At 67.4% G+C, this 191,235-nt stretch carries 171 protein-coding genes, 2 tRNA genes, 1 other RNA gene, 6 pseudogenes and 1 riboswitch (1 of these 181 cut by a window edge); of the genes and pseudogenes, 82 read left to right on the top strand and 98 right to left on the bottom strand.

Annotated features, from left to right (window positions below; genetic code table 11):
• Nucleotides 1-258, top strand: a 258-nt coding sequence (locus KW83_RS19605; protein ID WP_152563462.1) for an integrase core domain-containing protein, incomplete at its 5' end; no start/stop codon positions are given.
• Here the strand turns inward: KW83_RS19605 and KW83_RS04085 are convergent.
• Nucleotides 254-522, bottom strand: a pseudogene (locus KW83_RS04085) (transposase); the annotation flags it as partial. The gene KW83_RS19605 and the pseudogene KW83_RS04085 overlap by 5 nt on opposite strands.
• Before the next feature lie 33 nt (nt 523-555).
• Here KW83_RS04085 and KW83_RS04080 point away from each other — a divergent pair.
• Nucleotides 556-1,164 (top strand): annotated as a pseudogene (locus KW83_RS04080) (IS630 family transposase); the annotation flags it as partial.
• A 146-nt stretch (nt 1,165-1,310) separates the two neighbouring features.
• On the opposite strand, the gene KW83_RS04075 reads toward KW83_RS04080, so the two are convergent.
• The 3 genes from KW83_RS04075 to KW83_RS04065 form a co-directional block, all read right to left on the bottom strand.
• A complete protein-coding gene (locus tag KW83_RS04075; RefSeq protein WP_036174647.1) occupies nt 1,311-3,326 on the bottom strand; it encodes a capsular polysaccharide biosynthesis protein in 2,016 nt (671 codons plus the stop codon).
• A 4-nt stretch (nt 3,327-3,330) separates the two neighbouring features.
• Nucleotides 3,331-4,461: a polysaccharide biosynthesis/export family protein gene (locus tag KW83_RS04070; RefSeq protein WP_235191354.1), complete on the bottom strand. Its 1,131-nt coding sequence runs from the start codon at nt 4,459-4,461 to the stop codon at nt 3,331-3,333.
• Between the two features lie 89 nt (nt 4,462-4,550).
• Entirely contained in the window at nt 4,551-5,858 is a 1,308-nt protein-coding gene (locus KW83_RS04065; RefSeq protein ID WP_051928229.1) for a capsule biosynthesis protein, read from the bottom strand.
• A 110-nt stretch (nt 5,859-5,968) separates the two neighbouring features.
• Here KW83_RS04065 and KW83_RS04060 point away from each other — a divergent pair, with 110 nt between their 5' ends.
• The 4 genes from KW83_RS04060 to nusB all read left to right on the top strand — a co-directional run bounded on the left by KW83_RS04060 (nt 5,969) and on the right by nusB (nt 8,713).
• Nucleotides 5,969-6,571 (top strand): riboflavin synthase, encoded by a 603-nt coding sequence (locus tag KW83_RS04060; RefSeq protein WP_036174644.1) that lies wholly within the window; start codon nt 5,969-5,971, stop codon nt 6,569-6,571.
• A 62-nt stretch (nt 6,572-6,633) separates the two neighbouring features.
• Nucleotides 6,634-7,740, top strand: a complete 1,107-nt coding sequence (ribB, locus tag KW83_RS04055) for a 3,4-dihydroxy-2-butanone-4-phosphate synthase (RefSeq protein ID WP_051928227.1) — start codon at nt 6,634-6,636, stop codon at nt 7,738-7,740.
• Complete coding sequence (locus tag KW83_RS04050; RefSeq protein WP_036174639.1) at nt 7,740-8,243, top strand: 6,7-dimethyl-8-ribityllumazine synthase; 504 nt, start codon at nt 7,740-7,742, stop codon at nt 8,241-8,243. Before ribB ends, KW83_RS04050 begins: the two co-directional genes overlap by 1 nt.
• Nucleotides 8,243-8,713 carry a transcription antitermination factor NusB gene (nusB, locus tag KW83_RS04045; protein ID WP_036174636.1) on the top strand — a complete coding sequence of 157 codons (471 nt, stop codon included), beginning with the start codon at nt 8,243-8,245 and terminating at the stop codon, nt 8,711-8,713. Before KW83_RS04050 ends, nusB begins: the two co-directional genes overlap by 1 nt.
• Nucleotides 8,714-8,973: 260 nt before the next feature.
• On the opposite strand, the gene KW83_RS04035 is transcribed toward nusB, so the two are convergent.
• The 3 genes from KW83_RS04035 to ssrS all read right to left on the bottom strand — a co-directional run bounded on the left by KW83_RS04035 (nt 8,974) and on the right by ssrS (nt 11,329).
• Nucleotides 8,974-9,744, bottom strand: coding sequence for a COG3904 family protein (locus KW83_RS04035; protein ID WP_036174630.1), 771 nt, complete (start codon nt 9,742-9,744; stop codon nt 8,974-8,976).
• Nucleotides 9,745-9,772: 28 nt separating this feature from the next.
• The gene (locus tag KW83_RS04030) at nt 9,773-11,083 is read right to left on the bottom strand and encodes an AAA family ATPase (RefSeq protein ID WP_235191353.1); all 1,311 of its coding nucleotides are present in this window, start codon (nt 11,081-11,083) and stop codon (nt 9,773-9,775) included.
• A 90-nt stretch (nt 11,084-11,173) separates the two neighbouring features.
• Nucleotides 11,174-11,329: non-coding RNA, 6S RNA (ssrS, locus tag KW83_RS22110), on the bottom strand.
• An 88-nt stretch (nt 11,330-11,417) separates the two neighbouring features.
• Between ssrS and KW83_RS04025 the strand changes: the two genes are divergently transcribed.
• Nucleotides 11,418-11,876 carry an MmcB family DNA repair protein gene (locus KW83_RS04025; protein WP_036174627.1) on the top strand — a complete coding sequence of 153 codons (459 nt, stop codon included), beginning with the start codon at nt 11,418-11,420 and terminating at the stop codon, nt 11,874-11,876.
• On the opposite strand, the gene KW83_RS04020 is transcribed toward KW83_RS04025, so the two are convergent.
• Nucleotides 11,873-12,073, bottom strand: coding sequence for a DUF6324 family protein (locus tag KW83_RS04020; protein WP_036174623.1), 201 nt, complete (start codon nt 12,071-12,073; stop codon nt 11,873-11,875). The two genes, KW83_RS04025 and KW83_RS04020, sit on opposite strands and share 4 nt — an antisense overlap.
• A gap of 87 nt (nt 12,074-12,160) precedes the next feature.
• Between KW83_RS04020 and KW83_RS04015 the strand changes: the two genes are divergently transcribed.
• Together KW83_RS04015 and KW83_RS04010 are read left to right on the top strand one after the other, a co-directional pair.
• The gene (locus KW83_RS04015) at nt 12,161-12,628 is read left to right on the top strand and encodes a GNAT family N-acetyltransferase (protein WP_036174622.1); all 468 of its coding nucleotides are present in this window, start codon (nt 12,161-12,163) and stop codon (nt 12,626-12,628) included.
• Nucleotides 12,629-12,670: 42 nt separating this feature from the next.
• A tRNA-His gene (locus tag KW83_RS04010) sits at nt 12,671-12,747 on the top strand.
• A 6-nt stretch (nt 12,748-12,753) separates the two neighbouring features.
• Here the strand turns inward: KW83_RS04010 and KW83_RS04005 are convergent.
• A complete protein-coding gene (locus tag KW83_RS04005; protein ID WP_036174620.1) occupies nt 12,754-13,044 on the bottom strand; it encodes a DUF6476 family protein in 291 nt (96 codons plus the stop codon).
• Here KW83_RS04005 and KW83_RS04000 point away from each other — a divergent pair.
• Nucleotides 13,043-14,080 carry an RluA family pseudouridine synthase gene (locus KW83_RS04000; RefSeq protein ID WP_036174618.1) on the top strand — a complete coding sequence of 346 codons (1,038 nt, stop codon included), beginning with the start codon at nt 13,043-13,045 and terminating at the stop codon, nt 14,078-14,080. The two genes, KW83_RS04005 and KW83_RS04000, sit on opposite strands and share 2 nt — an antisense overlap.
• Nucleotides 14,081-14,215: 135 nt before the next feature.
• A complete protein-coding gene (gene rpoH, locus KW83_RS03995) occupies nt 14,216-15,112 on the top strand; it encodes an RNA polymerase sigma factor RpoH (protein ID WP_036174616.1) in 897 nt (298 codons plus the stop codon).
• A gap of 1,134 nt (nt 15,113-16,246) precedes the next feature.
• Here the strand turns inward: rpoH and xylA are convergent.
• The 7 genes from xylA to KW83_RS03960 all read right to left on the bottom strand — a co-directional run bounded on the left by xylA (nt 16,247) and on the right by KW83_RS03960 (nt 25,004).
• Nucleotides 16,247-17,542: a xylose isomerase gene (gene xylA / locus KW83_RS03990; protein ID WP_036174614.1), complete on the bottom strand. Its 1,296-nt coding sequence runs from the start codon at nt 17,540-17,542 to the stop codon at nt 16,247-16,249.
• A 114-nt stretch (nt 17,543-17,656) separates the two neighbouring features.
• Entirely contained in the window at nt 17,657-19,054 is a 1,398-nt protein-coding gene (gene eat / locus KW83_RS03985) for an ethanolamine permease (protein ID WP_036174612.1), read from the bottom strand.
• Entirely contained in the window at nt 19,051-19,869 is an 819-nt protein-coding gene (gene eutC / locus KW83_RS03980; protein WP_036174610.1) for an ethanolamine ammonia-lyase subunit EutC, read from the bottom strand. Before eutC ends, eat begins: the two co-directional genes overlap by 4 nt.
• Nucleotides 19,862-21,265 carry an ethanolamine ammonia-lyase subunit EutB gene (locus KW83_RS03975; protein ID WP_036174607.1) on the bottom strand — a complete coding sequence of 468 codons (1,404 nt, stop codon included), beginning with the start codon at nt 21,263-21,265 and terminating at the stop codon, nt 19,862-19,864. The genes eutC and KW83_RS03975 overlap by 8 nt, the downstream gene beginning before the upstream one ends.
• A 151-nt stretch (nt 21,266-21,416) precedes the next feature.
• Nucleotides 21,417-22,199: a class I SAM-dependent methyltransferase gene (locus KW83_RS03970; RefSeq protein WP_036174604.1), complete on the bottom strand. Its 783-nt coding sequence runs from the start codon at nt 22,197-22,199 to the stop codon at nt 21,417-21,419.
• Nucleotides 22,200-22,302: 103 nt separating this feature from the next.
• Nucleotides 22,303-23,985 (bottom strand): nucleotide sugar dehydrogenase, encoded by a 1,683-nt coding sequence (locus tag KW83_RS03965; RefSeq protein ID WP_327203952.1) that lies wholly within the window; start codon nt 23,983-23,985, stop codon nt 22,303-22,305.
• The gene (locus tag KW83_RS03960) at nt 23,982-25,004 is read right to left on the bottom strand and encodes a polysaccharide deacetylase family protein (RefSeq protein ID WP_051928226.1); all 1,023 of its coding nucleotides are present in this window, start codon (nt 25,002-25,004) and stop codon (nt 23,982-23,984) included. The genes KW83_RS03965 and KW83_RS03960 overlap by 4 nt, the downstream gene beginning before the upstream one ends.
• Before the next feature lie 125 nt (nt 25,005-25,129).
• Here KW83_RS03960 and KW83_RS03955 point away from each other — a divergent pair, with 125 nt between their 5' ends.
• The 4 genes from KW83_RS03955 (at nt 25,130) to KW83_RS03940 (ending at nt 31,263) form a co-directional block, all read left to right on the top strand.
• Complete coding sequence (locus KW83_RS03955) at nt 25,130-26,551, top strand: FAD-dependent oxidoreductase (protein ID WP_081904436.1); 1,422 nt, start codon at nt 25,130-25,132, stop codon at nt 26,549-26,551.
• 134 nt (nt 26,552-26,685) lie between these two features.
• Complete coding sequence (locus KW83_RS03950) at nt 26,686-27,846, top strand: glutathionylspermidine synthase family protein (RefSeq protein WP_036174598.1); 1,161 nt, start codon at nt 26,686-26,688, stop codon at nt 27,844-27,846.
• 1 nt (nt 27,847) lies between these two features.
• Complete coding sequence (locus KW83_RS03945; RefSeq protein WP_235191352.1) at nt 27,848-28,465, top strand: DUF1190 domain-containing protein; 618 nt, start codon at nt 27,848-27,850, stop codon at nt 28,463-28,465.
• A 1,865-nt stretch (nt 28,466-30,330) separates the two neighbouring features.
• The gene (locus KW83_RS03940; RefSeq protein ID WP_036174595.1) at nt 30,331-31,263 is read left to right on the top strand and encodes an IS5 family transposase; all 933 of its coding nucleotides are present in this window, start codon (nt 30,331-30,333) and stop codon (nt 31,261-31,263) included.
• Between the two features lie 30 nt (nt 31,264-31,293).
• On the opposite strand, the gene KW83_RS21820 is transcribed toward KW83_RS03940, so the two are convergent.
• Together KW83_RS21820 and KW83_RS03935 are read right to left on the bottom strand one after the other, a co-directional pair.
• Nucleotides 31,294-31,524 (bottom strand): LysR family transcriptional regulator, encoded by a 231-nt coding sequence (locus KW83_RS21820; protein ID WP_081904435.1) that lies wholly within the window; start codon nt 31,522-31,524, stop codon nt 31,294-31,296.
• Nucleotides 31,525-31,532: 8 nt separating this feature from the next.
• Nucleotides 31,533-32,504, bottom strand: a complete 972-nt coding sequence (locus tag KW83_RS03935) for an IS481 family transposase (protein WP_036173691.1) — start codon at nt 32,502-32,504, stop codon at nt 31,533-31,535.
• Nucleotides 32,505-32,723: 219 nt separating this feature from the next.
• Between KW83_RS03935 and KW83_RS03930 the strand changes: the two genes are divergently transcribed.
• The 3 genes from KW83_RS03930 (at nt 32,724) to KW83_RS03920 (ending at nt 34,351) form a co-directional block, all read left to right on the top strand.
• A complete protein-coding gene (locus tag KW83_RS03930) occupies nt 32,724-33,065 on the top strand; it encodes a hypothetical protein (protein ID WP_051928224.1) in 342 nt (113 codons plus the stop codon).
• A 60-nt stretch (nt 33,066-33,125) separates the two neighbouring features.
• Nucleotides 33,126-33,202 (top strand) — tRNA-Arg (locus tag KW83_RS03925).
• Between the two features lie 216 nt (nt 33,203-33,418).
• Entirely contained in the window at nt 33,419-34,351 is a 933-nt protein-coding gene (locus KW83_RS03920; RefSeq protein ID WP_036173063.1) for an IS5 family transposase, read from the top strand.
• A 222-nt stretch (nt 34,352-34,573) separates the two neighbouring features.
• Here the strand turns inward: KW83_RS03920 and KW83_RS03915 are convergent, their stop codons facing one another.
• A complete protein-coding gene (locus KW83_RS03915; RefSeq protein WP_036174592.1) occupies nt 34,574-34,969 on the bottom strand; it encodes a RidA family protein in 396 nt (131 codons plus the stop codon).
• An 85-nt stretch (nt 34,970-35,054) separates the two neighbouring features.
• Here KW83_RS03915 and KW83_RS03910 point away from each other — a divergent pair, with 85 nt between their 5' ends.
• Entirely contained in the window at nt 35,055-35,777 is a 723-nt protein-coding gene (locus KW83_RS03910; RefSeq protein ID WP_036174589.1) for a helix-turn-helix transcriptional regulator, read from the top strand.
• Nucleotides 35,778-36,353: 576 nt separating this feature from the next.
• Here the strand turns inward: KW83_RS03910 and KW83_RS21345 are convergent.
• A pseudogene (locus KW83_RS21345) lies at nt 36,354-37,125 on the bottom strand (IS5 family transposase); the annotation flags it as partial.
• A gap of 270 nt (nt 37,126-37,395) precedes the next feature.
• Between KW83_RS21345 and alaE the strand changes: the two are divergent.
• On the top strand, nt 37,396-37,806 hold the full coding sequence (gene alaE, locus KW83_RS03900; RefSeq protein WP_036174586.1) for an L-alanine exporter AlaE: 411 nt from the start codon (nt 37,396-37,398) through the stop codon (nt 37,804-37,806).
• A 110-nt stretch (nt 37,807-37,916) separates the two neighbouring features.
• On the opposite strand, the gene KW83_RS03895 is transcribed toward alaE, so the two are convergent.
• Genes KW83_RS03895 through iolG form a run of 4 tightly spaced genes read right to left on the bottom strand, consistent with a single transcriptional unit; the run spans nt 37,917 to nt 42,029 of the window.
• Entirely contained in the window at nt 37,917-38,936 is a 1,020-nt protein-coding gene (locus KW83_RS03895) for a Gfo/Idh/MocA family protein (RefSeq protein WP_036174583.1), read from the bottom strand.
• Complete coding sequence (locus tag KW83_RS03890) at nt 38,933-40,114, bottom strand: Gfo/Idh/MocA family protein (RefSeq protein WP_036174580.1); 1,182 nt, start codon at nt 40,112-40,114, stop codon at nt 38,933-38,935. The genes KW83_RS03895 and KW83_RS03890 overlap by 4 nt, the downstream gene beginning before the upstream one ends.
• Entirely contained in the window at nt 40,111-41,013 is a 903-nt protein-coding gene (gene iolE / locus KW83_RS03885) for a myo-inosose-2 dehydratase (RefSeq protein ID WP_200879647.1), read from the bottom strand. The genes KW83_RS03890 and iolE (KW83_RS03885) overlap by 4 nt, the downstream gene beginning before the upstream one ends.
• On the bottom strand, nt 41,010-42,029 hold the full coding sequence (iolG, locus tag KW83_RS03880) for an inositol 2-dehydrogenase (protein ID WP_051928221.1): 1,020 nt from the start codon (nt 42,027-42,029) through the stop codon (nt 41,010-41,012). The genes iolE (KW83_RS03885) and iolG overlap by 4 nt, the downstream gene beginning before the upstream one ends.
• Nucleotides 42,030-42,145: 116 nt before the next feature.
• Between iolG and KW83_RS03875 the strand changes: the two genes are divergently transcribed.
• From KW83_RS03875 to iolB, 13 genes are all read left to right on the top strand, one after another.
• Complete coding sequence (locus KW83_RS03875; protein WP_036174578.1) at nt 42,146-43,162, top strand: LacI family DNA-binding transcriptional regulator; 1,017 nt, start codon at nt 42,146-42,148, stop codon at nt 43,160-43,162.
• A gap of 70 nt (nt 43,163-43,232) precedes the next feature.
• Nucleotides 43,233-44,264: a LacI family DNA-binding transcriptional regulator gene (locus tag KW83_RS03870; RefSeq protein ID WP_036174575.1), complete on the top strand. Its 1,032-nt coding sequence runs from the start codon at nt 43,233-43,235 to the stop codon at nt 44,262-44,264.
• A 325-nt stretch (nt 44,265-44,589) separates the two neighbouring features.
• Nucleotides 44,590-45,534 (top strand): sugar ABC transporter substrate-binding protein, encoded by a 945-nt coding sequence (locus tag KW83_RS03865; protein ID WP_036174572.1) that lies wholly within the window; start codon nt 44,590-44,592, stop codon nt 45,532-45,534.
• A gap of 87 nt (nt 45,535-45,621) precedes the next feature.
• On the top strand, nt 45,622-46,698 hold the full coding sequence (locus tag KW83_RS03860; RefSeq protein ID WP_036174569.1) for an ABC transporter permease: 1,077 nt from the start codon (nt 45,622-45,624) through the stop codon (nt 46,696-46,698).
• Nucleotides 46,699-46,709: 11 nt separating this feature from the next.
• Nucleotides 46,710-47,543 carry an ATP-binding cassette domain-containing protein gene (locus KW83_RS03855; protein ID WP_081904433.1) on the top strand — a complete coding sequence of 278 codons (834 nt, stop codon included), beginning with the start codon at nt 46,710-46,712 and terminating at the stop codon, nt 47,541-47,543.
• A gap of 106 nt (nt 47,544-47,649) precedes the next feature.
• The gene (locus KW83_RS03850) at nt 47,650-48,549 is read left to right on the top strand and encodes a sugar phosphate isomerase/epimerase family protein (protein WP_036174566.1); all 900 of its coding nucleotides are present in this window, start codon (nt 47,650-47,652) and stop codon (nt 48,547-48,549) included.
• A 10-nt stretch (nt 48,550-48,559) separates the two neighbouring features.
• Nucleotides 48,560-49,606 carry a Gfo/Idh/MocA family protein gene (locus KW83_RS03845; RefSeq protein ID WP_051928219.1) on the top strand — a complete coding sequence of 349 codons (1,047 nt, stop codon included), beginning with the start codon at nt 48,560-48,562 and terminating at the stop codon, nt 49,604-49,606.
• A 12-nt stretch (nt 49,607-49,618) separates the two neighbouring features.
• Complete coding sequence (locus KW83_RS03840) at nt 49,619-50,425, top strand: TIM barrel protein (RefSeq protein WP_036174564.1); 807 nt, start codon at nt 49,619-49,621, stop codon at nt 50,423-50,425.
• 75 nt (nt 50,426-50,500) lie between these two features.
• Complete coding sequence (locus tag KW83_RS03835) at nt 50,501-52,414, top strand: bifunctional 5-dehydro-2-deoxygluconokinase/5-dehydro-2-deoxyphosphogluconate aldolase (protein ID WP_036174561.1); 1,914 nt, start codon at nt 50,501-50,503, stop codon at nt 52,412-52,414.
• Nucleotides 52,411-54,240 carry a 3D-(3,5/4)-trihydroxycyclohexane-1,2-dione acylhydrolase (decyclizing) gene (gene iolD / locus KW83_RS03830; protein WP_036174558.1) on the top strand — a complete coding sequence of 610 codons (1,830 nt, stop codon included), beginning with the start codon at nt 52,411-52,413 and terminating at the stop codon, nt 54,238-54,240. The genes KW83_RS03835 and iolD overlap by 4 nt, the downstream gene beginning before the upstream one ends.
• Nucleotides 54,241-54,262: 22 nt before the next feature.
• Nucleotides 54,263-55,174: a myo-inosose-2 dehydratase gene (gene iolE / locus KW83_RS03825; RefSeq protein WP_036174555.1), complete on the top strand. Its 912-nt coding sequence runs from the start codon at nt 54,263-54,265 to the stop codon at nt 55,172-55,174.
• The gene (locus KW83_RS03820; protein ID WP_036174552.1) at nt 55,161-55,376 is read left to right on the top strand and encodes a hypothetical protein; all 216 of its coding nucleotides are present in this window, start codon (nt 55,161-55,163) and stop codon (nt 55,374-55,376) included. Before iolE (KW83_RS03825) ends, KW83_RS03820 begins: the two co-directional genes overlap by 14 nt.
• A complete protein-coding gene (gene iolB, locus KW83_RS03815; RefSeq protein WP_036174549.1) occupies nt 55,373-56,179 on the top strand; it encodes a 5-deoxy-glucuronate isomerase in 807 nt (268 codons plus the stop codon). Before KW83_RS03820 ends, iolB begins: the two co-directional genes overlap by 4 nt.
• Nucleotides 56,180-56,190: 11 nt before the next feature.
• Here the strand turns inward: iolB and KW83_RS03810 are convergent, their stop codons facing one another.
• Nucleotides 56,191-57,102, bottom strand: coding sequence for a LysR family transcriptional regulator (locus KW83_RS03810; RefSeq protein WP_051928216.1), 912 nt, complete (start codon nt 57,100-57,102; stop codon nt 56,191-56,193).
• An 80-nt stretch (nt 57,103-57,182) separates the two neighbouring features.
• On the opposite strand from KW83_RS03810, the gene KW83_RS03805 reads away from it, so the two are divergent.
• Together KW83_RS03805 and KW83_RS03800 are read left to right on the top strand one after the other, a co-directional pair.
• Nucleotides 57,183-58,682, top strand: a complete 1,500-nt coding sequence (locus KW83_RS03805) for a CoA-acylating methylmalonate-semialdehyde dehydrogenase (protein ID WP_036174546.1) — start codon at nt 57,183-57,185, stop codon at nt 58,680-58,682.
• Nucleotides 58,683-59,379: 697 nt separating this feature from the next.
• The gene (locus KW83_RS03800) at nt 59,380-60,351 is read left to right on the top strand and encodes an IS481 family transposase (RefSeq protein WP_036173691.1); all 972 of its coding nucleotides are present in this window, start codon (nt 59,380-59,382) and stop codon (nt 60,349-60,351) included.
• A gap of 182 nt (nt 60,352-60,533) precedes the next feature.
• Here KW83_RS03800 and KW83_RS03795 read toward each other — a convergent pair whose 3' ends face one another.
• From KW83_RS03795 to KW83_RS19590, 3 genes are all read right to left on the bottom strand, one after another.
• Nucleotides 60,534-60,959 (bottom strand): RES family NAD+ phosphorylase, encoded by a 426-nt coding sequence (locus tag KW83_RS03795; RefSeq protein WP_235191350.1) that lies wholly within the window; start codon nt 60,957-60,959, stop codon nt 60,534-60,536.
• Complete coding sequence (locus KW83_RS03790) at nt 60,959-61,309, bottom strand: MbcA/ParS/Xre antitoxin family protein (RefSeq protein WP_036174543.1); 351 nt, start codon at nt 61,307-61,309, stop codon at nt 60,959-60,961. Before KW83_RS03790 ends, KW83_RS03795 begins: the two co-directional genes overlap by 1 nt.
• A gap of 110 nt (nt 61,310-61,419) precedes the next feature.
• Nucleotides 61,420-61,635 carry a helix-turn-helix transcriptional regulator gene (locus tag KW83_RS19590; protein WP_152563460.1) on the bottom strand — a complete coding sequence of 72 codons (216 nt, stop codon included), beginning with the start codon at nt 61,633-61,635 and terminating at the stop codon, nt 61,420-61,422.
• 131 nt (nt 61,636-61,766) lie between these two features.
• Here KW83_RS19590 and KW83_RS20880 point away from each other — a divergent pair, with 131 nt between their 5' ends.
• Nucleotides 61,767-62,096: a hypothetical protein gene (locus KW83_RS20880; protein ID WP_036174540.1), complete on the top strand. Its 330-nt coding sequence runs from the start codon at nt 61,767-61,769 to the stop codon at nt 62,094-62,096.
• A gap of 235 nt (nt 62,097-62,331) precedes the next feature.
• Nucleotides 62,332-63,015 carry a hypothetical protein gene (locus KW83_RS21340; protein ID WP_235191349.1) on the top strand — a complete coding sequence of 228 codons (684 nt, stop codon included), beginning with the start codon at nt 62,332-62,334 and terminating at the stop codon, nt 63,013-63,015.
• Nucleotides 63,016-63,044: 29 nt separating this feature from the next.
• On the opposite strand, the pseudogene KW83_RS21815 reads toward KW83_RS21340, so the two are convergent.
• A pseudogene (locus KW83_RS21815) lies at nt 63,045-63,239 on the bottom strand (IS3 family transposase); the annotation flags it as partial.
• A gap of 700 nt (nt 63,240-63,939) precedes the next feature.
• Between KW83_RS21815 and KW83_RS18995 the strand changes: the two are divergent.
• Entirely contained in the window at nt 63,940-64,293 is a 354-nt protein-coding gene (locus tag KW83_RS18995) for a hypothetical protein (protein WP_152563459.1), read from the top strand.
• On the opposite strand, the gene KW83_RS03770 is transcribed toward KW83_RS18995, so the two are convergent.
• The 8 genes from KW83_RS03770 to KW83_RS03735 all read right to left on the bottom strand — a co-directional run bounded on the left by KW83_RS03770 (nt 64,290) and on the right by KW83_RS03735 (nt 72,827).
• Nucleotides 64,290-64,724, bottom strand: a complete 435-nt coding sequence (locus tag KW83_RS03770) for a phage minor head protein (RefSeq protein WP_051928213.1) — start codon at nt 64,722-64,724, stop codon at nt 64,290-64,292. The two genes, KW83_RS18995 and KW83_RS03770, sit on opposite strands and share 4 nt — an antisense overlap.
• A gap of 204 nt (nt 64,725-64,928) precedes the next feature.
• A complete protein-coding gene (locus KW83_RS03765; protein ID WP_036174993.1) occupies nt 64,929-65,594 on the bottom strand; it encodes a glutathione S-transferase family protein in 666 nt (221 codons plus the stop codon).
• Between the two features lie 2 nt (nt 65,595-65,596).
• On the bottom strand, nt 65,597-67,555 hold the full coding sequence (locus KW83_RS03760) for an acetyl/propionyl/methylcrotonyl-CoA carboxylase subunit alpha (RefSeq protein WP_036174534.1): 1,959 nt from the start codon (nt 67,553-67,555) through the stop codon (nt 65,597-65,599).
• Nucleotides 67,537-68,526, bottom strand: a complete 990-nt coding sequence (locus KW83_RS03755; RefSeq protein ID WP_036174531.1) for an NAD(P)H-dependent flavin oxidoreductase — start codon at nt 68,524-68,526, stop codon at nt 67,537-67,539. Before KW83_RS03755 ends, KW83_RS03760 begins: the two co-directional genes overlap by 19 nt.
• Before the next feature lie 31 nt (nt 68,527-68,557).
• Nucleotides 68,558-70,162, bottom strand: coding sequence for a carboxyl transferase domain-containing protein (locus KW83_RS03750; RefSeq protein ID WP_036174528.1), 1,605 nt, complete (start codon nt 70,160-70,162; stop codon nt 68,558-68,560).
• Between the two features lie 64 nt (nt 70,163-70,226).
• A complete protein-coding gene (locus tag KW83_RS03745; RefSeq protein WP_036174525.1) occupies nt 70,227-71,774 on the bottom strand; it encodes an AMP-binding protein in 1,548 nt (515 codons plus the stop codon).
• An 11-nt stretch (nt 71,775-71,785) separates the two neighbouring features.
• Nucleotides 71,786-72,070 (bottom strand): hypothetical protein, encoded by a 285-nt coding sequence (locus KW83_RS03740; RefSeq protein ID WP_036174522.1) that lies wholly within the window; start codon nt 72,068-72,070, stop codon nt 71,786-71,788.
• Nucleotides 72,071-72,164: 94 nt separating this feature from the next.
• Entirely contained in the window at nt 72,165-72,827 is a 663-nt protein-coding gene (locus KW83_RS03735; RefSeq protein ID WP_036174520.1) for an HAD-IA family hydrolase, read from the bottom strand.
• 97 nt (nt 72,828-72,924) lie between these two features.
• Between KW83_RS03735 and glmU the strand changes: the two genes are divergently transcribed.
• Nucleotides 72,925-74,274, top strand: a complete 1,350-nt coding sequence (gene glmU, locus KW83_RS03730; protein WP_036174518.1) for a bifunctional UDP-N-acetylglucosamine diphosphorylase/glucosamine-1-phosphate N-acetyltransferase GlmU — start codon at nt 72,925-72,927, stop codon at nt 74,272-74,274.
• Nucleotides 74,274-76,085, top strand: coding sequence for a glutamine--fructose-6-phosphate transaminase (isomerizing) (gene glmS / locus KW83_RS03725; protein ID WP_036174515.1), 1,812 nt, complete (start codon nt 74,274-74,276; stop codon nt 76,083-76,085). Before glmU ends, glmS begins: the two co-directional genes overlap by 1 nt.
• 45 nt (nt 76,086-76,130) lie before the next feature.
• Here the strand turns inward: glmS and KW83_RS03720 are convergent, their stop codons facing one another.
• Complete coding sequence (locus KW83_RS03720) at nt 76,131-77,666, bottom strand: bifunctional ADP-dependent NAD(P)H-hydrate dehydratase/NAD(P)H-hydrate epimerase (RefSeq protein WP_036174512.1); 1,536 nt, start codon at nt 77,664-77,666, stop codon at nt 76,131-76,133.
• Between the two features lie 238 nt (nt 77,667-77,904).
• Here KW83_RS03720 and KW83_RS03715 point away from each other — a divergent pair, with 238 nt between their 5' ends.
• From KW83_RS03715 to KW83_RS03700, 4 genes are all read left to right on the top strand, one after another.
• Nucleotides 77,905-78,243, top strand: coding sequence for a P-II family nitrogen regulator (locus KW83_RS03715; RefSeq protein ID WP_036174509.1), 339 nt, complete (start codon nt 77,905-77,907; stop codon nt 78,241-78,243).
• Between the two features lie 42 nt (nt 78,244-78,285).
• Entirely contained in the window at nt 78,286-79,692 is a 1,407-nt protein-coding gene (gene glnA / locus KW83_RS03710) for a type I glutamate--ammonia ligase (protein WP_036174506.1), read from the top strand.
• 297 nt (nt 79,693-79,989) lie between these two features.
• Nucleotides 79,990-80,451, top strand: coding sequence for a hypothetical protein (locus KW83_RS03705; RefSeq protein WP_036174504.1), 462 nt, complete (start codon nt 79,990-79,992; stop codon nt 80,449-80,451).
• 102 nt (nt 80,452-80,553) lie between these two features.
• Complete coding sequence (locus KW83_RS03700) at nt 80,554-82,206, top strand: BCCT family transporter (protein WP_051928211.1); 1,653 nt, start codon at nt 80,554-80,556, stop codon at nt 82,204-82,206.
• Here the strand turns inward: KW83_RS03700 and KW83_RS03695 are convergent.
• A complete protein-coding gene (locus KW83_RS03695) occupies nt 82,164-82,925 on the bottom strand; it encodes a heme-dependent oxidative N-demethylase family protein (RefSeq protein WP_036174501.1) in 762 nt (253 codons plus the stop codon). The two genes, KW83_RS03700 and KW83_RS03695, sit on opposite strands and share 43 nt — an antisense overlap.
• Before the next feature lie 450 nt (nt 82,926-83,375).
• On the opposite strand from KW83_RS03695, the gene KW83_RS03690 reads away from it, so the two are divergent.
• Nucleotides 83,376-84,218, top strand: coding sequence for a fumarylacetoacetate hydrolase family protein (locus KW83_RS03690; protein WP_036174498.1), 843 nt, complete (start codon nt 83,376-83,378; stop codon nt 84,216-84,218).
• A 144-nt stretch (nt 84,219-84,362) separates the two neighbouring features.
• Nucleotides 84,363-84,632 (top strand): hypothetical protein, encoded by a 270-nt coding sequence (locus tag KW83_RS03685; RefSeq protein ID WP_036174495.1) that lies wholly within the window; start codon nt 84,363-84,365, stop codon nt 84,630-84,632.
• 1,263 nt (nt 84,633-85,895) lie between these two features.
• Here KW83_RS03685 and KW83_RS03675 read toward each other — a convergent pair.
• The gene (locus tag KW83_RS03675; protein ID WP_036174491.1) at nt 85,896-86,102 is read right to left on the bottom strand and encodes a hypothetical protein; all 207 of its coding nucleotides are present in this window, start codon (nt 86,100-86,102) and stop codon (nt 85,896-85,898) included.
• Nucleotides 86,103-86,465: 363 nt separating this feature from the next.
• A pseudogene (locus KW83_RS20410) lies at nt 86,466-86,591 on the bottom strand (IS3 family transposase); the annotation flags it as partial.
• 66 nt (nt 86,592-86,657) lie between these two features.
• On the opposite strand from KW83_RS20410, the gene KW83_RS03660 reads away from it, so the two are divergent.
• A protein-coding gene (locus KW83_RS03660) for an IS3 family transposase (RefSeq protein WP_152563458.1) occupies nt 86,658-87,787 on the top strand; the annotation gives its coding sequence in 2 pieces (ribosomal slippage) (nt 86,658-86,901 and nt 86,901-87,787; 1,131 coding nt in all).
• Between the two features lie 127 nt (nt 87,788-87,914).
• Here KW83_RS03660 and KW83_RS03655 read toward each other — a convergent pair.
• Entirely contained in the window at nt 87,915-88,847 is a 933-nt protein-coding gene (locus tag KW83_RS03655; RefSeq protein ID WP_036174485.1) for an IS5 family transposase, read from the bottom strand.
• Between the two features lie 43 nt (nt 88,848-88,890).
• Nucleotides 88,891-89,148 (bottom strand): annotated as a pseudogene (locus KW83_RS20405) (transposase); the annotation flags it as partial.
• 627 nt (nt 89,149-89,775) lie between these two features.
• Between KW83_RS20405 and KW83_RS03650 the strand changes: the two are divergent.
• Nucleotides 89,776-90,666: a FliM/FliN family flagellar motor switch protein gene (locus KW83_RS03650; RefSeq protein ID WP_081904429.1), complete on the top strand. Its 891-nt coding sequence runs from the start codon at nt 89,776-89,778 to the stop codon at nt 90,664-90,666.
• A 1,212-nt stretch (nt 90,667-91,878) separates the two neighbouring features.
• Here KW83_RS03650 and KW83_RS03640 read toward each other — a convergent pair.
• Entirely contained in the window at nt 91,879-92,313 is a 435-nt protein-coding gene (locus KW83_RS03640) for a TIGR01244 family sulfur transferase (RefSeq protein WP_036174476.1), read from the bottom strand.
• Nucleotides 92,314-92,382: 69 nt separating this feature from the next.
• On the bottom strand, nt 92,383-92,598 hold the full coding sequence (locus KW83_RS03635; protein ID WP_036174473.1) for a hypothetical protein: 216 nt from the start codon (nt 92,596-92,598) through the stop codon (nt 92,383-92,385).
• Nucleotides 92,599-92,726: 128 nt separating this feature from the next.
• On the opposite strand from KW83_RS03635, the gene KW83_RS03630 reads away from it, so the two are divergent.
• Nucleotides 92,727-92,990 (top strand): DUF2312 domain-containing protein, encoded by a 264-nt coding sequence (locus tag KW83_RS03630; protein WP_036174470.1) that lies wholly within the window; start codon nt 92,727-92,729, stop codon nt 92,988-92,990.
• 6 nt (nt 92,991-92,996) lie between these two features.
• Here KW83_RS03630 and KW83_RS03625 read toward each other — a convergent pair whose 3' ends face one another.
• Nucleotides 92,997-93,872, bottom strand: coding sequence for a hypothetical protein (locus KW83_RS03625; RefSeq protein ID WP_036174467.1), 876 nt, complete (start codon nt 93,870-93,872; stop codon nt 92,997-92,999).
• Between the two features lie 76 nt (nt 93,873-93,948).
• Here KW83_RS03625 and KW83_RS03620 point away from each other — a divergent pair, with 76 nt between their 5' ends.
• The 5 genes from KW83_RS03620 to KW83_RS03600 all read left to right on the top strand — a co-directional run bounded on the left by KW83_RS03620 (nt 93,949) and on the right by KW83_RS03600 (nt 103,222).
• Entirely contained in the window at nt 93,949-95,604 is a 1,656-nt protein-coding gene (locus KW83_RS03620; protein WP_036174464.1) for an ABC transporter permease, read from the top strand.
• Nucleotides 95,605-95,795: 191 nt separating this feature from the next.
• Nucleotides 95,796-98,042, top strand: a complete 2,247-nt coding sequence (locus KW83_RS03615) for an acyl-CoA dehydrogenase (RefSeq protein ID WP_036174461.1) — start codon at nt 95,796-95,798, stop codon at nt 98,040-98,042.
• The gene (locus tag KW83_RS03610) at nt 98,039-99,322 is read left to right on the top strand and encodes an acetyl-CoA C-acetyltransferase (protein ID WP_036174458.1); all 1,284 of its coding nucleotides are present in this window, start codon (nt 98,039-98,041) and stop codon (nt 99,320-99,322) included. The genes KW83_RS03615 and KW83_RS03610 overlap by 4 nt, the downstream gene beginning before the upstream one ends.
• Nucleotides 99,322-101,397 (top strand): 3-hydroxyacyl-CoA dehydrogenase NAD-binding domain-containing protein, encoded by a 2,076-nt coding sequence (locus KW83_RS03605; RefSeq protein WP_036174455.1) that lies wholly within the window; start codon nt 99,322-99,324, stop codon nt 101,395-101,397. The genes KW83_RS03610 and KW83_RS03605 overlap by 1 nt, the downstream gene beginning before the upstream one ends.
• A gap of 4 nt (nt 101,398-101,401) precedes the next feature.
• Nucleotides 101,402-103,222 (top strand): acetyl-CoA hydrolase/transferase C-terminal domain-containing protein, encoded by a 1,821-nt coding sequence (locus tag KW83_RS03600; RefSeq protein WP_036174989.1) that lies wholly within the window; start codon nt 101,402-101,404, stop codon nt 103,220-103,222.
• Between the two features lie 48 nt (nt 103,223-103,270).
• Here KW83_RS03600 and hisA read toward each other — a convergent pair whose 3' ends face one another.
• Nucleotides 103,271-103,990: a 1-(5-phosphoribosyl)-5-[(5-phosphoribosylamino)methylideneamino]imidazole-4-carboxamide isomerase gene (hisA, locus tag KW83_RS03595; protein ID WP_036174452.1), complete on the bottom strand. Its 720-nt coding sequence runs from the start codon at nt 103,988-103,990 to the stop codon at nt 103,271-103,273.
• A gap of 134 nt (nt 103,991-104,124) precedes the next feature.
• Here hisA and KW83_RS03590 point away from each other — a divergent pair, with 134 nt between their 5' ends.
• Together KW83_RS03590 and KW83_RS03585 are read left to right on the top strand one after the other, a co-directional pair.
• Nucleotides 104,125-104,511 carry a DUF2147 domain-containing protein gene (locus KW83_RS03590; protein WP_036174449.1) on the top strand — a complete coding sequence of 129 codons (387 nt, stop codon included), beginning with the start codon at nt 104,125-104,127 and terminating at the stop codon, nt 104,509-104,511.
• Between the two features lie 65 nt (nt 104,512-104,576).
• Entirely contained in the window at nt 104,577-105,398 is an 822-nt protein-coding gene (locus KW83_RS03585) for an alpha/beta fold hydrolase (RefSeq protein WP_036174446.1), read from the top strand.
• A 602-nt stretch (nt 105,399-106,000) separates the two neighbouring features.
• Here KW83_RS03585 and KW83_RS03580 read toward each other — a convergent pair.
• The 3 genes from KW83_RS03580 to tal all read right to left on the bottom strand — a co-directional run bounded on the left by KW83_RS03580 (nt 106,001) and on the right by tal (nt 109,354).
• Complete coding sequence (locus tag KW83_RS03580) at nt 106,001-107,221, bottom strand: glycerophosphodiester phosphodiesterase family protein (RefSeq protein WP_036174443.1); 1,221 nt, start codon at nt 107,219-107,221, stop codon at nt 106,001-106,003.
• Nucleotides 107,222-107,324: 103 nt separating this feature from the next.
• Entirely contained in the window at nt 107,325-108,425 is a 1,101-nt protein-coding gene (gene mtnA / locus KW83_RS03570; RefSeq protein ID WP_036174440.1) for an S-methyl-5-thioribose-1-phosphate isomerase, read from the bottom strand.
• Nucleotides 108,422-109,354, bottom strand: a complete 933-nt coding sequence (tal, locus tag KW83_RS03565; RefSeq protein ID WP_036174437.1) for a transaldolase — start codon at nt 109,352-109,354, stop codon at nt 108,422-108,424. The genes mtnA and tal overlap by 4 nt, the downstream gene beginning before the upstream one ends.
• A 71-nt stretch (nt 109,355-109,425) precedes the next feature.
• On the opposite strand from tal, the gene KW83_RS03560 reads away from it, so the two are divergent.
• From KW83_RS03560 to KW83_RS03535, 6 genes are all read left to right on the top strand, one after another.
• Nucleotides 109,426-110,856: a xylulokinase gene (locus tag KW83_RS03560; protein ID WP_036174434.1), complete on the top strand. Its 1,431-nt coding sequence runs from the start codon at nt 109,426-109,428 to the stop codon at nt 110,854-110,856.
• Nucleotides 110,857-111,049: 193 nt separating this feature from the next.
• On the top strand, nt 111,050-112,663 hold the full coding sequence (locus tag KW83_RS03555) for a peptide ABC transporter substrate-binding protein (RefSeq protein ID WP_036174431.1): 1,614 nt from the start codon (nt 111,050-111,052) through the stop codon (nt 112,661-112,663).
• A gap of 84 nt (nt 112,664-112,747) precedes the next feature.
• Nucleotides 112,748-113,665, top strand: coding sequence for an oligopeptide ABC transporter permease OppB (oppB, locus tag KW83_RS03550; RefSeq protein WP_036174429.1), 918 nt, complete (start codon nt 112,748-112,750; stop codon nt 113,663-113,665).
• A gap of 1 nt (nt 113,666) precedes the next feature.
• Nucleotides 113,667-114,581, top strand: coding sequence for an ABC transporter permease subunit (locus KW83_RS03545; protein ID WP_036174426.1), 915 nt, complete (start codon nt 113,667-113,669; stop codon nt 114,579-114,581).
• A gap of 96 nt (nt 114,582-114,677) precedes the next feature.
• Nucleotides 114,678-115,646: an oligopeptide/dipeptide ABC transporter ATP-binding protein gene (locus tag KW83_RS03540; protein WP_036174423.1), complete on the top strand. Its 969-nt coding sequence runs from the start codon at nt 114,678-114,680 to the stop codon at nt 115,644-115,646.
• Nucleotides 115,643-116,641 carry an oligopeptide/dipeptide ABC transporter ATP-binding protein gene (locus tag KW83_RS03535; RefSeq protein ID WP_036174420.1) on the top strand — a complete coding sequence of 333 codons (999 nt, stop codon included), beginning with the start codon at nt 115,643-115,645 and terminating at the stop codon, nt 116,639-116,641. Before KW83_RS03540 ends, KW83_RS03535 begins: the two co-directional genes overlap by 4 nt.
• 64 nt (nt 116,642-116,705) lie before the next feature.
• On the opposite strand, the gene KW83_RS03530 is transcribed toward KW83_RS03535, so the two are convergent.
• From KW83_RS03530 to KW83_RS03500, 7 genes are all read right to left on the bottom strand, one after another.
• Nucleotides 116,706-118,544: a Hint domain-containing protein gene (locus tag KW83_RS03530; RefSeq protein WP_051928205.1), complete on the bottom strand. Its 1,839-nt coding sequence runs from the start codon at nt 118,542-118,544 to the stop codon at nt 116,706-116,708.
• A 160-nt stretch (nt 118,545-118,704) separates the two neighbouring features.
• The gene (locus KW83_RS03525) at nt 118,705-119,667 is read right to left on the bottom strand and encodes an ABC transporter ATP-binding protein (protein ID WP_036174417.1); all 963 of its coding nucleotides are present in this window, start codon (nt 119,665-119,667) and stop codon (nt 118,705-118,707) included.
• A complete protein-coding gene (locus tag KW83_RS03520; protein WP_036174414.1) occupies nt 119,664-120,641 on the bottom strand; it encodes an ABC transporter ATP-binding protein in 978 nt (325 codons plus the stop codon). The genes KW83_RS03525 and KW83_RS03520 overlap by 4 nt, the downstream gene beginning before the upstream one ends.
• A gap of 228 nt (nt 120,642-120,869) precedes the next feature.
• The gene (locus KW83_RS03515; protein WP_036174412.1) at nt 120,870-121,778 is read right to left on the bottom strand and encodes an ABC transporter permease subunit; all 909 of its coding nucleotides are present in this window, start codon (nt 121,776-121,778) and stop codon (nt 120,870-120,872) included.
• Nucleotide 121,779: 1 nt separating this feature from the next.
• Nucleotides 121,780-122,787, bottom strand: a complete 1,008-nt coding sequence (locus KW83_RS03510; protein WP_036174409.1) for an ABC transporter permease subunit — start codon at nt 122,785-122,787, stop codon at nt 121,780-121,782.
• Nucleotides 122,781-123,878: a M24 family metallopeptidase gene (locus KW83_RS03505; RefSeq protein ID WP_036174408.1), complete on the bottom strand. Its 1,098-nt coding sequence runs from the start codon at nt 123,876-123,878 to the stop codon at nt 122,781-122,783. Before KW83_RS03505 ends, KW83_RS03510 begins: the two co-directional genes overlap by 7 nt.
• A gap of 51 nt (nt 123,879-123,929) precedes the next feature.
• Nucleotides 123,930-125,498 carry an ABC transporter substrate-binding protein gene (locus KW83_RS03500; protein ID WP_036174407.1) on the bottom strand — a complete coding sequence of 523 codons (1,569 nt, stop codon included), beginning with the start codon at nt 125,496-125,498 and terminating at the stop codon, nt 123,930-123,932.
• Between the two features lie 299 nt (nt 125,499-125,797).
• Between KW83_RS03500 and KW83_RS03495 the strand changes: the two genes are divergently transcribed.
• Nucleotides 125,798-127,111 (top strand): aspartate aminotransferase family protein, encoded by a 1,314-nt coding sequence (locus tag KW83_RS03495; RefSeq protein ID WP_036174406.1) that lies wholly within the window; start codon nt 125,798-125,800, stop codon nt 127,109-127,111.
• A 197-nt stretch (nt 127,112-127,308) separates the two neighbouring features.
• On the opposite strand, the gene KW83_RS03490 is transcribed toward KW83_RS03495, so the two are convergent.
• The 9 genes from KW83_RS03490 to KW83_RS03450 all read right to left on the bottom strand — a co-directional run bounded on the left by KW83_RS03490 (nt 127,309) and on the right by KW83_RS03450 (nt 135,380).
• Entirely contained in the window at nt 127,309-128,337 is a 1,029-nt protein-coding gene (locus KW83_RS03490) for an NAD-dependent epimerase/dehydratase family protein (protein ID WP_036174403.1), read from the bottom strand.
• 71 nt (nt 128,338-128,408) lie between these two features.
• Complete coding sequence (locus KW83_RS03485; RefSeq protein ID WP_036174401.1) at nt 128,409-129,281, bottom strand: helix-turn-helix transcriptional regulator; 873 nt, start codon at nt 129,279-129,281, stop codon at nt 128,409-128,411.
• Nucleotides 129,278-130,093 carry a substrate-binding domain-containing protein gene (locus KW83_RS03480; RefSeq protein WP_036174398.1) on the bottom strand — a complete coding sequence of 272 codons (816 nt, stop codon included), beginning with the start codon at nt 130,091-130,093 and terminating at the stop codon, nt 129,278-129,280. The genes KW83_RS03485 and KW83_RS03480 overlap by 4 nt, the downstream gene beginning before the upstream one ends.
• Before the next feature lie 10 nt (nt 130,094-130,103).
• The gene (locus tag KW83_RS03475; RefSeq protein WP_036174395.1) at nt 130,104-130,817 is read right to left on the bottom strand and encodes an ATP-binding cassette domain-containing protein; all 714 of its coding nucleotides are present in this window, start codon (nt 130,815-130,817) and stop codon (nt 130,104-130,106) included.
• Nucleotides 130,810-131,517, bottom strand: a complete 708-nt coding sequence (locus KW83_RS03470; RefSeq protein WP_036174392.1) for an ABC transporter permease — start codon at nt 131,515-131,517, stop codon at nt 130,810-130,812. The genes KW83_RS03475 and KW83_RS03470 overlap by 8 nt, the downstream gene beginning before the upstream one ends.
• Nucleotides 131,518-131,659: 142 nt before the next feature.
• Entirely contained in the window at nt 131,660-132,505 is an 846-nt protein-coding gene (locus KW83_RS03465; RefSeq protein WP_036174389.1) for an HpcH/HpaI aldolase/citrate lyase family protein, read from the bottom strand.
• 5 nt (nt 132,506-132,510) lie between these two features.
• Complete coding sequence (locus KW83_RS03460; RefSeq protein WP_051928203.1) at nt 132,511-133,686, bottom strand: acyl-CoA dehydrogenase family protein; 1,176 nt, start codon at nt 133,684-133,686, stop codon at nt 132,511-132,513.
• A gap of 20 nt (nt 133,687-133,706) precedes the next feature.
• Nucleotides 133,707-134,165: a MaoC family dehydratase gene (locus KW83_RS03455; RefSeq protein WP_036174386.1), complete on the bottom strand. Its 459-nt coding sequence runs from the start codon at nt 134,163-134,165 to the stop codon at nt 133,707-133,709.
• 54 nt (nt 134,166-134,219) lie between these two features.
• Nucleotides 134,220-135,380 carry an alpha-hydroxy acid oxidase gene (locus KW83_RS03450; protein WP_235191348.1) on the bottom strand — a complete coding sequence of 387 codons (1,161 nt, stop codon included), beginning with the start codon at nt 135,378-135,380 and terminating at the stop codon, nt 134,220-134,222.
• Between the two features lie 122 nt (nt 135,381-135,502).
• Between KW83_RS03450 and xylB the strand changes: the two genes are divergently transcribed.
• Complete coding sequence (gene xylB, locus KW83_RS03445; protein ID WP_036174383.1) at nt 135,503-136,951, top strand: xylulokinase; 1,449 nt, start codon at nt 135,503-135,505, stop codon at nt 136,949-136,951.
• A gap of 696 nt (nt 136,952-137,647) precedes the next feature.
• Here xylB and KW83_RS03440 read toward each other — a convergent pair.
• The 5 genes from KW83_RS03440 to KW83_RS03420 form a co-directional block, all read right to left on the bottom strand.
• Nucleotides 137,648-138,619, bottom strand: a complete 972-nt coding sequence (locus tag KW83_RS03440; protein WP_036174380.1) for an aldose epimerase family protein — start codon at nt 138,617-138,619, stop codon at nt 137,648-137,650.
• A gap of 25 nt (nt 138,620-138,644) precedes the next feature.
• Complete coding sequence (locus KW83_RS18990) at nt 138,645-139,310, bottom strand: class I SAM-dependent methyltransferase (protein WP_051928202.1); 666 nt, start codon at nt 139,308-139,310, stop codon at nt 138,645-138,647.
• Nucleotides 139,311-139,425: 115 nt separating this feature from the next.
• On the bottom strand, nt 139,426-141,435 hold the full coding sequence (gene glgX / locus KW83_RS03430) for a glycogen debranching protein GlgX (RefSeq protein ID WP_235191347.1): 2,010 nt from the start codon (nt 141,433-141,435) through the stop codon (nt 139,426-139,428).
• Nucleotides 141,436-141,551: 116 nt separating this feature from the next.
• Complete coding sequence (locus KW83_RS03425; protein ID WP_036174375.1) at nt 141,552-141,977, bottom strand: cupin domain-containing protein; 426 nt, start codon at nt 141,975-141,977, stop codon at nt 141,552-141,554.
• Nucleotides 141,974-142,663, bottom strand: a complete 690-nt coding sequence (locus KW83_RS03420) for a haloacid dehalogenase type II (protein WP_036174372.1) — start codon at nt 142,661-142,663, stop codon at nt 141,974-141,976. The genes KW83_RS03425 and KW83_RS03420 overlap by 4 nt, the downstream gene beginning before the upstream one ends.
• A 63-nt stretch (nt 142,664-142,726) precedes the next feature.
• On the opposite strand from KW83_RS03420, the gene KW83_RS18985 reads away from it, so the two are divergent.
• Nucleotides 142,727-143,185, top strand: coding sequence for a PRC-barrel domain-containing protein (locus KW83_RS18985; RefSeq protein WP_161785443.1), 459 nt, complete (start codon nt 142,727-142,729; stop codon nt 143,183-143,185).
• Here the strand turns inward: KW83_RS18985 and KW83_RS03410 are convergent.
• The 5 genes from KW83_RS03410 to KW83_RS03400 all read right to left on the bottom strand — a co-directional run bounded on the left by KW83_RS03410 (nt 143,182) and on the right by KW83_RS03400 (nt 146,321).
• Nucleotides 143,182-143,637 (bottom strand): GNAT family N-acetyltransferase, encoded by a 456-nt coding sequence (locus KW83_RS03410; protein WP_161785442.1) that lies wholly within the window; start codon nt 143,635-143,637, stop codon nt 143,182-143,184. The two genes, KW83_RS18985 and KW83_RS03410, sit on opposite strands and share 4 nt — an antisense overlap.
• A gap of 213 nt (nt 143,638-143,850) precedes the next feature.
• Complete coding sequence (locus tag KW83_RS20875; protein WP_036174369.1) at nt 143,851-144,198, bottom strand: CsbD family protein; 348 nt, start codon at nt 144,196-144,198, stop codon at nt 143,851-143,853.
• 61 nt (nt 144,199-144,259) lie between these two features.
• On the bottom strand, nt 144,260-144,397 hold the full coding sequence (locus KW83_RS20870; protein WP_161785441.1) for a hypothetical protein: 138 nt from the start codon (nt 144,395-144,397) through the stop codon (nt 144,260-144,262).
• Nucleotides 144,394-144,507: an entericidin EcnA/B family protein gene (locus KW83_RS20400; RefSeq protein WP_152563457.1), complete on the bottom strand. Its 114-nt coding sequence runs from the start codon at nt 144,505-144,507 to the stop codon at nt 144,394-144,396. Before KW83_RS20400 ends, KW83_RS20870 begins: the two co-directional genes overlap by 4 nt.
• Nucleotides 144,504-146,321 (bottom strand): extracellular solute-binding protein, encoded by a 1,818-nt coding sequence (locus KW83_RS03400; RefSeq protein WP_051928198.1) that lies wholly within the window; start codon nt 146,319-146,321, stop codon nt 144,504-144,506. The genes KW83_RS20400 and KW83_RS03400 overlap by 4 nt, the downstream gene beginning before the upstream one ends.
• A 389-nt stretch (nt 146,322-146,710) precedes the next feature.
• On the opposite strand from KW83_RS03400, the gene KW83_RS03395 reads away from it, so the two are divergent.
• Together KW83_RS03395 and KW83_RS03390 are read left to right on the top strand one after the other, a co-directional pair.
• Nucleotides 146,711-147,484: a 3-hydroxybutyrate dehydrogenase gene (locus tag KW83_RS03395; RefSeq protein WP_036174366.1), complete on the top strand. Its 774-nt coding sequence runs from the start codon at nt 146,711-146,713 to the stop codon at nt 147,482-147,484.
• Between the two features lie 78 nt (nt 147,485-147,562).
• Entirely contained in the window at nt 147,563-148,585 is a 1,023-nt protein-coding gene (locus tag KW83_RS03390; protein ID WP_036174363.1) for a patatin-like phospholipase family protein, read from the top strand.
• Between the two features lie 6 nt (nt 148,586-148,591).
• Here KW83_RS03390 and KW83_RS03385 read toward each other — a convergent pair whose 3' ends face one another.
• Together KW83_RS03385 and KW83_RS03380 are read right to left on the bottom strand one after the other, a co-directional pair.
• A complete protein-coding gene (locus tag KW83_RS03385) occupies nt 148,592-149,287 on the bottom strand; it encodes a DUF502 domain-containing protein (protein ID WP_036174360.1) in 696 nt (231 codons plus the stop codon).
• Between the two features lie 301 nt (nt 149,288-149,588).
• The gene (locus KW83_RS03380; RefSeq protein ID WP_051928197.1) at nt 149,589-150,725 is read right to left on the bottom strand and encodes a Hint domain-containing protein; all 1,137 of its coding nucleotides are present in this window, start codon (nt 150,723-150,725) and stop codon (nt 149,589-149,591) included.
• A 212-nt stretch (nt 150,726-150,937) separates the two neighbouring features.
• On the opposite strand from KW83_RS03380, the gene KW83_RS03375 reads away from it, so the two are divergent.
• From KW83_RS03375 to KW83_RS03370, 3 genes are read left to right on the top strand one after another with little or no spacing between them, the layout of a single operon-like run.
• Nucleotides 150,938-151,672, top strand: a complete 735-nt coding sequence (locus tag KW83_RS03375; protein WP_036174357.1) for a heme ABC transporter permease — start codon at nt 150,938-150,940, stop codon at nt 151,670-151,672.
• Entirely contained in the window at nt 151,665-151,811 is a 147-nt protein-coding gene (ccmD, locus tag KW83_RS19570) for a heme exporter protein CcmD (protein WP_081904426.1), read from the top strand. Before KW83_RS03375 ends, ccmD begins: the two co-directional genes overlap by 8 nt.
• Nucleotides 151,804-152,346, top strand: coding sequence for a DsbE family thiol:disulfide interchange protein (locus KW83_RS03370; RefSeq protein WP_235191346.1), 543 nt, complete (start codon nt 151,804-151,806; stop codon nt 152,344-152,346). Before ccmD ends, KW83_RS03370 begins: the two co-directional genes overlap by 8 nt.
• On the opposite strand, the gene KW83_RS03365 is transcribed toward KW83_RS03370, so the two are convergent.
• A complete protein-coding gene (locus KW83_RS03365; RefSeq protein WP_036174352.1) occupies nt 152,343-152,684 on the bottom strand; it encodes a TM2 domain-containing protein in 342 nt (113 codons plus the stop codon). The genes KW83_RS03370 and KW83_RS03365 overlap by 4 nt on opposite strands.
• 433 nt (nt 152,685-153,117) lie before the next feature.
• Between KW83_RS03365 and KW83_RS03360 the strand changes: the two genes are divergently transcribed.
• The 3 genes from KW83_RS03360 to KW83_RS21805 are packed head-to-tail and all read left to right on the top strand — an operon-like array spanning nt 153,118 to nt 153,953.
• Nucleotides 153,118-153,405 carry a hypothetical protein gene (locus tag KW83_RS03360; RefSeq protein WP_036174350.1) on the top strand — a complete coding sequence of 96 codons (288 nt, stop codon included), beginning with the start codon at nt 153,118-153,120 and terminating at the stop codon, nt 153,403-153,405.
• Between the two features lie 6 nt (nt 153,406-153,411).
• Nucleotides 153,412-153,735: a DDE-type integrase/transposase/recombinase gene (locus tag KW83_RS21810; RefSeq protein WP_407667836.1), complete on the top strand. Its 324-nt coding sequence runs from the start codon at nt 153,412-153,414 to the stop codon at nt 153,733-153,735.
• 29 nt (nt 153,736-153,764) lie between these two features.
• A complete protein-coding gene (locus KW83_RS21805; RefSeq protein WP_161785439.1) occupies nt 153,765-153,953 on the top strand; it encodes an IS3 family transposase in 189 nt (62 codons plus the stop codon).
• Nucleotides 153,954-154,083: 130 nt separating this feature from the next.
• Here the strand turns inward: KW83_RS21805 and acnA are convergent, their stop codons facing one another.
• Nucleotides 154,084-156,885, bottom strand: a complete 2,802-nt coding sequence (gene acnA, locus KW83_RS03350; RefSeq protein WP_036174347.1) for an aconitate hydratase AcnA — start codon at nt 156,883-156,885, stop codon at nt 154,084-154,086.
• 225 nt (nt 156,886-157,110) lie between these two features.
• Between acnA and KW83_RS03345 the strand changes: the two genes are divergently transcribed.
• Nucleotides 157,111-157,809 (top strand): DUF1223 domain-containing protein, encoded by a 699-nt coding sequence (locus tag KW83_RS03345; protein ID WP_036174344.1) that lies wholly within the window; start codon nt 157,111-157,113, stop codon nt 157,807-157,809.
• Between the two features lie 3 nt (nt 157,810-157,812).
• Here KW83_RS03345 and KW83_RS03340 read toward each other — a convergent pair whose 3' ends face one another.
• The 7 genes from KW83_RS03340 to KW83_RS03310 form a co-directional block, all read right to left on the bottom strand.
• Nucleotides 157,813-158,703 carry a lysophospholipid acyltransferase family protein gene (locus KW83_RS03340; protein ID WP_036174340.1) on the bottom strand — a complete coding sequence of 297 codons (891 nt, stop codon included), beginning with the start codon at nt 158,701-158,703 and terminating at the stop codon, nt 157,813-157,815.
• Nucleotides 158,704-159,040: 337 nt separating this feature from the next.
• The gene (gene treY / locus KW83_RS03335; protein WP_036174338.1) at nt 159,041-161,365 is read right to left on the bottom strand and encodes a malto-oligosyltrehalose synthase; all 2,325 of its coding nucleotides are present in this window, start codon (nt 161,363-161,365) and stop codon (nt 159,041-159,043) included.
• Complete coding sequence (treZ, locus tag KW83_RS03330) at nt 161,362-163,098, bottom strand: malto-oligosyltrehalose trehalohydrolase (RefSeq protein ID WP_036174335.1); 1,737 nt, start codon at nt 163,096-163,098, stop codon at nt 161,362-161,364. The genes treY and treZ overlap by 4 nt, the downstream gene beginning before the upstream one ends.
• Nucleotides 163,095-165,197, bottom strand: coding sequence for a glycogen debranching protein GlgX (gene glgX, locus KW83_RS03325; protein ID WP_051928194.1), 2,103 nt, complete (start codon nt 165,195-165,197; stop codon nt 163,095-163,097). Before glgX (KW83_RS03325) ends, treZ begins: the two co-directional genes overlap by 4 nt.
• Nucleotides 165,198-165,203: 6 nt before the next feature.
• Nucleotides 165,204-167,405, bottom strand: a complete 2,202-nt coding sequence (gene glgB / locus KW83_RS03320; protein ID WP_036174332.1) for a 1,4-alpha-glucan branching protein GlgB — start codon at nt 167,403-167,405, stop codon at nt 165,204-165,206.
• 2 nt (nt 167,406-167,407) lie between these two features.
• Complete coding sequence (treS, locus tag KW83_RS03315) at nt 167,408-170,701, bottom strand: maltose alpha-D-glucosyltransferase (protein ID WP_051928192.1); 3,294 nt, start codon at nt 170,699-170,701, stop codon at nt 167,408-167,410.
• The gene (locus KW83_RS03310; RefSeq protein WP_036174329.1) at nt 170,698-172,599 is read right to left on the bottom strand and encodes an alpha-1,4-glucan--maltose-1-phosphate maltosyltransferase; all 1,902 of its coding nucleotides are present in this window, start codon (nt 172,597-172,599) and stop codon (nt 170,698-170,700) included. Before KW83_RS03310 ends, treS begins: the two co-directional genes overlap by 4 nt.
• Before the next feature lie 517 nt (nt 172,600-173,116).
• Here KW83_RS03310 and KW83_RS03305 point away from each other — a divergent pair.
• Both KW83_RS03305 and KW83_RS03300 read left to right on the top strand, forming a co-directional pair.
• Entirely contained in the window at nt 173,117-173,527 is a 411-nt protein-coding gene (locus KW83_RS03305) for a hypothetical protein (protein WP_051928186.1), read from the top strand.
• Between the two features lie 139 nt (nt 173,528-173,666).
• On the top strand, nt 173,667-174,074 hold the full coding sequence (locus tag KW83_RS03300; protein ID WP_081904424.1) for a transposase: 408 nt from the start codon (nt 173,667-173,669) through the stop codon (nt 174,072-174,074).
• A 77-nt stretch (nt 174,075-174,151) separates the two neighbouring features.
• Here the strand turns inward: KW83_RS03300 and KW83_RS03295 are convergent, their stop codons facing one another.
• The 8 genes from KW83_RS03295 to KW83_RS03260 form a co-directional block, all read right to left on the bottom strand.
• The gene (locus tag KW83_RS03295) at nt 174,152-175,141 is read right to left on the bottom strand and encodes an ABC transporter substrate-binding protein (protein WP_036174326.1); all 990 of its coding nucleotides are present in this window, start codon (nt 175,139-175,141) and stop codon (nt 174,152-174,154) included.
• Nucleotides 175,142-175,173: 32 nt separating this feature from the next.
• Nucleotides 175,174-176,076, bottom strand: a complete 903-nt coding sequence (locus KW83_RS03290; protein WP_081904423.1) for an ABC transporter permease — start codon at nt 176,074-176,076, stop codon at nt 175,174-175,176.
• Entirely contained in the window at nt 176,073-177,074 is a 1,002-nt protein-coding gene (locus KW83_RS03285) for an ABC transporter permease (protein ID WP_081904422.1), read from the bottom strand. Before KW83_RS03285 ends, KW83_RS03290 begins: the two co-directional genes overlap by 4 nt.
• Nucleotides 177,075-177,333: 259 nt before the next feature.
• On the bottom strand, nt 177,334-178,113 hold the full coding sequence (locus KW83_RS03280; RefSeq protein ID WP_036174323.1) for an ABC transporter ATP-binding protein: 780 nt from the start codon (nt 178,111-178,113) through the stop codon (nt 177,334-177,336).
• The gene (locus tag KW83_RS03275; protein WP_036174320.1) at nt 178,110-179,009 is read right to left on the bottom strand and encodes a dihydrodipicolinate synthase family protein; all 900 of its coding nucleotides are present in this window, start codon (nt 179,007-179,009) and stop codon (nt 178,110-178,112) included. Before KW83_RS03275 ends, KW83_RS03280 begins: the two co-directional genes overlap by 4 nt.
• On the bottom strand, nt 179,009-180,463 hold the full coding sequence (gene hydA, locus KW83_RS03270) for a dihydropyrimidinase (RefSeq protein WP_036174317.1): 1,455 nt from the start codon (nt 180,461-180,463) through the stop codon (nt 179,009-179,011). The genes KW83_RS03275 and hydA overlap by 1 nt, the downstream gene beginning before the upstream one ends.
• 57 nt (nt 180,464-180,520) lie before the next feature.
• Complete coding sequence (locus KW83_RS03265) at nt 180,521-180,790, bottom strand: hypothetical protein (RefSeq protein WP_036174314.1); 270 nt, start codon at nt 180,788-180,790, stop codon at nt 180,521-180,523.
• Between the two features lie 90 nt (nt 180,791-180,880).
• Nucleotides 180,881-182,140 (bottom strand): Zn-dependent hydrolase, encoded by a 1,260-nt coding sequence (locus tag KW83_RS03260; protein WP_036174311.1) that lies wholly within the window; start codon nt 182,138-182,140, stop codon nt 180,881-180,883.
• Nucleotides 182,141-182,305: 165 nt separating this feature from the next.
• On the opposite strand from KW83_RS03260, the gene KW83_RS03255 reads away from it, so the two are divergent.
• The 6 genes from KW83_RS03255 (at nt 182,306) to KW83_RS03230 (ending at nt 188,117) form a co-directional block, all read left to right on the top strand.
• Entirely contained in the window at nt 182,306-182,905 is a 600-nt protein-coding gene (locus tag KW83_RS03255; RefSeq protein ID WP_036174948.1) for a TetR family transcriptional regulator C-terminal domain-containing protein, read from the top strand.
• A gap of 490 nt (nt 182,906-183,395) precedes the next feature.
• Nucleotides 183,396-183,500, top strand: a riboswitch (guanidine-I (ykkC/yxkD leader).
• 101 nt (nt 183,501-183,601) lie between these two features.
• On the top strand, nt 183,602-184,666 hold the full coding sequence (locus KW83_RS03250) for a putative urea ABC transporter substrate-binding protein (RefSeq protein WP_036174308.1): 1,065 nt from the start codon (nt 183,602-183,604) through the stop codon (nt 184,664-184,666).
• 52 nt (nt 184,667-184,718) lie between these two features.
• Nucleotides 184,719-185,531, top strand: a complete 813-nt coding sequence (locus KW83_RS03245) for an ABC transporter permease (RefSeq protein WP_036174306.1) — start codon at nt 184,719-184,721, stop codon at nt 185,529-185,531.
• Complete coding sequence (locus KW83_RS03240) at nt 185,528-186,295, top strand: ATP-binding cassette domain-containing protein (RefSeq protein WP_036174304.1); 768 nt, start codon at nt 185,528-185,530, stop codon at nt 186,293-186,295. The genes KW83_RS03245 and KW83_RS03240 overlap by 4 nt, the downstream gene beginning before the upstream one ends.
• Nucleotides 186,296-186,390: 95 nt before the next feature.
• Nucleotides 186,391-187,665: an agmatinase family protein gene (locus KW83_RS03235; RefSeq protein ID WP_235191345.1), complete on the top strand. Its 1,275-nt coding sequence runs from the start codon at nt 186,391-186,393 to the stop codon at nt 187,663-187,665.
• Nucleotides 187,666-187,670: 5 nt separating this feature from the next.
• Nucleotides 187,671-188,117, top strand: coding sequence for a hypothetical protein (locus KW83_RS03230; RefSeq protein WP_036174302.1), 447 nt, complete (start codon nt 187,671-187,673; stop codon nt 188,115-188,117).
• A 965-nt stretch (nt 188,118-189,082) separates the two neighbouring features.
• Here KW83_RS03230 and preA read toward each other — a convergent pair.
• The 3 genes from preA to KW83_RS03215 form a co-directional block, all read right to left on the bottom strand.
• Nucleotides 189,083-190,387, bottom strand: coding sequence for an NAD-dependent dihydropyrimidine dehydrogenase subunit PreA (gene preA / locus KW83_RS03225; protein WP_036174300.1), 1,305 nt, complete (start codon nt 190,385-190,387; stop codon nt 189,083-189,085).
• On the bottom strand, nt 190,375-190,776 hold the full coding sequence (locus KW83_RS03220) for a hypothetical protein (RefSeq protein WP_152563456.1): 402 nt from the start codon (nt 190,774-190,776) through the stop codon (nt 190,375-190,377). Before KW83_RS03220 ends, preA begins: the two co-directional genes overlap by 13 nt.
• 126 nt (nt 190,777-190,902) lie before the next feature.
• Nucleotides 190,903-191,235, bottom strand: the end of a protein-coding gene (locus KW83_RS03215; protein WP_051928182.1) for an NAD(P)-dependent oxidoreductase. Its footprint extends 1,041 nt past the window's final position; the window shows 333 of its 1,374 coding nt (coding positions 1,042-1,374); its start codon lies beyond the right edge, outside the window; its stop codon occupies nt 190,903-190,905.

Raw genomic sequence — 191,235 nt, 5'->3', positions numbered from 1 at the left:
CCACCGATGCGGCCGCAAACCAACGGCATGGTGGAGCGCTTCAACGGGCGGATCGAGGACGTCCTGCAGAGTCATCGCTTCCGATCAGGCGAGGACCTTGAGCAGACGATCCTGCGCTATGTCCGCCTCTACAACGGCCAGCTCCCGCAATCCGTCCTGAAGGGCAGAACGCCTATCGACGCCCTCAAGGACTGGCATCGCCAAAAGCCAAGGCTCTTCAAAAAGCGGCCATACAATCAAGCGGGATCTGACATTTAGGCCCGCGAAGAACTGGGTGGCCTTTTTTAGGATTTCCCTCTCCTCCCTGAGAAGCCGGATCTCACGTCGAAGCCGCTCATTCTCTTTGGCGAGGTCCAAATCCTCTTGTGAAACCACGTTCGTGTCTCGATGCGCTGTGATCCATTTGTTCAGCGTCGACATTCCAACGCCCAGATCATCAGCCACCTGCTTGCGCGTCAGCCCGCTGGTCAGCGCAATACGCACCGCATCCTGGCGGAATTCGTCCGTCCGTTTCAATCCCATAGTTCGTCTCCTTTGTTGCAGTAAATGCTATCAAAGGAGCGGCATCAAACCGCGACAGGTCCAAACCGCCCCGACGTGAGCCGCCGCCGTGTGCGCTGGAAGCGGCACCAGGGCCGGATCGACCCCCGTCGTCTCGTGTTCATTGATGAAACCTGGGCCAAGACCAACATGGCCCCGCTGCGCGGCTGGGCTCCCAGAGGTGAACGCCTGATCGGGCGGGCCCCGCATGGTCACTGGCGCACCATGACCTTTATCGCAGCGCTGCGTCATGATCGGATCGACGCGCCCTTTGTTTTGGACGGTCCCGTCAACGGCGAAGCGTTCCGGGCTTATGTCGCGCACGTGCTCGTCCCAACCCTGCGCCCGGGCGATGTGGTGGTTATGGACAATCTGGGCAGCCACAAAGGGCAAGCCGTGCGGCAAGCGATCCGTAACGCGAAAGCGCATCTACTTTTTCTGCCGCCCTACAGCCCGGACCTGAACCCGATTGAACAGGTCTTCTCGAAGCTCAAACACATGCTCCGCAACGCAGCCGAGCGCACAATGGAGGCAACGTGGCGCAGGATCGGGACACTGCTCGACCGCTTCAGCCCACAGGAGTGCGCGAACTACCTCGCCAATACTGGATACGCTTCAAGCTAATCTCATCATGCTCTAGCGCGGTTCGGGCCCGGTCCGCTCGCCCGTCGGGGACGCGCGCACGGACGTGCTCCGCGCTCGATCCACCGAAGGCAGCGACCGCCACGCCGCATCGCATCCGGAGGCCCTGTCTGTCGTGCCGATGGACCCTATCCGTCCCGGCCGCGCCGCCACAGATGCGCCTGGCTGGCGAAAAGACCCTGCATTTTGGACAGCACCCGCAGGCCCGGTCCGGAGGGGAGAGCCGTACCGCTCGCCAGGCGCTCCACCGCGACCTCGGGCGGGCAGGGCAGGCCGGTGACGGGATCGACGTAGCGCGGGTAGTCGATCAGCACGGCATGGACCAGCGCCTCCAGGCAGGGGCGGGCGGTCCGCCGCGCCGGTGCGCCGCCCAGATCGCGCGTGAGGCCCCAGCCCGCATAAAAGGGCTGGCCCAGACATGTGACGGAACGGCCGCGGATCAGCGCCTCGAACCCCAGGGTAGAGGTCATCGTCCAGACCTCGTCCACGGCCGACAGGATCGGCGCGGGGTCCGCGCGGGTCAGTACCGCGTCGGCGGCATCGGCGGCGATCGCGCCGGGGCGCAGGCCCGCCTCCACGTCCGGGTGCGGCTTGTAGAGGATCACCGCATCGGGATTGTCGGCCCGCACCCGGGCCAGCAGGGCGGCGTTGCTGGCGATGTCGCGGGCGCCAAGGCGGATCGACGCGTCGTCCTCCACCTGTCCGGGAACCAGGATGCGCCGTCCGGCCGGCAGCTTGGGCAGATCGGCGCGCCCCAGGTTGTATTTCGTGACCCCGCGCCGGATGAGCGCGTCGATCAGCCGCCGGGACCGCGCAAGGTCCGGCGCTGTCAGGGTCAGGCTGCGCGCGATCAGCGCCTCCAGCCGTGAGGGCCGCGTGGGATCGTAGTAGATCCCCAGATCGTCGGTCACCAGGGACAGCGGCGCGATCAGGTCGGCGCCCAGCCCGCGAGAGCGCAGGAACCCGTCCTCCACCCGCAGCAGCCGCGGCGCGGCGCGATGTGCCGGCGCCTCCCTGCCGGCCCAGACCAGCAGCCCGCGCCCGTCGCGCGCGGCGCGTGCCGCGGCCTTGCCGGGGTCGGTCACGAACACCAGGGCGCGCTCCGTGCCGAAGATGCGCTGGAGCGGCCGGCGCTTCCACAGGCGCATCCCGCTGGCCACATGGCCCGACCGGTCCTCGCGCCAGGCGCGCGCCCGGGCCTCCAGGTGGTCAAGCACGTCCTCCACCTCGGCCAGCCGGTCGCGGTGGGGATCGTACCAGACCGGCGCGTCGATCAGCGCCGCACAGGCCAGCTGGTCCCGCGACAGGCGCCGGGTGCGGCGCGGCACGGGCGCCTCGTCGCGGCTGAGGCCCCAGCCGGCGTAGAAGGGCTGTCCGAAGACGCGGGGGGTGCGGCCGGCCAGGATCGACTCGAACCCCAGCTGCGAGCTGACGGTATAGACGGCGGCGGCCCCATCGATGAGGCGCCAGGGAGAGACCGGCGCATCCACGATCCGCGTCCGGTCGTCCCGGTCCGCGGCGCCGAAATGGCCCGGCCGAAGGCCCAGGGCCGTTTCCGGATGGGACTTGATGACCACCTGGGCGTTGGGATGTTCGTCCCGCGCGGCCTCCAGCATCCGGCGAAAGGTCAGGTCCGACGCGCCGCCGAAGCGGATCGAGGCGTCGCCCCGCGTCTGGTCCACCACCAGGACATATCCCGGCCCGGGCACGGCCAGCCGGGGGTCAACCGCACTGTATTTCGTCAGATGCGCGCGTTGCAGCCGCAGCGTGGCGTGGCGGGCGCGCGACAGCCGCCCCGGATCGTCGAGGGGCGCGCCGGCCAGCAACCGCTCCAGATCGGAGGGGGCACCGCTGTCGAAATGGACGCCGCGGCGGTCGATCAACAGCCCAAGCGGCGGCTCCCCGGCGCGGCCGGGCCGCAGGGAACGCAGAAACGCGTCCTCGATCCGCAGGATCGGGACGCCCGCGCGGGCGGCGACGGCCTCGCCGCGCCAGGCGCGGGGGGACCGGCCCCAGACGGCCACCGCATCGCCCGCGCGCGGCAGGCCCGTGGTCACGCGCCAGCCGGAAAGGGTCAGGATCCGCCGCAGACGCGGCGACAGGAAGCCGCCGGAGTAGACGCACAGGCGCCGCCCGGGCGGCACCCGGTCAGTTGACGGTGGCGTTGAGGGAATTGGCCGCACCCGCGGTGCCGGTCAGGGCCGACAGGATCTTGCGCCACTGCACGTAGGGCGCCTCTGTCACATAGATCGTGTCGCCGTCGCGGATCGCGAAGTCGCGCGCCTCGAACAGGCCGTTGGGCTCCGTCAGGTCGAGCACGTAGACCATCCGCTGCGGCCCGATCAGGTCGCTGCGGGCCAGCACGTTGTTGGCGATGGTCTCGGGCTCGTTGCGCAGGACGAACACGCCGGTAGGATCGGCCAGGGCGGAACTGAGCCCGCCCACCAGCGCCACGGCCTCCATCGCCGACAGGGCCTGCTTCTTGAACGGGATAAGCTGTTGCGCCCCGGTCGCGCCGAGCGCCGTGAAAGAGCGGTCGTCCTCTTCGACCAGGATCCGGTCGCCGTCGCGCAGGGCGATGTCGAAACTGGGGTTCTTGTAGAGATCCTCGAACCAGATGCGTTCCTTCTTGCCGGCGCGCGACACGGTCACAAGGGCGATCTCCGGCTCGATCGCGACGCCGCCGGCGCGCGTCAGCATGGCCGACAGCCGTCGCGTCGGACGCTCGATCGGATAGATGCCCTGGGACCCGACGCCGCCGGCGACCGACACGCTCGACCCGTCGCCCGAAAGGCGCCGCACCAGCACCTGCGGGTCCGGGGTCTGGCTGCCGAGCCGGTCGGCGATGATCCGGCGCACGGCCTCGGTGGAATTTCCGGCGGCGCGGATCCGGCCCGCATAGGGCACGAAGATGAAGCCCGCGCCATCCACCTGAACCTCGTCCAGAGCCGTCGCCGGCGCGCCCTGTGCGACCAGCAGACCGTCCTCCACGTTTTCGTAGATGGTCAGGCCCAGCGTGTCGCCGGGGTTGATCGTGTCTGCCCCGACCACACCCACATCGACGAAAGAGGACGAAAATCCCAGCGCTTCGTAGACAGAGGTCGCCGTGGTCACGCGCCGGTTCACCGAGACGACGAACGCGTCGCCCTGCTCCTGGACGGAGCCCGCGAATATCTCTTTCTTGGTCGGCCCGCCCCGCGGCAGACCGCAGGAGGCGACAAGCGTGAGGCTGAGAAGGACGAGACCGATCCTGGCGAGGTTCGTTGGCAGGAATTTCAAAGCCCGGTCTCCTTGGCCTGGTCCGGTCGTCATGCGTCTGACCTCTGCATGAGGCGGGCGGGCAACTCAATATGGACGCCCCATCGGGGCTATCTGACGAGATGCAGTTGTTGCCTATGAGCCGCTGCGCCCGATTGCAAGGCCCGGTAGGGGTCCTGCGGGGCAAGGATCATGTCCACCACCTGGCGCAGAAGCTGCCTGCGGCCGCGCACGGAGTAGAAGTTGCCGGCGATCTGGCTGGTTTCCAGAAGGTAGAGGCGGTAGTCGCGATAGGCTTCGGCATCCGGCCGCCATGGCCGGGCGAAGAACTCCGCCAGAGGCTGGGTGGAGGCAAATTCCGGCTTCGAATAGACCGCGTTTCCGAACGCCCGGAGCGGCAGGCCGCGCCAGAGGGCCTGCTGCGCGGCGGTGGAGTTCACCGTCACGGCCGAGCGGGCATGGTCGAGCAGCCCGGCGAGCTTGCCGCCGCGCACGTAATGGACCCGGTGCGCCACGCCATGTGTGCGCGCCAGGGCGCGGATGTCGCGGCGCTGGTGGATGCGCCCGTCCTCCAGCGGATGGGCCTTGAACACAAGGTGGTGATGCCGTGCGGCGCCGCGGGCGAAGCCGGCGATGACCATCTCCAGGAAGTCGCGCGTCGTCGCAAAGGGAGAGTGCGCCCGGAAGTTGCTGTCGTGTTCGAGTTGCAGGAGCACCAGGTGATACGGGAACCCGCCGGTCTTGATCCGCCGCGTGGCGGCGACGCGGTCGGCCCATAGCAGCGGCGCAAGCACAAGGCGGCGCAGGTAGAGGCGGAACTCCTGCGCGACGCTCAGCACCCGGTGCGGCCGGAATCCCCCGTAGCGCCGGTTCGCCAGCAGCACCAGCGCGTGATAGAGCGCGCCGTAGAACACATGGTGCCGCATCGCCCCCCAATGCGCCGGCGCCTCTGGCATGTCGGACGCGGCGCGGCCCAGCGCGGCCCGCATGTCGGCCACATCCATCGCCATGAGCGCGGAGTTGCCGTTCGATCCGTCGCGCTCATAGGTGACCCAGTAGGGCCTGAGGTAGCCCTCTTCGAAGATATGGACGGTCAGGCCGCGCGCCTTTGCGATGGCCACGGCCCGGGCATGGACCGGTCGGGTGTCGCCGTAGAGCACCAGGTCGGTGATCTGTTTGTCGTCCAGGATCCCAGCAAGCCGGTCGGGCCAGGCGTCCAGCGTGCCGGTATGGGCGATATAGCCGGACCGGCGCGGCCAGAACACACGGTCGCCACGGTTGAATCCCACCCGCCAGACCTGCGCGCCCGCCGCTTCCAGCATCCGGCCCAGCGCGGCGAAGAACGGCCCGTGCGGTCCCTGCAGCAGCAGGAAGGCGCGCCTTGCGGTCGCGGGTCCATGCGCAACGACGTTATCCATGGCGGGATCGGACCACGGCAGGATGGCAATTTGATGGCGCCGCCGGCCCCCCGGGCCCCTTGTCGCGGCCAGGGCACCGGTCCACATGGAGCCAAACGGAGGTCGGGGCGATGTTCACGGGATTGATCGGCGACATGGGCGAGGTGATCGCGGTCGAGATGCGGGGCGACATGCGGGCGCGCATCGGATGCGCCTACGACCCGTCCGGCATTGCCATCGGCGCGTCCATCGCCTGCGACGGGATCTGCCTGACGGTCGTAGCGGCCGGGTCCGCGCCGCGCAACTGGTTCGAGGTCGAGATCAGCGCCGAGACCCTGTCGCGCACCAACATCGGCGTCGGGGGATGGCCCGTCGGACGCCGGATCAATCTGGAACGCTCGCTGCGGCTGGGCGACGAGCTTGGCGGGCATATCGTCTCGGGTCACGTGGACGGGGTGGCGCGGATCGTGGCGGTCCGGCAGGACGGCGACTCGACGCGCTTCTCTCTGGACGCGCCACGTGACCTGGCACGGTTCATCGCGCCAAAGGGCTCCATCGCGCTGAACGGCACGTCGCTCACCGTGAACGAGGTCGAGGACGCGCGCTTCGGCGTCAACCTGATCCCCCATACCAAGGCGGTCACCACCTGGGGCCGCGCAGGTCAGGGCGACGCGGTGAACCTGGAGGTCGACACCATGGCCCGCTATGTAGCCCGCCTGCGCGAGTTCGACTGACCCGCCGCCTCTGGCCAATCGGACCCGCCCGGTCTATCCCGCCCGCAGCGAAAGGGGCCCCGATGACCGACATGTCCGACGATCACGCTGCCGTCTCCTCGATCGAGGAGATCATTGAAGACGCCCGCAACGGCCGCATGTTCATCCTCGTCGATCACGAGGACCGCGAGAACGAGGGCGACCTGGTGATCCCGGCCCAGATGGCCACGCCCGACGCCATCAACTTCATGGCGCGCGAGGGGCGGGGCCTGATCTGTCTCAGCCTGACCGGAGAGCGCTGCGATGCGCTGGGCCTGCCGCTGATGGCGTCGCACAACTCGTCGCGGCATGAGACCGCGTTCACCGTCTCCATCGAGGCGCGGGAGGGGGTGTCCACCGGCATCTCCGCCCAGGACCGGGCGCGCACCATCTCCGTCGCCATCGACCGCGGCGCGGCGGCGGCGGACATCGCCACCCCCGGTCACGTGTTCCCGCTGCGCGCCCGAGAGGGCGGCGTGCTGGTCCGCGCGGGCCATACGGAGGCGGCGGTGGACATCGCCCGGCTGGCGGGGCTGAACCCGTCCGGCGTGATCTGCGAGATCATGAACGAGGACGGCACCATGGCCCGGCTGCCCGACCTGGTGGCCTTCGCCCAGCGCCACGCGCTCAAGATCGGCACGATCAGCGACCTGATCGCCTATCGCCGCCGGCACGACAACCTGGTGCGCAGGACCCAGGAGCGGCGGATCACCTCCGAATTCGGCGGCGACTGGACCCTGCGCATCTACAAGGACGAGACCCAGGGCGCCGAGCACATCGTGCTCATCAAGGGTGAGATCGACGGCGCGGGCCCGGTGCTGGTGCGGATGCACGCCATGGACCCGATGCTCGACGTGGTCGGCGCGGGGCCCAAGGGTCGCGCCCGGGAGTTCGGCGATGCCATGGAGATGATCGCGGCGGAGGGGCAGGGTGTGCTGGTCCTGCTGCGCGACCTGACCATGAAGATCGTCGGCGACGACGAGGTGTCGCCCCAGACGCTGCGCCAGTACGGGCTGGGGGCGCAGATCCTGTCGTCTCTGGGGCTGCATGAGCTGATCCTGCTGACCAATTCCCCCAAGCCCAAGGTCGTCGGGCTTGAGGCCTACGGCCTGACGATCACCGCCACCCGGAAGATATCGGAGATCGGCTGATGGCCGGACAAGCGCACTACACCCCGCCGATGCCGGAGTTCGACCGGCCCGTGAAGGTGCTGATCGTGGTCGCGCCCTATTACCGCGATATCGCCGACAGCCTGCTGACCGGCGCGCGAAAGGTGCTGGACCGGGCCGGCGCCGAACATGAGACCGTCGAGGTGCCCGGCGCCCTTGAGGTGCCCACCGCGATCCGCATCGCCCAGCGCATGGGCGACTTCCACGGTTTCGTGGCCCTCGGCTGCGTGATCCGGGGCGAGACCACGCATTACGAGACGGTCTGCAACGACAGTTCCCGCGCGCTGACCCTGCTGGGGCTGGACGGGGCCTGCATCGGCAACGGCATCCTGACGGTGGAGACCCACGCCCAGGCGGCCGTCCGCGCCGGTGAGCAGGACAAGGGCGGCGGCGCGGCGGCGGCGGCGCTGCATCTTGTCGCGCTGTCGCGGAAATGGTCCCGCGCCCCGAAGGACATCGGCTTCACCCCGGCGCGGGACGGCTGATGGCGGTGGACAAGCGCCAGATGCGGTCCGCCGCGCGGCTCTACGCGGTGCAGGCGCTGTTCCAGATGGAGCAGGTCGATGCCTCTTCCGACCGGGTCCGGGCCGAGTTCGAGACCCACCGCTTCGGCGCCGTCTACGACGAGGGCGAGATGGCCGAGGGCGATCTGGAGCTGTTCCGCAAGACCCTGGACGACGCGGTGACCTGGCAGGCCAGGATCGACCAGCTCACCCATCGGGCGCTGGTGGCGAAATGGCCCATCGACCGGATCGACCCGGTTCTGCGCGCGCTCTTTCGCGCCGCGGGCGCGGAGCTGGTCGCCGGCAAGGCCCCGCCCAAGGTCGTCATCGTGGAATTCGTCGACGTGGCCAAGGCGTTCTTTCCCGACGGCCGCGAGCCGAAGTTCGTCAACGCGGTGCTCGACCACATGGCGCGAGAGGTCAGGCCAGAGGCGTTCACGGCCAGATCGTGACGCGCCCGAGGGAACCCGCCGGCGTGGCGGGCGCTTGATCCCCTGTACACGTCATGCGGGAGAATTCCATGCGCGCACTCAGCACCACAGTCCTGACGGGCCTTTTCACCTCCGGCATTGCCCTGCCGGCGTCCGCGGCCACGGGCGCGTCCGTGACGGGCGCCTCGGTTCTGGGGGGCGTTCTGCTGGCCGGGCTTGTTGGCCTGGGCATGCTGCGGACCGGGACAGCGCGTGAGCGCCGCGTTCCGGTACGGGTTCGGTCACGGCGCTGAACCGTCGTCGGGCGACGCGACCCGGTAGCGCTCAAGCTCCTCGGCCACGAAGATGTAGATCGCGTCGGGCGGCGTCGCCAGAGCGTGCCGCATGAGCATCGGGTCGAGTCCCATCTCGTCCAGATAGCCCATTACCCGGCCCAGCCCGGCCTGGATGTCCTCGACCGCCAGAAACGCCGGCTGGATGATGTTCTCGCCGAAGTAATGCTGGTGGACCCCGACCGACCCTTCGGGATCTATCCGGCGGGTCCGGCCTCCGGCCAGCACGTAGGGGCAGGCCGACAGGCACACGTCGCCGGCGGCGATCTCCACCGTCAGGCCCAGACGGCGGATCTCGCGTCCAAGGGACAGGGCATCATCGACAGAGCCGCCCGGAGAATGCAAGAGCAGCGCCTCCGGTGCACTGTCCGCCGCGAAACGCCGCTCCAGAAGTTCGGCTATCCGCTCGCCGTCGCCCGGAGCGATGGTTCCCACCATCCGCAGCACGTCGCGGCCGTCCAGCGCGGCCTCCTCCAGCACCAGCCGGGGCGGCATGTCCGGTGTCGCCGGAAAGGGACGGTCGGGCACGTCCGGCAGGTCCCGGGGGCGATAGCGCCGGGTCTGGTCGCCTGGACGCACCGGCTGGTCCATGGCCGGGGCGCGCGGTCCGGAGGGCAGCCCCGGAACGCCGATGGACAGATCCCCCGCCACCAGCGCCACCCCGATCAGGAGTTGCAGGGCGAAGATGCCCTTGATGACCGTTCCGGGCGTCGCGGTCATCGGGCGAGGGGGGCGGGCGTGCGCGCCGTCATTCCGGGCGCGGCCTGAGCGGCGTGGGCTCCGCGCCCTTGCGGGGCGCCGTCTGATCCGCATCCGGCCGGGACGTCTCATGCGCGGGTTCGGGCGGCGGCGCGGGTTCGGGCGGGTCGGTCCGCTCGACCTCGCGCAGCGCCAGCATCGCGGCGCGCAGTTCCGCCACGGTCATCCGGTCCTCGATCGCGACGCGGTCGCGAGAGGCGCGGATCGCGGCCTGGGTCACCATCAGGATGAACACCAGAACCCCCGGCAGCAGGTCGATGGCGATGGCGCCCGCCCAGGACGGCACGAAGTTTCCGGCATAGCGGATCACCGCGTCGGCGGCGGAGATCGGCGTATAGCTGACCTCATCCGGCGGGGCCATGGATTCCACCGCCGTGGAGGCGGCCAGCAGCGTCTCTGCCCGCTGGGCGAGCACTTCCAGAACTGAATCGATGGTCGCCTGCTGGCCCTGCGCCGTAGCCGCCGTCTGCGACAGGGCGGGGCGGACCACGGACGCCGCCAGGTCGTTGGCTGCGCGCGACACCAGCGGCGCGACGGAAAGCTGCCGCAGCCGGGTGATGAGGCCGGCCAGCCGCACGGCGTCCTCCGAAAACTCGACGGACCGTGCGTCCACGGGGCCGGGTTCCACGGTGAGAGAACGCATCCGGCTCAGGATCTCGTTGCCTTCCGCGAAGGCCGCGGCGACGGCCGGTCCCTGCTGGGCGATCTGCTGTTCCAGCGCGGCCAGCTCTTCGGACTTCTGGCGCAGGACGCGGAACACGGCGCCGCGGCCGGCGATGCCCGACAGATCCCCGGTTGCCTCCTGCTCGGACAGGTCCTGAAAGCTCTGGCGCACCCGCGCCACGTCCCGCTCCAGCGCCTGGGCGGAAATCGCCAGCGTGTTCGCCCGTTCCAGCGACGCCTGATATTCCTGCACGGTGCGCGCCAGGTGCTGTTCGACCGCGGCGGACCCGGCCAGGGCCGCGGCGTTCAGCCAGGACGACATGGCGACGATCGCCACCGACCCCAGCGCCATGGCGCCCAGCAGGCCCAGCCGGGACGCGCCCGTGCGCATCGCCGGCAGCAGGCGCATCAGATAGGACCAGAACACGAAGATCCCCACCGACACCGCGATCGAATAGGCCAGCGCGGCAAAGGTGGTCAGCGCGCCGTCATCGCTCAGAAGCGACCGCACCCCCAGATAGGTGTAGATCCCCGATGCCGCCGAGAGCACGCCCAGAGCGGTCCCCGAGAATGTGTCGAGCCAGCCCAGGTGGCCTTCGAGTTCGCGCACGTGGCGCGGATCGGTGCGGTCGGTCATGGGGCGCCCCAAGCGTGTCGGTCGGCGGATCATGCCGCCGGGGGGCGGAAAATCCAATCAAGAAAACGTAGCACGACAAGGGGGTGGAACGGCGGGACCACCACGACCGTCGGGTGTTCAAATTCCCGAGGACCTGTTTACACAGGTGGGCGCCAGGTAGTCGGACCACGGTCCGGCCAGAGCCAGCTCCCTCGGATTTGATTAAGGCCACCGGAATTTTACCCGGCACGGGAAGGGCAGTGCCCGCCTGTGACCAGAGGTAGGCGGGCGCGCGCGACCTGGCAAGGGGCAGCGTCCCCTTGATTTCCGTTTACCGTTTGTTCACAATTCCCCCATGCCCGACGATTTCACTGATCCGCCGCCTCGACCCGGCCAGCTTCTGGCCCGCGGGGTGTCGCGCGCGCTGGTGTCCCACGGCTTCGCGACGGTTCAGGAACTCGTGCCGTCTGCGGGCCTTCGGGTGGATGTCATGGCCCTGGGACCGAAGGGCGAGATCTGGATCGTGGAGTGCAAGTCCTCCCGCGCCGATTTCGCCGGCGATGCGAAATGGGGCGGCTATCTGGAATGGTGCGACCGCTATTTCTGGGCGGTGGACGAAAACTTTCCCACCGACCTGTTGCCGGACGCGCACGGGCTGATCGTCGCGGATGCCTACGACGCCGAGATCCTCCGCATGGGCGAGGAAACGCGCCTTGCCCCCGCCCGGCGCAAGGCGATGGTACAGAAATTCGCCGTGCACGCGGCGCGCCGGCTCCATGCCCTGCGCGATCCCGGCGCGGGGCTGACGATCTAGCGCTTCTTCCTGGCCATCGCGCGGGCGCCCTGGGCGGCGGCGCGGATCTCTTCGGCGATTTCCTCGGCTTCCTCGGGGTCGAAGTCCATCGGCACCTCTATGCCGCCATCGGCCGCGACGTAGATCCGCACCATCCCCGCGTCGGTCGGCCCGATCTGCAGGTTCGCGGTCGTGTCGGACGGATCGTTGATGCCCATGGGTTCGCTCCTCTTTCCGTCCGCCTACCCCTCGGCCACCGGCGGCGCAAGGTTGCGCGGGCGCGCGCGGCGCGCCACACATCGCTCATGGAGCACCGCCCGTTCACCTTCGCCGACCTGGAGTGGCTGGTCGCGCGCCACGCGGATCTCTACGGACGCGAGGCCGGTTTTGGCCCCGCCTTCGCCGGGGACGTGCGCGCGGTGGCAGAGGGGTTCCTGGCGCGCGCCGATCCGGCAGAGGCCGCATGGATCGCCTTGCAGGACGGGAAGCCGCAAGGCTCTTTGTTCCTCGTGCGGGACGGAGACGACGCGCGGCTCAAGCTGGTGCTGCTGGAGCCTGCGCGGCGCGGACAGGGCCACGGCCGCGCCCTGCTGGCGCTTGCGATGCGAACCGCGCGGGCCAACGGATACCCGCGCATGCGCGTGTCCACCTACGATCTGCACGCCGCCGCCTGCCGCCTCTACGCGGCCGCGGGCTTTGCGGAAACCGCCCGTCTGCCCGCCCGTGCCTACGGCAGATCCCTTGTCGAGCGGCGCTTCTCGCGGCCGCTCTGAGACTTGCATCCCGGTGTCGTCTTGGCTATTTCAACCCCGCGTGCCGCCGTAGCTCAGTTGGTTAGAGCGCCTGATTGTGGATCAGGAGGTCCCCCGTTCGAGCCGGGGCGGTGGTACCACTCCCGCTATGGCGACAGCTCTATCGTGCGGCGCAGAACGGTGCCGGTGGCATCATAGACCAGCGCCTCGCCGGCATCGGTCACCACCAGCACGAAGCCGCGGCCAAGGGTGACGGCCTCGACCCCCGTGCCCTGGGGCAGGGCGATGGCGTCGGGCAGCGCCGCGACGGGCCGGGGCAGGCGGGTGTAGAACAGCCAGACCAGCACCACCATGGACAGCAGCATGGTTGCGGTCAGGCCGATCACCAGCCATTTCAGGATCGCTAGCCCCGTGTCGCGGGCGGGAGTGTCGTCCATGGCCGGTCAACGCCTTTCCATCACCATCGGGGACGACCCGCCCCCGCGCCTTGATAAGGCGCTGGCCCGCGACGTGCCAGAGACCGCGCACCTGTCCCGCTCCCGCCTGGTCCGGCTGATCGAGGACGGCGCCGTGCGGCGCGGGACAGAGATCCTGGGCTCGGCCCGGGCGCGCGTGGCGGCCGGCGACGTGATCGAGATCGCCGTTCCCGACGAGTCCGAGAGCCACATGGCGCCAGAGGACATTCCCCTGACCGTGGTCCATGAGGACGCCGACCTGGCGGTGGTGGACAAGCCCGCGGGCATGGTGGTGCACCCGGCGCCCGGAACGCCGTCGGGCACGCTGGTCAACGCGCTGCTGCACCACTTCGGGGACCGCCTGTCCGGTGTCGGCGGTGAGCGGCGGCCCGGCATCGTCCACCGGATCGACAAGGACACCTCCGGTCTGCTGGTCGTGGCCAAGACCGACCGCGCCCATCACGGGCTGGCCGGACAGTTCGCCGCCCACAGCGTGACCCGGCGCTATCTGGCGCTGTGCCACGGCGTGCCGTCGCCGCGCGACCCGCGGCTTCTGGGCACGCGCGGCGTGTCGGCGGAACCCGGCGGCGTGATACGCATCGCCACCAATCTCGCCCGCCACCCCACGGACCGGCAGCGGCAGGCGGTGACCTTCCAGGGCGGACGCCATGCCGTCACCCGGTTCCGGGTCGAGCGGGATCTCGAAGAGGTCGCGCTGATCTGCTGCCGGCTCGAAACCGGCCGCACCCACCAGATCCGCGTCCACTTGCGCCATGCCGGCCACGCCCTGCTGGGCGATCCGGTCTATGGCGGGCAGCGCACGGTCTCTGAGCGGCGGCTGGGGGCGGGGAGCGCGGATGCGGCGAACCGTTTCAGCCGTCAGGCGCTTCATGCGGCCGTTTTGGGCTTCGTTCACCCCGTCAGCGGCGAAAATCTCAGCTTCGAGAGTCCCTTGCCGGCCGATCTTCGCACTCTGTTAGGGTTTTTCAATGAGCCTCGGGACGACACGTCCGCGTGAGATTGCCGCAACACGGCATTTTCGCCGAACTTCCGCCCGCGTGATTCGTTAGCGTGACGATGAGCGTGGATTGAACTGAACCGATCAGTTCACTATATTGTTCAGTGACCCGCACACGGTCCCAGGAGGGCGACGATGGCAACTTATGCAAATCTTCCGGCGCCGAGTCCCGAACAGGGACTCAACCGGTACATGCAGGAAATCCGCAAGTTTCCGATGCTGGAACAGAATGAGGAATACATGCTGGCCAAGCGATGGGTCGAGCATGAGGATACGGAGGCGGCGCACAAGCTGGTGACGTCCCACCTGCGCCTCGCCGCCAAGATCGCGATGGGCTATCGCGGCTACGGGCTGCCCCAGGCCGAAGTGATCTCGGAGGCGAACGTGGGCCTCATGCAGGCGGTCAAGCGGTTCGACCCCGAAAAGGGGTTCCGACTGGCGACCTATGCCATGTGGTGGATCCGCGCCTCCATCCAGGAGTACATCCTGCGCTCCTGGAGCCTGGTCAAGCTGGGGACCACCAGCGCCCAGAAGAAGCTGTTTTTCAACCTTCGCAAGGCGAAAAGCCGCATCGGCGCGCTGGAGGACGGCGATCTGCGGCCGGAGAACGTCAAGCGGATCGCCACCGATCTCGGCGTGACCGAGGACGAGGTTATCTCCATGAACCGGCGGATGGCCGGGTCCGATGCGTCGCTGAACGCCACCATTTCCAACGACGGGGAAGGTGTTGCGCAATGGCAGGACTGGCTGGAGGACGAGGACGCCAACCAGGCCGAGAACTACGCCGAGCGCGATGAGCTGGAGACGAGGCGCCAGCTTCTGGGCGAGGCGATGAACGTGCTCAACGACCGCGAAAAGGACATCCTGACCCAGCGCCGCCTGATGGACCAGCCGGTGACGCTGGAGGAACTGTCCGGCGTCTACGATGTCAGCCGCGAACGCATCCGCCAGATCGAGGTCCGCGCCTTCGACAAGCTGCAAAAGCGCATGACCGAGCTCGCCGGCGAAAAGGGTATGATGGAAAACGCCTGAGCCTCCGGGCGCCCGGGTGTTCGAACACGCAGCACTGACCCGTCCCGTCCTGTGGAACTGCGCAAGTCGGGAAGGCGATGCACAGACATCCACGATGTCGGTCGCGGGTCAGGGCGGCTGGCTAGGCTGGCTGCAAGCACCGCTCTCCTTTGCCTGCGGCGATCCCGATACGATCGGGCACCCTGCTCCGAATGAAGGGAACGCCTGGCAAAAAAGGCCCTGACCGGCTCTGGCGCCTCGATCCGGACCTGCCCGGCGCAAGATGCGCTCCTCGGTCCTTCGCTGCGCCGAACGTTCGAAGCGGTCGAACTCCAGGTCCGGATAGAGGGGATTCGGCGGACCGGTTCCGGACAGGATCACGTCACGGGATCTGAGCAGCCGCACGCTGGACCGTGCATGGCCGCCGTTCACCGCGTCCCGGCCCTCTGCTGCGTCGGGATCGAACCCGTCGCGCGCCCCTGCCGGGGGACAGGACGCGCGTCTGATACCATTGACGATGGATTGGCTCGACAGCCGGGACGGCTGTCATCGGACGCGAGCGCCTGTCGCGCTACAGAAGATGGGCCGCACTCACGGAACCGGGACGCACCGTGGTGCTTGCACGGGCTGCGTGCACCGTCGCCCCGGTTCGCGCCATGCTCTTGAAATCAACGTAAATCGGTTCGGGTGGCCGCCCCGTCGTTTTACCGCGATTTCCCGGGCGGGTGACACCGCGCCCGCCACCGGTCTAACCGCCTGTCGATCCGCGATACGGTGCACTGCGCCGATCTGCGCCGCTCATCGTGCTCGTCCGGATCCACGCGTCGCCGGTGCCACGTCTCCAGCCCATCTTTCTGTCCCGGCGCGGCCTGAGGCAGCGGACCGGACCAGTCGCGGCGGGTCCCCCAAGGCAAGGCGCGGTTTTTCTCCGTTTCGTGGTGGGAACGAGGACCTGCGGCAGCACATTGCGCGCCTCCGTCCGCCCGCCCTCGCGCCGTTTTCCGCTTCTGTCCCGCATTGCGCTCAGGCGTTCAGGCGGGCGGCAGAGGCGTGCAATCAGCGGTCTCGACCGTCGCGTTTTGGCGGTACGGTCATGGCCCCGGCCGCCGCGCGGTGATGCGGCCAGGCCGTTCCCCCGCGCCCGACCGGCTCCGCTCAGACATAGCGGTTGACGATGGCCTCCAGCTTTTCCTGCTGCCCGGAGCGGGGACGGGGGTCCACGCCGTCCGCTTCCACCCGCGCGGCGATGCTGTCCAGGTCGCTGTCCAGCATCGCCTGCGCCTCCGGTGTCTCCCATCCGGCGTAGCGGGCGCGCCGGGGGCCCTCCAGCGCGTCGTCCTCCAACATCCGCGCGGCGGCCTTCAGCCCGCGCGCGCAGACATCCATGGCGCCCGCATGGGCCGCGATCAGGTCCGACGGGTCCAGCGACTGGCGCCTGAGCTTGGCGTCGAAATTCGTGCCTCCGCGCCCCAGGCCGCCGGCCTTGAGGATCTCATAGTAGGCCAGCGTCACCTCCGGCACGTTGTTGGGAAACTGGTCGGTGTCCCAGCCCGACTGGTAGTCGTTGCGGTTCATGTCGATGGACCCGAGGATCCCCAGCTCCCGCGCCAGGGCCAGTTCGTGCTCGAAGGAGTGGCCCGCAAGGATCGCGTGGCCCTGCTCGATGTTGACCTTGACCTCATCCTCCAGGCCGAAGCGGCGCAGGAATCCGTATACGGTGGCCACGTCGTAGTCGTACTGGTGCTTGGTCGGCTCCTGGGGCTTCGGCTCGATCAGGATCTGGCCGGGAAAGCCGATCTTGTGCTTGTACTCCACGACCATGGACAGGAACCGGCCCATCTGCTCCAGCTCCCGCCCCATGTCGGTGTTCAGCAGCGTCTCGTAGCCCTCGCGCCCGCCCCAGAGCACGTAGTTCTCTCCGTTCAGGCGGTGGGTCGCGTCAAGGCAGGTCTTCACCGTCGCCGCGGACCAGGCGAACACGTCCGGGTCCGGGTTGGTCGCCGCGCCCGACATGAACCGGCGGTGCGAGAACAGGTTGGCCGTGCCCCAGAGCAGGCGGACGCCGGTGGCCGCCATCTTCTCCTCGAACACCGCGACGATCTCTTCGAAATTGCGCCGGCTCTCTGCGAAGCTGGCGCCTTCGGGGCGGATGTCGGCGTCGTGCCAGCAGAAGAACGGCACGCCCAGGATCTCGAACATCTCGAAGGCGATCTCTGCCTTGAGGCGGGCGGCCTCCATCGTGTCGCCCCACCACGGCCGGTCGAAGGTCTGCCCGCCGAACGGATCGCCGCCGGGCCAGGCGAAGCTGTGCCAGTAGGCCACGGCAAAGCGCAGATGCTCGCTGAGCCGCTTGCCCATGACGATCTCCTGGGGATCGTAGTGGCGAAACGCCAGTCCCTCCGCGTCGGGGTCGAAGGCAAGGGGCGCGATGCCGCCGAAAAAATCGCTCATCCGGTGTCTCCTGTCGGGGCCTGGGGCGGCCGGGCCGCCTTGCGCGCGACCGCGGACCGTACCGGGACGGACCGGAGCACGGCCGGGGGGAGAGGTCAATCGGCCGCCGCGCGCTCAGAGATCTTGCTGCGCGGCCTCCAGCATGGCGAACTCCTCCTCGGCGGTCTTCGCCACCAGATGATGCTGCGAGTAAAGGTAGAAGTAGGCCGCGCCGATGGCGAAGAGGATCATGGTGAACAGGAACGCGCGCGGGTCGAAGGCGAACACCCCGGTCAGCGCGATCAGCGACAGCACCAGCGCCGTGCCGGAGGTGAGCGTCCCGCCCGGCGTGGCATAGGGCCGGTGCAGGCCGGGCTGGGTCCGGCGCAGGCGGATATGGCTCCAGGCCATCAGCGCATAGGAGATCGTGGCCCCCACAACCGCCATGGCCAGCATCAGGTCCCCCTGGCCCGAGAGCGAGGCCAGGAACCCCAGGATTCCCGGCACGATCAGCGCCCGCGCGGGCACCTTGCGGTCGTTGGTGATCGACAGCGACCGGGGCAGGTAGCCCGCCCGCGACAACGCAAAGACCAGCCGCGAATAGCCGTAGATGATCGAGAAGAACGACGCGATCAGACCGGCCAGCGCCAGCACGTTGACCAGCGTCGCCAGCCACCCGATCCCGACCGCGTCCAGCGCATCGACCAGCGGCACGCCGGAGCCGCCGATCATCTCCGCCCCCGCCGCACCGGCCAGCAGGATCACCACCAGCGCCGCGGTGAACAGCAGGAACAGCATAGCGGCGATGATGCCGCGGGGCATGTCGCGGGCGGGATCGCGGGCCTCCTCGGCGGCCAGCGGCACGCCCTCCACGGCCAGGAAAAGCCACATGGCGAAGGGCAGGGCGGCCCAGACCCCGAAGATCCCGTAGGGCAGGAAGGCGGAGGCCCCCACGGCCCCGGTCGGCGCGATGTCGAAGAGGTTGGCGGCGTCGAAATGGCCCAAGAGGGCGACCGCCGTGGCCAGGATCGCGAACACCGCCAGCCCCGAGATCACCATCATCACCTTAAGCGCCTCGCCGACGCCGGCCAGGTGGATGCCGACGAACACCGCGTAGAACAGCGCATAGACGATCGGCCCGTCAAGACCGATCAGGCTCTCCACGGCCGCGCCGATGAAGATCACGATGGCCGCGGGGGCCAGCGCGTATTCGATCAGCACCGCGAGGCCGGTGAGGTAGCCGCCCGCCGGTCCCATGGCCTGCCGCGCGAAACTGTAGCCGCCGCCCGCGGCCGGGATCGCCGCCGACATCTCGGCCAGCGACAGGACCAGCGTGAAATACATCAGCCCCATCAGGATCGCGGCGATGACGAACCCGCCCCAGCCGGCCTCGGCGATGCCGAAGTTCCAGCCGGCGAAATCGCCGGAGATGACGTAGGAGACGCCCAGACCCGCCAGCAGGATCCAGCCGGCGGTGCCGCGCTGGAGCTGGCGTTTCTCAAGGTAGGTCTTGTCGATGGGCGCGTCCGTCATGGGGTTCGTCCTTCCGGGGGGGGGCTGAGAAAGCTGGTCGCGCGGTCTCCCGCGTCGATCTCTTCTGCGGCAGAGCGGTCCTTGAGCGCCACGCCGGAGGTGTCGATCTTGCGCGCCTCTGCGTAGAGATAGGCGGCCCGTTGCGCGGCGCGCGCATGGCTCAGCCCCGCCGCGCGCACGTTCGAGATGCAGTTGCGCCGCGCGTCGTGCAGACCGGTCGCGGGCGCCCAGGTGAAATAGAGCCCAAGGCTGTCGGGAGAGGACAGGCCCGGCCGCTCGCCGATCAGCACCAGCACGGCGCGCGCGCCCAGGATCTCGCCCACATGATCGCCGATGGCGACGCGGCCCTGGGTGACGAGCACCGGCCGGGACAGCGAGACGCCTTCCAGCGTGTTGAGGAACGCGGTCAGGAACGGCACCGTGTTGTTCTGCACCGCGAGGGAGGACAGCCCGTCCGCGATGACGATGGCGAGGTCCGGTGGCTCTCCGCCCGCGTCCTCCAGTGCCGTCACCGAGGCGTCGTCCAGCGTCTCGCCCTTGGGCGGATGGCGCAGGTAGTCGTCGCGATCCGCGGCGCGCGTACGCAGGACCAGCGGATCGTCGAGCCCGTCCAGCCCGCGCAGGTCCGCGGCCAGCGCGTCGGTGTCCAGCGGCAGATGCACCGCGTCGCGGGCCTGCGCATGGGCGATCTGGAAGGTCAAAAGCTCCCGCGTTGGCAAGCTGACGCCCACCCGGCCCAGTCCGATCCGCGCGTCGGTGAAGCGGCGCAGGATCCGCCACGGGTTCTCGGTCACGATGTCGGGGGCGTCAGGCATCCTGCGGCAGCCTCTTCAGGCTCTGCGCGAAGCCGTCTGGCACGCCGTCCGACAGCAGGAACCCCCCGTCGCTGTCCAGGATCGCCATCCGCGCCAGCCAGTCGTCGAACTCCGGCGCGGGCCGCAGACCCAAGGCGCGGCGCAGGTAGAGCGCGTCGTGGAACGACGTCGTCTGGTAGTTCAGCATGATGTCGTCGGCACCGGGGATGCCCATGATGAACGTCACGCCGGCTACTCCCAGCAGCGTCATCAGCGTGTCCATGTCGTTCTGGTCCGCCTCGGCGTGGTTGGTGTAGCAGACGTCGCAGCCCATCGGCAGGCCCATGAGCTTGCCGCAGAAGTGATCCTCAAGCCCCGCGCGGGCGATCTCCTTGCCGTCGAAGAGATACTCCGGCCCGATGAAGCCGACGACGGTGTTGACCAGCAGCGGCTTGAAGTGACGCGCCACGGCATAGGCGCGCGCCTCGCAGGTCTGCTGGTCCAGACCGTGATGGGCGCCCGCCGACAGCGAAGATCCCTGACCGGTCTCGAAATACATCACGTTGTCGCCCACGGTGCCGCGGTTCAGCGACAGGGCGGCGTCCCGGGCCTCGGCCAGATCCTGCAGGCCGAAGCCGAAGGAGGTGTTGGTCGCCTCGGTCCCGCCGACGGACTGGAACACCAGGTCCACCGGCGCGCCGGCCTCGATGCATTCCAGCGTGTTGGTCACATGGGTCAGGACGCAGGACTGGGTGGGAATGTCGTACTGGTCGATGATCTCGGCCATCAGATGGGTCAGGCGGATCGCCTGGGCCACATTGTCGGTGGCGGGGTTGATGCCGATCACCGCGTCGCCCGCCCCGTACATCAGCCCGTCCAGGATCGACGCGGCGATGCCGTTCACGTCGTCGGTCGGGTGGTTGGGCTGGATCCGGGTGGACAGCCGCCCCTCCAGCCCCAGCGTGGCGCGAAACGCGGTGGTGACGCGGCATTTTCGCGTCACCAGGATCAGGTCCTGGTTGCGCATGATCTTGGCCACCGCGGCGACCATCTCCGGCATCAGGCCGGGGCGCAGGGCGGCCAGCACCTCCGGCGTCGCCCGGTCCGACAAGAGCCAGTCGCGGAAATCCCCGACCGTCAGATGCGACACCGGGGCGAAGGCGTCGGCGTCGTGGGTGTCCACGATCAGCCGCGTGACCTCGTCCGCCTCATAGGGGATCAGCAGATCCTCTCGGAACGCCTTCAGCGGCAGGTCGGCCAGCACGGACTGGGCGACGGCGCGTTCCTCCGCGGTCCCGGCCGCGACGCCCGCCAGCCGGTCGCCGGAGCGTTCCGGCGTGGCCTTGGCCATGGCTTCCGCAAGGTCCGCAAACCGGTAGGTGCGATCGCCGAGGGTGTAGCGGTAGCGGCCGGACATGGCGGACTCCTCTCCGCCCAGGGTGACGCAAAGTCACGAAGGCGTCATCCCCCTTTGTTGGTCGCATGGATCGCCGCGCCCCGGCGCCGCAAATATGGGCGATCCCCGATACCGGGGTCCGGAAAACGGGTGGCGTCGGGACCGGCGGACCTCAGGCGGGGCGCAGGATCACCCGGAACTCGTTTTCCCCGTCCAGCGGATCGGCCAGCGATTCGATCCGCCAGGGCAGCAGGCTTGCCAGGTCGCGCAGCAGCGTGGCGAAGCTGGCCGAGGTAAAGACCGAGCAGTGGACATCCGTGTAACTCTCCGCCAGGCGCCCGGCCCGCGCCATCGCGTCCTCCAGGCTGTAGCGGTCGTAGGTCTGGGGGATATTGCCGGACCAAGCATCGGCCTCGCGGAGGTTGGTCCAGAAGAACAGGTGCCGCAGGATCTGGTAGTAGGACGGCATCGCCAGCTTCTCGTCATGCGCGCGCAGCCAGTCGACGGCGTCGGTCGGGCCGCGGAAATAGTCAAACGTATAGCGCCGGTCCGGCACCGACAGGAAGATCCGTGCATCCTCCGCCACGATTGCCCTGAGATCGTCGAACCAGCCGATCGGGTCGGGAATGTGCTCGATCACGTGGTTGGCGATGACGAGGTCGGGGGGCTCTGTCACCGCGTCCCGCAATGTCGTGTCGCGCAGGATGTAGTCTACCTCCACGATCCTGTCCCAGGTGTGGTTGGCGGCGTCGCGGTGGCGCTCCACCGATTCCTGCCGTGAGAAGAAGTCCGCGAACCGCACCCCTGTCTCGTTCGCCAGAAAGGTCGGGTTGTCGAGCGCGTCGATTTCGAGCACCGACAGGTCGCGCGGACCCAGCTTTGCGGTCAGAAAGCGTCGGCGCGACTTGGCGCGGCGCGACACGTCGAGGCCGTCGCCAGGCGTGAGGACCGGCATTGGGCGGGGCGCTCCTGTTCAGGTGTGGCCGGTCCGCTCCGGCCCCCGCGCCGCAGATTGGCCCGCCCGCGCGCGGTGAGCAACCCCCCCGTTGCCGACCGGGTCAGAGCGACCAGAAGGTTGCGCCGTCGGGCCGGCCACCGGGAGAGAGCGCGGATTTGAGGTCCAGCAGCAGCCCGCCCGGGCGCACCATCGCCTTGAGCCGCGGCTCATCGGCCATGTATGCGCCGTGCGGCACCGCCAGGATCAGCATGTCGAGATCGGCGAAGGCTTCCAGCGGAGACTGTTCCAGCCCGTAGATCCGGCGCAGCTCCCGCGGGCAGCAGAGCGCGTCATGGACCATCGGCGCCACTCCCAGGCCGCGCAGCGCGCCAACCACCTCCGGCACCCGCGAATTGCGCAGGTCCGGCACGTTTTCCTTGAAGGTCATGCCCAGGATGCCGACGCGGGCGCCACCGGGGTCGATGCCGGCCGCGGCCATCATCCGCGCCGCGCGCTCGGCCACGAAGCGGCTCATGGCATCGTTGATCCGCCGGCCGGCCAGGATGATGTCGGGGTTCAGCCCCGCCTGCGCGGCCCGTGCCGCCAGGTAGTAGGGGTCGATGCCGATGCAGTGGCCGCCGACCAGGCCGGGTTTGAACGGCAGGAAGTTCCACTTGGTGCCGGCGGCCTCCAGAACGTCGCGGGTGGGGATGTCCAGACGCTCGAAGATCATCGACAGCTCGTTCATCAGGGCGATGTTGATGTCGCGCTGGATGTTCTCGATCACCTTGGCGGCCTCGGCCACCCGGATCGAGCTGGCGCGGTGGATGCCCGCCGTCACGACCGATCCGTAGAGCCGCGCCACACGGTCGAGCGCCTCCGGCGTCTGGGCCGAGACCACCTTGACGACCGTCTCCAGCCGGTGGTTGCGGTCGCCGGGATTGATCCGCTCCGGCGAGTAGGCCAGGAAGAAATCGCGCCCCGCCGTCAGCCCCGACGCCCGCTCCAGCGTCGGTCCGCAGATCTCCTCGGTCACGCCGGGATAGACGGTGCTTTCCAGCACCACGATGGCGTTCGGGGTGAGGTACGGGCCGACGGTCTCGCAGGCGGCGATCACCGCGCTCAGATCCGGGCGGTTGAGGTCGTCGACCGGGGTCGGGACGGTCAGGATGTAGATCGACGCCCCGGCCAGATCCGCGGGGTCCGCGCTCAGCGTCATGGTCGCCGCGCGCAGGTCGCCGTCCGGCACCTCGCCGTTGGGGTCCGAACCCGCCAGCAGGGCCGATACCCGCGCCGGGGCAAGGTCGAAGCCCACCATGCGCCGGGTCGTGCGCGCCAGCGCCACCGCCACCGGCAGACCCACATAGCCCAGCCCGACGACGGCGACCTCTTCGGGCACGCTTGCGGAAACCGGCGTGGCCTGCGCGGTCCGCGGCGCGCAGGCGCCGTCCCGGTCCACCGGCGAACGGTCGCCGGCGGTCCGCGTCTCCGCGCCGTCGGTGCCCGCGGCATCCCGCCTGCGCGCCTCCGCCGATGCGACCGCACCACCGCCGCAGACCGCGTCGCCCGTAGCGGTATCCGGCACCGCAGCCGCGCCGCCGTCCGCAACCGCATCGCTGACCGGGGCCGCACCGTTCGCGGGGGCGCCCGGCGCCGGTCCGGCACACCACGCGCCGCCGTCGCCCCGGGACGGGAGGTCGGCCGCGCCGGATGCGTCCGCCTCGCCGGGGCCATGGAGTTTTCGCCGTTCCGGCCCGGTCTCCGCGGCCTTTGTGGCGCCTGCGGGGACAAGCGGATCGGTCACGCGCATCGCCCGACCGTCCCGAGCTGTCCCGCAGCCGCCCCGGCCTCCTCCATGGTCAGGCTGGGCCAGCCATAGGCGTCGCGCAGCCGTGCCGCCTCGGTGACGATGGCGTTTAACATCGCCATGTTGGCGTCGAGGTTGACGCCGAAATTATGCGGGTGGAACCACAGGTGGAACAGCTGCCCCGCCCAGGCGGCGCGCCGCATCTCCCGCGTCACCGCCTTGATCTGCAGCGCCGTGGCATAGGGCGCGCGCAGCGAATGGGGGCGCAGGAACCGGCTGGCGGGCACGTCGATGCGGCCGTCGGGCGCCGTCGCGCCGATCCGGCCCGCGCCGGGACGGGCCGCCGGCAGGTAGCTGCTGGCCAGCCGTGAGCCGCGGCGCAGGATGCTCTCTCCGCGCCGCGCGCTGGGCCGGTCGAACCAGTTCGCCCCGGCGCCGCGATGGATGACGATGCCCTTCTCGGCGCAGATCTCCAACGCCTCGTCCACGACCTGGTTGCGCGGAAAGACGATGCTGCGCGGCCGGATGCCGTGGGGGGCGGCCGCGGCGATGGCCGCGTCGATGTCGGCCCCGAAGGCCGCGGCGTCGAAATCCTGCTCCAGGCAGAAGTAATGGGCGAAGGTGTGGGTCCCGATCTCCTGGCGCGGGCACTCCGCGATGCGCCGGATAAGCGACAGCCCGTAGTGGAACGGATCGCTGGCTTCGTCCGGCCCGATCGCCGCCAGGCCGGCGTAGCTGGACAGGCGGGCGTCGCGGAAGCTGGGGCGGATGTCCGGCAGGGCGGCCATCAGCGCGTCGCGCTCCTCGAAGAAGAGCAAGCCCACCGCAGCCCAGGTGCAGCCGATGTCGTGGCGGCCGAACAGCTCCAGCAGGCGCGGCACCGCCCGGCGGACCCCCAGAACGTTGGCCCCGTAGGTTTCGATGGACTGGCTCGCCCGGACGCCCCACATCAGCTCAAGGTCCAGCGACAGGACGAATCCCGCGGCAGAGCCCGGTCTGTGTTCCGAAATCCCCATATCGGACGTCATCCTTCAGTTCGACGGCGCAGGACCGGCGATGAAACTGCGACGGCACCTCTCACACATGGTACGCCTTGCGGTAGAGTGAGGGCCGCGCGTCGATCTTCGTAGTGGAATTTTGGATGTCCGATACCCCAAAAGGATCCCGACCCGCCGAAATCGTGGTGATCGGCGCCGGTCCGTCCGGCTTGACGGCGGCGCTGGAGCTGCAGCGCGGCGGCCGCGCGCCCCTGCTGCTGGAGCGCGCCGGCCAAGTCGGCGGGCTGATGCGATCGCTGCGGCTGGGCGGCGCGGTGCTCGACCTGGGGCGCAAGGAACTCTACGCGCGATTTCCGGAGGTCGATGCGCTCTGGACCGAGGTTCTGGGCGACGACTTCGCCGAATATCCGCACCGCGTCGGCAGCCTCTACCGCGGCCGAATCGTCGAGATGTCGGGCCGCTACCGCGGGCCGGCGCGGGGGATGCCGCTGCCGTGGCTCTTGCGGGGGGGCGCGGGGCTCTTGCGCGGCTGGGCCGGCGGCGCGCTCCGGCCGCCGCGCACCATGGCCGATTACTGGAGCTCCCGCGTGGGCGCGGAGTTCGCGCGCATCCTTGCCCGCGGCTACTGGGAGAAGTTCCGCGGCACGACCTGGGACGCGATGCCCGCGCCCGCCCACCACCCTACCGGCGCGCGTCCCGGTCCGCGGGTGCTGGCCGGCGCCCGCCAGGCGCTCGGGATGGCGCGGCGCGGCGGTGTGGCGGCGCAGGCGGCCTGGCGCCATCCGCGGGGCGGCACCGGACAGCTCTTCGAACGGATCGCCGGGGCCTATGCCGCGGGCGGCGGGCGCCTGGTGCTGGGGGCGGAGGTGACGGCGCTGACCCGGCGCCCCGGCGGCCGGGTCCGCGTGGCCTGGACCGCGGACGGGCAGGGCCATGAGACCGACGCGCGTCAGGTGATCTCCAGCCTCCCGGTGGAGCGGCTTTGGGCGCTGCTGTCGCCGGATGCGGCCCCCGGCGACGCGCCGTCGCCGGGCCCCGAAGCCGGCCGCGCGGTGCTGCTGGTTTATCTGCTGTTCGACGCGCCCCCGCCGTTCCCCCACGCCTGGCTGGAGGTGAACGACCCAAACCTGCGCTGCGGCCGCATCACCAATTACGCGGCCTTCGGCGGCGGCATGGTGCCCGACGGGCAGACCGCGCTCTGCGTCGAATATTTCTGCGCCGGGGACGATCCGCTGCTGGCCCGGGACGCCTCTGGCCAGATCGCCTTCGCCCTGTCGGAGCTTCGCGGCGCCGGGCTGACCGGCGCGGCCCCCATCGCCTGCAAGGCGGTGACCCTGCCGCGCACCAATGCCGCGGCCAGCTGGCGCGAACAGCAATCGGCCCATCGCGCGGCATTGTTCGAGCGCCTCCGGGCCGTGCCCGAAGTCTATCACGTCAACCGGCCCGGCTCCGACTGGGCAAGCCTTGCGGGGCTCCAGGCGGCCCGGGCGATCCTGTCGGGCGACCGCGCCGCCTTCGATGCCGTCGCCGATCCGACCCGCCGCCAGGAAGAGCCCGCCACCTGACCGCGCGCGGCCGCTCCGGCGCGGACGGCCCCGGGAACACACAGCCGTGCGCCCGGCGGGACTGGACATCCGCCGCTCGGAAAGGGTCAATGGGACCGCCACGGCAAGGCCGGGACCGGCGGAACGGGGGGGCGATGCGACGGGACGATCTGGGCGCCCGCGACGACTGGGAGGCCAAGGCAGAGGCGGCGGGGTTCACCTTTCACCATCTGGACGGCGCGCTCTACTGGGACGAAAGCGCGGCCTATGCCTTCACGCTCGACCAGATAGAGACCGGCCTTGAGGCCCCGGCAGAGGAACTGCACGCCATGTGCCGAGAGGCGGTGGCAGAGATCGTCGCCAGCCAGGAGCTGATGGAGCGGCTCTGCATCCCCGAGCCGCACCGCGACCTGGTGGCCGACAGCTGGCGGAGCGAAGACCCGGAGCTCTACGGCCGGATGGACTTCGCCTATGGCGCCGGGGGGCCGGCCAAGCTTCTGGAATACAATGCCGACACCCCCACGACCCTCTATGAGACCAGCGGCTTCCAGTGGCACTGGCTGGAGGACATGATCGCCGCCGGCCGCCTGCCACAGGATGCCGACCAGTTCAACGGCCTGCACGAGGCGCTCGTCGCCCGCCTGTCGGAGATCTTCGCGCCGGGGACCGACATCCACTTCGCCGCCTTCGCCGACGCGCCGGAGGATTACGCCACCGTCGAGACCATCGGCTGGGCCGCGCGAGAGGCCGACATGGGCGCGCATTTCACCGACATCCGCAAGATCGGCGTGACCGATGCCGGCCAGTTCTCGGATGAGGAGGACCGCGTGATCGGCACGCTGTTCAAGCTCTACCCGTGGGAGGACATGCTGCGCGACGATTTCGCCGATGCGATCGCCGGTGCCGGCTGCCGGATGCTGGAACCCGCCTGGAAGGCGCTGGTGTCCAACAAGGGCATCCTGCCGGTCCTGTGGCGCATGTTTCCCGGCCATCCGAACCTGCTGGCGTCGGTCTTCGCGGATGAGGACGCGGGCGGCCTGGGCGACGCGGTGGTGGAAAAGCCGGTGTTCTCGCGCGAAGGCGCGGGGGTACGGATCCGCGGTGCGGGCCTCGACGATTCCTCCGCCGATACCGGCTACGACGCCCACCCCAGGATCCTGCAGACCTACGCCCCCCTGCCGCGCTTCGGCGACGATCACGCGGTCTGCGGCGTCTGGCTGGTGGGCCGGCAGGCCCACGGCCTTGGCATCCGCGAGGATACGTCGCGGATCACCCAGGATACCAGCCGCTTCCGCCCGCACTACATCATGGGATGACATGACCCCGGACCTTATGCCCTCCGCCACCCCACGGCCCCGCAAACGCGCCCGCACCGCCCGCGTCGTCCTTCTGGGCGGGGCCGCCTTCGGACTGGCCGCCTGCCAGCCCGAATCGCGGGTCGAGGCGACGGTCTTCCCCTCGGTCGAGGAATGCCAGGCCGTGGCCGACCTGCCAGAGAACGACTTTACCGCCCAGGACTGCGCCGACGGCTTCGCCGAGGCACAGGCCATCCATGAGGAAAGCGCGCCGCGCTACGCCGACCAGGCCCTGTGCGAGGAACAGCACGGCGGGGAATGCGTCGCCGAAGAGCGCGCGGGCGGTGGCGGATCGATCTTCCTACCGCTGCTGGCGGGCTACATGATCGGCAACATGATGGGCGGGCGGGGCATGGCCGCCAAGCCGCTCTACCGCACCGCCGCCGGGCGCTTCGCCACCCCGGGGGCCGGAACGGTGCTGTCGGGCAACCGCGGCAAGACCAGCCTCGGCGCCAATTCCTTCGCCGCCTCGCCCAGCACCCGCGCGGCGGCCCCGCTGAGCCGCGCCGCCGTCCAGAGCCGCGGCGGCTTCGGCGCCGCGCGCACCGGCGGCATGGGCAGCCGCAGCTTCGGCGGCTAGGAAAGGGGAGCCGCACCGGCGCGCCGGCCGCGCGGCCGGGCATCGCCCCGATGCGACTGCGCCCCGGAAGGGCGCGCCGGGGTGTTCGGTGGGGGTATCACGGCGACCCGGACCCGCGCCGCGGACAGGGTGCGGCAAGGACAAGGCGCCCGGGACGTTTCGGGTCCGTTCATTGGGCCGAAGGGTTCAGGCAACGGGCATTAGCCCGACGGGCGGGCGCAGACCCGCCCGCCACGGACGCGCACCGCAATTGCGATGGTCCCCTGGCTTTGGATACGCCTCCGGATCGCCTCCTCCTTCTTTGCAATGCCGCCCCGTTACGCGACCGCGCAAGCCGTCGCGCTCGGCGCGGCCGAGCCGGGGGCCCCGCACCGCCACATGTATCGCAACAAAGAGCGGACAGGTTTCCGCGATCGGATTCGACGAAACTCTTCCAAATCAAAGGCATGGATCGTGAAAAAAATATCGGGGAGAAGAGCCTTGCCGACCTAAGCGGGCGACGCGGACCCGTACCTGGACATTTCGGGGAGCCTTGGCGGCCGCGCCCGGCCGTCGGATGCGCGTGCTGCTTCCGAGAGGTCCCGGCGGGCCCGTTCTTCCGCCATCTCCGGGGCGATCCTGCCAACCGCCGACGCATGGTCCGCCGGATCCCTCACGGCTGCGGACCGCGCATTCGCGCTTCCTTGCAAGTCCGATAGAGTTGCCAGCCGCCTGTCCGACGGGGACGCCTGGCACGCGCGGTTCCTCACCCGCCACGCCTGCGACCATATCGTGCTTTTCCGGGCAGACCGTCTCGTCCACGCCCGTGCGGTCGCCATCGCGCGCCATGGCATCGGTGTCGTCACCCTGAAGAGGGCTACACCCGTCCCGGCTACGCCACGGTCGAAGAGGCTGCGCCAACGACGCCCCCTTGGTCCGACGTCCGCCGCCCCGCGCCTGGATCCAATCCGATCCGGCCGCGCCCTTCGACAGCGACGTCCGTGCCAAGAAGCGTCTACATTCCGCTCTTCTACACGTTGCAGACCCCTCATGGCACGCGGCATCCGCCGCAGCCTCTGCGGTGGCAGCGTCGAAGAGCGTTCTGGGCAGTCGCCGCCGGAACCCATGCTGGAGGTCTGAACCGGTGACCTGGAATCGAGGTCCCGGAACGCCGGAGGCGCGTCCGGCTCTGCCGTCCCGGCTGCGGTGCGGTTTCGGGCGGATCTAAGGCGATGAGCGGGATATGGGATCCGGATTGACACGGAGATGGCCGCGCATCGCAACGGGTCCGGACTGGCGGTCGCCATGGCGCCTGCTGAGGGTGCGCGAAACCGCAGTGGTCAGGGGACGTGCGACCCGGTCGTTCGACCTGCCCTCGGACAGCGTTTTGGCGGCGCCGGCCGAAGGGCAGCCGGCGTTCCGTTCGCGGCTGCGGGGCGCGCGGGCCGCAACCTACCTGGGCGGGGCCGCGACTGGTCGGGGCCGCGGGGGGGGGGTGGCAGTCGCACCGCGCGAGTGAGCGCTTTCAATAGGTTTGTCACCACCCAAAAAAAGACAAACAAAATCAATAGCCTACAAATAGGCGTTTCACTGGATTTGTCACATTGAGGGTTGAGAGGAGGGTTCCGCGCGCTGGCGCCGTAAAATAGTCCAATGAAATCAATACAGCGATTTCGAAGTCGTGCGCGATTTTGCGCATGACCGGGAACCATATCAGTTCCCGGTTCCCGGTTCCCGGTAAATTAGCTACTTCGAGGAAGGCTTTCTTGCGCCGAAGAGTGGAACCGAAGGACCGACGAAAAACTGGGTTCCGCGCTGAGGGGCTTTGTTGCGCAAAGATTGGGTGAGGGATTCATCTCGTGAATCCAGCGTGGTAGCTGTCCTGCATGAGCAGACCGATCCCGCCGAGCTACAAGACAAAGAACTGGCCGGCCTACAACGAAGCGCTGAAGCAGCGTGGTTCCCTGACGATCTGGTTCGATCCGGACATGGTCTGGGTGCCGCCGCCGACCGGCAAGCGAGGCCGGCAGCCGTTATATAGCGACGCCGCGATCCAGGCATGCCTGACGATGAAAGTCCTTTTCGGCATGGCGCTCCGACAGACGACCGGGTTCATTGAAAGCCTCCTGCGCCTGGTCGGCCTCGACTGGGCGGTGCCCGACTTCAGCACACTGAGCCGGCGCCAGAAGRCCTTGTCCGTGACTATTCCCTACCGCGGCTCAGATGGGCCGCTGAACCTGTTGATCGACAGCACCGGCATCAAGGCAGAGGGTGAAGGCGAGTGGAACGCCCGCAAGCATGGCGGCGCGAAACGCCGTCTATGGCGCAAGATCCACATCGGCGTCGAYGAACRSACGCTGGAGATCCGAGCCATCGAGATCACCGGAAGCAACGTCGGGGACGCGCCCATGCTGCCCGAGTTGCTCAACCAGATCCCCGCCGGCGTGGAGATCGGATCGATCACCGCTGACGGAGCCTACGATACGCGCAAGTGCCATGACGCCGTCGCCGACCGCGGCGCCCATGCCGTCATACCGCCGCGCAAGAATGCCAAGCCGTGGAAGCCATCAACCCCAGCCGCCATTGCCCGGAACGAGGCTCTGCGCGCATCGAGATACCTCGGCCGCGCCATCTGGCGAAAATGGAGCGGATACCACCGCCGGAGCCGCGCCGAGACGAAGATGCATTGCGTGAAGCTACTGGGGCAGAGCCTCCTGGCGCGCGACTTCGATCGCCAGGTCGCCGAACTTCAGGTCCGCGCCGCCGTGCTGAACGGCTACACCGCGCTCGGCATACCCATCACAGAGCCTGCGGGATAAGTGCGTCCGGGGAAAGGGGAAGTCCGGGATTTACGGTCTTTGCGCAACAAAGCCCGCGACCAGCCCGATCCGAAGACGTCCCGTTGCGGCGACACCTGCAGATCGAGCATCGGCGAAAGCCGTTTGGACCTGCCGCAGAATCGTGCGGCTGCTGCAGATAAATCCATGGCCCGCGACCGTAAGGCGGGCCCCGGAAGGACTTCGCTCGAAGAGCGAAACACCAAGCTCGTCCTCGAGCTTTTGCACTCTCCGACTGACCATGGATTGACCTACGTGTCAGATCCCGCTTGATTGTATGGCCGCTTTTTGAAGAGCCTTGGCTTTTGGCGATGCCAGTCCTTGAGGGCGTCGATAGGCGTTCTGCCCTTCAGGACGGATTGCGGGAGCTGGCCGTTGTAGAGGCGGACATAGCGCAGGATCGTCTGCTCAAGGTCCTCGCCTGATCGGAAGCGATGACTCTGCAGGACGTCCTCGATCCGCCCGTTGAAGCGCTCCACCATGCCGTTGGTTTGCGGCCGCATCGGTGGTGCGAGGCGATGCTCGATCCCGAGGTCGGCACAGAGGCGGTCGAACTCGTGGTTGCCCGTGGCCGCGCGCTTGCGCAGGCCGAACAGCCGGTCGGTGAACTCCTTGCCGTTGTCGGTGAGAACACGTGTGATCTTCATCGGCGCGGCGCGCTCCAGGTCACGCAGGAAGCGGCGCGCGTTGGCGGCCGTCTTCGCTGGGTAGATGCGGACGAAGACCCATCGGGTCGCACGGTCAATCGCCACGAAGAGGTAGCGTCGCCGCTGCTCGTCCGGCATCTGCGGCAGGTATTTCACGTCGACATGCAGATAGCCGGGCTCATAGGCCCTGAAAGGCTTGTGCGCAGGCTTCGGCGCCTTTGGTGTGAGGTCGCGGAGCTTGCTCACCCCATGTCGCCGCAAACAGCGATCCAGCCCGGAGCGCGAGACGTTCGGGTTCAGGAACTCGCGAACGACGGACAGCAGGTCGTCGAGCGGCAACAGCAGAGCCTTCCGCAACGCTACGGCAACCGCCTCCTGGGCAGGGGTCAGCGTCGTCTGCAGCCTGTGCGCGGTGTGGCTGTGGTCGTGAACGCCATCCCGCTTGCGCCACTTCCAGACCGTCTGTTCGGAGATGCTGTAGCGCTCCGCAACCATCCACGCCGGCTCATCGCTCGCCTGCATCGCAGCTCTGATCCTGGGTGTCGTCGTCGCCTGCTTGTGAAGAGAGATCAGCATGATCGTCCCCCATCCCGAACCTCACGCAGAAACGACCTTGCCATGAAGAGCGCAGACCGGCGAGAGTCTATGTGATCGTCCGGGACTGAACACCTAGTGCGATCCGGACCGCCGGCATCGTCCCGCGGGCCGGGCGGCATGTCATCAAAGCGTTATCGAGAACATGTTGACGGATGGGCGCGCGGCGCCAATTCTGGCGCGGGATGGGGATCTGCCGCGATGACGATACACGAACTGCCGGAAAGCTGGCGCAGCGGCCGGGCGCGGGGGTTGCGGCTGGTGTTCGGCGCCACGTCGGTGCCGCTGCGCAGTCTGTCGCGGGGCGGTCTGTCGGTCGAGGCGCGCAGCGCCCCGCGCCTTCCGGGCCATGTGCATATCTACGCCGGCGACAGGCATCTGGCCAGCGGTCTGATCTGCTGCGACCGGATCGACGGGGACGAGCACCGTTTCCTGTTCAAGCGCATCACCCCCTGCAAAACCCGCCCGCCGCGCGACTACGCACCGGGAGAGCTCTGCCCCGCGCCCGACCGCGGAGCGGACCGCCTGCGCCAGGGGCTCTGACGAGATTTCCGACCATCCCCCTTGCAAAGCCCCGCGCCCGCCGTTAGTCACCGGCCCGACGCGCTGGTAGCTCAGTTGGATAGAGTATCTGACTACGAATCAGAGGGTCGGGGGTTCGAATCCTCCCCAGCGCGCCATTTCACTTTCGGCAGTTGAAATCCCTCCAACACCTTGAAAGGGAACGAAAAAGTCGGGGTTCGAACACCCTGATTTCGGCTGTATCGAACAGGCTCGGAAAACGCCAGTCGAAGCACCGTTTCCCGCTTATCCACCAGAAAAAGCAAATGAATGGCTCTGTTGCACAAACCCGGTGAGGGATTCATGTCGTGAGTCCAGCGTGGTAGCTGGACGACATGAGCAGACCCACACCGCCAACCTACAAGACCAAGAACTGGCCGGCCTATAATGAAGCGCTCAAGCGCCGTGGCTCGCTGACGATCTGGTTTGACCCAGAGATGATCTGGGATGCTGCGCCGACCGGCAAACGCGGCCGACAGCCAACCTACAGCGATACCGCCATCCAGACATGCCTGACGATGAAGGTTCTGTTTGGCATGGCGTTGCGCCAGACGACCGGGTTCGTCGAGAGCCTGTTGCGTCTGATCGGTTTGAACTGGGCGGTGCCCGACTTCAGCACGCTATCGCGCCGCCAGAAAACGCTGGCCGTGAACATCCCGTATCGTGGCTCCAACGGCCCAGTGCATCTCCTGATCGATAGCACSGGCATCAAGGTCGAGGGTGAAGGCGAGTGGAACGCACGCAAGCATGGTGGGCCCAAGCGGCGGGTTTGGCGCAAGATCCATCTTGGGATCGACGAMCAAACGCTGGAGGTTCGGGCGCTCGAGATTACCGGAAGCCACATCGGTGATGCGCCGGTGATGCCCGATCTGCTCAACCARATTCCGGCGGACGAGGCGATCGGCAGCGTCACTGCAGACGGTGCCTATGATACCCGCAAATGCCACGACGCCATCGCTGACCGCGGGGCGAATGCCGTCATCCCACCCCGCAAGAACGCCAAGCCGTGGAAGACCGTCACTGCGGGTGCCGTGGCCAGAAACGAGGCCCTGCGAGCTTCGAAATATCTCGGTCGMGCGATCTGGCGAAACTGGAGCGGATACCACCGCCGAAGCCGCGTCGAAACCAAGATGCACTGCGTTAAATTGCTGGGGCAGCGCCTCATGGCGCGGGACTTCGACCGACAAGTCGCGGAAGTCCAGGTCCGCATCGCCGTCATGAACGGCTACACCGCCCTTGGCATCCCTGTCACAGAGGCCGTGGGATGAATCCGTCCGGGGAAAGGGGAATCTCGGGTATTAAAAGCTTTGTGCAACAGAGCCTCGAAATTCCACCAACGCACCGCGATCCTCTATGATATGCCTCTGTAAGGTTCACTGTAAAGCATTAAGCTAGCTTGCTAGGACGTTGCTACCACTCAGGATTGTCTGCGTAAGGAGACGAAGCGGCCGCATTTCCGATTTGTACTGAGAGCCGCTCCGCACATTCAATTATGCTGCAGCCGTTGCTTCGATTTCGAAAAGCAGGCCCGATAATGCAAGGCGTGTGACCCCAAGCAAGGTCATCGGTGGTGCCACTTGGTGAGGGCCAAACCGCATCCCCATCAGGTCGAAGTTTTTCAAAGCCTCGTCCACGTCCGTCGCGTAGATGCCGAGCCGGACGACATTGCCGAGGTCCATGTCAGCCCCTTTCAGCACCGCCTCGAGATTGTCCAGGGCGAGGTCGATCTGTGCACGCATATCACCGGCATGTTGCGGATTTCCATTCGCGTCGACCGACGTTTGACCCGCGCAGATCAGCTGGCGCGTTGCGCCCTCGATCGCTTCGGCCTGGTTATATCCCAGCTTGATCGACCAATCCCACGGGTTCACTGCCGTTCGTTCCATGTCGCAATCTCCTTTTTACAGTTGCTGAAAAGGGGTAGAACAAAACGGTGCCAAATCTTGGCACCTTTTGTGCTATCGTTTGCGAATGAATGTAAGGCTCAGACATGATGCGATCGTCCGCACGCTGCGTCGGAACGGCACGTCTACGATCGGGGCGCTTTCGCAGGAGGTCGGGGCCTCCCGGCGGACCATTCTGCGCGATATCGGTGCCTTGCGGGAAGAAGGATATGTGATTCATTCCGACGTGGGGCGAGGCGGCGGAGTGCAGCTCGATCCGCAATCGCTGCACACGACGGCCAAGCTTCTGGTACCGGAGGTGTTTGCGTTGCTCATCAGCGTCGCGGCCATGCGGGCAGCCGGAAACCTGCCTTTCGCAGATCTTGCGGACCTTGGCCTGGCCAAGATCGAGAGGTCGCTGTCGGCTGACAAGGTCAGAGATTTGCGCGCGATGCTCGCATGCCTGCACATCGGTCAGTTGTCGCCGCTTCAGGATCTATCGGATATGGGGCGAATGGATGCGGATCTGCTACCTGCCTTCGAAACCGCGTTCCTTGCTCGACGGCTCCTCCGGTTCCGGTATCGCGATGCAAGAGGTCGCGAGACCCAGCGGGAAGTGGAGCCTCAGGCCATGCTCGTCCTGCCGCCACTATGGTACCTTGTCGGTTGGGACCCTGACCGCCATGGCTTTCGGCACTTCAGGATGGATCGGATCAGCAGTCCGGAAGCACTAGCGGAAACCAATTTCCGCAGAAGACACGTTCCCTTCGAAGATGATGTCTGTCCGTACAATGAACTTCGAAATCGGTGAGCCTTCAGGCCATCCAACCGTCGCCCCATATTCTTTGGAGGAAGGGACCGAAGCAAAAGTGATATGAGGCGTTTGGGCATCTCTCATGTGCGACCCGTGTGCACGGCAAGACTTTCGCACCTTTTCAGGCGCCAAGCCTGGAAAGACGCCAACCGTCCCATGCACGCCGCGCCTTCCAATTCTACGCGGCAAGCCGCGGCACCACACTCTCGACCAACCGCAGAAATCGTGAGTTGCAAGCCCCCGCAACCAAACCCCTCAAGAAACCATATTGATTTCAGTGTCTTGGGGGGTAGCGAGATATCGCCGCCCAATCAACCTAAGCAATATCAATGACCTAGACCCGTAGGTGCAAATCACCCCGCAACCAACTGTGACGGAGTAGAACGGCGGCCAATTGGCGTCGTTCTTGTGATGGATGGTCGCGATTTTGATTTTATTTCATGAAGTTGCACGGCGTCGTGTGCATCCTATGTTCATGCTCTAATCGCGCGATTTCGTGCTGCGTCGCAGGCAATTCGGCCCGTGGTACAGGGCTGTTCTACTCTGCGGTCCTGATCATCCTCCTGAACCGAAAGAATTACGGTGCCCATAGCCGGACCACTTCCGCCGAAGCGTTCGGCCGAAGCGTTTGATGAAGCGGAGAGGCTCGTTCCGCGCCCCCGCACCGGGGCTGCCCCTCTTCCAAGGCTTGGCGTTGCGGCGCGGCGGGAAGATTTCATGAACGTTCCGGTCTGCGATGGCGTCGCGGCAGGTGCGACCGTCATAAGCGCCGTCGGCGGTCACCGAGGCGATCGGCTCGTCCCTGGGGATCTGTGACAACAGGGCGGGCAGCATCGGCGCATCGCCCACGGTGCTACCGGTGAACTCGACTGCCCGGACCTCGAGCGTGCTCTCGTCGACGGCGAGGTGCACCTTGCGCCACACGCGCCGCTTGGCCCCACCATGCTTGCGCGTGCCACTCCCCTTCGCCGCGAACCTTGATGCCAGTGCTGTCTACGAGCAGGAGCAGCGGCCCGCCCGAACCGCGGTAGGGCAGTTGCACGGCCAAGGTCTTCTGTCGCCGACACAGCGTCGAGAAATCCGGCACCGACCAGTCGAGACCAGCCAGCTTCAGCAAACTCGCCATGAAGTCGGTCGTCTGTCGAAGCGGGAGCCCGAACAGGACCTTCACCGCCAGGCAAGCCTGGATCGCAGCGTCGCTGTGGACCGGCTGCGCGCCGCGCTTGCCCTACGACGCAGCGTGCCACGGCATCGACGGATCGAACCAGACGGTCAGCGATCCGCGTCCATGCAGCGCCGACGACCAGTTCAGGGTGCGGTAGGGGATAGGTGCGGGCTTGGACATGCCGCCCTGCTATATCGCTGGACTCACGATGTGAATCCCGGGCAGGCTTCGTGCAATAATGCCACCCCAAGGCGTCAGATAGGCTTGGGCCATTTGTGTGTGCGGATCATGTCCGCAGGGTTTAGGTGATCCCCGTTTCCCGGACAGATTTGCGGCGTTGCTAAGTTTGCCTGTTGATCATGCCGCCGCCTTCAGGTCTTGGCCCTGACGGGCCTCGACCGGTGTCCTTCCGCAACTTGACTATCCGCCTGACAATGATAGCTAATTGCCATGCGAACCTTGGTAGTTGATACGCTTTCGACGATCTTCTTTTTCACCGTGTTCGCAACGTTTTCCGAGTTCGTCATTGCGGGCATGGATGCGTCTGAGGTTTTGACGACGCGCCTTGTCATGGTACCGATCATGATCCTCACGGGACGACCCTACACCCGGTGGCGCGACTGGCTTTTCTCGAGGGTACGACCGCAGGCTCGTATGGTGGCGGTAGCGACAGATGTTGGCGCCTTCCTTGCGTTTCAGGTTCCGGTCTACGGTGCGACGCTCCTGATTGCAGGCGCGACCGTTGCGCAGGCCCTCACCGCGATCGGCTCAGCAATCCTGTTCATGATTATTCTTGCCCGACCGTTCGGTGTTTTCGTCGATCTGGTCCGGCGCGCGACCGGAGCAAAGGTCGCGCGGTGACTGACCGGATGGGTGAATTTAAGGTTCGCATGCCGGACAGGGTCTCCCCAGGAAAGGCAGCCGACCTCTACGCTCCTAGGATCGGATGAAATCAGCCTGGTAGACAGACTTCATATGTGCAGCTCCCGGCGTATGAGGTCGAGGGTCTGCATCATGTCGAGGGTTGCATCCAGCGGACGCTTAGGCGTCTCCGTCTGCTCCGTCGCGATGGCGCGGGCGACCTCGGCGGCCTCGTAGTACAGCCCTTCGAAATGGCGGCCGGGGGTCTCCTCGTAGTGCAGTCGGATCGAGCCATCGGCGGACAGCACCTCGAACGGGCCGGGCAGGTTGAATTCGCTGCCGAAGCGCACAGTGCCGCCGGTGCCTACGATTGCGGCATTTGTCGGGGTTAGACCATAAAGCGTCGTCGACATTGTTCCCTGGTTGCCGTGGGCGTCCGACAGGATTACCGAAAGCTGCCCGTGGACGCCACTTTCATCGTCCTGCTTCATGCCGACGACCCTCGTCGGCACCCCCATAAGCCGGTTCAGGAGCGAGATGGGATAGGTCCCCAGATCGTAAAGTGGCCCGCCCGCGAGGTCGGGTCGGAAGATGCGGTGATCGCGGGTGAAGTATTCGCCGTATTCGGTATGGATCGACTTGATCTCGCCAAGCGCGCCGGAAGCGACGATCTGGTCAAGCACATCGAACTTCGGCAGGAAATAGGTCCAGAGGGCCTCGGCCAGGAACAGCCCCTTCTTCCGGGCCAGCGCCACCATCTCGGCCGCCTGTGGATGATCCAGCGCCATCGGTTTTTCGACCAGCACGTTCCGCCCGGCCTCGAGCGCCAGCATCACGTGGTCGCGGTGATGGTTGTGCGGCGTTGCCACGTAGATCACGTCGAGACTGTCATCCCTGACGAGTGCGTCGTAGCTGCCATGCGCCGTCTCGATCTTCTGACGGGCGGCGAAGGCGTCGGCACTGTCCTGGTTGCGCGAGCCGACAGCCGCAATCTCCTGCCGTGTATGTGCGCGGACGGAGCGGATGAACTGGTCGGCGATCCAACCGGTGCCCAGGATCCCCCATCGCAAAGCAGGGGCCTCCATCGGATCAGGGATGCGGGATGTCGGCAATTCGGTCGGGAAGGTCATTCGGTTTCTCCTGCCACAGCTTGCCAGGCGCGGGTTTGTACGGAGCGTTCCATCGCATCCATGATGCGCATGTTCTCAAGGCCGAACGCGAAGTTCGGATCGCAGTCCTGCCCCGCGCAGAGGCCCGAAATGAGGTCGCGGACCTCGATCACCTTGACGTCGAAGTATCCCAGCCCTCCGCCGGCGAAATCGAACGGGAAGAAGGCCGAGAATTGCGGGACCTGGCTGCCCGCGAGAAGCGTCTTGAACCCCCGGTCGGGTTTCGGATCACCGAAGCGCGAGACTTTCAGTTCGTTAAACCGCTCGCCGTCCATCAGGATCGTGCCCTCGGTGCCCGAGACCTCCCACGAGATACCGAAGACCTTGCCGGCGGACACGCGGCTCGCCTCGATCGTGCCGCCCGCTCCGCTCGCAAAGCGGACGAGCGCCTGGATCTGATCCTCGTTCTCGACCTCTCGCCGGGGCGAGTCGGCGGCGGCCTTCGCGCTGTAGCTGGCCGCGCCTTGCGGAATGGGACGTGTCGGGAAATAGGTCTGGGCCTGGGCGATGGTGCTCTCGACCGGCCCCATCAGGTATTGCGCGACCGAAATCACGTGGCTGCCCAGATCGCCGAGCGCGCCTGAACCCGCCTCCTTGCGGGTGCAACGCCACGAGAACGGCAGATCGGGGTCGTTGAAGAAGCCCTGATCGAACCAGCCGCGGAACCGCATGGGCGTGCCGATCTCGCCCCGCTCGATGAGCTGCTTGGCGAGCATGGCCGCGGGCGTCTTGACGTTGTTGAAGGCCACCATGGTCTTCACGCCCTTCGCCTCCGCGGCGGCGGTCATCTCTTCGGCCTCGACGACAGTGACCGACAACGGCTTTTCGCAATAGACGTGCTTGCCTGCGTCGATGGCGGCCAGCGCCATCTCGTGGTGCAGGACATTGGGCGATGTGATGTCGACCACGTCGATCTCGGGATCCTCGACCAGCGCGCGCCAGTCGCCGGTGTGCCGTTCGAACCCGAGGCGGGAGGCAGCGCTTTCGGCCAGATCAGCACTGGCATCGGCCAGCATCGACAGATGCGGCACGCGAGGCAGGTCGCGATAGAGCATCGCAGCGCGGCGGAACGCGTCTGCATGAGCCTGCCCCATGAAACCCGAGCCGATGAGGCCGATATTGATGGTCTTTTGTGTCATTGTCCGTCTCCGAAGAGGCTCGTGACGTGGGCGTGCGCGCGGCGGACCGCGGGGAAGGGGGGCGCAAGCGCGGGGTCCTGCTCAGCCTCCACGACGAGCCAGCCCGCATAGCCGCTGTCCTCGACGAAGCGGGCGAGCGGCCCGAAATCGAGATCGCCGTCGCCGGGAACCGTGAACATGCCCGCACGCACGCCCGCGTTGAAACTGAGGTCCGCGCGACGGACGCGGTCGAAGACCTGCCTGCGCACGTCCTTGAGGTGGATATGCGCCACCCGGTCGCCGTGCCGCTCGATCAGCCGGGTGTAATCGACGCCGCCCGCGACCGCGTGGCCCGTGTCGAGCAGGAGGCCCACCTCTGGACCCGCGTGATACATCAGCCTGTCGATCTCGTCGCCGGTTTCGGCCACCATCATCAGGTGGTGGTGGTAGGCAAGCCGGAGGCGATGTTCTTCTATCAGACGGTGGGAGAAGTCGGTCAGGCGCTGCGCGTAGGCGGGCATGTCGCCTTCGGACATGATCCGACGGGCCGACATGCCCACATCCAGCGGGTCGCCAGCGGCCATCATCGCGGTCTCGCCGTAGACCATGACCTTGCATCCCATCGCGGACAGCAGACGGGCGTGATCCGCAACGGCCGCCATCTCGGCCTCGACGCCGTCCTCGGCCAGCCGTCCTGAATGCCAGCCGGAAGCCAGATCCAGCCCGAAGCTGTCCAGCAGGTCTGTCAGTACGGCGGGATCGGTCGGGAATTTGCGGCTTGTCTCAACGCCGGCGTAGCCGGCTTCCGCCGCCTCGCGCAGGCAGTTTTCAGCCGGTGTATCGCGGCCGAACTCCTCGATAACTTCGTTGATCCATGAGAGCGGGCTGACGCCCAGGCGCACGGCTTCCGGCAGGCTCACGACGCGGCCTCCGGCATCCAGTCGGGGCCGAAGGCAACCGCCTGGCCGGTCCCGGCCGAGACGATGGCGGCCTCGACCAGCCGCTGCGCCTCGAAGCCGTTGCGGATGGTCGTGAGTGCCGGCGTGCTGTCGCGGATGAGGTCCACGAAGGCCGTCATCTCGTCGCGATAGGCGTCCGCGAAACGTTCGATGAAGTAATTCATTGGAGGAGCAGCGGTGCTGCCGTCCGGGCGAGCGATGCGAACGCTCGATGCCGGCTTGTTGTCCACGAACAGCACCTCGTGCTCGCAAAGCGCCTCAAGCCGTTGGTCGTAGCCCAACGGCCCGCGCCGGCAGTTGATCACCTGTGCCATGCGGCCCGAGACGGTCGTCAGCGTGATCATCAGGGTGTCGATGTCGCCGGCCTCGCCGATCTCCGGCGAGATCAGGCACGATCCGGTCGCGTAGACCGTCGCGACATCCTCCTCCAGCAGGAAGCGGCACATGTCCATGTCGTGGATGGCGGTATCCCGGAACATGCCGCCCGAGGTGCGCACGTAGGAGGCGGACGGCGGCGTCGGATCGCGGGAGACCATCGCGACATGCTCGAGCCTGCCAGCCGCGCCGCTGAGGACGCGATCCCGAACCTGCCGGAAGCTCGGGTCGTAGCGACGCTGGAAGCCCAGCATGCAGGCGATGCCGGACGCTTCGACCGCCTGAGTGGCTTCGGCCACCTGCGCGAAATCGAGGCTGACGGGCTTTTCGCAGAACACAGCCTTTCCCGCCTCGGCCGCCCGCAGAAGAAGCGGGGCGTGGCTGTCGGTCGAGCTTGCGATGATGATGCCGTCGACAGTGGCGTCTGCGAAGACGGTATCGGCGTCGGTAAGACTCGCACCGGTGCGAGTTGCAAGTTCTTCTGCATGCGCGCCCGCGACCGGATCGACGATGTAGGAAAGGGTCGCGCCGAGCGTTGCCGCGGCGTTTAGCGCGTGAACCTGGCCGATGCGGCCCGCGCCGAAACAGGCGAGTTTGATCATGACGGTCCTCCCTTCGTCGCGGCCGTTCTCCTCCGAAAGCGGCCTGACGCCTCTTTACGATTGCCGACGCGAGGTCGATACATCGAGATTGATGAAATCTCATCAAGCGAGGCGACATGAGATCAAAGGCGACCGCACGCGACGTCGCCCGGGAGGCAGGCGTGTCGCTGGCGACCGTGGACAGGGTGCTGAACAATCGTGGCGGCGTCGCGCCCGAGAAAGAGCGACGCGTGGTGCTCGCGGCGCGGCGGCTGAAGCTCGACCGTGCGCTCGAATTCCGCGCCGCGCGCACGCTCAGGATCGGTGTATTCGTGCAGCCACCATCGAACCCGTTCCACGCGGCGTTGGCAGAGGCCGCCGAGCGCCAGAACCGGGGCCCAAACCCGTTCAACTTCGAGCTTTCCGTGCTGCATGTCGATCCTGCCGCACCGAGCCGCACGGCGCGGACAATCCAAGAGACAGCCGCCCGCTTCGACGCGTTGATCATCTGCGCAGCCGAAGATCCCGAGATCGTCGTTGCCTTGCGTAGCTTCGCGGCAACGGACAAGCCTGTAGTCGCGCTCGCCACGGATTTCGGGCCTGATGTTCCCCATATCTACGTCGGACCGGACGACTACCGCGCTGGGAGGGTTGCTGGACACCTGATGGGCCGATTTCTGGGCCGTGAGGGCGGCAAAGTGCTTCTCATAGCCGGGATGATGTCGATGATCGGGCAGAGACAGCGGCGCGAAGGGTTTCGCGCCGCGATCACCGAGGATTTCCCCGAAGTCGAAATTGTGGAGGAGGTTGAAAGTGGGGAGAACGGCGAGAGGGCCGGGCTACTTGTTGCGTGGACGCTTGCGCGGCACCCGGACCTCTGCGGTGTCTACAACGCCTCGGCGGGTGCGGCCGAAATCGCCGAGGCGCTGGCTCGCGTGCCTGATCGGGACCGATGTGTGTTCATCACCCATGAGCTGACCGAGGATCGTCGCCGTCTGCTGCGCGCCGGTGCCATCGACGCGATCATCGATCAGAACCCCGACTTAGAGTTGCGGATCTCGGTCGAGGCGCTGGCCGAACGTTTCGGACGCCTCGAGACCGGCCCCATGACCACGATCACGCCAGTCCGCATCCACACTCGTGAGAATTGCTGATCGACTGACCGTTTTCCTTGCGACATCTTCTGCATCAGCGTTAAGCTGTTTCTGCATCAGGAGTGATTGAATGTCATCAAGGCCCACCATCAAGGACATCGCTGCCGAAGCAGGGGTTAGCACGGCAACCGTGGACCGTGTCCTCAACGGGCGGGTGCAGGTGCGCGATGAGACCGTGCGCAAGGTGGCCGACGCAGCGCACAGGATCGGGTATCATGCAACGGGCCTAATCGATCAGCGGCTCGTGCCGACTATGCCGAAGATGACGTTCGGATTCGTGCTGCACAAAGGGAAACAGGAGTTTTATCGGAATTTCGCGCGCGAGATCGAACAGGCTGTCGCAAATCGCCGCGACATCCACGGCAAGGCAGTTATCCGCTACGCCGCCGATCAGAACCCGGAAAGCTTCCTGCAGGAAATCGACGCGATATCCGGGGAGGTCGATGCGCTGGCGAGTTCCGCGGTCAATCATCAGAATATCAATCGCGAGGTGCAGAGGCTGCAAGGCCAAGGAACTCCCTGCTTTGCCCTGCTCAACGATTTCGCCCAAGGAGTCCGCGAGAATTATCTCGGCCTCAATAACATGCAGGTCGGCCGTATCGCCGCGTGGCTCATAAGCAATACGCAAAGTGAGCCGGGCAAAGTGGCCGTCTTCGTCGGCGGTAGTCGATGGCACGGACATCAGCTGCGCGAGACAGGGTTTCGCAGCTATCTGCGCGAAAGCGCACCCGACTTCAGCGTTGTCGATACGCTTGTGAACCTCGAGACGCGCACCGTCACTCACGAGGCGACCATCGATCTTCTTGCGCGCCACTCGGATCTGCGTGGCATCTATGTGGCTGGCGGCGGGATGGAGGGTGCGATCGCGGCCCTGCGCGAGGTTCGGCCGCCAGGGAAGGTGTCTCTCGTGGTGAACGAAATGACGGAGGAAAGCCGTGCCGGACTGGTAGACGGCTATGTTACGATGGTGATTGCGACACCCCTCGCGCAGCTCTGTGCCGATCTCGTCGAGATGATGATAAGCGCTGTGAGCACGGGGTCTTCCGAGACACCGGGCCAACACTTCCTTGAGCCGAGGCTTTATCTACCAGAGTCAATTTGAGCAGAGTTTGATGTTTTTGCATCATTTCGCAGGCGTCGTGATCTGTCATAAATGATGTAAAATACATCGCGCTGATTGACCGAATCCTCGCCTTGTATCATGGATGTCCTTGCCGAGGAGACGTGGGGCCGAACCCACGGGCAAAGGGAGGAAACAGCGACGAGACCGTATCTGATGATGCGATTGCTTGTCGCTGAACTGGTGAGGCAAGCTCCTCTCCGACCTTAGGGCCATCCGCCTCCAAAGCACTTAATTGGCCGTTTCAGCGGCACGCCCGGCCAATCGGGATGATGGCTGGAAACCACAAGTGGGAGGAGACCCCGAGATGAAGAAGCTATTCGCCGCCACCACACTGGCGACCCTGATGTCCACCTCTGCCATGGCAGAAACGATCGGCGTCTCGATGGCGCTGTTCGACGACAACTTCCTGACCGTTCTGCGCAACGGCATGATCGAGCAGGCGGAGGCGATGGATGGCGTCGACATCCAGGTCGAGGACGCGCAGAACGACGTGGCTCGCCAGCTTGACCAGATCAACAACTTCATTGCCTCGGGCGTCGATGCAATCATCGTGAACCCGGTCGACACTTCTGCCACGCAGGCGATGTCCGATGCTGCCGCAAGCGCCGGTGTGCCGCTCGTCTACGTCAACCGCATGCCGGTCAACATCGAAACCCTGCCCGACAACCAGGCTTTCGTCGCCTCCGACGAGCGCGAATCCGGCACACTCCAGACGATCGAGATCTGCGATATTCTGGCCGAGCAGGGCACCGACCCTGCGCGGATCTACGTCATGATGGGTGAGCTGTCGAACCAGGCTGCCGTCGTGCGCACTCAGGACATCGACGACGTGATCGCCAACGACCAGTGCGCCGTCGAGATCGAGGAAATCGACCGCCAGACCGCAAACTGGTCGCGCGACGAGGCGCAGGACCTGATGACCAACTGGCTGTCGACCGGCGAGCCCTTCGATGCCCTGATCGCCAACAACGACGAGATGGCCATCGGCGCCCTTCAGGCGATGAAGGCATCGGGCATCGCCATGGAGGAAGTCGTGGTGGGCGGCATCGACGCGACCCAGGACGCGCTTCTTGCGATGGCGGCGGGCGAGCTCGACGTCACGGTCTTCCAGGACGCCGCCGGTCAGGGCGCAGGCGCGCTCGACGCCGCGCTCAAGCTCGCGAACGGCGAAGAGGTGGATCAGCGGGTCTACGTGCCGTTCCAGCTCGTGACGCCCGAGAACATGTCCGAGTTCACCACTAAGAACTGATCCGTGTTGGATCACCCCGGGTGCGTCGCCGACGCGCCCGGGACCTGCCGAGCCAATTCGTACATCCGAAGGAGGAGGGTCGAGATCATGGCCGAAGCATCGCATGGGATCGGAGGGCTGACGTTCGATACGTCGAAGCGCAGCTTGCCCCCTGAAGCGGGGGTTGCGATTGCCCTCGTTCTGATCGTTGTCATTTTTGAGCTGCTGGGACGGCTCTTGATGAACGACAGTTTCCTGTTCAACACCCGCGAGAACGTGGACGGTCTGTTCAACGTCGCCCGGCTGCAGATCATCATCCTTCAGGTCTCGATCATCGGGATCATCGCGCTCGGCGTGACGCAAGTGATCATCACCGGCGGGATCGACCTGTCCTCTGGCTCAATAGTCGCCGCCACCGCGATGATCGCCATGAGTTTCGCGCAAGTCGGCGAGATCAACGGTCTCGAGAACACGCGCGCGGTCTTCTTCGAGCAGGGGCTCGTCGATCTTCCGGTCATACTGCCGATCGCCGTGGGCATCGGCTGCGGTCTTGTCGCGGGGCTGATCAACGGGTTGCTCGTGGCCTATACCGGCATCCCGCCGTTCATCGCGACGCTTGGCATGATGGTGTCAGCGCGCGGTGTTGCCAAGTGGTGGACCGCCGGACAGCCGGTATCCTTCCCGACCGAAAGCTATGCCGCCATCGGTGCGGGCATGATGCCGGTGTTCATCTTTGCCTTCCTCGCGATCCTGTTTCACCTGATTCTGCGCCACACCGTCTACGGCAAGCACACCTATGCGATCGGCTCGAGCGAGGCGGCGGCGCGCATGTCGGGCATCAAGGTCGCGCGGCACAAGGTGCTGGTCTACACGATCGCGGGTCTTCTCGCCGGTGTGGCGGCACTGGTGCTCAGCTCCAAGAACCTGACAGCGCAGGCCGGCATGGGCATGATGTATGAACTCGATGCCATCGCGATGGCCGTCATCGGGGGCATCTCGCTCCAGGGCGGGCGTGGATCGATCCTCGGCACCGTGCTCGGTGCGATGATCTTCGGCGTAATCATCTCGGGTTTCACGTTCCTGCGCCTCGACGCGTACTATCAGGAAATGGTGAAGGGCGCGATCATCGTCGGCGCCGTGGTTCTCGATCAATGGCGCCAGCGCCGCGCTGCAATCGGAAAGTAAGGGAGGATACCATGGCAAGCGATATCCAGACCAATCTGTCAGGGGCCGAAGCGCCGAAGTCAGACACCCAATTGGGAGACGTGATCCTTCGCACCAAAGGCCTCACCAAGCACTACGGCGGCGTTCACGCGCTGGTCGACTGCAACTTCGAGATCCGCAAGGGCGAGCATGTAGCGATCATGGGCGACAACGGCGCCGGTAAGTCGACTTTCGTGCGCCAGATCACCGCGGTCGAACAGCGCACCGCCGGAAAGGTCTGGTTCGACGGGCAGTATGTCGAATTCGACGGTCCGCTCGAGGCACGCGAGGCAGGCATCGAGACGGTCTTCCAGACTCTCGCTTTGGCAGATCACCTGGACGTGCCGGATAACCTGTTCCTGGGCCGAGAAAAAACACGCTTCGACTGGCTCGGGCCGTTTCGTGTACTGGACTATAAGGGCATGCGCGAGGCGACCCGCCAAGGTCTCGAGAAGACGGGGGTTAAAATCCCCAACCTCTCGAATACGATCCAGTACATGTCGGGCGGCCAGCGGCAGTGCGTCGCGATCGCGCGGACGGCGACTTTCCATTCCAAGCTCACGATCATGGTTGAGCCGACCGCGGCGCTCGGCGTGCAGGAGACCGAGCAGGTCGAGAACATCATCCGAACGCTGAAAGAGCAGGGTGAGCCGCTCATCCTCATCAGCCACAACATGCGGCAGGTGATGGATCTCTGTGACCGGATCGTCGTGTGGCGACGCGGTCGCGTCGTTGCGAACCTCCGCAAGGAGGAGACCGACGGCCAGGACGTGGTCGCCTACATCACCGGCGCCAAGACGCAGCCGGAATACGCGGACGCTGCCTGACTTTCACCTCAACGGCCGGACCGAGATGTCCGGCCAGCCTGACCACCTGCCCGCGGCAAGGCCCTGCGCCCTGCCATTGGCCACCTGCATCCCGGAGGCACCCGAAATGAAGATCGCCCTCGACCCGTTCATGCACCGCCACCTCAGCCTCGAGGAGTTGCCTTCGAAGGTGGCCGAGCTTGGCTATGAACATATCGAGCTGAGCCCGCGCGCAGATTTTCTCGAATGGTTCAAGGCGCCGCGCGTGTTTCCTGACCGCATCAAGCGTTTCAAGAAGGCGCTTTCCGACGCCCATGTCGAGGTGGCGACACTCCTGCCGATGTATCGTTGGGCCTCGAACGACGAGGAGGAGCGCAAGGCAGCCGTCCGCCATTGGAAGCGCGCCATCGAGATCGCCGTCGAAATGGGCGTCGATACGATGAACAGCGAATTCGGTCGCGGCCCTCATCCTGACAAGGGCACCTGCTACTGCTGCCACACCGGCAGCATGATCGAAGCCTGCGAGGACGCGTGGTGGAGGTCGATGGAGGAACTGGTGCCGGTCCTGGAGAAGGAGGGCATCCAGCTCAACATCGAACCCCACCCCGAGGATTGGGTCGAGACGCTGCAGCCGTCGGTCGACCTGATCCGCACGGTCAACTCGAAGAACGTGCGCTTTCTCTACTGCACGCCGCACACCTTCTATTTCGGCGACGACACCGTGGCGATGCTGCGCGAGTGCGCCGACGTGCTCGCCCATGTTCACATCGCGGACACGTTCAACCACAAGGCCAGTTCGGGGCTTCGCTACATCATCAATCCGCCCGGCTCGTCTGCGCGCGTTCATCAGCACCTGAATATCGGGCAGGGCGAGGTGCCTTGGGATGATTTCTACAAGACTCTCGCCGAAATCGGTTTCGACGGGATCATGACCGCCTGCGTCTTCGCCTGGGAAGAGAAGGCCGACGAGAGCGGCAAGTTCATGCGCGCAGAGATGCAGCGCCTCATCGACAAGCATTTCAACTGAGGATCACGGAATGACCATTTCTCAGACTATCTCAGCCGACGTCGGCACCCGGCTTGTCCGCATCGGTGTCATCGGCACCGGCATGATCGGCACCGACCATACCCGCCGCATTCAGGAGGTCCTGACCGGCGCCGAAGTCGTGGGTCTTTACGACTACGCGCCCGCCAACGCCGAGAAGCTCAAGGGCGCGCACGCGCCGAACGCGCAGATCTTCGAAAGTGGCGAGGCGCTGATCGCGTCCGGCGACATCGACGCCGTGCTTGTCTGCTCGACCGGTTCCACGCACGAGCAATACGTTTTGGCGGCCATCGCAGCCGGCAAGCCGGTGTTCTGTGAGAAGCCACTGGCAACAACCGCCGAGGCCGCGAAGGGCATCGTCGACGCCGAGGTGAAGGGCGGCAAGCGCCTGGTTCAGGTCGGCTTCATGCGTCGCTTCGACCAGGGTTACAACATGCTCAAGCGCACGATGGAGGAAGAACTGGGCGAGCCGCTCATGATCCATTCCTGCCACCGCAACCCGGCCGTGCCGGAGCAATACGTGACGCCGATGGCGATCCACGACACTTTCATCCACGAGATCGACACGTTTCGCTGGCTGCTGGACGACGATTTCGTCTCGGCGCAGGTCATCTTCCCTCGCAAGACAAAGCATGCCCATGCCAAGGTCGCGGACCCGCAGATCGTGCTGCTCGAAACCTCGAAAGGAGTGCGGATCGACTGCGAGATATTCGTCAACTGCCGCTACGGATATGACATCCAGTGCCAGATCGTCGGCGAGGAGGGGGTCGCGAACCTGCCCGAGCCGATGGCCATCGCCACACGCAAGGAGGCGCGCCTTGGACAGTCGATCCTGACCGACTGGAAAGACCGGTTCAAATCCGCCTTCGACGCTGAGCTTCAGGACTTCGTTGACCGCGTGCCAGGCGGCACCACCGGCGGGCCGTCCGCATGGGACGGCTACGTCGCGGCGATCTCGTCCGATGCCTGCGTCGAGGCGCAGGAGACCGGCAAGATCGTGGACATCTCCCTGCCGGCGCGCCCGGCGCTCTACGACTGAGGGGGCCTCGTCATGGACTTTGCTATCAACCACATCTCGGCGCCGAAGCTCTCGGTTCAGGACTTCTTCGCGATGGTCCGGCGTCTCGGCGCGGACAAGGTCGAGATCCGCAACGACATTCCCGACGTGATGAACAATGTGGCGCCCGAGGACGTCAAGGCGGCGGCCGAGGCGGCGGGCGTGACGATCCTGTCGATCAATGCGCTCTATCCCTTCAACGTATGGTCCGGCGATCTGCCGGCACGGGCCGAGAAGATGGCCGACTATGCCGCCGCCTGCGGCGCCAAGGCGCTGGTGATGTGTCCGCTGAACGACGGAACGACAGTTTCGCGCGATGACCTGGTCGAGGCGCTGAAGAACATGGCGCCTATCCTGCGCGAGCGGGGCCTGACAGGCCTTGTCGAGCCACTGGGCTTTCCGGTCTCGTCCATGCGGACCAAGGCCGAGGCTATCGCGGCCATAGAGGCCGCGGGCGGCGCGGGCGTCTACAAGCTGATGCACGACACCTTCCACCATCATCTCGCGGGTGAGGCCGAGTTCTTCCCCGAATGGACCGGCCTCGTACATATCTCGGGCGTGACCGACGCGCGCGTTGCGGTGGACGACATGTTGGACGCGCATCGCGTGCTCGTCGACGACAAGGATCGGCTCGAGAACATCCCGCAGATCAAGGCCCTTCTGGCCGCCGGGTACAATGGCCCGATCTCCTTCGAGCCGTTTGCCGAGGAGGTTCACGCCCTTGACGATCCCGAAGCGGCGCTGCGCGAGAGCATCGGTTTCGTGACCGCAGGGGTAAAGGAAACCGCGTCGGCTCAGTGATCGGTGCGGACAGGCCGGGCGATATCCTCCCAAGGTCGCCCGGCCACCCGATAGACGAATGAAGGAAATGCGGACATGAAGACCCTTGATGTCATCACAATCGGTCGGTCCTCGGTCGACCTTTACGGCGATCAGATCGGCGGACGGCTCGAGGATATGGGGTCGTTTTCCAAGTATATCGGCGGCTCGCCCACCAACATCGCCTGCGGGACGGCGCGGCTGGGGCTGAAGTCGGCCGTCATCACAGGCGTCGGCGACGAGCACATGGGCCGCTTCATCACTGAACAACTGGCCCGCGAAGGTGTGAACACCGATGGCGTGAAGGTCGATCCCGACAGGCTGACGGCGCTCGTCCTTCTGGGCATCCGCGACCAGGAGCAGTTCCCGCTGATCTTCTACAGGTCTGATTGCGCCGACATGGGCCTGACCGAGGAGGACATTGACGAGAGTTTCATTCGCAGCGCCCGCGCGGTGGTGGCGACCGGCACGCACCTGTCACATCCCAAGGTCGAAGCAGCGACGCTCAAGGCACTGAAGATCGCACGTGAGGCCGGACTGCAGACCGCGCTCGACATCGATTACCGTCCGAACCTCTGGGGTGTCGCCGGCCACGGCGAAGGAGAGAGCCGCTTCGTCGAAAGCGCGGCCGTCACGGCCAAGCTTCAGGAAAGCCTGCATTACTTCGACCTGATCGTCGGCACCGAAGAGGAATTCCACATCGCCGGCGGCTCGACCGATACGATTGAGGCGCTGCGCGCGGTACGCAAGGTCTCGGGCGCGACGCTCGTCTGCAAGCGCGGTCCGATGGGGGCCTCGGCCTTCGAAGGCGACATTCCGGGCAGCCTCGACGATGGCCAGACCGGCCCAGGCTTCCCCATCGAGGTCTTCAACGTGCTGGGCGCCGGGGACGGCTTCATGTCGGGCCTTCTGAAGGGCTGGCTCGACGGTGAGGACTGGCCGACAGCACTGAAATACGCCAATGCCTGCGGCGCCTTCGCCGTCTCGCGTCACGGCTGCACCCCGGCCTACCCGTCGTGGGAGGAGCTGCAGTTCTTCTTCGAGCGGGGCATCGTGCGGCCGGACCTTCGCAATGATGTGGACCTCGAACAGGTTCACTGGGCCACGAACCGCGCGGGCGACTGTACCTCGGTCAAGACCTTCGCCTTCGATCACCGCGTGCAGCTCGAGGAGATGGAGGGCTACACCCTGGCAAAGGGGTCGGCCTTCAAGGAGCTGTGCCTTGACGCTGCGCTTCGGGTGCAAGACGGGCGACCGGGCTACGGCATCCTTTGCGACAACCGTATCGGCCGCTCAGCCCTGCACAAGGCATCGGGAACCGGGCTCTGGATCGGCAGGCCGACGGAGCTTCCTGGATCCCGTCCCATCGAGTTCGAGCCGGAGCTGGGTGATGATCTCGGCGGGCTGCGCGAGTGGGCCAAGGAGAATGTCGTGAAGCTTCTGGTGTTCTGCCACCCGGACGACGACGACAAGACGGCAGGCATGCAAGTCGCACGGGTCAAACGGCTGTTCACGGCCGCGCGGCGCAACAACCTCGAGTTCCTGCTGGAGATCATCCCGTCGAAAGTCGGCCCCGTCGACGACGAGACCTCCGCGAAACTGATCCAGACGTTCTATGACGCGGGAGTTTATCCCGACTGGTGGAAGCTCGAGCCGTTCAGGACCCGCACCGCCTGGCAGAACGCCGTCGCCGCGATTGAGCGCCACGACCCGCGGACGCGCGGCATCGTGGTGCTGGGCCTTGATGCGCCCGAGGCCGAGTTGGCCGAAAGCTTCCGGCTGGCGGCCTCGTTCCCGCTGGTCCGGGGATTTGCCGTTGGCAGAACCGTCTTCGGCCAGGTGGCTCGCGACTGGATGGCAGGCCTGATTGACGACGTCGATGCGATTGCGACCATGGCCGACAATTATACGCGGCTCTGCCGCATCTGGGACGACGCCCGCGCAGGCGCGAAGGAGGAGGTGGTCGCATGACCAACACGATCAAGCTCACGGCCGCGCAGGCCATGGTGAAATGGCTCTCGGTCCAGATGACGGAAGAGGGCGAGCGCTTCATCGAAGGTGTCTGGGCCATCTTCGGCCACGGCAATGTCGCCGGTATCGGCGAGGCGCTGCATCGGTACCGGGACGATATCCTGACGTGGCGCGGACAGAACGAACAGACCATGGCCCACGCAGCCATCGCCTATGCCAAGACCAAACGGCGGCGGAAGGCGATGGCCATCACCTCTTCCATCGGGCCGGGCTCGACCAACATGGTCACCGCCTGCGGGCTGGCGCATGTGAACCGACTGCCCGTCCTGATGATCTGCGGCGATGTCTTCGCAAACCGGCGCCCCGACCCCGTGCTCCAGCAGATCGAGGATTTCGACGACGGAACGGTCTCGGCGAACGACTGCTTCCGGCCGGTCGCGCGTTATTTCGATCGCATCTCGCGGCCCGAACATCTGCTGACCGCGCTACCGCGCGCGATGGCGATGATGACCGATCCGCAGAATTGCGGCCCCGCCGTGCTCGCCTTCTGCCAGGATGTGCAGGCCGAGGAATTCGATTACCCCGAGGACTTCTTCACGCCGCACACATGGCGCATTCGGCGACCGGAGCCCGATCCGCGCGAGTTGGCCGACGTCGCCCGGATGATCGCCGAGGCCGAGTGCCCGGTGATCGTGTCAGGCGGGGGCGTGCTTTATTCCGGAGCCGACGAAATACTTCGGACTTTCGCCGAAACCCACAACATTCCCGTGCTGGAAACCCAGGCCGGGAAGGGTGGCATCGCCGCGAGCCACAAGCTGAACTTCGGCTCGCCGGGCGTGACCGGATCGGGCTGCGGCAACGAACTGGCGGCAAAGGCGGACCTTGTCATCGGGGTCGGCACGCGTTTCCAGGACTTCACCACCGGCTCGTGGACGGTTTTCGGCCGCGAGGGGCGCAAGCTCGTATCGATCAACCTGCATCCCTACGACGCGTCCAAGCACCTTGCGACGCCGCTCGTCTCCGACGCGAAAGTCGCGCTCGAGAAGTTGACCGCAGCACTTGGCGCTCTGCGCTTCGACGCGCATGATCCGTCGGCACGCGAGGACTGGATCGCCGAGGTCGGCCGCGTCACCGCGGCGCCGGAGCCCGACACCAACGCATCGCCCACCGACGCACAGGTGATCGGCGCGGTCCAGCGCGTGGCGCAGGACACGACCGTTGCGATGTGCGCCGCCGGCACAATGCCCGGTGCGCTGCAAGTCCTTTGGCAGGCCGCGCATGGCGGATATCACATGGAATATGGCTATTCCTGCATGGGCTACGAGGTCGCGGGTGCGATGGGCATCAAGCTCGCCGCACCGGAGAAGGAGGTGATCTGCTTCGTCGGTGACGGCTCATACATGATGGCCAATTCCGAGCTTGCCACCGCGGCTGCGCGGAAGGTGCCCTTCACCGTCGTGCTGACCGATAATGCGGGCTATGGCTGCATCAATCGCCTTCAGATCGAATGCGGCGGGGCCGAGTTCAACAACATGTACAAGGACAGCGACGTCTGGCCGAAGATCGACTTCGTGGCCCACGCCGCGTCCATGGGCGCCCATGCCGAGAAAGCCGCCGACATCGCCGACCTGGAGCGCAAGATCGTCGAGGCCCGCAGCCGCGACGTCCCGAGCGTGATCCTGATCGAGACCGACGCCGTGCCCGGAACTGGGGCCGGTGGCCACTGGTGGGATGTGGCCGTGCCACAGACTGGCGGGCCCGACCGGCTGGACGATGCGCGCGGACGCTACAACGCGAACGCGGCGCTTCAGAGAACCTTCAACTGATCTGTCCTTCGGGAGACTTACCATGATCCTTTACGGCACAAACCCCATCGCCTGGTCCAATGACGACGACTGGTCGATCGGCGATCACCTGAGCCTCGACGACTGCCTGAGCGATTGCCGCGAGATCGGTTTCGACGGCATCGAGAAGGGGCACAAGATGCCCGACGACGGCACGGAGCTGAAGCACGCGCTCGGAGCCTATGGCCTGCGATTCGCCGCTGGCTGGTTTTCGACCAACATCCTGACAAACGACATCGAGACCGAGAAGGCCCGCCTGAAAGAGTGGATCGCATTTACCAAGGCGGCTGGCGGCGACCACATCAATGCTTGCGAGTGCTCGAACACGGTACATGGCAGCGACGGAACCCCGGTTAACGACCGCCCAATCATGACTGACGCCGAATGGGACCGCTTCTCGAAGGGCTACGAGGCGCTGTCGGCTTATGCTCATGAGCTTGGCATCAAGATGGGCTATCACCATCATATGGGCACGATCATCGAAAGCGCAGAGGACATCGACCGCTTCATGAAGATGGCGGGCCCCGAGACGCGCCTGCTGCTCGATACTGGTCACGCGTGGTTTGGAGGTGCCGATCCGGCCGAGATTGCGCGGAAATACATGGACCGCGTGAGCCACATCCACTGCAAGAACGTCCGTCCAGATATCGCGCAGGAGGTTCGCGAACAGGGCCTGTCCTTCCTCGAAGGTGTGCGGCGTGGCGCTTTCACCGTGCCCGGTGACGACGAGGGCGCGGTTGATTTCGGCCCGGTTCTGAAGATCGCTGGCGAACACGGCTACGACGGCTGGCTCGTGATCGAGGCGGAACAGGACAGCGCGGTGCGCGACCCCAAACACTACCAGGCTCTCGGGCTGCGTTCGCTGAAGCGGATGGCGGTCGAGGTCGGTCTCGATACTGCACATGAAACTGTTTGATCCAGACCATCCCTTCTTTGCCCCCGCCTGGCGGCGAGGGCTGATCGTCGCGCTCTGCCTGGGCTGGGCGCTGTTCGAGTTGATCACCGGCGCGGTGTTCTGGGCGATCCTCTTCGGCGCGCTCGGGCTCTGGTGCCTCTATGAATTCTTCCTGTCCCCCAAGGCCCGGGCGCGGGGACGCGACCGCGAGGACGATCGATGACCGACCTGCAGAGAAAACCCTTCGGAACGCATGGCAAGGTCCACGAGATCACGCCGCAATCGGCCGGCTGGCGCTATGTCGGCTTTTCTCTCTACCGTCTGCGTGCGGGCGAGACGGCCGCCGAGGCCACGGGCGATCGCGAGGTCATCCTGGTGATGGTCGAGGGCAAGGCCGCCATCACCGGCGCCGGCCAAGACTGGGGCGTCTTGGGCGAGCGGATGAACGTGTTCGAAAAGACGCCGCCCCATTGCCTCTACCTGCCGAACGGCACCGACTGGCAGGCCTTGGCCGAGACCGACTGCGTGATCGCGGTCTGCTCGGCGCCGGGGAAGGGCGGTCACGAAGCACGCCGCATCGGCCCGGACGGCATCATCCTCACCGAACGCGGCAAGGGCACCAATACCCGCCACATAAACAACATCGCGATGGAGGCAGAGGATTATTGCGACAGCCTGCTGGTGACCGAGGTCTTCACGCCCGCAGGCCACTGGTCGTCCTATCCCAGCCACCGGCACGACGAGGACGACTTCCCTCGCATCACCTACCTCGAAGAGACCTATTACCACCGGCTCAACCCAGCCTCGGGGTTCGGCATCCAGCGTGTCTACACCGACGATGGCGGGCTCGACGAGACCATGGCGGTTGCGGATGGCGATGTCGTGCTCGTGCCCCGCGGACACCATCCCTGCGGCGCGCCCTACGGGTTCGAGATGTACTACCTCAACGTGATGGCCGGCCCCTTGCGAAAGTGGCGCTTCGTGCCCGCGCCCGAAGTCGAGTGGATCATGGAGCGCGACGCGTAAACGGCGCTCCATTAAGCGCGAACGAACAGAGCGCGTTCGGCCCGCGCGGTCTGGTCGAGGAAATTGACCACCGCTTGAACCCGGCGGTCCGTCTTCAGGTTCTCGTGCCAGACCGTCCAGTAGCTGCGTTCCACCCGGACATCCGGAAGCAGCGGTTCGAGATCCAATCCGGCAACCATGAAATCGTGCAGCACGCCGATCCCGGCGCCCGCGCAAACCGCCTCGACCTGTCCGATCGCGGTCGCCACCTCGATGTTCGACCGCCAATCCGAAAGGATGTCCGAGGCATAGTTCAGCTCGGGCGTGTAGATTAGGTCGTCCACGTAGCCGACAAGATCATGCGCCCGCAGGTCCGCAACGCTGTCCGGCCGCCCCCGCCTCGCGACGTACCCCTTCGATGCGTAAAGCCCGAGCGTATAGTCGGTCAGCCGCCGGACGCGCAGGCGCCCTTTGTCGGGACGTCCCACCATGATCGCGATGTCAGCCTCGCGTTCGGACAGCGAGAAGCTGCGCGGCACCGGCACAAGCTGGATGCGAAGCGCCGGAAACTCCTCGCGCAAGTCGGCGAGCCGAGGAGCGAGGAACGCGCCGCCGAAGCCGTCCGGCGCCCCGATCCGCACGGTACCCGCCACATCGTTCAGCCCGCTGGCAGAGTCGAGCACACCGAGCATTTCGGCTTCCATCCGTTCGGCCGCGGCGAACAGCGCGCGCCCCGTCTCGGTCATGGTCGAGCCGCGCGTCGTGCGGTCCAGAAGGCGCGCGCCCATGGCCGCCTCGAGAGCGGCGATGCGGCGGCTGAGCTTTGCCTGACTGATTCCGAGACGCCGCGCCGCGCCCAGCATCTGCCCCTCGCGTGCCACGGCCAGGAAGTGGCGCGCATCGTCCCAATCCAGGGGCTTACGGCTGTTTACTCGATTCTGCATAACGGATTGCCTTTTGTGGCGATTTATATGCCGAAACGAATGAGCGATATAGAGGGCAACTGCAACCGAAGGAGGATACCATGACCGAGATCGCCCATTACATCGACGGCGCCCGCGTGGCCGGGACATCGGGCCGCAGCCAGCCCGTGACCGACCCTGCCACCGGCGAAGCGGAAAAGACCGTCGCGCTCGCCTCGCGGGAAGAAGTCGAGACGGCCATCACTTCGGCGCACGCGGCCTGGGCCAAGTGGTCCAAGACCCCGCCCTTGCGCCGGGCGCGCATCCTAGATCGGTTCAAGATGATCCTGTGGGAGCGCGGCGACCAACTTGCCGAAGCGATCTCGGCCGAGCACGGCAAGACTCATGACGACGCGCTCGGCGAGGTCACCCGCGGTCTCGAGGTGGTGGAGTTCGCCGTCGGCGCACCGCATCTCCTCAAGGGCGAGATCACCGAGAATGTCGGAACCGCGGTCGACAGCCACTCGCTGCGTCAGCCTCTGGGCGTCGTCGCCGGCATCACGCCCTTCAACTTCCCGGCCATGGTGCCGATGTGGATGTTCCCGGTCGCGCTCGCCTGCGGCAACACCTTCATCCTCAAGCCGTCGGAACGTGACCCGTCGGCGTCGCTCCTGATCGCCGAATGGCTGACCGAAGCGGGCCTGCCGGACGGCGTGTTCAACGTTGTGCAAGGCGACAAGGAGGCGGTCGACACGCTCCTGACCCATCCCGAAGTCAAGGCGATCAGCTTCGTCGGCTCCACCCCGATCGCGAAGTACATCTACGAGACGGGCACGAGGAACGGCAAGCGCGTGCAGGCGCTCGGCGGTGCAAAGAACCACATGGTCATCCTGCCCGACGCGGACCTCGACATGGCGGCCAACGCCCTGATGGGGGCGGCCTACGGGTCGGCCGGCGAACGTTGCATGGCGATCTCGGTCGCGGTGCCGGTGACCGATCAGGTGGCCGACGCGCTGATCGAACGACTGGTTCCAAAGATCGAGGCGCTGAAGGTCGGCCCGGCCGCGGACCGCGCGTCCGAGATGGGCCCGGTCGTGACGCGGGCCGCACAGGAGAAAATCCTGGGGCTTATCGACAAGGGCGAAGCGGAAGGCGCGAAGATCGTCGTCGACGGCCGCGGCTTCACCCCGCCGCAAGGCTACGAGAACGGCTTCTTCGTGGGACCGACCCTGATCGACGGCGTCAGGCCCGACATGTCCGTCTGGAAGGAAGAGATCTTCGGGCCCGTCCTGTCGATCGTGCGCCGCAAGGACTACGCTGAGGCGGTCGACCTGATCCATGCCCACGACTACGCCAACGGTGTCGCGGTCTTTACCCGCGACGGCGATGCGGCGCGGACCTTCGCGCACGATATCGAGGTCGGAATGGTGGGCGTCAACGTTCCGATCCCGGTGCCGATGGCCTTCCACTCCTTCGGCGGCTGGAAGCAGTCGCTTTTCGGTGACCACCACATGCACGGGCCGGAGGGCGTGCGCTTCTACACCCGTCTGAAGACCATCACTACCCGCTGGCCGTCCGGCGTGCGGGCCGCCGCCGAATTCGTCATGCCAACGATGGGATGAGCGAGGCGCAGAAGGGCTGGCCGCAATTCTTGCGGCCAGCCGAATGGATATACCATATTGAGGAAACCGCGGGAAGCGCGACCCCAATTCTATTCTGTTCAGCTTGCAATTGTATTCACTTAGAAACGCACGGATGGCGCTCTTGGAGGGTCGGACCGAAACCCAAGGCGTCAGAGACCTTCGGGCCGTTCGCGTGTGCGGATCATGTGCACAGGGCGTATCGGCGGGCTCCTCTGTATGCAAGAAAGTTGAAATCGCTTAACCCGCACCTTTTTTCGCCTCGCTTGCCAATTCTACGCCACAAGCCGCGGGACCACGCTCTCGACCAATCGCAGAAATCGTGAGTTGCATGCTCCCGCAACCAAATTAAACCTGCCAAACCAATCGGTTGGCGGGTTTTTGTTTGGCCAAACATTATTCCTGTCGGCCACTCCGGAAGCATACCGGAATCATCTGGTAGCGGGTTCTGGCGTACTTCTGGCCCGTTGGGGCGCCGCGGACGCAAACCTGCTGCAAGCGCGACGGCAACTTATTGTTCACTTGGGAACCACCCGCCCGTGGCTTGGCGCTCCCGATTGCTAGGACATTCCTGGGAGGTCGTTAGATGTTCAGTCCCGGACGATCACATAGACTCTCGCCGGTCTGCGCTCTTCATGGCAAGGTCGTTTCTGCGTGAGGTTCGGGATGGGGGACGATCATGCTGATCTCTCTTCACAAGCAGGCGACGACGACACCCAGGATCAGAGCTGCGATGCAGGCGAGCGATGAGCCGGCGTGGATGGTTGCGGAGCGCTACAGCATCTCCGAACAGACGGTCTGGAAGTGGCGCAAGCGGGATGGCGTTCACGACCACAGCCACACCGCGCACAGGCTGCAGACGACGCTGACCCCTGCCCAGGAGGCGGTTGCCGTAGCGTTGCGGAAGGCTCTGCTGTTGCCGCTCGACGACCTGCTGTCCGTCGTTCGCGAGTTCCTGAACCCGAACGTCTCGCGCTCCGGGCTGGATCGCTGTTTGCGGCGACATGGGGTGAGCAAGCTCCGCGACCTCACACCAAAGGCGCCGAAGCCTGCGCACAAGCCTTTCAGGGCCTATGAGCCCGGCTATCTGCATGTCGACGTGAAATACCTGCCGCAGATGCCGGACGAGCAGCGGCGACGCTACCTCTTCGTGGCGATTGACCGTGCGACCCGATGGGTCTTCGTCCGCATCTACCCAGCGAAGACGGCCGCCAACGCGCGCCGCTTCCTGCGTGACCTGGAGCGCGCCGCGCCGATGAAGATCACACGTGTTCTCACCGACAACGGCAAGGAGTTCACCGACCGGCTGTTCGGCCTGCGCAAGCGCGCGGCCACGGGCAACCACGAGTTCGACCGCCTCTGTGCCGACCTCGGGATCGAGCATCGCCTCGCACCACCGATGCGGCCGCAAACCAACGGCATGGTGGAGCGCTTCAACGGGCGGATCGAGGACGTCCTGCAGAGTCATCGCTTCCGATCAGGCGAGGACCTTGAGCAGACGATCCTGCGCTATGTCCGCCTCTACAACGGCCAGCTCCCGCAATCCGTCCTGAAGGGCAGAACGCCTATCGACGCCCTCAAGGACTGGCATCGCCAAAAGCCAAGGCTCTTCAAAAAGCGGCCATACAATCAAGCGGGATCTGACACCTAACTCTGTGTCCACGGAACCGGCAGCAGCTCATCCTCAGCATCTCTGCAAATAGGACCTTTTCCCTCGAGCGGACGTCCTGAATCACAAACCGCAGAAGTCACATCCTGTCCAACCGCCCTTCATCGTCGATCACCTCAAGCGAACAGCGTTCACTAGTCCAGTTCCATAGGACTAGGTTTAGGTCAGTGTCTCGCCCCCTTCGCGAAGCTTCGTACTAGCAGGCCAGCATAGCCCTCGGCGATCAAATCGCGAGCGAAATCCTGCGTCCGCACGGGCCGACCCTCCAGCATGGCAGAGCGCCAGCCGGAGTCGGCCAGCACCTCTTGGGTCATGCCGTACGTCGCAAGTTTTTCGGACTCTCGCGCGTCAAATACGGGCGCGATATCGGCCCTGTACGACACGAGGATCGTCGGCTGCAGGCTGCCGACCTGGTTCGCCTCGCGCAGCGCCGTGACGGGATCGAGCGCGGAATAGAGCGCTGGCGTGCCCTTGAGGTTGAACCGTCCGCCGTAGAGTTCCGCTCCGCGCCCGGACAAGGGCATGCGCGCATAGACGGGGTTCAGAGCGCGGTAGAGCGAGCCCCGATAGGCATCGCCGGTCAGCGCCATCAGGCGTAGACGCCCGCGTCCACCGCGTCGATGTATTCGAGCACCTGTTGCGCCTTGCCGTCCTGAACCAGCTGCATCGCGGTGCGTCCGTCGAACCCGGGCAACGGCTCCGACCGGTACCAGGCATAGGCGATGAGCGCCGAACCGAAGCGCGGTTCGACCTTGTTCAGGATCTCCACCAGTTCCCGCAGGCGACGCTGGGTCCTGTCCGAGCCGATCCGCGTGCGGCGCTGGAGCGCGTCCTTGCCCAGTCCGACCGTCATCGCCACCTCTTCGGCGGAGGTGCGCAGGGCCGCGGCGATACGGCGCGGCTCGAACTGACCGGCTTCGGTGAAATTCGCGATTTGCATGGCGAGCCTCTAACAGACATCCTGACGGTATATGGCGTTAAATTAGCCGACAAACAAGTGTGCCGCCTGATCCGTTTTCGGCTGCCAAGAGGCGACGTGATCCCACGATGTCACCGTCCCTCCCCTTCCGGCCGCCATCCGACCGGGTCGGCGACCCAGCGATCGATCTCGGACTCGCGCCAGCCCGCGCCATGCACGGAGATGCGGAGCTGGGCCGGAAAGGCGCCCTCGGCGATCTCGCGGTAGAGTGTCGAGCGGCAAGCGGATGGCGCGGTCGGGGTCGGGCATGGCCGTGCTGGCTCCTGCTGGGATGGTGTGACGGGCATTGGTCCCGTCAGGCCGCGCCGGGATGGGAGGGCAAGCGCGTAAGGTTCGGCGTAGGGCCGCCTCGTGCGAAGGGCGGCAGATCGGACAGGCGTCAAGGACCCAGGCCCCGGCTGCGGCCGAGGTCCGGCCCGTGGCTGACGGCGAGTTCCTGGCCGAGTCGCCCGGTGTTGCTGGAGATGCCGAGGACGCGCCTGCGGTTGGCGAGGACGGACTCAAGCTGCGGATCGCGCTGCGGGCTCCGGGCCATGTCGGTCATGGCCTTGCGGGCGGCGCGACAGCCCGCGTAATCGCCCGCGCGGTATTGCGCGCCGCTCCGCCGGTCCAGTGTCTGCCAGCGCTCCACGAAGCGGTCGGCGCGGGCGCGGGGACTGGTGCGAAGCTCGGAGTCGAGCTGCAGGGCGCGGATCGCGCGGCCGAGCTGTCCCTTGGCGGCGTCCCGCGCGAGGCTCGCATCGGATAGGCGGCCTCGGCATCGCGCCAGCCGTCGGGGCGCAGGGCGTCGATTGCGTCGCGGGCGCGGTTGAGGGTTTGCATCTGCTCCGGGTTGGCCTTGTCCCCCTGGGCCTGCGCCTCGAAGACGGCATGGACGGACTCGGCATGGCGGATCGCGCGCGGGCACGGGCCGGGCGCAGCGCGGCCTCGCGCGCCTCGGCGAGATCGTCGGGCCGCTGGCGCAGGTCGGGTGGCTCGGGGGCATGGCACCCGAAGTCGATGCCCCGGCGCGCGGCGAACCCCTTGGCCGGGTCAGTCCCGGCATGGTCGCGTGCCATGTCCTTCGCGCGCCCGCGCCCGAGGATGCGAACCAGCCGCTCAGGTGTCGCGAAGTCGTCGCGGCCGTCGTGCAGCTCCACCCCGTCGCGGCGCCGGGTGAGGGCGACGTAGCTGCCGTGCGCATCCAGCCCGGGCGTGGCCAGCACATGGGCGCGGTCCGCCGTCATGCCCTGCGCGTTTTGGATCGTGGCGGCGTAGCCGCGGTCGATCCGGTCGTGGTCCTTCAGGTCGAAGCGGACGGCGCGACCATCCTCGGTGCGCACGGTCATCGCTTGGCGGTCGATGTCCGCGATGCTGCCCAGCGTGCCGTTCTTCACGCCGAGTCCACGGTCGTTCTGCACGAACATCACGCGGTCGCCGGGGGCGAAGCTGCGTTCGCCGCGCTCGACCCTCGTGACGGAACGCCCGGCCGGCGATCCGTCGCGACCAGGCGTCCGGCACGGCGGCGAGGTCCGCCATGTGGCCGCCGTTGGTCCGAAGCCCATGGCGGACGAACGCGCGCCGCAGTGGAGGTGAAAGCGATGTCGGCCACCCACACCTTGTCCACGCCATCGGCAGGGAAGTCGCGACGGACAAGATCTTGGGCGGTCCGGCGCCCCAGCGCGTGAACGGAGGCGGTCACCGCCCTGCGCCTTCGGCTGACGCCCGCGATCGTGGCCTCGCGCATCAGCGGCGCTCCCCGCTTGCGGCCCGCATGACCCTTGGCACGCAGTGCGGCATGGATGCGCGGCGCGCCGTCGGTGCGATGGGGGACGGCATGAACGGTGCGGATACGGCGAAAAGGGCGGCGTCGCGTCTTTGCCGGGCCGACTGCGGGCGCCGAGCCACGCATGGAAGCCGGAAGGCGAGACACCCGGCACGCGAGCCATTATGCGGATGGGATGAACGGCCCGGTTCGTCCGCATCGGCTCATACGCCCGTTCGGGACGTCCTTCTGCGGACCAGGCCGCAGCCTTTGCCGGTATGTCCCGCTCTTGCCGAAGTTGGCGCACCTCACGGCGCAGGCGGCTCGACTCCCCGCGCCCGGCCGTTGTCATGACATCGCGGCGCGCGCCGTCGTCGGCATAAGCCCGGCGGACCCATCCCGCGCCCGATGCGGCGGCCGGCTCGAACGCGCGCGACAGTCCCTCACGCGTGCGGCCGGATCGGACGGGATCGACTGTCCGACGGACAAGCGGGGCGAAAACGGGACATCGCAGGCACCTCCGTGGAAACGTTCACTGTGCCCACCGAAGCGGGTCTACGCCAAAGGGCGGGTGCCGGCTGGCCATCCGGTGTCGCCGTGAATGAGCCTGCCGTCGAAGGGGGAAAGACCCTGGCCCCGGATCACGCGGTTGCGCGCGCGCCCTCGCCGGGATCGATGTCCGCTGGCAACGGCGCCGGCGGAACGTCCCGGATGTTCGAACCGTCGGCCCTGGTCGTCCGACCGGGCCGTGCCGGTGAAATTGCCCCGAAATCATCCAGCCCGGCCGAAAACGTTTTGACCATGACGATCCCTTTTCTTCATTCGGGGCCCTCACCATGTAGTGAGCATGAAGCACCTTGCGCTGATCCCAGCCCTTGCAGTTTCCGCATGCGTTAGCGTGGAAACTTCGCAATCCGTAAACGATCCCGCCGCCATTCAGCAGGCGCGGGGGGTCATCTCCTACAACCTCAAGGAACCCAGCAGCGCGCAATGGCGCAGCGAGCGGGTTGCCTTCTCTAGCGTGAAGCAGGACGGCGAAACGCTCGCGGGAACCGTCGTGTGCGGGCAGATCAATTCGCGAAACTCGTTCGGCGGGTATACCGGGTTCGAACCCTACTTCGTGGGCAAGTCAGGCGATCGCCCTGCGGTCTATTATGTCGGCAGCGTGGCTGCGGGGAAGTGCGCCCAACACGGTCTCTAGGAAGCGCGCCGCCAGTCGATCCTGATCCGCTCGGAGCACCGGCAGTTCACCGTCTCTGACGGCGGGGCATTCTCATCGTGCGGGTGGTCCAGCATCGCCCCGGTGACCGGGGACACGAACGGCTGACCCCAGCGGACTTCCGTGCCGTTCAGGGCCAAATGGCTGTCCCGCGTGAACTTGCCCGGCGTGGCGTCCCAGATCTTCGTCACCGCGTCAGGCGGCACCTTGCCGTCGTCAACCATCTGCTGCGTGGCTTCGTGGCGACCCGCGTTCATCGCCTTGTTGCCCTCGGTCCGGGCGATCACGTCTCCGCGATACTTGAGCATGCGGTCGCTGTATCGGCCGGTGATCTTGTCCACCATCGCAGCGTCCAACGGCTTGCCTTCCTCGATGGCCTTCCGCACCGTCTTGTCGAACCGCTTGTCCCGCAACGTCCGGTCGAAATAGCCCGCGTCAAGGTTGGCCAGTTGCTCCCGAGCCCGCCGCGAGGTCGTCGTCGTGGAGGATCCCGGTACCGCCCGGCAGTGCCTGCGCCCGTCGCGGCCGTCCCGCCTTGAGACGTCGCGGACGTCGCCGCCCGTGGACCGGCGGGCCGTTCGACGCGCCGACAGGTGCGATTGAACGCAAGGACCCTGTCAGCCCCAGGCCGGGTAGAAGTCCCGTTCGTAGAGCCTTTCGGCGCCGGGGGGCGGCAGGGACTTCTGGAAGGCCTCGCGCTCGGTGATCTGGGCGTACCAGCGCGCGACTTCCGGAAACTCGTCCAGTGCGGCGAAATGCCGGGCCATGTAGACCGCCTGACCGACGCAGACATCCGCCGCGGAGAATCCGCTGGTCAGCAGGTAGTCGCGGTTCTCGACCGGCGTGGACAGGCGCCCCTGGATGGCGGCGTAGCACTTGCGCAGCCGCGCGGCCTCGATCTTCATGATCACCGCAGAGCGCTGCGCGTCCTCGTAGAGCACGATGTGCTGCTGGGTCAGCGCCGCCGCGTGCTGGCTGATGGTTTCCGCGAAATGCAGCCAGACCAGGTAATCGGGACGGTCGATGTCGCCCGGCGGGCGGCCCAGCCCGTGCTCGGGGAAGCGCTCGCACAGCACCTCGGCGATGGCGCCGCTCTCCCACAGGACCTCGCCGTTCAGCTCCAGCGCCGGCACGCGGCCCGACGGGTTCAGCGACAGGTATTCGGGGTCGCGCAGGGTCCGGTCGAACGGGCGCACCCGCAGCGAGAACTCGAGATCCAGCTCATGGAGCAGCCAAAGCGTCCGCATCGAGCGGGTCTCATGGCAGTGGTGCAGGACGATCATCGTCATTCCCCGTCTCGGTCCGCGGATCCCTCGCCCGCCGTCTCCGCCAGCCGGATCAGCGCCGCGCCGGCATCGACCTGCGCGCCCTCTTCGACCAGGCATTCGGCCACGCGGCCGTCGCGCGGCGCGGTCAGGGCGTGTTCCATCTTCATCGCCTCCAGCACCGCCAGGACCTGGCCCTCGGTCACCGCGTCGCCCGGGGCCACGCCCAGGCGCGCCACCCGTCCGGGCATCGGCGCCAGCACGACATCGCCGGTCCCGGCCGCCGCCGCCGCGGCCACCAGCGGGTCCAGATGCGTGACAACATGCGCGCCGACGGTGATCCGCGGCCCGCTCCGCCGCGCCGGTCGGCACAGACGCTGCCCGATCCGCCAGCGGTCCGCAAGACGCTCCGCCGCGACCTCTTGCCCCTGCACGAAGATTGTGCGCCGGTCCGCCCCATCCGCCGAAACGGCAAGATCGATCCGGCCGCCGTTCACCTCCAGCGCGACCGTCCGGGCAGCACTCTGCCACAGCGCGAAGCCCTGCAGCGCATCGCCCGGCCCGTCCAGACCGGTCGCGGCCAGCGCCGCCAGGGCCAGCTCATGCACCGCCGGCGGGTCGGTCGCCACCAGCCGCTCCAGCGCCTCGGCGATCAGTCCCGTCTCGACGTCGCCGGACCGCACCCGGTCCAGATCCACCAGCCGCCTGAGGAAATCCACGTTGGTCACGGTGCCGGAGATCCGCGTCCGCCCCAGCCCGTCCGACAGGCGCTGGAACGCCGCCGCCCGCGTCGGCGCCCAAGCGATCAGCTTGGCGATCATCGGATCGTAATGGGGCGTGATCTCGTCGCCCGCGCGCACCCCGGTCTCGACCCTCAGCCCGCCGGGGAACTCCAGCCCGTCGATCCGCCCCGTGGCGGGCAGGAACCCCGCGCCGGCGTCCTCGGCGTAGATCCGCGCCTCCACCGCATGGCCGTCGATCGCCAGCTCCGCCTGGCGCGCGGGCAGGCCCTCTCCGGCGGCCACGCGCAGCTGCCATTCCACCAGATCCACGCCGGTCACCGCCTCGGTCACCGGATGCTCGACCTGGAGGCGGGTGTTCATCTCCATGAAGTAGAACCCCCCCTCCGGCCCCAGGCTGGAGCCGTCGACGATGAACTCCACCGTGCCGGCGCCGGCATAGCCGATGGCCTCTGCCGCGCGCACCGCCGCCGCGCCCATGGCGTCGCGCATGGCCTGCGTCATGCCCGGCGCGGGCGCCTCCTCGATCACCTTCTGGTGGCGGCGCTGCAAGGAGCAGTCCCGCTCGAACAGATGGACCGCGCGGGTTCCGTCCCCGAACACCTGCACCTCGATATGGCGGGGGCGCTGGATCGCCTTCTCGATCAGCATCGTGTCGTTGCCGAAGGCGCCCTTCGCCTCGGCCCGGGCAGAGGCCAGCGCCTCGGCGAACCCGGCCTCCGACCCGACCAGCCGCATCCCCTTGCCGCCGCCGCCCGCGACCGCCTTGATCATCACCGGCCAGCCGATCCCGGCGGCCTCCTGCGCCAGCCGCACGTCGGCCTGGTCGGATCCGTGATAGCCCGGCACCACCGGAACGCCCGCCGCCTCCATCGCCGCCTTGGCCGCGTCCTTGAGGCCCATCTTGCGCATCGCCTGGGCCGAGGGCCCGACGAAGACCAGACCGGCCGCCGCCACGGCCTCCGCGAAATCGGGGTTCTCGCTCAGGAAGCCGTAGCCCGGATGGATCGCCTCCGCGCCCGTCTCCAGCGCCGCCGCCACGATGCGGTCGGCCGCCAGGTAGCTGTCGGAGGGCGCCGGGCCGCCGATCTCCACCGCGAAATCCGCCATCGCCACGTGGCGCGCGGCGCGGTCGGCGGTGGAATGGACCGCCACGGTCCCGATGCCCATGCGCCGGCAGGTGTCGATCACCCGCGCGGCGATCTCGCCCCGGTTGGCGATCAGGATGCGTCCGAACATCTGTGCTCCTCCCTGTCGAGCGGGGCTTCGACCATCGCCGCGCCCCGCGCCAGCGCACGCTCGGCTTCCGCGGCGATGCGCGCCACGATCTCTGCCGCGCGCGGCCGGTCGCGGATCAGGCCCACGGCCTCTCCGGCGACGGGGGTCGCGGCCCGCGCGTCGCCGGCCTCCATGGCGCGGGACCAGCCCGCCCGGGCCGCGGGATCGCGGCGCAGCTCCGCCTCACGCCCCGCCCAGCGGTCCAGAAAGGCGCTGCGCAGGGTGCGGATCGAAAAACCCTGGGGCCAGTCCAGCCCCCGCGCCGCGTCGGGCACGCCGCTGCGGCGCGTGGCGTCCCCGTCCGCGGCGATCGCGGCGCGGACCAGCCCATCGGCCACCAGCGCCTCCTCTGCCGCCCAGAACCGCGTGCCGACCAGCGCGCCCGCCGCCCCCAGCATCAGCGCCGCCGCCAGTCCGCGCCCGTCCGCGATGCCGCCCGCCGCCAGCACCGGGACCGGTCCCGCCAGATCCACGACCTCCGGGACCAGCGTCACGGTCGCGCGCGTGGCCCCGTGGCCGCCCGCCTCCGATCCCTGCGCCACCAGCAGGTCCGCGCCCGCCGCCAGCGCCGCGCGCGCCTGGCCCATGTCCTGCACCTGCACCATCAGCGCCGCGCCCGCCTCGCGGATCCGCGCCGCGAACGGCGCCGGGTCGCCAAAGCTCAGCATCACCGCCACCGGCGCGCGAACCAGCGCCGCCTCCAGCGCCGCGTCGGACAGGGACCAGGCGATGAACCCGACGCCCACGCCCGGCCCCGCAAGGTCCATCTGCGCCGCCACCCAGCCCGCGTCGCCGTAGCCGCCGCCCACCAGCCCCAGCCCGCCCGCGTCGCGCACCGCCCCCGCCAGCGCGCCGCCCGCGGCTCCGGCCATGGGCGCAAGGGCCAGGGGATGCGCGATCCCGAAGGTTCGGGTGAACGGGGTGGTCAGCACGGGCGCGGGTCCCGGCGCGGAACCGGGCGCCTCACATGCGGAACACGCCAAAGCGCGTCTCCCCGATGGCCGCGTTGGTCGCCGCCATGAGGCTGAGGCCCAGCACGTCGCGCGCCTTGCGCGGGTCCACGCAGCCGTCGTCCCAGAGCCGCGCGGAGGCATAGAGCGGGTGGGACTGGCGCGCGATCTGCGCGACCACGGGCCGCTTCAGCGCCTCCTCCTCTTCGTCCGAGAACGTCTCGCCGCGCTTTTCCATCGCCGCGCGCTTGACCGTCGCCAGCACCTGCGCGGCCTGCGGACCGCCCATCACGCCGATCCGCGAATTCGGCCAGGACCACATGAACCGAGGGCCGTAAGCCCTTCCTGCCATGCCGTAATTCCCGGCGCCGTAGGAGCCGCCGATGACCATGGTGATCTTCGGCACCGCGGTGGTGGAGACCGCCGTGACCATCTTTGCCCCGTGCCGCGCGATGCCCTCGGCCTCGTATTTCCGGCCGACCATGAAGCCGGTGATGTTCTGCAGGAACACCAGCGGGATCCTCCGGGTCGAGCAGAGTTCGATGAAATGCGCCCCCTTCTGCGCCGATTCCGAGAACAGCACCCCGTTGTTGGCCACGATCCCCACCGGGCAGCCGCGGATATGGGCGAACCCGGTCACCAGCGTCTCTCCGAACCGCGCCTTGAACTCGTCGAGCCGCGATCCGTCCACCAGACGCGCCAGGATTTCCCGGACATCGTAGGGCGTCGTCGGGCTCTGCGGCACCACGCCCAGGATCTCCTCCGGGTCGTAGGCGGGCGCCTCGGGGCTGGCCCAGCCCAGCGCCGCGCCCGGTTCCGGCGCCAGCGCGGCCACCGCCTGCCGCGCCAGCGCCAGCGCGTGGGCGTCGTCATCGGCCAGATAGTCCGCCACCCCCGACAGCCGCGTGTGCACATCGCCGCCGCCCAGATCCTCGGCCGTCACCTCCTCGCCGATGGCGGCCTTCACCAGCGGCGGGCCGGCCAGAAAGATCGTGCCCTGCGCGCGCACGATGATCGTCACGTCCGACATGGCCGGCACATAGGCCCCGCCGGCGGTGCAGGACCCCATCACCACGGCGATCTGGGCGATGCCCGCCGCGCTCATCCGCGCCTGGTTGTAGAAGATCCGCCCGAAATGCTCGCGATCGGGAAACACCTCGTCCTGGTTGGGCAGGTTGGCGCCGCCCGAATCCACCAGATAGAGGCAGGGCAGACGGTTCTCCCAGGCGATCTCCTGGGCGCGGAGGTGCTTCTTGACCGTCATCGGGTAGTAGGTGCCGCCCTTCACGGTGGCGTCGTTGCACACCACCATGACCTGCCGCCCGTGGATCCGCCCGACGCCCGCGATGGCCCCCGCGGCGGGGGCCGCGCCGTCGTACATCCCGTGCGCCGCCGTCAGCCCCACCTCCAGGAACGGCGATCCCGGGTCCAGCAGGTCGGCCACCCGCTGCCGGGGCAAGAGCTTGCCGCGCGACAGGTGCCGCTCCCGCGCGCGCGCCCCGCCGCCGGCCATGGCGGCCCGCGCGGCCTCCGCCACCGTCTCCAGCGCCTCCAGACCGGCGGCGCGATTGGCCCTGAACTCTTCCGATCCCGTCAGGATCCGCGACTGCAGCTTCATGGCCCGTCCCTCCCCGCGCGAAGGCTAGGACGCCCCCCGCCCCGGCGCCAGAGCGATTTCGCCCTCATTCCGCCGCCGCCCGCGCCTTCAGCGCCCGGCGCACCACCTTGCCGGTCACCGTCATCGGCAGCGCCTCCAGGAACGCGATCTCGCGCGGGTAGGCGTGGCGCGCCAGCCGCTCCCGCACCCAGTCCTGCAACGCCGCCGCCAGCGCCGCGTCCGCCGTCACCCCGTCCCGCACCACCACATAGGCCTTGACGATCTCGGTCCGCACCGGGTCGGGCTTGCCCACCACGCCCACGGTGGCCACCGCCTCATGGGTCAGCAGGCAGTCCTCGATCTCGGACGGGCCGATCCGGTAGCCCGACGATGTGATCACGTCGTCCTCGCGCCCGACAAAGACCAGATGCGCCCCCTCCCAGCGGCCCCGGTCGCCGGTCAGCATCCAGTCGCCGCGGAACTTGGCGGCGGTCGCCTCGGGCCGCTGCCAATAGCCCAGCATCATCGCGGCGGACCCGCGCCGTATTGCGATGTCGCCCTCGCCCGCCGTCTCCCGCCCGCCGGCGTCCAGCACGCCGATCCGGTGGCCCGGCACCGGGCGGCCGATGGTCCCCGGCACCGGATCGAACAGCGACGCGGCCGAGGAGGCGACCATGTTGCACTCGGTCTGGCCGTAGAACTCGTTGATCGTGACGCCCAGCGCGTCGCGTCCCCAGGCCAGCATCTCCGCGCCCAGCGGCTCGCCCCCGCTGGCCACGGTACGCAGTCCGGGGATCGCCATGTCCGCGGCCCTGAGCATTCTGAGAACCGTGGGCGGGAAGAACACGTTGCGCACCGCCCCGGCGGCGCAGATCCGCGCCGCCTCCCGGGGCGTGAACTTGGCGATCCGCGCCGCGACCACCGGCACGCCCAGCGCCAGTGCCGGCATGGCCACGTCGAAGAGTCCGCCGATCCAGGCCCAGTCGGCCGGGGTCCAGATCACGTCGCCCTCCCGGCCCAGGAAATCGTGGCTCATCTCCACCCCCGGCAGATGGCCGGTCAGCACCCGGTGGCCGTGAAGCGCGCCCTTGGGACTGCCGGTGGTGCCGCTGGTGTAGATCAGCACGGCCGGATCGTCGGGCGCGGTGTCCGCCGTCGCGCCCCGCGCCGCCGTCCGGGGCAGGTCGGCCCCGGTCACCGCCCGCGCGCCCAGCGCCGCGACCGCCCCGGCGCCCCGGGCATCGGTCACGACCACCGCGGCGCCGGCGTCGCCCACGCGGGCGCGCAGGCCGCCCTCCTCGAACAGGGTGAACAGCGGCAGCGACACCGCGCCCAGCCGCCAGATCGCCACATGCGACGCGGCACAGAGCGGCGACTGGCTGAGAAGCACCCCCACCCGGTCGCCCCGCGCCACGCCCCGTTCCAGCAGCGCCGCCTGCACCCGGTCGGCCAGGGCAGAGAGCGCGCCGTAGCTGACCTCGACCCGGCCGGTGCCGGACAGATCCAGGATCGCCAGCCGGTCGGGGGCCCTTGCCGCCCATGCGTCGCAGACCTGCCGGGCCATGTTCAGCCGCTCGGGCAGGTCCCAGTCGAACCCGGCGCAGAGCGCGTCGTAGGGCTGGCGTGTCAGCATCGCATCCTCCCTCAGAACCCGTCCGCCACGTCCGCCCCGTCCAGCGCCCGGCCGCGCCGGTCCAGCCGGTAGATCCGCTCCTCCGGGCGCCCCACGGCGCAGGCGACCACGATCCACGCCGCCCCCTGCCCCGGCCGCCCGGCGCAATCCTCGGCCCGGCCGCCCGGCACCTGTGCCACATAGGCCGCCGCCGCCCGGCGGATCGCCGCGCCCTCATCGGGCAGGCGCGCCCGCAGGCCGGCCCAGCCCGCCAGCACCCCGAGCATCGCGACGGGCAGCCACACGAGCGGCCTCATGGCGGATCGTTCGCCGGGAGGAAAAGAAACGTCATCGACCGCACCTTTCGCACCGGATCCTAGCGGCCCCGGCCCGCCGGGCAAAGTGCCGCGATCAGGGCAGCAGCCGCAGCGCCAGGTCCGGCAGATCGTCGAAATGCTCCAGCACCGCGTCCGGCGCCATCCGCGACACGCCCGCCCCTTCGGGTCCGAATCCCACCAGCACGATGGGCACGCCCGCGGCGCGGGCGGTGCGCGCATCGGTCTCGGTGTCGCCGACCAGGATCGAGCGGTCCGGATCGCCCCCCGCCCGGCGCACCGCCTCAAGATAGGGCGCGGGGTCGGGCTTGCTGACCGGCAGCGTGTCGGCGCCGACCAGCGCGGGCAGCACGTGCCGCGTGCCCATGGCGTCCATCAGCCGGATCGCCAGGGCCTCCGGCTTGTTGGTGCAGATCGCCACCGCGAAGCCGCGCGCCTTCAGCGTCTCCACCGCGCCCCAGGCGCCGTCATAGGGCCGCGAATGCACCGCGATGGCCGCGCCGTAGGCCTCCAGAAGCCGCGGGTAGTCGGCGTCGACCTCGGCCTCCCCGCCCTGCCCCGCGCGCTCGAACCCCGCGCGCAGCATCGCCCGCGCGCCCCGGAACGCCGTCCGCGCGTCGGCCCGCGCGTCCAGCACGTCGCCCAGCCCCCGGGCGCGGAAACAGACATTCGCCGCGGCCACCAGATCGGCGGCGGTATCGACCAGCGTTCCGTCCAGATCGAAGACGACCGTTCGCATTGGCTGTAACCTCCCGCAACATCCGTGAAGGCGTCCGCTTGCGCCCCGATCCGCTTGCAGTAGAACGCGAGGGGTCAGAAGGAAAGGCGTCCGCCCCATGCCCGCACATCTCGTCGTCCTCGCCGCCGGGCGGGGCACGCGCATGAACTCGGACCTGCCGAAGGTTCTGCATGAGATCGGCCAGGCGCCGCTCTTCGTCCATGCGCTGTCGGCCGGCGACTCGCTCGGGCCGGGCCGCCGGGTGCTGGTGGTCGGCCACGGCGCGGAGCTCGTGCGCGCCGCCGCCCGCGCCCATGACCCCGACATCGCCATCGCCGAGCAGGCCGAACAGCGCGGCACCGCCCATGCCGTCGCCCAGTCCCGCGCGGCGCTCAAGGGAGCGGCGGGCGATGTCTTCGTGCTCTACGGCGACACGCCCTTCATCCGGCCTGAGACGCTCAAGCGCATGGCCGCCGCGCGGGCCGCCGGCGCGGGCGTCGTGGTGCTGGGGTTCGAGGCCGCCGATCCGGGCCGCTACGGCCGGCTGGTCATGGAAGGCGGCGCGCTGGCGCGGATCGTCGAGTACAAGGACGCGACAGAGGCGGAGCGCGCGATCGCCTTGTGCAATTCCGGAGTGATTTGCGCGGATGCCGTACAAATCTTCGATCTGATCGACTCCGTCGGTACGAAAAACGCCTCCGGTGAGTACTATCTGACCGACATCGTCGCCGTGGCGCGGGCCCGCGGCCTGGTCTGCACCGCCGTCACCTGCGACGAGGCAGAGACGCTGGGCGTGAACTCCCGCGTTGAGCTCGCCCGCGCAGAGGCCCTGTTCCAGGCCCGCCGCCGGGCGGCCTCGCTGGCCGACGGCGTGACCCTGATCGCGCCGGAAACCGTTGTTTTCGCTATGGATACCGTTATCGGCCGCGACGCGGTGGTAGAGCCGAACGTGGTCTTCGGTCCCGGCGTCACGGTCGAATCCGGCGCGCGGATCCGCGCGTTCTCGCACCTCGAAGGCTGCCATGTGGGCCGCGGCGCGGTCATCGGCCCCTACGCCCGCCTCCGCCCCGGCGCAGAGATCGGCAACCACGCGAAAGTCGGCAATTTCGTGGAGATCAAGGCAGCCGAGATCGGCGAGGGCGCGAAGGTGAACCACCTGACCTATATCGGCGACGCCACCGTGGGAGAGGCGGCGAATATCGGTGCCGGAACAGTGACTTGCAACTATGACGGCGTGTTCAAGCACCACACGGAGATCGGCGCGCGGGCCTTCGTCGGATCCTCCACCATGCTGGTCGCGCCGGTGCGGATCGGGGCCGAGGCGATGACCGCCTCCGGCTCCGTCGTCACCGCCGACGTGCCGGACGGCGCCCTGGCCCTGGGCCGGGCCCGTCAGGTCAACAAGGACGGGCTGGCCCGCAGGATCATGGACCGGCTGCGCGCCGCGAAACGCAAGAGGGCGAACTGATGTGCGGAATCGTCGGCATCCTGGCGGATTATGAGGTCTCACCGGTCATCTTGGAGGCGCTGCGGCGGCTCGAATACCGCGGCTATGACAGCGCCGGGATCGCCACCATCCACGACGGCCACCTGGACCGGCGCCGCGCCGTGGGCAAGCTGCGCAGCCTGTCGGACCATCTGGTGCACGATCCCCTTCCGGGACGGTCCGGCATCGGCCACACCCGCTGGGCGACCCATGGAAAACCCAGCAAGATCAACGCCCACCCCCACCGAGCCGGCCCCGTCGCGGTGGTCCACAACGGCATCATCGAGAATTTCGCCGCACTCCGCGCCGAGCTTCGCGCCCGCAACTACGGCCCCGAGAGCGAGACCGACACCGAGACCATCGCGCTGCTGTGCCAGTCCTTCATGGACGACGGCCTGGACCCGCAGGAGGCGGTGGCACGCACGCTCGACCGGATCGAAGGCGCGTTCGCGCTGGCGTTCCTCTTCGACGGCGAGGACGACCTGATGATCGCGGCGCGCCGCGGCTCCCCCCTCGCCGTGGCCCACGCGGGCGGAGAGGCGTTCGTCGGCTCGGACGCCATCGCCCTGGCGCCCCTGACCGACCGGCTGATCTACCTGGAGGAAGGCGACTGGGCGGTGCTCACCCGCGCGAGTTGCCGCATCTTCGACGCGATGGGCACCGCCGTGGACCGCCCGGAAACCCGCATCGCGGAGACCGCCGGACGGGTCGAGAAGGGCGGCCACCGGCACTGGATGGCCAAGGAGATCCACGAGCAGCCCGCCGTGCTGGACATCTGCCTCAACCGCTATTTGGGCGCCGATGCCGTGACCCTGCCCGGCGACGGCATCGACTTCACCGACGTCAGAAGGGTGGTCATGGTCGCCTGCGGCACGGCATATTATGCCTGCCACGTGGCCAAATACTGGTTCGAGGCCCTCGCCCGCCTGCCGGTCGAGATCGACGTCGCGTCGGAATTCCGCTACCGTGAGCCGCCGCTGGAGGAGGGCACCCTGGCGATCTTCGTGTCGCAGTCGGGTGAGACCGCGGACACGCTGGCCGCATTGCGCTACTGCAAGGCGCAGGCCCGCACGCTTGCGGTGGTGAACGTGGAGACGTCCTCGATCGCGCGGGAGGCGGACGCGGCCTTCCCGATCCTTGCGGGGGCCGAGATCGGCGTGGCCTCGACCAAGGCGTTCACCTGTCAGCTTGCCGTCCTGGCGGCGATCGCGCTGTCGGCCGCCGCCGCGCGCCGCACGCTGGCGCCGGACGCCACGGCCGAGCACGTGGCCACCCTGCGCAAGATGCCGGCGCTGCTGTCCCAGGCGCTGCAGTCGGAGGACCGGATGGAGGACATCGCCCGCACCCTGTCGGAAGCGCGCGACATCCTGTTCCTGGGCCGCGGCGCGATGTTTCCGATGGCGCTGGAAGGCGCTCTTAAACTCAAGGAAATCAGCTATATCCACGCCGAAGGTTACGCAAGCGGAGAACTCAAGCACGGCCCCATCGCCCTGGTGGACGAGAGCGTTCCCGTCATCGTCTTCGCGCCGTCCGATCCGCTTTTCGGCAAGACCGTGTCGAACATGCAGGAGGTGATGGCGCGTGGCGGCCGGGTGGTGCTGGTGTCGGACGCGAAGGGGCTCCGGTCCGTCGACGGAGCCTGGGCCGAGATCGAGGTGCCGGCGGTTCCGGCGATCTGGGCGCCGCTTCTTTATGCGGTCCCTGCCCAGCTTCTGGCCTATTACACCGCCATCGCCAAGGGCACCGATGTGGACCAGCCGAGGAACCTCGCCAAATCGGTGACGGTGGAATAGGCGGCGGTCCGGTTCTTTCGCGAAGGATCCTGCAGTCCGGAGGCGTCACAGCGCGCGCAGCACCTGCGGCAGCATCTCCGGCAGATCCTCTGCGATCAGGCCGGGACCGAATTGGCGGGCGCATTCGGCATGAAGCCACGCGGCCTGCGCGGCGGCCGAGAGCGGCCCGACCCCCCGCGCCAGCAGGCCGGCGATGATGCCGGCCAGCGTATCGCCGGCCCCGGCAGTCGCCAGCCCGGGGGCCGCGGCGTCATAGACCGCGGCGGAAATCGCGGCGGTCCCGTCAGGCGCTGCGACGATCGTGGCAGGGCCTTTCAGCAGCACCGTCGCCCCCGCGCGACCGGCCGCGGCGCGGGCGGCGTCCAGGCGCGAGGTGGCCGGTCCCTCCTGCGGGGCGCGTTGCAGAGGCGCGTGGATGTCCGGGAAAAGCCGCGCGAACTCCCCGTCGTGGGGGGTCAGGACGCAGCCCTCATGGAGCTGCGCGAACAGCGTCCCGGGGTCGTCCGAAAAGCTCGTCAGCGCATCGGCGTCGAGCACCGTCGCCCGGGGCGCGGCCAGCACCGCAGCCACCAGCGCGCGGGTCCGCTCTCCGGTCCCCAGACCCGGCCCCAGCATCACGGCGTTGATCCGCCCGTCCTCCAGCAGCCCGGCCAGCGCATCCGCATCCCGGACCGGGCGCAGCATGACGGCGTCCAGCCGGGCCGCGTTCTCCTGCAGGGCCGCGGGCGGAACGGCCAGCGTCACCAGCCCCGCGCCGATCCTGAGCGCGCCGCGCGCCGCCAGCCGGGCGGCGCCGCCCCTGCCTGGGCCGCCGCACAGCACAAGGGCGTGGCCATGGTCGTACTTGTGCCCGCCTGCCTTGCGCAGGTCGCGGCAGTCCGCCGGGCCCAGGCAGGCAACCCCCCGGCCGGTCCGCTCCAGCCCGATGTCGATTCGCTCCAGCCGACCGCAGGCGCCGGGGCCGTCGCCCAGGAACTGGCCCAGCTTGGCGGCATGGAAGGTCAACGTCAGGTGCGCGGCGGTGCGGGGGGCATCCTGCGCGGCGGCCAGAAAACGCCCGCTGTCCGCGCACCAGCCAGAGGGCATGTCGAGTGCCGCGACGCGGGTCCGCGGCGGACCCGAGACCAGACCGGACAGGGTGCGCGCGGTAACGGGCGCCTCCAGCGGGCGGCTCAGCCCGGTGCCGAAAAGCGCGTCCACGACAAGGGACGGCGCGCCGTCGCCGCGGATCCCCTCGGTCTCTTCGTCGCGGAACGCACGGACCGGGCCCAGGGCCGCCCAGCGGGCGTGGTTCAGGGCGGCGTCGGGCGGCAGGCGGGCGGCGTCGCCCATCAGCCTCAGGTCGACAGCCCAGCCCCGGGCGTGGAGATGCCGCGCCACGACGAACCCGTCGCCGCCGTTGTTGCCCGGACCGCACAGGACCACCGCGCGGCGTGGCGCAAGGTCCGGCCAGGCGGCCATGATCGCCGCGACCGCGCCCCGGCCGGCACGTTCCATCAGTTCCGCCCCGGTCACCCGGCCCGCGTCGATCGCGGCCCTCTCTGCATCGCGCATCATCGCGGCCGTCAGAAGCCTGTCCATGCGTGCCTCCCGTTCGTCTTTCGCATCACGATCTAGCCGCGAGGGCCGTCGCGGACAGATCCGCGCGCGCGCGGCATGCCGACTTCGCAAACCGCCCAACTGCAAGGCACGTTGCACAAGAATGGCGCAGGCCATACCAAAGCCGGGATCGCGGTCCCCGCGCTGCAGGCTGGTCGATTGAGGCCGGATGTGGGAAGTGGTCTCTCGCGACTGAACCGAACCCGGAGGAATCGGCTACATGAAGAAGATCGAGGCGATCATCAAACCCTTCAAGCTCGACGAGGTGAAAGAGGCGCTCCAGGAGGTCGGGATCCAGGGGCTCAGCGTGCTCGAGGTCAAGGGGTTCGGCCGGCAGAAGGGGCATACGGAGCTCTATCGCGGCGCCGAATACGTGGTCGATTTCCTGCCCAAGGTGAAGATCGAGGTGGTGCTCGACGACAACCAGGTCGATGCCGCCATCGAGGCGATCGTCGCCGCCGCCAAGACCGACAAGATCGGCGACGGCAAGATCTTCGTCACCCCCGTCGAGCAGGCGATCCGCATCCGCACCGGCGAGACCGGGTCGGACGCGCTCTGACCGCCTGCCCCGCCCAGACACACCCAGGAGAAAGAGGGACCCATGAGCAACAGCGAGATGCTGAAGACCATCAAGGACGAAGAGGTCGAATACGTCGACATCCGCTTCACCGATCCGCGCGGCAAGCTGCAGCACGTCACGGTGATGGCCGACCAGGTCGACGAGGACTTCCTCGACGACGGGTTCATGTTCGACGGCTCGTCGATCGCCGGCTGGAAATCCATCGAGCAGTCCGACATGAAGCTGATGCCCGATGCTTCCTCGGCCTACATGGACCCGTTCTACGCCGAAAAGACCCTTGCGGTGCATTGCACGGTCTATGAGCCCGACACCATGGAACGCTACGACCGCGACCCGCGCGGCACGGCGCGCAACGCCGAGGAGTACCTCAAGTCCTCCGGCATCGGCGACACGGCGTTCATGGGACCGGAGGCGGAGTTCTTCCTCTTCGACGACGTGCGTTTCTCCGTCGCGATGAACAAGGTCTCCTATCAGGTCGATGCCGCCGACGGCTCATGGAACTCCGACACCGAGTTCGAGACCGGGAACATGGGCCATCGCCCCGGCATCAAGGGCGGCTACTTTCCGGTGAACCCGGTGGACGACGCCCAGGATCTGCGCTCCGAAATGCTGTCGACCATGAAGCGCATCGGCATGAAGGTCGACAAGCACCACCATGAGGTCGCGTCCTGCCAGCACGAGCTGGGCCTGATCTTCGACAGCCTGACCAAGCAGGCCGACGAGCTGCAGAAGTACAAGTACATCATCCACAACGTGGCACACGCCTATGGCAAGTCGGCGACCTTCATGCCCAAGCCGATCTCCGGCGACAACGGCACCGGGATGCACGTCAACATGTCGATCTGGAAGGACGGCAAGCCGCTCTTCGCCGGCGACAAATACGCCGATCTCAGCGATGAGGCCCTGTTCTATATCGGCGGCATCCTCAAGCACGCCAAGGCGCTCAACGCCTTCACCAACCCGTCCACCAATTCCTACAAGCGGCTGATCCCCGGTTTCGAGGCCCCGGTGCTGCGCGCCTACTCCGCCCGCAACCGCTCGGGCTGCGTGCGGATCCCCTGGGCCGAAAGCCCCAAGGCCAAGCGGGTCGAGGCGCGCTTTCCCGATCCGTCCGCCAACCCGTATCTGTGCTTCGCGGCGCTGCTGATGGCCGGGCTGGACGGGATCAAGAACAAGACCCACCCGGGAGAGGCGATGGACAAGGATCTCTACGATCTGCCCCCCGAAGAGCTGGCCGACATCCCGACCGTCTGTTCGTCGCTGCGCGAGGCGCTGGGCGAGCTGGAGGCCGACATGGACTTCCTCACCGCCGGCGACGTGTTCACCAAAGACCAGATCGAAGGCTACATGGATCTCAAATGGGAAGAGATCTATGCCTATGAGCACACGCCGCACCCGATAGAGTTCAAGATGTATTACAGCTGCTGATCCCGCCACAGGCAGGTCATCACATTGTCACAGGGGGCGCTTAACGGCGCCCCTTTTGCGTTGCACTGAAAGGTGTCGTCTGTCTCGATTCCCGTCGGGGGATTCGCTGGGAGCGATGGGCTTGTCGCACGGACCTGCCTTGAGGTAAGGTTCGTTAATGCATGCTGGGGTGGAGGAGCCGACCGATAGTTCACCCGCTCGGCATAGTTCCCGATAATTGCGCGGGGGTGACAAATTGCGGCCCTTTTGGACAGCGATGCTTGCCTCGATGAAGCATTTAACCGGGTATTGGCACAGATGATAGAGATTTCTCACCACACTGTCGCAACGATTTCGCTGACTACGGACGCGCAGTTCCAGTTCCGTGAGCTTCCCGCAACACTGGCCGGCGTCCTGTCCCAGGCAGACGCACGGATCCATCGGCTCGATCTCGCTCTTCGCGGCAACTCGCTGGACTACGCGACCGATCAGGGCCGGGTGGAGGCGCAGGCCCGGCGCGGCGACGACGGCACCCACAGGGTTACGGTGAGCTGCAACACGCTGATCCGGGGCTCTCGTGAGGTCGGGCGGCAGATCTGCTTTCAGATGTGCCGCAGGCTCATCGCGCGCCACGACGTTGCGTCGGTGTTCTGGCGCCCGACCCGGCAATTGCTGGAACCTCACGAATTTTCCTGGAACGCGCTTTTGGACCTGCCGCAGCGGTTCGCGGGTCCCGCGCGCATGTACGTACCGGCACAACTGGGCAACGCGGCCGCCTGAGCCGCCAGACAGCGGCGATTTGCACTCTGGCGATGCTGCTGTAGGGTAGAAGGATGCCGGCGGCGCGACGTTGCCGGCGCACCGCGCCAGGGGGGATACCGCATGTCATCGAAGATCCCGCAGGAACGCCTGTGGATCTTTCCAAGGGTGAACAGGCCCGTCTTCGCCATCTCGGCGATCCTGATCCTGGGCTTCATCCTCTTCGGAGCGGTCTTCAACGATCTCGCCAATACGATCTTCAGCGGGCTGCAGACATTCCTTGCGACCAATCTTGGCTGGGCGCTGGTGCTTCTGACAAATGCGATGGTCCTGTTCGTGGTCTATCTGGGTCTGGGACCGTTCGGGGACATCCGCCTGGGCCGCATGGACGAGACGCCGGAATACGATCTGTTCTCTTGGACGGCGATGCTGTTCTCGGCCGGGATCGGCATCGGCCTGATCTACTGGGGCGTGGCAGAGCCCATGTACCACTACTTTTCGCCCCCCCGCGCCGAACCCGAGACGGTCGAGGCCGCGAAGGAGGCCATGGCGCTGACGTTCTTGCACTGGGGCTTTCAGGGTTGGGCGATCTATGCGGTCGTGGCGCTGAGTCTGGCCTATTTCCACTTCCGCATGGGGCTGCCGCTGTCGATCCGGTCCGCCCTTTATCCGCTGATCGGTGACAGGATCTATGGCGTCTGGGGCGATGTCGTCGACATTCTCGCGGTCTTCGGCACCATGTTCGGGATCGTGACGTCCCTGGGACTAGGCGCGATCCAGATCAACGACGGGTTGGGCACGGTGTTCGGCATCGGCTCCAGCGTCACGGTGCAGATCCTGGTGATCGCGGGCATCACCGGGCTAGCCACCATGTCGGTGGTGGCCGGGCTCGACGGCGGTATCAAGCGGCTATCCAACATCAACGTCATCCTGTCGATGGTGCTTCTGGCCTTCATGCTGATCGTCGGCCCGACACTCTTCATCTTCGACGGGTTCGTCGAAAACTACGGGCTCTATCTGAAGAACTTCATCGATCTCAGCACCTGGACAGAGACCTGGTCCGGCGGCGACTGGCAGAATTCCTGGACCATCTTCTACTGGGCTTGGTGGATCTCCTGGTCGCCCTTCGTGGGCGTTTTCATCGCCCGGATCAGTCGGGGCCGCACGATCCGGGAATTCGTCTTCGGAGTGATGTTGCTGCCCTGCTCGATCATGTTCTTCTGGTTCTCGGCCTTCGGCGGCGTCGCAATCGACATCTCGCTGTCCGGGGACCGGACCCTGATCGAAGCGACCCAGGAGGGCTACGGCAACACCATGTTCGCGCTTCTGGAATATTATCCGCTGTCCGGGCTGACCAGCATCTTCGCCATCGTGCTGATCGTGCTGTGGTTCGTGACCTCGTCGGATTCGGGCAGCTACGTGATCGACATGCTCACCGCCGGTGGCGACCCGGATCCACCCAAGATCCAGCGGGTGTTCTGGGCCGTGTCGGAGGGCGCTGTGGCATCGGTCCTGCTGCTGGCGGGCGGGCTTGGCGCGCTACAGGCCGCGGCGGTCGTGGCCGGGTTTCCCTTTGCGGTGGTGATTCTGCTGATCTCCATCGGTCTCTTCAGAGCGCTCCGTTGGGATCCGCTGATGGTCCACCGCCACAACCAGCGCTATCGCAGCGACGTAGAGGCAGAGCACAACATGCCGAACGCCCTTCCCGGCACCGCGACCGACATCGCCGAGGATCAGTCGCCCGCCACGCCGGAGCGCGCGCAGCCGGCCGAATAAGGTGCGTCAGCCCGCACCAGCCAGGTGTGGATGGAAAACACGACGGCTGCGGTCTCCGGCAGGCGGCGTATGACCTGCCGCTCGACCCTGACATAGGGGCGCGGTCCCTCCGGCGCACGCGGCGCCTCTTCCGGTCGGGGGTTGAACAGGCGCCGCTCCCAATAGGGCAGCCGGTTCCACCGAACCAGCGGCGCGCCCGCCCGCACACCGTCGAACAGCCTTTGCACGCGCCGGGCCAGCGCCGCGTCATAGGCAGGGACCGGGCGATGGATGCGCACGAGCGGCCGCCCGATCTTCTGCTCCAACCGCCAGCGGGACGGGAAGCACACGATCCCCGCAACCATCCGGTGCCCCTCCGGACCGGGCAGCATCACCGCGAAATCCTCCTGCACCAGACGGCCCAGTACCGCCAGCGGCGCTTCCGGGTCGAGCGTCACGGCCACGCCGTCCGGTCGGATGACAGAGTTGGACGCAACCCGATGACCCAATGTGGGCAGGTCGGACAGGACGGCGTCCAGAAGCTCTGCGGCGGGGGCGGCACCTTCGGGCAGGCAAGCCATCACGTCGCCGGGCCGCGCCAGGACAAGGCTATCCCGCAACGCCATCTGGCCCGCGAAGGCGTCGTCGATGCGGAGCCAGTCGCCGGGCGCGCAGGGCCGCGTACCCGGCAGGGAATGGGCCACGGCATCGTCGGGAAGACAGGTCTGCAACGGATCCATCGGTCCGATCCTGTGGCAGGCGGTCCGCGCGTTCAAGTCCGCGCAATGCGCTCACGGCAGGGCCGCCCGGTCACGATCCAGCCAAGCGCGGCCGTCCTCGCCGCCGTGCCGAGCGTCAGCTGCTGGCCCAGAGCCTCATAGCTGACTCCGGGCAGGCGCGTTCCGACGAGCGGCCGGCGGCGCAGGCTGTGCCGTATAATTCCACGGCCTTGGTCACGACGGACGCGCGCACGAACGCCAGAATCAACGAGGGAGGCAGCCACGAGGTCGCCTCTGGGCGAGCCGCCCGGCGATCGGGGGCGACGGTCAGCCAACCGGCGCCCCCCCCGGGTCCAGCTCAGGACAGTCAGGGTCCGCAGATCTTGATCCGGTTGCCATCCGCGTCACCTTCGTGACACCCGCCGTCCACCCGGGCAATGTGGGCCGGAATCGCGATGAGGAGAAGACCGCATGAAACTTCTGCGACACGGCCCCCCGGGGGCGGAGCGGCCCGGCTTGTACGCCCCCGATGGCACGCTGCGCGATCTGACCGGTCTGGTCCCGGACATCGCCGGTGCCGTGCTGTCGGACGGCGGGCTTGCCATGTTGCGCGCGCTGGATCCCCGGTCCCTGCCGGCACTGCCCCCGGACACGCGGATCGGCCCCTGCGTCGGCGGCACCGGCAAGTTCGTCTGCATCGGGCTGAACTACGCCGACCACGCGGCCGAGACCGGGGCGAGGGTGCCGCCGGAGCCGGTGATCTTCATGAAGGCGACCTCGGCCATCGCCGGCCCCAATGACGACCTGCCGATCCCGCGCGGGTCGGAAAAGACCGACTGGGAGGTCGAACTGGCCGTCGTCATCGGCCGCACCGCCCGCCACGTGGCGCAGTCCGACGCCCTGTCCCATGTGGCCGGCTACGCGGTGGCCAATGACGTGTCCGAGCGCGCCTTTCAGACCGAGCACGAGGGCCAGTGGACCAAGGGCAAGAGCTGCGACGGGTTTGGCCCGCTGGGACCCTGGCTCGTGACCCGGGACGAGGTGCCGAATCCCCAGGACCTGGCGCTCTGGTGTGAGGTGAACGGCGCGCGGGTGCAGGACGGCTCGACCCGGACGATGGTCTATGGGGTGGCGCATGTGGTAAGCTACCTCAGCCGGTTCATGTCGCTCCATCCGGGCGACGTGATCTCGACCGGGACGCCGCCCGGTGTGGGTATGGGCATGAAGCCGCCGCTTTTCCTCAAGGCCGGGGACAGGATCAGGCTGGGGGTCGCGGGTCTGGGCGAACAGTGCCAGACGTGCGTGGCGGGTTGATGGGTCGCGGCCCCTTGGCCGGAATTTCCATTGGCGTGGCGCGGACTGGCTGCTATTGAGACGGGCCGTCCCCGCGGCCGGCGCCGCCCGCCCCCGTGGGAGTTCGCGCGGACCGACCCCGCGCGGGAGCACGAAAGGACAGTCATGAGCAGCAAGAACGCCCTCTTCAAGCCCTCGAAATCCGAGACCAAGGCCGATCAGACCACGGCCGTAGCCACCGGTATCATCGAATCCGAGCGCGCCGCTCGCGCGCAGAAGACCGAAAAGCTGCGTGCGGCCCGGATCGAGCACGAAGCGGCGGCCGAGGCCGAAGCCAAGGCCGCCGCCAAGAGGGAGGCCCGCGCGGCCAAGGCCAAAGACCGCGCGAAGCTCAAGGCGAAAGAGGCCAAGTCCGCCAAGTCCGCCAAGGACTGAGGTCAGGGCAAACACGGCCCGGGCGGCGCGGTCGACGAAGAGCACGCCGAAGGCCGCCCGGTGCGGCCGTCCCGCCTCGGCCTCCACCAACCACCGCGCCGCATCCTTGCGCCGGGACCGCGGGACGCGAGCGACCCGATCTTCGGACAAGGGTGACGATTGCGCTGCGTCGTCGCCGGTATGATGGTGCGGGACTGCTCCGCGAACCATTGATGCGCTGTGCCGTCTCCTGCTTTCGCCAAATCGGCCGCATGGAGCGGTCCGCCGGATTGTCTGCCGTGGTGTAGAGCGTCCCGGAGCCGCGCGCACAGTCGCGCCGACAGAGCGGCGCCGACGGAACCGCCGAAATCGGCGTCACCGGGCGTGCCTTCGGCCGCGATCGGCGCCCGTTCGGTCCGCCGTTCCGCCGTTCGGGTGGACATCGCGCGATCCGGCAGCGGCCGATTCAGTTAGTCGTTCTTGGCGATCGCCGGTGCGCGCCCCTTCGTGCCCCGCCGGCGTGCACCTCGACCGAAGCGGTCGCGCCAGGCGCATCCAATGGGACAAGGTTCCGGTCCATGGGCGGCGGCCCGCGGTCGATCATCTTCAGCCCGGCCGCCATGTCGGCCCAGGTCTCCAGGACATGGCGCAGGATGGTGCAAATGCCGACGCCCAGGGCCGTGCGGCGCGTTCTGTCAACGGCCAGCGCCACCGGACGCCCTGCGTCTTTGGGGCGGTCCCGCAGACCGCAGCGACACTCCACCATGCCGATGAACGGGTGCAGCCAGTTCGATTTCAGCAGCGCGCCCCAGTCGAAGTTCGGCTACGGGTCGCGATTGCGGTAGCGCCGCGTTCGCCGACCATCGTCAGCGCAGTCAGGCAGCATCCGCCGAGGTCCCCCGGAGGGCACCGTGTAGATAGGAACCGCTCCTCCCGCCCACCGCCGCCTGCAAGTTCGGTGAGCCGGGCGTGGAAAGCACCAGCTCTGGCATGTGTTTTGCCAGCGCAGTCTTGCAGACCGCGCGGTCGGGGCCGTCACCGCCGCCGCGCCCCTGAACCACGCGCGGTATTCGGGTCAGAAGCGGTCCCGGCGGGTTTGCCATGTCGGGACCGGCCCGGCCCGCTTCGCCGCACCCAAGGTAACTTCGGCGTTCATTGGGCTGGCTCCTGTTCCAGAAAGAACCTCAACATCTCCGATGACGCGTCAGCGCGGACCGCATCGGCGTATCTGCTCATCGCGGTGGCTGCCACCGGTCCCGTGCCGCGCATGGGCATCAGGATCTCTTATCGCCGGGCCAGCTCGGGATCGGCATCGATGAGGCGGACCAACTCGGCACCGATCTGGGCGATCTGCCTGTCGGTCTGACGTTCCCGCGCCTGGAGCCGGCGGACGACGATCCTGTTGCGCGCCGTGTCCAGCCGGTTCAGGCGGGCGATGCGATCCTTGATCAGGGCCACGCGCGCGACATGCAGTTCCCTGATTTCGTGCATGCTCCCGCTGCGAACCGGCGTCGGCTCTGGCGCCAAGGTCGATCCCATATGCGCGCGCATCCCGGCGTCGACGCGGTCGGTCTAAGCGACGTTCCCGGTCGCCTGCGCGTAGCGGCGGGCCCGCGAGGGATTAACCTTGACCGGCCCGTGTCCCGCCTTCGAGAGCGCCGACTCGAGATCGCGATGAAAGCGACCCGTCGCGGCTTAGCTGACGCGGATCGGCGCGCTCCCGAGCCATTGGCAGAGCGCCTAGAGCCCGTCCCTGTCCTTCGAAAACCGCATGTGCCTGCGGTTGGAAAGGCGACAGACTTCGGGACTGGTTTTGGAAATGTACACACCGCCGTTTGAGGTGCCCCTAGTTTCCTAGACACCTGCCTCTTTCAGTTTCTGCTGTCTGATTTCGAAGTCAACGGGCGACAGCATGCCGTTGTTCGTGTGCTTGCGCTTCGGGTTGTAGAAGAGCTCGATGTATTCGAACACGTCCTGCCTAAGTGGACCTGTCGCGGTTTGATGCCGCTCCTTTGATAGCATTTACTGCAACAAAGGAGRCGAACTATGGGATTGAAACGGACGGACGAATTCCGCCAGGATGCGGTGCGTATTGCGCTGACCAGCGGGCTGACGCGCAAGCAGGTGGCTGATGATCTGGGCGTTGGAATGTCGACGCTGAACAAATGGATCACAGCGCATCGAGACACGAACGTGGTTTCACAAGAGGATTTGGACCTCGCCAAAGAGAATGAGCGGCTTCGACGTGAGATCCGGCTTCTCAGGGAGGAGAGGGAAATCCTAAAAAAGGCCACCCAGTTCTTCGCGGGCCTAAAGCAATGAGATTTAGGTTTGTCGAGGAACACAGGAACCATTTCCCAGCCAACCGTTTATGCAGTGTCGTTGGCGTCAGCACACGTGGCTTGCGGGCCTTCCGTAGCCGCCCTGCCAGTCGCAGACAACGATCTGATATGGTCACGCTTGCACACATCAAAGAACAGTCCCGCCTGAGCCTTGGTAGCTACGGCAGGCCGCGAATGACCGAAGAGTTGAAGGAGATCGGCCTGGACGTCGGTCATCGCCGTGTGGGCCGTTTGATGCGCCAGAACGGCATATCTGTCGTCAGAACCCGCAAACACAAGGTGACGACCGATAGCGATCACAAGTTCAATATCGCGCCGAACCTGCTGGATCGAGACTTCAACACTGATGCGCCCAACCAGAAGTGGGCCGGTGACATTAGCTATGTCTGGACCCGCGAAGGCTGGTTGTATCTGGCCGTAATCCTCGATCTGCATTCACGGCGTGTGATCGGCTGGGCCGTGAGCAACCGGATGAAACGCGACTTGGCGATCCGGGCGTTGAACATGGCCATAGCTTTTCGGGCGCCGCCCAAAGGCTGCATCCATCATACGGATCGCGGGTCGCAATATTGTTCACACGACTATCAGAAGCTTTTGCGCCAGCATGGCTTCAAGGTGTCGATGAGCGGCAAGGGCAATTGCTATGACAACGCCGCTGTCGAAACCTTCTTCAAGACGATCAAGGCCGAGCTGATCTGGCGCAGGTCATGGGAAACGCGGCGGCAAGCTGAAGTGGCGATCTTTGAATACATCAATGGCTTCTACAATCCGCGTCGCCGCCACTCAGCACTGGGCTGGAAAAGCCCCGTCGCATTCGAAAGAAAAGTGGCTTAAACGAGCACTTGGGGCGGCACGAAATCGCGACAGGTCCAGATTGCCCTTGAAATCATCAGTACTACCCCCGCTAGGCTTTGTTGCGCAAAGACCGTAAATCCCGGACTTCCCCTTTCCCCGGACGCACTTATCCCGCAGGCTCTGTGATGGGTATGCCGAGCGCGGTGTAGCCGTTCAGCACGGCGGCGCGGAYCTGAAGTTCGGCGACCTGGCGATCGAAGTCGCGCGCCAGGAGGCTCTGCCCCAGTAGCTTCACGCAATGCATCTTCGTCTCGGCGCGGCTCCGGCGGTGGTATCCGCTCCATTTTCGCCAGATGGCGCGGCCGAGGTATCTCGATGCGCGCAGAGCCTCGTTCCGGGCAATGGCGGCTGGGGTTGATGGCTTCCACGGCTTGGCATTCTTGCGCGGCGGTATGACGGCATGGGCGCCGCGGTCGGCGACGGCGTCATGGCACTTGCGCGTATCGTAGGCTCCGTCAGCGGTGATCGATCCGATCTCCACGCCGGCGGGGATCTGGTTGAGCAACTCGGGCAGCATGGGCGCGTCCCCGACGTTGCTTCCGGTGATCTCGATGGCTCGGATCTCCAGCGTCTGTTCGTCGACGCCGATGTGGATCTTGCGCCATAGACGGCGTTTCGCGCCGCCATGCTTGCGGGCGTTCCACTCGCCTTCACCCTCTGCCTTGATGCCGGTGCTGTCGATCAACAGGTTCAGCGGCCCATCTGAGCCGCGGTAGGGAATAGTCACGGACAAGGTCTTCTGGCGCCGGCTCAGTGTGCTGAAGTCGGGCACCGCCCAGTCGAGGCCGACCAGGCGCAGGAGGCTTTCAATGAACCCGGTCGTCTGTCGGAGCGCCATGCCGAAAAGGACTTTCATCGTCAGGCATGYCTGGATCGCGGCGTCGCTATATAACGGCTGCCGGCCTCGCTTGCCGGTCGGCGGCGGCACCCAGACCATGTCCGGATCGAACCAGATCGTCAGGGAACCACGCTGCTTCAGCGCTTCGTTGTAGGCCGGCCAGTTCTTTGTCTTGTAGCTCGGCGGGATCGGTCTGCTCATGCAGGACAGCTACCACGCTGGATTCACGAGATGAATCCCTCACCCAGTCTTTGCGCAACAAAGCCCTTTCAATGAACCCGGTCGTCTGTCGGAGCGCCATGCCRAAAAGGACTTTCATCGTCAGGCATGTCTGGATCGCGGCGTCGCTATATAACGGCTGCCGGCCTCGCTTGCCGGTCGGCGGCGGCACCCAGACCATGTCCGGATCGAACCAGATCGTCAGGGAACCACGCTGCTTCAGCGCTTCGTTGTAGGCCGGCCAGTTCTTTGTCTTGTAGCTCGGCGGGATCGGTCTGCTCATGCAGGACAGCTACCACGCTGGATTCACGAGATGAATCCCTCACCCAGTCTTTGCGCAACAAAGCCATATGCTGGTCTCTTGAAGATGGCCGACATTCCCGGTGACCTGTGGACGCTCTTCAGACGTGCTCAGGCCGAGCTGTACGAAGAGATGCAGAAATCACGGGGGGCTTGTCTCAATCGCCCCTCGCTCTGCTGTTGCACAAAGACACGGAAGACCCGGTCGAAGCAGAGCGCCGAGATCGCGATGCTATCGAAAGCGGACGCCCGAATATCGAGGAATGGAACTACTGAATAATCGCTGGAACCGACCGTGCGGTGTGCGCACTTTCGCGCACAATCTCAAAATCCGCCTATTGATTTTATTAGATAATTTTTTGACGTTCGCTCCGATCCAACACGAAAACCGCCGAAACTGTCAAAACCCCTGTAACTGCCGACCCCGCAAGTCATTAAGTTCATTGCCGCGCGAGGTCTTGGCCTGTCAGAACCAAGTATAACCGCTCAAGGGCGGCCGGGAGCCTGGCCCAGCGGTTGGCCGCACGCACTGTGCAATGATCGCCGCGCGTAGAGAGAATGTTAACGGCTGCGCACCAGAATGACCCTATCGATCCAGAGGGGCCGATAGATGTCAGAAACTACCACCTTGCGGCGAAAGCTCGGCGCAAGCCGTGCCGAAGTTCCGCCGCCGCACAGCCCCGGCAGGGCCTGGCGGCGTGCCGTCATGCACGGGATCAGCCGCGGACTGGGACTGGACGTCGCTGCTGGCGCGGCGGAATGCGGCCCCTGCATGCCGGAGGACGCCGCTGGCCTCATGGAGGTGGGGACGTTGTCGGTGCTGCTCGATTCGCCCGCGGGCTATGGCGTCGCGCTGATCGACCCGGGCGCGGTCTCCGGCCTGATCGAATGGCAGACCCTGGGCAGGCTCAGGGCCAGTCCGCCGGCGCCGCGCCCCGCGACGGAGACGGATGCGGCGATGGTGGCCGATTGCCTCGACCGGATCCTGTCCGCGCAGCAGTCGATGGTCGAGCTGACTCCGGCGCCGCATCCGCCGTCCGGCTTCCGTTTCGCGACGCGGCTGGCGGAACCGCGAGAGGTCGCGCTGCACCTTGCGGACGGGGTTCACGATCACTGGCGGATAGATCTTCACCTCGGGCCGGGCGGCCAGCGGGCCGGAAGGCTGCATTTCATCCTGCCCCGGGAGGTGTCTGTCGACCGGATCGAGCCTGACCGGACCTGGGGACCGCGGATGGAATCGCTCGTCCTCGGCACGGAGGTCAGGCTGGTGGCGGAATTGGCCCGGCTCACCCTCAGCGCCGAGAAACTGCGCGAACTGACCGTCGGACAGAAGCTGACGCTGCCGGTCCGGGCGATTTCGACCGTGCGGATCGTGGGCCCGTCCGGCATCGTCATCGGCAAGGGACGCCTTGGGCAATCCGCCGGGCGCAAGGCCCTGCGGATCGAGGCCCCGCCGGATGAAGCCTTCGTCGCCGCCCGCCACGCGGAAGGAGAGGCGTGATGGCGCGCGGATCGGCGCGGTGGCCGTTCGGTCGCGCGGGGAACCTGACGGGAGGCGGGGCAGGGCGGCAACCGTGAACCGGACGGCCCGAGGGTGCAGGATCGGCGACGGACCCACGCGTCGCCGGCACGCGGATGGCCGGAGAGCGGGTTTGCAATGTGAGGTGAGCTGGCGGGACGCGGGTCAGGGCGGCAACCGTGAACCGGACGGCCTGAGGGTGCAGGATCGGCGACGGACCCACGCGCCGCCGGCACGCGGATGGCCGGAGAACGAGTTTGCGATGTGAGGTGATCTGCCCGGCCACGGCACCGGGCGGCAACCGTGAACCGGACGGCCTGAGGGTGCAGGATCGGCGACGGACCCACGCGTCGCCGGCACGCGGAAGGCCGGAGAACGAGTTTGCGGTGTGAGGTGAGCTGGCGGACGCGGGGCAGGGCGGCAACCGTGAACCGGACGGCCTGAGGGTGCAGGATCGGCGACGGACCCACGCGTCGCCGGCACGCGGAAGGCCGGAGAACGGGTTTGGGATGTGAGGTGAGCTGCCCGGCCACGGCACCGGGCGGCCTGTGGAACGGCGGCAACATGACCCGGCAAGGGGTGCCGGGGTCGGCGACGGCGGCACCGATGGCCGGCAAGGCGCCATCCGGTCGGGTGTCTCCCAAGGGGGCGCGGTTTCGGCCGGCTTGATCCGGGCGGGCCGGAAAACGAGCGCGCCCCGCGGCGGCCGGATGCACGGGCTGTCCGGGCGGGCGTCGGCTAGGCGCATCGTCGCGCGCAAGGGGACGTGCGGACCGCATCGGCCGCGATCGCGCCGGCGCGCGGACCGGCAGGATGGTCCCCGGCCTTCCCGGCGGGCGCGCTCCCTCCCGGCGCGACGGATGCGGCTTGCGTTGGCCCTTGGGCACGGCACGCCGCGGGGGTCGAGGATCCTGCGGAGCGGGTCCGGCGCCGACTGGCGAATCGTCCGCTGGCGGATACAGGCTGCGTCGCCGGGTTTTGCGCGGCGATGACACAGGCCAATCCGGCCGGGGCCGTGGCCGCGGCGCGCTCTGGATACGCCCGAGGGCTATTGCTGCACCGCAACGTCGCCGGGATCTGTCGCCCGGCTTCGGCGCCGTCGAGCGCGGCGCGGACCGCGCCGGTCCCCGTCCGCCCGTCGGTCCGGGATCACGCCCGGGGACGCGGCACGCCGCCCGGCGTGCCTATTGCCCCTCATCCGCTTCGATGCGCCGCGACGGCATCCAAGGTGGATCGCATCGGGGACAGGTCGTAACCGCCCCGGGCGCCGGCGGCGATGATGTCGTCGGTGGACATTTCCCCGGCGCGGCCCAGAGCCCAGACATGACAGGACCGCGTGCCGGACCGGCAGTAGGCGAAGACCGGACCCGATGCCGAGTCGATCGCCTGCCGCTGGCGCCCGATCAACTCTTCGGTCGGGCCGGAATGGGAGACCGGGATCATGTGGAAAGACAGCCCCGCCGCCTCGCAGGCGGACCGAACCGAGGCGGAGGTTTCCTCTCCCGATACCTCATCGTCGGGCCGGTTGCAGATCACCGCGGTGAATCCTGCCTCGGCCAGGGCGGCGACGTCGCCCGGCCGGATCTGCGGGCTGACGGCGAAGGCGGGCGTGATCTGGCGAATGTCCATGGCGGTCTCCGGTCGGACTACAGGGAAAGTCTTGCCGCCGGGCGCGCCCGACCGCAAGCCGAGAGGGGATCAGCGCAGCAGAAGGCCGGTGATCACCACCACGAATCCCAGCGAGGAGAGCAGCAGGGAGGCCATGTTCCAGACCACCAGAGCCCGCAGCCGCGCGCGCAGGTCCGCGTCGCTGAGCCCGGCCCTCTTGGCGGCGAACGCCGCCACGATACAATAGACGAGCCCCGCCAGGCCCAGGAGCGACAGGCCCGTCCCGACCCAGATCAGCGTTTCCATGGCATCCTCCGTCGCCCGTTCGGCCGTGGCTTAGGCGAGCGTGGCAGGGCGCGCAACCGGCCTTGCCTCGGCTCCGGGTGGCGCATAGACGGACCCCCGATCCGACCGCCAACCAGAGAGGCCGACCCATGTCCGACGCATCCGTCATCGACAGCACCTACAAGGTCACCGCCGACGAACTGCGCCAGTTCATAGAGCGCTACGAGCGTCTTGAGCAGGAAAAGAAGGACATCGCCGAGGCCCAGAAGGAAGTCATGGCCGAGGCCAAGGGGCGCGGATACGACACCAAGGTGCTGCGCAAGGTCATCGCGCTCAGGAAGCGCGACAAGGACGACATCGCGGAGGAAGAGGCGGTGCTGGAAATGTACAAGGAAGCGCTGGGCATGTCCTGACGAGCACTAGCGGGTGATCGCGGTGACGCGGTCCATGGCGACGATCTCGGCCAGGTCGGTTTCGTAGATCCGGGTAAGGCGGTCGCAGAGATCCGCGTCCCAGGCGGGGGTGGGGCGGTCCTCGTGCAGGGCCTCCTCGATCGCGAAGGCGTCGATGAAGGCCGCGGTCACCTTCTGGCGCAGGCCGGTGCTTCGCGGCGGGCGCTTGTCCACATAGGCCCTGAGCCGCGCCATCCCCGACCGCTCCATGACCTGCGCGGCCATGTCGTACAGGCCATGCAGGGCCACGTCTCCGGCGATGCCGCCGACCGAGCGCATGACCTCTTCCCAGATCAGCGGGCTGTCCTCATAGCACCAGAACGACAGCGTGCAGTCGGGGCAGGTGTCGAGCAGTTCGCGCACCGGTTCCGACCAGCGCAGCGCCGCCAGGTCGGCGCCGTCCAGGAACCGTCCGAACTCTGCGTGCTTGCGCTGGGCGCGGAACAGCGCCGGCAGAAAGGTCGCCATGTCCCGCAGGCAGAGGTGAAACGACACCTCGTGGCTGGGAAAGAGGTCGCGCAGCCAGCGTGCCTTGTGGATGAGGGGGTAGAGCGCGCCCCCTTCCAGGGCGCGGTCGGGCACGCAGAGAAAGCTGGTGTTGGACAGGATCAGCCGGTCGGCCTGGGTTCCGCGCAGGATGGAGTCGAGCAGCGCGTCCTCCGCCCCCGGCGGCATCGGTGCCCCGCGAAAACCGTTCACGGCGTCGCGGAGCGGCGCGTGATAGGTCTCGGTCTCCGGGACGACGATGCCCAGAGGGGAGATCCGGTCCAGGTTGCGCCGCAGGGAGCGGACGACAAGATCGCTGCCGGTGCAGTGCGCACCGATGTGCATGGCAATGTGCATGGGGTGTTCCGGGCGTTTGCGCGATTATACGGTCTTGTTCTGGACAGGCAATCGGCTGTTGCCTAAGAGACCCCGCATGGCCGATCAAAACAGTCAGGTTCGCATTCCGGGGCGGCTGCCCAGACCGGACGGCTGGTCGGTCGGGGCGGCGGCGATCGCGGCGCTGGTGCTGCTGCCCATCGGCACGGTGGTGTGGCTGGCCCTGAACCCCAGCGGGCCGATCTGGGGGCACCTGATCTCGACCACGCTGCCGCGCTACCTGAGCAATTCGCTGGTGCTGATGGTGGCCGTGGGGGGGCTGTCGGCGGCGGTGGGAACGCTGGCCGCCTGGCTTGTGGTCATGTACCGGTTCCCGGGTGTCGGCTGGCTGGAATGGGCGCTTCTTCTGCCGCTGGCGATCCCGGCCTATGTGGGCGCCTACGCCCTGGTGGACTTTCTGGAATACGCAGGGCCGGTGCAGACCCTCATGCGCGGCGCGATGGGCTGGACCGACGCGCGGGACTACGCGTTTCCGCAGATCCGCTCACGCGGGGCGGCGATCGTGGTGATTTCCGCCGCGCTCTATCCCTATGTCTATCTGCTGGCGCGGGCGGCGTTCCGGGAGTTGTCCGCCCAGAGCTTCGACGTGGCGCAGGCCCTGGGCGCGGGCCATCTGGCGCGGTTCTGGCGGGTCGGCCTGCCCCTGGCCCGCCCGGCCATCGCGGCGGGAACCGCGGTGGTGATGATGGAGACGGTCAACGATTTCGGCGTGGTGGAATATTTCGGCGTCCAGACCCTGACCACCGGCATCTTCACGGTCTGGCTGGAGCAGGGCAACGCGGGCGGCGCGGCGCAGATCGCCACCGTGATCCTGGGGCTGGTCCTTGTGCTTGTGACGCTGGAAAAGCTGTCCCGGCGCCGGTCGCGGTTCTACGGGATGTCCAAATCCGACCGCCGCCCGTCCCGCAGCCCGCTCAACGGGGTCGCGGGCTGGGCGGCGGGATTGTTTTGCCTCATACCCTTCGCGGTCGGCTTCGTTCTGCCGGTCCTTGTGCTGACCGGCCATGCGGTGGACAAGGCCGACCGGTGGGTCGACCCGGGGCTGGCCCGTGCGGCGTGGAACACCCTGTCGGTGGGCGGTGCCGCGGCGGTCCTGACCGTGCTGGGGGCCCTGTTCATGGTCTACGGCGTGCGTCTGTCCCGCCGGGCCCTGCCGCGGCTTCTGATGCCGGCCACGCTCATCGGCTATGCCGCTCCGGGCGCCGTGCTGGGCGTCGGGCTGCTGCTTCCGCTGGCGTGGTTCGACAACCGGATCGCGGATCTGTGGACGGCGATCTCCGGGACCGATCCGGGGCTGCTGATCACCGGCAGCGCCGCCGCGATCGTCCTGGCCTATGTGGTGCGCTTCTTCGCCATCGCGCAGGGCGCGGCCGACTCCGCCATGGGGCGTGTGTCGCCCAGCCTGCCCATGGCCGCACGCGCCTTGGGACGGGGTCCGGGCGGCGCGCTGGCGGCGGTCTACCTGCCGATGATGCGCGGATCGGTGGCGACGGCCCTGCTGCTGGTCTTCGTCGATAGCGTCAAGGAACTGCCCGCGACGCTGCTGCTGCGCCCGTTCAACTACAACACCCTGGCGACCAGGGTTTACGAGCAGGCCTCGCTGGAGCGGATCGGCGACGCCGCCCCCGCTGCCCTGCTGGTCACCCTGGTGGGGCTCTGCGCGGTCGGGATCCTGGCCCGCACGAATCGCTAGGCGCGACCGGGGCGGTTGCGCCGCGGCCGAATGGACGGGCCCGAACCGGATCGGGCCTTGGACGGCGCCAAGGGGCGGGGGAACTTTCGGCCGGTCCGCCGCTTGATTCCATACCCACCGGGCAAGGACGGATCCGACATGGCAGTCGCACGTCCCGCACCGACCGTACGGCCGCCGAAAGGTGAAAAACGATGCCCATGTTCAGCAGTGCCAGTCTGACACGTCCGATCCACGCCTGGGCGCGCGATGCCCTGCCACGGCTCAGCGACACCGAGTCCGAAGCGCTCCAGGCGGGGGAGGTCTGGTGGGAGGCCGAGTTGTTCTCCGGCAATCCGGACTGGTCGAAACTGACCGGCGTCGCGCCGCCCGCGCTGACCGAGGCGGAACGCGCCTTTCTCGACGGGCCATGCGAGGAGCTGTGCCGGATGATCGACGACTGGTCGATCAATCAGCGCGACGCCGATCTTCCGCCACGGGTCTGGCAATTCCTCAAGGACGAGAAGTTCTTCGGTATCATCATCCCGAAATCCCACGGCGGCCTGGAATTCTCGGCCTTCGCCCATTCCGAGATCGTGCGCTACATCTCGACCCGCTCGGTCGCCGCGGCGGTGACGGTGATGGTGCCCAACTCGCTGGGCCCGGGCGAATTGCTGCACATGTTCGGCACCGATGCCCAGCAGGACCACTGGCTGCCACGTCTGGCGACGGGTGAGGAGATTCCCGCATTCGGACTGACCAGCGACGCGGCCGGATCGGATGCCAGCGCGATGATCGACGAAGGGATCGTCGAGATGGGCGACTGGCAGGGCGAAAAGGTCCTGGGCATCCGCCTGAACTGGGCCAAGCGCTACATCACTCTGGCCCCTGTCTGCACCGTCCTGGGGCTGGCTTTCAAGCTGCGCGACCCTGACGGCCATCTGGACCGCGGCGAGGACATCGGCATCACCTGTGCGCTGGTGCCCACCGGCCTGCCGGGGGTGGAAACCGGGCGGCGGCATATCCCGTCGGCCACGATGTTCATGAACGGGCCGACGACGGGCCGGGACGTGTTCATCCCTCTCGATCATATCATCGGCGGACCGGACTACGCCGGACGCGGCTGGATGATGCTGATGAGCGCACTGGCCGCCGGGCGCGGCATCTCCCTGCCGTCGATGGGCTGCGCGGCGATCGCGCTGGCGGCGCATACCACGGGCGCATATTCGCGCATCCGCGAGCAGTTCGGCCTGCCCATCGGCAAGTTCGGCGGCATCCAGGAGCGGATGGGACGACTGGCGGCCGACGCCTATTCGATGGATGCCGCCCGGCGGCTGACCTGCGCGGGTCTGGACGAGGGACGGTCGCTTTCGGTGATCTCGGCGATCATGAAGGCGCATGCCACCTTCCGGATGCGCGAGGCGATCAACGACGCGATGGATGTCCATTCCGGCAAGGCCGTGATCGACGGGCCGTCCAATTACCTCCAGGCGCTCTATCGCGCGGTTCCGATCGGGATCACGGTCGAGGGCGCCAACATCGTCACCCGCAGCCTGATCATCTTCGGCCAGGGCGCGATCCGGGCGCATCCGCATATGCTGGACGAGATGAAGGCCCTGGCGATGGAGGACGACGACGAAAGTCTGGCGGCCTTTCACCGGCATTTCTGGAAGCATGTGCGGCATTCCGCCGCGACCCTTTTCCGGGCGTTCGGCCGGTCCTGGACCGGCGGGCGGTTCGCCCCCGCGCCATCCGCCAGCCCGGTCGCGGGCATCTATCGCCAGTTGTCGCGCTGGTCGTCAGCCTTCGCGCTGACCGCCGACATGGCCTTTCTGACCATGGGCGGCGACCTGAAACGCAGGGAGATGATCACCGGGCGGATGGGCGATATCCTGTCGGAACTGTATATCGTCAGCGCGACGCTGAAGCGCTGGGAGGACGACGGACGGCACCGGGCGGATCTGCCGGTCGTCCGATACGCCGCCGAGCGCGGCATCGCCCGTATCCGCATGGCCATGGACGAGGTACTGATGAACTTCCCCTCCCGGGGGATGTCGCTGCTCCTGCGGTTCGTCACGCGGCCCGGCGGCAGCGCCCTTGGACCCGACGACACGCTGACCGAAGCCGCGTCCGACCTGCTCTATTCGCCGTCGGAGTCGCGGGATCGCATCGTCGGGCGGGTCCACGGCGGCTGTTCGCGCGACGGCATCCGGCTGCTGAACGAATGCTACGACCGGGTGGTGGCATGCGCGCCGCTGACGAAACGGCTGCGCGACGCCGGGCAGACGCCGCAGGCCGGTCGCGAGGCCGGGACCATCACCCGGGACGAGGCCGACCGCATCGCCGCGATGCAGGACCTGGTGGCACAGGTCGTCGCCGTGGACGCGTTCACCCCGGAGGCGCTGGCAAAGCTCTATCCCGGGATGACGCCCCGCCCCGACAGCAAGGAGGCCGCGGAATGAGCCGCCCCGTCTATCTGGTCGATGGCGCCCGCACGCCGTTCCTGAAGGCCCGCGGCAAGCCCGGCCCGTTCACGCCAGTCGATCTGGCGGTGCAATGCGGCCGCCCGCTGCTGGCGCGCCAGCCTTTCGGCGCCGATGCCATCGACCTGGTGATCCTTGGATGCGTCAATGTCCTTCAGGACGAAATGAACCCGGCCAGGGTGGCCGCCCTGCGGCTGGGACTGGGGGCCGGGATGGTCGCCTTCACGACGCAGATCAACTGCGGCTCGGGGATGCAGTCCATCGACACGGCGCGGCGATACGTCAGCGACGGCAGCCATGAGATCATCCTGGCCGGCGGGGCAGAGGCGCTGAGCCATGCGCCGCTGGTGCTGCGCCAATCGGCCGTCGAATGGTTCGGCCAGATGGCCCAGGCCAAGGGGCCGGTCGCACAGGCCCGCGCGATGACCGGTCTGCGGCCCGAGTTCTTCAAGCCCATCGTCGGGCTGGAGCGCGGCCTGACCGACCCGATCACCGACCTGAACATGGGCCAGACGGCCGAGGTTCTGGCGCACCGCTTCCGGATCGACCGCAAGGCCGCCGATACATACGCCATGCAGAGCCATCATCGTCTGGCGCGCGCGCAGGACGAAGGCTGGCTGGAGGACGAGGTGATGCCCGCCTTCGACGCGCAGGGGAACGCCTACGATCGGGACGATGGCGTGCGGCCGGACAGCGATTTGGAGGGGCTGTCGAAACCCGGTCCGGCCTTCGAAAAGCCCTATGGCAAGGTGACGGCGGGCAATTCCAGCCAGATCACCGACGGCGCGTCCTGGGTCATCGTCGCCTCGGAGGATGCGGTGGAAAAGCATCGGCTTTCGCCGATCGCGCGTCTGGTCGATGCCGAATGGGCAGCACTCGATCCGTCGATCATGGGACTCGGGCCCTTGCTCGCCTCCACGCCGCTTGCCCGTCGCCACGATCTGGCGATCGACGACATCGACCTGTGGGAGCTGAACGAAGCCTTCGCCGCGCAGGTCCTGTCCTGCGTCGAAGCCTGGGCCGACGATTCCTTCTGCCGCGAGGTTCTGGGCCTTGATGCGGCATTCGGGCGGATCGACCGCGACCGGCTGAATGTCGATGGCGGGGCGATCAGCCTGGGCCATCCCGTCGGCACCAGCGGCAACCGGATCGTGCTGCATCTGGCCAACGCCCTGCGGCGGCAGGGCAAGCGGCGCGGCATCGCCACGGAATGTATCGGCGGCGGACTTGGCGGCGCGATGTTGCTGGAGGTGGCGTGATGGACGGAACACGGACCGGCCCGGTGCTGCGGCATCTGGGGGAGACCGCGCTGGAACTCGGGCCCGCGGAACCCGGCGGGGGTCCGTGGCGGCGCGGGATCTCGGACGGCATCGTGTGGCTGGTGCTCGACCGTCAGGGCAGTTCGGTCAATACGGTATCGCAGGACGTGATCGAGGCGCTGGAGGCGGAGATCGCGGCCCTCGAACAGGACACGCCCCGCGCGGTGGTGATCCGGTCGGCCAAGACGGCGGGATTCGCCGCGGGGGCCGATATTTCCGGCTTCGACCGGATGAGCGACGCGGGCGCCGCCGATCTTCTCCGCCGGGGTCACGGGGTGCTCGACCGCCTGGAGAACCTGTCCTGCCCGACGATCTGCGTCGTCCACGGGGCGGCCCTGGGCGCGGGGTTCGAGATCGCGCTGGCCTGCGACTGGCGGATCGCCGTCGACGGCGCGTCCTTCGGCTTTCCGGAGGTGCGGCTGGGCCTGCATCCGGGCCTTGGCGGCACATTTCGGTTGCCTGCCCTGATCGACCCGACCGAGGCGATGACCCTGATGCTGACCGGCAAGGCCGCGCATACCGGCAAGGCCCGCAAGCTCGGCATCGCCGATGTCGTCACCGAAGAGCGTCACGTCCAGGCCGCGATCGACGCGGTTCTGAACGGCGACGTCGGGCGGGAGGCCGCCGGATTGAAATTCCGCGCGCTGCGATTCGACCGGGCGCGCCGCCTCGCCGCCGACCGGATGCGGTCGGAGACCGCGAAGAAGGTACCTCAGGATCACTACCCGGCGCCATACGCGCTGATCGACCTGTGGGAGCGTCACGGAGACGATCGGGCGGCGATGCAGACAGCCGAGATCGAGAGTTTCGCGTCGCTTCTGGACACCGACACGTCGCGCAACCTGCGCCGCGTCTTTTTCCTGCGCCAGCGGCTGAAGGACATCGCGCGGGGCGCCGACGGCATCGCCCATGTCCATGTCGTCGGGGCGGGGGCCATGGGCGGCGAGATCGCGGCCTGGGCGGCGCTGAAGGGCAAGACCGTCACGCTGGAGGACGTCGCGCTGGACCCGCTGGGGGCCGCGGTGGCCCGCGCGCGCCGGATCTGCAAGGACGCCCATCTGAGCGGGATCGAGACCCGCGACGCGCTGGACCGGTTGATGCCGGATCCGCGCGGCTACGGGGCGCGCCGCGCCGATCTGGTGATCGAGGCCGCGCCCGAAGACGCCGCCCTGAAGAGAGAGATCTACGCCACCCTGCGCGACTGGATGAAGGACGGCAGCATCCTGGCCACCAACACCTCCAGCCTGCGGCTGGCCGACCTGCGCGACGGAGCGCCCGACCCGGCGCGGTTCGCGGGTCTGCATTTCTTCAATCCGGTGCCGAAGATGCAGCTGGTCGAGGTCGTGCGCCATGACACGACCGACGACGATGCGGCCGGCCGGCTGACGGCGTTCTGCGGTGCCATCGACAAGCTGCCGGCGCCGGTGACCGATCACCCCGGGTTCCTGGTGAACCGCGCGCTGATGCCCTACCTCATGGAGGCGATGGTGCTGATGGACGAGGGCGTGTCGAAGGAACGGATCGACACGGCCGCGATCCGGTTCGGCATGCCGATGGGACCGGTCACGCTGGCCGATCAGGTCGGTCTGGATATCTGCCTAGACGTGGCCGAAAGCCTGAAGCGCAGCGTCGACAAGCCGATGGCCGAAATCAGCGACCGTCTGCGCGAACGGGTCGAGGCCGGAGAGACCGGCAAGAAGGCAGGGCAGGGGTTCTACGACTGGTCGGACGGCACGCCGCATCCCGACGACGGCGGCGGACCCGACGACATGACCGACCGGCTGATCCTGCCCATGCTCGATGCCTGCGTGGAATGTCTGCGGCTGGGTGTCGTGCGCGACGCCGACGAGCTCGACGCCGCGATGGTCTTTGCCACCGGCTTTGCGCCCTTCCGCGGCGGCCCGCTGCACCATGCCCGCGCGCGCGGCGTGGACGAGACCCGCACCCGCCTGGAGGAGCTTGCCGCCCGCCACGGACCGCGGTTCGCGCCCGATCCCGGCTGGCCGGACGTATAGCGGCGTGCAACGCGGGACCGACGCGGATGCCATCGCGCAGGAGGTGATCCGGCGCACCGGCGGCGACATCCGCCTGGCGCTGCCGCTGGGGATCGGCAAGCCCGTGACGCTGGCCGATGCGCTGGTCCGTGCGGTCCGGGACCGCCCCGACGCCAGGCTGTCCATCTTCACCGCCCTGACGCTTGAGCGGCCCGTGCCGTCGAACGACGTCGAACGGCGGTTCCTGTCGCCCGCCATGGACCGGCTGTTCGGCACGCAGGACGGTCCGCTCTACGCGCGGCTGATGCGGACCGGAGAGCTTCCGGACAATATCGAGGTGAACGAGTTCTTCCTCATGGCGGGGCGCTGGCTGGGCGTGGCGGCGGCGCAGCAGGCCTATATCTCGGCCAATTACGTCCACGCGCGCGACGTTCTGCTGCGTCGGGCGCCCAATGTGGTGATGCAGCTTGTCGCCGAACGCGACGGCCGGTTCAGCCTGTCGTCGAACACCGACATCTCCGCGGACCTGTTTGGCTTTCGCGCGGACGGCACGGCGGATTTCCTGGCGGTGTTCGAGGTCAATCCGGACATGCCCTTCATGGACGGTCCGGGCGCGACCATCGCGCCCGGTGACGTAGATCTTGTGCTGGACCCGCCCGGCCCGGTCACCCCGTTCTCCGCGCCGAACCGCCCCGTGGACGCCGTGGATCACGCGATCGGGCTTCATGTCTCGCGGCTTGTCGTGGACGGCGGTACGCTTCAGATCGGCATCGGGTCCATGGGCGACGCGGTGGCCCATGCGCTGTCCCTGCGCGACCGGGGGGCGGCGGAAGCGATCCAGCGCGACTGCCCGTTCGCCATCGACCCCGATCCCGGCGGGCCGTTCGAGGCGGGCCTCTACGCGGTGACGGAAATGCTGGTCGGCGGGCTTCTGGCGCTGTTCCGGGACGGGGTCATCCGCCGCAAGGTGGACGGCGCGGCCATCCATGCCGGATTCTTCGTCGGATCGCGCGACTTCCGCAGGCAACTGCGCGATCTGCCGCCCGACCGGCGCGCCGGGATCGCGATGATGCCGGTCAGCTTCACCAACGCCCTTTACGGCGATGAGCCCGCCAAGCGCCGCGCCCGCCGCGACGCGCGGTTCGTGAACGGGGCGATGAAGGTATCCGCCCTGGGCGACGTGATGTCCGACAGCGTGGCCGACGGTCAGGTCGTCAGCGGGGTGGGCGGCCAGTTCGATTTCGTCGCACAGGCCTTCGCGCTGGACGGGGCGCGATCGGTCATCGCCCTGCCCGCGACACGCGACAGCGGGGGGGTGCCGGAAAGCAACATCGTGTGGACCGTGCCGGCCGTGTCGGTGCCGCGGCACATGCGCGATGTCGTCGCGACGGAATACGGGATCGCGGATCTGCGCGACCTGCCCGACGCACAGGTGATCGCCGCGCTTGTCGCGATTGCCGACAGCCGGTTCCAGAACGATCTGGTGGCGCGCGCCAAGGCGGCTGGCAAGCTGCCGCAGGGCTACCGGATCCCGGAGGCGTGCCGCCGCAACCTGCCCCGGACGGTGACGCAGTGGCTGGCGCCGCATCGCAAGGCGCTGCCGGATTTTCCGTTCGGTACCGATTTCGATGCGGTCGAGCAGCGTCTCCTGCCCGCGCTTCGGGATCTGGGGACCCAGGCCAAGAGCCTGCGTGGCAAGGCGCGTCTGCTCTGGGCCGCCTTCGCCCTGCCGCCGCACCCCGACGAAACCGCCGCCATGTCCCGCATGGGATACGCAGAAGATCGCGGTCCGGCAGCGATGGCGCTGCGCGGCGCGCTCAGACGGGTGGCGCGGTCCGGGTGGTAGCGCCACAGATCCCACCGGCCGGCGTCTGGTGCGACCGCGCGGAAAGGCTCAGGTCCGCAGCGCCGCCACGGCCGCGCGCAGATCCAGCGCGCCGTCATAGAGCGCGCGACCGGAGATCGCGCCCGCGATCTCCCCGGTGTCGCGCAACCGCACCAGGTCGTCCAGCGACGACACGCCGCCCGACGCGATCACCGGGATCCCGACGGCGCGGGCCAGGGCCTCCGTCGCCTCGACGTTCGGCCCGCCCATCGCGCCGTCGCGGTCGATGTCGGTATAGACGATCGCGGCCACGCCGGCGTCCTCGAAACTGCGCGCAAGCCCGGTGACCGTGATTTCCGTCTCCTCGGCCCATCCGCGGGTGGCGACGCGGCCGCCCCGCGCATCGAGCCCGACCGCGACCTTGCCCGGAAAGGCGCGGGCGGCGTTGCGCACCAGGTCCGGGTCCTCCACGGCGACGGTTCCCAGAATCACCCGCGCCAGACCCTTCGACAGCCACCGCTCGATGGTGGCCATGTCGCGGATCCCGCCACCCAGCTGACAGGGGACGGAGACGCGCGACAGGATCGCCTCGACGGCCGCGGCGTTGACCGGGCGGCCCGCGAAGGCGCCGTTCAGATCGACCAGGTGCAGCCAGTCGCAGCCAGCGGACTCGAACGCCGCAGCCTGCGCGGCGGGGTCGTCGCCGAACACGGTGGCGGCCGCCATGTCACCCTTCAGCAGGCGCACGCATTGGCCGTCCTTCAGGTCGATGGCGGGATAGAGGATCATGGGCCGTCTCCGGGAGGGGGTCGGCGCCTTGTGGCACCAAGCCCGTGCATGGACAAGGCGACCTCACGTCAGACTTGCTTTCGCGCCCGGTTCGGCGACGCTCTGTCATCATGTTTCTCGGGAGGAGACCCACGATGATCCGCGTTCTCAGTCTTGCCGCCGCGGCGGTTCTTGCGGCCGGCACCGCCGTGGCCGATCCCATAGAGGGCATCTGGCAGACCCAGGCCGACGACGGCGCCTTCGCCATGGTCCGGATCGAGCCGTGCGGAGCGGCGTTCTGCGGCACGATCACCCGGACGTTCAAGGGCGGAACGGAATACGAGTCGCCCAACAAGGGCAAGCAGATCGTCCGCGCGATGGTCCCGCAGGGCGGCGGCGCCTACACGGGCCAGGTCTGGCGGCCGGCGAACGACAAGGTCTACAACGGCAAGGCCAAGGTAAGCGGCATGAAGATGGACCTGGCCGGCTGCGTCGCCGGCGGGCTGATCTGCAAGAGCCAGACCTGGACCAAGCTGCAGTAGTCGCCGGAACGGGGCTTTGGGGCCGGGCGTTGGGCGGGTGACACTGATCTCAAGGAGCCCCGACCATGCCGATTGTGCAGACCGCCGACAGGACCGAACTCTACGTCAAGGACTGGGGCGATGGGCGCCCCGTCATCCTGGTCCATGGCTGGCCGCTCAACGCCGACAGCTGGGAACACCAGGCCCTGGCCCTGACCGACGCAGGCTACCGCGTCGTCAGCTACGACCGCCGCGGTTTCGGGCGGTCGGGCCAACCGTTTTCCGGCTACGACTACAATTGCATGGCCGATGACACGGCGTCCGTGATCGACGCGCTCGACCTGCGCGACGCAACCCTCGTGGGATTTTCCATGGGCGGAGGAGAGGTTGCCCGCTACATCTCGCGTCACGGAACGTCGAAGCTGCGGCAGGCGGCGCTGATCTCGTCCATCGCGCCCTACATGAAGAAGACCGACGACAACCCCGACGGCGTGGACGCCGAGGTGTTCTCGCAGATGCAGGAGGGCGTAAGGAAGGACCGCGCGGCGTTCATGGAGGATTTCTTTCCGAACTTCTACGGCAACGGAACGCAGGCCGGCGGGGTGTCCGACAGCGTGCTGCACTGGACCTGGACAATGGCGATGATGGCGTCCCCCAGGGCGACGCTGGCGTGCATCGACGCGTTCGGCCATACCGATCTTCGGCAGGACATGGCGGCGTTCGACATTCCCACTTTGGTTGTGCACGGAACGGGCGACGAAATCGTGCCGATCGCGCCGTCCGGCCGTGCGGCGGCCGCGGCGATCCCCTCCGCGACGCTAAAGGAATACGAAGGCGCCCCACACGGTCTGACCGCGACCCACGCGGAACGGCTCAACAAGGATCTCATCGACTTTCTGAAGGGGTGAGCGGCGTCCCGGAGACCCTCCGGCGGAGGGTCTCAGCCGCGAACGCGCGGAGCGCCGACAAGCGGCGTCCCGGAGACCCTCCGGCGGAGGGTCTCAGCCGCGAACGCGCGGAGCGCCGACAAGCGGCGTCCCGGAGACCCTCCGGCGGAGGGTCTCAGCCGCGAACGCGCGGAGCGCCGACAAGCGGCGTCCCGGAGACCCTCCGGCGGAGGGTCTCAGCCGCGAACGCGCGGAGCGCCGACAAGCGGCGTCCCGGAGACCCTCCGGCGGAGGGTCTCAGCCGCGAACGCGCGGAGCGCCGACAAGCGGCGTCCCGGAGACCCTTGGGTGGACTACCGTCGAGGCGGAAAGCTCTACCGGATGTTCTGCCCAAGGCCTGGGCGCTTGGCGGGCGAGGGCGGGATCCCGGCCGGGTCCGCGACGCCGTTGCGACGCGCGACGTGCTCGCGGCCGGGAGCGATGCAGCCGCGAAACGCCTGGCGGACCTGACACGCGGCCGTGGCCGGGCCAGTTCTTCGCCCGGTCGTGGTCCACGACCGGATGGACCAGAGACGGCGCGCGCCAGAGCGGGCCGTCTCCGGTCAGGGCCGGGCCGCGGGGGGTCAGAGTCCCATGCAGTTGGCGTAGTAGGTCACCGTCGCCGGCCAGTCCGAGAAGATCCCGGCGACGCCCACGTCCTGGGCCAGAACGTCGGTGACGTTGAGGTAGTCCTCGTCCCCGTCGATCAGCTCGGCCACGGACTGGTAGTACCAGCCGCCGCCCTCCGCCAGCGGGCCGGAGCGTTCCAGAGACCAGGTGATGATGCCGAGATCCGCGGCCTTCGCCTCGGTCGCCAGGGCAGAGGGCACCATCTTGCCGCCCTCGGCCTTGAGCAGCATCCAGATCGGCGGGGCGATGTAGTTCACCCCCATCCCCTTGAGTTCGGCCATGGTGTTGGGCCAGGTCGCGGGGTCGTCGGGGTCGTAGCCCTCGGTGTCGTACTCGTCCATCAGATAGACGGCCTGGGCGCCGAACGCGGGCTCGTTCTCGATCCAGTAGAGCACATCGTCCAGCTCGAAACTCTGCGGCCAGACGCGGGACGGGTCGATCCCGGCATCCTTGTATTCGTCGATCAGCTTCTGCGCGTAGTCCTCTTGCGAGAATCCGTCGAACGGCATGTCCACCACGGGCGCCTTCAGCTCCGGCGTGAAATCCGCGCCGAGTTCGTCGAAGAGCGCGATGGACTCCGCATGGGTCAGCAGCGTCGCGTCATTGGAATAGAGCGTCGTGCGCCAGGGCTCCACACCGCCCTGGAACTCTTCCGGCGTTGTGGCGGCGGCATCGAAGCTGTCCATCTTGGGCCGGAGCGTGCGGAATTCATCAAGCGTGATGTCGGAGGTGCGGCATTCGGCGGTCGCCTCGGTCTCGCCCTCTGCAGGCGTGAAACCGGAGGTGCAGTTGTCGGCCAGGTCGGAGACGAGGATGTTGGTCGTCGTTTGCAGGTCGTTCTGCGCGTGGCGGCAGACCAGTTCCTTGTCGGCGGTGAAGGTCACGTCGCATTCCAGGATGCCGGCGCCCATTCCGGCGGCCGCGCGGTTCGATTCCACGGTATGCTCTGGGAACATCAGCGGCGCGCCCCGGTGGCCGATGGAAAACTTGGTCTGCGATCCGGTCTGGTTCGCGCAAGAGGAAAGCTTGTCCTTCAGAGCGCCCTCTTCGAGCTTTCCGACCAGATAGGCGGGGCGGGGCCCGTAGTCGACGCTGGCGGCGGCGGTGTCATGCGCCTCTGCATGGGCCTGCCCGGCGGCCAGAACCGCCGCGGCGGTCAACATCAGGTGCTTCATCTCTCTCTCCCTTGTCCCGGCGACCCGGCGGGCCGCCATCATGCCCAGCGTACTAGGCAATCGGGATCACGGAAACATGACATGCCGCGCGCGGCAAGGCCGGTCAGGCGCGGCGCGCCGCCATTTCGGGAAACAGCGCCGCGAGCCCCTGTTCGGAGGCCGCCGCCACTCCGCGCTCGGTAATGAAGGCGGAGACCAGCCGTGCGGGCGTCACATCGAAGGCGTCGTTGCGCGCCGGCGTGCCGTCCGGGGTCACACGCACGCTGGCGATGCCGTCCCCGGTGGCGCCCTGGACATGGGTGACCTCACGCGGGTCGCGTTCCTCGATCGGGATTTCGGCGATGCCGTCCGACACGGTCCAGTCGATGGTCGGCGACGGCAGGGCGACGTAGAACGGCACCCCGTTGTCGCGCGCCGCCAGCGCCTTGAGATAGGTGCCGATCTTGTTGCAGACATCGCCGGTGCGGGTCACACGGTCGGTTCCGGTGATGACCAGATCCACCAGCCCGCGCTGCATCAGGTGTCCGCCCGCGTTGTCGGTGACATAGGCATGGGGCACGCCGTGGCTGCCCAGTTCCCAGGCGGTCAGCGCGCCCTGGTTGCGGGGCCGCGTCTCATCCGTCCAGACATGCAGGGCGATGCCCGCGTCATGGCCCTGGTAGAGCGGTGAGGTCGCGGTGCCCCAGTCCACCGTGGCGATCCAGCCGGCGTTGCAATGGGTCAGCACGCGCACCGGCTCTCCGGGGGGCTTGGCGGCGGCGATCTCGCGCAGGATCGGCAGGCCGTGCTGGCCGATCCTGCGGTTGATCTCCACATCCTCGTCGGCGATCTGATGGGCAAGCGCCAGCGCCGCGGCGGCCCGCGCATCGGCGGCGGTGGGCAGCAGGGCCGCGCGCGCCCGGTCCAGCGCCCAGTGTAGGTTGATCGCCGTGGGGCGCGTGCCGTGCAGCCGGTCGTAGGCCGCGTTCAGCGCCGCGTCGGAAGCGTCCTGCGCCATCGCAAGCGCCATGCCATAGGCTGCGGTGGCCCCGATCAGCGGGGCGCCGCGCACGCGCATCTGAACGATCGCGTCGCAGAAGGCGTCCATGGTGCGCACCGTGTCGATGCGGAAGTCGTGGGGAAGCCAGCGCTGGTCGATGATCTGCAGCGCGCCCTCTTCGGCCGACCACCAGAGCGACCGGTACTGCCGTCCCGCGACCTTCATGCGCCCAGCCGCTCAGAGATCAGCCGCTCCAGCTTTACCGCGTCGGCGTGGAACTTGCGGATGCCCTCGGCCAGCTTCTCGGTGGCCATGGCGTCCTCGTTCACGTCCCAGCGGAACGTCGGCTCGTCGATGGGATCGGCGTCGCCGGTGGCGGTGGCGGGATCGAGCCGGCGCGGCAGATCGCCCCCGTCGGCCTCCAGCGCGTCCAGCAGATCGGGTGAGATCGTCAGCCGGTCGCAGCCCGCCAGCGCCTCGACCTGGCCGGCGTTGCGGAACGACGCGCCCATGACCACGGTGGCGATGCCGTTGGACTTGTAGTGGTCGTAGATCTCGCGCACCGATTTCACGCCGGGATCGTCGTCGGGCGCGTAGCCTTCGACGCCGTCGCTGGCCTTGTACCAGTCGGTGATGCGGCCCACGAAGGGTGAGATCAGGAACACGCCCGCATCCGCGCAGGCGCGCGCCTGGGCCATGGAGAAGAGCAGCGTCAGGTTGCAGTCGATGCCGTCCTTCTGCAGCGTTTCCGCGGCGCGGATGCCCTCCCACGTGGAGGCGAGCTTGATCAGGATGCGGTCCTTTTCGATGCCCCGCGCGGCATAGGCGTCGATCAGGCGGTGCGCCTTGGCGACGGAGGCCCGGGTGTCGAAGGAAAGCCGCGCGTCCACCTCTGTCGAGACGCGGCCGGGCACGATGCCGGCCAGTTCTGCCCCCACCGCGACGGTCAGCCTCTCGGCGATGTCGGGGGCGTCGCCGCCCTTTCCGACCGCGGCCGACACGGTGTCCTTGAAATAGTCCGATCCGACGGCTTTCAGCACGATGGACGGGTTGGTGGTGCAATCCTGAGGCTTGAGGCGGCGGACGGCATCCACGTCTCCGGTATCGGCGACGACGATCGTCATCTCGCGGAGTTGGTCGAGCTTGCTGGCCATGGTATGTCCTTTCCTCTCGGCTTGAGGCCCAGTCTAATGGTCGTGGGCGGCGCGGACCAGTGGAGGCGGAGATGTATTTGGGGCTCGATCTTGGCACGTCCGGGCTGAAGGCGCTGCTGTGCGGCGCCGATCAGCGCGTGCTGGCCGAAGCGCGTGCGGACTACCGCGCCGATGTGCCCGCGCCGGGCCTGTCGGAGCAGGATCCGGCGGTCTGGGTGACGGCGACGCGCGCGGCTGTGCGCGAGGTGGCGGCGCGCGCGCCCGCGATCCGCACCGACCTGCGCGCCATCGGGCTGTCGGGGCAGATGCACGGGCTTCTGGCGCTGGGCGCGGACGACCGGCCGCTGCGGCCGGCGATCCTGTGGAACGACGCACGGGGCGGCGGCTGGGCCGGCGCCGCGCCGCGGGACACGCTGGCGATCACCGGGGTGGGGCCGATGCCGTCCTTCACCGCGGCCAAGCTGCACTGGCTGAGGGGCGCGGAGCCCGCCATCCACGCCGCGATCGCGACCGTCCTGCTGCCCAAGGATCATTTGCGCCTTTGGCTGACCGGGGACGCGGCCACCGACCCGTCCGATGCCGCGGGCACCCAGCTCTACGACCAGGGGCAGGGGAGGTGGAGCGACACCATGGCCGCCGCCGTGGGTCTGGACCCCTCGGCGCTGCCGCCGATCGCGGGGTCCGCCACGGTGGCCGGGCGGCTGAGGCGTGCGGCCGCAGAGGCCCTGGACCTTCCGTGCGTGCCGGTCGTCACGGGGGCCGCGGACACCCCCGCTGGCGCCCTGGCCGTGGGCTGCACCGACATGCGCCACGCGATGATCTCCCTGGGGACCGGCGCGCTCTGCATCGCGGGGGCGGAGGGCTACGTGCCGCCCGCCGATCCTGGGCTGCACCATTTCGCCCATGCGTTGCCGGGCCGGTTCTACCGCATGGGCGCGATCCTGAACGCGGGCTCGGCGCTCGACTGGGCGGCCGGGGTGACCGGGCAGACCACCGCCACCGCGCTGGAGGCGCTGGCCGCACGGGGGTGGGGCGGTCCGGGGCGGGTGCTGGCGCTGCCCTGCCTCGACGGCACGCGCAGCCCCGTGCCCGCGCCGGACGCCCGCGCGATGGTCCTGGGGCTGGGCCGGGACACCGGACCTCTGGACCTGATGCAGGCGATGGTAGAGGGGATCTGCCTGTCACTGGCAGAGGCCCATGACGCGCTGGCCAGGGGCGGGCCGGTCGCCACCCCCACGGTGATCGGCGGCGGCACCCGCTCTGCCCTGTGGCTCACGATCCTTGCCACCGCCCTGGGACGGAAGATCGCCGTGGCGGACGGTGCGGCCGGCGGCTCGGCGCTGGGTGCTGTGCGGCTGGCGATGCTGGGCGACGGGATCGATCCCGCGGACGTGCTGACCGCGCCCGCCACGCGGCCCGTCGCGCCGGATCCCGCACGCGCCGCGGCGATGGCGGCGTTGCGCGACCGGTACCGCCGCGCGTGGCCCCTGGCGGACCTCTGAACCATCCCGCAGTTGCGGAACGTCCCGGCAGATGGGCAGGACACGGCCCGTCCGCTGCGCATCGGGCGCGGGATCGCGCTGCGGCGGAATATTTACCTGAGGTCAAGTCTTGCACGCCCTGCGTGCTATCTGGATCAATCACCGGATGACCGCGCCCCAGGCGCGCCCTGTGAACCCGACGGGAGACCCGACCATGAGACAGACCTTCAAGCTTGCCGCGTCCGCGCTGGCCCTGTCCATCGCCTTTCAGGCCCATGCCGCGACCGTGCCGGAGGGCACGGCCCTTGCCGAGGACCAGACCTACACGTTCTGGTTGCTCGATGCGATCAAGTCCATGGACCCGCAGATCAACACCGACGTCGAAGGCTCCGACGTGCTGCGCAACCTGTTCGAGGGCCTCTATAACGAGGACGGCGACGGCCAGCTTGTCCCTGGCGTCGCCACGGATCACAAGGTGTCAGAGGACGGTCTGACCTACACCTTCACGCTGCGGGACGACGCCAAGTGGTCGAACGGAGAGCCGGTGACCGCCAAGGACTTCGTCTATGCCTGGCGCCGCCTGGCCGACCCGGCGACAGCCTCCGAATATGCCTGGTACATGGAGCTGATGCAGGTCGAGAACGCGCCGGAGGTCATCGCCGGAGAGATGCCGCCCGACCGGCTGGGCATCACCGCGGTGGACGACCATACGCTGGAAGTCCGGATCACCACGCCGCTGCCCTATTTCCCGCAGATGCTGGTCCACGGCTCGACCTTTCCGGTGCTGCAATCGGTGGTCGAGGAGAACGGCGACGACTGGACCGACGCCGGCACCCTGGTCGGCAACGGCGCCTATACCCTGACAGAGCACACGCTGGGCGAGCGGGTGGTGATGGAGAAGAACGACACCTACTGGGACAGCGACAACACCGTGCTGACCCGGATCGTGGCGCTGACCATCAACGACGTGAACCAGGGGCTGACGCGCTACCTTGCCAGTGAGCTGGACCGCGTGGACATTCCCGCCGGTCAGTATCCGCGCCTGAAGGAGGAGTATCCCGAACAGGCGGTCTCGACCCCCTACAACTGCTCGTACATCTACATGATGAACGTGGGCGAAAAGGGGCCGGAGGCGCTCAAGGATGTCAGGGTCCGCAAGGCGCTGTCCTACGCCATCGACCGCGACATCGTGGTGGACCGGATCCTGCAGGGCGGTCAGCGGGCGGCCTACAACTGGACCCACTGGGCGGTCGCGGGCTTCGAGCGGCCGGATATCGAATACGCCGGCTGGTCCCAGGAAGAGCGCCTGACCAAGGCCCGGGAGCTGCTGGAAGAGGCCGGATACGGCCCCGACAATCCGCTGAACCTGAATCTGCAGTACAACACCTCGGACGATCACAAGAAGATCGCCATCGCCGCCAGCCAGATGCTCAAGGGCATCGGCGTGAACCTCACGCTCGATAACTACGAATGGAAGGTCCACACGGATCGGATGCAGAACCAGGAGTTCGACCTGGCCCGCTACGCCTGGTGCGGCGACTACAATGAGGCGTCCACCTATCTGGACCTGTTCACATCGTATTCCGGCCACAACAACGGCGAGTTCTTCAACGACGAGTACGACCAGGTGATGCGGGACAGCAAGACGGCAGAGGATCCGCTGCCGTTCTACCAGGAGGCCGAGCTGATCCTGGCCGACCAGATGCCGATCATCCCGATCTACCACTACGCCAACGTGGACATGATCGCCGAGGACATCCGCGGCCTGCCGCAGAACAACGTCAACAACACGTGGTACGGCAAGGACATGTACCGCGTCGCGGAATGACCTGACGCGCCGGGCCGGCCCCCCCGCGGGTCGGTCCCGATCCCGACGTCCATCTTGACGATCCCGTGTGCCGCGGAGCCGCCCATGCTCACCTACACGCTCAAACGACTGGCCGTCGCCATCCCGACGCTGCTGCTGCTGATCGTGGTGTCGTTCCTGCTGATGCATGCCGCACCCGGCGGCCCGTTCACCGCCGAGCGCGAGTTGCCGCCCCAGGTGCTGGCGAACCTCAACGCCAAATACGGTCTGGACGATCCGCTGTGGAAGCAGATCCTCACCTATGTCTGGAACGTCGTCACCGGCTTCGATTTCGGACCGTCCTTCATCTACAAGGACCGCACCGTGAACGAGATCATCGCCCAGGGCTTTCCTGTCACCCTGACCTACGGGCTGTTGTCCTTCGCGGTCGCGGTGGTCGTCGGGGTGAGCCTCGGGATCGCCGCCGCGGTCCGCCACAACTCGGCGCTGGACTACGCGGCCGTGGGCGTCTCCATCGGCGCGCAGGTGCTGCCGAACTTCGTCATGGCGCCGATCCTGGTGCTGGTGTTCACGCTGTGGCTGGGATGGCTGCCGGGCGGCGGCTGGCAGGGGCCGGAATACTGGATCCTGCCGGTCGTCGCGCTGTCCACGTCCTTCATGGCCTCGATCGCGCGGATCACCCGGTCGTCGATGCTGGAGGTGCTGACGCAAAACCACATCCGCACCGCGCGCGCCAAGGGGCTGCCGGAGCACCGGGTGATCCTGCGCCATGCGCTGAAGCCGGCGCTGCTGCCGGTGATCTCCTACCTCGGGCCGGCCTTCGTGGGCATGATCACCGGTTCCGTCGTGGTGGACATCTATTTCTCCACCGGCGGAATCGGAAAGGCCTTCGTCGATTCGGCGCTGAACCGCGACTACGCGGTGATGATGGGGGTCACGATCCTGATGGGCGCGCTGACCATCTTCTTCAACCTCGTGGTCGATCTCGCCTATGCGTGGATCGACCCCAAGATCCGGTACTGACATGGTTTCGACCGCCGAACAGACCACCGCCACGGATGTCGCGCCGAAAAAGGGCCGCTCGCTCTGGGCTGACGCGCGGCGGCGGTTCCTGCGCAACAAGGCGGCGATGCTGGGTCTGGCGATCCTGGTCTTCGTGGCGCTTTTCGCGGTCTTCGGGGGACTTCTGGCGCAATGGTCGAACGAGGAGCTGGACTACAACGTCATGGGGCAGGCGGCCCAGCTGGGCGGCCCGTCGCTTGAGAACGGCCACTATTTCGGCACCGACGACCTGGGCCGCGACCTCTTCGCGCGCACCGTGCAGGGCACCCAGATCAGCCTGGCCGTGGGTGTCATCGGCGCGCTCATCGCCTGCGTCGTCGGCACGGTGTACGGGGCGACCGCGGGATACCTGGGCGGGCGCATCGACAGCGTCATGATGCGCCTCGTCGATATCTTCATGGCCGTGCCCTACATGTTCGTGCTGATCCTTCTGCTGGTGATGTACGGCCGCTCGATCACCATCCTGTTCATCGGCGTCGGCCTGATCTCCTGGATGGAGATGGCGCGCATCGTCCGCGGCCAGACCCTCAGCCTGAAGGGCCGCGATTTCGTCGAGGCGGCGCAGGCCACGGGCGTCTCAACCCCGGTCATCATCGCCCGCCACATCGTGCCGAACCTTCTGGGGGTCATCGCCGTCTATGCCACGCTGCTGGTGCCGCTGATGATCCTGACCGAGAGTTTCATCTCCTTTCTCGGGCTCGGGGTGCAGGAGCCGATGACGTCGCTGGGCGCGCTGATTTCCGAAGGTGCGGGGACCATCGCCTATGGCACCACCTGGCAGCTTGGCTTTCCGCTTCTGTTCTTCGTGCTGACGCTGTTCGGTTTCTTCTTCGTCGGCGACGGCCTGCGCGACGCGCTCGATCCGAAGGATCGGTGAGATGGCCTGTCCGGCGACCCTCGCGGCGGCGGCCCGCAGTATCGCCGTGGCGGAACGGTTCCGGCGCAGACCCATGACCAACCGCGGGGCCCGCTGATGGCGCTCCTTGAGATTACCGATCTCTCCGTCACCTTCGACACCGACGACGGGCCGGTGCACGCGGTCTCGAACCTGTCGCTGTCGGTGGAAAAGGGAGAGACCCTGGGCATCGTCGGCGAGAGCGGATCGGGCAAGTCGCAGACCGCCTTCGCGCTTCTGGGCCTTTTGGCCCGGAACGGGCGGGCCTCCGGCTCCGTCCGGTTCGACGGTCAGGAGATCCTGGGCGCGACGACGAAGGAGATGAACCGCCTGCGCGCCGACCGCATGGCGATCGTGTTCCAGGATCCGATGACGTCGCTCAACCCCTACATGCGGATTTCCGACCAGATGGCGGAGGTGCTGACCCTGCATCGCGGCATGGGCAAGCGAGAGGCGGTGTCAGAGGCGGTGCGGATGCTCGACGCCGTGCGCATCCCCTCGGCCCGGGACCGCATCCGCCTCTATCCGCACGAGTTTTCGGGCGGCATGCGTCAGCGCGTGATGATCGCCATGGCGCTTTTGTGCCAGCCGGACCTGCTGGTGGCCGATGAACCGACCACCGCGCTCGACGTCACGGTGCAGGCGCAGATCATGGACCTGCTGGACGACCTGCAGAAAGAGTTCGGCATGGCCACGATTCTCATCACCCACGATCTGGGCGTCGTGGCGGGGTTCTGCGAACGCGTCGTCGTGCTCTACGGCGGCCGCGTCATGGAAGAGGGGCCGACCGACCCGCTTTTCGCCAGGCCCACGCATCCCTATACCCGGGGCCTTCTGGCCGCCGTCCCGCGCGTGGACGATGCGGACGCGAAGATGCGGGCGATCCCCGGCGCGCCGCCCGACATGGCCGACCCGCCGCCGGGCTGCCCGTTCCGCCCGCGCTGCGACTTCGCCGGCGACGACTGCCTCAGGATGCCGCCGCTGGAGCCGTTCGACCGGAACCGCGCCCGCGCCTGCCGCCGCCCCGTCGCGGAGGTCGCGCCATGAGCCCGCTGCTGTCGGTCCGCGATCTCTGCGTGACCTTCCGCATCACCCGCGGCGGCGACATGCCCTGGACCGCGCCGCGCCTGCTGCGCGCCGTCAACGGGGTGAGCTTCGACTTGGAACCGGGCCAGACCTTGGGCGTGGTGGGCGAGTCGGGTTGCGGCAAGTCCACGCTCGCCCGCGGTCTGATCCGGATGGTGCCCTCCACCGGCCGGGCGCTCTGGCAGGACGGCACCGACCTGCTGGCGCTGTCGTCGCGGCAGATGCTGCGCTACCGCTCCCGGATCCAGATGGTGTTCCAGGATCCGCTGGCGTCGCTCAATCCGCGCATGACGCTGGGCCAGATCATCGGTGAGCCGCTGAGAACCCACCGCCCGGACCTTTCCGGCGCCGAGCGGCGGACCCGCGTCGCCGGGATGATGGAGCGCGTCGGCCTTCTGCCGCAGATGATCAGCCGCTACCCGCATGAGTTCTCCGGCGGCCAGTGCCAGCGCATCGGCATCGCCCGGGCGCTGGTGATGGAGCCGAAGCTGCTGATCTGCGACGAGCCGGTGTCGGCGCTGGACGTGTCGATCCAGGCCCAGGTGGTCGATCTGCTGAAGGACCTGCAGCGCGACATGGGGCTGGCGATGATCTTCATCGCCCACGACCTCAGCGTGGTAAAGCACATCGCGGACGAGGTGATGGTCCTCTATCTGGGCCGGGTCATGGAAAAGGCGCCCAAGGCGCGGCTCTACGCCGATCCGCAGCATCCCTATACGCAGGCGCTCCTGTCCGCGGTGCCGATCCCGGATCCCGTGGCCGAGCGCGCCAAGAAGATCATCGCGCTGGAGGGCGACCTGCCGTCTCCCATGTCGCCGCCGTCGGGCTGCGTGTTCCGCACCCGCTGTCGCCGCGGCAAGCCCGATTGCGCGGAAACCGTGCCCGATCCCGGCACCGGACCGCACCGCACCGCCTGTCTGTATCCCGGTCCCGTCCGGGAGGTCGAGACGGGCTGACCGGACCGCGCGACCCGTCCGGGGGGCGCGCGGTCCACACCGGCTGATCCGCCGGGGGGCCGGATCAGACGGCGCACATGGGTTGCGGGTCGCGCCGCCCGGCAGGCACGGCGGCGCGGGCGGCAAGGAAGCTCTCCAGCAGCGGGCGGGCGTTCCTGCCGTGGCGGGCGACAAGCTGCCGTGCCGCCTGACCGGAGGGGATCGGCCGCGCCGGTACGGGCGCCGCCCGGGGTGCCGCAAGGTCCGGGCGCAGCGCCAGCAGATCCGCACGGGCTGGACCCTCCAGCGCCGCCAGGGCCATCGGCCCGGGGAGCAGCGTCTCCGCCGGGGCGCCATCGGCGAAGACGATCTCATGGCACGCCATCAGCAAATGCACGTAGTCCACCGGCCCGGGGGTGTCGCATCGTGTGATGCCCGGCAGGCCGACCAGCCGCAGGGCCGGGACAAGAACCTCGTCCCGGGCGAACATCCGCCGCACGATCGGCGACGCGAGAAGCATCCGGTGCTGGGGCGACACGATGAGGTCCCGCACCGGCAGGCCGTGGCCCAGGGCGCCCGCGCGGATCCGGATCGGGCGGAGACGCGGTTCGGCCAGCAGGATCCCGGCCGCGATCCGGCTCCAGCCGGTCCAGGCGACCGCCTGCGCGCCGTGGTCGAGCGTCATGACCGCGTCCCCCGCCCGGAGCCGTTCGACAGGCCGCCGGCCGTCGGGTGTCAGGATCGAGGCGCCCGGCGTGAAGCACATCACGTTCACGTTGTCGAAGGTCAGCTCCGACCCCGACACGCCGCTCAGCAGGATCGTGCCGGGCAAGGCCGCGTTATCCGCGTAATCGGCGGTCTCGGTGTTGGACTGGTTCAGGCGGTTGTCGTCGCCGAGATCTTCGCGGACGTCGAAGATGCTGTCGTAATAGGCCGACAGGTCCAGGAAATCGTTGTTGGCCTGGTCTCCGTCGTCGATGACCTGACCGGTGCCGGTGTTGAAGTCCAGGATCGTGTCGTTGCCGGTGGACGGCGCGAACGTATCGAACCCGTCGTCCCCGGTGAGCGTATCGTCGCCCGAACCGCCGTCGATCAGATCCCCGCCGTCGCCGCCGCGCAGCCGGTCGCCGCCGTCGCCACCGAAGATCCTGTCGTCGCCGGCACCGCCATCGGCCACGTCCCGCCCGGCCCCCAGGTCGATCGTGTCGTTGCCGGCGCCGCCCGTGACGTCGTCGGTGCTGGCGCCGCTGGTGATCTCATCGTCGCCGTCTTCGCCGAAGATGTCCGCGGACGTTCCCGAACCGGTCGAGACCCGGATCACATCGGCACCGTCGCCGCCGCGGATCGTCGTGTCGCCGTCGCCGGAGGCGGTCACGGTATCGTCGCCCGAACCGCCGTCGATATCGTTCTCGCCGCCTTCGGTGACGATCGTGTCGTTGCCGGCGCCGCCGTCCACGCTGTCGTCGCCGCGGCCCCCTTCGATGGAGTCGTCGTCGTCGCCGCCGCGCAGGACGTCGCTTCCGCTTCCGCCGATCAGCGTGTCGTTGCCGGCACCGCCGCGCACCGTGTTCGCGCTGCCGCCGCCGAGCAGCAGATCGTCCCCGTCGCCGCCGTCGATCGTGTCGCGGTTGGCGCCGCCGTCGATCGTGTCGTTGCCCGCGCCTCCATCGAGGCTGTCGTTGCCGCCTCCGCCCCTGATGCTGTCGTCACCGTCCCGGCCGGAGATTTCGTCGGCGCCGCGGCCGCCGTCGATCGTGTCGTCCCCGCCGCCGCCGTCGATCCTGTCGTCGCCGTCGCCGCCGTCCATGACATCGGCGCCTTGCAACCCTTCCAGGGTGTCGTCGCCACCCCGGCCCGAGATCGTGTCGGCGTCATCCGTACCGATCAGGGAGTCGTTGCCGTTGGTTCCATTGATGGTGGCCATAGATGCACCCCAGGTTGCATAAAATTCGTTTGAAATCTTTGGGTGCCGAAGGGGCCGGTTGGCAAGGCGCAACCGGCCATCCGCGCGGGTTTGTCACTTGGAAAGCGCAATCCAGGCGGGATCGGGCCGGCGGAGAGGCGGCGCGGCCTTGCCGAACGCATCAGGCCTCCGGGAAAAAGCACGCCGCGGGATGCGGCTCGCCCTCCATCGCCGGCCGCTCATCGCGGCAGCGGTCCCGGGCCTTCCAGCAGCGGGGCGCGAAGGGGCAGCCCGGCGGCGCCGCAAGCGGAGAGGGCAGTTCGCCCACCAGCTTGATCCGTTCCCGCCGCTGCGCAGGATCGGCAGAGGGCGTCGCCGAGATCAGCGCCTTGGTATAGGGGTGGCGCGGGGCGTCGAAGATCTCGTCCTTGGGGCCGAACTCGACCGGGCGGCCCAGGTACATCACCAGGATGTCGTCGGCCACGTGGCGCACGACGCTGAGATCGTGGCTGATGAACAGATAGGCCAGATCGAGACGTTCCTGCAGGTCGTTGAGAAGGTTCAGGATCTGGCTCTGGATCGACAGGTCCAGCGCCGACACGGGCTCGTCCAGAACCAGCAGCTTCGGCTCCAGCATCAGCGCGCGCCCCACGGCGATCCGCTGCCGCTGACCGCCCGAGAACATGTGCGGATAGCGGTCGTAGTGCTCTTCGCGCAGGTTCACGAGGCGCATCATCTCCAGCCCCTTGGCGCGCCGTTCCTTGGCGGTCATCCTGGGGCGGTTGATCTTCAGCGGTTCCTCCAGGATCTGCCCGACCTTCTGGCGCAGGTTCAGCGAACCGTAGGGATCCTGGAACACGATCTGCACATCTGTCCTGAGCTCCGCCCAGCGGTCCGGCGTCACCTCCGTGCCGGCGATGGCGAAAGACCCCGATGTGGGCTCTTCGATCATCGTCACGAGCCGCGCCAGCGTGGACTTGCCGCAGCCCGATTCGCCGACCACGGCCAGGGTCTTGCCGGCCTCCACCGAAAAACTGGTGCCCGCCACGGCGCGCACGATGCCGGGATCGCGGAACAGGCCGCCGCCGACCTCGTAGTCCCGGCCCAGGTCGCGGGCTTCGATCACGGGTCCCGCGGCGCTCATGCCTGCGCCTCCTGCGGGGCGTGGAGCGGGTAGTGGCAGCGCGCCCGGCCCAGAGCGTCCGGCTGGACGGGCGGCTCCGTCCCGCGGCACACATCGTCTGCATACCGGCAGCGCGGGCTGAAGAGGCAGCCGGCAGGGCGGTCGTGCTGGCCCGGCACGACCCCCGGAATGGTGGGCAGGCGGCGTTCGGTCGCCCGCTCGGGCAGGGCGGCCAGCAACGCAGCCGTGTAGGGATGGTGCGGCGTGTCGAAAAGAGCCTGCACCTCTTGATCCTCCACCTTCTGGCCCGCGTACTGCACCGCCACGCGTTCCGCCGTCTCCGCGACCACGCCCATGTCGTGGGTGATAAGGATGAGGCCCATCCCGGTCTCTTGCTGGAGGGCGGTCAGCAGATCCAGGATCTGCGCCTGGATGGTCACGTCCAGCGCGGTCGTCGGCTCGTCCGCGATCAGCAGGCGCGGTTTGCAGGCGATGGCCATGGCGATCATCACCCGCTGGTTCATGCCGCCCGAAAGCTGGTGCGGAAAGGCCTTCAGCCGTCGTTCGGGCGCGGGGATGCCGACCATCTCGAACAGTTCCACGCAACGCGCCTGGCGGGCCGCCTTGTCCATGTCGGTGTGCTTTTTCAGCGCCTCGCGGATCTGGAAACCCACGGTGAAGCACGGGTTCAGCGATGACATCGGCTCTTGAAAGATCATCGCCAGCTGGTTGCCGACGATCCTGCGCCGCGCCGGTCCCGACAGGGCGCGCAGGTCGCGCCCGTCGAAGGTCATCTCATCCGCCGTGACGGTCGCCGTCCAGGGCAGCAGGCCCATGACAGCCAGCATCGACACCGACTTGCCGGAACCGCTTTCGCCGACGATGGCCAGGATCTCACCGGGGTTCACGTCCACGTCCACCTTGTCCACGGCACGGAACGGACCCTGGGCCGTGGCGAAGGTGACGGAAAGGTTGCGAATGGTCAAAAGCGGCATCGTTTCACCCTTTGACCGATGTGGGGACGCGCACGATCACCACCGGCCGACCACCGAATGTGCGATACGAAAAGCCCACGATATTGCGCGCGCCCGATCCGGCGGCCCCGGAGTGCGACAGCGCCTGAAAGCCCTGGACCCTGTCGGTCGGCGACACGGGGCGGGCAACCGCCGGGGACATGCCCGAACATGGGGGGCGGGGGCCGGGTCAGAGCGTACGGCATGGGGTCAGCTCCGTTTCAGTTTCGGGTCCAGCGCGTCGCGCAGGCCGTCGCCCATCAGGTTGATGGCCAGCACGGTGACCAGGATGGCGATGCCGGGAAAGGTCACGACCCACCAGGCGCGCAGCACGAATTCCCGGGCGTCGGCCAGCATGGTGCCCCATTCGGGCGTGGGCGGCTGCGCGCCCATGCCTAGAAAGCCCAGGGCGGCGGCGTCCAGGATGGCCGTGGAGAAGCTCAGCGCCGCCTGCACGATGATCGGCGCCAGGCAATTGGGCAGCACGGTGATGAACATGAGCCTGAGGCGCCCGGCGCCGGCCACGCGGCTGGCGGTGACGTAATCCTTGGAGCGTTCGGACATGACGCTGGCACGGGTCAGTCGCACGTAATGGGGCTGAAGCACCAGCGCGATGGCGATCATCGCATTCAGCAGCGTGGGGCCAAGTACCGCCACCAGCACCAGCGCCAGCAGCAGCGACGGAAACGCCAGGATGATGTCCATGAGCCGCATGATGAGCGCGTCGAGCCAGCTGGGCGCGAAGCCCGCGATGAGGCCGATGATGACGCCTCCGGTCACCGCGACGACCACCACGACGATGCCCACGAAGAACGAGAACCGCGCCCCGTGGATCAGCCGGCTGAGCATGTCGCGGCCCACCGCATCCGTGCCCAGGGCAAACTGCCAGGTGCCGCCGTCCTGCCAGACGGGCGGTTGCAGGATCGCGTCGCGGAACTGGGCAGAGGGCGAGTAGGGGGCGATCAGCGGCGCGAAGACGGCGACCAGCAAAAACGCGAGGAAGACATACAGGCCGATCACCGCGCCGCGGTTTTCCCGGAAGGAATTCCAGAAGTCGCGCAGCCGCGACGGACGGGTGCCGATCATCTGCTTGCCGGTCTGGGCGGACGCATCGGCCATGTCAGCGCTTTCTGATCTTTGGGTTGATGAGACCGTAGAGCAGATCGACGGTCAGGTTCACGATCATCACGATCACGGCGATCATCAGCAGCCCGCCCTGCACGACCGGATAATCGCGCCGGAAGATCGAATCGACCATCCACTTGCCGATGCCGGGCCAGGAAAAGATCGTCTCGGTCAGGATCGCGCCGGCCAGCAGCGTGCCGACGCTGAGCCCGATCACCGTGATGACCGGGATCATGGCGTTTCTCAGCGCATGGAGTCCGTTGACCCGGCCCGGCGACAGTCCCTTGGCGCGGGCGGTGCGGATGTAATCCTCCGACAGCACCTCCAGCATGGCCGAGCGGGTTTGCCGCGCGATCACCGCCAGAGGGATCGTCGCCAGCACGATGGAGGGCAGGATGAGGTGGCTGACGGCGCTGGTGAACGCACCCTTCTGCCCCGACAGCAGACTGTCGATCAGCATGAACCCGGTCACGTCGTCGAAGTAGTAGAGCAACCCGATACGCCCCGAGACCGGCGTCCAGCCCAGATTGCCGGAGAACACGATGATCAGGAGCAACGCCCACCAGAAGATCGGCATGGAATATCCGATCAGCGCCGTGGACATGAGCGCGCGGTCGAAGAACTTGCCGCGGTTCACTGCGGCGATCACCCCCGCCGGCAGGCCCAGAGCCGTGGCGATGATGATGGCCACGATCGACAGCTCCATGGTCGCGGGAAAGAGCGAGAAGAACTCGTCCCACACGGGCCGGTTGGTGATGAAGCTCTCGCCCAGGTCGCCCTGAAGGACCCCCGTGAAATACTCCCAGAACTGCACCCAGAGCGGCTGGTCGAATCCGTACTGGCTGCGCAGTTCCTCATAGCGCTCCGCCGATACGCCGCGCTCGCCGGCCATGACGACGATCGGATCGCCCGGCAGGACGCGGATGAACGCGAAGGAGATCAGCGTGACCCCGATGAAGGTCGGAACGAAGGTCGCCAGCCGAGAGAGAAAGAATTTCAGCATCGGATCACCCGCAATTCCCTGGGAAAGGTGGTCAGCGACCGGCTTGCCGTGTCGGTGACGAGCAGGTCGTCCTCGATCCTGACGCCGAAGCCGCCGGGCGCGTACAGGCCAGGCTCGTTCGTGAAGACGCAGCCGGGTGGAAGGACGAACCGGTTGCCCCGCATGATGTAGGGCGCTTCGTGAACATCTCGACCCAGGCCATGCCCGGTCTTGGTGCGGATGCGGTCCGCGAAGGGAGAGTCCTCCAGCACGGACGTCGCCGCGTCGTCGATGTCATGGGCGGTGGCGCCGGGCCGGGTGGCGGCGTGGCCGGCGGCATTGGCGCGCAGGACCGTGTCATAGACCTCACGCGCCTCCGCCGACGGGTCGCCCACGAAGACGGTGCGGGTGATGTCGGCGCAGAAACCGCCCCAGCGCGCACCGAAATCCAGCAAGAGCGCGTCGCCGGGCCCGATCCGGTAGTCGGGACGGGCGTGGGCGTGGGGACGGGCGGAGTTGTCGCCCGCCGCGACGATGGGGCCGAATGCCAGCCCCTCGGCGCCTTGGGCAAAGAGCGCGCCCAGCAGCCGCGACTGCACCTGGGTCTCTGTCTGGCCGGGCGCGGTGTCGTGCAGCACCTCTTCGAGCGCCGCCTCGGAAATGGCCACGGCGCGCTCCAGTGCCGCGAGCTCCTCCGGCGTCTTGACGACACGGAGCGCGCCGATCCCGGCCTCATGGTCGCGGATGTCGAGCGTGCCGTAGGCGTTGCGCAGCGCGTGGTGGACGAACACGCGCATCACCTGCCCCTCGACCGCGACCGACCGGAGCGGCAGGTGCGCCGCCAGGGCCGCGAAGGCGGCGTCGTGGCCGGTCTGGTCGCGCCAGTCGAAGGTCTCGCCCTCGAAGCCAAGCGCCGCCCAGGACCCCAGCTCCAGGTTCGGAACCACCGCGGCAGGCGGCCCGTCCACCGGGATGACGACGACGAGGGGGCGTTCGTTGGTGTGGAACTCGTGGCGCATGAGCCGCGCGAAGTTCGGGCCCGGCACAAGGGCCACGGCGTCCACACCCAGCGCCTCGGCCAGCGCGCGATATTCTGCGAATCTGTCTGTCATGGAACGGAAAACGGTCCGGGCGCGGGATGTGCGCCCGGACCCGTGACCGGCCTATTCGGCCAACGACACGGTGTCGAAGAGGTGCCCGCCCAGCGGGTTGATGATATAGCCCTCAACCTCGGAGCGGACCGGCATGAACACCACCGAATGGGCGATGGTGGCCCAGGGCGCCTGGTCCTTGAAGATCACCTGCGCCTCTTCGTAGTTGGCCGCGCGCGCGTCCTGATCGGTCAGGGTCTTGGCCTCCTGCACCAGGCTGTCGAACTCCTCGTTGCACCATTGCGCGCGGTTCGACCCGCCCACGGCGTCGCAGCCCAGAAGCACGGCCAGGAAGTTGTCCGGATCGCCGTTGTCGCCCGTCCAGCCCAGCAGCACCGCGCCGTCGCGGTCCTCGGCCTTGGACCGCTCAAGATACTCGCCCCATTCGTAGGACACGATTTCCACGTCCACGCCGATCTCGGAGAAATCCTCCTGGATCAGCTCGGCCATGCGGCGCGCGTTGGGGTTGTAGGGGCGCTGGACCGGCATCGCCCAGATCTTCATGGACAGGTCCGAAACGCCGGCCTCCTCCAGCATCTTCTTCGCCGCCTCGGGATCGTAGGGATCGTCCTCGATGCTCTCGTTGTAGGACCACATGGTGGGCGGAATCGGGTTCTTCGCCTTCTCGGCCTGACCGCCGAAGATCACCTCGATGATGGCGTCCTTGTCGATCGCCATGTTCAGGGCCTTGCGCACTTTCGGATCGTCGAAGGGCGCCTGCGTGGTGTTGTAGGCCAGATAGCCGACGTTCAGGCCTTCCTGCTGGAGCAGGTCCAGATCCGGATTCGCCTTGATCGAGTCGATGTCCGCGGGGTTCGGATAGGGCATCACGTGACACTCGCCGGCCTGGAGGCGCTGGAGCCGTACGCTGGCGTCGGGCGTGATCGCAAAGACCAGATTGTCGACCTTCGGCTCATCCTCCTTCCAGTAGTTTTCGTTCTTGGAATAGCGGATCACGGCGTCGGTCTGGTAATCCTCGAACACGAACGGACCGGTCCCGATGGGCTGCTGGTTCAGCATTTCGGGCGTTCCGGCCGCCTCCATCGCGTCGGCGTATTCCTTCGACACGATAGAGGCGAAATCCATCGCCATGTTGGCGATGAACGGCGCCTCCGGGCGGGTCAGGTTGAACCGCACCGTCATGTCGTCGACCTTCTCGATCGATTCGATGAGGTCGGGCATCGACATGGCGTTGAAATATTCCCACGACCCCTCGCCGTTCTGCCGCTCGAAGCTGTAGATCACATCGTCGGCGTTCAGCTCGCGGCTGGGCGTGAACATGTCGTTGGAATGAAACTGCACGCCGGGGCGCAGCTTGAACGTCACCGACATGCCGTCCTCCGACACCTCCCAGCTTTCGGCCAGGCCGGGCTCGACCTCCGTCGTGCCGGTCTTGAACTCGGCAAGCTGGTTGTAGACCGTGTGGCTGGAGGCGTCGAACGTGGTGCCGGCGGTGTAGAGTGCCGGGTCGAAGCCTTCGGGGCTGCCTTCGGAACAATAGACAAGCGTCTGCTGCGCGTGGGCGGCGCCCGCGGCGGCAAGCGCCAGGGCAGAGGCCGCAAGGATGGTGCGGAGGGTCATGGATGTCTCCCTGTTGATGGTTTGCCGGATCGCGATGCCCGACTTTGGTAGGCGGAGTTTGGCAATCCCGCCGGGCAGGGTCCAGTGCCTGCGTGACGGTAATTTCGTCAGGTACTGAAGAGTTGGTCGGCCCCGGGCGGCGGAGGGCGCGAAATTGGCGCCGCTGCGATCGTCCGTCCGGCGAAGGCGGCCGGGAACGGCGCGGTCGCGCGGCGCGTTTTCCTGCCCAGAACGATTGACGCGGGCCGTGTGGCGGATCATGCCTGTCTGCGGTTCGACCCAACTGGCGGAGTCTCCCGATGAACGTGGTTCCCAACGACCTCAGCGCCTTCTGGATGCCGTTCACGGCCAATCGCCAGTTCAAGTCCGCCCCGCGGATGCTGACCGGCGCCGCGGGCATGTACTACCGCTCCGACGACGGGCGCGACATCCTGGACGGGACCGCCGGGCTCTGGTGCGTGAACGCCGGCCACTGCCGGCCGCGCATCGTGGAGGCGGTGCAGGCGCAGGTCGCGGCGCTGGACTACGCGCCCGCCTTCCAGATGGGCCACCCGGCGGCGTTCGAGCTGGCCGGCCGTCTGGCCCAGCTGGCCCCAGAGGGGTTGGACCATGTCTTTTTCACCAATTCCGGGTCCGAATCGGTCGAGACCGCGCTGAAGATCGCGCTGGCCTACCACAAGACCCGGGGAGAGGGCGGCCGCACCCGTCTGATCGGCCGTGAGCGGGGCTACCACGGGGTGAACTTCGGCGGCATCTCCGTCGGCGGAATCGTCAACAACCGCCGTGTCTTCGGCCCGCTGGTGCCCGGCGTCGATCACCTGCCCCATACCCATATTCCCGAAAACGCCCATACCCGTGGTCAGCCCGCCCACGGCGCCCATCTGGCAGAGGATCTGGAGCGGATCATCGCGCTCCACGGCGCCGAAACGGTGGCCGCCGTGATCGTGGAGCCGATGGCGGGCTCGACCGGCGTGCTGCTGCCGCCCAAGGGCTATCTGGAGCGGCTGCGCGAGATCACGGCGAAACACGGCATCCTGCTGATCTTCGATGAGGTGATCACCGCCTTCGGACGGCTGGGCGCGAGTTTTGCCGCAGACCGGTTCGGCGTGACGCCGGATCTCATCACCACGGCGAAGGGGCTGACCAACGGCACCATCCCCATGGGTGCGGTGATCGCGAGCGGCCAGATCCACGACGCCTTCATGCACGGACCCGAGCACCTGATCGAGCTGTTCCACGGCTATACCTATTCCGGCAATCCGGTGGCCTGCGCCTGCGCCATCGCGACCCTCGACACCTACCGCGAGGAGGGGCTGTTCGCGCGCGCGCTGGAATTGGAAGGCTACTGGGGGGACATGCTCCATGGCCTGGCGGACACGCGCCACGTGATCGACATCCGCAACATGGGCCTGATCGGCGCCATAGAGCTGGAGCCCATCGCGGGCCAGCCCACCCGGCGCGCGTTCCAGGCCTTTCTGGACGCCTTCGACCGCGGGGTGATGATCCGGACCACCGGCGACATCATCGCCCTGTCGCCGCCGCTGATCATCGAAAAGCATGAGATCGAGCGTATCGGCGAGACGCTGCATGAGGTCCTGTCGGCGCTCGACTGACCAAGGAACGGCAGGGACATGGCCGACGCGTTCCGCCCGCACCCTTCGCGATCATCTGGGCGTGAGACGCCGCGCCTTGTGCAGTGCCCTAGACGGTGCCGGAGCCTCCGGCCCCGACGGACATGTGGCGCAGTCCGCCGCCGCCGCGAGCGGCGCGGCACCGGCGGCAACAGGCCGCTGGACCGGACCGGCGCGGGCTACTTGCCGTAGTAGTCGCGGAACCAGGCCACGAAGCGGCGCACGCCCTCTCGGTAGTCGGTCGCGGGGATGGCGCCGGTCAGGGTCTGCAGAAGCGACGTGTCCGCCCAGGTGGCCGTGACGTCGCCCTTCTGCATCTCCATGTAGTTGCGGATCGCCTCTCGGCCGGTGGCCTCTTCGATCGCCTCGACGAAATCCAGCAGCTTCACCTTCTGCGAGTTGCCGATGTTGACCACCCGGAAGGGCGCGACCGGGGACAGGCTGTCGCCCTCCGGCACGGCGCCGTCGGCGGGCCGCTCCGGAATTGCGTGCATCAGGTCGGCGATGCCGGTCACCAGATCGTCCACGTAGGTAAAGTCGCGGTACATCTCTCCGCGGTTGTAGATGTCCAGCGGCCGCCCCTCCAGGATCGCGTCGCAGAACTTGAACAGCGCCATGTCCGGACGTCCCCAGGGTCCGTAGACCGTGAAGAAGCGAAACATCGTCACCGGCAGGCCCCACAGATGGGCATAGGAGTGGCCCATCGATTCGTTCGCCTTCTTGGTCGCGGCGTAGATGGTCAGCTGCGTGTCCGCCTTATCGGTTTCCGCAAAGGGCATGTCCTCGTTCGCGCCGTAGACGGAGGAGGTCGAGGCCATCATCAGATGCCGGACGCCCAGCTCCCGCGCGGCCTCCATGACGTTGAACGTGCCGATCACGTTGGACTCGATATAGGCGCGCGGGTTCTCCAGGCTGTAGCGCACGCCCGCCTGGGCGGCGAGGTGCACGATCACGTCGGGGCGGAACGCCTCTGCGGTCGCCATGACCGTCCCCGCATCCTCCAGCATCCCCTCCGTGAAGGAAAAGCCCGGGTTCTGGTGCAGCATCTGGTTGCGCCGGGTCTTCAGCGCGACGTCGTAGTAGCTGGTCATCCCGTCGAAGCCGTGGACGGCGTGGCCACGCTCCAGCAGCAGGCGTGACAGATGATAGCCGATGAAGCCGGCGCTGCCGGTGACAAGGACGCGGGGCAGGGCGGATGCGTCGGTCATGGAAGACTCCAGGTAGAAATTCCTGCCCTGACGTCGCGGATTGCCGGCCGGGGGTCCAGTGCGCAGTTGGTTCAGGCGTTCCAGACAACCTGCCCCGAATAGGTCAGGTCATACCCCGAAAGGGAGGAGGCCATCGCGCGGAACTCCGCGCCGCGGCAGAAGTCCATCAGGCGCTGGAGCGGCGGATCGAACCACGCGGCGCGGTCCACCAGCAGGTCGAACCGCTCCTCGATCACCGGGACGAACCCCAGCCCGTAGCGCCGCGCCAACGCGGCAAGGCCGAAGGCCGCGTCGGCGCGCCCGTCGGCCACCGCCTCGGCGGCGTCGGCCTCGCTCCGTGCGACCGGGGTGGCGGGCAGGTCGTCCGCCGTCAGCCCCGCGCGTTCCGCTTCTACCTGCCAGAGGATCTGCGCCCCCGATCCGGCCTGCCGCGGGACGACGCGGCGGCCCGCAAGGTCGGCGACGCCCGACACGCCCGTTTCGTCGCGCCCCAGGATCAGCCCGCGCTGGCGGCGCGCGACATGGATCAGCGCCGCGTTTCCGTCGCCGCAGGTCTCTTGCGCGGCCCAGACGTTCCAGGTGCCCGTTTCCGGGTCCAGCAGGTGCAGCCCGGCGGCGACCCCCTCCCGGGCGCGGAACCGCGCCAGCCCGTCTCGGCTGCCGTCGAGATAGCTGGCGAGCCCGGCCCGGGACTGCCGCAGCGCCCAGTCCAGCAGCGGATCGTGGCTGCCCAGCAGCACCGCGGGGCGCGCCGAGGGGGCGACGCCCGGCCCGGAAGAGGCGGCCTCGATCCAGGCGCGCACGGCGTCGGCGGGGAACAGCAGCTTGCCCGTCGCGCGCGAGCACGGCACCGTCCCGGACGCGGCCAGATCGTACACCTTGCGCTCTTTCACGCGCAGCAGATGGGCCAGTTCCGGCACGGTCAGGTAGTCGGGCGCGGTCATGATGGCGCCGGCGCGTTGGGGTGAAAGAGCTGCTGGCCGTTCACCTCGAACCCCGCGATGGCCGCCTGACCTTCCGCCGACACCAGCCAGTCGACGAAGGTCTGCGCCTCTTGCGTGTGGACGGACGGGCAGGCCCGGGGCGACACCGGGATCACCCCGTACTGGTTGAAGAGCGCGGGGTCGCCCTCGACCCAGATCCGGTGGGACTGCGGGTTGGCGAAGCTGACCCATGTCGCCCGGTCGGTGAGCGTGTAGGCATCCATGCCGACGGCGGCGTTGAGGGTCGCGCCCATGCCCGACCCGGTCTCGCGGTACCAGTCGCCGGACCCTTCGGACGGGTCGATCCCGGCCGCCTGCCACAGCGCCATCTCTGCCTTGTGGGTGCCGGACTCGTCGCCGCGCGACGCAAAGAGCGCGCCGGATCCGGCCAACCGCGCCAGGGCGGCGGCGGCATCCGCGCCGGCCAGCCCCGCCGGGTCGTCCGCCGGGCCGACGATGACAAAATCGTTATACATCAAGTCGGTGCGGGAGGTTCCGTAACCATCGGCCACGAAGGCCTCTTCATCCGGCTTGGCGTGGACAAGCAGCACGTCGCCGTCACAGTTTCGGGCGTTCTCGATGGCCTGTCCGGTGCCCACCGCGACCACGCGGACATCGATGCCCGTCTCGGCTTCGAAGGCCGGCAGGATCGCATCATAGAGCCCGGAATTGGCTGTCGAGGTCGTGGATTGCACCACGATGGGCCGGGTCTGGGCGAGGGCCGGGGTGCCAAGGGCGATCAGCGCGGCGGCGATGAGGGGGATCGGTGTCATGGTATGTGCCTCAATGGGAAAGGACGATGCGGCCTTCGATGTGGTCTTTGGCGGCCTGGGTTGCGGGGGTGGGAAAGAAGCGCGCGGCGGGACTGTGCTCGACCACCCGGCCGCGGTGCAGGAACACCACGTCGTCGGCCAGCCGCCGCGCTTGCCCTGCGTTATGGGTGACAAAGACGATCCGCGTGCCGGCGGCACGGGCCTTCAGCACCAGCCGTTCGATCTGCAGGCAGGCCGCGGGGTCGAGGCTGGCGGTCGGTTCGTCCAGAAACAGGATCTCCGGTTCCGTCGCCAGGGCGCGGGCCAGCGCCAGGCGCTGCTGCTCGCCGCCCGACAGCCGCCGGGCGGGCGTCGCGGCCTTGTCCGACAGGCCGACATGGGCCAGCAGGTCGTCGCGGCGGGCCTGGGCGTGGCGGGGCAGCACGAAATCCAGGTTCGCGGCCACCGACCGGCGCAAAAGCACCGGCGCCTGGAAAACCATGGCCTGCCGGCGCGTCACGGCAGGGCCGGGTGCCTGTCCGTTCCAGTCGATGCGTCCGGCGCCGGGCGTCTCCAGCCCGTGCAGAACCTTCAGCAGCAGGCTCTTGCCGGCGCCGTTCGGACCCATCACCACCGTGCATCCGCCGGGGGCCAGGTCCAGATCCACCCCATGAAGCCGGTCGGCGCCGCCGCGGGACAGCCGCACGCCGCGCAGGGTCAGCGGAAGAAGCGGAGGCTCAGCCATGGGATCGCCTGGCGGCGGACAGTTGCACGGTCTGCACCACCGCGTTGACCCCCAGCGCAAGGACCATCAGCACGATACCCAGCGCCAGCGCCATCGACAGGTCGCCCTGTGACGTTTCCAGCGCGATGGCGGTGGTCATCACCCGCGTCAGGTGGTCGATGTTGCCGCCGACGATGATGACGGCCCCGACCTCTGCCACCGCGCGCCCGAACCCTGCCAGCGCGACGGTCACCAGCGCGAAGCGCGCATCCCACAGAAGCGCGCGCACGGCCCTTCCCCTTGTGAGGGCGAGAGACCGGAACTGCTCGTCGTATTCGCCGTGCATGTCCTGGAGCACCTGCCGCGACAGCGCCGCGACGATCGGCGCGATCAGGATGGTCTGCGCCAGGATCATCGCGGTGGGCGTATAGAGCAGACCCAGAAAGCCCAGCGGACCGGCGCGCGAAAGCTGGAGGTAGACGACCAGACCCACCACCACAGGCGGCAACCCCATGAGCGCGTTCAGGACCACGATCAGCGCCTCCCGTCCGCGGAACCGCGCCACGGCGATCAGCGCGCCCAGCGGCAGGCCGATGGCGCAGGCCAGCGCGGCGGCGCTCAGGCTGACCCGCAGGGACAGAAGCACGATCTCGATCAGGTCCGCATCGCCGGACAGCACGAGCCGGAACGCAAGGGCGAAGGAACTGCCGAAATCCTGCAAGATTTACCACCCGTAGCTGCCCGTTCGTAGCAGGATAGGGCGACAATCCCAGCGGATGCAATGCGTTCCGGAACGGATGCGATGTCCGTCGCCACGTTCTTTTGCAAAATCATGCAGACCTTCCCGCGCGGGTTGCGGGGGATCAGTCCCGGCCGGCCCGTGCCAGAAGCGCGCGCGCCTGCTTCAGATGCGGCTGGTCCAGCATCCGTCCATGCAGCTGCGCCACGCCGCCGCCGGCGGCCTCCATCGCCGCGACGACCGCCCGGGCCCAGGCAAGGCTGTCTTCGGACGGGGTGAAGGTCTGGTTGATCGTTGCGCATTGTGCCGGGTGGATGGCCAGCTTGCCGGCGAAGCCGACCTCGAGCGCGGCGCGCGCTTCGGCGTCCAGCCCGCCCGGGTCGCGGAAATCGGTATAGACCGTGTCGATGGCCGGGACGCCCGCGGCCCTGGCGGCCATGAGCATCGCGTCGCGGGCCAGCACGAAGGGCGAGTGAAAGCGCCCCTTGGCGTCCTTGTTCGACAAGGCCCCCAGCTCGGCGGCCAGGTCTTCGGCGCCCCAGGACAGGCCGACCAGACGGGGATGGGTCCAGTCGCGCGCCATCAGCGCCTGCACCGCGCGGGGCGTCTCGGTCGCGATGGGCAGGATGGGCTGCCCGCCCGTGCCGCCCGCGTCGATGAGCCGGGCCAAAGTCTCGACATCCTCTGGGCCTGCACATTTCGGCAGCACGTAGCCGTCCGGCTGGGCGGGCTGGACGGCGGCCACGTCCGCCTCGGCCAGCCCGGTGTCGAGCGCGTTGACCCGCACGAAACGCGCCATGGGCGCGGGCCGGCCCAGAAAGGCCGCCGCGGCCTCGCGCGCCGCGGGCTTGGCACCGGCGGCGACCGAATCCTCCAGGTCGAGAATCAGCGCGTCGGCCTCAGACCCGGCGGCCTTTTCCATCTTGGCCATGCTGTCGCCTGGAACGAACAGCCAGGAGCGGTAAGCCATCCCGTTCACATCCGCTTCGCCACCTCTTCCAGCATCACCTCCGTGGCACCCCCGCCGATGGATTGCACCCGCGCGTCGCGGGACATCCTCTCGATGGTGCTCTCGCGCATGAAGCCCATGCCGCCGTGGAACTGGACGCAATCGTACATGACCTCGTTCACCAGCTCGCCCGCCAGCGCCTTGATCATCGACACCTCGCGCACGACATCCTCACCGCCCGCGGCCCGCGCGGCGGTGGAATAGATCATCTGCCGGCAGGCCTCGACCCGGGCGGCCAGCATCGCCAGACGCTGCCGGATCGCCTGTTTCTCCCACAACGGCGCGCCGAAGGCCTTGCGCTCCTTGAGGTACGCCACCGTCAGTTCCAGCGCGGCCTGGGATTCGCCCATGGCCATGGCGCCGATCACCAGACGTTCGTTCTGGAAGTTCTTCATGATCTCGTAGAAGCCGCGGCCCTGGGCGCCCAGCATGTTCGCGGCCGGCACGCGCGCATCGACGAACGACAGCTCGGCCGTGTCGGAACAGCGCCAGCCGTGCTTGTCGAGCGCGCGGGACACGGTGAAGCCGGGCGTGTCCTTCTCGACGACGAACATGGTTACCGACTGGCTGGGCCGCGCCTCGGGGTCGGTCTTGGCCGCGACGCAGTAGAGATCGGCGTTGACGCCGTTGGTGATGTAGAGCTTGGCACCGTTCAGCACCCAGTCGTCCCCGTCGCGTCGCGCGCGGGTCGAGATCCCCTTGACGTCGGACCCGGCACCCGGCTCGGACACGGCGATGGCGGTCAGGGTCTCTCCGGTGACGCATTTCGGCAGCCACTTTTCCTTCTGCGCCTCCGTTCCGGCGTTGAAGATGTGGATCGACGCCATGTCCGTATGGACCAGCGCCGAGATCGCCACCCCCGAATAGGTCGAGCGTCCCAGCTCTTCCGCCCAGATGACGGTGGCGCGTTCGTCCATCTCCGAGCCGCCGATGGCCTCCGGATAACGGATGCCCAGGAACCCCAGATCGCCCATCTTGCGGATCAGGTCGCGCGGGATGGCGCCCGCGGCCTCCCAGGCATCGCCGTGGGGGGTGATCTCCGCCGCGACGAAGCGGCGGATCTGGTCACGCAGCATCCGGTGGGTCTCGTCGAAGAGAACGGGACTGTCGTGGGCGGTGGCAAAGCCGGTCTCGGCGTTCATGGGCAGATTCCTCGGGTTGGTCAGCCCGTGCCGGGCCGTTTCCTCATCAGGGCGGCGCGGTCGCAGGTGCCGCACAACACATCGTCCTGATTGTAGCACTCATGGCGGAAGGTGACGATGCCGTCGTCGGGCCGCGACGCGCTGTCGCGTTTCGACAGCACTGTGGTGCGGACGCGGATCGTGTCGCCCTCGAACAGCGGATGGGGGAACTTGACGTCCGTCATGCCGAGGTTGGCGACGGTGGTGTTCAGCGTGGTGTCGTGGACGCTCATCCCCACCATGCAGCCCAGCGTGAAGAGCGAGTTGACGATGGGACGCCCGAATTCGGTCCGCGCGGCGGCATGGGCGTCGATATGCAGCGGCTGCGGGTTCATGGTCAGTAGAGAGAACCAGCGATTGTCGGTCTCGGTGATCGTGCGGGTCCATTCATGGTCGAAGACCATGCCGTTGTCGAAATCCTCGAACCACAGTCCGGCCATGTCGTGTCCTCCCCAGCCTGCATCGAACGCCGTGTCGCCGCGCGGCGCAAGCCGTCAGTGCGGCCTCCGGTCGCGCAGGTTGTCAGCCGTCAACTGGTCGATCCGGGTCCGGCCCATCAGCCGCATGTCCCGCGTGAGCTCATCGCGCATCAGGTCCAGCGCGCGTTCGACCCCCGGCTGCCCGGCGGCGGCCAGCGGAAACAGATAGTAGCGCCCCAGCCCCACCGCCTTGGCGCCCAGCGACAGCGCCTTCAGGACATGCGTGCCCCGCGTGACGCCCGAATCGAGGATCACGTCCAGACGGTCGCCGGCGGCCTGAACGACCTCTTCCAGCTGGTCGAACGGCGCGCGGGACCCGTCGAGCTGCCGGCCGCCGTGGTTAGAGATCACCACACCGGCGCAGCCGATCCCCGCCGCGCGGACCGCATCCTCTGCCGCCATGATCCCCTTGAGGCAGAACGGCCCGCCCCAGAAATCGACCATCTGCGCCACGTCGTCCCAGTCCATCGACGGGTCCAGCATGTCGGTGAAATACTGGCCGATCGACGCCGCACCGCCGCCCATGTCCACATGCCCGTCGAGCTGCGGCAGCGAGAAGGAGTCGTGCGTGACGTAGTTGATCCCCCACTGCGGCTTCATCACGAACTGGGACAGTCCCTTCAGGTTCAGCTTGAACGGGATCGAGAAGCCGGTGCGCTTGTCGCGCTCCCGGTTGCCGCCGGTGATGCTGTCCACGGTCAGCATCATCACCTCGACCCCGGCCTCCTTGGCGCGCTCCATCATGGCGCGGTTGAGCCCCCGGTCCTTGTGGAAATAGAACTGGTAGACCTGCGGCGTGGCGTGTTTCTTGCGAACCTCCTCCAGCGACACTGTGCCCAGGGACGAAACGCCGAACATGGTGCCGAACCGCGCGGCGGCGGCGGCGGTGGCACGCTCTCCGTCGTGGTGAAAGAGCCGCTGCAGCGCGGTGGGCGAACAATAGACCGGCAGATCGAGCGTCTGGCCCAGAACCCGCGTGGTCAGGTCCACCGCCTCGACGCCCCTCAGCACGTTGGGCACCAGGTCCACCTCATCGAAGGCGGCGGTGTTGCGGGCCCGCGTCACCTCATCGTCGGCTGCGCCGTCGATGTAGTCGAAGATCGGCCCCGGCAGGCGGCGCTTTGCCAGGTCACGAAAATCGTGGAAATTGTGGCAGTCGCGCAGGCGCAGCGGCATGGGGGTGATCCTTTCGTCCCGGCTGGATGTAGCGGGGCAGGCGCGGGCCGCAACCGGTGCGGGCGCTGGCGCGGGCGGGTCGGCCGTGTCAAAGAGGACGCGCGGAAACTGGAAGGGGCGTCATGTATCTGGGACTGGATCTGGGCACGTCGGGGGTCAAGGCGCTTTTGATCGACGGGGATGGCGCGGTGGTCGCACAGAGCGGGGCGGCGCTGACGGTCAGCCGCCCGGAGCCGCTCTGGTCCGAGCAGGATCCCGCCGACTGGATCGCGGCGGCCGGCGGCGCGCTCGACCGGCTGTCGGCTGCGCACAGCCTGTCGGGCGTCGCGGGGATCGGCCTGTCGGGGCAGATGCACGGGGCGGCCTGCCTCGACGCTGCGGACACCGTGCTGCGCCCCGCGATCCTGTGGAACGACGGCCGCGCCCACGAAGAGGCGGCGCGGATGGACGCCGAAGGACCGTTCCGCGAGATCACCGGAAATATCGTCTTTCCCGGCTTCACCGCGCCCAAGATCGCCTGGATGCGCAGCCATGAGCCGGACCTGTTCGACCGTATCGCCAAGGTCCTGCTGCCCAAGGACTACCTGCGCCTGTGGCTGACCGGCGCGCATGTGTCAGAGATGTCGGATGCCGCCGGAACCAGCTGGCTGGACATGGACAGGCGGGACTGGTCCGACGATTGCCTGGCCGCCACGGGGCTGGAGCGCGCGCAGATGCCGGCGCTGGTCGAGGGGTCCGAGCCGTCGGGCGGGCTGCGCGCGGAGCTGGCCCGGCGCTGGGGTATCGCGGCGGATGTGCCGGTCGCGGGCGGCGCCGGCGACAACGCGGCGACCGCGGTGGGCGTCGGCGTCACGCAGGAGGGGGAGGGGTTCGTGTCGCTGGGCACCTCCGGCGTGCTCTTCGCGGCGACGCAGGGCTTCCGGCCCAACGCGGAAAGCGCGGTCCATACGTTCTGCCATGCGTTGCCGGGCCGGTGGCATCAGATGGGCGTGATCCTCTCCGCCGCCTCGGCGCTGGACTGGCTGTCAGGTGTGACCGGCGCGACGGCCGGGGCGCTGGCGGATGAGATCGGGGACACGCCCATGGCGCCCGGGGCCGTGACCTTTTTGCCGTATCTCTCGGGCGAGCGGACGCCCCACAACGACCCCGGCCTGACCGGCACGTTCGACGGGCTGACCCATGCGACCGGACGGGCCGACCTGACGCGGGCGGTGCTCGAAGGCGTGACACTGGCGCTGCGCGAGAACCTTGCGGCGCTGGCGAAAGCCGGCACGTCGCTTGAGCGGATCACGGCGGTGGGCGGGGGATCGCGCTCGGCCTACTGGCTGGCCCTCATCGCCGCGGCGCTCAGGGTCGAGGTCGATGTTCCGGCCGCCGGAGAGCACGGCGCGGCGCTGGGCGCGGCGCGGCTGGGTGCGCTGGCCGCGGGGCGCCTGGCATCGGAGATCTGCGCGCCGCCCGGCATCGCCCGTACCGTTGCGCCGGACCCCGACATTGCCGACGCGCTCCGCGCGCGGTCCGACCGATTTGCCGCCCTTCGCGCGGCACAGCAGGACCGCCACAGGTCCTGAGGTTCCGGAAACGGCAGGGTCGGTGCTGCGACGCGCGGGCGGCGCATGGACGGTGCGCGACCCGGCGAATGCCCGACCGCCGCGGCCGGCCCCGGGCCCTGGTGACGGGCCGCAGTGCCGACGGGACCGCCCCCGATCCGCGGCGAAAGACCGGACCGGCCATACGGACGCGGGGTTGGCTATGCGGGTTCGGGCCTACGCGGAAGGGGCCGCCGGTCTGCCGCGGGCAGAGGCGCTTGCCGCTGCGTCGTCGGGCCGTGCAGCGGAATCCCCGCGCCGTTCCCGGCCCTTTGTCCGCGCCCTTCGGTGCCCGTCCCATGGCGGTGAACCGACCGGCCCGAGTGCAGAGGCCGACCCGGGCGTGCGGAACGGCGCGGGGCCGTTCCGGGATGCGCGCGGTCGTCCATGAGGCCGACCGTCGCTTGGCCGGGCGGGCGACGCATGGCGGGGTCGGGCCACGTGCGGGCCGAAAGGTTCCGACCGAGACGGAGACCGGACGGCATCGTGGCGCGAGACCGGGCATGGTGCGGGGGCGGTGTCCCGATGACGATGCGGTGGTCCGGCCACGTTTGGCGGGTGTGACGGACAGGGCCGCCGTGCACGTGCCCGCTCCGGCGCGGTGCCTTCGGCGCGCGGTTCCTGCGCGGCCGCGCCGGCGGGTGGCCAGCGATGCGGCGGAAGTCCGCGCGTCGGGTGTCACCGAAACGCATAGACGACCTCGTGCCGGTAGCTCTCGCCAGGGCGCAGGATCGCGTCGGGGAAATCGGGCCGGTTCGGCGCATCGGGCCAGACCTGCGTTTCCAGCGCGACACCGGCATGGGCTGGCAGGGCCTCTCCGCCGTGGCCGGTCATGTCCGCGGTTCCGCCGCCGTCGTAAACCTGGATGCCGGTCTCCGTCGTCTCGACGGTCATGGTCAGGCCGGTCGCCGGTGCCGAAAGCGCCGCGACCTCACGCAGATCGGTCCGGTTGCGGGAAAGGCAGAAGTTGTGATCCAGTCCCGCCTCGCCGATGGTGCGCGGCGCGCGGAAATCGAACGGCGTTCCGGCGACGGGGGCGATCCGACCGGTCGGGATGAGCGTGTCGTCCACCGGCAGATAATGTGCCGCGTCCACGCGGAGGCGATGGCCGCGCGCGTCGCCGGGGGCCAGACTGAAATACGCGTGCTGGGCGAAGCTGCAGGGCGTGGGCGCGTCTGTCGTGGCCTCTGTCACGATGCTCAGCCGCGCGGGCGGCGCGATGGTGTAGCTGACGCGCACCTCCAGCCGCCCCGGAAAGCCGTTTTGCCCGTCCGGCATGGTCAGCGCGAAGCCCGCCCGATCGGGACCGTGCTCTGTCAGGTGCCACACCTGCTGTTCTGCCGCGTGGGCGCCGCCGTGCAGCGTATGCCCGCCCGCGCCGTTCCGGTCGGTACGGATCTCATGACCGTCGAGCGTAAAGCGGCCATGGGCGATCCGATTGGCGAACCGGCCCACCATGGCTCCCGAATAGCCCATCGGGCCCAGGTACGGCGCCAGAGACGGCGCGCCCAGAACCAGGCCGAAGCCGATGCCCGCAAGGCGCAGATCCTGAAGCCGCGCGCCGTGGGTCAGGAGGGTGGCGGACAGGTCTCCGGCGGATATCGTCGCAGCCTCTACCGTCCTGCCGTCCGGCATGGTTCCGAAGATCATGGATCACCCTCCCTCCGGTGACGACCTAGCAGATCCGCGGCCGCTTCCCACCCGTCCGGCCAGGATGGCGCGGCTTGCGGCTTTGATGGATCAGGAAGCGGACGCTGTGGCCGTCCGGACTTGTGACATCGCCTTCCCGCAGACGGATCGGGGACAAGCCGGCCATCCGCACCATGCGGTCGGCTTCGTCCCGGCCGACCAGACCGACGAGCCGCCCGGAGGCCAGGCGAAACTCCGGGTTCTGCACCGGGCCCGTCCCATCCACGGAAATGTCGAGCCCCAGGTGCAGGACGCCGCCGGCGACAAGGGCCTCCGCCGCGCGCGCGATGAGGCCCGGCAGGGCGGCGCGCGGCGCGTGGATCAGCGAAAAATTGGCCCAGATGCCGCGGTAGAGGGGGATCCGGGGCAGGTCATCGAATGCCTCGATCCGCACGTCGATCCCCAGGCTCGACGCCAGCCGGGCCATGGCGGGGGAAATATCCGTCGCGGCCACGGCGATGGAAAACGACGCCAGTATCGCCGCGGTGTTGCCGGGCCCGCAGCCCCAGTCAAGCACGGGATCCTCCGTCGCGGGAAGGGCGTCGATGAACGCCATCAGATCCTCATCCGGAGAGGATCGGCTGACGCGGTCCGCGTATAAATCCGCGTTCGTCTCATACCACTCCAATGTGGCCCGATCTATCGTCTTCATGGTCAATATCCATTGCGCTATGGCGCCGGTATGCCATCCGGCGGGACCTGGCAGTGGACGCGGATCGGGCACGGGCGGGGCATTTCCCGACAACTCAACATGAGCGACGCGTTTCTCAGGCCGGCTCCAGCACCACGACGCTCTGCCAGCCGACGGTCAGGGTCAGCCCGTCGAGCGTCGCCGCGGCATCCGGCTCCGACTGGAAGGCGATCGTCCAGGCCCCCTCGGGGAGGGTCAGGGTGGCGTCGTCGCCGCCGTTGAACACGATCAGCATCCGCGCGTCATCCGCGCCCACATCCATGACCAGCGGCACCGCGTCGTCGGTCCAGTCGGTGTCGTCCAGGGCCGAGGCATCGGGACCGCGCCAGGTCACGGCAGCCTCGGCGTCGAACCGGGTGGCGTCGATCAGCGGGTGGCGGCGGCGGATCTCGGCCAGGGCGGCGACCGTGTCGGACAGGGCCTCGCGGCCAGTGTCCCATTGCGTCCAGCCGATCTCGTTGTCCTGGCAATAGGCGTTGTTGTTGCCGTCCTGACTGTTGCCGAGCTCATCGCCCGCCAGGAGCATCGGCACCCCGCGGCTGAGATAGAGCGTCGCCAGCATCGCCCGTGCCCGCCGCAGCCGCGAGGCCGTTACACCGGCATCGTCGGTCGGCCCCTCGATCCCCATGTTGTCTGACAGGTTGTGGTCGTGGCCGTCGCGGTTGCCCTCCTCGTTGGCCTCGTTGTGCTTGTCGTTGTAGGACACGCAGTCCCACAGCGTGAACCCGTCATGGGCGGCGACGAAGTTGATGGAGGAGGTCGCCGGCCGGTTGGAATGGTCGAATTGCACCGGAGAGCCGGAGAGCCGTTCGGCCAGCCGTCCCTTCAGGCCTCCCTCTCGCTTCCAGAATCCGCGGGTGTCGTCGCGAAACTTGTCGTTCCACTCCCGGAACGGCCAGGGAAAGCCGCCGACCCGGTAGCCGCCGTCGCCGATGTCCCAGGGTTCGGCGATCAGCTTGACCCGGCTCAGTACCGGATCCTGACGGATCGCGGCGAAGAAACTGCCCTCGCGCTCGAACCCGGTGGCTTCGCGCCCCAGGGTCGAGGCCAGATCGAAGCGGAACCCGTCCACATGCATTTCCTCGACCCAGTGGCGCAGGCTGTCCAGCACCATGCGCAGCACCATCGGGTGGGCCACGTTCACCGTGTTGCCGCAGCCCGTGGTGTCGTAGCAATGCCGCAGGTCGGCGCCGTGCAGGTAGTAGCTGGCGTTGTCGATGCCGCGGAACGACAGGGTGGGGCCAAGCTCTGAGCCTTCGGCGGTGTGGTTGTAGACGACGTCCAGGATCACCTCGATCCCGGCCTCATGGAAACGGCGGATGGTGTCCTTGAGTTCGCCCCATTCGCCGGACTTGAGATAGCGGCGCTCGGGCGCGAAGAAGTTGAGCGTGTTGTAGCCCCAGTAGTTGGTCAGGCCCTTTTCGACCAGGTAGCTGTCCTGGAGAAACGCGTGGATCGGCAGAAGCTCTATGGCGGTGACGCCGAGGCGCTTGAGATGATCCAGCACCGGCTGCGCGGCAAGTCCCGCCACGGTGCCGCGCAGATCCTGTGGCACTTCGGGGTGGAGCATGGTCAGCCCGCGGGCGTGGGCCTCATAGATCACCGTCTCACGCCAGGAGGTGTCGAGGGCGCGGGTCTCGTCCCAGTCGTAGGCCGGATCGGTGACGAAGCCCTTGGGCACGAAGGCGGCCGAGTCGCGGTCGTCGAAAGTGGTATCATCCCCGGTCGAGACGTCGTAGCCGTAAAGCGCATCGTTCCAGATCACCGAGCCGTCGAGCTGGCGGGCGTAGGGGTCGATCAGCAGCTTGTTGGGGTTGAAACGATGGCCGCCCTCGGGGTCGTAGGGGCCGTGGACGCGGTAGCCGTAGCGCTGTCCGGGACGGATGTCGGGCAGGTAGCCGAACCAGACGCCACCTTCCATTTCAGGCAGGTCGGCGCGGGTTTCCGTGCTGTCGGCGTCGAAGAGGCAGAGCTCGACGCCGGTCGCGTTCTCGGTGAACAGGGCGAAATTGGTGCCGTCGCCGTCATACTGGGCGCCCAGCCGGGCGGAGGACGCGGCGGACCGGTCGAATTTTGGATGTGTCACGGGGAAAGCGGTCCTGGATGGTAAGGGCTGACCGGCGATGAACGCATGTCGCGGGCTTGCGGTTCAATCGCAGCGGCGCGCGCCATGGGTGCACGCCGGCGCGGCGGATCGCGGCGTCAGCGATATGCGGGAATGTCGAAATCCGGCGGGGCGAGATCGAACCCGTCGAACCGGAACCCGGGGCTGACCGTGCAGCCGCACAGCGTATGGGAGCCGAGCGGTTCCGCCGCCTGCCAATGGTGGGCCGGAACGATGATCTGGGGCCGCGCGCCGGATGCAAGGTCAGGCCCCAGAATCCGCCGGCAGGCGGGACCGTCCCCGGTCGCGGACACGGACAGGGCAAGGGGGGCGCCCGCGTAGTGGTGCCAGATCTCCGCGGCGTCGACGCGGTGCCAATGGCTGCGTTCGCCCCGGCGGAGCAGGAAATAGATGCAGGTGCCGGCGGGGCGGCCTTCGCCATCGGCCGCCCAGGTCTGGCGGAAGTGACCGCCTTCGGGGTGGGGCGACAGTTCCAGCAGGGCGATGATCTGGTCGGCGGTCACGGCCCGTCCTCCAGGGATCGCGCCAGGGTGTCGAAATCCGCCGCGACCAGGTCCCAGTCCGCGTCCGGGGCAAGATCCGTTGCCTGGCCGGGGCCGTATTCCAGCGGCCGCGGCACGAAGGCGGTGGCCAGGCCGGCGTCCCGCGCGGCCCGGAGGTCGCCGTTGTGCGCGGCGACCATCATCACGCGGTCGGGCGGCAGCCGCAGGGCCGTGGCGCAGGCAAGGTAGACGGCGGGCGCGGGTTTGTAGTCCCGCGCCAGGTCCGCGCCGAGGATCGCATCCCAGGGCAGGCCGGCGTGGCGCGCCAGCCGCACCATGAGCGCGATGGATCCGTTCGAGCATGGCGCCACGATCCGGCGGGCGCGCATCCGGCGCAGCCCCGCGACCGTATCGGGCCAGGGGTCGAGCCGCTCCCACGCGTCGGCCAGCGTCGCGGGATCGGCGCAGGTCAGGCCGTGGCGGGCGAGCACCGCGTCCAGATTCTCGCGGTGCAGGATCTCGAGCGGGACGTAGCCGCGCGCGCCGTCGCGGATCCGGGCCATGGCCGGGTCGTATTCGGCGCGCCAGTCCAGCGCGACCGCGCGGCCGTCCGCGTTTGGCACCGCCGCCGCGACGGCGCGCGACACCGGGGTCAGCCAGTCCACGCAGGTTCCGAACACGTCGAAGATCAGCGCCTCTATCCGCATGCCGCCGGAACCTCCGCCCTTTGCCGATGTTGCTCCGTCAACCGCCATGATCGGAGTATGCCCATGTCACGTAAAGCCCTCGTCGCCGCCCTGTTCGCCACAACCCTGGGCGCCGGGGCCGCTATGGCCCAGTCCGGATCGCAGTCGGAGGCGGCGCGCCTGACGCCCGCCCCGCAGCCCGACTACATTACCGCCTCGATGCTGGAGGACGCGCGGATCGTGTCCCTGGAAGGCGACTACGATGAGAACGTGTGGGACGATGAGGCGCCGCTGGCGGCGATGGTCGCGGGGCTGACGGAGATCGGCGAGGTGGACGAGGTGGTGCTGACCCCCCAGGGTGTCGTCCAGGGTCTGACGACGGATGTCGGCGGGTTCATCGGGATCGGCCAGAAGGCGGTGATGATTCCGCTGGAGGACATCCGGCTGGCCCGCCCCTCCGAAGGATCCGACAAGGTTACGGTGGTGACGCGGCTCGACCGGGAGCGGCTGGAGGGTCTGCCCGAATTCGGGATCGACGACTAGATCCGGGGAACGTGCGGTGCTTCAGCGGCGTCGAGAAGCCCCAGCGCGCGGGGGTCGGGAAACACGCGCACCTCGCGCCGCTCGGCCTCGAACCCGGCGCCAAGGTAAAAGCGCAGGGCGTGGGGACTGTCCAGCGTGCAGGTGTTCAGGCGGATCGCCTGGGCGCCGCCGTCGAAGAGCATCGCCTGAACATGCGCCATGAGCCACGCGCCGATGCCGCGCCCCGTCGCGTCGGGGGTCAGACCGAAAAAGCTGATCTGCGGTACCGCGCGGTCGGTCAGATCCAGCTCCATCATGCCCAGCGTGCCGCTGTCCGCGCGGACCGTATAAAGGGCGACGTCGGGGTTCCGGAGCACGGCGGCAAGCGCGTCATCGTCGAGCATAAGCCGCGACGTCCAGAGCCAATCGCGCCCGATCAGCGTGAAAAGACGCCGGTAAGCGTCTGGAGACATTGACGGTTCCGGAAACAGAGAAATCCCGTCCGGCACAGCGCGGGCTGGCGACGCTGTGCGGCAGATCAGATGCGTGACGACCACCGCCAGGTGACCCGGGGGCACGGAGAACTGGCCTTCGGACAGGGCGGTATCGGTTTGGGGCATGAGCGTCTCACAGCGGGTGTCGCCGGGAGGTTAGGGCGCTCGCCGCCTCATTCCAGCCTGGGTTGCTCAGCTGTCGCGGCCGATGGGGCGCGGCTGGGGCGTCTCCGACCCGAAATCCTTGTCGTCCGAATAGACATCTTCCCCGACGGGGATGTGCGCGGCGGAGGCGCGGATATTTTCGCTGTCGCGGGTCTCATCCATTGCGACGTCGGCGGGCACGGCGCCCTGAAGCCATTCGGCCACCTGGCGGTCCGCCTCCGGACGCGCCAGCCCCTCTGCCTCGGCCAGGTGGGTCACGAACCGCTCCCGGTCGCCGTCCAGCGCCAGAAGGTCGTTCTCTTGCGTGGCCGGCCAGCGCTGCATGATCGCCTCTACGAAGGCGGGCCAGTTGCTCTTGACGGCGGTCCATTGCATGTCGGTCGATCCTTTCCGGGTTCGGCCCACCAATGCGCGCGCCGCCACCGGGTTCCGTCGCTCAGTCCAGATCGCCCATGTCGGGGGTGACCAGTTTGACCGTTCCCGTCACCGCGCCTGCCGCGAGGGTCACGGGCATGCGGACAAGCGCGCAGCCCGGCAGGGCCAGCACCGCCGCCAGCAGCACCGTGCGGATCAAAGGCGGTCCCGTACGAAGCGCGACGCGTCGGAAATATCCTCTCCCATGCCTTCGACGGTGCCGCACCCGGCCAGAAAAAGGCTAAGCAGGATCAAGGCCGTGCGGATCATTCCTGCCACCATACATCGGGCTGCCAGGTGAACCAGTCGCCATAGACCGACAGGCGGTCGGGATAGCGCAGATCCGCGTCATGGGCGATGTAGGAGACCGGATTATACCACACGGGCACCACGTAGCGGCCGGTGGTCAGCACCCGGTCCAGCGCCTTGACCGCGGCCACGTAATCCTCCTTGGAAGAGGAGGAGAGCATGGTGCTCACCAGCCCGTCGATGGCCGGGCTCTTCACGCCCATCCAGTTCCAGCTGCCGGTCTGGTCGGCCGCGGCAGAGCCCCAGTAGAGCAGCTGTTCGTTGCCCGGGGACAATGACAGGCCCTTGAGATACCACGCCATGTCGAAATCGAACGCGTTGGCGCGCTCCTGAAACTGGGCGCTGTCCACGACGGTGATGGTGGGGCTGATCCCCAGCCGTCTGAGGGCCGCGGCATAGAGATCCACCACCTGCTGCGGTTCGTTGGCGCCTTGCTGCAGCAGGATGTCAACGGTAAAGGCCTCTCCCTCCGTGTTACGCAGCGCGCCGTCGTCGGCGACGCTCCAGCCGGCGTCCTGAAGCTGCGCCAGCGCCTTGCGGACATTGCCGCGGTTGCGTTCCGTGCCGTCGCTTTCGGGAAGGGAGTAGCCCTCCAGCGCGCCGGGCAGCAGATCGTCCTGGTACGGGATCAGCAACTCCTCGACGCGGCCCTCCGCCGGACCCATCGCCATCGCAAGCTCGGAGTTCGAGAAATAGGAGGTGATCCTGGGCAGCTTGCCGCCGTTCAGCACCTGGTTCACGAACTCGAAGTTGAACGCCTGGATCATCGCGTCGCGCACCCGCCAGTCGTCGAACGGGGCGTTGCGGGTGTTCATGACCAGCCCGGCGATGCCGGAGGGGCGCTGATGCGGGATCTCCGATTTCACCACCTCACCGGACTGGACGCGCGGAAAGTCGTACTGGGTGGCCCAGCGTTCGGCGTTGGTTTCGCGCAGCGTGCTGATCAGCCCGCCCTTGAATGCCTCCGACAGGGCGGTGGCGTCGCCGAAGAACTCCATCCGCACCTCGTCGAGATTGTTCAGGCCGCGGTTGAAACCCAGATCCTGTCCCCAGTAGTCGGGGTTCTTTTTCAGCGTCACGTACCGCCCGGGCTCGAAATCGTCGATGACATAGGGGGCAGAGGAGATCGGCACGGTGGTCAGGCCCGAATCGGCGAAATCGACGCCGTCCCACTGGGCTTTCTTCAGGATCGGGCGCATCCCCATGATGAGCGCCAGCTCGCGGTCCTCGACGTTGAAGGTAAAGCGCACGCCGCGTGTCCCGACCGCCTCTGCCTTCTCGACTTTCTGCCAGGCGCCGCGATAGCGGGGGTGTCCTTCGGTGCCCAGGGTCTCGTAGGACCACAGCACGTCCTCGACCGTCACCGGCGTGCCGTCCGAGAAGGTCGCCTCCGGGCGCAGCTGGAACTCCACCCAGGAGCCGTCCTCGGCCACGTCGATGGTCTCTGCCAGCAGACCGTAGAGAGAGAACGGCTCATCGTAGTTGCGCCCCATTAGCGATTCGGACGCCAGAAAGCGCAGCATCCAGGGCACCGTGCCCTTGAGGATGTGCGGATTGAGCGAGTCGAAGGAGCCGACCTCACCGGTGACGATCCGGCCCCCCTGCGGCGCGTCGGGATTGGCGTAGGGCAGGGCGGTGAAATCCTGCTGAAGCGCGGGCTCACCGAACATGGCGACTCCATGGGCCGGCTCTGCCAGGCTCGTCGCCGGAAAGATCAACGTGGCAAGGGCGGCAAGCCGACCGGCGCGGGTCAGCAGAACGGCGAGACGTGTCATGGTTTGCTGCTCATTGTTGGTGCTTTTGACGTGCAGCGTAAGGCCGGAACCATGCGTATTCAAACTTTTAGATTTGCTTCCTCATGGAATCGGAGTATGTAGGACGCACTGCTCGATAGGTTTCTTGCCTGTATGAAACCTGCCTCAATGACTTAACGCCCGCCTTGTGCGGGCGTTTTTTTTGGCGGGTTTCTGCCGGTCCCCCGTAAAACAAGACGATTCGAGCGTGGTTGCGACCGTCCCCGATGCCGGGTCGCCGCGCAACCGCCGGAAACGACTCGCGAATCACGGTGTCGTGAAACTGGTTAACGGACCCCGAAGCGGTCCGTTTGCACTCCTCTTTGAGACGGGCCAGTGTCGCCCGCGACATCATCCCAAGGAGCGCAAGGATGGATCTGAAGGGCAAGACGGCGGTCGTCACGGGGTCGAATTCCGGTATCGGACTGGGCGTGGCGACGGAACTGGCGAAGGCCGGGGCGAATGTGGTGCTGAATTCCTTCACCGACCGCGACGAGGACCATAGGCTGGCAGAAGATCTGGCCAGCCGGTACGGGGTGGAGGCGCGGTACATCAAGGCGGACCTGAGCAAGGGCGACGAGGCGCGGGCCTTGATCGAGACGTCCGGCCGCTGCGACATCCTCATGAACAACGCCGGGATCCAGCACGTCTCTGCGATCGAGGAATTCCCGGTCGAGAAATGGGACGCGATCATCGCGATCATGCTGAGTTCAGCGTTCCACACCGCGGCCGTGGCCGTTCCGATGATGCGCGCCAACGGCTGGGGGCGGATCATCAACCTGGCCTCTGCCCACGGTCTGCGGGCATCGCCCTACAAATCCGCCTATGTCGCGGCCAAGCACGGTGTGGTGGGGTTGTCCAAGGTGATCGCGCTGGAGACGGCCGAGGATCCGATCACCTGCAACGCGATCTGCCCCGGCTATGTCATGACCCCGCTGGTCGAGGACCAGATCCCCGACACCATGAAGAAATACGACATGGACCGGGAAACGGCGATCAAGGAGGTCATCCTGGCGCGGCAGCCGTCCAAGGAATTCGCCACCGTCGAGCAAATCGGCGGCGTGGCGACGTTCCTGTGCTCCGATGCGGCGGCGCAGATCACCGGTACGACGATCAGCGTGGACGGCGGCTGGACGGCGCGCTGACCGCAGGCGACGGGGATAGCCTGCGCGGCCGCGCTGCGCTACGGGCGTGGCGGACCGCATCGACAGGAGGACCTCCCCATGGCCGCACCGAAACGGATCAACCTGGCGCTTCAGGGCGGCGGAGCCCACGGCGCCTTTACCTGGGGCGTCCTCGACCGGCTTCTCGACAGCGATGAGATCGAGATCGCGGGCATCTCCGGCACATCCGCGGGCGCGCTGAACGGCGCCGCCCTCAAGGCCGGCCTTGCCACCGGCGGACCGGCGGAGGCAAAGGCGCTTCTGGCCCATATGTGGGCGCGCATCCTGGGGCTGAGGGATCTCAAGATCGCCACCTGGCTGTCGCCCTTCGCGCCCGCCACGGCCGAGATTTCGCGCGTGATCGAATATTCCTCGGCCTATGCGTGGGGGGATTTCGTGTCCCGATCGACCTCGCCCTATGCGATGGGTCCGTTCTACCGCAATCCGCTGGCGCCGATCCTGGCGGACCTGCCGTTCGAGCGCGTCTGCTCTTCTCCGGGTCCGGATCTCTATGTCTGCGCGACCAACGTCCGCACCGGCAAGATCCGCATCTTCACCGGAGATGAGATTTCGCCCGACTCGCTCATGGCCTCTGCCTGTCTTCCGACCCTGTTCCAGGCCGTGGAGATCGACGGAGAGGCCTATTGGGACGGGGGTTACACCGGCAATCCGGCGCTGTTCCCGCTCTATCAGGATCATCTGCCCAACGACATCGCCATTGTGAACATCAACCCGCTTGTACGCGACGACCTGCCGTACTCGGCGCAGGAAATACAGAACCGCATCAATGAGATCAGTTTCAACGCGTCGCTCTTTCGCGACCTGCGCGCGATCCGTTTCGTGCAGCGGCTGATCGAAAGCGGCAAGGTCGAGAAGGGCGCCATGGCCTATATCCTGGTCCACATGATCGCCGATGACGACCTCATGCGGGACCTGTCGGTGGCGACCAAGCTGGTGCCGTCGGCAATCATCGTGGAGCGCCTGTTCCAGGCCGGGCGCCGCGCGGCGGAACGGTTTCTGGAGACCCATCTGGCCGATGTCGGCAAGCGTTCGACCGTCGATCTGGCAGAGATGTACGACTGAACCGCCCTATTCCGCGGCGATCCTGCCCGATTGCGGTTGCGCGGGATCCTTGGCATTCGGATAGACCAGCCCGGCCGAGATCACCAGCTTGGCCGCGTCCTCTACGCTCATCTCCAGCTCGATCAGTTCCGAGCGGGGCACGAAGAGCAGGAAACCCGACGTCGGGTTGGGCGTCGTCGGCAGGAACACCGCGGCCTTGTCCTCACTGGCCGGGATCGCGCCGGCGATCTCTCCCTTGGCATCGGTCGAGACGAAGGCGATGGCCCAGATCCCCTTGCGCGGGTATTCGATCAGGACCGCGGTGTCGAAGTTGCTGTCGGACTGGGCAAAGACCGTCTCGGCGATCTGCTTCAGACCCGAATAGACCGACCGCACGATGGGCGTTCGGTTCACGACGTTCTCGCCCAGCCGCAGGATCGCGCGGCCGATGTAGCCCTTGGCCACCCAGCCGACGAGCACGGTGAAGACGAAAAAGAAGATGACACCGACGCCCCGCAGGTTGATGCCGATATACTGTTCCGGCTTGAAGCGGTTCGGCACGAAGGGGAGGACGAATCCGTCGACCCAGCCGATCACCGCCCAGATCAGCCAGATGGTGAGTCCGATCGGCGCGATCACCACCAGCCCGGTCAGGAAATTCGCACGCAGGCGTGCGAAGGCGGGGCGGCGCCGGCGGGAGTCTGGGATCGGTTTCGCGCTCATGCGACTGAGATAGGCCGCGCCTGTCCCAGCTACAACGGTCAACGACACGTTGCGTACGTCCGTTGCGGCGCCGGAAAGGATCCTTCCGGCGTCCGCGGGACCGGATCAGCAAACCGGGCATTCCGGAGCGGGGGAAGATGCCCGCCGGACGGGCGGCAACCGGACGGACGGGCGGCGCGATCCGGCACGGGCGATCGGCTTGCCGGTGCGGTCCTGCGTAGCCGGGGGCCTTGGCCGGGCGGCGCGCACGTCCCATGCATGTCGGAGATCGATATCGGGACGGTCCCACGATGCGGCCGCCTTACGCAGCGGCCCGCCCGGACAGGCTGCGGCCGTTGCGCAGATGGCGCAGGACGAGCTGTCGCACCAGCGCCTTTTTCGCGACGATCGTACGGGCCGGGACGGGCAGGAAGCCGGGCTGCCGAATGGCCGGGAAGAGCGCGGCGATTTCATCGACCGACTCCCGCGGCAGCGCGGCGAGCGCGGCCGGGCCGAGATAGAGTGTCTCCGACCCGGCGCCGTTCGCTTCGACAATCTGATGCGTATCGCACAGGATGTGCACATAGCGTACAAATGTGCACGCCGTGTCCACAGTTACGCCGGGCAGGTCCAGAAGCTTGCGGGCGGCCACCAGGACCTCTGCCGTGCCGAACATCCGCTGCGCGATCGCGGAGCGGACCACGATCCTGTGCTGGGGCGACACCACCAGGTCCCGCGCCGGGATGCCGGGTCCCAGTGCGCCGGCGCCGACGCGGATCGGGCGCAGATTCGGGGCGCGCGCCAGGTCCAGCTTGCCAAGCGTCATGCCCCCGCGCCAGACGATCCGTCGGGCCGGTGCATCCGCCGTGGCGACAAGATCGCCCGGCATGAGGTCCTCGACCGGAACCTCTCCGGCCGGCGTGGCGATCAGCGTTCCGGCGGTAAAGCAGACGGTGCTGGTGTTGACGATCCGCGACACCGGCAGCGTGTCGCCATTGGACGCCTGGTTGGTCACGCGGTTGATGCGAATGGACGAGATGTTGAGATTGTCCAGCGACGATGGCGCGCTGCTTGGCTCTCCCAGAAAGGTGTCGCCGTTCTGCAGCTGCGACACCACCAGCGACACCGTCTTCTGGGTCCCGTCGCGCATGGAAATGGTGACGCTCACCAGCGCCGTATAGTCAAGGACCGAGGTAACCGGGCCGTGGCCCAGATCGTATTGCAGCGTCTCCGAATTGGTGCGGTATATCCGACCGTCGCTGTAGTAGGTCGTATCCTCATCCAGCACGTTGTTGCCGTTCTTGTCGTTCGCCACGACATCGACGACCCGAAGCCCGGAGGCATAGGTCTTGTCGGTCAGCGGGGCGAGGTTCTCACCGTTCTGATGGCCCGCGGACTCGTTGCTGTCGATGATCTCCAGCTTGCCGAGATAAAGCAGGTTGTGCGAAAAATAGGCCATCAATTACCCTCGATGCTGTCTCTGCGGCCTGTCGGCCAGGCGTCGTCCCCGCTGCTGTGTCCGGAGGTATCGGGCAGGTTGATTTCAGTAGGTTTAAGAACCGCGCACCTAGGCCGAAAAAAAGAACACATGATAAACGAAGCATAAACACGGAAAGCGGTTGTGATCCGGTTGCACTTGTTGACCCGCGCTCCAGAGGGTACTCCGGCCGCATGTCACTCTGGACCTACGCCAACCCGACCCGCTTCATGTCCACGACGCGTCCGCTCGTTCCCGCGTTGGGCGCGATCGCGGCGGTCTTTCTGGTCGTCGGCCTGGTCTGGGGGTTCTTCTTCACGCCCGACGACTACCGGCAGGGGGCGACGGTCAAGATCATCTATCTCCACGTACCCTCGGCGCTGATGGCGATCAACGCGTGGCTGATGATGCTGGTCGCGTCGCTCATCTGGCTCGTGCGGCGGCACCATGTCTCTGCCCTGGCGGCGCGGGCGGCGGCACCGGTGGGCGTGACCATGACGCTTATCGCGCTGGTTACCGGAGCGGTCTGGGGCCAGCCCATGTGGGGCACCTGGTGGGCCTGGGATCCGCGGCTCACGTCGTTCCTGATCCTGTTCCTGTTCTACCTCGGCTACATGGCGCTCTGGGAGGCGATAGAGGATCCCGATACGGCGGCCGACTTGACGTCGGTCCTGTGCCTTGTCGGGTCGGTCTTCGCGGTGCTGTCGCGCTATGCGGTGAATTTCTGGAACCAGGGTCTGCACCAGGGGGCATCGCTGTCCCTGGATGCCGAGGAGAACGTCGCGGATGTCTTCTACTATCCGCTGCTGGTCTCCATCGCAGGGTTCGCCGCACTCTTCGTTGCGCTGGTGCTGCTCAGGACCCGGACCGAAATCCGCGCCCGCCGGCTTCACGCCCTGCGCCTGCGAGAAAGGATGGCCGATGCCTGATCTTGGAAAATACGCGCTGGAGGTCGGGCTGGCCTATGGCCTGTCCGCTGTCCTGCTGGCCGGGATCGTGGTTCTTTCGCTGCTCCGGGCGCGACGCATGGCCCGGGCGCTCGACCGGGCGGAGCGCCGGAATGGCTAGTCTGCCGCGCAGTGCGCTGATGTCGCTCGCGGGTGTCGCGGTCCTGGCGGCTATTTTCTACGCCGGATCGCGGCGGGAGGATCCGAACGCCCCACCGCCGACCCTCGTGGGGCAAGCGGCCCCGGCTCTCACCCTTGAACCGCTGGCCGATCTGCGTCCCCTGCGAGATGAGGATCTGACCGCGCCGGGGATGAAGCTGGTGAATTTCTGGGCCAGCTGGTGCACCCCCTGCCGCGTGGAGCATCCCAACCTTGCGGCACTGACAGAGGAAACCGGCATTCCGATCTACGGGGTGAACTTCAAGGACCAACCCGACAAGGCCATGGGCTTCCTTGCGGAACTGGGCAATTTCTACGCGGCCGTCGCCGCGGACCCCGACGGGCGCACCGCGCGCGACTGGGGCGTGTTCGGCCTGCCCGAAACCTTCGTGGTGGACGGCGATGGCCGGATCGTTGCCCGGGTCGCCGGCCCGGTGACGGAGCGGACGCTGGAGGGCACGATCCGCCCCGCTCTCGAGGCCTCCGGGCGGGACTAGACCGGCGATGACAGGTTCGTGCCGTTGACCGCCTCTGTCAGCCGGTAGCGAAGGCGCTCTCGGTCGAATGAGACCATCCCCGGGATCAGGAACATGTCCACGAAGACCCAGATGCCGACGATCGCCACCGCTATCACGCCAACGCCCAGTACGATCGTCGCCAGTCCGACGATGAACAGGACAAGCTGTGTCGCGCCGCTCCCGGTGCGGCCCAGATAGAAGCGATGGACGCCGAAAAAGCCCAGGAAAATCAAAAGCAGATAGGCGACGCCCGCGGACTTGGACTCGTTCGTGATCCTTTGCTCTATCAGCATCTTCTCTTCGGTGGTGGCAGCCATGGTCGTCCCTTATCTCTTCGGTTTCGATACGTGGACGCCGCGCAGAGCTCGCCCTCAGCCCCCTCAAGATGCACGCTGCCGGTTAAGGACAAGTGAACGTGCTCTGCCGACATCAGGACAGAAAACCCGCACGGTGGCTGACACATTCCGCGTAGTGGGACCAGCCGACGCTCGCCGCGGCAGGTCATTCATTTTCCGTGATTTTCAGAGGCCCGCAGGCTCGGTTGTGCGGACCGGATTTGCGAGGATTTTCCTCGCAGCCTCCCTGTCAGATGCGAAGTAGAAGAAATCTTGGGACCGCGGATTTTCGATCCTGTTTCGGGTTCATCTCGACGCCGCGATCTCCAGGCTGAGCAACTACATCGGCGTTCTCGGCGGGCCGGCCTGCGGCTGCTGCGGTACGCGGTTCCTCGCGCGTCCGGACGAGTTCACCATGAAAGCTGCGCATCAGCGGACCAAAGACTGCAAAGGCAGACCTAACGGATATGTCTATCGCCTCGATGTCGATCCGCGGGTCGCGCCGCTTGATCTGTTCAACAGCGCATATCTCAACGAGCACGGCGGTTTGCAAAACCTGTCGAAGGAATATCTGGGCACGAAGGTCGGATCGGCGCCGCTCTTTTCATGGCAGCGCCGCAGGGGTTGCCTCCATAAGCCTCAGTTCTTCTCGGCCTGCGTCAATGACCTGGACTGCCCGGATTTTGCGGAGCGCCGCGACTGAGAAATCATGAAGTATTCTATGAAAAGCGGAAACAGGCCGACGCCGGCGTTTCGGCATGAAGAAGCGCGGCTTGCCATCGCTCTGACTCTCTCTTCCCGGCGCGTTATTGGCCGGGCGAGGAAAGACCGGTTGAAGCGCGACCTGGCCATAGAGGCCCTGCGCCGTGCTCTGGTGGCCCGGAACCCCGCGCCGGGGCCGGTCCATCATTGCGGCCGCGGGTCGCACTACTGCTCTGTGAACTATCGGGCGGAACTTCGACAGCGCGGCCTCCTGATCTCCCACTCGGCAATTGCCCGCGAATGCCTGCAATCGCCTGCCGTCGATGGATGAGCGCGCGGGGGAACGGCTGGGACAATGCGATGGTCGAACCGTTCTTCAAGACCATCAAGTCGGAGCCGAACTGGCCGGTCGCATGGCAATCCAGCCACCAGGCCGCAAACGCCGTGGCCGGATATATCGACGGGTTCGATAACGCCGTCAGGCGGCACTCGTCGCTCGGCTTCCAAAGCCCCATCGCCTTCGAGCGAAAGGCATGGGAAGTGAGCTAAACGCTCTCCACAAAACACGGGCAAATCCACGAAGATGGTCGGCCCCATAGGCCGACCATCTGTTTGCGACCGGGTCCTGCGCAGCGGAATGCGTCACGCGGTGGCGGGTCTTCTGCGGTTCGGGTCCCTGTCATGCCGCCGATGCGGTATCGGCCAGCCGGCGCAACACATAGTGCAGCACACCGCCGTTCTTGACGTAGTCGATCTCGATCGCGGTATCGATCCGGCTTTTCAAGGTGATCTCCTTTTCGGTGCCGTCGGGATAGGTGATCGTGCAGGCCACCTCGGCCCCCGGGGGGAAATCGCCCTCCAGCCCGGAGATCGAGAACGTCTCGTCCCCGGTAAGCTTCAGGCTCTCGCGGCTGTCGTCGCCGGTGAACTCGAACGGCAGGACGCCCATGCCCACGAGATTGGAGCGGTGGATGCGCTCGTAGCTTTCCGCGATCACCGCCCGCACGCCCAGAAGCGCCGTGCCCTTGGCCGCCCAGTCGCGCGAAGACCCCGCGCCGTACTGCTCACCGGCCACCACGACAAGGGGCGTGCCCTGTTCCTGATAGGCCATGGCCGCATCGTAGATCGGCATCTGCTCGCCGTCCGGGCCCTTCGTGTAGCCGCCTTCCACCCCGTCCAGCATCTCGTTGCGGATGCGGATGTTGGCGAAGGTGCCGCGCATCATCACCTCATGGTTGCCGCGCCGCGACCCGTAGGAGTTGAACTCCCTGGGGGTAACCTGCCGTTCGGTCAGGTATTCGCCGGCGGGCGAGGTTTCCTTGAACGATCCGGCCGGAGAGATATGGTCGGTCGTCACCATGTCGCCCAGAAGCGCCAGCATCCGCGCGTCCTTGATGTCCGAGATCGTGCCGGGCTCCGTGCCCATGCCCTGGAAGTAGGGCGGATTCTGGACATAGGTGGACCCGGCGGGCCAGTCGTAGGTCTGGCTGTCCGTGGTCTCGACCTCCTTCCATTTCTCGTCGCCCTCGAAGACGTCGGCGTATTTCTCCTGGAAGCGTTCGCGGGTCACGGTCTCTTCGACCAGCTTGGCGATCTCTGTCTGGGAGGGCCACAGGTCCTTGAGGAACACATCGTTGCCGTCCTTGTCCTGGCCGAGCGGTTCCGTGGTGATGTCCACGTTCATGTCGCCCACCAGCGCGTAGGCCACCACCAGCGGCGGCGAGGCGAGGTAGTTGGCGCGCACGTCCGGGCTGATCCGGCCCTCGAAGTTGCGGTTGCCCGACAGGACGGAGACAGCGATCAGGTCGTTGTCGTTGACCGCCTTGGACAGTTCTTCGGGGATCGGGCCGGAGTTGCCGATGCAGGTGGTGCAGCCGTAGCCCACCAGGTTGAAGCCGATCGCGTCCAGGTCCTCCTGCAGGCCGGTGGCCTCAAGATAGGAAGAGACGACCTGCGAGCCGGGTGCCAGGGACGTCTTGACCCACGGCTTGCGGTCGAGGCCGAGTTCGCGCGCCTTGCGGGCGATGAGCCCGGCGCCGATCATCACGTAGGGATTGGACGTGTTGGTGCAGGAGGTGATCGAGGCGATCACGATCGAGCCGTCGTGAAGCTCGAACGACTTCTCCTCTCCGTCGATATCCACCATCGTGACCTGCGCGCGCTTGTGCTTGCCCTTGTCGCCGGGGATGTTGACGGGTTCCGGCTGGCCGCCTTCGGCCTCCCAGCGCGTTTCCGCCTTGGTCTCGACGTTGCCGCCATCGCGCTGTTCCTCGATATAGGCGTGGAAGTTCGTGGCCGCCGCGTCCAGGTCGATGTGCTGCTGGGGGTGCTTGGGTCCGGAAATGGCCGGCTTGACCGTGGACATATCGAGCTCCAGCGTATCGGTGAAGACCGGCTCCTCCCCGGCCGTGCGCCACAGGCCCTGCTCCTTGGCATAGGCCTCCACCAACGCGACGGTCTCCTTGTCGCGCCCGGTCTGGGTCAGATAGCGCAGGGTCTCGTCGTCGATGGGAAAGAAGGCGCAGGTGCCGCCGAATTCGGGGCTCATGTTGCCGATCGTCGCGCGGTCGGCCAGCGGCACGTTGTCCAGTCCGTCGCCGTAGAATTCCACGAATTTCTGTACCACGCCCTTCTTGCGCAGCATTTCGCAGACCCGGAGCACCAGATCCGTCGCGGTGGTCCCCTCCGGCATGGCGCCGGTCAGCTTGAAGCCCACGACCTCCGGGATCAGCATCGAGACGGGCTGACCCAGCATCGCGGCTTCGGCTTCGATCCCGCCGACGCCCCATCCCAGAACGGCGGCGCCGTTCACCATGGTGGTGTGGCTATCGGTGCCCACAAGCGTGTCGGGATAGGCCACCAGCTCACCGTTCTGATCCGTGTCCGACCAGACGGTGCGGCTGAGGTATTCCAGGTTCACCTGATGGCAGATGCCGGTGCCGGGCGGGACGACGCGGAAGTTCTGGAACGCTTTCTGGCCCCACTTGAGGAAGGTGTAGCGTTCGATGTTGCGCTCATACTCGCGATCCACGTTCATCTGGAAGGCGCGCGGATTGCCGAATTCGTCGATCATCACCGAGTGGTCGATGACCAGATCCACGGGGTTCAGCGGATTGATCTTCTGCGCGTCGCCGCCAAGCTCCACGATCCCGTCGCGCATCGCCGCCAGGTCCACCACCGCCGGTACGCCGGTGAAGTCCTGCATCAGCACGCGCGCGGGACGATAGGCAATCTCACGGTCGGTCTTGCCGCCGTTCTGCGCCCAATCGGCGAACGCCTTGATGTCGTCCACCGTGGTGGTGTTGCCGTCCTCGAACCGCATGAGGTTCTCGGCCAGAACCTTCAGCGACTTGGGAAGCCTGGAGAAATCGCCCAGCCCGGCATCTTTTGCGGCGGCCAGCGAATAATAGGCATAGGTGGTGCCATCGACATCCATCGTACGGCGGGTCTTGCTGGTATCCTGTCCGACTTCGATCGGCATGGCGGTCTCCTCTGGGCGTCAATGGGCGCCACCGACCGTGGCGCGCGCGTTCTGGTGAAAACGTAGTGCGGTGCTAGATCGTTTCCACACGGTATGCAACAGTATACATGGCGTCGCTGCGGCTGGAATGCCGATATTCCAAGGTATCGCAAAACCTTGATTGGCAAGCCTCCGGTCTGCGGCATAGACCTCCCAGACAGTGCAATCCCCCACCGGAGGACCTCCATGCGCGTCGCGCTGACCTGTGTTGCCATCGGCCTCTCGCTCGGGATCGCGATTCCGGCCCGGGCCGGAGAACAGCCGGTGGTGGTGGAACTCTATACCTCCCAGGGCTGCTCTTCCTGTCCGAAGGCAGACGCGCTTCTGGCGGATCTGTCGGGGCGGGACGACGTGCTGCCGCTGGCTCTGCATGTGGGTTACTGGGACTATATCGGCTGGGCCGACACCTTCGCCGATCCAAGGTTCATGCGCCGCCAGAAAGGCTATGCCAAGGCGGCCGGAGAGCGGATGATCTATACGCCGCAGATCATCGTCGGGGGGCGCTACCGGATCGTCGGCAGCCGTCCCAAGCAGCTGGCCGCGGCGATCCGCGAACTGGACGCCAGGCCCGACGCGGTCGAGGTCGAGGCCAGCCGACAGGGCGAGAGGATCATGATCCGCGCCAGCATGGCGGAGGGCGCCACGGCCGGCAAGATGCTGGTGCAGGTCGTGCCCTTCGCCCCGCGCCAGCGGGTCGCCATCCGCAGCGGCGAGAATGCGGGCGCGGTGATCGACTACACCCATATCGTGACGGACTGGCAAGTCTTGGGGGAATGGGACGGGACCGCGGACTGGCAGGGCGAGGCGCGGATGGACGGACCCGTCGCGGTTCTGGTGCAGGCGGCCGGGTTCGGTCCGATCCTGGGCGCGGCCCGGGTCGATTGACGGTCAGCCGCGCCGTTCGCGCTCGGGCTTCCAGCGTCGATGGATCCAGAACCACTGCCCCATGTTGGCGCGGACCATGCGCTCTAGCCGGTCGTTGACCTCCTGCGTCATCTCAACCGGATCGCGATGGGCCACCGGTTCCTCCATGACCAGATCAAAGCTCAGCCCGTCCGCGCGCCGCAGCCCGTAGCAGGGGATGACCGTGGCGCCGTATTTCACCGCCCAGGCGCAGGCCGCGGTCGAGGTGGGCGCGCTCTGCCCGAAGAAGGTCACGTCGGCGCCCGTGGAATTGTAGACGTCCGTGAGGATCCCGATGATGCCGCCGTCGGCCAGGTAACGCACGAAGCGTGAGACCCCCTGGCGGTCGGTCGGAAAGATCGGCGTTCCGATGGCGCTGAGCGCCTTCACGTAATGGGCGTTGAACCGGCGATTGTTCATTTCTCGGTAAAGCCCGCCCAGCTCGTGCCCCTCTGCGATGAGGGTCGCGCGCAGGGCGTCGAAATTTCCCATATGCGCTGTGACGAGTGCGACGGGCCGCCCCTCGCTCCGCGCCGCGCGCAGCGCCTCGACGCCCGGCCCGGACAGCGGCGTTCCGAACACGTGCCGCTTGAACTCGGCGCCCGAGTATATCTCGATCAGGGTGCGGCCCACGTTGTCAGGAACCTCCCGGACGATGCGCGCGACCTCGGCCTCAGGCAGGTCCGGGCAGGCGTGGGCCAGGTTCGCGCGGATCCGCCGCCGCCATCCGGCGAGAGGCGCGATGAGATGGGTTGCAAGCCAGCCCATCAGGCGGACCCGGGATTTGTAGGGCAGGGCGAGGATCGCGCCCAGGACGGTTCGGATCGCCAGGTTCTGCGCCGCGTCGGCCATGTCGGATCGATTGCGCTTGGCCATGGCTGGGGAACTCCCGGAGGCGGCGGGCCGGTCCGCCCGCATTGGCCAGAGGTTTAGGCCCCGCACCCGCGGACCACAAGCGACTGGACGCGGAGCGCCGCCGATCCGGCCGCCGGATCCCGGTGTACAGCGGCCAGACCGGGCGGCCTTCCGCCGCAGAGCGCCGCCCGCGCCCTTCGATGGGTATCCGAGGTCCGGGTCCGGGACCTTGTGCCCCGGCGGTGCCGCACCGTCTCAGGCTTTTGCCGTATACCGTACCCGGCGCAAAAGGGCGGTGCCGTCCGACGACCGCTCTCGATCTCACGCCGCGATGCCGCGCGCGGAACCGCGGCCCAGGTCAACCGGATTGGCCGGCCATCGCCAGCGTGATTCGAACGGGTGCTCCGTCCGGGGTGCCCTTGGTTGGAAAGACCACGCGCCCCCCTGCCGGGACCGCCTTCTCGAATGCGCCTTCGATCACTTCGAGCTGAACCTGAAGCCGTTTCCCGCCGTTCCGGCGCTCGAAGGCGCAGATGCCGTCGGATGCCTCGATCGGATGATAGCCCCCTTGCAGGAACAGGGCCGGGTGGGATTGCCGCAGGTGCAGGATCGCGCGGATCAGACCGAATTTCGCGCGGTCCAGGCTGCGCGGCAACTGGCCGTCATCGTCCAGCGCCGTTGCCAGCGCCGCGAAATCGACAGGACGCCTGTTGTCGGGATCGGTCAGTGCGTAATTCGCCACCTCGCACCCCTGATAGATGTCGGGAATGCCCGGCACGGTCAGCTTCAGCGCCGTCTGGATCAGGCTCAACCGATCCGCCGCCTCGATGATCGCCCGCACCTCCATCGCGTGACGCGGGAAGTGGCTGGCCAGTCGCCGGACGAAGTCGGTCGCCGCTTTTTCCAGCTCGGTATCGGGGTCGGTCCAGAAGGTCTCGCTTTTCGCTTCGCGCAGGGCCTTGACGACATGTTCGGCCAGGCGGTCGGCGAAATCGCCGTCCCACTGGTCCAGGGCCAGGAAGGTTTGCGCGACGTACCAGACGAGGTTCGGGTTCAGCCGCTCCGGCGCGAACCCGCTGCAGATCCGGAACCAGGCCAGATAGGCCTCCGGCTCGCGGGTGATGGCGGCGATGCGCATCCGCGCGTCCTCGGAGCGCTTCGTGTCATGCGAAGAGGTCAGCGACAGACCGTGCGGCATCAGCTTCGCCCGCCGTTCCATCGCGCGGTGAAAGCCCGCCACGCCCAGCGGATCTTCGTCGGGTTCGCCGCCGACCTCATTGGCCGACAGCAGCCGGACCTCACGGTAGAATGCCGTATCCTCATGGCTCTTGGCTACGGCGGCACCCGTCACCTGCTGCATCCGTTCGCGCAAGGGGGCGGTGGCCGGGTCTGCACGGGTCAGCACATCGGCCAGCAGCGGCAGCGCACCCGGATCGTTCAGATGGGTGGCCGCATCCGCTGCGGTGCGGCGGACCAGATCGGCATCGGCCTGCGATACGGAATCTTGCGTCATATAGCTGCGATAGCGCGGGAATGCGCCGATATAGGCAAGCAGGGCCTCGCGTAGCCGTTCGGGTCCGAATTCGATGCCGACCGGGTCGGCCGCGGCGATTTTTGCAAACAGGCCGTGGAGCGTCCAGAGCTCGGCGGCCAGGTCCTGGGTCAGCACCTGCCGGCGGGCGCGCCAGATCACGTCCTCGACCGGATCGGTCCGGCCGGTCGCGCGGCGATACGCGACGTCGATGCGATCCAGCCCGTCGCTTTCGGTCAGAAGCCGCGCAAAGGCGCGGGCCGCGACATAGCCGGTCGTCCCTTCGATCGGCCAGTCGCGCGGAAGCGTCTCCGGGCCGGACAGGATCTTTTCGACCCAGATCGGCGTGTCGCCGACCCGCGCCCGCAACCGGTCGAGATAGCCCGCGGGATCGGCCAGACCGTCGATATGATCGATGCGGATCCCGTCCACGGTGCCGTCCTCGACCAAATCGAACAGCAGCCGATGCACGTCCTCGAACACATCCCCCGCGTCCACCCGGACCCCGACCAGGCCGGTGACGTTGAAGAACCGCCGGTGGCTCAGCGCGTCCGCCTCTGTGCGCCAATGGACAAGGCGCCAAGGCTGGGCGGCATGGAGCTTGCGGATCGCATCGGCATCACCGCTGCGGGCGTCCGACAGGGCCGGTGTCTCTGCCAGGGGAACGCGCAGGCCATCGCTGACCAGCACCGGTCCGTCGTCGTCCCGGTCCACGGAGAACCCGCCTTCGGCCAGCACCTGTTCGAAAGGCGCGGTCAGCCAGGGCAGGCGGATCCGCCCGGCTTCCGGGTCCAGATCGAAGTGCCGCGCGAACCGGCTGTCCGGCCCGTGGCGCAAGACATCCCTGAGCCACGGGGTGGCCACGGAAAAGGCCATGTGGTTGGGAACGATGTCCAGGATCAGGCCAAGCCCCTCTGCCCGGAGGGCCGCAGACAGCCTGGCCAGCCCGTCTCGTCCGCCGATCGCGGGCTCGATCTCTCCCGGATCGGTCACGTCATAGCCGTGGGTCGATCCGGGCTGGGCCGTAAACAGCGGTGAGGCATAGAGATGGCTGATCCCCAGTCGCGCCAGATAGGGGACGAGCGATGCCGCCCGATCGAAATCCATGCCGTTGCGGAACTGGAGTCGGTAAACGGAGGTGGGAAGGGTCATCGTGTCTGGTCCAGCCAATGTGCCGCGCTGCGCGGATCGCCCGGCGTGCCGACGGCGTGCAGAAGATCGCCGCGTGCGGGCGGCAGGTCGCGGCGTCTCGACGAAAAATTGGCGCGCATCTGCAAAAGCCCGCCGTCCAGCTGCCAGTCCACGGCAAGCACCCCGTCGTCGGCCGCCACGATACGGCCGCACTGGCCACCGACAGCGCCCAGAAGCGGAACGATGCGACGATGACGCAGGTCAAGAAGGTGCCGCGTGCGCTCCAACGCCGCCTGGCCGCCTTCGCTGCGGCGACGGTCCGGATCCAGTTTCGACGCCTGGAAGGTTTCGGGCGCGATGGGATCGGGAACCTCTGCCGCGCCGCCTTCGAAACCGGCGAATTCGGCGAATTCGCGGCGGCGCCCGTCGCGCACGGCATCGCCCAGCTCTCCGCCGAACCCGGCAAAGAACAGGAACGGCCGGGTCTCGTCGTATTCCTCGCCCATGAACATCAACGGAATATGCGGCGACAGCAGATGCACCGCGACGAGCGCGTGGAGGGTCTGCGTATCGGTGAGCGAGATCAGACGCTCGCCCCGCGCGCGGTTTCCGGTCTGGTCGTGGTTCTGCAGGAAATCAACGAAGGCGACGGGCGGCAGATGCGCCGACGGCTGCCCCCGCCCGCCCTCGCCCTGGAAGGCGAAGCCTTCGGCGAGAGACCGGGCAAGATAGCGCAGCGGATCGTCGGCGAAGGGTGCGTAGTAGCCCTCTTCCTCGCCGGTGGCGAGCACGTGGGCGGCATTGTGCATGTCGTCGTTCCATTCCGCGGTATGCCGCCGCACCTGGCCGCCATCGCGTTCGTGCAGATGCGTGACGTTGCGGTTGTCCTCTGTCGTCAGATGGACGGGACAGTCGGGCAGTGCGCCGCGCAACTCATGGGCCATCTCGATCAGCAGTTCCGGTCTTGATGGATCGACGATCTGGTCGATCGCGTCCAGCCGCAGCCCGTCGAAGCCGAACTCGCCCAGCCAGTAGAGCGCGTTGTCGATGAACAGACGCCGGACCGGCGCCCTGGTGTAGTCGATGCCCGCACCCCAGGGCGTCTGGCGGCCTTCGTCGAAGAATTCTGCCGCATAGGCGCCGAGGTAATTCCCGTCCGGCCCGAAATGGTTGTAGACCACGTCCAGCAGCACCATCAGCCCGCTGTCGTGGGCCGCATCGACCAGTGCGGCCAGATCGTCGGGCGTGCCATAGGCCGGGTGCGGCGCGTAGGGCAGCACCCCGTCATAGCCCCAGCCCCGATCGCCGCCGAACTGGGCGACGGGCATGATCTCGATCGCGGTCACGCCCAGATCGGCCAGCCGGGCCAGGTCATCGGCCGCGGCGCGGAAGGTCCCGTCCCGGGTGAACGTGCCGACATGCAGCTCATAGATCACCGCATCCCGCCAGGGTCGGGCGCACCATCCACGCGCACGGCGCGGCGCGGTCAGCAACGACGGGGCGTGCACGTCGCCGGATTGCCGCCGCGCCGCCGGGTCCGGGACGGCCTGTCCGCCGGGCAGCACGAATTCATAGGGCATCCCTTCCCGCGCCGGGGCCGTGAGGTCGAACCATCCATCTGCGACCGAAGTCATCTCCAGGTCGTTCCCGTCGAGCCGCAGCGACAATTGCGCGACCGTCGGCGCCCAGAGGCGGAACGACCACATGCCGTCGCCCACGGGCTCGGCGCCCCACGCGTAGCGCCGGGCGGTCATGACGCGCGCCCCCGCGCTTCGAGCAGCAGCAGCGACCGCGCGGCCAGCGGCACGGCCGCGCCGTCGATAAAAGGCTCTGCCCCGGGATCGGCACTGCCCTTTTCGGTATCCACGAGCGGCGCCCAGCACCGTGCCGCATCGCCCGGAAGGGCGAAGTCCAGCTGCGCGTCGCCGGCGTTCAACGCCATCAGCAGGAACGTGCCGCTTTCGTGCAGCAGCAGGCCCGTCGATCGGTTGTCGGGGTCGTTCCAGTCCTCGGGATGCATCGCGCCGCCGTCGGGGCGCAGCCACCGCGCAAAGCGATTGTGGCGCGCGTCCGGTCCGGCGTGCAGGTAGCGTTCGGCCAGGAACAGCCCGCGCGACCGGCGGATCTCGATCAGGCCGCGCAGGAACGCCTCGAACTCCAGGTGCCGGTCCTCGGTTTCCCAATCGAACCAGTTCATCTCACCGGGTTGGCAGTAGGAATTGTTGTTGCCGCCCTGGCTGCGGCCGCGTTCGTCGCCCATCAGGATCATCGGCGTTCCCTGGCTGAGCAGCAGCGTCGCCATGAAGTTCCGCCGCTGCCGGTCCCGAAGGGAGACGATTCCGGCGTCGTCCGTCGGGCCTTCGTGGCCGTGGTTCCACGACAGGTTATGGGAATGGCCGTCGCGATTGTCCTCACCGTTTTCCTCGTTGTGCTTGTCGTTGTAGGACACCAGGTCCATCAGCGTGAAACCGTCATGGGCCGTCACGAAGTTGACGCTGGCCCAGGGGCGGCGGCCGGAATGTGCGAACGTGTCCGCCGATCCCAGAAGCCCGCCGGCAACGCCCGGCAGACTGCCCGGATCGCCCTTCCAGAAACCGCGCATCGTATCGCGGTAGCGGTCGTTCCATTCCGCCCAGCCCGGCGGGAAATTGCCCAGCTGGTATCCGCCCGCACCGGTGTCCCACGGCTCTGCGATCAGCTTCACCCCCGCCAGGACCGGGTCCTGGCGCACCGCCTCCAGAAAGACGGCATGGGACGAGTAGTGATCCCGGTCGCGTCCCAGCGTCGTGGCCAAGTCGAACCGGAAGCCGTCCACATGGCAATCCTCGACCCAGTAGCGCAGGCTGTCCATGACCATCTGCAGGACACGGCTGTTGCGCAGATCCAGCGAATTGCCGGTGCCGGTGGTGTCGAAATAGTAGCGCGGATCTTCGGCCAGGGTGTAGTAGCTGGCATTGTCGATACCGCGGAACGACAGCGTCGGCCCCATCTGGCTGCCTTCGGCGGTGTGATTGTAGACCACGTCCATCAGCACCTCGATGCCCGCCTCGTGCAGGCGGCGGACCATCAGCTTGAATTCGTGCAGATTGTTCTGCGGCGTGAGGTAGCGGGGCGCTGGGGCGAAAAACCCCAGTGTCGAATAGCCCCACCAGTTCACCAGCCCCTGATCGGTCAGGTACCCCTCATCGTAGAAGGCCTGAACCGGCAGCAATTCAAGCGACGTCACCCCGAGCCCGACCAGGTGATCGATGACGCGCGGATCGGCCAGACCCTCGAAGGTGCCGCGCAAGGGCTCTTCGATCCCGGGATGTCCCATCGTCATGCCGCCGACATGAGCCTCATAGACGATGGTGCGGCCGAACGGCACGTTCGGCGACACGTCGCTGCCCCAGGTATGGGCCGGATCGACGACCACGCATTTCGGCATGACGAACGCGCTGTCGCGCCTGTCGAACGACAGATCCTCCTGCCCGTGGCCGATCCGATAGCCAAAAAGCGCGTCGTGCCACCGCAGGTTACCGCGGTGCTGGCGCGCATAGGGATCGAGCAGCAGCTTGTTGGGATTGAACCGGTGTCCCGCCTGCGGGTCGTAGGGGCCGTGAACCCGGTACCCGTAGACCTGGCCGGGCCGCACATCCGTGAGATAGCCGTGAAAGATCTGGTGGGTGTATTCGGGCAGTTCGATCCGCTCGATCTCACGCCGGCCGCGGGGGTCGAACAGGCATAGTTCCACCTTTGTCGCGTGGGCCGAGAACAGCGCGAAATTGGTGCCCGACCCGTCCCAGGTCGCACCCAGCGGTACGTCAGAGCCGGCAAGCACGCGACGGTTGAGGAGAAGCGATGGCGATTGCATGTCGCCTCAACGCGGCGTGAGGAAAAGGGTTGCCAGCGGCGGCAGTGTCAGCGACAGCGACGCCGGCTGACCGTGCAGCCCGTCGTCCGACGCGTTCAGATCGCCGTTCCGGGTGCCGGTGCCGCCGTATTCCGCCGCATCTGACGTCAGGGCCTCGCGCCAGGGACCGCCTTGCGGCACCCCGATGCGGTACCCTTCGCGGAACACCGACGCCATGTTGCTGACCACAACGACCGGCGGCGCGCCGTCGTCGGACAGGCGCAGGAAGGAAAACACGTTGTTTTCGGTGTCGCCGCCCTCGATCCAGCGAAATCCTTCGGGCGTGCAGTCTTGCCGGTGCAATGCGCGTTCGGTCCGGTAGAGACCGTTGAGATCGCGCACCAGCCTGCGGAGGCCGTCGTGCATCGGGTCCTGGCACAGATGCCAGTCTAGCGACCGGTCGTGGTTCCACTCACGCTCCTGTCCGAACTCACCGCCCATGAACAGCAGCTTCTTGCCCGGATGCCCCCACATGAAGCCGAAATAGGCCCTGAGGTTCGCGAATTGCTGCCAGCGGTCGCCGGGCATTTTCGTCAGCAGCGACCCCTTGCCATGCACCACCTCGTCGTGGCTGAGCGGCAGCACGAAATTCTCGCTGAAGGCGTAATGCAGCCCGAAGGTCATCTCACCGTGGTGATACGTCCGGTGGACCGGCTCATGCGCCATGTAGGACAGGGTGTCGTGCATCCAGCCCATGTTCCACTTGAAATCGAAGCCGAGACCGCCGTCCTCGACCGGCCGGCTGACACCGGGCCAGGCGGTGCTTTCCTCGGCGATGGTCAGGCTGCCGGGCGCGTAGTGGTGCGCGGCCGCATTCGCGCCCTTCAGGAACTCGATGGCGTCGAGGTTCTCGCGTCCGCCGTACCGGTTCGGGATCCATTCGCCCTCGTTGCGGGAATAGTCGAGATACAGCATCGACGCGACCGCATCCACGCGCAGCGCGTCGACATGATATTCCTTCAGCCAGTAGGTCGCCGACGCCCGCAGGAAATTCGCCACCTCGCGTCGGCCGAAATTGTAGATCAGCGTGTTCCAGTCCTTGTGGAATCCCTGGCGCGGGTCGGCATGTTCGTAGAGCGCGGTGCCGTCGAACTGGCCAAGCCCGTGGGCGTCCGACGGGAAATGTGCGGGCACCCAGTCGACGATCACCCCGATGCCCGCGCCGTGCAGGCGATCGACCAGCCGGGCGAAGTCTTCGGGGATGCCGAAACGCGCGGTCGGGGCGAACATGCCGACGGGCTGGTATCCCCATGATCCGGAGAACGGATGCTCGGTCACCGGCAGGAATTCGACATGGGTGAACCGCATGTCGGTCACGTAGTCGATGAGCTGCTGTGCCAGATCGGCATAGCTCAGCGTCTCGCCCTCTAGGCCGCGCCGCCACGATCCCAGATGCACCTCATAGATCGACACCGGTTCGGCTCGCTGGTCGGCAGACCGCGCGCGCATCCAGCCGTCGTCCGTCCACTCGTGCCGGGGCAGGCCCGCAACGATCGACGCGGTCTGCGGCGGCACCTCTGCGGCGAAACCCACGGGATCGGCCTTGAGCGGTTGGACGGCCCCGTAGGCCCCGACGATCTCGTATTTGTAAAGGTCGCCGGGTCCGATACCGGGCAGAAAAATCTCCCATACACCGGACGCGCCGCGCCGCCGCATTGCGTGGCGGCGCCCGTCCCAGGCGTTGAAATGCCCCACGACCGACACGCGCCGCGCGTTCGGCGCCCAGACCGCGAATGCGGTGCCGCGAACGCCGCCGTAGTCGATCGGATGGGCGCCAAGCCGGCGATAGAGCTCCTCATGCCGGCCTTCGGCCAGCAGATATTCATCCATCTCGCCCATGACCGGACCGAACGCGTAGGGATCGGCGAACTCCCACGAATGACCGGCGGCGTTGCGGCAGCGCAGGCGGTAGCCAAAGGGCGATTTCCGGCGCGGCCAGGCCCGGTGAAAGAAGCCTTCCGGGTGGATGCGTTCGAGCGGTCCGGCGGATTTGCCTTTCTGGTCGATGACCTCGACCTCTGCCGCATCGGGCAGGAAGGCATTCAGCACGATCCCCTTGCCGTCCTGCCGGTGCATGCCCAGCCACCGGAACGGATCGCCCTGTTGCCCGCGCAGGATCGCCTCGATTGCGGATGCCGGCGGTGCCGTATCTGGAAATATCGTGTCCATGGTTACACCGCGTCTTCGGCCAGGGCCAGCAAGCCGCGCAGGGGAATGTCCACCCAGTCCGGTCGCATCGACATCTCATATCCCACTTCGTAGGCCGCTTTCTGAACCAGGAAGAGATCCAGCAGGCCGGTTTCTAGCGCCTTGTCGGCGGGATGCACGGGGCTGCCGTCCATGGTCGCGCGATAGGCGCGCAGGAACGTCCCCTGCGTCGCCTCGCGCCAGCGGTTCACCCCGGCCAGCGTGCGCTCGGGGCTGGCGCCCATTTCGATCCGGCGGCGCACCGTCGACCACAGCGCATAGTCGAAGCTGCGCAACATTCCCGCGACGTCCCGCAGGGGCGACGTTTTGGCCGTGCGCTCATCCAGTGTCCGCGTCGGCTCTCCTTCGAAGTCGATGATCATGACATCGGTCTGCGCGACCAGCACCTGACCGAGATGATAGTCGCCGTGGATACGGCACTGCCCGCCCGAAGGCGGCAGATCAGCGACCTGCCGGACCTTGTGAACAAGCCGGTTCCGTTGCTCCAGCACGGCGCCGGCCAACGCGCGGCTCGTCTCGGGCAGGTCGCCCTGGATACGGGCCAGACGGTCGAGCGTGGCGCCAAGCTCGGCCTCGACGTCCCGGGCAAGGGTTTTCAGGTCGTCCTGCGCGAACGCCTGTTGCGAGAACGCCGTGCCGTCCGAACCGCTGGCCAGTGCCAGGTGCAACTCAGCCGTACGGCGGCCCAGGACGTCGCCCAGATCGAGCGGACCGCCCATCGTCGCCTCGTCATCGGGGGTGTCCTGCGCATCCGGGCCGCTGAGGTCCTGATGCTCCATGTCCCGTTCCAGCGCCTCCGTCACATAGGTCCAGGCGTCGCCCTGGTTGCGCACGAAGGCGGTCGCCGCGGCCAGGGTCGTGATGGTGCCGTCCGCGGCCTCCCACTCGATTGTCCCGAGAAGGGCCGGGCTGGACTCAAAATCGGTGTCCTCGGTCAGGAACCGCGCGATCTCTATGTCGGGCTGCACGCCCGGGCGCAGCCGGCGGTAGAGTTTGAGGATCAGCTTGTCGTCGAACGCGATGGAGGCGTTGGATTGTTCCGCCGACAGAAGACGCGGCTCCATCGGGGTGTCCATCTGTGAAAGCGCATCCGATCCGCGAAAGGCGATCCGCCCGGCATCGGTCTCCAGCGTCTCCCCCGACTTCAGCGACGCAAGCAGGGTCCGGGCGAAATCCTCGTCCATCGCGCCGTCCAGGATGGCGCCGACCGTGTTGGTGCGGCGCAGCTTGGCCAGGGTCGCCGGCAGGCGCGGGCCCATGGTCAGCGCGTCCTCTCCCCATGCGGCGGAAAGCGGCAGGAAATAGCGCTGTGTGTCGCCGTCGCCCAGCGAGACGTTGGCGACCGCCAGCATGTGGCGGCCGTCGGACATCTCGGCCAGACGGTCCAGCGCGATCGAGTCGATCCGCGCGCCCTTGGCGGCGAACCAGCGCTGGAGCGGCAGATATTCGGCCAGCGTCCGGCTTTCGACGCGCTGGGCGTTTGCGTCGTTCAGCGCGGTGGACAGCCGCCCGTCGCGCGTCGTCAGGGTCACGAAATCGGGCAGCATCGCCGGGATCGGGACGTGCCAGGCCGGGGCCTCGTCCGCGGCAAGCTGGAACCAGTAGAACCCGTAGGCCGGCAGCATCACCAGATAGGGCAACTCGCCGATCGGCGGAAAGGAGGAGGCGCCCGTCAGTTCGACCGGCACCTTGCCGGCATAGGCCGCAAGGTCGATCTCTGCCGCCTGGGCCTGGCGCGACAGGTTGGCGACGCAGAGCACCGTCTCGGTCTCGTCGTGCCGCAGATAGGCGAAGACCTTGCGATTGCGCGGATAGAGCAACTCGATCTCGCCCCGGCCGAACAGCGGATGGCGCTGGCGCACCGCGATCATCCGCTTCATCCAGTTCAGCAGCGAGGCGGGCGTGGTGTTCTGCGCCTCGACGTTGATCGCCTGGAAACCGTGCACCGGGTCCTGGATCGTCGGCAGGTAGAGCTGCTGGGGGTTGGCGCGGCTGAACCCGGCATTGCGGTCGGCCGACCATTGCATCGGCGTGCGCACGCCGTCGCGGTCCCCCAGATAGTAATTGTCGCCCATCCCGATCTCGTCGCCGTAGTAGACGATCGGCGTGCCCGGAAGCGACAGCAGCAGCGAATTCAGCAGCTCGATCTTGCGCCGGTCGTTCTGCAGCAGCGGCGCCAGGCGGCGGCGGATGCCCATGTTGATCCGCGCGCGCTTGTCGGAGGCGTAGAACTCCCACAGATAGTCGCGCTCGCGGTCGGTGACCATTTCCAGCGTCAACTCGTCGTGGTTGCGCAGGAAAATGCTCCACTGACAGCCTTCGGGGATTGCGGGGGTCTGCCGCAGGATGTCGGTGATCGGATAGCGGTCCTCTTGGGCGACGGCCATGTACATCCGCGGCATCAGCGGGAAGTGAAATCCCATGTGGCATTCGTCGCCGTCGCCGAAATAGGGGCGCGTGTCCTCCGGCCACTGGTTCGCCTCGGCCAGCAGCATCCGGCCGTCGTAGTGCTTGTCCAGATCGGCGCGGATCGCCTTCAGGACCGCGTGGGTCTCCGGCAGGTTCTCGTTGTTGGTGCCGTCGCGTTCCACCAGATAGGGGATCGCGTCAAGCCGCAGACCGTCCACGCCCTTGTCCAGCCAGAAATGCATGACCTCCAGAACGCTGGCCATCACCTCGGGGTTGTCGAAGTTCAGGTCCGGCTGGTGGTCGAAGAACCGGTGCCAGTAGAATTGGCCGGCCACCGGATCCCAGGTCCAGTTGCTGTCGTGAGTGTCGTTGAAGATCACCCGCGTCTTGTCCATCCATTTGGACGCATCGTCGGACCAGACGTAGAAATCGCGTTCGGGACTGCCCTTGGGGGCCCGGCGCGCGCGCTGGAACCACGGATGCTGGTCGGAGGTGTGGTTGATGACCAGTTCGGTGATGACCTTCAGCCCGCGGCGGTGCGCTTCCTCGACGAAGGCCTCGAAATCCGCCATCGTCCCGTAGGACGGATTGACCTCCTTGAAATCGGCGATGTCGTAGCCGTCGTCGCGCAGCGGCGACGGATAGAACGGAAGGATCCAGATCGCCGTGGCGCCCAGTTCCTGCACATGGTCGAGCCGGCTCATCAATCCGGCGAAATCGCCGATGCCGTCGCCGTTGGAATCCATGAACGCCTTGATGTGCAGCTGATAGATGATCGCGTCGCGGTACCAGTCCGCCGTCTCGCCCACGGGGGTGTCGGTGATCGTGTTCTGGTCGATGATATTCACAATGCGCCTCCCGGCGGGTGCAGTTTCCAGATCGCGTAGGGCCGCTCGTGCGGATCCAGACGCAGGATATGATCCTTGCCGTGCCAGGTGAAGCGGTTGCCGTGGATCGCGTCCTCGACCTCGATCGACGCGTCGTCGGCGAGGTCGAATTCCCACAGCGGGACCTGGAACCCGAACTCTGCCCCTGCATGAGGATCGATCAGCACGTGAAAGAGCAGGTAGTTCCGGTGTTCGGGGTCGAACCGGCCATAGTGGAGCACGCGATCGTCGAACGCGGGAAAAAACCGCAGGTTCAGGAAATTCCGCATCGCCGGGTTCTGGGACCGCAGCGTGTTGACCAGCCTAATGTCGGCCTTGATGTTGCCTTCGGCATCCCAGTCGCGGTGGCGCAGTTCGTATTTCTCCGAGTCGAGATATTCCTCGCGTCCGGGGAGGGGCGCGGCCTCGCACAGCTCGAACCCGGAATACATGCCCCAGTTGCCGCTCAGCGTGCCCGCCAGCAGCGCCCGGGTGCGGAACCCAGGCCGACCCGATGTCTGAAGGAAGATCGGATTGATGTCGGGCGTGTTGGTGAAGAAGTTGGGCCGCATGTAATGGCGGGATGGCCCGGTCGTCAGTTCGGTCAGGTATTCGGTCAACTCGGCCTTGGTGTCGCGCCAGGTGTAATAGGTGTAGCTCTGGTTGAAACCGATCTTGGCAAGATGCTTCATTACCTTCGGGCGGGTGAATGCCTCGCTCAGGAAGATCGCGCCGGGGCAGGTCCGGCGCACCTCCGCGATGATCCATTCCCAGAACGGGAAGGGCTTGGTGTGGGGGTTGTCCACCCGGAAGATCGTCACCCCGTGATCGATCCAGAACAGGAAAAGATCGCGGATCGCCTCCCAGAAGGGGGCGTTCGGCTCTTCTCCGTCGTAGTAGCGAAAGTTGACGATATCCTCGTATTTCTTCGGCGGGTTCTCGGCGAATTTGATGGTGCCGTCGGGACGCCTCTCGAACCAGTCGGGATGCTCTGAGATCCAGGGATGATCGGGCGACGCGTTCAGCGCGATGTCCAGCGCGATCTCCAGGCCCTTTCCGGCGGCCGCGTCCACCAGCGCGTCGAAATCCTCAAGCGTGCCGAGCTGGGGGTGCACGGCGTCCATGCCCCCGTCCGCGGATCCGATGGCGTAGGGTGATCCGATATCGTCAGGCCCCGCTTTCAGGGCGTTGTTCTTGCCCTTCCGGTTGGTCGTTCCGATCGGGTGGATGGGCGGGAAATAGAGCACGTCGAAGCCCAGGTCCCGCACGTAGTCGAGCCGCCCGATCACGTCGCGGAACGTGCCGTGGCGGCCGGGAGCGCCGGTCGAGCGGGGAAAGAGCTCATACCACGCGGAAAACGCCGCGCGTTCCCGGTCCACCCAGACCGGAAACGCCTCCGTCCGGGTCAGGTTTGCGCGCGGCCCGATCCGGGCCATCAGCGCGGTGGCGTCCGGCGACAGCAGCGTTGCGACATCGCCCGCTTTCGCGGCCTTGCGCAGATCCTTGACGGCGCTGCCGGTCCCCCGGGGGGCTTTCGCATCCTCTAGGATCCGGCGCGCTTCCTGCAGTTCCACAGACACATCCTGCCCGGCATGGAGTTTCTTGCGCGTGTCGCGCGCCCAGGTGCCCCAGACGTCGCGCCACGCCGCCACCGCGAACCGCGCCGGACCCGCAGCGTCGAAGGTGATCCGCCCCTCCCAGCGGTCGTTGTCGACATGCTGCATCGCGATCATCTCATCGCCCGGGCCGACGATGGCGGCGCCGATCACCTCGTGCCCGTCGCCGAACACGTCCGCCGAAACGCGCATGGGCGCCGCGGCGACGGCCTTGGCCGCAAAACGGCCGCCGTCGATGCAGGGTTCGACCGCTTCGATTGCCATGCGCCTGCGGGCGAGATCCTGCAGTTTCCCCTCATGGGACGTGTTGCGCTGTGCCGATACCATATCCGGTGCCCCTCTCTCTGCGACGCAATTCAGGACCTTTGCCTGTTGCCCTAGAAATACGGTTGGGGCCGAGGCTGGTTCCAACAGGATCGTCCACCTGGCGCATTCTCCGGCGCTTCGGCACGCCTCGGACGCACAGAGAAAGGCCGGGCGCGCCCCGCGGGAGAGGGGACAGCTATCCCCGCGGCACGGGGCGATGCCGGGCGTGGCGCCGGCGTGGCCATTCGTGAGGTCGTCGAAGGCCGGTGCGCCCGTCTCACCCTTCGCGCGGCGCCCCGCGCGAAGGGTTCCGGACATCGGCAAGGCTCGCGCAGGATTGGCCGAGACTGCCGGCAAGCGGCGAAGCCCCGGATAAATTCCGGCTGTCCGCCCTTAAAGCCGCTTGCGCTTACCTTGAATCGGGGATTCCCATGCGTGGTTGGTTGTGATTCATCCTGTTCAGGAGAAATTCGCCATGCCCGCACCGCTTTCGCTTGATCTTCGTCGCCGCTTCCAACGCTATGTCGAGAACGGTCTCAGCGGTCGCGAAGCCGCGCGCCGGTTGATGATCTCGCCCGCGACCGGTGCGCGACTTTCGGGCCGGGTGCGGCGGGGCGAGCCTCTTGCTGCCGCGAGGTGCGGCAGGCCCCTTGGATGGGGCAAGCTGGGTGCCCACAAGGCATTCCTGCTGGAGCTGGTCGAGCAAGATCCCGATATCACGATGGTCGAACTTCAGGCGGCACTGCTGGATGCGGAAGGGGTTCACGTGCACCAAAGCTCGTTGTCGCGCGCCCTGCGTCGTCTCGGGTTCACATATAAAAAAAGTCGCTGGTCGCGGACGAGCGGCGGAGACCCGATGTCGTCCGCGCCCGGCATGACTGGATAGTACGACGCCAGCCCTTCATGCGGACCATGCCGCAACGGCTGGTCTTCGTCGATGAAACTTCCGTCAAAACCAACATGACCCGGCTACGTGGCCGTGCTCCGAAGGGAAATCGCCTGACCGCCGCGGCCCCATTCGGCAAATGGCGCACACAAACCTTCATCGCCGGGCTGACGTCGGAAGCCCTCATGCCCTCTGGATCATCGCCGGTGCGATGAACGGGGACGCTTTCGCAACCTACGTCGAAACCCAACTCGCCCCGGCGCTCGAGCCAGGCACCGTCGTCATCCTCGACAACCTCAGCACCCACAAGAACGTTCGCGCGGCCGAAGCTCTGAAAGCGTGCGGATGCTGGTTCCTCTATCTGCCGCCATACAGCCCTGACCTGAATCCAATCGAGATGGCTTTCTCCAAACTCAAGGCGCTACTGCGAGGCGCAGGCGCACGCAGCTTCGACCATCTCCTCCAAATCCTCGGCAACATCTGCGACCTCTTCACACCGCAAGAGTGCTGGAACTACCTTCGGCATGCCGGGTATGTCTCAACGTAAATGCACGGTGAACTAGGTGTTCAGTCCCGGCATCCGGCGGGGACCCCGGGGCCCGTGCCCCGGATCGCCCGGATCCGCTACTTCAGCGCGGCGTCGGTGATGTCATGGGTCCAGGCGCCCTCCGGCTCCCTGGTGATGGCCGGGTTGTCGTCGGAAACGGCCGACAGCAGGGTTTCCACGGTCTGCTGATAGGCGGCCTCGTCCAGCGTCCCGTCGGAGCCTTCGGTCAGCTTCGCCACCTCGCCCATCATATAGACCTGGTGATCGAGCGTCTGCGCGCCGGAGGTGTCGTTGTCCACGACGATCTGCGCGGCGTCCTCTGGGTTTTCCTCGGCCCATTTCCAGCCCTTCATGGAGGCGCGGACGAACCGCTCCATCTTGTCCACGAAGGCGGGATCCTCAAGGTCGCTTTCCAGCACGTAGAGCCCGTCCTCCAGCATCCCCACGCCTTCCTCCAGGTAGTTGAAGTTGACCAGCTCATCGGCTGTGTAGCCGGCGTCCAGAATCTGGCCGTATTCGTTGTAGGTCATGGTAGAGATGCAGTCGGCCTGACCCTGGAGCAGCGGGTCCACGTTGAACGCCTGCTTCAGCACCTCCACGCCCGCGTCCGATCCGTCGGTGGGCAGCCCAAGCTGCGCCATCCATGCGTAGAACGGATACTCGTTGCCGAAGAACCAGACGCCAAGGGTGCGGCCGGGGAAATCCTCGGGGGATTCGACTCCGGTCTCGGCCAGGCAGGTCAGCTGCAGCCCGCCCGATGAGAACGGCTGCGCGATGTTGACCAGCGGCACGCCGCGTTCGCGCGCGGCCAGCGCGGCCGCCATCCAGGTGACGATCACATCGGCACCGCCCCCCGCGATCACCTGCTCGGGCGCGATGTCGGGGCCGCCGGGCTTGATCGTGACGTCCAGGTTCTCCTCGTCGTAGAAGCCCTGGTCCTCGGCCACGTAGTAGCCCGCGAACTGGGCCTGGGTGACCCATTTCAGCTGCAGCGTCACGCTGTCCTGGGCGCTTGCCGCACCGCCCAGTCCCAGTGCCGCGACGCCCGCGATGATCGTTACCTTCATGTCGTTTCTCCTCTGATGGATGGGTCCGGGTGTCATCCCCGGTTGGACGGGTGCCAGAAGGTCACCCGGGTCTCGATGGCGGCGATGATGCCGTAGAACAGGCTGCCCGCAAGGGCCGCGACGACGATTTCGGACCAGACCATGTCGAGCGCCAGCTGGCCGACCGAGACCGAGATGCGAAACCCCACGCCCTGGATCGGACTGCCGAAGAATTCCGCGACGATCGCCCCGATCAGCGCCAGGGTGGTCGAGATCTTCAACCCGTTGAAGACGAACGGCATGGCGGCGGGCAGGCGCAGCTTGGTCAGCGTCGCCCAGTAGCCCGCGCCATAGGTCCGCATCAGGTCGCGCTGCATCGCCTGTGTGTCCGTCAGCCCCGCGACCGTGTTCACCAGCACGGGAAAGAACACCATCGCCACGACCACGGCGGCCTTGGACTGCCAGTCGAAGCCGAACCACATCACCAGGATCGGGGCGGTGCCGACGATGGGCAGGGCGGCCATGAAATTGCCCACCGGCAGCAGCCCGGACTTGAGGAACGCGAACCGGTCGGCCAGCAATGCCACCGCGAAGGCGGAGAGGCAGCCGATGGCATATCCCGACAACGCGCCCTTGACGAAGGTCTGCACGAAGTCTCCCCAGAGGGTCCGGAGATTGGCCGTGAAGGCCGCCGCGATGGCGGTAGGGGCGGGCAGGATCACGCCCGGGACGGCGTAGAGCCACACCGTGATCTCCCACAGGATCAGCACCGTGACCCCGAAGATCGCCGGCACGGCCATGCGCGCGCTCCGCGTGTCGCGGCCGGCAAGCCACAGGTTCAGCGCGAACGCCGCCAGCCAAAGGGCCAGGATCGGAACGGCGCGGGGAGAGACCAACGCCAGCAGCACCAGGGCAAGGGCGGCCGCGATCGGGGCGGGGCGGGCAAGGGCGGTCACAGCCGCAGGCCCAGGCGCGACAGGGTGATCCGTTCGATCACCCCGATGGCGCCCACCGCAAGTGCCGCCAGGATCGCGGCCGCGACGAGCGCGGCCCAGATCTGCACGGTCTGCCCGTAATAGCTGCCCGCCAGCAGCCGCGCGCCCAGCCCGGCGACGGCGCCGGTGGGCAGTTCACCCACGATGGCGCCCACAAGGCTGGCCGCGATGCCGATCTTGAGCGAGGCAAAGAGATAGGGCAGCGAGGCGGGCAGCCGCAGTTTCAGGAACGTCGCCGCCCCGCTGGCGGCGTAGGTCCGAAGCAGGTCCAGCTGCATCCGGTCGGGCGAGCGCAGCCCCTTCACCATGCCGACCACGGCGGGAAAGAACGACAGGTAGGCGGAGATCACCGCCTTGGGCAGGATCCCCTCGATGCCGATGGAATAGAGCACGACGATGATCATCGGCGCGATGGCGATGATCGGCACGGTCTGGCTGACGATGGCCCAGGGCATCACGCTGAGGTCCATGACCCGGGAATGGACGATGCCGGTGGCCAGCACGATCCCCAGACCGGTGCCGATGACGAAGCCCAGCAGCGTGGCCGAAAGAGTGACCCAGGCGTGGTGGATCAGGCTCCGGTTCGAGGTGGGGGACACCAGGGCCGTGGTGGCCCAGAGCTCTCGCGCCACCTGGTGCGGGGCGGGCAGGCGGGGGCGGGCCTGGGTGAAGGCCGAACGGGCCGCGACGCCCGGGTTGGCGAGGGCCAGCGCCAGGCCGGACATGGAGCGCCGGTCGCGGGCGCTGTCGGGCGTGACGGCGATGTCGGCGCGGGCCGCATCGGTCACCGATTGCGCGGCGTTCATCGGGATGCAGGCCAGATACCACAGCGCCAGCAGGGCCGCGACCACGGTCAGGACCGGCAGGACCGACAGCCCCCGCGCCCGAACCCACAGCGCGACCCGGCCGGAGCGGCCGATCCCGGCGCCCGGCGCCGAGAGGAAAGGCCGGTCGATCATTCGCGACACGCCCGCCCCGCAGTCATCCTGCCGATCTTCCGCAGGGCGCCCGCTGCCCGTCCCATCGCGAAGGGTGCGCCGGGAAAGGCATCTCTCCGCTGCGTTCGGATTTTGCGCCCGGCTCTGCCGGACAGGCTTCGCTGCACCGTTCGATGTCCCTGCCTCTGCCGATGCGTCCACCACGCCGAGCCAAGGTCCTGCGGGTCTGCCATCCGCCCCGCGCCGATCGCGGACCCAGACGATGTCGAACACCTATCCGTCACGCCGCGTCCATCCCGGCGCGCAGGCCCTCGCGGACCCGGTGGGCGATCCGGATGAACTCGGGGGTGTCGCGGATGTCGAGCGGGCGGTCGCGGGGCAGGGGGCTGTCGATCACGTCGGTGATGCGCCCCGGACGCGGGCTCATCACCACGATCCGGGTCGAGAGATACACCGCCTCGGGGATCGAATGGGTGACGAAGAGCATGGTCTTGCCGGTGCGGTCCCAGAGGCCCAGAAGCTCCTCGTTCAGCCGATCGCGCACGATCTCGTCCAGCGCGCCGAAGGGCTCGTCCATCAGCAGCAGGTCCGCGTCGAAGCTGAGCGCCCGCGCGATGGAGGCGCGCTGCTGCATGCCCCCCGAAAGCTGCCAGGGGTATTTCTTTTCGAACCCGTCGAGTTCCACCAAGGCCAGGGTCTCGCGCACCCGGCGCGCCCGTTCGGCGCGGGAGAACCCCATGATTTCCAGCGGCAGACGGACGTTGCCGCCGATGGTCCGCCAGGGGTAGAGCCCGGCCGCCTGGAACACGTAGCCATAGGCGCGGGCGCGGCGGGCCTCGTCCGGGGTCATGCCGTTGACCGTCAGCGTGCCGCCGGTCGGGGTCTCCAGGCCCGCAACGCAGCGCAGGAACGTGGTCTTGCCGCAGCCCGACGGGCCGATGAAGCCGACGAACTCGCCCCGCCCGATGTCGAGGGACACGTCCTTCAAAGCCTGGACGGGCCCGTCGCCCGTCCGGAAGGTGAGGTCGAGGGCGTCGGCCCGCACCACCGGATCGCTCATGCCGCGCGGCTTTCCAGGAGGCCCGCCGCCAGAAGCGCGCCGCGCAGGTCGTGCCGGGCGTCGGCGTCGAGCGGGCGCAGGGGGCGTGGCGGGATCGCGGGGCCGAGGCCGAGCATCTCCACCGCCTCGTGCACCACGCGGATGCCGCCATGCCGCCGGAACACCGCCCAGAGCGGGGCCAGCCGGGCGTTGAGCGCGCCGAGCGCGGCCGGGTCCGAGCGCGCCGCCCAGAGCGCGGCGCCGGTCTCGGGGAACGCGCCCGCGAAGACCGAATAGAAGGCGTCCAGCGGCGCCGACAGGGCCGCCGCGATGGCCGCGTCGCCCGACTGGCCGAGCGAGAAGTCCGCCGGCAGCGCGGCGCGCAACCGCGCGATCCCGGCCCCGAAATCGCCGTCCGCAGGCGCCGGGTTCTTGACCGCGACGACCCCCGGGATCGTCGCGAGGCGGGCCAGAAGCGCCTCCGAGACGGTGAATCCCGTCGTGATGGGGTTGTTGTAGACGCAGATCGGAAGGTCCGTCGCCTCGCTCGCATCGGCGAAAAGGCCGAACACCTCGTCGTCGGTCAGCGGCAGATAGGAGACAGGCGCGAGAATCAGGCCGGCCGCGCCCGCGGCTTCGGCATCCCGCGCATGGCGCACCACGTCTCGGGTGGCGAGCGCGCCGATTCCGGCGAGAACCGGCGTGCCGCCCGCCGCGCCGATCGCCACCTCCAGCGCCCGGGCGCGCGCGTCGGAGACCAGATAGGCGTAGCTGCCGGTCGAGCCGAGCACGCCGATGGAGGCCGCGCCGGTCTTCGCGATCCGCGCGACGAGCCGCGCCAGCCGGTCGGGCGCCACGGCGCCGTCCGCGTCGAGGGGCGTGACCGGAAAGGCCGAGAGACCCTGGAACGGCGTCATTACACCCCGCTGGCCGGGATGCCCGACCGCTCCACCGGGCGCGGCGCGGTCAGGGCCTTCCACGAGGACAGCGCGCGGTTCACCGATCCCTTCGGCGCGCGGGGCACGAACTGGCCGTGGCCCTCCTGGCCGCTGATCTCGCCCTCGGTCACCATGACCCGCCCGCGCGAGAGCGTGTAGCGCGGCAGGCCCTTGACGTGCTGGCCTTCGAACACGTTGTAGTCGATGGCCGATTGCTGCGCCGAGGCGGTGATGGTCTTTTCCCGTTCCGGATCCCACACGACCAGATCGGCATCAGCGCCGACCAGGATCGCCCCCTTCTTCGGGTAGCAGTTCAGGATCTTGGCGATGTTGGTCGATGTCACGGCGACGAATTCGTTGGGTGTCAGCCGTCCCGTGGCGACGCCGTGGGTCCAGAGCATCGGCAACCGATCCTCCAGCCCGCCGGTGCCGTTGGGGATCTTGGTGAAATCGCCCAGGCCGTTGCGCTTCTGTTCGGTGGTGAAGGCGCAGTGGTCCGTCGCCACCACCGACAGCGATCCCGACTGCAACCCGGCCCAGAGACTGTCCTGATGCCGCTTGTCGCGGAACGGCGGCGACATGACGCGCCGGGCCGCGTGGTCCCAGTCGGCGTTGAAATACTCGCTCTCGTCGAGTGTCAGGTGCTGGATCAGCGGCTCGCCCCAGACCCGCTTGCCCTGCTGGCGCGCGCGGCGGATCGCCTCGTGGCTGTCCTCACACGAGGTGTGGACCACGTAGAGCGGCACACCGGCCATGTCGGCGATCATGATGGCCCGGTTGGTGGCCTCGCCCTCGACCTGGGGCGGACGGGAATAGGCGTGGCCCTCGGGGCCGGTGTTGCCCTCGGCCAGAAGCCGCGCCGAGAGGTCGGCCACAACGTCGCCGTTCTCGGCATGCACCAGCGCGATGGCGCCCAGTTCGGCCAGCCGCTGGAACGAGGCGTACATCTCGTCGTCCTGCACCATCAGCGCGCCCTTGTAGGCCATGAAGTGCTTGAAGGTGTTGATGCCGCGCGTCCGAACGACGGTCTCCATCTCGTCGAAGACCTGTTCGCCCCACCAGGTCACGGCCATGTGGAACGAGTAGTCGCAATGGGCGCGCGTCGACTTGTTGTCCCACATCTTCAGCGCGTCGAGCAGGCCCTGCCCGGGCGAGGGCAGGGCGAAATCCACCACCATGGTGGTCCCGCCGGCCAGGGCCGCGCGGGTGCCGGAGTCGAAATCGTCGGCGGAGTAGGTGCCCATGAAGGGCATCTCCAGATGCGTATGCGGATCGATCCCGCCCGGCATCACGTAGCAGCCGGTGGCGTCGAGGACCTCGTCGCCGGTCAGGTCGGGGCCGATCCGGGCGATCCGGCCGCCCTCGATGGCGATATCGGCGCCATAGGTCAGGTCGTGGGTGACGATCGTGCCGTTCTTGATGACCGTTGTCATGTCATGTCGCTCCTGCGGGTCGATCCCCGACATGGCCGGAACGGGGCCGGCCCCCCATCAGCGTTGCGGTAGCAGGGCGAATCCGGAGCCCGTGCAGACCGGATTGCCGGCCCCGTCGCGGACGAACTCTCCGGCGGTCGCTCCGGGCGGGATGATCGCCTGACAGCCGTTCGCGTCCACGATCAGCGTCGGACCGGCGACATCCTCGACAACGATTGTGTCGCCAACGCGTCGCACGCCCGTGTCGCCATCGTCGATCGTGGCCCCGCCGGTACATGCCCCCAGCGTCAGAGCGAACAGCGTCGCAGCGCCCCATTTCGACGTCATCCGGGATCTCCTTCGGCATTGCCCGCCGCACATGCGGTCCGGCGCAGAGTGCGCGCATTGCGGGGCGGGGGCAATGGCCGCACCGCGCCGTCAAGTAACGATCCCGGCGGTTTCCGTGACCGCATGGAGCAGCACGTCCGCCCCCGCCGTGGCCCAGTCCTTGGTGATTTCCTCTGCCTCGTTATGGGACAGCCCGTCCACGCAGGGGCACATCACCATGGCCGTGGGCGCGACCCGGTTGATCCAGCAGGCGTCGTGGCCGGCGCCGGACACGATGTCGCGATGCGCGTAGCCCAGCCGGTCGGCCGCGTCGCGCACGGCGGACACACAGCCTGGATCGAAGGTCACGGGATCGAAATGACCGGCCTCCTCGATCTCGAAACCCAGGCCCAGATCCGCGGCGATCTCGGGCGCCTCGGCCTCCAGCCGCGCCTTCATCCCGTCCAGCTTGTCGCGGTCGGGAGACCTGAAATCGACCGTGAACACGACCTTGCCGGGGATCACGTTGCGCGAGTTGGGGTAGACGTCGATATGGCCCGCGGCGCCCACGGCATCCGGCTGGTTCTCCATGGCGATCCGGTGGACGAGTTCAAGGATCCGCGCCATGCCCAGGCCCGCGTTGGCGCGCATCTCCATGGGGGTCGAGCCGGTATGGGCGTCCTTGCCGGTCAGCGTGATCTGCAGCCACCACAGTCCCTGGCCATGGGTGACGACGCCGATCTGCTTGCCCTCGGCCTCCAGGATCGGGCCCTGCTCGATATGCAGCTCGAAAAAGGCGTGCATCCTGCGCGCGCCGACCTCCTCATCGCCGCGCCAGCCAATCCGGTCCAGCTCATCGCCGAACCGCAGTCCCCTGGCGTCGGTCCGGTCCTCGGCCCAGGCCTGGTCATGGACACCCGCGAAGACGCCGGAGGCCAGCATGGCGGGGGCGAAGCGGGTGCCCTCCTCATTGGTCCAGTTCGTGACGACGATGGGATGCTTCGTGCGGATGCCGAGGTCGTTCAGCGTCCGCACGATCTCCAGCCCGCCGAGCACGCCCAGCACGCCATCGTACTTTCCGCCCGTTGGCTGGGTGTCGAGATGGCTGCCCACATAGACCGGCAGGGCGTCCGGGTCCGACCCCTCGCGCCGCGCGAACATCGTGCCCAGGCTGTCGATTCCCATGGTGCAACCGGCCTCTTCGCACCAGGTCCGGAAGAGCGCGCGGCCCTCGGCATCGGCATCGGTCAGCGTCTGGCGGTTGTTGCCGCCCGCGACGCCGGGACCGATCCGGGCCATTTCCATCAGCGCGTCCCAGAGCCGGTCGCCATCGACGCGCATGTTCTCTCCGGGAGCGGCGGATGGGGCCATGGGTGGTCTCCGTGCTGCGATGCAATTTGACCAACCGGTCAAATTGACGCTACCAGAGAGCCGGGGTCAGTCAAGGTTCGCGCGTATGGAAGACGTTTCCGCCCCAGATCCATGCGCCGGGTGCCGCATCCCTGGGCTGCGCATCGCCGGGCCGGGGCGTTTGCCGTGACCGAAACCCGCATCCAGACGCGCAACCGCGCCGCCATCCGCGAGGCCGCGCTGGAGGTGTTCTCCCGCCAGGGGTTCGGCGGCGCGACCCTGGACGCCATCGCCGGAGAGGCGGGCCTGTCGAAGCCCAACCTGCTCTACTACTACCCGTCCAAGGAGGCGATCTACGAGGATCTGCTGACCGGCCTCCTGGCCACCTGGCTCGACCCGCTGATCGCTCTGGATCCGGCGGGCGATCCGGTCGAGGAGCTGTTGGCCTACATGCGCCGCAAGCTGGACCTATCGCGGCAGATGCCGCGCGAGAGCCGCCTTTTTGCCGGAGAGATCCTGCGCGGCGCGCCGGTGATGATGGGACACCTGACCGGGGAACTCCAGCGCCTGGTGAGCGAAAAGTCCGACCTGATCGAGACCTGGGCTGCGGAGGGCCGCATCGCGCCGGTGGACGGCCGCCAGACCATCATCTCGATCTGGGCGCTGACCCAGCACTACGCCGATTTCGACGTGCAGGTGCGGGCGGTGCTGGGCGACACCGACCCATTCGACAGCGCCGCAACCCACCTGGACGCCCTGTTCCGACGGATGCTGTCGGTGCGGTAAGACGCCGGCGTGTTGGAAGGAGCTCGCGACACCGGCATTGGCTGCCGAACGAAGCGCGCGGGTTTCGCAGGCAAACCGTATCAATCCCTTGAATGACATTCCAGACAATCAGCCCCGTACGCCATCGCAATGCGGCACTGCGAGGCTTCGGATAACGTCAAGACCCCGGCAGATAAGGAGCCGACTTCCTTGACTTGGCCGCGATCGATAACCGGTTGGAGCCTGCGACACGGCCTGTCACGTGCGGTCCGGACGGCGCGACCCTGTGGAAATCAACATTTTCGGGCCTGGGAGTCTCCTCGGCTGACCCGCGAATTTCGGTTTCTGGGGCGGCTTGGGATCTGCTGATTGTCAGCAGCTAAGCAACGTTTCCGCTATCGTCTTGAGCGTCTCGACGGATGGGGGCCCAAAAATACGGCATGTGCAGAAAGTGGGGCCCGGCGCGCACGGCGAGCTTGATACGGCAGGCCGCGGGTCTGCTTGTATCGGAATGCAGGGTATTTAGGGTTCCGCCGCATTGCGGGTCAGGTCCAAGAAATATCACCGGGTCGGCAAATTCCGGTCAGGCACACGGCGGGGCAAAATCCCGGGAGGAGCACTGCGCAGATCTGGACCGCACCACACTCCCGTTCCGCCAGCGGATCCGACCTGACAGACAAGACGATCGGGCGGGACGCTGACCAACAGGGATGCCCCATGACGAGAGCCATGTATCTTGCCTCCGCCGCCGCCATCGGACTTGCGAGCGCAGCCGCACCACCTGCCGTTGCACAAGAGAAAACGGACTTCTCCGTCGCTTGGTCGATCTATGTCGGCTGGATGCCGTGGGGCTATCTGGATCAGTCCGGTATCATGGATGAATGGGCCGGGAAATACGGCATCACGGTCGATATCGTGCAGATCAACGACTACGTGGAATCCGTCAATCAATACACCGCCGGCGCCTTCGACGGCGTCTCGGCCACCAACATGGATACGCTGTCGATCCCGGCGGGGGGCGGCGTGGACACGACCGCGCTGATCATCGGCGACTTTTCCAACGGCAACGACGCGGTGATCGCCTCTGGCGACACGACGCTGGAAGATCTGGCGGGCACGTCCGTCAACCTCGTGGAACTGTCGGTCTCTCACTACCTGCTGGCCCGCGCGCTGGACACGGTCGGACTGTCCGAGCGTGACCTGGGCGGCGTGGTCAACACCTCCGACGCGGACATGATCGCGGCCTTCGCCAGCGATGACGTGGACACCGTCGTGACGTGGAACCCGTTGGTGTCGGAAATCCTGTCGTCGAACCCCGATGCGAAGATCCTGTTCGACAGCTCGGAGATCCCCGGAGAGATCCTGGATCTCATGGTCGTCAACACCGAGGTGCTGGAGGCCAACCCCGATTTCGGTCGCGCGCTGGTCGGCGCCTGGTACGAGGTCATGGAACTGATGGCGCAGGGCGACGCAGAGGTGCTGAGCGCCATGGCCGAAGCCTCCGGTACCGATCTGGAGGGGTACAAGTCGCAGCTGGAGGCGACCGAGATGTTCTACGACCCCGCCGACGGCGTGGCCCAGGCCGAAAGCGCGGATCTGCCAGATACGATGGTCGGCATTGCCGAGTTCCTCTTCGACAAGGGCATCCTGGGCGTCAACGCACCATCGGCCGATTTTATCGGGATCGAGTATCCCGATGGAACGATCACCGGAGACGAGCGCAACGTCCAGTTCCGCTTCGATGCCAGCTTCATGCAGATGGCCGCTGACGGCGAGCTGTAGCACCCGTCCCGCGTCGCGCGGTCGGGGCTGATCGCATGCAACGGAGCCTGACATGCGCTTGATCAACCGACGTCCCGCCCGGCCCGCCGCCGTGCTTCTGGCCGCGGTGCCCTTCGTGGCCGTGCTGATCGCCTACTGGATCGGATCGGAGGTCCGGTTGGCCGCGAATCCCGCGGACAAGCTGTTGCCCGCGCCGGAAACCATTGCCGCGACCGCGCGGCAGATCTTCACCGAAGGTGACCGGCGCTCGGGTGACATCCTGCTGTGGACCGACACCTTGTCCAGCCTGCGCCGCCTTGGCCTTGGGGTCGGCATCGCCGCCGCGTCGGCAACGGTACTGGGAACTCTGATCGGCATGCTGCCCTATGCGCGGCGCACCCTGTCGGATTTCGTCGCCGTCGTTTCGATGGTGCCGCCGCTGGCCCTTCTGCCGATCCTCTTTATCGTCTTCGGATTGGGAGAAACGTCCAAGGTCGTTCTGATCGTCGTGGGCATCACGCCATTCATAACCCGCGACCTCAGCCAGCGCGTGCTCGACATCCCGCATGAGGAAATCGTCAAGGCGCAGACCCTTGGCGCGTCGACGGCGGTGATCGCCCTGCGTGTGGTTCTGCCGAAGATCCTGCCGCGCCTGCTTCAGTCGGTGCGCTTGTCGCTGGGGGCCGCGTGGCTGTTCCTGATCGCGGCCGAGGCGGTCGCGGCGGACTCTGGGCTTGGCTACCGCATTTTCCTTGTCCGCCGGTATCTCGCGATGGACATCATCCTGACCTACGTCATCTGGATCACGCTTCTGGCCTTTCTGATAGATTGGGCGTTGAAGGCCACGTCGCGCGCCGCCTTCCCGTGGCTGGAGGCGGGGCTGTGAGCTTCGTGACCGTCACAGATGTCTGGCAGCGCTATGGCGATCGCTCGATCATCGAGCGGGTCAATCTGGACGTGGCAGAGGGAGAGTTCGTCTCTATCGTGGGGGCCTCTGGCTGCGGCAAGTCCACTTTCCTCCGCCTGCTGCTGGCGGACGAGACGCCGAGCCGCGGCGAGATCCGCATCGACGGCGGCGAACCTGCGCGCGAGCCGGGGCGGGAGCGCGGCGTGGTGTTCCAGAGATACTCAGTCTTCCCGCACATGACCGTACGCGACAACATCGTCGCTGCCGAGAGCTTCCCAAGCGGGCTGGGCCGGTTCTTCGGCGCCAGACTGCGTGCGGCACGCGACCGGGCTGACAAGACGCTGGACCGCATCGGCTTGGCGCATGTGGCCAAGAATTATCCCGCGACACTGTCGGGCGGAATGCAGCAACGCCTTGCCATCGGACAGGCCCTGACCGCGCGGCCCCGGATTCTTTTGCTGGACGAACCGTTCGGTGCGCTCGACCCTGGCACGCGAATTGCCATGCATGACTTCCTGACAGAGCTGCGGGCCGAGACGAGAATGACGGTCTTCATGGTCACCCACGATCTGAGCGAGGGCTTCAAGCTTGGCGACCGCGTGCTGGTCTTCGACAAGACGCGCTGGGATCCCCACATGCCAGAGGCGTTCGGCGCCACGGTCACATATGATTTCGATGCGCGCGACGGCGGCGTGCCCTTTCAGCATATCCTGGACAACTACCCCCGGCTCGCCGCGCATTAGACGTCCCTCCTGCGCGCCGCCGGGCCCCGCGCAGACAGGTTTGCCAAGGCCCGTACCGACCGCCCCGCAGATCGGGGCACATGAGGGAGACAGCGATGTTCTCTGATCTTGACCGCGCCGAAGCGCGCTCCCGCCATCCCCGCGCCATGGCCGGCCGCCTTGCCGCCCGCGGGCGCCGTGGCCACCATCCCGACCTGACCAAGCTGGGCGGCTGGAAGGCCATGCAGAAGGAGGAAGAGCTGCCGGGGGGGCGCTGGGACGAAGAGCGCCGCTGGGCGCTGCGCATGGGCCTGACGGGCGCCGACAGCATCGACGACAAGTCCATTCCCACCTTCGCGCGCGGCGAGCTGCCCCATTACGCCGGCATCAACACCTTCCTGAAAGCGCCCTATGCCGAGGACGTGCAGGAGGTCGCCCATTACGACGCGACCGTTCTGGGCATCCCGTTCGACGGCGGCACCACCTACCGCGCCGGCACCCGCTTCGGACCGCAGGGGGTGCGCAAGATCTCCGCGCTCTACACGCCCTACAACTACGAAACCGGCGTCGACCTGCGCGAGCAGATGACCATGTGCGACGCCGGCGACGTGTTCACCATTCCGGCGAACATCGAAAAGAGCTTCGACCAGATCAGCCGGGCGGTCAGCCACGTGTTCTCGTCCGGTTCCCTGCCCATCATGATCGGCGGCGACCACTCCATCGGTTTCCCGTGCCTGCGCGGCATTGCCGAATGCACATCGAAGAAAATCGGCATCGTGCATTTCGACCGCCACGCCGACATCCAGGAAAAGGACCTGGACGAGCGGATGCACACCACGCCGTGGTTCCACGCCACCGACATGCCGAACGTGTCGCCCAGGAACCTGGTTCAGGTCGGCATCGGCGGCTGGCAGGTCCCGCGTGAGGCCGTGAAGGTCGCCCGCGAGCGCCAGACCAACATCATCACCATGTCCGACATGGAGGCGATGGGCATCGACAGGACCGCCGAGATGGCGCTGGAAATGGCCTGGGACGGGGTGGACATGGTCTACCTGTCCTTCGACATCGACAGCATCGACTGCGGCTTCGTGCCCGGAACCGGCTGGCCCGAACCGGGCGGCTTCCTGCCGCGAGAGGCCCTCGCGCTGGCCTCCAGGGTCGCGGCCGAAGGCATCTGCGGGATGGAGCTGGTCGAGGTCAGCCCGCCCTACGACCAGTCAGAGATCACGGCGCTGATGGGCACGCGGGTCATCGTGGACGTTCTGGGATCGCTGGTGTCCCACGGCAAGCTGGGGGCCCACAAGCGCCACATCGACAAGCCGGTGGCGATTCCCCATGGCGAGTTCGACGGCAAGCGCTGGTCGAACCCAGAACCCCACAGGATCGGATGACCCCCATGCCCCATGACCATGCCCCGCACGACCATCACCACCACCATCCGCACGACCACAACCACCCCCACGACGCGGATCACCTGCACAGCCACATGCATGCAGAGGATGCGGCGGCGGACCTTCAGGTGCTTGCCGCCCAGTTCATCGACGGGTTCGTCCAGGCCAGGGACAAGACCAGCTACCTCAGGCTGGCGGGCGTGCCGTTCGAGCGTCCCGGCCGCTCCGGCGCGACGGCACTGAAGCTTGTGGACGTGGAACTGACGACGGAGTGGCAGGTCGGCACCGCGTCCCCCAGCTTCGGATCCCGAGAGCTGTCCTACCTGCCGTTCCCGGGAGAGATGGTCCGCGAGCGCACCAACATGTCGCTGATCTACGTGTCGATGGACGAAAAGTCCGCCCTCGATCTGCGGGACTTTCTGACAACCCGTAAGCGGGAGATCGAAGCATGAAAACCACGACCCTCGCCGTCCTGTCCCTGCTGTCCGCAAACCCAGCGCTGTCCCACACCGCAGCCGCCTCTCACGCCCACGCGGATGCAAGCGTCTGGCCGGTTCTGAGCGCGTGCGTTGGGATTCCCATTGCAGCTATCGTTTACGCTCGTGCTGCGGCGTTTGCGGCAGCAACAAGCGCACCCGGCGCGAAAGAGCCAGCCCGGCGCCAGGCCCTGCGCCGCACGTAGGGCGGTGATGAACGACGCGCTGTCGCGGCAACCCGCATCGAAGGCGCATTCCGTCACCGGGGCACCAGCGCCGAGTTCGGCAAGCGCCCGCTGCAACGCATCAAGAGGCGCTTCCGGGGGGCTGCCAGCGCGCGATTGCGCAATGTCGATGCGCAACGCCACGTCGTTTTCGGGACGATGTTCTACGATGGCCGTCGCGACACCACCACAGGCTACAGGGCGGGCGATAGCGACAAGCCGCCTTATCCCGACATACTGGGCTCCCCGGCGACTGACAAATCAGTTGGTGTCTTCGCGCGGCAGACCCGGTGATGGGTCGAGGATCGGAACCATGCGAAATCCGGCTGGATAAGAGCTTGGCCGAGCCGGAAAGTCCTGCGGCACGACCGCGCGTCTCGATCGCGTCGGCTGAGTATGGCACCGTTCTCAATGCCACGTTCGCGCAAAACGCTCTCAGCACTGCACAGGGGTCCGCCACGGATGGCCGGAACGCCATCGAGGGCAAACGAAGTATGAAACGGAACACCGTGCTGCAATCGCAGCACAACCCGCCGAAGCTGGCATCATGCGGAACGCGGCATTCGGCAAATTGCGGACCCCCAGCCGATGTTCAATACCTGCTCTCAAGAGCACATGCCCGACCGATCCGGCACCAGCGTTGCCGCCTCAGCGCACATCTGTGGCGGCATCGCGATCAAGCTCCCATCAGGTCCGCCCGGCCCCGTCCAAACCCCCTTACTCCGCCGCGACGGCGCCGGGGTTGTTGGGGTGGGTGGTCCAGTTGGCGGAAGCGTCCTCGACCGTCCTGCCAGTGCGGGGATCCGTCTCGCCGGGCTGCAGTTCCACCATGGTGATGCAGTCCTCGACCGGGCAGACCTCCACACAGAGGTTGCAGGCTACGCATTCGTCGTCCTTCACGGTGAACATCCGCGCCGGGGACATGGCGATGGCCTGGTGGGACGTGTCCTCGCACGCGGCGTAGCAGCGGCCGCACTGGATGCAGGCGTCCTGGTCGATCCGCGCCTTGGTCACGTAGTTGAGGTTCAGGTACTGCCAGTCGGTGACGTTCGGCACCGCGCGGCCCACCACGTCGGACACCCGCGCATAGCCCTTGTCGTCCATCCAGGCCGACAGCCCCGACGCCATCTCCGACACGATGCGAAATCCGTAGGTCATGGCCGCGGTGCAGACCTGCACGTTGCCGCAACCCAAGGCGATGAACTCGGCCGCGTCGCGCCAGGTGGTGACGCCGCCGATGCCGGAGATCGGCATGCCCCGCGTCGCCTCGGCCCGTGCGATCTCGGACACCATGGACAGCGCGATGGGCTTGACGGCGGGGCCGCAATAACCGCCATGCGATCCCTTGCCGTCGATCGACGGCTCCGGGCTCATGGTGTCGAGGTTGACCGACGTGATCGAGTTGATCGTGTTGATCAGGCTGACGGCATCGGCACCGCCGTTCCGCGCGGCCTCTGCCGGTTTGCGGATGTCGGCGATGTTGGGGGTCAGCTTCACGATCACCGGGCGGTCGTAATATGCCTTGCACCAGCGGACGACCATCTCGATGTATTCGGGCACCTGACCCACGGCAGAGCCCATGCCACGCTCGCTCATCCCGTGGGGGCAGCCGAAGTTCAACTCGATCCCGTCGGCGTTGGTCTCGGCCACGCGGGGCAGGATCGCCTTCCAGGCGGCTTCCTCGCACGGGACCATGATCGAGGCGATCAGCGCGCGGTCCGGCCAGTCGGCCTTGACCCGGGCCATCTCCTCCAGGTTCACCTCCAGCGGGCGGTCGGTGATCAGCTCGATGTTGTTGAGACCCAGAAGCCGCCGGTCGGCGCCGTGGATCGCGCCGTAGCGGGGGCCGTTGACGTTGACGACCGGAGGGCCCTCCGCCCCCAGCGTCTTCCATACGACCCCGCCCCAACCGGCCTGAAACGCGCGGCGGACGTTGTACTCCTTGTCCGTGGGCGGGGCCGAGGCCAGCCAGAACGGGTTGGGGCTGGTGATGCCCACGAAGTCGGTGGTCAGATCGGCCATGGCTGATCTCCTGTGCCAGCTTGCGTTGAGGGGGTCGGGTCGATGGTCCCGGCGACCGGGCGATCCCGGGCGGCAATGTGCACGCCTGCGTCGAACGTCTTGGACTGGCGCGGCACGACGGCTTCGAACGGCAGTTCGGGGTGCCCGCGTTCCACCGGCATTACGAACCCGCCCAAGGCGGTCTGGCGGAGCGTCAGGTCGGCAGCGGCCCTGGCCTCACCGTCCCGGCCGATCTTCTTTCGCGTGCGGCTGAGCCGCGCGGTCTTTCCGCGCTCTGCGGTCACCATCTCTTTCGGCGCGTGAACAGCCAGCCGGACATCGTGTTCGACCGTTCCGGGAGTTGCCTCTGGCCGAACCGCGCGCAGATGCGAGAATACGGCGCGTTCCACGACAGGGCTATTTCTTCCACGAGCGTTCGCAATCGTGGCGCGCAATCGCACCGGGTCCTGCAACGTCGATATCGCATCGAGCGCCCCGCGTTCGGCCGTGCTCGGATCGGCCATGGTGTGTCCCCCTCAGGTCCGGGCGGCGTCGCCGATACGGGCGCCGGTCACGGCACGGGCGGCGCCGGTCAGTTCGGCATGGATGTCCTCTGCCGCGTCGCGGCCCTGAGCCACGGCGACCACGGTCAGGTCGTCGCCGGGGGTACAGTCGCCGCCGGCCCAGACACGCGGGGCAGAGGTGCGGCCGCGGGCGTCCACGCGGATCTTGGCGCCGTCGGCCTCCAGCCCCGCCGCCAGCGTCAGCGTCTGGCCGATCGCCTTGAACACCTGGTCGGCGGGCAGGCGCAGGGTCTCTCCGGTGCCCTTGAGGCCGGTCCCGTCGTCGGCGGTGTATTCCAGCTCGAT

Source organism: Palleronia rufa (assembly GCF_000743715.1).
Taxonomy (GTDB): domain Bacteria; phylum Pseudomonadota; class Alphaproteobacteria; order Rhodobacterales; family Rhodobacteraceae; genus Palleronia; species Palleronia rufa.
The sequence above is the reverse complement of the archived record's forward strand: the minus strand, read 5'-3'. Positions and strand labels throughout refer to the sequence as shown.

What these genes read in the sequence shown, in the direction of transcription:
- KW83_RS03765 (WP_036174993.1), bottom strand. Translation starts at nt 65,594, where the DNA reads ATGATCGTCCTGCACCACTGCCATGAGACCCGCTCGATGCGGACGCTT.
- KW83_RS03385 (WP_036174360.1), bottom strand. Translation starts at nt 149,287, where the DNA reads ATGAGCGCGAAACCGATCCCAGACTCCCGCCGGCGCCGCCCCGCCTTC.
- KW83_RS03280 (WP_036174323.1), bottom strand. Translation starts at nt 178,113, where the DNA reads ATGAGCGATCCGGTGGTGCGGGCCGACGCCCTCGACCTCACCTTCCGG.
- KW83_RS03400 (WP_051928198.1), bottom strand. Translation starts at nt 146,321, where the DNA reads ATGACACGTCTCGCCGTTCTGCTGACCCGCGCCGGTCGGCTTGCCGCC.
- KW83_RS03860 (WP_036174569.1), top strand. Translation starts at nt 45,622, where the DNA reads ATGGCCGAAGCATCGCATGGGATCGGAGGGCTGACGTTCGATACGTCG.
- KW83_RS03340 (WP_036174340.1), bottom strand. Translation starts at nt 158,703, where the DNA reads ATGGCCAAGCGCAATCGATCCGACATGGCCGACGCGGCGCAGAACCTG.
- KW83_RS03250 (WP_036174308.1), top strand. Translation starts at nt 183,602, where the DNA reads ATGACGAGAGCCATGTATCTTGCCTCCGCCGCCGCCATCGGACTTGCG.
- KW83_RS03295 (WP_036174326.1), bottom strand. Translation starts at nt 175,141, where the DNA reads ATGAAGGTAACGATCATCGCGGGCGTCGCGGCACTGGGACTGGGCGGT.
- xylB (WP_036174383.1), top strand. Translation starts at nt 135,503, where the DNA reads ATGTATCTGGGACTGGATCTGGGCACGTCGGGGGTCAAGGCGCTTTTG.
- KW83_RS03950 (WP_036174598.1), top strand. Translation starts at nt 26,686, where the DNA reads ATGCGACGGGACGATCTGGGCGCCCGCGACGACTGGGAGGCCAAGGCA.
- KW83_RS03265 (WP_036174314.1), bottom strand. Translation starts at nt 180,790, where the DNA reads ATGACGTCGAAATGGGGCGCTGCGACGCTGTTCGCTCTGACGCTGGGG.
- KW83_RS03450 (WP_235191348.1), bottom strand. Translation starts at nt 135,380, where the DNA reads ATGCCGCTGCGCCTGCGCGACTGCCACAATTTCCACGATTTTCGTGAC.
- KW83_RS03620 (WP_036174464.1), top strand. Translation starts at nt 93,949, where the DNA reads ATGGCCGATCAAAACAGTCAGGTTCGCATTCCGGGGCGGCTGCCCAGA.
- treY (WP_036174338.1), bottom strand. Translation starts at nt 161,365, where the DNA reads ATGACCCTTCCCACCTCCGTTTACCGACTCCAGTTCCGCAACGGCATG.
- KW83_RS03640 (WP_036174476.1), bottom strand. Translation starts at nt 92,313, where the DNA reads ATGGACATTCGCCAGATCACGCCCGCCTTCGCCGTCAGCCCGCAGATC.
- KW83_RS03360 (WP_036174350.1), top strand. Translation starts at nt 153,118, where the DNA reads ATGAAAGCTGCGCATCAGCGGACCAAAGACTGCAAAGGCAGACCTAAC.
- KW83_RS03735 (WP_036174520.1), bottom strand. Translation starts at nt 72,827, where the DNA reads ATGCGAACGGTCGTCTTCGATCTGGACGGAACGCTGGTCGATACCGCC.
- KW83_RS03395 (WP_036174366.1), top strand. Translation starts at nt 146,711, where the DNA reads ATGGATCTGAAGGGCAAGACGGCGGTCGTCACGGGGTCGAATTCCGGT.
- KW83_RS03545 (WP_036174426.1), top strand. Translation starts at nt 113,667, where the DNA reads ATGGTTTCGACCGCCGAACAGACCACCGCCACGGATGTCGCGCCGAAA.
- KW83_RS03370 (WP_235191346.1), top strand. Translation starts at nt 151,804, where the DNA reads ATGGCTAGTCTGCCGCGCAGTGCGCTGATGTCGCTCGCGGGTGTCGCG.
- KW83_RS03420 (WP_036174372.1), bottom strand. Translation starts at nt 142,663, where the DNA reads ATGCGGATAGAGGCGCTGATCTTCGACGTGTTCGGAACCTGCGTGGAC.
- KW83_RS03840 (WP_036174564.1), top strand. Translation starts at nt 49,619, where the DNA reads ATGGACTTTGCTATCAACCACATCTCGGCGCCGAAGCTCTCGGTTCAG.
- KW83_RS03230 (WP_036174302.1), top strand. Translation starts at nt 187,671, where the DNA reads ATGCCCCATGACCATGCCCCGCACGACCATCACCACCACCATCCGCAC.
- KW83_RS03820 (WP_036174552.1), top strand. Translation starts at nt 55,161, where the DNA reads ATGAAACTGTTTGATCCAGACCATCCCTTCTTTGCCCCCGCCTGGCGG.
- KW83_RS03685 (WP_036174495.1), top strand. Translation starts at nt 84,363, where the DNA reads ATGAGCAGCAAGAACGCCCTCTTCAAGCCCTCGAAATCCGAGACCAAG.
- KW83_RS04050 (WP_036174639.1), top strand. Translation starts at nt 7,740, where the DNA reads ATGGCCGGACAAGCGCACTACACCCCGCCGATGCCGGAGTTCGACCGG.
- KW83_RS04025 (WP_036174627.1), top strand. Translation starts at nt 11,418, where the DNA reads ATGCCCGACGATTTCACTGATCCGCCGCCTCGACCCGGCCAGCTTCTG.
- KW83_RS03890 (WP_036174580.1), bottom strand. Translation starts at nt 40,114, where the DNA reads ATGACACAAAAGACCATCAATATCGGCCTCATCGGCTCGGGTTTCATG.
- KW83_RS03440 (WP_036174380.1), bottom strand. Translation starts at nt 138,619, where the DNA reads ATGATCTTCGGAACCATGCCGGACGGCAGGACGGTAGAGGCTGCGACG.
- KW83_RS03610 (WP_036174458.1), top strand. Translation starts at nt 98,039, where the DNA reads ATGAGCCGCCCCGTCTATCTGGTCGATGGCGCCCGCACGCCGTTCCTG.
- KW83_RS03540 (WP_036174423.1), top strand. Translation starts at nt 114,678, where the DNA reads ATGGCGCTCCTTGAGATTACCGATCTCTCCGTCACCTTCGACACCGAC.
- KW83_RS03750 (WP_036174528.1), bottom strand. Translation starts at nt 70,162, where the DNA reads ATGAAGCTGCAGTCGCGGATCCTGACGGGATCGGAAGAGTTCAGGGCC.
- KW83_RS20400 (WP_152563457.1), bottom strand. Translation starts at nt 144,507, where the DNA reads ATGATCCGCACGGCCTTGATCCTGCTTAGCCTTTTTCTGGCCGGGTGC.
- hisA (WP_036174452.1), bottom strand. Translation starts at nt 103,990, where the DNA reads ATGATCCTCTATCCCGCCATCGACCTGAAGGACGGCCAATGCGTGCGC.
- KW83_RS03675 (WP_036174491.1), bottom strand. Translation starts at nt 86,102, where the DNA reads ATGCACGAAATCAGGGAACTGCATGTCGCGCGCGTGGCCCTGATCAAG.
- KW83_RS03275 (WP_036174320.1), bottom strand. Translation starts at nt 179,009, where the DNA reads ATGACGCCGTTCCAGGGTCTCTCGGCCTTTCCGGTCACGCCCCTCGAC.
- KW83_RS03975 (WP_036174607.1), bottom strand. Translation starts at nt 21,265, where the DNA reads ATGTCCGGCCGCTACCGCTACACCCTCGGCGATCGCACCTACCGGTTT.
- KW83_RS03515 (WP_036174412.1), bottom strand. Translation starts at nt 121,778, where the DNA reads ATGGCCGATGCGTCCGCCCAGACCGGCAAGCAGATGATCGGCACCCGT.
- iolE (WP_036174555.1), top strand. Translation starts at nt 54,263, where the DNA reads ATGATCCTTTACGGCACAAACCCCATCGCCTGGTCCAATGACGACGAC.
- KW83_RS03245 (WP_036174306.1), top strand. Translation starts at nt 184,719, where the DNA reads ATGCGCTTGATCAACCGACGTCCCGCCCGGCCCGCCGCCGTGCTTCTG.
- KW83_RS03460 (WP_051928203.1), bottom strand. Translation starts at nt 133,686, where the DNA reads ATGAACGCCGAGACCGGCTTTGCCACCGCCCACGACAGTCCCGTTCTC.
- ccmD (WP_081904426.1), top strand. Translation starts at nt 151,665, where the DNA reads ATGCCTGATCTTGGAAAATACGCGCTGGAGGTCGGGCTGGCCTATGGC.
- hydA (WP_036174317.1), bottom strand. Translation starts at nt 180,463, where the DNA reads ATGACAACGGTCATCAAGAACGGCACGATCGTCACCCACGACCTGACC.
- KW83_RS03720 (WP_036174512.1), bottom strand. Translation starts at nt 77,666, where the DNA reads ATGGACAGGCTTCTGACGGCCGCGATGATGCGCGATGCAGAGAGGGCC.
- tal (WP_036174437.1), bottom strand. Translation starts at nt 109,354, where the DNA reads ATGGCCAGCAAGCTCGACCAACTCCGCGAGATGACGATCGTCGTCGCC.
- KW83_RS03635 (WP_036174473.1), bottom strand. Translation starts at nt 92,598, where the DNA reads ATGGAAACGCTGATCTGGGTCGGGACGGGCCTGTCGCTCCTGGGCCTG.
- KW83_RS03970 (WP_036174604.1), bottom strand. Translation starts at nt 22,199, where the DNA reads ATGCCGGTCCTCACGCCTGGCGACGGCCTCGACGTGTCGCGCCGCGCC.
- KW83_RS03795 (WP_235191350.1), bottom strand. Translation starts at nt 60,959, where the DNA reads ATGGCGCTGACCGGCGATGCCTATCGGGGCTCGCTCTACCGCGCTCTG.
- glgB (WP_036174332.1), bottom strand. Translation starts at nt 167,405, where the DNA reads ATGGACACGATATTTCCAGATACGGCACCGCCGGCATCCGCAATCGAG.
- rpoH (WP_036174616.1), top strand. Translation starts at nt 14,216, where the DNA reads ATGGCAACTTATGCAAATCTTCCGGCGCCGAGTCCCGAACAGGGACTC.
- KW83_RS03590 (WP_036174449.1), top strand. Translation starts at nt 104,125, where the DNA reads ATGATCCGCGTTCTCAGTCTTGCCGCCGCGGCGGTTCTTGCGGCCGGC.
- KW83_RS03875 (WP_036174578.1), top strand. Translation starts at nt 42,146, where the DNA reads ATGAGATCAAAGGCGACCGCACGCGACGTCGCCCGGGAGGCAGGCGTG.
- KW83_RS03555 (WP_036174431.1), top strand. Translation starts at nt 111,050, where the DNA reads ATGAGACAGACCTTCAAGCTTGCCGCGTCCGCGCTGGCCCTGTCCATC.
- KW83_RS03475 (WP_036174395.1), bottom strand. Translation starts at nt 130,817, where the DNA reads ATGGCTGAGCCTCCGCTTCTTCCGCTGACCCTGCGCGGCGTGCGGCTG.
- KW83_RS03380 (WP_051928197.1), bottom strand. Translation starts at nt 150,725, where the DNA reads ATGGCCTATTTTTCGCACAACCTGCTTTATCTCGGCAAGCTGGAGATC.
- xylA (WP_036174614.1), bottom strand. Translation starts at nt 17,542, where the DNA reads ATGAGCGATTTTTTCGGCGGCATCGCGCCCCTTGCCTTCGACCCCGAC.
- KW83_RS03410 (WP_161785442.1), bottom strand. Translation starts at nt 143,637, where the DNA reads ATGTCTCCAGACGCTTACCGGCGTCTTTTCACGCTGATCGGGCGCGAT.
- KW83_RS03530 (WP_051928205.1), bottom strand. Translation starts at nt 118,544, where the DNA reads ATGGCCACCATCAATGGAACCAACGGCAACGACTCCCTGATCGGTACG.
- KW83_RS03650 (WP_081904429.1), top strand. Translation starts at nt 89,776, where the DNA reads ATGTCAGAAACTACCACCTTGCGGCGAAAGCTCGGCGCAAGCCGTGCC.
- KW83_RS03310 (WP_036174329.1), bottom strand. Translation starts at nt 172,599, where the DNA reads ATGGCAATCGAAGCGGTCGAACCCTGCATCGACGGCGGCCGTTTTGCG.
- KW83_RS03935 (WP_036173691.1), bottom strand. Translation starts at nt 32,504, where the DNA reads ATGCTGATCTCTCTTCACAAGCAGGCGACGACGACACCCAGGATCAGA.
- KW83_RS03520 (WP_036174414.1), bottom strand. Translation starts at nt 120,641, where the DNA reads ATGCCGCTTTTGACCATTCGCAACCTTTCCGTCACCTTCGCCACGGCC.
- KW83_RS03490 (WP_036174403.1), bottom strand. Translation starts at nt 128,337, where the DNA reads ATGACCGACGCATCCGCCCTGCCCCGCGTCCTTGTCACCGGCAGCGCC.
- KW83_RS03835 (WP_036174561.1), top strand. Translation starts at nt 50,501, where the DNA reads ATGAAGACCCTTGATGTCATCACAATCGGTCGGTCCTCGGTCGACCTT.
- oppB (WP_036174429.1), top strand. Translation starts at nt 112,748, where the DNA reads ATGCTCACCTACACGCTCAAACGACTGGCCGTCGCCATCCCGACGCTG.
- KW83_RS03715 (WP_036174509.1), top strand. Translation starts at nt 77,905, where the DNA reads ATGAAGAAGATCGAGGCGATCATCAAACCCTTCAAGCTCGACGAGGTG.
- eat (WP_036174612.1), bottom strand. Translation starts at nt 19,054, where the DNA reads ATGACGGACGCGCCCATCGACAAGACCTACCTTGAGAAACGCCAGCTC.
- KW83_RS03505 (WP_036174408.1), bottom strand. Translation starts at nt 123,878, where the DNA reads ATGACAGACAGATTCGCAGAATATCGCGCGCTGGCCGAGGCGCTGGGT.
- glmU (WP_036174518.1), top strand. Translation starts at nt 72,925, where the DNA reads ATGCCCGCACATCTCGTCGTCCTCGCCGCCGGGCGGGGCACGCGCATG.
- KW83_RS03915 (WP_036174592.1), bottom strand. Translation starts at nt 34,969, where the DNA reads ATGGAACGAACGGCAGTGAACCCGTGGGATTGGTCGATCAAGCTGGGA.
- KW83_RS03485 (WP_036174401.1), bottom strand. Translation starts at nt 129,281, where the DNA reads ATGACCGCGCCCGACTACCTGACCGTGCCGGAACTGGCCCATCTGCTG.
- eutC (WP_036174610.1), bottom strand. Translation starts at nt 19,869, where the DNA reads ATGCCTGACGCCCCCGACATCGTGACCGAGAACCCGTGGCGGATCCTG.
- KW83_RS03300 (WP_081904424.1), top strand. Translation starts at nt 173,667, where the DNA reads ATGGCGCACACAAACCTTCATCGCCGGGCTGACGTCGGAAGCCCTCAT.
- KW83_RS03390 (WP_036174363.1), top strand. Translation starts at nt 147,563, where the DNA reads ATGGCCGCACCGAAACGGATCAACCTGGCGCTTCAGGGCGGCGGAGCC.
- treZ (WP_036174335.1), bottom strand. Translation starts at nt 163,098, where the DNA reads ATGACCGCCCGGCGCTACGCGTGGGGCGCCGAGCCCGTGGGCGACGGC.
- KW83_RS18990 (WP_051928202.1), bottom strand. Translation starts at nt 139,310, where the DNA reads ATGAAGACGATAGATCGGGCCACATTGGAGTGGTATGAGACGAACGCG.
- alaE (WP_036174586.1), top strand. Translation starts at nt 37,396, where the DNA reads ATGCGAACCTTGGTAGTTGATACGCTTTCGACGATCTTCTTTTTCACC.
- mtnA (WP_036174440.1), bottom strand. Translation starts at nt 108,425, where the DNA reads ATGAAGGTCGCGGGACGGCAGTACCGGTCGCTCTGGTGGTCGGCCGAA.
- KW83_RS03800 (WP_036173691.1), top strand. Translation starts at nt 59,380, where the DNA reads ATGCTGATCTCTCTTCACAAGCAGGCGACGACGACACCCAGGATCAGA.
- KW83_RS21810 (WP_407667836.1), top strand. Translation starts at nt 153,412, where the DNA reads ATGAAGTATTCTATGAAAAGCGGAAACAGGCCGACGCCGGCGTTTCGG.
- KW83_RS03790 (WP_036174543.1), bottom strand. Translation starts at nt 61,309, where the DNA reads ATGCAAATCGCGAATTTCACCGAAGCCGGTCAGTTCGAGCCGCGCCGT.
- KW83_RS03500 (WP_036174407.1), bottom strand. Translation starts at nt 125,498, where the DNA reads ATGACCCTCCGCACCATCCTTGCGGCCTCTGCCCTGGCGCTTGCCGCC.
- glgX (WP_051928194.1), bottom strand. Translation starts at nt 165,197, where the DNA reads ATGCAATCGCCATCGCTTCTCCTCAACCGTCGCGTGCTTGCCGGCTCT.
- KW83_RS03745 (WP_036174525.1), bottom strand. Translation starts at nt 71,774, where the DNA reads ATGCTGACACGCCAGCCCTACGACGCGCTCTGCGCCGGGTTCGACTGG.
- acnA (WP_036174347.1), bottom strand. Translation starts at nt 156,885, where the DNA reads ATGCCGATCGAAGTCGGACAGGATACCAGCAAGACCCGCCGTACGATG.
- KW83_RS03740 (WP_036174522.1), bottom strand. Translation starts at nt 72,070, where the DNA reads ATGAGGCCGCTCGTGTGGCTGCCCGTCGCGATGCTCGGGGTGCTGGCG.
- KW83_RS03960 (WP_051928226.1), bottom strand. Translation starts at nt 25,004, where the DNA reads ATGGGGATTTCGGAACACAGACCGGGCTCTGCCGCGGGATTCGTCCTG.
- KW83_RS03605 (WP_036174455.1), top strand. Translation starts at nt 99,322, where the DNA reads ATGGACGGAACACGGACCGGCCCGGTGCTGCGGCATCTGGGGGAGACC.
- KW83_RS03465 (WP_036174389.1), bottom strand. Translation starts at nt 132,505, where the DNA reads ATGGCTTACCGCTCCTGGCTGTTCGTTCCAGGCGACAGCATGGCCAAG.
- glnA (WP_036174506.1), top strand. Translation starts at nt 78,286, where the DNA reads ATGAGCAACAGCGAGATGCTGAAGACCATCAAGGACGAAGAGGTCGAA.
- KW83_RS03535 (WP_036174420.1), top strand. Translation starts at nt 115,643, where the DNA reads ATGAGCCCGCTGCTGTCGGTCCGCGATCTCTGCGTGACCTTCCGCATC.
- KW83_RS03305 (WP_051928186.1), top strand. Translation starts at nt 173,117, where the DNA reads ATGCCCGCACCGCTTTCGCTTGATCTTCGTCGCCGCTTCCAACGCTAT.
- preA (WP_036174300.1), bottom strand. Translation starts at nt 190,387, where the DNA reads ATGGCCGATCTGACCACCGACTTCGTGGGCATCACCAGCCCCAACCCG.
- KW83_RS03930 (WP_051928224.1), top strand. Translation starts at nt 32,724, where the DNA reads ATGACGATACACGAACTGCCGGAAAGCTGGCGCAGCGGCCGGGCGCGG.
- KW83_RS03585 (WP_036174446.1), top strand. Translation starts at nt 104,577, where the DNA reads ATGCCGATTGTGCAGACCGCCGACAGGACCGAACTCTACGTCAAGGAC.
- KW83_RS03580 (WP_036174443.1), bottom strand. Translation starts at nt 107,221, where the DNA reads ATGAAGCACCTGATGTTGACCGCCGCGGCGGTTCTGGCCGCCGGGCAG.
- KW83_RS04005 (WP_036174620.1), bottom strand. Translation starts at nt 13,044, where the DNA reads ATGGACGACACTCCCGCCCGCGACACGGGGCTAGCGATCCTGAAATGG.
- KW83_RS03705 (WP_036174504.1), top strand. Translation starts at nt 79,990, where the DNA reads ATGATAGAGATTTCTCACCACACTGTCGCAACGATTTCGCTGACTACG.
- KW83_RS03810 (WP_051928216.1), bottom strand. Translation starts at nt 57,102, where the DNA reads ATGCAGAATCGAGTAAACAGCCGTAAGCCCCTGGATTGGGACGATGCG.
- iolG (WP_051928221.1), bottom strand. Translation starts at nt 42,029, where the DNA reads ATGATCAAACTCGCCTGTTTCGGCGCGGGCCGCATCGGCCAGGTTCAC.
- KW83_RS03865 (WP_036174572.1), top strand. Translation starts at nt 44,590, where the DNA reads ATGAAGAAGCTATTCGCCGCCACCACACTGGCGACCCTGATGTCCACC.
- KW83_RS03285 (WP_081904422.1), bottom strand. Translation starts at nt 177,074, where the DNA reads ATGATCGACCGGCCTTTCCTCTCGGCGCCGGGCGCCGGGATCGGCCGC.
- KW83_RS18985 (WP_161785443.1), top strand. Translation starts at nt 142,727, where the DNA reads ATGTCACGTAAAGCCCTCGTCGCCGCCCTGTTCGCCACAACCCTGGGC.
- KW83_RS03365 (WP_036174352.1), bottom strand. Translation starts at nt 152,684, where the DNA reads ATGGCTGCCACCACCGAAGAGAAGATGCTGATAGAGCAAAGGATCACG.
- KW83_RS04060 (WP_036174644.1), top strand. Translation starts at nt 5,969, where the DNA reads ATGTTCACGGGATTGATCGGCGACATGGGCGAGGTGATCGCGGTCGAG.
- KW83_RS03690 (WP_036174498.1), top strand. Translation starts at nt 83,376, where the DNA reads ATGAAACTTCTGCGACACGGCCCCCCGGGGGCGGAGCGGCCCGGCTTG.
- KW83_RS03625 (WP_036174467.1), bottom strand. Translation starts at nt 93,872, where the DNA reads ATGCACATTGCCATGCACATCGGTGCGCACTGCACCGGCAGCGATCTT.
- iolD (WP_036174558.1), top strand. Translation starts at nt 52,411, where the DNA reads ATGACCAACACGATCAAGCTCACGGCCGCGCAGGCCATGGTGAAATGG.
- KW83_RS21805 (WP_161785439.1), top strand. Translation starts at nt 153,765, where the DNA reads ATGGTCGAACCGTTCTTCAAGACCATCAAGTCGGAGCCGAACTGGCCG.
- KW83_RS03560 (WP_036174434.1), top strand. Translation starts at nt 109,426, where the DNA reads ATGTATTTGGGGCTCGATCTTGGCACGTCCGGGCTGAAGGCGCTGCTG.
- KW83_RS20875 (WP_036174369.1), bottom strand. Translation starts at nt 144,198, where the DNA reads ATGCAATGGACCGCCGTCAAGAGCAACTGGCCCGCCTTCGTAGAGGCG.
- KW83_RS03495 (WP_036174406.1), top strand. Translation starts at nt 125,798, where the DNA reads ATGAACGTGGTTCCCAACGACCTCAGCGCCTTCTGGATGCCGTTCACG.
- KW83_RS18995 (WP_152563459.1), top strand. Translation starts at nt 63,940, where the DNA reads ATGAAGCACCTTGCGCTGATCCCAGCCCTTGCAGTTTCCGCATGCGTT.
- KW83_RS03235 (WP_235191345.1), top strand. Translation starts at nt 186,391, where the DNA reads ATGTTCTCTGATCTTGACCGCGCCGAAGCGCGCTCCCGCCATCCCCGC.
- KW83_RS03455 (WP_036174386.1), bottom strand. Translation starts at nt 134,165, where the DNA reads ATGGCCGGACTGTGGTTCGAGGATTTCGACAACGGCATGGTCTTCGAC.
- KW83_RS04065 (WP_051928229.1), bottom strand. Translation starts at nt 5,858, where the DNA reads ATGGATAACGTCGTTGCGCATGGACCCGCGACCGCAAGGCGCGCCTTC.
- KW83_RS04030 (WP_235191353.1), bottom strand. Translation starts at nt 11,083, where the DNA reads ATGACCGACCGCACCGATCCGCGCCACGTGCGCGAACTCGAAGGCCAC.
- nusB (WP_036174636.1), top strand. Translation starts at nt 8,243, where the DNA reads ATGGCGGTGGACAAGCGCCAGATGCGGTCCGCCGCGCGGCTCTACGCG.
- KW83_RS04020 (WP_036174623.1), bottom strand. Translation starts at nt 12,073, where the DNA reads ATGGGCATCAACGATCCGTCCGACACGACCGCGAACCTGCAGATCGGG.
- KW83_RS04015 (WP_036174622.1), top strand. Translation starts at nt 12,161, where the DNA reads ATGGAGCACCGCCCGTTCACCTTCGCCGACCTGGAGTGGCTGGTCGCG.
- KW83_RS04000 (WP_036174618.1), top strand. Translation starts at nt 13,043, where the DNA reads ATGGCCGGTCAACGCCTTTCCATCACCATCGGGGACGACCCGCCCCCG.
- KW83_RS03630 (WP_036174470.1), top strand. Translation starts at nt 92,727, where the DNA reads ATGTCCGACGCATCCGTCATCGACAGCACCTACAAGGTCACCGCCGAC.
- glmS (WP_036174515.1), top strand. Translation starts at nt 74,274, where the DNA reads ATGTGCGGAATCGTCGGCATCCTGGCGGATTATGAGGTCTCACCGGTC.
- KW83_RS03895 (WP_036174583.1), bottom strand. Translation starts at nt 38,936, where the DNA reads ATGACCTTCCCGACCGAATTGCCGACATCCCGCATCCCTGATCCGATG.
- KW83_RS03910 (WP_036174589.1), top strand. Translation starts at nt 35,055, where the DNA reads ATGAATGTAAGGCTCAGACATGATGCGATCGTCCGCACGCTGCGTCGG.
- KW83_RS21340 (WP_235191349.1), top strand. Translation starts at nt 62,332, where the DNA reads ATGGCACCCGAAGTCGATGCCCCGGCGCGCGGCGAACCCCTTGGCCGG.
- KW83_RS03700 (WP_051928211.1), top strand. Translation starts at nt 80,554, where the DNA reads ATGTCATCGAAGATCCCGCAGGAACGCCTGTGGATCTTTCCAAGGGTG.
- KW83_RS03615 (WP_036174461.1), top strand. Translation starts at nt 95,796, where the DNA reads ATGCCCATGTTCAGCAGTGCCAGTCTGACACGTCCGATCCACGCCTGG.
- KW83_RS03480 (WP_036174398.1), bottom strand. Translation starts at nt 130,093, where the DNA reads ATGACACCGATCCCCCTCATCGCCGCCGCGCTGATCGCCCTTGGCACC.
- KW83_RS03805 (WP_036174546.1), top strand. Translation starts at nt 57,183, where the DNA reads ATGACCGAGATCGCCCATTACATCGACGGCGCCCGCGTGGCCGGGACA.
- KW83_RS03845 (WP_051928219.1), top strand. Translation starts at nt 48,560, where the DNA reads ATGACCATTTCTCAGACTATCTCAGCCGACGTCGGCACCCGGCTTGTC.
- KW83_RS03945 (WP_235191352.1), top strand. Translation starts at nt 27,848, where the DNA reads ATGACCCCGGACCTTATGCCCTCCGCCACCCCACGGCCCCGCAAACGC.
- KW83_RS03870 (WP_036174575.1), top strand. Translation starts at nt 43,233, where the DNA reads ATGTCATCAAGGCCCACCATCAAGGACATCGCTGCCGAAGCAGGGGTT.
- ribB (WP_051928227.1), top strand. Translation starts at nt 6,634, where the DNA reads ATGACCGACATGTCCGACGATCACGCTGCCGTCTCCTCGATCGAGGAG.
- KW83_RS03510 (WP_036174409.1), bottom strand. Translation starts at nt 122,787, where the DNA reads ATGCTGAAATTCTTTCTCTCTCGGCTGGCGACCTTCGTTCCGACCTTC.
- KW83_RS03855 (WP_081904433.1), top strand. Translation starts at nt 46,710, where the DNA reads ATGGCAAGCGATATCCAGACCAATCTGTCAGGGGCCGAAGCGCCGAAG.
- KW83_RS03260 (WP_036174311.1), bottom strand. Translation starts at nt 182,140, where the DNA reads ATGGCCCCATCCGCCGCTCCCGGAGAGAACATGCGCGTCGATGGCGAC.
- KW83_RS03695 (WP_036174501.1), bottom strand. Translation starts at nt 82,925, where the DNA reads ATGGATCCGTTGCAGACCTGTCTTCCCGACGATGCCGTGGCCCATTCC.
- KW83_RS19590 (WP_152563460.1), bottom strand. Translation starts at nt 61,635, where the DNA reads ATGCCCGTCACACCATCCCAGCAGGAGCCAGCACGGCCATGCCCGACC.
- KW83_RS03375 (WP_036174357.1), top strand. Translation starts at nt 150,938, where the DNA reads ATGTCACTCTGGACCTACGCCAACCCGACCCGCTTCATGTCCACGACG.
- KW83_RS03345 (WP_036174344.1), top strand. Translation starts at nt 157,111, where the DNA reads ATGCGCGTCGCGCTGACCTGTGTTGCCATCGGCCTCTCGCTCGGGATC.
- KW83_RS04035 (WP_036174630.1), bottom strand. Translation starts at nt 9,744, where the DNA reads ATGACCGCGACGCCCGGAACGGTCATCAAGGGCATCTTCGCCCTGCAA.
- KW83_RS03525 (WP_036174417.1), bottom strand. Translation starts at nt 119,667, where the DNA reads ATGAGCGCCGCGGGACCCGTGATCGAAGCCCGCGACCTGGGCCGGGAC.
- KW83_RS03850 (WP_036174566.1), top strand. Translation starts at nt 47,650, where the DNA reads ATGAAGATCGCCCTCGACCCGTTCATGCACCGCCACCTCAGCCTCGAG.
- KW83_RS03760 (WP_036174534.1), bottom strand. Translation starts at nt 67,555, where the DNA reads ATGTTCGGACGCATCCTGATCGCCAACCGGGGCGAGATCGCCGCGCGG.
- KW83_RS03955 (WP_081904436.1), top strand. Translation starts at nt 25,130, where the DNA reads ATGTCCGATACCCCAAAAGGATCCCGACCCGCCGAAATCGTGGTGATC.
- iolB (WP_036174549.1), top strand. Translation starts at nt 55,373, where the DNA reads ATGACCGACCTGCAGAGAAAACCCTTCGGAACGCATGGCAAGGTCCAC.
- KW83_RS21820 (WP_081904435.1), bottom strand. Translation starts at nt 31,524, where the DNA reads ATGGTCAGTCGGAGAGTGCAAAAGCTCGAGGACGAGCTTGGTGTTTCG.